Origin of the sequence: Rhizobium sp. YTUHZ045, from assembly GCF_051124255.1 — a bacterium.
GTDB lineage: Bacteria > Pseudomonadota > Alphaproteobacteria > Rhizobiales > Rhizobiaceae > Rhizobium.
Genome location: NZ_CP101432.1, coordinates 4,207,501 through 4,432,773, shown reverse-complemented (window position 1 = coordinate 4,432,773; position 225,273 = coordinate 4,207,501). Strand labels below are relative to the sequence as shown.

Annotated in this window: 212 protein-coding genes, 4 tRNA genes, 2 rRNA genes, 1 other RNA gene and 2 pseudogenes (1 of these 221 only partly in view); 114 read left to right on the top strand and 107 right to left on the bottom strand. The window is 61.4% G+C overall.

Features of this window, described 5'->3' with window-relative positions; genetic code table 11:
* Positions 1-680, top strand: partial view of an SDR family oxidoreductase gene (locus NMA58_RS21695; RefSeq protein WP_430958175.1) — the 3' portion only. The gene continues 55 nt to the left of window position 1, outside the view; only the last 680 of its 735 coding nucleotides appear in the window; its start codon lies beyond the left edge, outside the window; the stop codon is at positions 678-680.
* Positions 681-696: 16 nt separating this feature from the next.
* On the opposite strand, the gene NMA58_RS21690 is transcribed toward NMA58_RS21695, so the two are convergent.
* On the bottom strand, positions 697-1,260 hold the full coding sequence (locus tag NMA58_RS21690; RefSeq protein ID WP_430958174.1) for a methylated-DNA--[protein]-cysteine S-methyltransferase: 564 nt from the start codon (positions 1,258-1,260) through the stop codon (positions 697-699).
* 286 nt (positions 1,261-1,546) lie between these two features.
* Between NMA58_RS21690 and NMA58_RS21685 the strand changes: the two genes are divergently transcribed.
* From NMA58_RS21685 to ybaK, 3 genes are all read left to right on the top strand, one after another.
* Positions 1,547-2,608: a peptidase M14 gene (locus NMA58_RS21685; RefSeq protein WP_430958173.1), complete on the top strand. Its 1,062-nt coding sequence runs from the start codon at positions 1,547-1,549 to the stop codon at positions 2,606-2,608.
* A gap of 91 nt (positions 2,609-2,699) precedes the next feature.
* Positions 2,700-3,050 carry an ArsC family reductase gene (locus tag NMA58_RS21680; protein WP_430958172.1) on the top strand — a complete coding sequence of 117 codons (351 nt, stop codon included), beginning with the start codon at positions 2,700-2,702 and terminating at the stop codon, positions 3,048-3,050.
* Between the two features lie 3 nt (positions 3,051-3,053).
* Positions 3,054-3,527: a Cys-tRNA(Pro) deacylase gene (ybaK, locus tag NMA58_RS21675; RefSeq protein ID WP_434711879.1), complete on the top strand. Its 474-nt coding sequence runs from the start codon at positions 3,054-3,056 to the stop codon at positions 3,525-3,527.
* Here ybaK and NMA58_RS21670 read toward each other — a convergent pair whose 3' ends face one another.
* Positions 3,528-3,968 carry a MarR family winged helix-turn-helix transcriptional regulator gene (locus tag NMA58_RS21670; RefSeq protein WP_434711878.1) on the bottom strand — a complete coding sequence of 147 codons (441 nt, stop codon included), beginning with the start codon at positions 3,966-3,968 and terminating at the stop codon, positions 3,528-3,530.
* Between the two features lie 85 nt (positions 3,969-4,053).
* Here NMA58_RS21670 and NMA58_RS21665 point away from each other — a divergent pair, with 85 nt between their 5' ends.
* Both NMA58_RS21665 and NMA58_RS21660 read left to right on the top strand, forming a co-directional pair.
* Positions 4,054-4,737 (top strand): glutathione S-transferase family protein, encoded by a 684-nt coding sequence (locus NMA58_RS21665; RefSeq protein ID WP_434711877.1) that lies wholly within the window; start codon positions 4,054-4,056, stop codon positions 4,735-4,737.
* Between the two features lie 233 nt (positions 4,738-4,970).
* Positions 4,971-6,224: an aminopeptidase gene (locus NMA58_RS21660; RefSeq protein ID WP_097599521.1), complete on the top strand. Its 1,254-nt coding sequence runs from the start codon at positions 4,971-4,973 to the stop codon at positions 6,222-6,224.
* On the opposite strand, the gene NMA58_RS21655 is transcribed toward NMA58_RS21660, so the two are convergent.
* Entirely contained in the window at positions 6,172-7,083 is a 912-nt protein-coding gene (locus NMA58_RS21655; protein WP_434711876.1) for an EamA family transporter, read from the bottom strand. The genes NMA58_RS21660 and NMA58_RS21655 overlap by 53 nt on opposite strands.
* A gap of 81 nt (positions 7,084-7,164) precedes the next feature.
* Here NMA58_RS21655 and NMA58_RS21650 point away from each other — a divergent pair, with 81 nt between their 5' ends.
* Positions 7,165-7,662: a MarR family winged helix-turn-helix transcriptional regulator gene (locus NMA58_RS21650; RefSeq protein ID WP_434711875.1), complete on the top strand. Its 498-nt coding sequence runs from the start codon at positions 7,165-7,167 to the stop codon at positions 7,660-7,662.
* On the opposite strand, the gene NMA58_RS21645 is transcribed toward NMA58_RS21650, so the two are convergent.
* Together NMA58_RS21645 and xseA are read right to left on the bottom strand one after the other, a co-directional pair.
* A complete protein-coding gene (locus NMA58_RS21645; protein ID WP_434711874.1) occupies positions 7,663-8,253 on the bottom strand; it encodes an NAD(P)H-dependent oxidoreductase in 591 nt (196 codons plus the stop codon).
* A 2-nt stretch (positions 8,254-8,255) separates the two neighbouring features.
* On the bottom strand, positions 8,256-9,836 hold the full coding sequence (gene xseA / locus NMA58_RS21640; protein WP_434711873.1) for an exodeoxyribonuclease VII large subunit: 1,581 nt from the start codon (positions 9,834-9,836) through the stop codon (positions 8,256-8,258).
* Between the two features lie 339 nt (positions 9,837-10,175).
* On the opposite strand from xseA, the gene NMA58_RS21635 reads away from it, so the two are divergent.
* Complete coding sequence (locus NMA58_RS21635; RefSeq protein WP_434711872.1) at positions 10,176-10,418, top strand: hypothetical protein; 243 nt, start codon at positions 10,176-10,178, stop codon at positions 10,416-10,418.
* A 28-nt stretch (positions 10,419-10,446) separates the two neighbouring features.
* On the opposite strand, the gene NMA58_RS21630 is transcribed toward NMA58_RS21635, so the two are convergent.
* Complete coding sequence (locus tag NMA58_RS21630; RefSeq protein ID WP_434713463.1) at positions 10,447-12,294, bottom strand: hypothetical protein; 1,848 nt, start codon at positions 12,292-12,294, stop codon at positions 10,447-10,449.
* Between the two features lie 162 nt (positions 12,295-12,456).
* On the opposite strand from NMA58_RS21630, the gene NMA58_RS21625 reads away from it, so the two are divergent.
* On the top strand, positions 12,457-13,464 hold the full coding sequence (locus NMA58_RS21625; RefSeq protein ID WP_285191980.1) for a glycosyltransferase: 1,008 nt from the start codon (positions 12,457-12,459) through the stop codon (positions 13,462-13,464).
* The gene (locus NMA58_RS21620) at positions 13,461-13,838 is read left to right on the top strand and encodes a GtrA family protein (RefSeq protein WP_430958166.1); all 378 of its coding nucleotides are present in this window, start codon (positions 13,461-13,463) and stop codon (positions 13,836-13,838) included. The genes NMA58_RS21625 and NMA58_RS21620 overlap by 4 nt, the downstream gene beginning before the upstream one ends.
* Positions 13,839-13,847: 9 nt before the next feature.
* Here NMA58_RS21620 and NMA58_RS21615 read toward each other — a convergent pair whose 3' ends face one another.
* Complete coding sequence (locus tag NMA58_RS21615) at positions 13,848-14,834, bottom strand: Gfo/Idh/MocA family protein (protein ID WP_434711871.1); 987 nt, start codon at positions 14,832-14,834, stop codon at positions 13,848-13,850.
* A gap of 188 nt (positions 14,835-15,022) precedes the next feature.
* Here NMA58_RS21615 and NMA58_RS21610 point away from each other — a divergent pair, with 188 nt between their 5' ends.
* Both NMA58_RS21610 and NMA58_RS21605 read left to right on the top strand, forming a co-directional pair.
* Positions 15,023-15,985 carry an aldo/keto reductase gene (locus NMA58_RS21610; RefSeq protein WP_434711870.1) on the top strand — a complete coding sequence of 321 codons (963 nt, stop codon included), beginning with the start codon at positions 15,023-15,025 and terminating at the stop codon, positions 15,983-15,985.
* Complete coding sequence (locus tag NMA58_RS21605; protein WP_434711869.1) at positions 15,982-16,425, top strand: GNAT family N-acetyltransferase; 444 nt, start codon at positions 15,982-15,984, stop codon at positions 16,423-16,425. The genes NMA58_RS21610 and NMA58_RS21605 overlap by 4 nt, the downstream gene beginning before the upstream one ends.
* Here the strand turns inward: NMA58_RS21605 and NMA58_RS21600 are convergent.
* A complete protein-coding gene (locus tag NMA58_RS21600; protein ID WP_434711868.1) occupies positions 16,415-17,032 on the bottom strand; it encodes a hypothetical protein in 618 nt (205 codons plus the stop codon). The genes NMA58_RS21605 and NMA58_RS21600 overlap by 11 nt on opposite strands.
* A gap of 148 nt (positions 17,033-17,180) precedes the next feature.
* Here NMA58_RS21600 and NMA58_RS21595 point away from each other — a divergent pair, with 148 nt between their 5' ends.
* A complete protein-coding gene (locus NMA58_RS21595) occupies positions 17,181-17,678 on the top strand; it encodes a ferritin-like domain-containing protein (RefSeq protein WP_434711867.1) in 498 nt (165 codons plus the stop codon).
* Between the two features lie 27 nt (positions 17,679-17,705).
* On the opposite strand, the gene NMA58_RS21590 is transcribed toward NMA58_RS21595, so the two are convergent.
* Positions 17,706-18,614 carry a LysR family transcriptional regulator gene (locus tag NMA58_RS21590; RefSeq protein ID WP_434711866.1) on the bottom strand — a complete coding sequence of 303 codons (909 nt, stop codon included), beginning with the start codon at positions 18,612-18,614 and terminating at the stop codon, positions 17,706-17,708.
* 128 nt (positions 18,615-18,742) lie between these two features.
* Here NMA58_RS21590 and NMA58_RS21585 point away from each other — a divergent pair, with 128 nt between their 5' ends.
* A complete protein-coding gene (locus tag NMA58_RS21585) occupies positions 18,743-19,738 on the top strand; it encodes an aldo/keto reductase (protein ID WP_434711865.1) in 996 nt (331 codons plus the stop codon).
* 91 nt (positions 19,739-19,829) lie between these two features.
* A complete protein-coding gene (locus NMA58_RS21580) occupies positions 19,830-20,189 on the top strand; it encodes a nuclear transport factor 2 family protein (protein ID WP_011423650.1) in 360 nt (119 codons plus the stop codon).
* Between the two features lie 51 nt (positions 20,190-20,240).
* Here the strand turns inward: NMA58_RS21580 and pheT are convergent, their stop codons facing one another.
* The 5 genes from pheT to infC form a co-directional block, all read right to left on the bottom strand.
* Positions 20,241-22,664, bottom strand: coding sequence for a phenylalanine--tRNA ligase subunit beta (pheT, locus tag NMA58_RS21575; protein WP_434711864.1), 2,424 nt, complete (start codon positions 22,662-22,664; stop codon positions 20,241-20,243).
* 16 nt (positions 22,665-22,680) lie between these two features.
* A complete protein-coding gene (pheS, locus tag NMA58_RS21570) occupies positions 22,681-23,763 on the bottom strand; it encodes a phenylalanine--tRNA ligase subunit alpha (RefSeq protein WP_183700671.1) in 1,083 nt (360 codons plus the stop codon).
* Positions 23,764-23,911: 148 nt separating this feature from the next.
* Positions 23,912-24,316: a 50S ribosomal protein L20 gene (gene rplT, locus NMA58_RS21565; RefSeq protein ID WP_064693455.1), complete on the bottom strand. Its 405-nt coding sequence runs from the start codon at positions 24,314-24,316 to the stop codon at positions 23,912-23,914.
* Between the two features lie 39 nt (positions 24,317-24,355).
* The gene (rpmI, locus tag NMA58_RS21560; protein ID WP_011423646.1) at positions 24,356-24,559 is read right to left on the bottom strand and encodes a 50S ribosomal protein L35; all 204 of its coding nucleotides are present in this window, start codon (positions 24,557-24,559) and stop codon (positions 24,356-24,358) included.
* A gap of 368 nt (positions 24,560-24,927) precedes the next feature.
* Entirely contained in the window at positions 24,928-25,464 is a 537-nt protein-coding gene (gene infC / locus NMA58_RS21555; RefSeq protein WP_073990355.1) for a translation initiation factor IF-3, read from the bottom strand.
* A 179-nt stretch (positions 25,465-25,643) separates the two neighbouring features.
* On the opposite strand from infC, the gene NMA58_RS21550 reads away from it, so the two are divergent.
* Both NMA58_RS21550 and NMA58_RS21545 read left to right on the top strand, forming a co-directional pair.
* Entirely contained in the window at positions 25,644-26,468 is an 825-nt protein-coding gene (locus NMA58_RS21550) for an alpha/beta hydrolase (protein WP_434711863.1), read from the top strand.
* Between the two features lie 165 nt (positions 26,469-26,633).
* Positions 26,634-27,233, top strand: a complete 600-nt coding sequence (locus tag NMA58_RS21545) for a transglutaminase-like cysteine peptidase (RefSeq protein WP_097599539.1) — start codon at positions 26,634-26,636, stop codon at positions 27,231-27,233.
* A 264-nt stretch (positions 27,234-27,497) separates the two neighbouring features.
* Here NMA58_RS21545 and mbfA read toward each other — a convergent pair whose 3' ends face one another.
* Complete coding sequence (gene mbfA, locus NMA58_RS21540) at positions 27,498-28,481, bottom strand: iron exporter MbfA (RefSeq protein WP_097599540.1); 984 nt, start codon at positions 28,479-28,481, stop codon at positions 27,498-27,500.
* Positions 28,482-28,653: 172 nt separating this feature from the next.
* On the opposite strand from mbfA, the gene NMA58_RS21535 reads away from it, so the two are divergent.
* Positions 28,654-29,121, top strand: a complete 468-nt coding sequence (locus NMA58_RS21535) for a group III truncated hemoglobin (RefSeq protein ID WP_434711862.1) — start codon at positions 28,654-28,656, stop codon at positions 29,119-29,121.
* On the opposite strand, the gene NMA58_RS21530 is transcribed toward NMA58_RS21535, so the two are convergent.
* The 3 genes from NMA58_RS21530 to NMA58_RS21520 form a co-directional block, all read right to left on the bottom strand.
* Entirely contained in the window at positions 29,122-30,015 is an 894-nt protein-coding gene (locus NMA58_RS21530) for an EamA family transporter (protein WP_434711861.1), read from the bottom strand.
* Positions 30,016-30,113: 98 nt separating this feature from the next.
* Complete coding sequence (recX, locus tag NMA58_RS21525) at positions 30,114-30,665, bottom strand: recombination regulator RecX (protein ID WP_085779926.1); 552 nt, start codon at positions 30,663-30,665, stop codon at positions 30,114-30,116.
* Positions 30,666-30,674: 9 nt separating this feature from the next.
* A complete protein-coding gene (locus NMA58_RS21520; protein WP_434711860.1) occupies positions 30,675-31,700 on the bottom strand; it encodes a histone deacetylase family protein in 1,026 nt (341 codons plus the stop codon).
* Between the two features lie 134 nt (positions 31,701-31,834).
* Here NMA58_RS21520 and NMA58_RS21515 point away from each other — a divergent pair, with 134 nt between their 5' ends.
* Positions 31,835-32,440, top strand: coding sequence for an HAD-IA family hydrolase (locus NMA58_RS21515; protein WP_183700681.1), 606 nt, complete (start codon positions 31,835-31,837; stop codon positions 32,438-32,440).
* A 21-nt stretch (positions 32,441-32,461) separates the two neighbouring features.
* On the opposite strand, the gene NMA58_RS21510 is transcribed toward NMA58_RS21515, so the two are convergent.
* Positions 32,462-32,980, bottom strand: a complete 519-nt coding sequence (locus NMA58_RS21510; protein ID WP_434711859.1) for a GNAT family N-acetyltransferase — start codon at positions 32,978-32,980, stop codon at positions 32,462-32,464.
* A 24-nt stretch (positions 32,981-33,004) separates the two neighbouring features.
* Positions 33,005-33,574, bottom strand: a complete 570-nt coding sequence (locus NMA58_RS21505) for a helix-turn-helix domain-containing protein (RefSeq protein WP_085776616.1) — start codon at positions 33,572-33,574, stop codon at positions 33,005-33,007.
* A gap of 138 nt (positions 33,575-33,712) precedes the next feature.
* Between NMA58_RS21505 and tenA the strand changes: the two genes are divergently transcribed.
* The 3 genes from tenA (at position 33,713) to NMA58_RS21490 (ending at position 36,608) form a co-directional block, all read left to right on the top strand.
* Positions 33,713-34,411, top strand: coding sequence for a thiaminase II (tenA, locus tag NMA58_RS21500; protein WP_434711858.1), 699 nt, complete (start codon positions 33,713-33,715; stop codon positions 34,409-34,411).
* A gap of 77 nt (positions 34,412-34,488) precedes the next feature.
* Positions 34,489-36,321 carry a translation elongation factor 4 gene (lepA, locus tag NMA58_RS21495; protein ID WP_434711857.1) on the top strand — a complete coding sequence of 611 codons (1,833 nt, stop codon included), beginning with the start codon at positions 34,489-34,491 and terminating at the stop codon, positions 36,319-36,321.
* Between the two features lie 56 nt (positions 36,322-36,377).
* On the top strand, positions 36,378-36,608 hold the full coding sequence (locus NMA58_RS21490; RefSeq protein WP_434711856.1) for a type II toxin-antitoxin system CcdA family antitoxin: 231 nt from the start codon (positions 36,378-36,380) through the stop codon (positions 36,606-36,608).
* Between the two features lie 136 nt (positions 36,609-36,744).
* Here NMA58_RS21490 and NMA58_RS21485 read toward each other — a convergent pair whose 3' ends face one another.
* The 3 genes from NMA58_RS21485 to NMA58_RS21475 all read right to left on the bottom strand — a co-directional run bounded on the left by NMA58_RS21485 (position 36,745) and on the right by NMA58_RS21475 (position 38,577).
* Positions 36,745-37,197, bottom strand: coding sequence for a GFA family protein (locus NMA58_RS21485; protein ID WP_221113150.1), 453 nt, complete (start codon positions 37,195-37,197; stop codon positions 36,745-36,747).
* A 73-nt stretch (positions 37,198-37,270) separates the two neighbouring features.
* On the bottom strand, positions 37,271-37,828 hold the full coding sequence (locus NMA58_RS21480) for a sugar O-acetyltransferase (protein WP_434711855.1): 558 nt from the start codon (positions 37,826-37,828) through the stop codon (positions 37,271-37,273).
* Positions 37,829-37,839: 11 nt separating this feature from the next.
* The gene (locus tag NMA58_RS21475; RefSeq protein ID WP_434711854.1) at positions 37,840-38,577 is read right to left on the bottom strand and encodes a type 1 glutamine amidotransferase; all 738 of its coding nucleotides are present in this window, start codon (positions 38,575-38,577) and stop codon (positions 37,840-37,842) included.
* A gap of 125 nt (positions 38,578-38,702) precedes the next feature.
* Here NMA58_RS21475 and NMA58_RS21470 point away from each other — a divergent pair, with 125 nt between their 5' ends.
* Positions 38,703-38,996, top strand: a complete 294-nt coding sequence (locus NMA58_RS21470) for a SelT/SelW/SelH family protein (RefSeq protein ID WP_011423629.1) — start codon at positions 38,703-38,705, stop codon at positions 38,994-38,996.
* A gap of 10 nt (positions 38,997-39,006) precedes the next feature.
* On the opposite strand, the gene NMA58_RS21465 is transcribed toward NMA58_RS21470, so the two are convergent.
* The gene (locus tag NMA58_RS21465; protein WP_434711853.1) at positions 39,007-39,414 is read right to left on the bottom strand and encodes a BA14K family protein; all 408 of its coding nucleotides are present in this window, start codon (positions 39,412-39,414) and stop codon (positions 39,007-39,009) included.
* A 168-nt stretch (positions 39,415-39,582) separates the two neighbouring features.
* On the opposite strand from NMA58_RS21465, the gene NMA58_RS21460 reads away from it, so the two are divergent.
* Positions 39,583-39,667, top strand: a tRNA-Leu gene (locus tag NMA58_RS21460).
* A gap of 131 nt (positions 39,668-39,798) precedes the next feature.
* Here NMA58_RS21460 and NMA58_RS21455 read toward each other — a convergent pair.
* The 3 genes from NMA58_RS21455 to NMA58_RS21445 all read right to left on the bottom strand — a co-directional run bounded on the left by NMA58_RS21455 (position 39,799) and on the right by NMA58_RS21445 (position 42,389).
* On the bottom strand, positions 39,799-40,089 hold the full coding sequence (locus tag NMA58_RS21455) for a DUF982 domain-containing protein (RefSeq protein WP_434711852.1): 291 nt from the start codon (positions 40,087-40,089) through the stop codon (positions 39,799-39,801).
* Between the two features lie 259 nt (positions 40,090-40,348).
* A complete protein-coding gene (locus NMA58_RS21450) occupies positions 40,349-40,681 on the bottom strand; it encodes a hypothetical protein (RefSeq protein ID WP_221114642.1) in 333 nt (110 codons plus the stop codon).
* A gap of 61 nt (positions 40,682-40,742) precedes the next feature.
* Positions 40,743-42,389, bottom strand: coding sequence for a GumC family protein (locus NMA58_RS21445; protein WP_434711851.1), 1,647 nt, complete (start codon positions 42,387-42,389; stop codon positions 40,743-40,745).
* 135 nt (positions 42,390-42,524) lie between these two features.
* On the opposite strand from NMA58_RS21445, the gene NMA58_RS21440 reads away from it, so the two are divergent.
* From NMA58_RS21440 to NMA58_RS21390, 11 genes are all read left to right on the top strand, one after another.
* The gene (locus NMA58_RS21440) at positions 42,525-43,574 is read left to right on the top strand and encodes a glycoside hydrolase family 5 protein (protein ID WP_434711850.1); all 1,050 of its coding nucleotides are present in this window, start codon (positions 42,525-42,527) and stop codon (positions 43,572-43,574) included.
* Between the two features lie 2 nt (positions 43,575-43,576).
* On the top strand, positions 43,577-44,857 hold the full coding sequence (locus tag NMA58_RS21435; protein WP_434711849.1) for a hypothetical protein: 1,281 nt from the start codon (positions 43,577-43,579) through the stop codon (positions 44,855-44,857).
* 55 nt (positions 44,858-44,912) lie between these two features.
* Positions 44,913-45,929: an acyltransferase family protein gene (locus NMA58_RS21430; protein ID WP_434711848.1), complete on the top strand. Its 1,017-nt coding sequence runs from the start codon at positions 44,913-44,915 to the stop codon at positions 45,927-45,929.
* Positions 45,930-46,237: 308 nt separating this feature from the next.
* Positions 46,238-47,122: a formyltetrahydrofolate deformylase gene (gene purU, locus NMA58_RS21425; protein WP_434711847.1), complete on the top strand. Its 885-nt coding sequence runs from the start codon at positions 46,238-46,240 to the stop codon at positions 47,120-47,122.
* Between the two features lie 119 nt (positions 47,123-47,241).
* Positions 47,242-50,181, top strand: coding sequence for an aminotransferase (locus tag NMA58_RS21420; protein WP_434711846.1), 2,940 nt, complete (start codon positions 47,242-47,244; stop codon positions 50,179-50,181).
* A 522-nt stretch (positions 50,182-50,703) separates the two neighbouring features.
* Positions 50,704-50,898 (top strand): hypothetical protein, encoded by a 195-nt coding sequence (locus NMA58_RS21415; protein WP_003544544.1) that lies wholly within the window; start codon positions 50,704-50,706, stop codon positions 50,896-50,898.
* A 126-nt stretch (positions 50,899-51,024) separates the two neighbouring features.
* The gene (locus NMA58_RS21410; protein ID WP_434711845.1) at positions 51,025-52,020 is read left to right on the top strand and encodes a P1 family peptidase; all 996 of its coding nucleotides are present in this window, start codon (positions 51,025-51,027) and stop codon (positions 52,018-52,020) included.
* 110 nt (positions 52,021-52,130) lie between these two features.
* Positions 52,131-53,660: an ABC transporter substrate-binding protein gene (locus tag NMA58_RS21405; RefSeq protein ID WP_434711844.1), complete on the top strand. Its 1,530-nt coding sequence runs from the start codon at positions 52,131-52,133 to the stop codon at positions 53,658-53,660.
* A 390-nt stretch (positions 53,661-54,050) separates the two neighbouring features.
* Positions 54,051-54,998, top strand: coding sequence for an ABC transporter permease (locus NMA58_RS21400; RefSeq protein WP_434711843.1), 948 nt, complete (start codon positions 54,051-54,053; stop codon positions 54,996-54,998).
* Between the two features lie 3 nt (positions 54,999-55,001).
* The gene (locus NMA58_RS21395) at positions 55,002-55,865 is read left to right on the top strand and encodes an ABC transporter permease (protein WP_434711842.1); all 864 of its coding nucleotides are present in this window, start codon (positions 55,002-55,004) and stop codon (positions 55,863-55,865) included.
* Positions 55,865-57,256, top strand: coding sequence for an amidase (locus NMA58_RS21390; RefSeq protein ID WP_434711841.1), 1,392 nt, complete (start codon positions 55,865-55,867; stop codon positions 57,254-57,256). Before NMA58_RS21395 ends, NMA58_RS21390 begins: the two co-directional genes overlap by 1 nt.
* Here the strand turns inward: NMA58_RS21390 and NMA58_RS21385 are convergent.
* The 3 genes from NMA58_RS21385 to NMA58_RS21375 all read right to left on the bottom strand — a co-directional run bounded on the left by NMA58_RS21385 (position 57,253) and on the right by NMA58_RS21375 (position 60,049).
* On the bottom strand, positions 57,253-58,110 hold the full coding sequence (locus NMA58_RS21385) for an NlpC/P60 family protein (RefSeq protein WP_434711840.1): 858 nt from the start codon (positions 58,108-58,110) through the stop codon (positions 57,253-57,255). The two genes, NMA58_RS21390 and NMA58_RS21385, sit on opposite strands and share 4 nt — an antisense overlap.
* Before the next feature lie 24 nt (positions 58,111-58,134).
* Entirely contained in the window at positions 58,135-58,485 is a 351-nt protein-coding gene (locus NMA58_RS21380) for a MarR family transcriptional regulator (protein ID WP_011423607.1), read from the bottom strand.
* Positions 58,486-58,657: 172 nt separating this feature from the next.
* A complete protein-coding gene (locus tag NMA58_RS21375) occupies positions 58,658-60,049 on the bottom strand; it encodes a leucyl aminopeptidase family protein (protein WP_434711839.1) in 1,392 nt (463 codons plus the stop codon).
* 141 nt (positions 60,050-60,190) lie between these two features.
* Between NMA58_RS21375 and NMA58_RS21370 the strand changes: the two genes are divergently transcribed.
* Complete coding sequence (locus tag NMA58_RS21370) at positions 60,191-61,030, top strand: tetratricopeptide repeat protein (protein ID WP_434711838.1); 840 nt, start codon at positions 60,191-60,193, stop codon at positions 61,028-61,030.
* 41 nt (positions 61,031-61,071) lie between these two features.
* Here NMA58_RS21370 and NMA58_RS21365 read toward each other — a convergent pair whose 3' ends face one another.
* The 10 genes from NMA58_RS21365 to NMA58_RS21320 all read right to left on the bottom strand — a co-directional run bounded on the left by NMA58_RS21365 (position 61,072) and on the right by NMA58_RS21320 (position 70,650).
* Complete coding sequence (locus NMA58_RS21365) at positions 61,072-61,704, bottom strand: LysE family translocator (protein WP_434711837.1); 633 nt, start codon at positions 61,702-61,704, stop codon at positions 61,072-61,074.
* 117 nt (positions 61,705-61,821) lie between these two features.
* Positions 61,822-62,808: a type II secretion system F family protein gene (locus NMA58_RS21360; RefSeq protein WP_434711836.1), complete on the bottom strand. Its 987-nt coding sequence runs from the start codon at positions 62,806-62,808 to the stop codon at positions 61,822-61,824.
* 15 nt (positions 62,809-62,823) lie between these two features.
* The gene (locus NMA58_RS21355; RefSeq protein ID WP_430958135.1) at positions 62,824-63,831 is read right to left on the bottom strand and encodes a type II secretion system F family protein; all 1,008 of its coding nucleotides are present in this window, start codon (positions 63,829-63,831) and stop codon (positions 62,824-62,826) included.
* Between the two features lie 4 nt (positions 63,832-63,835).
* Positions 63,836-65,314: a CpaF family protein gene (locus NMA58_RS21350; RefSeq protein ID WP_430958134.1), complete on the bottom strand. Its 1,479-nt coding sequence runs from the start codon at positions 65,312-65,314 to the stop codon at positions 63,836-63,838.
* A 30-nt stretch (positions 65,315-65,344) separates the two neighbouring features.
* Positions 65,345-66,622, bottom strand: coding sequence for an AAA family ATPase (locus NMA58_RS21345; protein ID WP_434711835.1), 1,278 nt, complete (start codon positions 66,620-66,622; stop codon positions 65,345-65,347).
* Positions 66,623-66,636: 14 nt separating this feature from the next.
* A complete protein-coding gene (locus NMA58_RS21340; protein WP_430958132.1) occupies positions 66,637-67,395 on the bottom strand; it encodes a CpaD family pilus assembly protein in 759 nt (252 codons plus the stop codon).
* Entirely contained in the window at positions 67,392-68,888 is a 1,497-nt protein-coding gene (locus NMA58_RS21335; protein ID WP_430958131.1) for a type II and III secretion system protein family protein, read from the bottom strand. Before NMA58_RS21335 ends, NMA58_RS21340 begins: the two co-directional genes overlap by 4 nt.
* A gap of 12 nt (positions 68,889-68,900) precedes the next feature.
* The gene (gene cpaB / locus NMA58_RS21330) at positions 68,901-69,716 is read right to left on the bottom strand and encodes a Flp pilus assembly protein CpaB (RefSeq protein WP_434711834.1); all 816 of its coding nucleotides are present in this window, start codon (positions 69,714-69,716) and stop codon (positions 68,901-68,903) included.
* A gap of 110 nt (positions 69,717-69,826) precedes the next feature.
* Entirely contained in the window at positions 69,827-70,339 is a 513-nt protein-coding gene (locus tag NMA58_RS21325; protein ID WP_434711833.1) for an A24 family peptidase, read from the bottom strand.
* A 125-nt stretch (positions 70,340-70,464) separates the two neighbouring features.
* Complete coding sequence (locus tag NMA58_RS21320; protein WP_434711832.1) at positions 70,465-70,650, bottom strand: Flp family type IVb pilin; 186 nt, start codon at positions 70,648-70,650, stop codon at positions 70,465-70,467.
* A gap of 378 nt (positions 70,651-71,028) precedes the next feature.
* Here NMA58_RS21320 and NMA58_RS21315 point away from each other — a divergent pair, with 378 nt between their 5' ends.
* The 7 genes from NMA58_RS21315 (at position 71,029) to NMA58_RS21285 (ending at position 76,487) form a co-directional block, all read left to right on the top strand.
* Entirely contained in the window at positions 71,029-71,439 is a 411-nt protein-coding gene (locus NMA58_RS21315) for a pilus assembly protein N-terminal domain-containing protein (RefSeq protein WP_020920118.1), read from the top strand.
* Between the two features lie 113 nt (positions 71,440-71,552).
* On the top strand, positions 71,553-72,188 hold the full coding sequence (locus NMA58_RS21310) for a TadE/TadG family type IV pilus assembly protein (protein ID WP_434711831.1): 636 nt from the start codon (positions 71,553-71,555) through the stop codon (positions 72,186-72,188).
* On the top strand, positions 72,188-72,769 hold the full coding sequence (locus NMA58_RS21305; RefSeq protein WP_434711830.1) for a TadE/TadG family type IV pilus assembly protein: 582 nt from the start codon (positions 72,188-72,190) through the stop codon (positions 72,767-72,769). The genes NMA58_RS21310 and NMA58_RS21305 overlap by 1 nt, the downstream gene beginning before the upstream one ends.
* A gap of 103 nt (positions 72,770-72,872) precedes the next feature.
* Positions 72,873-74,093, top strand: a complete 1,221-nt coding sequence (locus tag NMA58_RS21300) for a phosphopentomutase (RefSeq protein WP_434711829.1) — start codon at positions 72,873-72,875, stop codon at positions 74,091-74,093.
* A complete protein-coding gene (locus NMA58_RS21295; protein ID WP_434711828.1) occupies positions 74,090-75,058 on the top strand; it encodes an adenosine deaminase in 969 nt (322 codons plus the stop codon). Before NMA58_RS21300 ends, NMA58_RS21295 begins: the two co-directional genes overlap by 4 nt.
* A gap of 102 nt (positions 75,059-75,160) precedes the next feature.
* Positions 75,161-75,790 carry a uracil phosphoribosyltransferase gene (gene upp / locus NMA58_RS21290; protein ID WP_020920114.1) on the top strand — a complete coding sequence of 210 codons (630 nt, stop codon included), beginning with the start codon at positions 75,161-75,163 and terminating at the stop codon, positions 75,788-75,790.
* A 127-nt stretch (positions 75,791-75,917) separates the two neighbouring features.
* Entirely contained in the window at positions 75,918-76,487 is a 570-nt protein-coding gene (locus NMA58_RS21285; protein ID WP_434711827.1) for a TIGR02281 family clan AA aspartic protease, read from the top strand.
* Positions 76,488-76,493: 6 nt separating this feature from the next.
* On the opposite strand, the gene deoA is transcribed toward NMA58_RS21285, so the two are convergent.
* The 9 genes from deoA to NMA58_RS21240 all read right to left on the bottom strand — a co-directional run bounded on the left by deoA (position 76,494) and on the right by NMA58_RS21240 (position 85,080).
* The gene (gene deoA / locus NMA58_RS21280) at positions 76,494-77,801 is read right to left on the bottom strand and encodes a thymidine phosphorylase (protein ID WP_434711826.1); all 1,308 of its coding nucleotides are present in this window, start codon (positions 77,799-77,801) and stop codon (positions 76,494-76,496) included.
* A gap of 1 nt (position 77,802) precedes the next feature.
* A complete protein-coding gene (deoC, locus tag NMA58_RS21275; protein ID WP_434711825.1) occupies positions 77,803-78,579 on the bottom strand; it encodes a deoxyribose-phosphate aldolase in 777 nt (258 codons plus the stop codon).
* Entirely contained in the window at positions 78,572-79,378 is an 807-nt protein-coding gene (locus NMA58_RS21270) for a purine-nucleoside phosphorylase (RefSeq protein WP_434711824.1), read from the bottom strand. The genes deoC and NMA58_RS21270 overlap by 8 nt, the downstream gene beginning before the upstream one ends.
* On the bottom strand, positions 79,375-79,764 hold the full coding sequence (locus NMA58_RS21265) for a cytidine deaminase (RefSeq protein ID WP_097600402.1): 390 nt from the start codon (positions 79,762-79,764) through the stop codon (positions 79,375-79,377). The genes NMA58_RS21270 and NMA58_RS21265 overlap by 4 nt, the downstream gene beginning before the upstream one ends.
* 2 nt (positions 79,765-79,766) lie before the next feature.
* Positions 79,767-80,738 (bottom strand): ABC transporter permease, encoded by a 972-nt coding sequence (locus tag NMA58_RS21260; protein WP_434711823.1) that lies wholly within the window; start codon positions 80,736-80,738, stop codon positions 79,767-79,769.
* A 10-nt stretch (positions 80,739-80,748) separates the two neighbouring features.
* On the bottom strand, positions 80,749-81,852 hold the full coding sequence (locus tag NMA58_RS21255; RefSeq protein WP_085776576.1) for an ABC transporter permease: 1,104 nt from the start codon (positions 81,850-81,852) through the stop codon (positions 80,749-80,751).
* A gap of 7 nt (positions 81,853-81,859) precedes the next feature.
* The gene (locus NMA58_RS21250) at positions 81,860-83,371 is read right to left on the bottom strand and encodes an ABC transporter ATP-binding protein (RefSeq protein ID WP_183700763.1); all 1,512 of its coding nucleotides are present in this window, start codon (positions 83,369-83,371) and stop codon (positions 81,860-81,862) included.
* An 83-nt stretch (positions 83,372-83,454) separates the two neighbouring features.
* Positions 83,455-84,447, bottom strand: a complete 993-nt coding sequence (locus NMA58_RS21245; protein WP_085776574.1) for a BMP family lipoprotein — start codon at positions 84,445-84,447, stop codon at positions 83,455-83,457.
* 315 nt (positions 84,448-84,762) lie between these two features.
* On the bottom strand, positions 84,763-85,080 hold the full coding sequence (locus NMA58_RS21240; protein ID WP_085776573.1) for a hypothetical protein: 318 nt from the start codon (positions 85,078-85,080) through the stop codon (positions 84,763-84,765).
* 227 nt (positions 85,081-85,307) lie between these two features.
* On the opposite strand from NMA58_RS21240, the gene NMA58_RS21235 reads away from it, so the two are divergent.
* Positions 85,308-85,397: transfer RNA gene (locus NMA58_RS21235), tRNA-Ser, on the top strand.
* A 43-nt stretch (positions 85,398-85,440) separates the two neighbouring features.
* Here the strand turns inward: NMA58_RS21235 and NMA58_RS21230 are convergent.
* Both NMA58_RS21230 and NMA58_RS21225 read right to left on the bottom strand, forming a co-directional pair.
* Positions 85,441-86,631 (bottom strand): IS481 family transposase, encoded by a 1,191-nt coding sequence (locus NMA58_RS21230; RefSeq protein ID WP_430961215.1) that lies wholly within the window; start codon positions 86,629-86,631, stop codon positions 85,441-85,443.
* A 345-nt stretch (positions 86,632-86,976) separates the two neighbouring features.
* Complete coding sequence (locus tag NMA58_RS21225) at positions 86,977-87,717, bottom strand: hypothetical protein (RefSeq protein WP_434711822.1); 741 nt, start codon at positions 87,715-87,717, stop codon at positions 86,977-86,979.
* Positions 87,718-87,938: 221 nt separating this feature from the next.
* Here NMA58_RS21225 and NMA58_RS21220 point away from each other — a divergent pair, with 221 nt between their 5' ends.
* On the top strand, positions 87,939-88,148 hold the full coding sequence (locus tag NMA58_RS21220; RefSeq protein ID WP_064681543.1) for a KTSC domain-containing protein: 210 nt from the start codon (positions 87,939-87,941) through the stop codon (positions 88,146-88,148).
* Positions 88,149-88,506: 358 nt separating this feature from the next.
* The gene (locus NMA58_RS21215) at positions 88,507-88,746 is read left to right on the top strand and encodes a CrpP-related protein (protein ID WP_434713461.1); all 240 of its coding nucleotides are present in this window, start codon (positions 88,507-88,509) and stop codon (positions 88,744-88,746) included.
* Here NMA58_RS21215 and pncB read toward each other — a convergent pair.
* The 7 genes from pncB to NMA58_RS21180 form a co-directional block, all read right to left on the bottom strand.
* Positions 88,728-90,032, bottom strand: a complete 1,305-nt coding sequence (gene pncB / locus NMA58_RS21210) for a nicotinate phosphoribosyltransferase (RefSeq protein ID WP_085776571.1) — start codon at positions 90,030-90,032, stop codon at positions 88,728-88,730. The two genes, NMA58_RS21215 and pncB, sit on opposite strands and share 19 nt — an antisense overlap.
* Before the next feature lie 168 nt (positions 90,033-90,200).
* Complete coding sequence (locus NMA58_RS21205) at positions 90,201-90,563, bottom strand: hypothetical protein (RefSeq protein ID WP_434711821.1); 363 nt, start codon at positions 90,561-90,563, stop codon at positions 90,201-90,203.
* 142 nt (positions 90,564-90,705) lie between these two features.
* Positions 90,706-91,665, bottom strand: a complete 960-nt coding sequence (locus NMA58_RS21200) for a 2-hydroxyacid dehydrogenase (protein WP_434711820.1) — start codon at positions 91,663-91,665, stop codon at positions 90,706-90,708.
* A gap of 8 nt (positions 91,666-91,673) precedes the next feature.
* Positions 91,674-93,311: an ABC transporter ATP-binding protein gene (locus NMA58_RS21195; RefSeq protein ID WP_434711819.1), complete on the bottom strand. Its 1,638-nt coding sequence runs from the start codon at positions 93,309-93,311 to the stop codon at positions 91,674-91,676.
* Positions 93,308-94,456 carry an ABC transporter permease gene (locus NMA58_RS21190; RefSeq protein ID WP_183705425.1) on the bottom strand — a complete coding sequence of 383 codons (1,149 nt, stop codon included), beginning with the start codon at positions 94,454-94,456 and terminating at the stop codon, positions 93,308-93,310. The genes NMA58_RS21195 and NMA58_RS21190 overlap by 4 nt, the downstream gene beginning before the upstream one ends.
* The gene (locus tag NMA58_RS21185; protein WP_097600409.1) at positions 94,456-95,544 is read right to left on the bottom strand and encodes a microcin C ABC transporter permease YejB; all 1,089 of its coding nucleotides are present in this window, start codon (positions 95,542-95,544) and stop codon (positions 94,456-94,458) included. The genes NMA58_RS21190 and NMA58_RS21185 overlap by 1 nt, the downstream gene beginning before the upstream one ends.
* Positions 95,545-95,695: 151 nt before the next feature.
* Positions 95,696-97,528 carry an extracellular solute-binding protein gene (locus NMA58_RS21180; protein ID WP_434711818.1) on the bottom strand — a complete coding sequence of 611 codons (1,833 nt, stop codon included), beginning with the start codon at positions 97,526-97,528 and terminating at the stop codon, positions 95,696-95,698.
* A 253-nt stretch (positions 97,529-97,781) separates the two neighbouring features.
* Between NMA58_RS21180 and mepA the strand changes: the two genes are divergently transcribed.
* From mepA to NMA58_RS21150, 6 genes are all read left to right on the top strand, one after another.
* A complete protein-coding gene (mepA, locus tag NMA58_RS21175; protein ID WP_434711817.1) occupies positions 97,782-98,855 on the top strand; it encodes a penicillin-insensitive murein endopeptidase in 1,074 nt (357 codons plus the stop codon).
* An 86-nt stretch (positions 98,856-98,941) separates the two neighbouring features.
* Positions 98,942-99,322: a methylglyoxal synthase gene (locus NMA58_RS21170; RefSeq protein WP_085776563.1), complete on the top strand. Its 381-nt coding sequence runs from the start codon at positions 98,942-98,944 to the stop codon at positions 99,320-99,322.
* A gap of 17 nt (positions 99,323-99,339) precedes the next feature.
* Complete coding sequence (locus tag NMA58_RS21165) at positions 99,340-100,365, top strand: glucokinase (RefSeq protein WP_434711816.1); 1,026 nt, start codon at positions 99,340-99,342, stop codon at positions 100,363-100,365.
* Positions 100,366-100,488: 123 nt separating this feature from the next.
* The gene (locus NMA58_RS21160) at positions 100,489-102,276 is read left to right on the top strand and encodes an ABC transporter ATP-binding protein (protein WP_183705435.1); all 1,788 of its coding nucleotides are present in this window, start codon (positions 100,489-100,491) and stop codon (positions 102,274-102,276) included.
* A 15-nt stretch (positions 102,277-102,291) separates the two neighbouring features.
* Complete coding sequence (gene dapB / locus NMA58_RS21155; RefSeq protein ID WP_430958115.1) at positions 102,292-103,116, top strand: 4-hydroxy-tetrahydrodipicolinate reductase; 825 nt, start codon at positions 102,292-102,294, stop codon at positions 103,114-103,116.
* A gap of 21 nt (positions 103,117-103,137) precedes the next feature.
* The gene (locus NMA58_RS21150; RefSeq protein ID WP_183705438.1) at positions 103,138-103,773 is read left to right on the top strand and encodes a 2,3-bisphosphoglycerate-dependent phosphoglycerate mutase; all 636 of its coding nucleotides are present in this window, start codon (positions 103,138-103,140) and stop codon (positions 103,771-103,773) included.
* Between the two features lie 55 nt (positions 103,774-103,828).
* On the opposite strand, the gene phnF is transcribed toward NMA58_RS21150, so the two are convergent.
* Positions 103,829-104,566 carry a phosphonate metabolism transcriptional regulator PhnF gene (gene phnF, locus NMA58_RS21145; RefSeq protein ID WP_434711815.1) on the bottom strand — a complete coding sequence of 246 codons (738 nt, stop codon included), beginning with the start codon at positions 104,564-104,566 and terminating at the stop codon, positions 103,829-103,831.
* A gap of 108 nt (positions 104,567-104,674) precedes the next feature.
* Between phnF and phnG the strand changes: the two genes are divergently transcribed.
* The 15 genes from phnG (at position 104,675) to NMA58_RS21070 (ending at position 117,303) form a co-directional block, all read left to right on the top strand.
* A complete protein-coding gene (phnG, locus tag NMA58_RS21140; RefSeq protein ID WP_434711814.1) occupies positions 104,675-105,151 on the top strand; it encodes a phosphonate C-P lyase system protein PhnG in 477 nt (158 codons plus the stop codon).
* Positions 105,151-105,759 carry a phosphonate C-P lyase system protein PhnH gene (gene phnH / locus NMA58_RS21135; protein WP_434711813.1) on the top strand — a complete coding sequence of 203 codons (609 nt, stop codon included), beginning with the start codon at positions 105,151-105,153 and terminating at the stop codon, positions 105,757-105,759. Before phnG ends, phnH begins: the two co-directional genes overlap by 1 nt.
* A 4-nt stretch (positions 105,760-105,763) precedes the next feature.
* Positions 105,764-106,870: a carbon-phosphorus lyase complex subunit PhnI gene (locus NMA58_RS21130; RefSeq protein ID WP_434711812.1), complete on the top strand. Its 1,107-nt coding sequence runs from the start codon at positions 105,764-105,766 to the stop codon at positions 106,868-106,870.
* Positions 106,867-107,742: an alpha-D-ribose 1-methylphosphonate 5-phosphate C-P-lyase PhnJ gene (locus tag NMA58_RS21125; RefSeq protein WP_434711811.1), complete on the top strand. Its 876-nt coding sequence runs from the start codon at positions 106,867-106,869 to the stop codon at positions 107,740-107,742. The genes NMA58_RS21130 and NMA58_RS21125 overlap by 4 nt, the downstream gene beginning before the upstream one ends.
* Entirely contained in the window at positions 107,739-108,515 is a 777-nt protein-coding gene (gene phnK, locus NMA58_RS21120) for a phosphonate C-P lyase system protein PhnK (protein WP_430958108.1), read from the top strand. Before NMA58_RS21125 ends, phnK begins: the two co-directional genes overlap by 4 nt.
* Before the next feature lie 24 nt (positions 108,516-108,539).
* On the top strand, positions 108,540-109,247 hold the full coding sequence (gene phnL / locus NMA58_RS21115) for a phosphonate C-P lyase system protein PhnL (protein ID WP_085776552.1): 708 nt from the start codon (positions 108,540-108,542) through the stop codon (positions 109,245-109,247).
* Positions 109,244-109,861 (top strand): DapH/DapD/GlmU-related protein, encoded by a 618-nt coding sequence (locus NMA58_RS21110; RefSeq protein ID WP_430958107.1) that lies wholly within the window; start codon positions 109,244-109,246, stop codon positions 109,859-109,861. Before phnL ends, NMA58_RS21110 begins: the two co-directional genes overlap by 4 nt.
* 118 nt (positions 109,862-109,979) lie before the next feature.
* Complete coding sequence (gene phnC, locus NMA58_RS21105; protein WP_434713460.1) at positions 109,980-110,825, top strand: phosphonate ABC transporter ATP-binding protein; 846 nt, start codon at positions 109,980-109,982, stop codon at positions 110,823-110,825.
* Between the two features lie 88 nt (positions 110,826-110,913).
* Complete coding sequence (gene phnD, locus NMA58_RS21100; protein WP_085776549.1) at positions 110,914-111,819, top strand: phosphonate ABC transporter substrate-binding protein; 906 nt, start codon at positions 110,914-110,916, stop codon at positions 111,817-111,819.
* 65 nt (positions 111,820-111,884) lie between these two features.
* Complete coding sequence (phnE, locus tag NMA58_RS21095; RefSeq protein ID WP_434711810.1) at positions 111,885-112,844, top strand: phosphonate ABC transporter, permease protein PhnE; 960 nt, start codon at positions 111,885-111,887, stop codon at positions 112,842-112,844.
* A gap of 7 nt (positions 112,845-112,851) precedes the next feature.
* Entirely contained in the window at positions 112,852-114,195 is a 1,344-nt protein-coding gene (gene phnE / locus NMA58_RS21090; RefSeq protein WP_434711809.1) for a phosphonate ABC transporter, permease protein PhnE, read from the top strand.
* 141 nt (positions 114,196-114,336) lie between these two features.
* Complete coding sequence (locus NMA58_RS21085; protein WP_434711808.1) at positions 114,337-115,032, top strand: DUF1045 domain-containing protein; 696 nt, start codon at positions 114,337-114,339, stop codon at positions 115,030-115,032.
* 13 nt (positions 115,033-115,045) lie between these two features.
* On the top strand, positions 115,046-116,185 hold the full coding sequence (locus NMA58_RS21080; RefSeq protein WP_434711807.1) for an alpha-D-ribose 1-methylphosphonate 5-triphosphate diphosphatase: 1,140 nt from the start codon (positions 115,046-115,048) through the stop codon (positions 116,183-116,185).
* Positions 116,182-116,787, top strand: coding sequence for a phosphonate metabolism protein/1,5-bisphosphokinase (PRPP-forming) PhnN (gene phnN / locus NMA58_RS21075; RefSeq protein ID WP_097600430.1), 606 nt, complete (start codon positions 116,182-116,184; stop codon positions 116,785-116,787). The genes NMA58_RS21080 and phnN overlap by 4 nt, the downstream gene beginning before the upstream one ends.
* 9 nt (positions 116,788-116,796) lie before the next feature.
* On the top strand, positions 116,797-117,303 hold the full coding sequence (locus NMA58_RS21070) for a GrpB family protein (protein ID WP_434711806.1): 507 nt from the start codon (positions 116,797-116,799) through the stop codon (positions 117,301-117,303).
* A 35-nt stretch (positions 117,304-117,338) separates the two neighbouring features.
* Here the strand turns inward: NMA58_RS21070 and NMA58_RS21065 are convergent, their stop codons facing one another.
* Both NMA58_RS21065 and polA read right to left on the bottom strand, forming a co-directional pair.
* Positions 117,339-119,669, bottom strand: a complete 2,331-nt coding sequence (locus NMA58_RS21065) for a DNA translocase FtsK (protein WP_434711805.1) — start codon at positions 119,667-119,669, stop codon at positions 117,339-117,341.
* A gap of 169 nt (positions 119,670-119,838) precedes the next feature.
* A complete protein-coding gene (gene polA, locus NMA58_RS21060) occupies positions 119,839-122,838 on the bottom strand; it encodes a DNA polymerase I (RefSeq protein WP_434711804.1) in 3,000 nt (999 codons plus the stop codon).
* A gap of 411 nt (positions 122,839-123,249) precedes the next feature.
* Between polA and NMA58_RS21055 the strand changes: the two genes are divergently transcribed.
* On the top strand, positions 123,250-123,666 hold the full coding sequence (locus NMA58_RS21055) for a MarR family winged helix-turn-helix transcriptional regulator (protein WP_434711803.1): 417 nt from the start codon (positions 123,250-123,252) through the stop codon (positions 123,664-123,666).
* Positions 123,667-123,672: 6 nt separating this feature from the next.
* Here the strand turns inward: NMA58_RS21055 and NMA58_RS21050 are convergent, their stop codons facing one another.
* Entirely contained in the window at positions 123,673-126,057 is a 2,385-nt protein-coding gene (locus NMA58_RS21050; RefSeq protein ID WP_434711802.1) for a bifunctional diguanylate cyclase/phosphodiesterase, read from the bottom strand.
* A gap of 210 nt (positions 126,058-126,267) precedes the next feature.
* Here NMA58_RS21050 and NMA58_RS21045 point away from each other — a divergent pair, with 210 nt between their 5' ends.
* The 6 genes from NMA58_RS21045 to NMA58_RS21020 all read left to right on the top strand — a co-directional run bounded on the left by NMA58_RS21045 (position 126,268) and on the right by NMA58_RS21020 (position 135,598).
* Positions 126,268-127,656 (top strand): dipeptidase, encoded by a 1,389-nt coding sequence (locus NMA58_RS21045; RefSeq protein WP_085776539.1) that lies wholly within the window; start codon positions 126,268-126,270, stop codon positions 127,654-127,656.
* Positions 127,657-128,098: 442 nt separating this feature from the next.
* Positions 128,099-128,791 carry an SH3 domain-containing protein gene (locus NMA58_RS21040; protein ID WP_434711801.1) on the top strand — a complete coding sequence of 231 codons (693 nt, stop codon included), beginning with the start codon at positions 128,099-128,101 and terminating at the stop codon, positions 128,789-128,791.
* A 527-nt stretch (positions 128,792-129,318) separates the two neighbouring features.
* Complete coding sequence (locus tag NMA58_RS21035) at positions 129,319-131,646, top strand: transglycosylase domain-containing protein (protein ID WP_434711800.1); 2,328 nt, start codon at positions 129,319-129,321, stop codon at positions 131,644-131,646.
* 282 nt (positions 131,647-131,928) lie between these two features.
* A complete protein-coding gene (gene dnaK / locus NMA58_RS21030; RefSeq protein WP_434711799.1) occupies positions 131,929-133,845 on the top strand; it encodes a molecular chaperone DnaK in 1,917 nt (638 codons plus the stop codon).
* A gap of 85 nt (positions 133,846-133,930) precedes the next feature.
* Complete coding sequence (gene dnaJ, locus NMA58_RS21025; RefSeq protein ID WP_085776535.1) at positions 133,931-135,058, top strand: molecular chaperone DnaJ; 1,128 nt, start codon at positions 133,931-133,933, stop codon at positions 135,056-135,058.
* A 339-nt stretch (positions 135,059-135,397) separates the two neighbouring features.
* Entirely contained in the window at positions 135,398-135,598 is a 201-nt protein-coding gene (locus NMA58_RS21020; protein WP_085776534.1) for a hypothetical protein, read from the top strand.
* A 108-nt stretch (positions 135,599-135,706) separates the two neighbouring features.
* On the opposite strand, the gene NMA58_RS21015 is transcribed toward NMA58_RS21020, so the two are convergent.
* Complete coding sequence (locus tag NMA58_RS21015) at positions 135,707-136,072, bottom strand: helix-turn-helix domain-containing protein (protein ID WP_085776533.1); 366 nt, start codon at positions 136,070-136,072, stop codon at positions 135,707-135,709.
* A gap of 382 nt (positions 136,073-136,454) precedes the next feature.
* Here NMA58_RS21015 and recF point away from each other — a divergent pair, with 382 nt between their 5' ends.
* From recF to NMA58_RS21000, 3 genes are read left to right on the top strand one after another with little or no spacing between them, the layout of a single operon-like run.
* Positions 136,455-137,579 carry a DNA replication/repair protein RecF gene (gene recF, locus NMA58_RS21010; RefSeq protein ID WP_434711798.1) on the top strand — a complete coding sequence of 375 codons (1,125 nt, stop codon included), beginning with the start codon at positions 136,455-136,457 and terminating at the stop codon, positions 137,577-137,579.
* Positions 137,576-138,409, top strand: coding sequence for a molybdopterin-synthase adenylyltransferase MoeB (locus NMA58_RS21005; protein ID WP_430958093.1), 834 nt, complete (start codon positions 137,576-137,578; stop codon positions 138,407-138,409). The genes recF and NMA58_RS21005 overlap by 4 nt, the downstream gene beginning before the upstream one ends.
* A complete protein-coding gene (locus NMA58_RS21000; RefSeq protein WP_434711797.1) occupies positions 138,406-138,879 on the top strand; it encodes a GNAT family N-acetyltransferase in 474 nt (157 codons plus the stop codon). Before NMA58_RS21005 ends, NMA58_RS21000 begins: the two co-directional genes overlap by 4 nt.
* A 6-nt stretch (positions 138,880-138,885) precedes the next feature.
* Here the strand turns inward: NMA58_RS21000 and NMA58_RS20995 are convergent, their stop codons facing one another.
* Positions 138,886-139,887: a 2-hydroxyacid dehydrogenase gene (locus NMA58_RS20995; RefSeq protein WP_097600442.1), complete on the bottom strand. Its 1,002-nt coding sequence runs from the start codon at positions 139,885-139,887 to the stop codon at positions 138,886-138,888.
* A gap of 184 nt (positions 139,888-140,071) precedes the next feature.
* Between NMA58_RS20995 and NMA58_RS20990 the strand changes: the two genes are divergently transcribed.
* A complete protein-coding gene (locus NMA58_RS20990; protein WP_011423530.1) occupies positions 140,072-140,611 on the top strand; it encodes an SH3 domain-containing protein in 540 nt (179 codons plus the stop codon).
* On the opposite strand, the gene NMA58_RS20985 is transcribed toward NMA58_RS20990, so the two are convergent.
* A complete protein-coding gene (locus NMA58_RS20985; protein WP_430958092.1) occupies positions 140,604-141,596 on the bottom strand; it encodes an adenosine kinase in 993 nt (330 codons plus the stop codon). The two genes, NMA58_RS20990 and NMA58_RS20985, sit on opposite strands and share 8 nt — an antisense overlap.
* A gap of 511 nt (positions 141,597-142,107) precedes the next feature.
* Between NMA58_RS20985 and NMA58_RS20980 the strand changes: the two genes are divergently transcribed.
* A complete protein-coding gene (locus NMA58_RS20980; protein ID WP_434711796.1) occupies positions 142,108-143,055 on the top strand; it encodes an AEC family transporter in 948 nt (315 codons plus the stop codon).
* Between the two features lie 72 nt (positions 143,056-143,127).
* Here the strand turns inward: NMA58_RS20980 and NMA58_RS20975 are convergent, their stop codons facing one another.
* Positions 143,128-143,691: a c-type cytochrome gene (locus tag NMA58_RS20975; protein WP_085776528.1), complete on the bottom strand. Its 564-nt coding sequence runs from the start codon at positions 143,689-143,691 to the stop codon at positions 143,128-143,130.
* Positions 143,692-143,844: 153 nt separating this feature from the next.
* Between NMA58_RS20975 and NMA58_RS20970 the strand changes: the two genes are divergently transcribed.
* Together NMA58_RS20970 and NMA58_RS20965 are read left to right on the top strand one after the other, a co-directional pair.
* Entirely contained in the window at positions 143,845-144,600 is a 756-nt protein-coding gene (locus tag NMA58_RS20970; RefSeq protein ID WP_434711795.1) for a 3-deoxy-manno-octulosonate cytidylyltransferase, read from the top strand.
* 10 nt (positions 144,601-144,610) lie between these two features.
* Positions 144,611-145,465, top strand: coding sequence for a prephenate dehydratase (locus NMA58_RS20965; protein WP_097600445.1), 855 nt, complete (start codon positions 144,611-144,613; stop codon positions 145,463-145,465).
* A gap of 19 nt (positions 145,466-145,484) precedes the next feature.
* Here the strand turns inward: NMA58_RS20965 and NMA58_RS20960 are convergent, their stop codons facing one another.
* The 5 genes from NMA58_RS20960 to NMA58_RS20940 all read right to left on the bottom strand — a co-directional run bounded on the left by NMA58_RS20960 (position 145,485) and on the right by NMA58_RS20940 (position 148,455).
* On the bottom strand, positions 145,485-145,853 hold the full coding sequence (locus NMA58_RS20960; protein WP_221113886.1) for a VOC family protein: 369 nt from the start codon (positions 145,851-145,853) through the stop codon (positions 145,485-145,487).
* 130 nt (positions 145,854-145,983) lie between these two features.
* Positions 145,984-146,244 (bottom strand): hypothetical protein, encoded by a 261-nt coding sequence (locus tag NMA58_RS20955; RefSeq protein ID WP_434711794.1) that lies wholly within the window; start codon positions 146,242-146,244, stop codon positions 145,984-145,986.
* Between the two features lie 144 nt (positions 146,245-146,388).
* The gene (locus tag NMA58_RS20950) at positions 146,389-147,084 is read right to left on the bottom strand and encodes a helix-turn-helix transcriptional regulator (protein WP_183705476.1); all 696 of its coding nucleotides are present in this window, start codon (positions 147,082-147,084) and stop codon (positions 146,389-146,391) included.
* 4 nt (positions 147,085-147,088) lie between these two features.
* Complete coding sequence (nudC, locus tag NMA58_RS20945) at positions 147,089-148,048, bottom strand: NAD(+) diphosphatase (protein WP_183705478.1); 960 nt, start codon at positions 148,046-148,048, stop codon at positions 147,089-147,091.
* The gene (locus NMA58_RS20940; protein WP_434711793.1) at positions 148,045-148,455 is read right to left on the bottom strand and encodes an HIT domain-containing protein; all 411 of its coding nucleotides are present in this window, start codon (positions 148,453-148,455) and stop codon (positions 148,045-148,047) included. Before NMA58_RS20940 ends, nudC begins: the two co-directional genes overlap by 4 nt.
* 89 nt (positions 148,456-148,544) lie before the next feature.
* Between NMA58_RS20940 and ffs the strand changes: the two genes are divergently transcribed.
* The 3 genes from ffs (at position 148,545) to NMA58_RS20925 (ending at position 150,898) form a co-directional block, all read left to right on the top strand.
* Positions 148,545-148,641: signal recognition particle sRNA small type (gene ffs, locus NMA58_RS20935), an RNA gene on the top strand.
* Between the two features lie 45 nt (positions 148,642-148,686).
* Entirely contained in the window at positions 148,687-150,552 is a 1,866-nt protein-coding gene (locus tag NMA58_RS20930) for a DNA polymerase III subunit gamma/tau (protein WP_434711792.1), read from the top strand.
* 22 nt (positions 150,553-150,574) lie between these two features.
* Entirely contained in the window at positions 150,575-150,898 is a 324-nt protein-coding gene (locus tag NMA58_RS20925; RefSeq protein WP_085776519.1) for a YbaB/EbfC family nucleoid-associated protein, read from the top strand.
* Positions 150,899-150,988: 90 nt separating this feature from the next.
* Here the strand turns inward: NMA58_RS20925 and NMA58_RS20920 are convergent, their stop codons facing one another.
* Positions 150,989-151,600 carry an MOSC domain-containing protein gene (locus tag NMA58_RS20920; protein ID WP_430960677.1) on the bottom strand — a complete coding sequence of 204 codons (612 nt, stop codon included), beginning with the start codon at positions 151,598-151,600 and terminating at the stop codon, positions 150,989-150,991.
* 57 nt (positions 151,601-151,657) lie between these two features.
* On the opposite strand from NMA58_RS20920, the gene recR reads away from it, so the two are divergent.
* A complete protein-coding gene (gene recR / locus NMA58_RS20915) occupies positions 151,658-152,263 on the top strand; it encodes a recombination mediator RecR (protein WP_430960676.1) in 606 nt (201 codons plus the stop codon).
* A 227-nt stretch (positions 152,264-152,490) separates the two neighbouring features.
* A complete protein-coding gene (locus tag NMA58_RS20910) occupies positions 152,491-153,720 on the top strand; it encodes a lytic murein transglycosylase (protein ID WP_434711791.1) in 1,230 nt (409 codons plus the stop codon).
* Positions 153,721-153,726: 6 nt separating this feature from the next.
* On the opposite strand, the pseudogene NMA58_RS20905 reads toward NMA58_RS20910, so the two are convergent.
* Positions 153,727-154,181: pseudogene (locus NMA58_RS20905) on the bottom strand (GNAT family N-acetyltransferase).
* Positions 154,182-154,189: 8 nt separating this feature from the next.
* Positions 154,190-155,869, bottom strand: coding sequence for an MFS transporter (locus NMA58_RS20900; protein WP_434711790.1), 1,680 nt, complete (start codon positions 155,867-155,869; stop codon positions 154,190-154,192).
* 196 nt (positions 155,870-156,065) lie between these two features.
* Between NMA58_RS20900 and rimP the strand changes: the two genes are divergently transcribed.
* The 11 genes and pseudogenes from rimP (at position 156,066) to NMA58_RS20845 (ending at position 168,758) form a co-directional block, all read left to right on the top strand.
* Complete coding sequence (gene rimP, locus NMA58_RS20895; protein ID WP_041678513.1) at positions 156,066-156,671, top strand: ribosome maturation factor RimP; 606 nt, start codon at positions 156,066-156,068, stop codon at positions 156,669-156,671.
* A gap of 60 nt (positions 156,672-156,731) precedes the next feature.
* On the top strand, positions 156,732-158,333 hold the full coding sequence (gene nusA / locus NMA58_RS20890) for a transcription termination factor NusA (protein WP_434711789.1): 1,602 nt from the start codon (positions 156,732-156,734) through the stop codon (positions 158,331-158,333).
* Positions 158,330-159,022, top strand: coding sequence for an RNA-binding protein (locus NMA58_RS20885; protein WP_176536342.1), 693 nt, complete (start codon positions 158,330-158,332; stop codon positions 159,020-159,022). The genes nusA and NMA58_RS20885 overlap by 4 nt, the downstream gene beginning before the upstream one ends.
* Before the next feature lie 102 nt (positions 159,023-159,124).
* Positions 159,125-161,828 (top strand): annotated as a pseudogene (gene infB, locus NMA58_RS20880) (translation initiation factor IF-2).
* A 150-nt stretch (positions 161,829-161,978) separates the two neighbouring features.
* A complete protein-coding gene (gene rbfA, locus NMA58_RS20875; protein ID WP_009993666.1) occupies positions 161,979-162,383 on the top strand; it encodes a 30S ribosome-binding factor RbfA in 405 nt (134 codons plus the stop codon).
* A 12-nt stretch (positions 162,384-162,395) separates the two neighbouring features.
* A complete protein-coding gene (gene truB, locus NMA58_RS20870) occupies positions 162,396-163,328 on the top strand; it encodes a tRNA pseudouridine(55) synthase TruB (RefSeq protein ID WP_097600456.1) in 933 nt (310 codons plus the stop codon).
* A gap of 98 nt (positions 163,329-163,426) precedes the next feature.
* Positions 163,427-164,278 carry an alpha/beta fold hydrolase gene (locus tag NMA58_RS20865; RefSeq protein WP_085779916.1) on the top strand — a complete coding sequence of 284 codons (852 nt, stop codon included), beginning with the start codon at positions 163,427-163,429 and terminating at the stop codon, positions 164,276-164,278.
* Between the two features lie 151 nt (positions 164,279-164,429).
* Positions 164,430-164,699: a 30S ribosomal protein S15 gene (rpsO, locus tag NMA58_RS20860; RefSeq protein ID WP_009997779.1), complete on the top strand. Its 270-nt coding sequence runs from the start codon at positions 164,430-164,432 to the stop codon at positions 164,697-164,699.
* Between the two features lie 350 nt (positions 164,700-165,049).
* Complete coding sequence (pnp, locus tag NMA58_RS20855) at positions 165,050-167,188, top strand: polyribonucleotide nucleotidyltransferase (RefSeq protein WP_011423507.1); 2,139 nt, start codon at positions 165,050-165,052, stop codon at positions 167,186-167,188.
* Positions 167,189-167,263: 75 nt separating this feature from the next.
* Complete coding sequence (locus NMA58_RS20850) at positions 167,264-168,280, top strand: class I SAM-dependent methyltransferase (protein WP_430960667.1); 1,017 nt, start codon at positions 167,264-167,266, stop codon at positions 168,278-168,280.
* A 70-nt stretch (positions 168,281-168,350) separates the two neighbouring features.
* The gene (locus NMA58_RS20845; RefSeq protein ID WP_434711788.1) at positions 168,351-168,758 is read left to right on the top strand and encodes an ester cyclase; all 408 of its coding nucleotides are present in this window, start codon (positions 168,351-168,353) and stop codon (positions 168,756-168,758) included.
* A gap of 109 nt (positions 168,759-168,867) precedes the next feature.
* On the opposite strand, the gene NMA58_RS20840 is transcribed toward NMA58_RS20845, so the two are convergent.
* From NMA58_RS20840 to fabA, 4 genes are all read right to left on the bottom strand, one after another.
* Positions 168,868-169,816 (bottom strand): IS630-like element ISRel6 family transposase gene (locus tag NMA58_RS20840; protein WP_434710177.1). Its coding sequence is split into 2 segments (ribosomal slippage): positions 168,868-169,479 and positions 169,481-169,816, totalling 948 coding nucleotides; the frame shifts between segments, so codons are not numbered across the junction.
* A gap of 147 nt (positions 169,817-169,963) precedes the next feature.
* Entirely contained in the window at positions 169,964-170,770 is an 807-nt protein-coding gene (gene fabI, locus NMA58_RS20835; protein WP_430960666.1) for an enoyl-ACP reductase FabI, read from the bottom strand.
* 4 nt (positions 170,771-170,774) lie between these two features.
* The gene (gene fabB, locus NMA58_RS20830) at positions 170,775-172,010 is read right to left on the bottom strand and encodes a beta-ketoacyl-ACP synthase I (protein WP_434711787.1); all 1,236 of its coding nucleotides are present in this window, start codon (positions 172,008-172,010) and stop codon (positions 170,775-170,777) included.
* 43 nt (positions 172,011-172,053) lie between these two features.
* Positions 172,054-172,569, bottom strand: a complete 516-nt coding sequence (gene fabA, locus NMA58_RS20825; protein ID WP_020920068.1) for a 3-hydroxyacyl-[acyl-carrier-protein] dehydratase FabA — start codon at positions 172,567-172,569, stop codon at positions 172,054-172,056.
* A 301-nt stretch (positions 172,570-172,870) separates the two neighbouring features.
* Between fabA and irrA the strand changes: the two genes are divergently transcribed.
* Positions 172,871-173,290 (top strand): iron response transcriptional regulator IrrA, encoded by a 420-nt coding sequence (gene irrA / locus NMA58_RS20820; protein WP_434711786.1) that lies wholly within the window; start codon positions 172,871-172,873, stop codon positions 173,288-173,290.
* A gap of 15 nt (positions 173,291-173,305) precedes the next feature.
* On the opposite strand, the gene NMA58_RS20815 is transcribed toward irrA, so the two are convergent.
* Positions 173,306-173,941 (bottom strand): trimeric intracellular cation channel family protein, encoded by a 636-nt coding sequence (locus tag NMA58_RS20815; protein ID WP_064805816.1) that lies wholly within the window; start codon positions 173,939-173,941, stop codon positions 173,306-173,308.
* Between the two features lie 178 nt (positions 173,942-174,119).
* On the opposite strand from NMA58_RS20815, the gene NMA58_RS20810 reads away from it, so the two are divergent.
* Positions 174,120-174,593, top strand: a complete 474-nt coding sequence (locus NMA58_RS20810; protein ID WP_434711785.1) for a hypothetical protein — start codon at positions 174,120-174,122, stop codon at positions 174,591-174,593.
* Between the two features lie 2 nt (positions 174,594-174,595).
* Here NMA58_RS20810 and NMA58_RS20805 read toward each other — a convergent pair whose 3' ends face one another.
* A complete protein-coding gene (locus NMA58_RS20805; protein ID WP_434711784.1) occupies positions 174,596-175,384 on the bottom strand; it encodes a YdcF family protein in 789 nt (262 codons plus the stop codon).
* Between the two features lie 74 nt (positions 175,385-175,458).
* Positions 175,459-176,175, bottom strand: coding sequence for a YoaK family protein (locus NMA58_RS20800; protein WP_434711783.1), 717 nt, complete (start codon positions 176,173-176,175; stop codon positions 175,459-175,461).
* Between the two features lie 232 nt (positions 176,176-176,407).
* On the opposite strand from NMA58_RS20800, the gene NMA58_RS20795 reads away from it, so the two are divergent.
* Positions 176,408-176,644, top strand: a complete 237-nt coding sequence (locus NMA58_RS20795) for a DUF2798 domain-containing protein (protein ID WP_434711781.1) — start codon at positions 176,408-176,410, stop codon at positions 176,642-176,644.
* A 157-nt stretch (positions 176,645-176,801) separates the two neighbouring features.
* On the opposite strand, the gene NMA58_RS20790 is transcribed toward NMA58_RS20795, so the two are convergent.
* The 3 genes from NMA58_RS20790 to NMA58_RS20780 form a co-directional block, all read right to left on the bottom strand.
* A complete protein-coding gene (locus NMA58_RS20790; protein WP_434711780.1) occupies positions 176,802-177,065 on the bottom strand; it encodes a GIY-YIG nuclease family protein in 264 nt (87 codons plus the stop codon).
* Positions 177,066-177,166: 101 nt separating this feature from the next.
* Positions 177,167-177,242: transfer RNA gene (locus tag NMA58_RS20785), tRNA-Ala, on the bottom strand.
* Positions 177,243-177,390: 148 nt separating this feature from the next.
* On the bottom strand, positions 177,391-177,774 hold the full coding sequence (locus tag NMA58_RS20780) for a TIGR02300 family protein (RefSeq protein WP_085776500.1): 384 nt from the start codon (positions 177,772-177,774) through the stop codon (positions 177,391-177,393).
* A 387-nt stretch (positions 177,775-178,161) separates the two neighbouring features.
* Between NMA58_RS20780 and cmk the strand changes: the two genes are divergently transcribed.
* Entirely contained in the window at positions 178,162-178,809 is a 648-nt protein-coding gene (gene cmk / locus NMA58_RS20775) for a (d)CMP kinase (RefSeq protein ID WP_430960660.1), read from the top strand.
* 175 nt (positions 178,810-178,984) lie between these two features.
* The gene (gene rpsA / locus NMA58_RS20770; protein ID WP_434711779.1) at positions 178,985-180,688 is read left to right on the top strand and encodes a 30S ribosomal protein S1; all 1,704 of its coding nucleotides are present in this window, start codon (positions 178,985-178,987) and stop codon (positions 180,686-180,688) included.
* 77 nt (positions 180,689-180,765) lie between these two features.
* Here rpsA and NMA58_RS20765 read toward each other — a convergent pair whose 3' ends face one another.
* From NMA58_RS20765 to NMA58_RS20755, 3 genes are all read right to left on the bottom strand, one after another.
* Complete coding sequence (locus NMA58_RS20765) at positions 180,766-182,286, bottom strand: hypothetical protein (RefSeq protein ID WP_434711778.1); 1,521 nt, start codon at positions 182,284-182,286, stop codon at positions 180,766-180,768.
* Positions 182,287-182,511: 225 nt separating this feature from the next.
* Complete coding sequence (locus tag NMA58_RS20760; RefSeq protein ID WP_434711777.1) at positions 182,512-183,138, bottom strand: ribonuclease D; 627 nt, start codon at positions 183,136-183,138, stop codon at positions 182,512-182,514.
* An 84-nt stretch (positions 183,139-183,222) separates the two neighbouring features.
* Positions 183,223-184,032, bottom strand: a complete 810-nt coding sequence (locus NMA58_RS20755) for a MerR family transcriptional regulator (RefSeq protein WP_434711776.1) — start codon at positions 184,030-184,032, stop codon at positions 183,223-183,225.
* A 163-nt stretch (positions 184,033-184,195) separates the two neighbouring features.
* Here NMA58_RS20755 and NMA58_RS20750 point away from each other — a divergent pair, with 163 nt between their 5' ends.
* Positions 184,196-185,476, top strand: coding sequence for a 4-aminobutyrate--2-oxoglutarate transaminase (locus NMA58_RS20750; protein ID WP_430960656.1), 1,281 nt, complete (start codon positions 184,196-184,198; stop codon positions 185,474-185,476).
* Positions 185,477-185,516: 40 nt separating this feature from the next.
* Positions 185,517-186,998: an NAD-dependent succinate-semialdehyde dehydrogenase gene (locus NMA58_RS20745; protein ID WP_434711775.1), complete on the top strand. Its 1,482-nt coding sequence runs from the start codon at positions 185,517-185,519 to the stop codon at positions 186,996-186,998.
* 53 nt (positions 186,999-187,051) lie between these two features.
* On the opposite strand, the gene NMA58_RS20740 is transcribed toward NMA58_RS20745, so the two are convergent.
* Entirely contained in the window at positions 187,052-187,261 is a 210-nt protein-coding gene (locus tag NMA58_RS20740) for a SlyX family protein (protein ID WP_434711774.1), read from the bottom strand.
* Positions 187,262-187,441: 180 nt separating this feature from the next.
* On the opposite strand from NMA58_RS20740, the gene uxaC reads away from it, so the two are divergent.
* Both uxaC and NMA58_RS20730 read left to right on the top strand, forming a co-directional pair.
* A complete protein-coding gene (uxaC, locus tag NMA58_RS20735) occupies positions 187,442-188,857 on the top strand; it encodes a glucuronate isomerase (protein ID WP_434711773.1) in 1,416 nt (471 codons plus the stop codon).
* Positions 188,854-190,311, top strand: a complete 1,458-nt coding sequence (locus NMA58_RS20730) for a mannitol dehydrogenase family protein (RefSeq protein WP_184459814.1) — start codon at positions 188,854-188,856, stop codon at positions 190,309-190,311. Before uxaC ends, NMA58_RS20730 begins: the two co-directional genes overlap by 4 nt.
* A gap of 249 nt (positions 190,312-190,560) precedes the next feature.
* Here the strand turns inward: NMA58_RS20730 and NMA58_RS20725 are convergent, their stop codons facing one another.
* From NMA58_RS20725 to NMA58_RS20695, 7 genes are all read right to left on the bottom strand, one after another.
* On the bottom strand, positions 190,561-193,011 hold the full coding sequence (locus tag NMA58_RS20725) for a GcvT family protein (protein WP_434711772.1): 2,451 nt from the start codon (positions 193,009-193,011) through the stop codon (positions 190,561-190,563).
* A complete protein-coding gene (locus NMA58_RS20720; protein ID WP_434711770.1) occupies positions 193,012-193,887 on the bottom strand; it encodes a phosphotransferase in 876 nt (291 codons plus the stop codon). It abuts the gene before it with no gap.
* Between the two features lie 113 nt (positions 193,888-194,000).
* Entirely contained in the window at positions 194,001-195,077 is a 1,077-nt protein-coding gene (locus NMA58_RS20715; protein WP_430960649.1) for an ABC transporter ATP-binding protein, read from the bottom strand.
* A gap of 27 nt (positions 195,078-195,104) precedes the next feature.
* A complete protein-coding gene (locus NMA58_RS20710) occupies positions 195,105-196,202 on the bottom strand; it encodes a Gfo/Idh/MocA family protein (RefSeq protein ID WP_434711768.1) in 1,098 nt (365 codons plus the stop codon).
* Positions 196,202-197,089: a carbohydrate ABC transporter permease gene (locus NMA58_RS20705; RefSeq protein WP_088396864.1), complete on the bottom strand. Its 888-nt coding sequence runs from the start codon at positions 197,087-197,089 to the stop codon at positions 196,202-196,204. Before NMA58_RS20705 ends, NMA58_RS20710 begins: the two co-directional genes overlap by 1 nt.
* Positions 197,082-198,041: a carbohydrate ABC transporter permease gene (locus tag NMA58_RS20700; RefSeq protein ID WP_085776486.1), complete on the bottom strand. Its 960-nt coding sequence runs from the start codon at positions 198,039-198,041 to the stop codon at positions 197,082-197,084. Before NMA58_RS20700 ends, NMA58_RS20705 begins: the two co-directional genes overlap by 8 nt.
* Before the next feature lie 6 nt (positions 198,042-198,047).
* Positions 198,048-199,334 carry an ABC transporter substrate-binding protein gene (locus tag NMA58_RS20695; protein WP_434711766.1) on the bottom strand — a complete coding sequence of 429 codons (1,287 nt, stop codon included), beginning with the start codon at positions 199,332-199,334 and terminating at the stop codon, positions 198,048-198,050.
* Between the two features lie 264 nt (positions 199,335-199,598).
* Between NMA58_RS20695 and NMA58_RS20690 the strand changes: the two genes are divergently transcribed.
* The 5 genes from NMA58_RS20690 (at position 199,599) to NMA58_RS20670 (ending at position 205,009) form a co-directional block, all read left to right on the top strand.
* Complete coding sequence (locus NMA58_RS20690) at positions 199,599-200,276, top strand: TetR/AcrR family transcriptional regulator (protein ID WP_434711765.1); 678 nt, start codon at positions 199,599-199,601, stop codon at positions 200,274-200,276.
* Positions 200,277-200,405: 129 nt separating this feature from the next.
* Positions 200,406-201,554 carry a Gfo/Idh/MocA family protein gene (locus NMA58_RS20685; protein WP_434711764.1) on the top strand — a complete coding sequence of 383 codons (1,149 nt, stop codon included), beginning with the start codon at positions 200,406-200,408 and terminating at the stop codon, positions 201,552-201,554.
* A gap of 3 nt (positions 201,555-201,557) precedes the next feature.
* Entirely contained in the window at positions 201,558-202,721 is a 1,164-nt protein-coding gene (locus NMA58_RS20680; RefSeq protein ID WP_434711763.1) for a dihydrodipicolinate synthase family protein, read from the top strand.
* A gap of 30 nt (positions 202,722-202,751) precedes the next feature.
* Positions 202,752-203,582: a sugar phosphate isomerase/epimerase family protein gene (locus tag NMA58_RS20675; RefSeq protein WP_434711762.1), complete on the top strand. Its 831-nt coding sequence runs from the start codon at positions 202,752-202,754 to the stop codon at positions 203,580-203,582.
* Between the two features lie 149 nt (positions 203,583-203,731).
* On the top strand, positions 203,732-205,009 hold the full coding sequence (locus NMA58_RS20670; protein ID WP_430960643.1) for a Gfo/Idh/MocA family protein: 1,278 nt from the start codon (positions 203,732-203,734) through the stop codon (positions 205,007-205,009).
* A 26-nt stretch (positions 205,010-205,035) separates the two neighbouring features.
* On the opposite strand, the gene NMA58_RS20665 is transcribed toward NMA58_RS20670, so the two are convergent.
* Genes NMA58_RS20665 through NMA58_RS20655 form a run of 3 tightly spaced genes read right to left on the bottom strand, consistent with a single transcriptional unit; the run spans position 205,036 to position 208,937 of the window.
* A complete protein-coding gene (locus tag NMA58_RS20665) occupies positions 205,036-206,046 on the bottom strand; it encodes a hydroxyacid dehydrogenase (protein ID WP_434711761.1) in 1,011 nt (336 codons plus the stop codon).
* Positions 206,043-207,899 (bottom strand): DUF2264 domain-containing protein, encoded by a 1,857-nt coding sequence (locus NMA58_RS20660; RefSeq protein WP_434711759.1) that lies wholly within the window; start codon positions 207,897-207,899, stop codon positions 206,043-206,045. The genes NMA58_RS20665 and NMA58_RS20660 overlap by 4 nt, the downstream gene beginning before the upstream one ends.
* A 9-nt stretch (positions 207,900-207,908) precedes the next feature.
* Positions 207,909-208,937 (bottom strand): LacI family DNA-binding transcriptional regulator, encoded by a 1,029-nt coding sequence (locus NMA58_RS20655; protein ID WP_434711757.1) that lies wholly within the window; start codon positions 208,935-208,937, stop codon positions 207,909-207,911.
* A 146-nt stretch (positions 208,938-209,083) separates the two neighbouring features.
* Here NMA58_RS20655 and NMA58_RS20650 point away from each other — a divergent pair, with 146 nt between their 5' ends.
* Positions 209,084-210,370 carry an ABC transporter substrate-binding protein gene (locus NMA58_RS20650; protein WP_434711755.1) on the top strand — a complete coding sequence of 429 codons (1,287 nt, stop codon included), beginning with the start codon at positions 209,084-209,086 and terminating at the stop codon, positions 210,368-210,370.
* A gap of 147 nt (positions 210,371-210,517) precedes the next feature.
* Here the strand turns inward: NMA58_RS20650 and NMA58_RS20645 are convergent, their stop codons facing one another.
* From NMA58_RS20645 to NMA58_RS20625, 5 genes are read right to left on the bottom strand one after another with little or no spacing between them, the layout of a single operon-like run.
* Entirely contained in the window at positions 210,518-211,489 is a 972-nt protein-coding gene (locus NMA58_RS20645; RefSeq protein ID WP_434711754.1) for a glycoside hydrolase family 26 protein, read from the bottom strand.
* Between the two features lie 3 nt (positions 211,490-211,492).
* Positions 211,493-212,014 carry a DUF995 domain-containing protein gene (locus NMA58_RS20640; protein WP_434711752.1) on the bottom strand — a complete coding sequence of 174 codons (522 nt, stop codon included), beginning with the start codon at positions 212,012-212,014 and terminating at the stop codon, positions 211,493-211,495.
* Positions 212,015-212,046: 32 nt separating this feature from the next.
* Positions 212,047-213,909 (bottom strand): glycosyltransferase family 2 protein, encoded by a 1,863-nt coding sequence (locus NMA58_RS20635; RefSeq protein ID WP_434711750.1) that lies wholly within the window; start codon positions 213,907-213,909, stop codon positions 212,047-212,049.
* Entirely contained in the window at positions 213,906-214,889 is a 984-nt protein-coding gene (gene galE / locus NMA58_RS20630) for a UDP-glucose 4-epimerase GalE (protein ID WP_430960636.1), read from the bottom strand. The genes NMA58_RS20635 and galE overlap by 4 nt, the downstream gene beginning before the upstream one ends.
* A gap of 1 nt (position 214,890) precedes the next feature.
* Positions 214,891-215,913: a UDP-glucuronic acid decarboxylase family protein gene (locus NMA58_RS20625; protein ID WP_434711749.1), complete on the bottom strand. Its 1,023-nt coding sequence runs from the start codon at positions 215,911-215,913 to the stop codon at positions 214,891-214,893.
* A gap of 382 nt (positions 215,914-216,295) precedes the next feature.
* Here NMA58_RS20625 and NMA58_RS20620 point away from each other — a divergent pair, with 382 nt between their 5' ends.
* The gene (locus NMA58_RS20620) at positions 216,296-216,619 is read left to right on the top strand and encodes a hypothetical protein (RefSeq protein WP_097600490.1); all 324 of its coding nucleotides are present in this window, start codon (positions 216,296-216,298) and stop codon (positions 216,617-216,619) included.
* A 75-nt stretch (positions 216,620-216,694) separates the two neighbouring features.
* Here the strand turns inward: NMA58_RS20620 and NMA58_RS20615 are convergent, their stop codons facing one another.
* A complete protein-coding gene (locus NMA58_RS20615; RefSeq protein WP_183706101.1) occupies positions 216,695-217,477 on the bottom strand; it encodes a helix-turn-helix transcriptional regulator in 783 nt (260 codons plus the stop codon).
* Between the two features lie 660 nt (positions 217,478-218,137).
* Here NMA58_RS20615 and NMA58_RS20610 point away from each other — a divergent pair.
* Positions 218,138-221,557, top strand: coding sequence for a DEAD/DEAH box helicase (locus NMA58_RS20610; RefSeq protein WP_434711747.1), 3,420 nt, complete (start codon positions 218,138-218,140; stop codon positions 221,555-221,557).
* 67 nt (positions 221,558-221,624) lie between these two features.
* On the opposite strand, the gene NMA58_RS20605 is transcribed toward NMA58_RS20610, so the two are convergent.
* From NMA58_RS20605 to NMA58_RS20595, 3 genes are all read right to left on the bottom strand, one after another.
* Positions 221,625-221,701 (bottom strand) — tRNA-Met (locus NMA58_RS20605).
* Between the two features lie 227 nt (positions 221,702-221,928).
* A 5S ribosomal RNA gene (rrf, locus tag NMA58_RS20600) occupies positions 221,929-222,043 on the bottom strand.
* A 185-nt stretch (positions 222,044-222,228) separates the two neighbouring features.
* Positions 222,229-225,028 (bottom strand): 23S ribosomal RNA (locus NMA58_RS20595).
* Positions 225,029-225,273 lie beyond the last annotated feature (245 nt).

Here is a 225,273-nt window from a genome sequence, read left to right as displayed (position 1 = left end):
GAGAGGCCACGGCAAAGGTGCTGGCCGCGGCGGGCGCCCGGATCGTGATCGGCGCGCGCCGCAGCGACCGACTGGAGGCGCTCGCCGGCGAAATCGAAGCCGGGGGCGGAACGGTGCGTCTGCGCAAGCTCGACGTCACCGACCGTGTCCAGGTGGAAGCCTTTGCCGGCTTCGCCAAGTCCGAATTCGGCCGCCTCGATGTCATCGTCAACAATGCCGGCGTCATGCCGCTCTCGCCGCTCGACGCACTCAAGGTCGACGAGTGGGACCGAATGGTCGACGTCAATATTAAGGGCGTTCTCTACGGCATAGCGGCCGCTCTTCCGATCATGAAGGCACAGGGCTCGGGGCAGATCATCAACCTGTCCTCGATCGGCGGCCACAGCGTCTCGCCGACTGCCGCCGTCTATTGCGCGACGAAATACGCGGTGCGGGCAATCTCGGATGGATTGCGTCAGGAGACAGATCGTATCCGCGTCACCGTCATTTCTCCCGGAACAACGACCTCGGAACTGGCCGAGACGATCACCGATCCCACTGCGCGGGATGCGATGAAGGCTTTCAGGGCGGTCACCATCAGCCCCGAAGCCGTCGGCAATGCGATCCTCTACGCCATCAGCCAGCCCGATGACGTCGATGTCAGCGAGATCGTCATCCGGCCGACGGCCAGCCCGCATTGAGCTGCCGGCATTTCGCCTAAAAACTCAGCGATTGCTGGGCGGGCGGCGGCGGGGCGAGGCTGATGCCTTCAAGCTCCAGCATGCGGGCCTTCGATGTTGAGCCGCCGGGCGCGGAGAAGCCGCCGATCTTGCCGCCGGCGGCGAGCACCCGATGGCAGGGAATGATCAGGGCGACTGGGTTTTTCGCCATCGCCTGACCAACATCGCGGGCCGCTTCCGGCCCGACGCCAAGCTCCTTCGCCAGCGCGCCATAGGTGGTCGTGCGGCCCCAGCCGACACGCCGTGCCGCCGCATAAATATCCCGAAAGAAGTCGTTCTGGCCGGCAAGATCGAGTTGGACGCCGGAGAAATCGGTTTCCTCCCCTTGGAAATAGCGTTTCACCGCTGCGACGGTCTCGAGCACCTGAGGCGTCGGCGCGCCGGGCGCACCATCGGGCAGTCGGCGCAGAAGCAGCCGCTCGGTAGCCTCCGCGGCTTTCGTCGGCAGCTGGAAACGGACGATGCCGGCATCGCTCCAGGCGATGCCGCAGAAGCCGCCCGCGGTTTCGAAGATGAGATAGTGGTGCCTTGCCTCAGCCATGACACAGCCTCCGCGTTTTCGATGTCCCAAAGGATCGTATGGAGCTGCCGCTGTTTCAACCCGTTTCTTGCCTAGATCGTTCTTTTTTTGTTCCTAGAGGCTTGGAAGCCGATTAAGCAGGCACTTTTGATGTTTCGTGCATCATCTCGACGGCGAGGCAAGATCAATCATAGCGGCAACTGCTTTTCTTCGGGCCTCGGTGAGGCAAGGGTGGCGGTGAGGCTTGCGCTCGCCGGTTTTCAGCGCTTAAAGCTGGTCGGGCTGGTGAATGCGGAGCAAGGACAGCATGGACGTTTCGGAGATCATCATCCCAGGCGATACGCCGGGAACGGCATGGCGGCTGCCGGTGCTGCGTTTTGCTGGCCGTGATCCGAAGGCGCCGAAGGCCTACATTCAGGCGGCGCTTCACGCCGGTGAGCTGCCGGGAACGGCGCTCCTGCATTTCCTCTCGGAGCGGCTGCGTCGGGCGGAAAGCGAAGGCGCGGTCGCAGGCGACATCACCATCGTACCGCAGGCCAACCCCATTGGCGCGGCGCAATCGCATTTCGGCGAATTGCAGGGTCGCTTCGATCTCGGTTCCCGCACCAATTTCAACCGGGATTTTCCGCTGATAAGCGTCACCGATCGGGCAATGCTGACGGAAGATTTCAATGATTATCCGGCTACCGACCAGCTGAAGCGGCGGCTTCTGCACATGGCGCTCGGGGCCGACCTCGTCCTCGATCTGCACTGCGACGACGAATCACTGCAATATGCCTATATCGATGAGGCCTTCTGGCCGGAGGCGGCCGACCTTGCCGCCGCGCTCGACATGGAGGCCGTGCTGCTTTCGGATGGCGAAAGCTCGGCCTTCGAGGAGGCCGTCGGTTTTGCATGGAAATATGCGGTTCCCGGCGAACGACAATCCCGGCTGCCGGGCAAGCTTTCGGTCACCGTCGAGCTGCGCGGCAAGCGCGACGTCGATCCGCTGCTGGCGAAGCGGGATGCGGACGGGCTCTGGCGTTTTCTCGCCGCACGGGGGATCGTGAGCGACGACAGAATGGCGCCGGCCATGTTTGTCGGTCCCGCCGTGCCGCTCGACAATGTGGAGATCATCCGCGCTCCCGAAGGCGGCGCCGTGCTCTTCCATCGCACGATCGGTGACAGGATTGCAGAGGGCGAACTTCTGGCGACGATCGTCACCCGGCCGGGTCAACCTGACGGCAGCATCGACCTGCATGCGCCGCAGGATGGGCTGGTCCTGACCCGAACCTCGGATCGGCTGGTGCGCCGGCGCGGCGACCTGATGAAGATCGTCTGCGCCAGGCCGAGCAAGGCCACACGCAAGGCCGGCACGCTGGAGAGTTGAGCAGGTGCTGCCCGGGACAAATGCCCGGGCGGCATTTGCGCCGGCTGTCGCGCATGCTATCCCGTTGCCATCACAGGGAGATCGATCGGGCATGGCCGTCACCATCTATGGCATCAAGAATTGCGACACGATGAAGAAAGCCCGTAGTTGGCTGGAAGAACACGGCGTCGATTATGAGTTTCACGATTACAAGGCACTCGGCATCGACCGCGCCCATCTCGAAGCCTGGATCGATGAAGCCGGCCTCGATACGGTGCTCAACCGCGCCGGCACCACCTTTCGAAAACTGCCCGATGCCGAGCGCGAGAACCTGAGCCGGGAGAAGGCGATCGCGCTGATGCTCGACCAGCCGTCGACGATCAAGCGGCCGGTGCTGGAGGCGGAAGGCAAGCTCTTGATCGGCTTCAGGCCGGAGAATTATTCGGATCTGTTCGGGCGCTGAGCAATGTCCAAGACCACGCGCGCGACACAGGTTCTCTCCCAGGCGGGTGTCACCTTTACCATCCACAGCTATGATTATGATCCGGGCGCGGAGCGTGTCGGGCTGCAGGCGGCGGAAGCCTTAGGCGAGGCGCCGCAACGCGTGCTGAAAACGCTGATGGCGGAGGTGGACGGCAAACCCGTCTGCGTTGTCGTGCCGTCGGATCGCGAAGTCAGCATGAAGAAACTCGCCAGCGCCTTTCGCGGCAAATCGGCCAATATGATGAAGCCTGCCGATGCCGAACGGCTGACGGGCTACCATGTCGGCGGCATCAGCCCCTTCGGCCAGAGGAAGACCGTGCCGATGGCAATCGAGGAGATCGCTCTCGCCGAGCCGCTCGTCTATATCAATGGCGGACAGCGCGGACTGCAGGTGCGGCTTGATCCGAAGGATGCACTGAAGGTGGTAAAAGCCGTCGGCGCGCCATTGGTCGCCTGATCAGAGGAAACGAGCGAGCAGACCGGAAATCGCCTTCGCCTCGTCTTCGGCAAGCTTGCTGCCGACATGGCTCTCGATCGCTGCGGCATAGACAGTCCACATCCGCGTGCGAAGCGTTCGGCCTGCGTCGGTGATCAGAACCCAGCGCCCGCGGCCATCCTCGGCGAAGACCTCACGCCGGACCAAGCCCTCTCTTTCCAGCCGGTCGATCAGCCGGGAAAGATTATACTGGGCCAGCAATGTCCGCTCCTCTATCTCGTAGGGCCGCAGCTTGCCGTCGTTCGCGCGCGCCAGTTCCCACAGCACGTCATACCAGGCAAGCGGCGGCATGCCGGCCGCTTTCAGATCGGCTTCGATCGCGGCGAGCAGCCGTTCGCGAGCGCGCATGATGCTGGTCCAGGCAGAGGTGGCGGTTTCGCTCGGCTTCAGCATCTTTTCCATGATAGATGCAGATACATTTATCTTGCGCAAAGCCGCAAGCACTACTATATGCAAATGCATCTATTAAAACTGCGAGGAGACGTTCATGAGCAGGCTTACCCTCATCAGCCACCATCTCTGCCCCTATGTGCAACGCGCCGCCATCGCGCTTCACGAAAAGGGTGTTCCCTTCGAGCGCGTCAACATCGACCTTGCCAACAAGCCGGACTGGTTCCTGCAGATCTCGCCGCTCGGAAAGGTGCCGCTGCTGAGGATCGAGGAAGAGGATGGCAGCGAGGCCGTCCTCTTCGAAAGCAGCGTCATCTGCGAATATCTGGAGGAGACGCAGGCGGGACCTGCCCTGCATCCTGCCGATCCGCTTGCCCGCGCCCGCCATCGCGGCTGGATGGAGTTCGGCTCGTCCGTGCTTTCCGATCTTTGGGGCTATGAAACGGCCACGGAGGTGGAACAGCTGGAGGCCAAGCGCAAGGCGCTGATCGCCAAGTTCACGACGCTCGAAGGAGCGCTCGCGGATGGACCTTATTTTTCCGGCAGCAGCTTCAGCCTCGTCGATGCCGTCTTCGCGCCGATCTTTCGGTATTTCGATGTTTTCGACAGGCTGGGGGATAGCGGCATCTTCGAGGGGCTCGAGCGGGTGACGCGCTGGCGGAGCGCGCTCGGCGAACGGCGGAGCGTGAAAGACGCCGTCGGCGAGGATTATCCCCAGCGGCTGTTGGAATTCCTGGAAAAGCACAAGTCGATCCTGCTCAGGCTGCCCGTCGCGGCCTGAGGCGTGATGCTGAAGCGGGTCGGGCATGGCGCCGGCCGGTTTCAAATCGGCGGCGGCGCGCTTCATTTTCGCCGCAAACGGGTCTAAGTCTTTCAGCCTCTTGGAGCGGTTCAGCTTTTCACGGAAGAGCAGAACCGCTCTAATCTCTTGAACTTACGCAATTCCAGACGGAAAACCGCTTCGCACTTTTCCTGGAATTGCTTTAGCGTCGATGACAGAAGGCAGGTTGCACCATGACTTTCATGCCCCAGAGCCAGAACACCGTTGATCCCGTCAAGCTGGAAAAACTCGCGGAAGTCGCGGTCAAGGTCGGGCTGCAGCTGCAGAAGGGCCAGGATCTGGTGATCACCGCGCCTGTTGTGGCGCTCCCGCTCGTTCGCCTCATCACCAAACACGCGTATCAGGCCGGCGCCGGTCTGGTGAGCGCCTTCTACTCCGACGAGGAAACGACGCTGGCGCGTTATCAGTACGGCAGCGACGAGAGCTTCGACCGCGCCTCCGACTGGCTCTACGAGGGCATGGCCAAGGCCTATGCCAACGGGGCGGCCCGTCTGGCGGTCGCCGGCGACAATCCAATGCTGCTTTCCGAGCAGGATGCCGGCAAGGTCGGCCGCGCCAATCGCGCCACATCAACCGCCTATAAGCCGGCCTTGGAAAAGATCTCGAATTTCGACATCAACTGGAACATCGTCTCCTATCCCAACCCCTCCTGGGCCAAGGTGGTCTTCCCCGACGACCCGGAACCGATCGCAATCGCCAAGCTCGCCAAGGCGATCTTTGCCGCCTCGCGCGTCGATGTCAGCGACCCCGTCGCCGCCTGGGCGGAGCACAATGCCAATCTCGCCAAGCGCTCAGCCTGGCTGAACGGCGAGCGTTTTGCCTCGCTGCATTTCAAGGGGCCGGGCACCGATCTGACGGTCGGTCTTGCCGACGGACATGAGTGGCATGGCGGCGCCTCCACCGCCAAGAACGGCATTACCTGCAATCCGAATATTCCGACTGAAGAGGTGTTCACGACGCCGCATGCTTTGCGGGTCGAAGGCCATGTCTCGAGCACCAAACCGCTGTCGCACCAGGGCACGCTGATCGACAATATCCAGGTGCGCTTCGAGGGTGGGCGGATCGTCGAAGCCAAGGCGTCACGCGGCGAAGAAGTGTTGAATAAGGTGCTTGATACCGACGAGGGCGCGCGCCGGCTCGGCGAAGTGGCGCTCGTGCCGCATTCCTCGCCGATCTCGGCGAGCGGCATTCTGTTCTACAACACGCTGTTCGACGAAAACGCCTCCTGCCACATCGCGCTTGGCCAGTGCTATTCCAAGTGCTTCCTCGATGGCGCTTCACTGAGCCAGGAGCAGATCAAGGCGCAGGGCGGCAATTCCAGCCTGATCCACATCGACTGGATGATCGGCTCCGACAAGGTCGATATCGACGGCATCACACCGGACGGTGGGCGGGTTCCGGTGATGCGGCAGGGCGAGTGGGCCTGAGCGGCATCACCGTGCGCTGGCTGAGCCAGACGCTGGCAAGGACCATGGCGAAGCCGGCAAGCTGCGCCGGCGTCAGGCTCTCGCCGAGCGCCAGCCAGCCGAGAAGAGTGGCAACGACGGGGCTCAGGAAGCCGAGCGACGCCGCAGCCGAGGGCTCGATGCGAGACAGACCGCGAAACCACAGCAGATAGGTAAAGGCCGCTCCGATCAGGCCAAGCCAGGCGATTCCGAGAATATTGGCGGCCGTCGGCACCGGTAGCGCCGGCTCAAGCAGCAAGGCGACGGGCACGAGCAGGATACCGCCCGCGGTCAATTGCCATGACGTAAAGGTAAGGCTGGAAACAGGCGGCTGCCAGTGACGGGTCAGCACGGTGCCGAAGGCCATGGAGACGGCGCCGGCGAGGCCAGCCGCAACGCCCAGAGGATCGAGCGCCGCATTCGGCGTCAGCACCAGCAGCGCGACGCCTGCCATACCGATCAGGCCGGCGACGAGGGCAAGGAAGCGGATCGGCTTGCCGAGGAAGAGGCGCGACAGGGCGATGACAATCAGCGGCTGAACGGCGCCGACCGTGGCCGCGACGCCGCCCGGCAGGCGATAGGCCGAAACAAAGAGCATTGCCCAGAAGAACGAGAAGTTCAGCGCGCCGAGAATGAAGGCGCGGGCCCACCAGACCCCCGTCGGCAGCCTCCGGACAATGAGCAGGAGAAGCAGGCCGGCCGGCAAAGCACGCAGCATGGCGACAGACAGGGGATACCCCTGCGGCAGGAAGCACGTCGTGACGAAATAGGTGCTGCCCCAGATGGCGGGGGCGATAGCGGTCGTCAACACGTCGGCGATATGGCGGGAATTTGTCTTCATATCAAGAATCTCTACATCAAGATAAATTCAGCATAGTCCACTTTATCTTGACGTCAAGATATCCACTGCTATCGATGTGACATGAGTGAAGAGAAGCAAGATCACGTCGACCGAATCCTGGCGCAATGGAGGCGCGAGCGGCCCGACCTCGACGTCGAACCGATGGGCATCCTCGGGCGCCTGAAGCGCCTCGGCACCCATCTCGGCCGCGAGGTCGAAGCCGTGCTCATGAAGCACGGGCTTTCAACGCCGGCCTTCGACGTCCTAGCCACACTTCGCCGTTCAGGCGCGCCGCACCGGCTTTCGCCGGGCGAGCTTCTGGAGATGACGATGGTGAGCTCCGGCACGATGACGAACCGGATTGACCAGTTGGAGAAAGCTGGATTCGTCGAGCGCATCGTCAATCCGCAGGACAGGCGCAGCGTGCTGATTGCGCTGACCGACAAGGGACTTGCGACCGTCGAAGAGGCGGTCGGCGCCCATGTCGCCAATCAGCAGCGGCTGACGCGCAATCTGACACCCGAGGAAAGGGCCACGTTCGACCGGCTGCTCAAGAAGTTCCTGTCGGACTTTGAATAGTCAGACTGCGGCGAGCAACTTACGGACGCGCTCCAAATGCGCCTTGCGCCTGGCATCAGTCGCACGCTCCATGTCGTGCAGGCTCAGCATGCGGAAGACGAGCTTCTTCGCGCAGAATGCGGCAATGCCGCGCTTCAGCAGGCGGCGGACGGGATCGCCCATATAAAGATGCACCAGCCACCAGGGCGATCCCGTCGTGGTCAGCGCATAGAGCAGCCGGATATTGGTAAGTTCGGGCACGATGCGCCCGCCGGCGGCATCGTGCGTGAAGGCCACGCCGGGCGCGAAGATGCGATCGAAGAACCCTTTCAGCACGGCTGGAAAATTGAACCACCATTGCGGAAAGACGAGGACGAGACCATCAGCCGCCTTCAGGCGGCCAACGATGCCGGCAACGGCCGAAGTGTCGTAGGGCATATCGAAGTAACCGCGGCGCTCGGCTTCGGAAAGGCGCGGATCAAAATCCTCAGCGTAGAGATCGATGAGATCGACAACATGCCCGGACGCTTGCAGTGCCTCGCGGGCCGTGCGCGCCACCGAGGCAGCGAAACTTTCCGGCAGCGGATGGGCAAGCACCAGCAGGATCCGCATCGTCAGAACAAGCTTCCCTGCTTCGGCGCATCCGCTGGTCTTGCACCCCGCTTCTTCGCCCCGGTGGGCGGTACGCCGCCTTCTGTGGTCATGGCGCCGACCCGGCCGTCGGCAAATTCGATGGCGATGCCCATACCGGCAGAAAGTGCCGCCGCCTGCGAGACCGGCCTGTTGTCCTCATCGCGAATGACGGCGTAGCCGCGCTTCAGCACATTCTTGTAGGAGAGCGACTGCAGCACGCGGTCCTGCGCGGAGAGTTCGGCGCGCGCGCGCGTCAGCTGATGGCGGATTGCCGTATCGGCATGGCGCGAAAGATTGCCGAGGCGTTCGCGCGCGCGGTCGGTTTGTGCTTTCAACCGTGCCGGCAGCGAAGCAAGGATCGCCTCCGCCCGCTCGACCCGCGACGTCGAGCGATCGAGCAGACGCTCGATTGTGCGCTCGGCCCGCGCCATGCGCTCACCCAGAAGCTGGCGTCGCTCGGCGATGCGATTGGAGAGCACATCGGGGCGCAGATGCGAGGCCATACGCTCGAAGCCGCGACGCTTGTTGATGGTGTTGAGTTCCAGCCCGCGACCAAGACCGACGGCCGCTTCATCGAAACGGCGGCGCGGTAAGGCGAGAAGCTGATCGAGCGAGGGCAATGCCCGCATCAGACTACGGACGGACTGGCGGCGCTGATCCATCTGCCGGTTCATGCAGCCCTGCAGCCGGGCGGCAAGCGCCGCAGCCTGCGCCTCGAGCTCCGCCTTGACGGGCACGGCCATTTCCGCCGCCCCGGTCGGCGTCGGAGCGCGAACATCGGCGGCATAGTCGATCAGCGTCCAGTCGGTCTCGTGGCCGACGGCCGAGATCAGCGGTATGCGGCTTTCGGCAGCGGCGCGCACGACGATCTCGTCGTTGAAACTCCAGAGATCTTCCAGGCTGCCGCCGCCGCGCGCGACGATCAGCACATCCGGGCGGGGGATGGCGCCCGCGGGCCCCAGCGCGTTGAAGCCGCGGATGGCGTTCGCCACCTCCTCGCCGGATCCCTCCCCCTGTACCTTCACCGGCCAGACGAGGACATGCACGGGAAACCGATCGGAGATGCGGTGAAGGATATCGCGGATGACGGCGCCGGTCGGCGAAGTGACGACGCCGATCACATGCGGCATGAAGGGAAGCCGCTTCTTGCGGGCCGCATCGAACAAGCCCTCGGCACCGAGCCTGCGCTTGCGCTCCTCGATCAGCGCCATCAGCGCGCCGGCGCCTGCCGGCTCCAGCGTCTCGATGACGATCTGATACTTCGAGGAGCCCGGAAAAGTGGTGACCTTGCCGGTGGCGATCACCTCCATGCCTTCCTCGGGGCGGAACTTCAGCCGCGAGAACGTGCCCTTCCAGATCACGGCGTCGATGCGGGCGCGATCATCCTTCAGTGCGAAATAAGCGTGGCCGGAGGAGTGCGGACCGCGATAACCGGATATTTCCCCGCGCACGCGAACCTGATCGAAGGCGGTTTCGACGGTGCGCTTGATCGAGCCGGAAAGCTCCGAAACCGAATATTCGGCAAGGTTGGTCGGCGAATCGCTGTCGAAGAGGTTGCTCATCCCTCCTTTCTATTTCCATTGGCGGGAAACAGGAAGGTCCGCGACCGCCGGAGAGACCCGTTTTCCTGACGGCTGAACGGTTAGCGTGGCAGAGTCGACGCCGTTCTATCAAGGCTCATACTATGGGCATTGCGTACATGCGGTCGTTGCAGGAGAAAAAATGACAAGAAAAACGGGAAAATCCGTTTCGCCGGGGAACGCATAGATAAAAAGCGCGTTTTACCCGAAAGGGATTGCTAACCACCGCAATACAAAGGATTTTCAGCCGAGAGAGCCGGTAAATCTTTGTTAGTTGGCGCTTCCTATTCTTCCCCTCGTTCTCTCTGGGAAGGTGCTGAAATGATTATTCTCACAGCAGCAGCATTGGGCATCAGCGCCGGGTTAATGCGCTCGGCCGCCGGGATCGCGTTGGTGGCCGCGCTGATCGGAATGAGCTTCACCCTGGCGACGATAACCTCGCCGGGGCCAGTGTCACTTCTGGCGCTTGTTTATGCCATTCTCGGCTATAATGGCGGTCTTATCCTCTTTGTGCTCGGGCTTTATGCCAGCGACCGTCTGCGGGCCGTCCGCACGTCTCACTGACGTCAGCGCAACATAAAGGCTGCCGGCGTCAATTCGCCGTCGGCCGGTAGCGGAAGAACTGGACGCCCGTATCCGGCACTTTTGCAAGTGGTTCCAGATAGGGCGGAATATTCCCCTTGCCGAGTTCGGCATAGAGCCCATCCGGCTTCAGTTTGGCAAGTTCGCGCGTCTGCAGGTCCTTCGGGCAGAAAGCAAGCGCCGTCACACCGGCTCCCTTCAAAAAGGCTTCCGCCTCCTGCGGCTTTGCCAGGCCGATATGCAATTGCGTCAGCATGCCGCCCTGATCTCGGTGATAGGGGGCGGCGAGAACCCGATTTTGCGTGAATCGGAGGATCGGCACACCCATTTCCGATGGCGCGGAGACCAGGCCGGGCGGTAGTTCGCCAAGCGGTGCCAGCGCCTCTTTCGATGTGCAGGAAAACGCTTTTGCCGGCTCCGCCGCCTTGTTCTGCGCATCGTTCTCCATCTGCATTGAAACAAGCCCGCCGCCGACGGCCCAGACCGCCGGAACGCTTGCGAGAACACTCGTCACATAGACAAGGGCGGCAGCAACATTTTCGCTGTCGCTGTTGGAGATGCGCCTGACATCGATAATCAGCAGGGTGAGCGGCAGGATCGAAAGCAGGTTCGAGAAGGAAGAGCCGCGCACCTGGACCAGCGCGATCGCCCAGCTCGTGGCAAGCAGGAAGAGCAGGATAAGGTGGATCTGCACGCGATCGCGCTGAATGAGGCGAAAGATGCAGACGGCAATGCCGAGCAGACCTGCCGCATAGAAGGCTCCGACCAAGGTGGGATCGGTGCGCGCCAGCGCCAGGAGCGACTGGGCTTCCGAAATATGGCGCAGCCAGAGTTCGACCAGCATCGGATCGAGACTGCCCAACGGATCGCTCAGGCATTGCGGTGCGATGACGATCGCCGCACCAAAAACGCCGGCGCCGACAAAGGCGAGCGCGATAAAGCGCAAGGGTCGACGCAAGCCGCTCGCAAAAATGGCCGAAAACAACAGGAGGCCGCTGCCGATCGCCGCCAGGCTGTAGTAGCCGAGCGAGAGATTGTCGCAGGTAACCATCGAATAGAGCCGGGGCGGAACCGTTGCGAAGAAAAGAATGTTGATCGCAATCGTCAGCGACAGCCCGAAGGCCCGGGCCGCAGCGCAAAAATTCTCGCCTTCCCATGCCCAGAGCAGCGCGACCGTGAGGCAGACGGCAGCGACGAAAGGAGTGGTCTCGGCGCCGATGGCGATGGCGACAGCCGCCGCAACGCCGGCGACCGCGTAGCTCCAACCGCGACGCGCGGGATCCATGAGCATCGCCACCATCGTCGCGACCAGCGCCAGCTGCGCATTGTGATGATCGATGGCGCCAGGGGCGAAGCGGTTTCCAATGTAGATCGCCGGAGCAGTGAGACCGAGGGCGATATGCATACCCGCAATGCCGCCGATCCGCCGGCCGGCAACGCCCATGGCGAGCATGGCAGGAAAGATGAGCGATACGGGCCAGACGGCCAGCGCCAGCGCCTCGGCGGTTTCACGCGGCGCAAACAGGTCGAAGAACCAGATCAGCGAAGCGATCGGCAGATCGATCAAACGCGACCAGTGCATCAACGTACCGCCGGCGAGTCCGAGACGATATTGCATCAGATCGAACCAGCCCTGACCGGCAAGAAAATCGCGAACCTCGACGAGACGCATGCCATCGTCATTGTCGGGACCGACATAATCCGTGGCGCCGGAGAGCTTGGTAACAAGGATGACGGCGGCGAGGATGACACTATAGGCGATGACGGCGGGCCAGAGACGCGTCAGCAGCGCCCCGAGTCGGCTCCTGCGGGCGGCGGTCACGGTCGACGCATTGGCAATCGGCTGCACGGCATTCATCGTGGTTAGCAACTCGTTTCCAGATCGCCGAACCTTAGCGGGCGCCGATCAAGAAAGTGTAAAGCCGTTTGCGCAGGCAGCCGATTTTGCCTCGGTCATAGGGTCTTATTAACGCTGCATGATTTAAGCTGTTGGCGGCTTTTCAGTGTAACGAGTAGAGTCATGGCCCGAACGCGTTCCCATCACCCGGACATTGCCGTCCTGCTTCCCTGCTATAATGAAGCTGCGACGATCGGCTCCGTGGTGCAGGGCTTCCGGGCGACGCTGCCGGATGCCGCAATCCACGTCTACGACAATAATTCCACCGACGGCACCGCGCTGCAGGCGATGCTGGCCGGAGCGCATGTCGTGCGCGAGCGGCGGCAAGGCAAGGGACATGTCGTGCGCCGCATGTTCGCCGACATCGAGGCCGACATCTACATCATCGCCGACGGCGACGGAACCTATGCACCCGGCGATGCCGAGGAGCTGGTGCGGACGCTTCTGACCGAACGCGCCGACATGGTTGTGGGAACCCGACGCGGCGTGCATGCCGATGCCGGCCGTCAGGGCCATGCGCTTGGCAACCGGCTTTTCAACTTGCTCTACCGGACGATCTTCGGCCCCGACTTCACCGATATTTTTTCGGGTTACCGCGCTTTCTCGCGCCGCTTCGTCAAGAGCTTCCCGGCAGTATCCGGCGGCTTCGAGATCGAAACCGAGATGTCGGTGCATGCCTCCCGGCTGAAACTTCCGGTGAGCGAGCTGGAGCTCGATTATGGCCGCCGCCCGGAAGGCTCGCACTCCAAGCTTTCGACGTTCCGCGACGGCGGAAAAATCCTCTGGATGTTCGCGATGCTGATGAAGGAAACGCGACCCTTCGCCTTCTTCAGCGCGATCAGCGCCGCCTTCATGCTGACGAGCCTCGGCTTCATGACGCCGGTGCTGGCGGAATATTTCGACACGGGCCTCGTCAGCCGCATGCCGACCTGGGTGCTATCAATGGCGCTGATGATGATCTCCTTCATGCTTTTTACCGCCGGCGTCATCCTGGATTCCGTGGCCCGGGCCCGGGCCGAGCAGCTTCGCATCCATTATATGAGCCTGGAGACCGCCAGCGCGGCCAAGGCGCCGCTCGCCGACGCAAAACCGGCATCGCGTGAACGTCCCGGAAAGGCGGATGCGGCATGAGAAAGCTCGTCCGCTTCGCGATCGGCGGCGGCATCGGCTTCCTTGTCGATGCCGGCATGCTGGCGGCGCTGCTCCATCTGACGCCGCTCGGCCCATTTCTGGCGCGGCTCGTCGCCATCGGGGTGGCAATGGCGACCACCTGGGCCTTCAATCGCAGCTTCACCTTCGATCGTTCCGGGCGGTCGCTTGCTGCCGAGGGTTTCCGCTACGGCTCAGTCGGCGTGACGGCGGCGCTTGTCAATTACGGGCTTTACTCTGCGCTGCTGCTTTCGCTGCCCACGCTCCAGCCGCTGGCGGCCATGGTGATCGCCAGCGTCGCCTCTATGGTCTTCAGCTTCTTCGGCTATTCGCGCTTCGTCTTCCGCGCGGAATGAGGGGAATGATCAGACTGGCTCCCAGCCGTCCTTCTCGCTGGCGCGGTAGATCGCATCGATCACCTTCTGGTTCAGCTTCGAGTTTTCGAGCGTGACGATCTCTTCCTTGCCGTTCTTTACCGCCCGAGCGAAGGCCTCGACCTCGCGCCTGTATTGGCGGCTGTCCTGATAGCGGAAGATGCGCGATTCATTGTGGCTGCGATCGGCCAGTTCGATCTCTTCCGGTCCCCAGCGATTGGCGTTGAAGGGCGACTTGACCTCGATGTAACCTTCGGTGCCATGGAAGACCATGACCTGGCGGTTGGCCATCTGCGTCGAGACGTAGAAGCTCAACTCGAAATCGCCGAAATCGGCCTTGACGCTCGAATAAATATCCGTGCCGAAATCCGGATCGCGCTCGGTAATCGCCTGGACTGAGAGCGGCTCCTTGCCGGTGGAAAAACGCGTGCTCATGACGGGATAGACGCCGATATCGGGAAGGCCGCCGCCGCCGAGTTCCGGAACGTTGCGCATATTGGCGGGGTCGCGGTTGAAATAGGTGAAAGCGCCCTGCACATGCCGGAGCGAACCGATCGCACCCTCGCCGATCAGTGAACGCACCTTATGCCAGACTGGGGAATAGGTGACCATGTAGGCTTCGGTGACCACCACGCGATTGCGGTCGCGGGCAGCAATCACGGCGTCGATATCATCGGCCTTCAGCGCCAAGGGCTTTTCGCAGAGCACATGCTTTCCGGCATCGGCTGATTTGATCGACCATTCGATATGCTGCGACGTCGGCAGCGGGATATAGACGGCGTCGATGACGTCGGAAGCCAGCATTTCCTCATAGGAGCCGAAGGCATGCGGCACGGAAAAGCGATCGGCCATTTCCCTTGCACGCGTCAGATCGCGGCTGGCGATCGCCGTAACGACGCAATTTTCAGCGTCCTGGATGGCGGGAACGACATTGTCGCGACCGATCTTCGCCGTTGAAATGATACCGAAACGCAGCATGTGCGAGCCTCCCAAAACCAATGCCGTCGAACCATATTCAGGCCTCGAGCGCGACGCAATGGTGCGATATGAAATTGCAGAAGTCGGGTTTGCCTAGTGCCGGGATCGCGCTAACTTGGCCAAACGGCGTTCTGCCGTATCCGCGATTCAATACAGCCTTTTATATTTCACCCATTTTGGAGAGCCTTATGGAACTGCGCCGGCTTGGGAAAACAGGTCTTTCGGTCGCACCGATCGTCATCGGCGGCAATGTCTTCGGCTGGACGGCCGACGAGAAAACATCCTTCGCCATTCTCGACGCATTTTTCGATGCCGGGCTCAACACGGTCGATACGGCGGACGTCTATTCCGCATGGGTTCCCGGCAGCAAGGGCGGCGATTCCGAGGAGATCATCGGACGCTGGCTGAAACAGGCCAAGGTTGGCCGCGACAAAGCCATCATAGTTACCAAGGTGGGCTCGGACATGGGCGAGGGAAAGACGCTCAAGGAGAGCTATATTCTGAAGGCGGTCGAGGCGTCGCTGCGCCGGCTGCAGACCGACTATATCGATCTCTATCTCGCGCATTGGCCGGATGCCGACACACCGCACGAGGAAACGCTCGGCGCCTTTGCAAAGCTGAAGCAGCAGGGCAAGATCCGCGCCATCGGCTGCTCGAACTATGACGCGGATCTGCTCCAGGCGTCCTTCGACGCGGCCGAGAGGGCAGGCCTGACCCGCTATGACGTGCTGCAGCCGGAATATAATCTTTACCAACGCGCCAGTTTCGAAGGGCCGCTTGCCGATCTCTGCGTTCGTCAGGATATCGGCGTCATCACCTATTTCGGCCTCGCCGCCGGCTTTCTCACCGGCAAATACCGCAGCAAGGCCGATACGCAGGGACGGGCCCGCGAAGGCCGCGTTTCGCAGTATTTCGATGAAAAGGGCCTGCGCATTCTCGCCGCGCTCGACAAGGTGGCTGCCGAGACCGGCGCCACGCCGGCGGAAATCTCGCTTGCCTGGCTGTTGCGCAAGAGGGGCGTGACGGCGCCGATCGCCAGCGCGACCAGCCTGTCACAGCTCGAAAGCCTGGTGACGTCGGCGACACTTTCCCTTTCCCACGACGCAATGGCGCTGCTCGACGAAGCCGGCGCTGAAAGAACACAGCCATGACCGCAACGATACGTGATGCCCGCCCCGAGGACGAAGCCCGCTGGCGCGAACTTTGGGCCGCCTATCTCGCCTTTTACGAGGTGACTGTCGATGCAGATATCACCGACCAGACATGGCGCCGCGTCTTCGATCCGGCCTCCGCGATCGCAATGCGCGTCGCCGAGGTCGACGGCAGGATTATGGGCTTTGCTCTTTTCCTGACGCATGAGGGCACCTGGATCCGCGGCAGGGACTGCTACCTCGAAGACCTCTTCGTCGATCCCGATGCGCGCGGCAAGGGCGTCGGCCGGTCGCTGATGGACGATCTCATCGCGCTCTGCAAGGCGAAGGGCTGGTCGCGGCTCTATTGGCATACGAGCGAGCAGAACAAGACGGCCCGCGCGCTCTATGACAGCTATGTCGAAAGCGACGGTCACATCCGCTACCGCATCAGTTTCTGAGTGAAGGGAATCCCTCATAGAAAGCGCCGTGATCACCCTCCCAGTTCGCCATGCCCGGCTTGGTCAGGATGCCGCGCGGCCTGACATAGCTCTGGATCACCCGCTTCGGCCGTTCATGCCATTGGATATTGAAGGCCCAAAGCTTTGGGAAGAAGCAGAGCGTGGCGTAGGGCAGATGGTCGTGGATCCACCAGGCGAGCCGCTGCCAGTCGCTTTCATCGCGATAGCGGTCGATCACCCACGGCACGGCAATGCAGACGGCGGCGCCAATGCAGCCGTCGAAATCCCTGAGATCCCAGATGTGATGCGCAGCGGTGGCGGCATTGGTGGAACAGTTCAGATTGTTCGCGTTGCCGAAGCGGTTGACCTCAGGCGAGCGGTAACCGGAGCGGATGTGCAGGCGCCCGAACGTCGCTTCGAGCGGCTCCAGCAGTTCCTGGCAAAGCTGCGTGCCGGCTTCGATCGCCAGATCGGGATCCTCGGGGATATTGGGGATTCGGTAGAAATCGGCGATTTCGGAATGGAGGAAATCGCGGAAGAAGAAGTTTTGCGACAGCCGTACGCGGCCGAGATCCTCCAGACCTTTCATCGAACCCGGCTTTCGCATGAGCTTTTCTTCCTCCACATCGGCGGCAGGATGATTGCCCGGCGCGGTTTTCCAGTCCACCCGAAATCGGTCGGGAACAAATTGCGCGATCTTTGCTTCTTAGTGTGTCGCCGCGTTCGCGGCCTTTCCCAAAACAAGGATCGAGAAAATGGCCAAGGAAAAGACGTTGGAAGATCTCTTCTACGACACGCTCAAGGACATCTATTTTGCCGAGCGGCAGATATTGCGCGCCCTGCCGAAGATGGCGCGCGCCGCCCAGTCCTCCGAACTGAAGGCCGGTTTCCAGAAGCATCTCGAGGAAACCGAAGCCCAGGTCGAGCGCCTGCAGCAGGTTTTTGAAAAGATCGGCAAGCGCGCCCAGGGCAAGACCTGCGAGGCAATCCAGGGCATTATCGCCGAGGGCGAAGAGATCATGGAAGAATTCAAGGGCACAGCGGCGCTGGATGCCGGGCTGATCTCCGCCGCCCAGGCGGTCGAGCACTATGAAATCGCCCGTTACGGCACGCTGAAGACCTGGGCCGCAACGATCGGCCTGAAGGATGTCGTCGCCCTGCTCGACCAGACGCTGCAGGAGGAAACGGCCACCGACAAGATCCTTACCAAGCTCGCCACGACGGCGGCAAACCAGAAGGCAAAAGCCGCCTGAGGAAACGAGGCAAACGAGCGGCGGCCCTCACCGGCCGCCCGCATCCCTCTCCACATACCTGAAGAAATCGATAAAGGCGCGCAGCGCCGGCCGCATCTGCCGCCGGCTCGGATAATAGACAAACGGCCCGGGATAGGGCGCACACCAATCCTCCAGCACCCGCACCAGCCTGCCGGCCGACAGTTCAGTATGCACGCGCATATCGAAGAGATAGGCAAGACCGGCGCCGTTCAGCGCCGCAAGAAGGGCCAGCCGGTCCTCGCTGACGACAAGCGGCCCGTCGACCGTGACGATCAGTTCCTGCCCGTCCTTTTCGAATTCCCAACGATAGATGGAGCCGTTGGTGAAGCGTCGCTTGATGCAGCGATGATGGACGAGATCGCGCGGGTGCTGCGGCTTCGGATGGCGTTCGAAATATTCGGGCGAGGCCGCAATCACTGTCGTCAAATTGGGCGAGATTCTGACGGCGATCATATCGGCCTCCAGGCTCTCCTCCAGCCGGATGCCCGCGTCGAAACCCTCCTTGACGATATCGGTGAAGCCGTCCTCATTGGCGATCTCCAGCGTGATATCGGGATAGAGATTGAGGAAATCGCCAAGGCGCGGGGCGAGCAGAATATCGGAGGCGAAGCGCGGCGCCGTGATGCGCAGGTTTCCGGCCGGTTTGCCGCGCGTATCGTTGACCGCCTCCAATGCGATACCGATTTCCTCGAGCGCCGGACGCAACCTTTCGAGAAGCAGCCGACCTTCCTCCGTTGGCGCGACACTGCGGGTCGTGCGCGCCAGGAGCCTGACGCCGAGACTTTCCTCCAGGCTAGATATGGCGTGGCTGACCGCCGACGGCGCGACGAGCAGTTCCTTGGCCGCGGCTCGGAAGCTGCGATGTTCCGAGACGGCGGCGAGAACGGCGAGTTGAGAGAGTTGCCTTCTGTTCATTGATCTAAATTATAGAACAGGTTGTTAGAAACTGCATGCATTTTTGATTGATACGGCGCCGATATAGTCTGGCTGTACCGCAATGATCTCCCAACCGGTTCGACGTCAGCTCAGAAAAGGAGCGCATCATGAAAACCAGAAAACTCGGAAACGATCTCACGGTCTCTGCCGTCGGCCTCGGCTGCATGGGCATGAGCTTTGCCTATGGCGCCAGCGACGAAGCGGAATCGGTCAAGACGCTGCACCGCGCCGTCGATCTCGGCGTCACCTTCTTCGACACGGCCGAAGTCTATGGTCCCTTCACCAACGAGGTTCTTCTCGGAAGAGCGCTGAAGCCCTTCCGCGACCGCGTGGTGATCGCCACCAAATTCGGCTTCAAGATCGATACCAGCCAGGCCGGCGCTGCCGCCATCGCCGGTGTTGACAGCCGTCCTGAGCATGTGCGTGCGGTTGCCGAAGCCTCACTGAAGCGTTTGGACATCGAGACCATCGATCTCTTCTACCAGCACCGGGTCGACCCCAACGTGCCGATCGAGGAGACGGTCGGCGCCATGGCCGAGCTTGTGAAGGAAGGGAAAGTCCGTGCCCTCGGCCTCTCGGAAGCCGGCAGCGCCACGATCCGCCGCGCTCATGCGGTCCATCCGATCGCAGCGCTTCAGAGCGAATATTCGCTGTGGACGCGCGATCCCGAAGAGGATGTGCTTGCCACCTGCCGCGAACTCGGCATCGGCTTCGTGCCCTACAGCCCCCTCGGGCGCGGTTTCCTGACAGGAGCGATCCGCAAGGCCGACGACCTTGCCCACGACGATTTCCGCCGGCAGGTACCGCGTTTCCAAGCGGAGAATTTCGACGCCAATGCCGCGCTTGTCGCAACGCTCGAAAAGCTTGCCGCCGCAAAAGGCGTGACCGCGGCGCAGCTGGCACTGGCCTGGGTGCTGAACCAGGGCGACGACATCGTGCCGATCCCCGGCGCGCGCAAGCTTCACCACCTCGAACAAAACGTCGCTGCTGCCGATATCACGCTCAGCGCGGTGGAGCTCGATCAACTCGGCGAGGCGATCCCAGCGGCACAGGTGGCGGGCAAGCGCTATTCGGATGCCTCGCTTGCCATGACGAATATTTGAGAACGGACAAGCCCGGCCGGTCGCACAGGTCGGGCTTGCCTTCGCGGCCGGCGAAACTATCTAACGCCATCTTGGAGAACGGGATGGAAACATGTCGGACAGACAGGCAGTCGAGCAGACGGTTCACCTCTATGTCGAAGGCATGGCCTTCGCCAATGCGGCAGCCTTGAAGAAGGCCTTTCACCCGAAAAGCTCGATCATCGGCTATTACCAGAATGCCGTCGAATGGCTGACGCGGGACGAATTCATCGCCGCAATTCTGGCCGAGGAGCCGGCCCCTCCCGGCACGCAGCCTTTCATGGACATCCAGAACGTCGATGTCGAGGGTGACGCGGCAAGCGTGAAGGTCACCGACGATTTCGCCGGAATGCGCTTCACCGACTATCTATCGCTGCTGAAGATCGAAGGCCGATGGGTGATCGTCAGCAAACTCTATCATTTGCACACATGAAAAGACCGGCCGCTCGCGCGACCGGTCCAATATATCTTCGGCAGATGAAGCTCAGCTTCTGAGGACGCCGCCGGTGAATTTCGTGACGCTCGCCACGATCTTCTGCGTCAGCGCCTCGAAATCCTCGTCCGTCAGCGTGCGCTCGACCGGCTGGATCTGAACCTCGATCGCTACCGACTTCTTGCCCTCGCCGACCGATGCGCCCTCGAAGATGTCGAAGACGGTGACGCCGGTGACGAGCTTACGGTCGGCGCCGGTCGCAGCCTTGACGATCGCGCCTGATTCCACCGTCTTGTCGACGACGAAGGCGAAGTCGCGCTTGACGGCCTGGAAAGGCGACAGATCGAGCGCCGGCTTGGTGCGGGTCGCCTTCTTTTTCGGCTCCGCCATGGCATCGAGATAGACTTCGAAGCCGCAGAGAGCACCGGAGACATCGAGGGCTTCCAGCGTCAGCGGATGGAATTCACCGAAATAGCCGAGCACGATCTTCGGCCCCATCTTGATCGTGCCGGAGCGGCCGGGATGGTACCATTCGGGGCCGCCCTGCTCGATCTGGATATTGCCCATCGGCAGGCCGCAGGCTTCGATGACGGCGAGCGCATCGGCCTTGGCGTCGAAGACGTCGACCGGCTTGCCACCGCCCTTGGCTGTATTGGACCACATGCGGCCGGCGCCGGCGAGCGATGCCGTGCCACGGCGGATGCCGCCGGCGACGCGGCGCTGGCCTTCCGGCCGGTCGTTTTCATAGGTGCCGGAGACTTCGAAGATCGCAACGTCGGCGTAACCCTTGTCGGCATTGCGCTGAGCCGCCGTCAGCAGGCCCGGCAGCAACGACGGGCGCATGTCCGACATTTCGGCGGCGATCGGATTGGCAAGCTTGAGCGCGGGCGAACCGCCGCCGAACAGCCTTGCCTGATCCTCTGGAATGAAGGACCAGGTCACGGCCTCCAGCATTCCGCGCGCGGCGAGCGCCCGCTTCGCCGTGCGGGTGCGGATCTGCAGCGTCGTCAGGATCCGGCCATTGACGGCGGCATGGCTTTCGAGCGGCGCCGGCTTGATATTGTCGACGCCGTGGATGCGCATGACCTCCTCGACGAGATCGGCCTTGCCGTCGACATCAGGACGCCAGGAGGGAACGGCGACGGAGACCCTCTCGCCGGAGCCTGAGACCGTGAAGCCGAGACGCGTCAGGATCGTGTTGCTTTCCTCATTGGAGACTTCGAGGCCAGTCAGGCGCTTGACCTCCGAATAGGGGAAATCGACAACCTTCGGTTCGCAGCCGCGATAGCCGGCAATCTCGGCCCTGGTAGCGGTGCCGCCGCAGAGTTCCAGCACCAGTTCGGTCGTGCGTTCGAGACCGGGAACCATATATTCCGGATCGACGCCGCGTTCGAAGCGGTAGCGGGCATCGGTGATGATGCCGAGGCTGCGGCCCGATTTGGCGATGTTCATCGGGTCCCACAGAGCTGATTCGATCAGCACGTCGACGGTGTTCTCGTCGCAGCCGGAATGTTCTCCGCCCATGATGCCGCCGATCGATTCGATGCCGTCTTCATCCGATATGACGACATTGTTCGGGCCGAGCTTGTATTCGCGCTGGTCGAGCGCCAGTACGGTCTCACCTTCCCTCGCGCGGCGGACAGTTAGATTGCCCTTGATCTTGGCGGCATCGAAGACATGGATCGGCCGGCCCTGATCGAAAGTCATGTAATTGGTGACGTCAACCAGCGCGTTGATCGGGCGCAGGCCGATGGCTGTGAGCCGTTGCTGCATCCAGCGCGGGCTCGGGCCGTTCTTGACGCCGCGCACGAGACGCAGCGCGAAGCCCGGGCAGAGCCTGGGATCATCGAGATCGAGGGTCAGCTTGACTGGCGTCTCGCCTTCGACGGCAAAAGACGGCGCGGGGCGCATCTTCAGCCTGCCGAGACCAGAGGCGGCAAGATCGCGGGCAATGCCGTGGATCGAGGTGCAATCCGGCCGGTTCGGCGTCAGGTTGATCTCGATGACCGGATCGTCGAGATTGATATAGGCGGCGTAACTCTGGCCGACCGGCGCATCCTCGGGCAGTTCGATGATGCCGTCATGACTGTCGGATATCTCAAGCTCCTTTTCGGAGCACATCATGCCGCGGCTTTCGACGCCGCGGATATTGCCGACGGCGAGCGTGACGTCAATGCCGGGAACATAGGTTCCAGGTGCGGCGAAGGCGCCGACGAGGCCCGCGCGCGCATTCGGGGCGCCGCAGACGACCTGTACCGGCGCGCCGGATCCGGTATCGACCATCAGCACCTTCAGGCGATCGGCCTGCGGATGTTTTTCCGCCGAGAGGACCTTGGCGATAACGAAGGGCTTGAACGCCGCCTTGTCGTCGACATCTTCAACTTCCAACCCGATCTCGGTGAGGCGGGCGCAGATTTCATCCAGCGTGGCATCCGTTTCGAGATGCTCTTTCAGCCAGGAGAGCGTGAATTTCATCGTCCCAAATCTCCGTTCAAGCGCTCAGACCGCCGAACAGCGTCGGCATGTCGAGCGGGCGGAAGCCGTAATGCGTCATCCAGCGGACGTCGGCATTGAAGAAGTCGCGCAGGTCGGGCATGCCGTATTTCAGCATGGCGATGCGATCGAGACCCATGCCCCAGGCAAAACCCTGGTATTCGTCCGGATCTAGCCCGCCATAGCGCAGCACGTTCGGGTGGACCATGCCGCAGCCGAGAATCTCCATCCAGTCGGTGCCTTCGCCGAACTTGACGATCGGGCCGGAGCGGTCGCACTGGATATCGACCTCGAAGGAGGGCTCGGTGAAGGGGAAGAAGGACGGGCGGAAACGCATCGTCACGCTTTCGACCTCGAAGAAGGCCTTGCAGAATTCTTCCAGCACCCAGCGGATGTTGGCGACATTGGCCTTCTTGTCGATGACGAGGCCTTCGACCTGATGGAACATCGGCGAATGGGTGGCGTCGCTATCCTGACGATATGTCTTGCCGGGAATGATGATGCGGATCGGCGGCTGCTGCGCTTCCATGGTGCGCACCTGCACCGGCGAGGTATGGGTGCGCAGCACCTTGCGCTCGCCGTTCTCATCCGGATTGAAGAAGAAGGTGTCGTGCATCTCGCGGGCCGGATGGCCTTCGGGAAAATTCAGCGCGGTGAAATTGTAGTAGTCGGTCTCGATATCGGGACCTTCGGCGATCGAGAAACCCATATCGGCGAAGATCGCGGTGATCTCGTCGACGATCTGGCTGATCGGATGGATGCGGCCGCGCTCGGCGGGCGAGGAGCGCACCGGAAGGCTGACATCGACCGTCTCGGCCTTAAGACGGGCATTGACCGCCGCCATTTTCAGCACCGATTTGCGCTCGGCAATGGCGTCCGTCACCTCGTTCTTCAAGGCGTTGATCGCCGCGCCGCGGGTCTGGCGTTCCTCCGGCGTCATGGTGCCGAGCGTCTTCAAGAGCTCGGAGACAGAGCCCTTTTTGCCGAGGGCGGACACGCGCACGGCCTCGAGCGCGGGCTCATCACCGGCGGCGGAAATTTCGGCAAGCAAGGTGGATTTAAGCTGGTCGATATCTGACATCGTCTTCTTTCCGTCCAGATCAGGCGGCGTTCGAGAGGCGGGCTGGAGAGGCCGGCGCAAGGAGTATAGAGAAAGAAAAACCCGCGCCAGCCCAAACCAGCGCGGGTTTCCCAAAATTCAAAAAAGCGTCAAGCTTGGGAAGCGCTGGTTACCGAACCGCGCCTTCAAACTCGTTCGCCGTGCCGGTTTCCTTGAGATACTCAAGAGCCTTCTTGGCGGCAGCAACCAGGGCGCCGAATGCTTCCGGCTCATGGATCGCCATGTCGGAGAGAACCTTGCGGTCGACTTCGATGCCTGCCTTGTTCAGGCCGTCGATGAAGCGGCCATAGGTCAGGCCAAATTCGCGGACGGCAGCGTTGATGCGCTGGATCCAGAGTGCGCGGAAATTGCGCTTGTTGACCTTGCGGTCGCGGTAGGCGTACTGCTTGGCGCGATCGACGGCGGCCTTGGCGGTACGGATGGTGTTCTTGCGGCGGCCGTAGAAGCCCTTCGCCTGCTTCAGAACCTTCTTATGCTTGGCGTGGGCTGCGACGCCTCTCTTTACACGTGCCATTTCATGATCTCCTTAATCTAACGCGTTACCGGAATAGTCTCAGAGACCGTTCGGCAGATAGTTCTTCACGACCTTGCGGCCATCGGGTTCTGCGAGAACCATCGTGCCGCGTGCATCGCGAATGAACTTGTTCGTGCGCTTGATCATGCCATGGCGCTTGCCAGCGGCAGCCGCCTTGACCTTGCCGGATGCGGTGATCTTGAACCGCTTCTTGGCAGCGGACTTCGTCTTCATCTTGGGCATTTTGCTACTCCTTCTGTCCTCCCTGCACGCTTCATCAAAAAGCCCTCCTCGCGAAGTCCGGTTCTCCGGCCGTCGCAACAAGGTGCGGGAGCGTTTGTTGTTGATCTGCGGCATCGGCGACGAACCGTTCCGCAAGCATTCGAAACTGCCACGGCATGCCCTGCCGGTCAGTTCGGACGCGCGCTTATAACCGCAGCGTCACGAAAGTGCAACGGGGCCGCGGAGGAATCTTCGGCTATGCATGTCGCGCGGAAGTGTGCGGCGGTTCCGGGATAACGACATGCATAAAACAAAGGGGCCGAAGATAGGGTGGCCGAACGCACAAAAGCCGCCCTTGCGGACGGCCTTGGGCAAAAAGTGACTGGCGCTTACTTCGGCGCCAGCACCATCATCATCTGGCGGCCTTCGAGCTTGGGCTCGGCTTCCACCTTGGCGATCTCGGTCGTATCCGCCTTGACCTGCTGCAAAAGCTTCATGCCGAGTTCCTGGTGAGCCATTTCGCGGCCGCGGAATTTCAGCGTCACCTTGACCTTGTCGCCCTCGTCGAAGAAGCGGCCCATCGCCTTCATCTTCACCTCATAATCATGGGTGTCGATGTTCGGGCGCATCTTGATTTCTTTGACTTCGACGATCTTCTGCTTCTTGCGCGCCTCGGCAGCCTTCTTCTGGTTGGCATATTTCAGCTTGCCCAGATCAAGGATCTTACACACCGGCGGTTCGGCATTTGGGGAAATTTCGACAAGATCGAGGCCGGCTTCTTCCGCCATTCTCAAGGCCTGGTCGGTGGGCACGACGCCCATATTCTGTCCGTCAGCCGCGATCAGCTGAACTTTGGGAATGCGGATTTCACGATTCGAGCGCGGTCCGTCCTTCACGGGCGCATCGGTCTTAAAAGGTCTGCGAATGGTCGTATTCTCCTCGCGTTGTTTCGGAACGTTGCAGCCGCGCGCTCCCGATCATCAGGGGCGCAAACCTATCTCGTTATCGCTGCAACGGAGTCAATATCACCCTATAGCGGAAAAATCACCCGCTGTCAGCCTGCCAAGAATCTGTTTTATAGGCCAAAACAACAGGAGTTTCGCCGATGTCCGATCCGATGGAGAATACCCAACCCCAGTTCATGACGGTCGGTGAAGGCGAGGCGGCGCGTGAAATCGCCATGCTCGTCCGCCCCGCCCAAGCCGGCAATACCGCCCCATCTCTCGTTTGGCTATCCGGCTACCGTTCGGACATGAGCGGCACCAAAGCCCTCGAGCTCGACGGGCTGGCGCGCGAACTCGGGGCCGCCTGCATCCGCTTCGACTATTCAGGCCACGGTCTTTCCGGCGGCAGCTTCCGCGACGGCACGATCTCGCGCTGGCTGGAGGAAGTGCTTGCCGTCATTCGTCATCTTGCGCCGGACAGGATCATTCTCGTCGGTTCCTCGATGGGAGCCTGGATCGCGCTCCGGCTGGCGCAGGAACTCGCCCGACAGGGTGGTCCGAAGCTCGCCGGTATGGTGCTGATCGCGCCGGCGCCCGATTTCACGTCGGAACTGATCGAGCCGAACCTTAAGGCCAAGGAGCGCAAGTCGCTGGCGGAGCGCGGCTATTTCGAAGAGCGCTCGCAATACAGCCCCGAACCGAACATCTATACGCAGGCACTGATCGAGGACGGGCGCAAGAACCGTGTGCTCGACGGCATGATCGAGACGGGCTGCCCGGTGCATATCCTTCAGGGCATGAAAGATCCCGACGTGCCGCATGCGCACGCAATGAAGCTTCTGGAGCACCTTCCCGCCGACGACGTGGTGCTGACCTTCATCCGCGATGGCGACCACCGCCTTTCCCGCCCGGGCGATATCGCCCTTCTGCTCAGCGCCGTCAAAGGCATCATTCGTTCATCAACAAATATGCAGATGCCCATTTGAACAGCACCGACCGCGAAATTCCCCTAACGCAAGCCGCCAACCCGTTGCATTTTAACCATGTTGGCGCGTCGCAACGCTCTCCCAAGAAGTAACGATTGACTCTTCTCGGCCCTCTCCATTAACAATTTGTTAATAATTTAAGGGGCGATCGAGGAAAGGGCGGGCGTGCGATTCAAGGGTATCTTTGTGGCCATGACGGCCGTGTTTGCGATGGCGACTGCCGCCATCCCAGCTCCAAGCAGAAATGCTTCCATGGTAACAGGCAACGCCACCTCTCAGCCGATCGGCCATTATGATTTCTGTCAGACCCACAGCAGTGAGTGCGGCGCGAACCGCAATGCGGGTCCGGTCGAGATGACGCCTGCGAAGTGGTCGCTCGTCCGCTCGGTCAACGCTACGGTCAACAGCACGATCAAACCGATGACCGACAAGGAAATCTACGGCAAGGACGAGGTCTGGGCCTATCCGACGACCGCTGGCGACTGCGAGGATTTCGCGCTCTTGAAGCGCCGCATGCTGATCCAGCGCGGCTTTTCGGCCGCCGACCTTCTGATGACCGTCGTGCGCAAGCCTGACGGTGAAGGCCATGCCGTCCTGACGCTGCGCGCAGCCGACGGCGACTTCGTGCTCGACAATCTCGCAGCCGACGTGAAGCCCTGGTTTGCGACGCCCTACACCTTCGTCAAGCGCCAGTCGAGCTACAATGCCGGCCGTTGGGTCACCATCGAGAACGGCCGCGACCTTCTGGTCGGCGCTCTTCGCTAAGAATTTTCAAGGGGATGCGGGGGAAAAGGCCGGCGAAAGCCGGCCTTTTGCTTTTTGGAGATTGGAGACGCGTCGTCGTTAGCTTTCGCAGTCCTCGTCCTTCGAGGTCCGTGCTGTGCACCTCATTGAGGGCTGATCGTCTGCGTGCCGCCGGAGATGAGGTGTTGATACGCCGCACCGTCTCCCGGCCCTTCGCTTTGGCTCAGGGCGTTCGTCGCTGCAATCGATTCACTGGATCGATTGCTCGGCTTCGCCGACCGCTCCTCACCCATTCCCAATCAAAATACCGGCGGCGAGTACCAGGCCGCCGCCGAGCACGACCTGGAAGGCGGCGCGCAGGAAGGGGGTTTCCATGTAGCGGTTCTGGATGAAGGCGATTGCCCAGAGCTCGAAGAAGACGATGATGGCGGCAGTGATCGTTGCCGTCCAGAAATGCGGGATCAGATAGGGCAGCGCATGGCCGAGGCCGCCGAGCGCCGTCATGATGCCGCAGGCAAGGCCACGTTTGACCGGCGAGCCCCGGCCGGAGATTTTTCCGTCGTCATGGGCGGCTTCGGTGAAGCCCATCGAGATGCCGGCGCCGACGGAGGCGGAAAGACCGACGAGGAAGGTCTGCCATGTATCCTGGGTAGCGAAGGCTGCGGCAAAGATCGGCGCCAGCGTCGAAACCGAGCCGTCCATCAAGCCGGCAAGGCCCGGCTGCACATAGGTCAGCACGAATTGCCGGTGCGCCGTCTCGTCCTCGTCGCGCCTGATATCCTCAGGCGTATGTTTGTCGCCAAGCATGCGGGCGATGTCTTCGTGCCCCTGTTCGGCGAGTGCGAGGTCGCCGAGCAGCTCACGCGTCGAGGCGTCGGTGGTGCGCTTTGCCGCCTCGACATAAAATCGATAGGCCTGCTCCTCCATCGCCTCGGTCTCCTGCCGCATCGCATCGAGCGACAGGTTGGCTCGCAGCCAGTCCGGCTTGCGTTCGTAAAAGCCCTGCACATGCTCGCGCCGAATCAGCGGGATGCGCTCGCCGAAACGTTGACGATGGATTTCGAACAGCGATTTGCGGTGCGTATCCTCGACCTCGGCCATATCTTCAAAGACCTTGGCCGAAGCCGGAAATTCAGGGCGCAGCTTGTCGGCATAGGCGAGATAGATGCGGGCGTCATCTTCCTCGGAGGCAATCGCAAGGGCGAGAATCTCCTGCTCGGAGAGCGAATCAAAGGATCGTTTCGGCGACCTGAAAAAACGCGCCAGCATAAACTTCTCCAAAAAATTTAGAATAATTCTAAACCTAGGCAAGGAAGCGATGGTGGTCAAGTGGCCGAGGCGGACCGGCTGACAGATTGCCGCAATCCGCACGAGCGGCTTTGGTTCGCTGAGGTAAAGACTTATATGAGAGACGCCGCATCATGCGGCGCCGGGGTTTATGATGAACAATGACATTCAGGGCCGCCCTGCCCATGTCGCGGCGATCCGCGAAAAGGCGGAGGCCGAGATGCGGACGATAGGGGTCGACGAGGCTTTTATCGGCAGGCTGGTCGAAACGTTTTACGCGCGCGTGCTGGAGCATCCCGATCTCGGTCCGGTATTCGATGCGCGGCTTTCCGGCCGCTGGCCAGAGCATATAGAGAAGATGAAGAGCTTCTGGTCGGCCGTTGCCTTCCGCAGCGGCGCCTATGGCGGCAAGCCGGTGCAGGCGCATACCGGCGTTCAGAACCTGACGCCCGATCTTTTTCCGAAGTGGCTGTCGCTGTTCGCCGCAACGCTTGACGAGATCGCCCCCTCGTCGGAAGCCAAGGTCTGGTTCATGGCGACCGCCGAGCGGATTGCCAAAAGCCTGACGCTGTCGCTGTTCTACAATCCCGCTCTCGACGATCCGGCGAAAAAGGCGGGCTGATCACTGCCGAGCGGAAAAGGTCGCGCCGGCACTTGCGGCGACCACCAAGGCAGTTCCGGCCATCTGCAGCAGCGTCATCGGCTGGGCCAGAATGACGAAACCGGCGAGTGCCGCGATGGCCGGCTCGAGGCTCATGAGAATGCCGAAAGATGCCGTCGGCATGCGCCGCAAGGCGATCAGCTCCAGCGTGTAGGGAAGCAGCGGCACGAGAACGGCAAGGCCGACCATTTCAACAAGGCCGTAAGCATCGAGCTTCGGGATGGCGCCGGCGATGCCGAAGGGTGTCGCGACAAGAGCGGCGGCCATCAGCGATATGGAAAGCCCCTCCAGCCCCTTGAAGCTCGCGCCGATCCTTTTTGTCAGGACGATATAGATCGCCCATCCGGTTCCGGCGCCGAGTGCAAAAAGAATGCCCTCGATATTGCCGACCCAGCCTTCACCGTCATGAGCAAGCGCCAGAACGCCAAATGCTGCAATGAGAGGCCAGAGGAGACGCCGGCTGAGGCCATAGCCGATGGTCGCAACGGAAAGCGGGCCGAGAAAATCGATCGCTACGGCAAGACCGAGGGGAATGCGCTCGATCGCCGCGAAGAAGCTCATGGTCATCAGCGCTGTCGCCGCGCCGAGGACCAGAGCGCTCGTCCATTGCGCCCTTGTGTAGCTGAGGACGCGCGGCCGCACGACAAGGGCGAGAATGATGGCCGCAAAAGCCAGGCGCAGCCAAGAGGCGCCGGCCGGCCCATAGGTTGAGATGGCTGAGGATGAGAGTGCGGCGCCGAACTGGATCGACGACATGGATAGGAGACACATTAGCCCGCCAGTCGCCACCCCGCCAAATGCTGTTGACGCCTCTGCGGTCAGCGTGCCCGCGCCGGCATTTGCTCTTTCTTCCATACCCGTCCCCTCGCCGATTGTGCGCTGTTCTTACGAAGACGGTCTGCGAGCGACAAATTCAAACTTCTGATCCGGCCAGCAAAAGGCCTTATGCAAGATTAGAGACGGCAGGCCAGGATGACCTCTTCGGCATCCTCCAAACTCATGTCGAACACCTTCCTGCCGATGTCGAAGCTGAAGCCGTTGCGGGCGAAGGCCGAAAGCTCTTTGGCCTTTCGCTTTTCGTCAAGCTCGACGCGGCGGAAGGGGCCGAAGGCGCGTTTGCGGGCAAATATCGCAGCAGCATAGAGATCGTCAGCCTCCTCAAGGGCGGCCTCTACCTTATCACCAGCGACGCCCTTGGCCGCAAGTTTCCGGGCGATGGCGCGCTTCGATTTGCCGCCGCGCAGCTGAGAACGCGTGCTGATCTCGGCATAGGCGCCATCATCGAGCGCCTTGTTGTCATAGGCGAACCTGACGGCGAAATCGGCAAGGGCCTTGAGTTGCGCCGCACCGATATCCTCGAACTTCTCTTTCGCCTTGCGGGTGATGGCGTCAAACAGCTGCTTTTCGGTCATCATCCGCCGCTCCAAGCGATAGATGGCGGAGTTGCGGGCCCAGCTCAGCATGCGAGGCGTCGGAATGTCGGATGGAACGATCTCGTCGGTCATATCAAGCAATCAGGCTTCCAGGCCCTTGAGGACATTGGCGACGTTGAGGCCAATTTCCGGCACGCCGTAACCGCCCTCCATGCAGGTGACGACGGGCAGGCCGGCGGCGGAGATCATCTCTCCCATGCGAATGAAGTCTTCCGACTTCAGCTGGAAAAAGGAGATCGGGTCGCGCTCGAAGGTATCGACGCCGAGCGCCACAACGATCGCCTCGGCGCCGAAAGCCTTGATGCGGGCGAGCGCATCGGCAAGGGCCGAAGACCAGACCTGCCAGGGCGTGTGCGGCGGCATCGGATAGTTGCGGTTGCTGCCCGTACCCTGCCCTTCTCCTTCCTCGTCGGCATGGCCGAGGAAATAGGGAAAGGCAAACATCGGATCGCCATGCAGCGAGGCCGTGAAGACATCGCCTCTGTGATAGAAGAGGTCCTGCGTGCCGTTGCCGTGATGGAAATCGACATCGAGCACGGCGATCTTCTTCGCGCCGTGATCGATGAGCCGCTGGGCCGCGACGCCCGCATTGTTGATGAAGCAATAGCCGCCGAAGAGATCGATGCCGGCATGGTGGCCGGGCGGACGGCAAAGCGCAAAGGCGAACCGGTTACCGGCATTCAGCCAATCCGCTCCGGTGATGGCGCAACGCATGGAGGCGATCGCCGCTTCATAAGAGCCCTTGGTGATGGAGGTGTCGGCGGCATTGGCATAATGGCCGATCGCGCCGACGATATTGTCGGGCACGCGATGGCTGGTGCGGCGGACCGGGAAGGAATTGGCGATCGCTTCGCCTTCGAAACCGGCCGCCACCCAGCGATCCCAGACGGTGGCGAGAAAATCGAGATAGGCGGGGTCATGCACCTTTCGGGCCGCTTCCAGCCCATGCGCGTCCGGCGCTGCGACATCGGCAAAACCCGCTTCCTTGACCGCCGCCAGGATCCACTCGGCCCGAAACGGCGCCTCGAAGGGCGTCACCAGCTGGCCGGCATAGAGCTCGGTCCTGGCGTCACGCAGCTTATGGTCTTCGGAATAGATGACGCGCATTTCGGATCCGTCCTTGATTGGAATTCGAGATTTACATGGGTCGGCCGCGACAAAAAAGCCGGCGCGGCGCCCTTGATCGCCAAAGTGAATGACTTCACCCTTCGCGATGTTTTGAGTCCGAAGGAAACTGCCGCATGAAAGTGCTGATGGTCGATGTCGACGGCGTGCTCATCCATGGCCGCCCGGCCGACGGGCTGCCCCACTTCACCTATCTCGAGCGCGATCTCGGCCTGCGACCCGATCTGCTGCAGCAGGAGTTTTTCCAGGTTCACTGGGGCGCCATCATCATCGGCCGCGAAGCACTGGAGCCAACGCTCGCCGGCGTGCTCGCAAAGATCGCGCCCCATCTCAGCGCCGCGGCGCTGATCGACTACTGGTTCGAAAACGATTCCCGGCTCGACCGCAATCTGCTGGCGGATCTCGCCGCTCTCAGGCGAAGCGGTATCACTCTCTTCCTGGCGACGAACCAGGAGCACAGGCGGGCGCATTATCTGATGGAACAGCTGGGCCTTTGCGCCCACTTCGACGACATCATCTATTCGGCAGCACTCGGACACAGCAAACCGTCGCCTGATTTCTTCCGGCTGGCGACCGAACGCGCGGGGGTCCTGCCTGAGGAGATCGCCTTTGTCGACGATATGGCGGCCAACATCGAAGCAGCGCGGCAGTTCGGCTGGAACGCGACGCATTGGACGGCGGGCGTGACGCTTACCGGCGCGTTTCCAATATTCGCAAGGTGAGCATGGGCCACGCGGGCGCAATCAGGCGAGCCGCTTGTAGAACAGCGTGGTGTCGCAGAAGCCGCCTTCCGGCCACAGCGCATAATCCGGGATGACGCCGACGCGCTGCCAGCCGAGGCGCGGGTAGATGGCTTCGGCATCGCTGCCGGTTGCCGTGTCGAGCACGAGCAGGGTTTTACCGCGGGCGGCCGCTTCGCGTTCGGCAGCTTCCATCAACAGGCGTGCGAGACCCTTGCCGCGAGCGGAGCGATGCACCAGGAGCTTTTTCAGGTCGCCGCGATGCGGCTGGTTCGGCATCTGCGCGGCACCCACCTGCACCGTGCCGACGATCCGGCCATCGAGTTTGGCGACCAGCAGTAGACTGCTGCCGGCGGCGACTGCATCTGCAACGTCCAGCCAATATGGCTCGGCATCTTCCGGTCCATAGGGCTGCATGAAGCCGACGGAAGCGCCGCCCGTGACGCAATCGGCCAGTACCTCCGAGAGGGCCGGAATTGCAGCGCGGGCCTCCTCGGCAGAAAGGATGCGAATGTCAGGCATGGTCTTCTCCTGAAATGAAGGTCGTCATCGGCCGCCGCGATCGAGCACGACGCAATAGCGCGCCGGGGCATTGCCGGGATTATGGAAGGAATGGCCCTCGCCGACGGGCATGAACAGGCAGTCGCCTGGACGCAGCCGGTAGACCGTCTCACCCGCAGTCATCTCCAGCTCGCCATCGAAGAGCCAGACATGCTGCGTCATGTCATGGGATGCCGCATGCGGTGGGAAGCTGACGCGGGCGCCGGGTGGAAATTCGACTTCGACGATATCGACGGCGGAGCCGGTGCCGGGCGCCGATACCGCGCGCCTGAGATAACCGGTTTCCGGATCGCGCCAGACCTGCTGTTCCTGCCGCCGCGCCAGCGGCGAGGCTTGCTGCCCCTCCTCTGCAAAGAAGGCTGAGAGCGACAGGCCGAGCGCGGCGCAGACCCTTGCCAGCAGCGAGGCGGTCGGGCTCGCCTCCGCCCGCTCTATGCGCGAAATCATCGCGCGGCTGACGCCAGACGCCTCGGAAAGCTCATCCAGCGTCAGGCCCTTTTCCAGCCGCAAGGTGCGAATGCGGCTGCCGATCGCCTGTTCGAGTTCCTGTTCCATCGCCGATCCTAGATTCTACTATAAGAGAAATACCTTATCTCATCATGGAATCAAGCGTCTTTTTGATGCGTCGTCGCGCTTGCCTTCACCGCCGTGCCGCCGATATATGGCAGCGGCGCTTGGAGAGGGGAGGACATCATGGACGGCAGCTTGCAGAACATCGAAATCACAGGAAACTTCACGGCCGCCGCCTGGGACCGGATCAAGCCTCTCATGGCCGAGATCGAGCGATTGCCGCTCCTGGAACGGCTTTCGGACGGCACGCTGCCGCCGGAGGTTTTCCGTCACTACATCCTGCAGGACGCAATCTATCTGAAGCATTATGCCCGGTGCCTCGCCATCGTCGCGGCAAAGGCGCCCGACAATGCGCAGGTGCTGCGCTTCCTCGGTTCGGCGCAGAAGGCGATCACCGTCGAGCAGGGCCTGCATGCAGGCTTCCTCTCTCAATTCGGCATTTCGAGCGCAGATGTGACGGCCGCAGAGCCCTCGCCTTCCTGCTTCGCCTATACGAATTTCCTTCTGGCGACCGCCTATCATAGGTCCTATGCTGTTGCGCTTTCGGCCATCCTGCCCTGCTTCTGGATCTACATGCATGTCGGCGAAGGCATCAAAGGCAGACCCGCGATCGAAGGCAATGTTTATCAGGCCTGGATCAACACCTATGGCGATCCGCAATTCGCCGCTGGCGCCCGCGAAGTGATCGCACTGACCGATATCGCCGCCCGCGCCGCATCGGAGACGGAGCGCGCCGAAATGATGGACGTTTTCGTGCGCGCCTCCCAATATGAATGGATGTTCTGGGATTCGGCCTGGCGGCTGGAGAGCTGGCCGGTCTGACGCAGGCCGGGCAGACCCGCAAAATAGCGTAAACTCCCGATTAATTACCGCTTTGCGGCAGGGGGCGGCGCTGCTATATGGCGCGCATGAACACCAATTCGACCACTCCGCTGTCCCATATCCGCAACTTCTCGATCGTGGCCCATATCGACCACGGCAAATCGACGCTGGCCGACCGCCTGATCCAGACGACGGGCGGACTTGCCGAGCGCGAAATGTCCGAGCAGGTGCTCGACAATATGGAGATCGAGCGCGAACGCGGCATCACCATCAAGGCCCAGACCGTGCGCCTGCACTATCAGGCAAACAATGGCGAGAAATACATTCTCAACCTGATCGACACGCCCGGCCACGTCGATTTCGCCTATGAAGTCTCGCGGTCGCTGTCGGCCTGTGAGGGCTCGCTGCTGGTCGTCGACGCCAGCCAGGGCGTGGAAGCGCAGACGCTCGCCAATGTCTACCAGGCGATCGACAACAACCACGAGCTCGTCACCGTGCTCAACAAGATCGACCTGCCGGCCGCAGAGCCCGACCGCATCAAGGAACAGATCGAGGAAGTGATCGGCATCGACGCTTCCGAGGCCGTGTTGATTTCGGCCAAGACCGGCCTCGGCATTCCCGACGTGCTGGAAGCGATCGTCCACAAGCTGCCGGCGCCGAAGAGCCCGGGCGGCGAGAAGGCGCCGCTGAAGGCGCTGCTGGTCGACAGCTGGTACGACACCTACCTCGGCGTCATGGTTCTCGTGCGCGTCATCGACGGCGTGCTGACCAAGGGCCAGACGATCCGCATGATGGGCACCGACGCGAAATACCAGGTTGAACGGGTCGGCGTGCTGACGCCGAAGATGGTCAATGTCGACAGCCTCGGCCCCGGCGAAATCGGCTTCATCACCGCCTCGATCAAGGAAGTGGCCGATACACGCGTCGGCGATACGATCACCGAAGACAAGCGCCCGACCGCCGAAGCCCTGCCGGGCTTCAAGCCGGCGCAGCCGGTCGTCTTCTGCGGCCTCTTCCCTGTCGATGCCGCCGATTTCGAAGACTTGCGCGCCGCCATGGGCAAGCTTCGCCTCAACGACGCGTCCTTCTCCTTCGAAATGGAATCGTCGGCAGCCCTCGGCTTCGGCTTCCGCTGCGGCTTCCTCGGCCTGCTGCATCTCGAAATCATCCAGGAGCGCCTGGAGCGCGAGTTCGACCTCGATCTCATCGCAACAGCGCCTTCCGTCGTCTATCAGCTGACGATGACCGACGGCAGCGAGCGCGAACTGCACAATCCGGCCGACATGCCCGATGTCGTCAAGATTGCCGAAATCCGCGAGCCGTGGATCAAGGCGACAATCATGACGCCGGACGATTATCTCGGCGGCATCCTGAAACTCTGCCAGGACCGTCGCGGCATCCAGACCGAGCTGACCTATGTCGGCACCCGGGCGATGGTGACCTATGAACTGCCGCTGAACGAAGTCGTCTTCGACTTCTACGACCGGCTGAAATCGATCTCCAAGGGCTATGCATCCTTCGATTATCACCTCGAAGGCTACCGTGCAGGCAACCTCGTGAAGATGTCGATCCTCGTCAATGGCGAGCCGGTCGATGCACTCTCGATGCTTGTGCATCGCATGGCAGCTGAAAAGCGCGGCCGCGACATGTGCGAGCGGCTGAAGGAGCTTATTCCGAAGCACATGTTCAAGATCCCGATCCAGGCGGCGATCGGCGGCAACGTGATTGCCCGCGAAACCATCTCGGCGCTGCGCAAGGACGTGACCGCCAAGTGCTATGGCGGCGACGCCACTCGCAAGCGCAAACTGCTCGACAAGCAGAAGGAAGGCAAGAAGCGCATGCGCCAGTTCGGCAAGGTGGAGATTCCGCAGGAAGCCTTCATCGCCGCGCTCAAGATGGGCGACGAATAACGCTTCTCAATGACGCTTATGCGCATATGATTTGCGCATAAGACGAGGAGATCGTTATGGGTCATCGGGCGAGAACAGCAGCGAATCTTTCACTTGATGAAAGCCTCGTTTCCCAGGCCCGCGAGCTCAAGATCAACATATCGCGGGCGGCGGAAGAAGGTATTGCGAAAGCGATAAAGGCGGAACGCGAGCGGCTGTGGCGGATCGAGAACGCCGAGGCGATCCGGCTCGAAAACGAATATGTCGAAAAACACGGCCTGCCGCTCGCCGAGTACCGTCAGTTTTAGAGCGGTTCAGTTTTTGATTGAAGCGCAGAACCGCTCTGTCCCGACCTCGGAAATTGGAGAAGCCGTCACAGATCTATCGGGCAAAAGCGATGTCATCATCGGCGCCATGGACTTTCTCTTCCAAGGCTTCTGAGCCTTATCCCCTGCTCATATACTCCTTCACCAACCCCTCATAGGCGTCCATCTCGGGTAGCGCTTCGTAACTATACACCGCGCCGGTCTCGGCAAACGACAGCTTCTCGCTCGTCCATGTCTCGATGAATGGCGTGAACCAGCTCGGGTCGTCGAGCATGGTGACGCGCAGATTGACGAACCAGTCCATGCCTTCCGGCCGGGTGAACATCCAGCTCATGCAGTGCGGGCAGAAATAATGCCTGGTGGCGCCGTGCAGGCCGCCGATAACAGGCTCGCCCTTGGTAACCTCGAAACCTTCGCTGGGGATGGCGGCACTCAGCGAATAGGCGCTCGCCGTCATCTTCTGGCAGCCTGTGCAATGGCAGGCCATGGCCAGCAGCGGCGGAGCGCTGATCTTCAAGCGCACCCGGCCGCAGCGGCAGCCGCCTTGCATGGGCAAATTCGGTGATGTCATGATCTTTCTCCCCTTCCGTCCTCTGATCTAGAGGATGCGGCGTCATTGTCGAGGGAGCGCACCGGTGCAAATCTCAAAAGCGGTTTATCGGACGCGCCGGATTGCCGACCACCGTTGCGCCCGCCTGCACATCCTTGGTGACGACGGCGCCCGCACCCACGATCGCGCCATCGCCGATCGTCACGCCGCCGAGGATGATGGCGCAGCCGCCGATCCAGACTTCGCTGCCGATTGCGACCGGCCGGGCGATCTCGATTCCCCTACTGCGAAGCGCCGAATCCTTGTGATGCTCGGCGCAATAAATCTGCACGCCCGGTCCGAACATGGTGCGATCGCCGATCGTCACGCTGCCGGAATCGAGGATGGCGCAGCCGGAGTTGATATAGACGCGCTCGCCGAGGGTGATGTTGATGCCGTAGGAACAATGAAACGGCGCTTCGATAAAGATATCGGGGGCGGCTCGTGCAAAAAGCGCCCTGAGGGCGGGGGCTGCGGCGCCGCGCTCGTCCGGCGGCAGCGTATTGTGGGCGTGGACGGCGAGCCGCGCCTGCCGGCGAAGGTGATCGAGTTCGTCATCCAGGCAGCAATACCACTCACCCGCCGCCATCTTCTCGCGTTCGCTTGCCGTCATCGCATCGCTCTTCAAGCCGGGACCTGCGACCGCATCTCGACCTCTTGCCGTTCGATCTGCCCGACCCAGGCGCGGGCGATGGCAAGGCCGGCGGCATCGGCGCCACCAGCATGCCGCGCAGCCAGTTCGGCATAGCTTTGCAGCCAACCAGGCGCGATGCGTTCTATCGTGTCAGGGAATTCCGCCTTCCACTGCTCGACCACCCTTCTGTCGGCCTCGAAATGAAACTGCGTGCCGTAGACGGCGCGGCCGATACGGAAGGCCTGGTTCTCGGCGACAAGGCTGGTCGCGAGACGAACGGCGCCTTTCGGCAGGGAAAAGGTATCGGCATGCCACTCGAAGATGGTGAATTCGCCGCCAAGCGCCGAGAGCAGCGGATCGGAGCGGCCTTCATCAGTGACGCCGATGCTGTGCCAGCCGAATTCGCGGGCGGCTCCGAGATGGTTGTCGGCGCCATAGGCGCGGGCAAGAATCTGGCTGCCGAGGCAGATGCCGAGCACGGCCTTGCCGGCATCGCCGAAGCGGCGCGCGAGCCGGGCGAGCTCCGGCAGATAAGGATGCGTCTCGTCATCCAGCGCACTCTGCTCGCCGCCGAGAACGACCAGCGCGTCATGACCGGATATGTCCGGCGGCAGGATGCCATCCCGCCAGACCCGGAACCACTCGATCTCAGCACCCGCCTCGTTTAGCGCCGTGGCAAGCGCGCCGAGGCCGGTGTTGCGCATATTTTCGACGACTGCGACTCGCATAGGTTCTCCCCGGTGGTCGGCAGTTAGAAACCATGCCGAAGAACGGCGCGCAAGATGCTTGCCCGTGCGCGATTGCGTCTGCACGCCGCAAGCGCTTAAATCATGCCAAACGAAAGGAAAACGCCATGACCGAAAAAGCCCGCGTCTCGATCCTCTACTGCACCCAGTGCAACTGGCTGCTGCGCGCCGCCTGGATGGCGCAGGAGCTGCTGAGCACCTTTTCCGACAGTCTCGGCGAGGTGGCGCTGATCCCGGGCACCGGCGGCAATTTCGAAATCCGCGTCAATGGGGATCTCATCTGGGAGCGTAAGCGCGACGGCGGCTTTCCCGGGCCGAAAGAGCTGAAGCAACGCGTCCGCGACATCATCGAGCCCGGCCGCGATCTCGGCCATGTCGACCGCGTCTCGCACGAAAGCTGACCAAGCACGCTCAGCGATAGGGCGAGCGGCAGACCCTGTAGACGCCTTCATAGGTGAGGAAGTGATCCGTCCTCGGATTGTAGGAACGGTATTCATTGGTGCACCAGGCGATGTGCTTGTTCAGATCACGTGGCGGCTGCACCTGGCGTACCGGCGGCGGGTCATAGGTCAGCTGCGGCCGTCCCGCCGCGCCCGGCAGGTAATAGGTCGGCCCCGCGCCGCGCGGACGGTAATTCGGCTGGACATAAGCCGGGCGATGCCATTGCTGCGGCCCAAAACCGAAGCAGCCGCGAAAATCGCAGAGCGTCGATCCCGTGTTGACCGGCCCGAGACCCGGCTTCGGCGAATCAGCGCCGGCCATGAGAGGCGCGAAAACGGCAAAAAGGCCGGCGAGCAGAAGCGTGCGAGCAGCAGGCATGAGGCATTCCTTTCGAGACTCCCTCTATATAGGTCGCCCGGACCGAAGCGCTATGGCTCCCCTCCGGCCGCTCCCTCGCATGTGATCGGTTGTTTTTTGCAGACTGTCAGGAAAACTTCAAAAACCCAGTTGACAGTCACGAGCCACCCCCTTACATCGCTCTCCGTCGCCCAGATGGCGGAATTGGTAGACGCGCAGGTTTCAGGTACCTGTGCCGCGAGGCGTGGAGGTTCGAGTCCTCTTCTGGGCACCATTTCCTTTTGATCGCTGCCAAGATCAAACATTCAGATCTTTCCAAAATTGCGCACTTGGCCCTGTTGACAGAGGCCATCGACCTGCTTGTCTGGATACCGGTTCCAAGAATCGGCGCAGGTTGAAGGCCTGTCACGCCGCCATGTGGGATGTCGTCTTGCCGCTACCCGATACGACTGACAAAGCGGTAATGCCGGCTTCCCTGGCGGCGCGAAGAAGCAATTCCCTCAATTCCTCCATCCCGGCCTCTCCCGCGAGGGCATCATCGCAAGCCTTCACGGCCGCGACATATTCCTCTCCATCGTCGAATGGCCAATCGATTATCAGCACTTCGGCCGCGTCTCGGAGCGTCTTGACGACCCTACGCTGACCGCCAAGAAAGAGGACAAGAGGTGCAAAATTCGGTGATGCGTTCCATTGCATGACACTTTCTCCCCAAAGGTTAGAATATTAGTAATGAAGCAAGAAGCATGCCGGGGAGCGGAAGGCGCGTTCGTTGCCCGATAGAGCAGCGCTCATGAATGATTTGGGCAAAAGATGAATGAGCGGTGCGGACGCGGTTCCATCGTTCAGCGCATGGCCTGCGGAAAACTCCGCCGCGTCTTGCAACATCCCGCAAGCCTCCGGCGGCCAACTCTCAGCCTGCAACTGACCATCATCGCACCGCCGCTTGGTACGATTCTCACCGCACCGGCTGGTAATGGCCGCGGAGCGGAACCTTTTCGCCCATGGTGACGAAGCCGTCGCGGTCGCAGACATACATCAGCGTCGGCATGCCGCCGGAGCGGAAGATTTCGTCATAGCGGCGGCGGATCTGGACGGTCTCGGTGCGGCAATTATAGGATTCCTCTTCCTTCTTGTCCGGCTGCGCCTTGACGCCGGGAAGGCCCTTGTAGGGATAGAGGGGTTGAACAGTAGAATCCACGGATTTCGTCCAGTCGACAGCGAAGGCTGACGCCGGGGCGAGGCCGGACAGGACGCCGAGTGATATCAGAAGCATCATCAACAGCCGCATGGGAATTCTCCTGCCGGCGACAAACCGCTTCTTCCGCATGTAGGAAAATCGACGGCCCGCATCAAGCCGCTGCGGCGGGCGATTTCCTGAAATAGCCTCTGATGATGGGGTGACCGAAGAGACCGGCGAGGATGGCAAAGGCAGCGCCCAGGAAGAACCCGGCGAGGAAGCCGCCGATGATGCCGGCGACCATCAGGATCTTCTTTCCCGGGCCATCGGCCTTGACCGGTGGGTCGGCCGGAGAAATGACGCGGATGTTGCTCTGGCTGAGGTTCTGCTCCTCGCTCGTCTGGCTCGAGCGCTTGAGCACCGTTTCGTAGATATCGCGCGCGGCCGTTGCCTTGCGCTGCAATTCGTTCAGCTCCACCTGCTTGTCCGAGGTCGTCGCCTGCAGCGCCTTCTGAACGGCGAGCTCCTTGGCGACGCTGTCCTCGGCGGCCTTGGCCTGCTCGTATTCGCCCTTTGCCGAGGTGGCGAGGCGCTGCAATTCGCCCCTGATTTCGCCTGCTATGCTCTGCAGCGAGGAGCGCGCCGCCTGCAGGCGCGGATGACGCGTGCCCATCTGGCTTTCAAGGCTGCCGACGGCGGCGGCCTGGGCGGCATATTGCTGACGCAAGCTGACGAGCGGCGAGGTGACGCCGCCTTCCGCCTGGTTTCCGGCAACAATGTCTTCGACGCGCAGATGGGCGACGGCATCGGCGCGGGCCTTCGCCTGGATGGTCTTTTCCTGCGCCGTTACCAAGAGCGTGTTCAGCGAGACGAGGCGCTGGTCGGAGATCAGGTTGCCTTCGGTCGCGGCCATGTCGTTGTCGGCCCGGAAAGTTTCGACCGCCTGCTCGGCCTCCAGCACCTTCTGGCGCAGATCGGCAAGGCGTCCGTCCAGCGTCGAGGAGGTGTTTTCGTAGAGGCCGTTCGAGGCGCTGTTTTCCTCCTCGGTAAAGGAGGTGACCACCTGGTTGGCAAGCTTCGCGGATTTCTCGGGGTCGTTCGTCGTCGCGGCGAGCGAAACGACATAGGTGCCGGTCTGGCGGGTGATGACAAGCGCCTTCTGCAGGGCGCCGATCACGGCCGCGCCATCCGTCCTGCCGCCGTTGAATTCCGGATCCTGGTCGAGCTTCATCGCCTCGACGACGCGGCGCAGCACATTGCCCGAGGTCAGGATCTGCACCTGGCTGTCGATCAGCGCCGAGATCATCTCCGGCGACGGGCCCGAAGATTGCGCGCCAGCCTCGGCCAGCCCGATCTGACGCGGATCGAAATAAAGGCTGCTGACGGCAGTGAATTTCTGGCCGATCAGCGGCGCCACCACGCCGCCCCCGACGGCTCCAAAAAGGGCCAGCACAAACACCACCAGCCGGCGGCTCCAGATCGCCGCGATGCTGGAGCGGAGGTCGAGAAGCGCGGCGGCGGGCGCGGATGTGTTCTGCAGCGGCACATTGGCCACAGCCGGTTCTGGGGCCGCAGGCGGTTCTAGGGCCGCAGGCCGTACGGCGGCAGCGGCGGACGGCGGCTCGGATCGACGGATGTCTGCAACCCGTGCCGACGGTGGCACGAAAGGCGGTGGGGCTGGCTTGGGCTCGGGACGGGCGAAATCATCCGGACGAATAACCGGACTGCGCGGGCGCACGCCTTCCGACGCAGTCGGAGACGGCTCGTAACTGCGCCAGCCGGGCAGCCGGCTTACCCTGTTCCTGTCATAGTGACTCATACGCGCACTCGTGTCCCGCCCAGCGTGAAAGACTGAAGCCGAGGTGCTGCGACTTTAGAAATTCTTAGCTAACGGACCGTTAAGATAGGCGCAGCGACGTCGATGTTGCGATTTGCCGTGATTGCGAGGATAGCTATGAGGACGACACGACATCTGGCGGCGCTGCTGCTTGCGGCCGCCCTTATGCCGTCGCCGGCCTTTGCGGCCGGCGCGCCGTGTTATCGCGGCGTCAATCTTTCCGGCGGCGAATATGGCGAGCGCGGCGCCATCTACGGTACGAACTACATCTATCCGAGCGAGCAGACGATCCGCTATTTCGCCGAAAAGGGCATGACGATCATTCGGCTGCCCTTCCGCTGGGAGCGGCTGCAGCCGGCGCTCGGCGGGCGGCTGGACGAGGACGAACTCAAGCGGATCAAGGATACGGTCGGCCTGATCCGAAAGCGGGCCATGGCCGTTCTGCTCGACCCACATAATTTCGGCTATTACGATAAGGCGCAGATCGGCACCGCGCCGGCGACGGACGCTGCTTTCGCCGACTTCTGGGCAAGGCTCGCGGTCGAATTCGCCAATCAGGACGGCATTCTCTTCGGCCTGATGAACGAGCCGCACGACATCAAGGCCACCGACTGGCTCGATGCCGCCAACGCGGCGATCCGCGCCATCCGCGCCGTCGGCGCTCGCAACCTTATCCTGGTGCCGGGCACCGCCTGGAGCGGCGCTCACAGCTGGGAAGAGGATGTGATCGGCGGTGCCAACGGTACTGTCATGCTCGGCGTGCGCGACCCGCTCGATTTCTACGCTTATGAGGTCCATCAATATCTCGACGTCGATTCGTCGGGAACCCATGCCACCTGCGAAGGCGCCGCCACCGCGGTCGAGGCCATCACCGGGGTCACCGCCTGGCTGAAGCGGAACCATAAACGCGGTTTTCTTGGCGAATTCGGCGGTTCCGCCGACAAGGACTGCATGAGCGGCCTGACCAAGATCTACGCGACCATGTCCGGCAATAGCGATGTCTGGCTCGGCTGGTCCTATTGGGCGGCGGGCGAATGGTGGCCGGCGGACGAACCTTTCAACGTTCAGCCGGGCAAGGGCCCTGAGCGACCGCAGATGCGGCTTCTCGCCGCGTCGGCGAAAGCGGACGCCGGCGCCTGCACCGCCGTCAAGCCTGCGGGGAATTGAACGTGGCGACAGTCGATCAGAAGGCAGCGACTTTCACGGTGTCGGGCAACCGCCTCGACGCGGCCGGGGGGGCGTCTCGCGTCGATCATGCGGTGCTCTGGCTTGGCCTGCTTTCGATGCTCTATAACGGCATTCTTGCCTTCATCAACCACAACATCATGCCGCTTTCGATGACGCATGTCGCCGCCAGCGAAGGCCTGATTCTGGCAAGCGCGATCATCTACATCCTTCATAAGGGGATCTACGAGACGGATCTGCCGGGCTTCCTGTTCCTGCTGTTCACGCTTGTCGTGACCATCTATGTCAGCGTGCTCAACCGCATGCCGTTCGTCGATCATTTCCGCAACGTGCTGATCATCTTCTGCTTTACCGGCCTCGGCGGCTGGAGCAACGAGAGAACGATGAAGCTGGCCTTCCGCTGGGCAAGCCTTGCGGTGCTGATCTTCCTGATCTTCGAGATCATCAGCGTGCCCTTCTATGTCAGCATCGTGCATCCGTCCGATTATTTCGCCAATACGCGCGGGCTGCTGCCGCTGAGCTACAACACGACAGGCCTGTTCCAGAACGCTCTCGGCTTTCCCGAGCGCTTTTCCTTCGGCATTATCGACCATCGCTCGTCGTCGATTTTTCTCGAACAAGTGTCGCTTGCCAATTTTTGCGGCGTGATCGCGATCTACCTGATTTCCATGTGGGAAAGACTGGGGCGCTGGGACCGGCTGCTCTTCATCAGCACGGCGGTGCTGATCCTGGTGACGAACGATACGCGCACAATGCTGATCTTCTGTTTTGCCTGTATCGTCGGCTATTTCGTCTTTCCGAAGATCCCGAGGAATTTCAATCTGGCGCTAATGCCGCTGATCGTCGCCGCGGGGTTCGTCGTCTATACCCTCAAACCCAATGCGACGGGCGACAATTTCACCGGCCGCATCAACCTGACGATGAAGAAGATCATGGAGCTCGATCCTCTCGCCGTACTCGGGCTTTCGGTCGACAGGGTCGCCGAGTTCGCCGACAGCGGCTACGTGTACCTGATCTACGCGGCGACGATCTTCGGCGTCATCGCGCTCTGGCTGTTCGTCTGCCTCTTCCCCGCCGGCCGTACGGCGGCGCAGCGGCGATGCGCCCATTCACTTTCTCTTTTCATTTTTCTGAATATGATGATCGGGGGGACCGCCGTTTTCTCGATGAAGATTGCCGGCCTCTTGTGGTTCGTCGTCGGGTATATGCGCTTCCACGACAGCCCGCGCATCCGGCAGGGTCGTGCGGCAGATGTACTGAGTTGACCGTAGCGGCACGGTGGAAACCGGCGTCCGCGAGCCCGAGGAGCAAGACGCTTCGATGCTTGTCCAGCTTCAATATCTGCGCGCTGTTGCGGCGCTGATGGTCGTTTATTTCCATGCGATATTGCAGCTTGCCAAGGTCAATCCCGCCGTCGACGCCACGGCTTTTCTTTATGGCGAAACGGGCGTCGACATCTTTTTCGTGCTGAGCGGTTTCGTCATGTGGCTGACGACGAGCGGGCGCGCGATCAGCCCCAGCGATTTCGCCCGCCGCCGCATCAGGAGGATCGTCCCGCTCTATTGGCTGGCAACCTTGTTTTCGGCGGCCGTGGCGCTGGTGGCGCCTTCACTGCTGAAATCCACGGTGTTCGGCCTTCCGCATCTCATCGCCTCGCTGATGTTCCTGCCATGGGCCAATGCCGCCGATCCAAGCACGATCAGCCCTGTCGTCGTGCCGGGCTGGACGCTGAATTACGAAATGTTCTTCTATTTTGTGTTTGCCTTGCTGCTGCCGCTGTCGGAAGCCCGCCGGATTCCAGCGATGTTCGCCGTCTTTGCCGTGATCCTGATTGCCTGCCGGCTGCTGCCGGAAACGACGGCCACCCGGTTCTACGGTCAGCCCATCATGCTGGAGTTCCTCGCCGGCGTCGTGCTCGGCTGGCTTTACGGGCAGAAGGTCCTTCTGCCGAACCGCTGGGCATGGGCGGCACTGGCCACGGGTTTTGTGTTCCTCTTCGTCAACGAAGCGCTGATGCCGCCGGAGAGCCGGTTCTACGCCTGGGGAATCCCGGCGATCTTCATCATCTACGGGGCAGTTTCCATCGACTTTTCCCGGTTGCCGGTTCTGGCATGGCTGAACTATCTCGGCGACTGCTCCTACAGCATCTACATCACCCACGCCTTCACACTCGCTTTCCTGAGGGTGGCTTCGGACCGCCTGCCGATCGGCATCCTGCAGCAGCCGCTGCTCTTCGTGGTCCTGGCGCTGGTGCTTTCGTCGATCGGCGGAGCAATCGTCCACGAAATCACCACGCCGCGCCGGAAAGTGGCGGCCGTGAGCCGTCCGCCGGCCTAACCCATCGGATTCACTTCCTGTCCTTCACATCCTTGGTTTCCCGCCTCTCGATGTCGCAAATTGCTCATCAGCTTTCAGCGACATGCTTTAGTTTCATTCACTGAAGGCGAGAATACACATCCGCGCGGCGCTGGCGGCACAGCGTTTTGAGCAACTTCTCCTAAGCTGATGTCGCGATGAGAGAACTTGCAGGAACGTGATGGTTTATCTTGCAATTTGTCGCATAAATGAAAGTGCGCCGGCCTATTCGCGGCACGGGCTTTGATCTATGCACGGGCTGCGGCCTCCAAGAGGGAAGAGGGAGAGACATGAAAAGCTATGTATTGACGGTATCCTGCAAGTCGACTCGCGGCATCGTTGCGGCGATTTCGAGCTATCTGGCCGACAAGGGCTGCAACATCATCGACAGCTCGCAGTTTGACGATCTCGATACCGGCAGGTTCTTCATGCGCGTCAGCTTCATTTCCGAGGAAGGACTTTCCGGTTCCGCAATCAGCGCCGATTTTGCCGCCGTCGCCGCGCCCTTCGCCATGGAATACGACTTCCACGACAGCGAGAGCCGCATGAAGGTGCTGTTGATGGTGTCGCGCTTCGGCCATTGCCTCAACGACCTGCTCTACCGCTGGAAGATCGGCGCCCTGCCGATCGACATTGTCGGCGTCGTCTCCAACCATTTCGACTACCAGAAGGTTGTGGTCAATCACGACATCCCCTTCCACCACATCAAGGTGACCAAGGAGAACAAGCCGCAGGCCGAAGCCCAGCTCGTCGACCTCGTCGAGCAGACCGGCACCGAGCTGATCGTGCTTGCCCGCTACATGCAGGTTCTCTCCGACCAGCTCTGTAAGCAGATGTCGGGCAAGATCATCAACATCCACCACTCCTTCCTGCCGAGCTTCAAGGGCGCCAACCCCTACAAGCAGGCCTACAGCCGCGGCGTCAAGCTGATCGGCGCAACCGCCCATTACGTCACTGCCGACCTCGACGAAGGCCCGATCATCGAGCAGGACACCGCCCGCATCACCCATGCGCAGTCGCCCGACGACTATGTCTCGATCGGCCGCGACGTCGAAAGCCAGGTGCTGGCGCGCGCCATTCACGCCCATATCCATCACCGCACCTTCATCAACGGCAACCGCACCGTCGTCTTCCCGGCCAGCCCCGGAAGCTACGCCTCCGAACGCATGGGGTGAGTCGGCCGAGGCCGCGCATCCCTTTTGCTGGCGGACAACAATCTCCCGTTGCCTGCCAGCTGCAAGTATTTGATTATCGCGCTTAAGGGGTAATCGAATCATACTGCGGGAGGGGTGTCATGACCGACGAGGCGCTTGTTGATCGCATGACGCTGCCGCGTCCCGACGTTACCGTTGCCGACGCGGAAGAAATCCTTCTTGCCCATTATAGCCTATCCGGCATTCTCTCCGAACTCGGCAGCCAGCAGGATCGGAACTACCGCCTCGACAGTGATCGCGGTCGATACGTCCTGAAGATCTGCCACGCCGCCTACGAGGCCCGCGAGCTCGAGGCGCAGAATGCCGCGCTCCATCATCTCAAGAGCCGGCAGGACGCGCCACGTGTTCCGAAGGTGATCGCCACGAATGACGGGCGGGAAATTGTCGTCCTTACGGTGCGCGGGCGGGACTATCAGGTCCGGCTGCTGGAATATCTGGAAGGCCAGGGACTGACGGAGATGAGATATGTGGCGCCGGCGTCCGTCGCGGCGCTTGGCGCGCTCTGCGCGAGACTGGCGCAGGCGCTTGCCGATTTCGACCATCCCGGCCTCGACCGTAGCCTGCAGTGGGATTTGCGACGCGCCGGCCCTGTCGCCGTACAGCTGCTATCCGCGATCACCGACAGCGCTGCCCGCGACCGGATCGCGAAAACCATGGTGATGGCCGTTCGCCGCATCCAGCCCTTGGCGCCGTCGCTTCGGCTTCAGGCCGTCCATCACGACGTCACCGGCGACAATGTCGTCGGCCATCGCGACGCCCGTGGCCACACGATCCCTGATGGCGTGATCGATTTCGGCGACATCATCCGCGGCTGGCTGGTCGGCGATCTTGCCGTCACCTGCGCTTCGCTGCTGCATCAGGCGAATGGCGATCCCTTTCATATCCTGCCCGCCGTCACCGCCTATCAGGCGATCTATCCGCTGACCGACGAAGAACTGAAAGCACTGTGGCCGTTGATCGTCGCACGCGCGGTCATCCTCGTCGCCAGCAGCGAACAGCAGATGTCGATCGATCCCGATAACGATTATGTCCGCAGCAATCTCGACCGCGAGCGGGCGATCTTCGATACGGCAATGTCGGTTCCTTTCGAACTCATGGAAGCTGCGATCCTCAAGGCCGCTGGCGCTGATGTCGCCGCCCCGTCGGCATCAGAATGGCTGCCCTTGCTGCCCGATATCGACCCCACCACGATCGCCTATGTCGACCTTGGCGTAGGAAGTGCGCATTTTTCCGCAGGCAACTGGCTGGACGCCGACATGGACTGGCGGCTGCTTGCCCGGGCTGCAACCGAAAACGGCACGGCGGCGACGCGCTATGGTGAATATCGGCTTTCCCGCGCTGCCCTCGGAAACACGAGGGCACAGGCGACCTTCGCCCTGCATGTCGACATCTGCCTTGCTGCAGGAAGCGCGGTCGCGGCGCCCTTTGCCGGCCGCATCGGCTGGAAGGACCAGCATCTGACACTGACGGACGACAGCATGACCTTGCACCTCGATGGGCTCGACCCTTTGATCGAGGGTGGGGTCGAGGATGGCGCCGTGCTTGCCGCCGGCGATCCGCTCGGTTCAGTTTTCGGAGAGACTTCGTCGCTCGGTGGCCTGCGCCTCCAGCTCTGCAGAGTCGTGGGCCTCGAGCCGCCGCTCTTTGCCACGCCGCGCGAGGCAGCCGCCTGGTCGGTGCTGTGCCCTTCGCCTTCATCCCTTCTCAGCCCGGGAGCGGATGCGCCGCAACCGGAGACCGCCGAACTGCTCGTCAGGCGGCAGGCTCATCTCGCCGGCGCCCAGAAGAACTATTATGCCGCGCCGCCGCAGATCGAGCGCGGCTGGAGGGAACATCTGTTCGATGTCGAGGGCCGCGCCTATCTCGACATGGTCAACAATGTCACGATTGTCGGCCACGGCCATCCCAGACTGGCGGCGGCAATCAACGCCCAATGGCTGCGGCTCAATACGAATTCACGCTTCCACTATGCGGCGATTGCGGAGTTTTCCGAGCGTCTCGCGGCGCTCGCGCCTGATGGCCTCGACGCGGTCTTCCTCGTCAACAGCGGCTCCGAGGCGAACGATCTGGCGATTCAACTGGCACAGGCCCATAGCGGCGCCCGCAACATGCTCTGCCTGCTCGAAGCCTATCATGGCTGGTCGGCGGCGAGCGACGCCGTCTCCACTTCAATCGCCGACAATCCGCTGGCGCTGACCACCCGACCGGATTGGGTGCATGCGGCCGTTTCGCCGAATACCTATCGCGGCGCGTTTCGCGGACCCGACACGGCGGCGAGCTACCTGGCCGCCGTCAAGCCGATACTCGAGACGATCGACGCCGGCGGCGAAGGCCTTGCGGGCTTCATCTGCGAATCGGTCTACGGCAATGCGGGCGGCATTCCGTTGCCGGAAGGATACCTGAAGGAGATCTACGCCGAGGTGCGCGCCCGCGGCGGGCTCTGCATCGCCGACGAGGTGCAGGTCGGTTACGGCAGGCTCGGCCATTATTGCTGGGGCTTCGAACAGCAAGGGGTCGTGCCCGATATCATCACTATCGCCAAGGGCATGGGCAATGGCCATCCGCTCGGCGCCGTCATCACCAGACGGGAGATTGCGCAGTCGCTGGAGAAGCAAGGGCCTTTCTTCTCCTCCACCGGCGGCAGCCCGGTCAGCTGCGTCGCCGGCATGACGGTGCTCGATATCATTGCTGAGGAGAAGCTGCAGGAAAATGTCCGCACGGTCGGCGATCATCTGAAAGCGCGGCTTGCCGCGCTGATCGATCGGCACGCGATCGCCGGCGCCGTCCACGGCATGGGTCTCTATCTCGGCCTGGAATTCGTCCGCGACAGAACGACGCTTGAGCCGGCGACGGAAGAGACGGCGGCGATCTGCGACCGGCTTCTCGAGCTCGGTGTCGTCATGCAGCCAACCGGCGATCACCAAAATGTGCTGAAGATCAAGCCCCCGCTCTGCCTCAGTATCCAAAGCGCGGATTTCTTCGCAGACATGCTGGAAAAGGTGCTCCAGGAAGGCTGGTGATCCATGCTTTCGGACGTTAACCAAATCGGTCATTTCGAGGCATCTCGATTTTTAACGATGAGGCCCATTGCCGGAATCAGACAGACTTCCTATTTCTGCTGCGGCGATCGAAAGAGTTTCGATTCTGTCATGCGAATTTTACGAAGAGCTGATATGTTTCCTTCTGTAAGTTCGGGCCAGAATGGAATGAATTTTTTCGGATCGTCGATATTTTGACACGTTTCGGAATATGTTTCCGACAGGCTGTCGAGTAATCTCTACTAAGTTAGTAGATATTGAAGACAGCAATCACCGGCCCCGGGACTCTTCCGGGACCATCGAGCGCAACGCCAACGAAAGGAACGAGACATGATAGACATCGAAATTCTCGCCACTCTCCTTGGGCGATCTGTGCTTGGCAATGACCGTCCGGGCGCCCTCTCCCGCCCGAACTGTCGAATGTGACGTTCGTCCTCCTTTCAACGGTACCAGACAAGTCAATTCGCCATGGCTGCGCATGCCCGCGCGGCAGGAGTTCTATCTATGAAGAAGCAAGTTATCGAATATGCAGGCGTTCCCGTCGGCATCGTTATCCCCGACGAAGATCGGCTGAAGTTCATCGCCGTGAAATTCCATGTCCACGACCTCGATGAGCAGCGGTTCGGTTCGCCCGACGAGGTGCGGCTGGCCATCCACGACCTGATGACCCGCCGTCATCCGAAGCCGCTTCATGCCTGACGGCATGCGGCCGCTACCGACTTTCGCGGCTTTTCCGATGTGACCGGTCCTGCCAGAAGGGCCGGTCTTGTTTTTTGAGGGCAATTGCAGTCCTATCGGCCGGATCAGCGCCACCAGGATCAGCCCTTGCCCGATCTTCTCAATCTGCTCACCGACATCGAAGGCGTTTCCGTCGGCCATGCGACCGACCTCGTGCTGGGATCCGGAGTCACGGTCATTGTCTTCGACGAGCCGGCGGTTGCCTCCGGCGCGGTGCTCGGCGGCGCGCCGGGCGGACGTGACACCGGCCTGCTCGACCCGTCGATGACCGTCAGTGCCGTCGATGCCTTCGTGCTCTCGGGCGGCTCGGCCTTCGGGCTCGACGCGGCCGGCGGCGTGCAGGCCGGCTTGCGCGAAGCCGGCCGCGGCTTTGCAGTCGGGCCAGTGAGGATTCCGATCGTACCGCAAGCGATCCTGATGGACCTGCTGAACGGGGGCGACAAGGATTGGGGCCTTCACTCTCCCTATCGTGAGATGGGTTATGCGGCATTGAAGGCCGCGACCAAGGGTGAATTTGCGCTCGGCACCGCCGGCGCCGGCACAGGGGCGACGACGGCCACTTTCAAGGGCGGGCTCGGCTCGGCCAGTGCCGTCAGCAGCGCCGGTCACCGCATCGGTGCGATCGTCGCCGTCAATGCGCTCGGTTCGGCAACGATCGCCGACGGGCCGCATTTCTGGGCGGCACCCTTCGAGAAAGACGGCGAGTTCGGCGGGCTCGGCATGCCTGCGACGACCGATCACCGGATGCGGCTCAAGGGAATGAGCACGCCGGCAACGACGATCGGCGCTGTCGTTACCGACGCGCAGCTGACGAAGGCGGAAGCGCATCGGCTTTCACTTGCCGGTCATGACGGCCTTGCCCGGGCGCTGCTGCCGGCACATCTGCCGCTCGACGGCGATACCGTCTTTGCCGCTTCGACCGCCAGACATTCCAGAAACGACATGGCAAGCCTGGTGGAACTTTGCCACCTCGCCACGATCGTGATGGCGCGGGCAATCGCGCGCGGCGTCTATATGGCAAGCGCCCTTCCGGCCGAAGGCGGACAAATAGCATGGCGAGACCGCTATGCTGAACGCCATTGATTGAATAGGGTCGCAACCTGATAGAATGGCGGAGACACGTGAATGCAGATCCTGGCGCTGATGTATTTTCGACGAGCTGGTGAGAACCGAATCATGTGCCGGGGGATATGATGAACAAGGTTTCGTTTGCGTCTTCGGGGCGCTTCATCAAGCGGCTTTCCCTCGGTGCTGCGTTGTCGGCCGGTCTCGTAGTGACGGCAATGACACCGGCTGAAGCGGCCAAGACCGCCCTCAATCTCGGCATGAGCGTCGAACCAACCGGCCTCGACCCGACGATCGCCGCACCGGTCGCGATCGGCCAGGTCACCTGGCAGAATGTGTTCGAGGGGCTGGTGACGATTGATCAGACCGGCAAGGTCCAGCCGCAGCTGGCGAAAAGCTGGGAAATCTCGGCCGATGGCCTGATCTATACCTTCAAGCTGCGGACCGGCGTCAAATTTCATGACGGCGAAGCATTCGATGCCGCTGCCGCCAAGTTTTCGCTGGACCGCGCCCGCGGGGCGGATTCGGTAAACCCGCAGAAGCGCTTCTTCGCCTCGATCGCCTCGATAGAGACGCCAGACGCCGAAACGCTGGTGCTGCATCTCTCGGCGCCGACCGGCAGCCTGATCTATTGGCTCGGCTGGCCGGCATCCGTCATGGTCGCCCCGAAGACGGCCGACAACGACAAAGTGACGCCGATCGGCACCGGTCCCTTCAAATTCGCCAGCTGGACGAAGGGCGACAGGGTCGAACTCGTCAGGAATGGCGACTACTGGAACGAGGATGCGTTTGCCAAGCTCGAGAAGGTGACCTTCCGCTTCATCGCCGATCCGCAGGCGCAGGCGGCCGCGCTGAAATCCGGCGATCTCGACGCCTTTCCGGAATTTGCCGCGCCCGAGCTGATGAGTTCCTTCGAAGGCGACACCAGACTCATCACCAAGGTCGGCAATACCGAACTCAAGGTCGTCGCCGGCATGAACAATGCGAAGAAGCCCTTCGACGACAAGCGCGTCCGCCAGGCGCTGATGATGGCGATCGACCGCCAGACGGTGATCGACGGGGCGTGGTCCGGCCTCGGCACGCCGATCGGCAGCCACTACACGCCGAACGATCCGGGCTACAAGGACATGACCGGCGTGCTGCCCTATGATGTCGAAAAAGCAAAGGCGCTGCTTACTGAAGCCGGCTACCCCAATGGCTTCACCTTCACGATCAAATCGCCGCAGATGGCCTATGCGCCGCGCAGCGCCCAGGTAATGCAGGCGATGTTTGCCGAGATCGGCGTGACAATGAACATCGAGCCGACGGAATTCCCGGCAAAATGGGTTCAGGACGTGATGAAGGATCGCAATTTCGACATGACGATCGTCGCCCATGCCGAACCGCTCGACATCGACATCTATGCGCGCGATCCCTATTATTTCAATTATAAGAACCCGGCCTTCGACGCGCTGATGAAGAAGGTCCAGGAGACGGCCGATCCTGCGGCGCAGAATGCGATCTATGGGGAGGCGCAGAAGATTCTCGCCGAAGACGTGCCGGCGCTCTACCTTTTCGTCATGCCGAAACTCGGTGTCTGGGACAGGAAGTTGAAGGGGCTATGGGAGAACGAGCCGATTCCCTCCAATGTGCTTTCCGGTGTTTCCTGGGACGAGTGAGCGGTAAGCTCGGTAGGGGTGCGATGAGGTGATGGCCTTGGGGAGATCCGATATACATTTGGCCGATATGGCACGCAGCCCTCTCCCTCCCTCACCAGGCCAGTTCAGTCCGGGCCGGCATTGTTTGGTTTTGTTGACGTATGGTATTCCTGGCATGGGCATCTGCGCGCTGATTGCCTCCTCCCGCCAGCCTCACGCTCCGTCATGCTCGGGCTTGACCCGAGCATCCACACCACATCCATCAACAGCAGTGGCATGGATCCCAGGCTCAAGGTCTGGGACGGAAAGTGAGGTTGGCGTTCTCGCCAAACTTGCCGCCGGCGCGTCGGGTGCTCCGCGTGAGGGCAAAAGGGGCGTGCCGCGTCCCACCGCAGTCGTTCTCGACCCCATATGATCACCCTCCTCGCCCGCCGCTTCACCGGCCTCATCCTCACACTTCTCATCGTCTCGCTGCTGATCTTCGCCCTCATGGATCTTCTGCCCGGCGACCCCGCCTCGATCATGCTCGGCACCTCGGCAAGCCCGGAGACGCTGGCGGCGTTGCGCCACGAGCTCGGCCTCGACCAGCCGCTCATCCTGCGTTACGGCCAATGGCTCGCCGGCGTGCTATCGGGCAATCTCGGCCAATCCTACACCTATGGCGTCCCGGTCGCCGGATTGATCGTCGAGCGGCTGGCGGTGACGCTGCCGCTGGCGCTGATGGCAATCGTGCTGTCGGTGGCGATTGCCCTGCCGCTCGGCGCACTGGCCGCTTCGCGCCGCGGCGGCGTCTTCGCCATCATCGCAACGCTCTTTTCGCAGGTCAGCATCGCCGTGCCCGCCTTCTGGGTGGCGCTGCTCATGATCATCCTGTTCTCGACGCTGCTCGGACTGATGCCGGCGGGCGGCTTTCCTGGCTGGCACGAGGGGTTTCTGCCGGCATTGCAGGCGCTCGTCATGCCGACCGTCGCGCTGGCGATGCCGCAGGCGGGGGTGTTGACGCGCGTCGCACGTTCGGCGGTGATCGAGGCGATGCATGAGGATTTTGCCCGCACCGCGGTGGCCAAGGGGCTGTCGAGCAGTGCGGTGCTGTGGCGGCATATCGTGCCGAATGCGCTGATCCCGATTCTGACGATGATCGGGTTGCAATTCACCTTTCTGGTCGCCGGCGCGGTGCTGGTGGAAAACGTCTTCAACCTGCCGGGGCTCGGGCGGCTTGCGCTTCAGGCACTCTCCCAGCGCGACGTCATCGTCATGCAGGATGTCGTGCTGTTCTTCGCAGGCTTGGTCATCGTGGTGAACTTCGTCGTCGATCTCTCCTATCTGGCGATCGACCCCAGGATGAGAAAGGCGGCCTGAAACATGGCCCAGATCGTATCCCCCGCCATTGCGTGCCGCCGAAGAACTGCCAGCCTTAGCCGGCGAATGAACCTCATCGCGGGCACTGTCATCATTGGCTTGCTGGTCGCCGTTGCGCTGCTGTCGCTCGTCTGGACGCCGCTGCCGCCGGCGAAGATGCAGATCATCCATAAACTGCAGCCGCCGCTTGCCTTCGGCTTGCTCGGCACGGATCAGTTCGGCCGCGACGTGGCATCGATGCTGATGGCCGGATGCTGGAACTCCCTGTCGATCGCCATCACTGCGGTTGCGATCGGCGGGACGCTCGGCTCGATATCAGGCATTTCCGCAGCGGCGATCCGCGGTCCAGCCGAAGCGCTGCTGATGCGCATCTGCGACGTCATCTTCGCCTTGCCGCCGATCCTGTCGGCCATGGTGCTCGGCGCTTTTCTCGGCCCGGGGCGGTTCACCGCAATCACCGCGATCGCCGTCTTCATGATTCCGGTCTTTGCACGGGTGACGCTGGCAACCTCGCTGCAGGCCTGGAGCCGCGATTATGTGACGGCGGCACGCGCGATCGGCAATACGCGCCTGACCATTTCGCTGCGCCATGTGCTGCCGAACATCATCAGCCAGATCATCGTGCATGGGACAATCCAACTCGGGCTGGCGATCCTGACCGAGGCCGGCCTCAGCTTTCTCGGGCTCGGCATGGCGCCGCCGGCGCCGACATGGGGCCGAATGCTTGCGGATGCGCAAACCTATCTGGCATTGGCCCCCTGGCTGGCAGTCCTGCCCGGCCTTGCCATCGCGCTCACCGTGCTCGGCTTCAACATGCTCGGCGACGGCTTGCGCGATCTTCTCGATCCACGCGAGGCGAGCCGCTGATGGCCGAAACCGACCTTACCATCCGTGAACTCAGGCGACGCTTCGCCGATAAGAGCCTCTCGCCGCTCGAATACTGGCTCTCCCTCGAAGACCATATCGCCGCCTGGGAGCCGTCGATCTCAGCACTCTACCTCTACGACCCGGAGGCGGCGCGCGTGCAGGCGAAAGCTTCGACGGAGCGCTGGGCGAAGGGACGAACGCTCGGCACGCTCGACGGCATCCCGGCAACGCTGAAGGAACTGATCGCGACGGAGGGGCAGCCGGTGCCGCTCGGCACCAGGGCGGTGGAACTGAAGCCGGCGGAGGCTGACGCGCCGGCTGCCGCGCGGCTGCGCGAGGACGGCGCGGTGATTTTTGCCAAGACCACCTGCCCGGATTACGGCATGCTTTCCTCCGGCCTGTCGAGCTTTCATCCCCTCAGCCGCAATCCCTGGAACATTGCGCAGAATCCCGGCGGATCGAGCGCCGGCGCCGCGGCCGCGGCCGCGGCCGGTTACGGGCCGCTGCACATCGGCACGGATATCGGCGGTTCGGTGCGGCTTCCTGCCGGCTGGACCGGCATCTTCGGCTTCAAGCCGAGCCACGGGCGCATTCCGGCCGATCCCTATTATGTCGGGCGCTGTCTCGGCCCGATGACGCGCACTGTCGAGGACGCCGCTTTTTCCATGGCGACATTGTCACGGCCCGACTGGCGCGACGGGACCAGCCTGCCGCCCAACGATTTCGACTGGATGGATTTCGTTGTCGACATGTCAGGCATGAAAATCGGCCTGATGCTCGATGCCGGCTGCGGGTTTGCTGTCGATGATGAGATCAGGGTCGCGGTCGAATCGGCAGCGAAACGTTTCGAGAAAGCCGGCGCGACCATCGTCTCCGTTCAACCGGTGCTAACGCGCGCGATGCTTGACGGGCTCGACACGTTCTGGCGCGCTCGCCTGTGGAGCGATATCGCAGGGCTCAACGAAGAGCGGCGCGATAGCATCCTACCCTATATCAGAGATTGGGCGAAGGCCGGCGCCGGTATTAGCGGCGTCGATGCAGTCAGAGGCTTCAATCAGACGATCGAAATGCGCAGGAGTTGCGGGCGGCTGTTCACCACGGTCGACGCCCTGCTTTCGCCGACCAACCCCATCATCTCCTATCCGGCCGAGTGGGCATCGCCGACCAATGATCCGACGAGACCGTTCGAACATATCGCCTTCACCGTACCGTGGAACATGTCGGAGCAGCCGGCCGCGTCGATCAATTGCGGCTTCTCCCGGTCGGGCATGCCGATCGGGCTGCAGATCGTCGGACCGCGTTTCGACGACATGCGGGTGCTGAGACTGTCGAAAGCTTTCGAGGATTGGACCGGCGGCTTGAGCATCTGGCCGCAGCGGCCGATCACTTAGCCAAACGGGCGGCGATAGCCCGTCGGCCGTTGGTACAGCGAGCCGATGCGCTCGACGGCCGCCTCGAAATTCTCACGCGCCACCGTCATGCTATGGCCGTTGGCGTGGAGAATGGTTTGGGGATCTTCGAATATCGCGACATGGCCTTTCCAGAACACCAGGTCGCCGCGGCGGATTTCGGAGCGGTCGATCGGTTCGCCGAGTCCGGCCGCCTGCATGTCGGTGTCACGCGGCGCCAGTCTGCCCACCATCAGCATCGCCAGCTGGATGAGGCCGGAGCAATCGATGCCAAGGCCGGATCGGCCGCCCCAGAGATAGGGCGTCTCGAGGAAACGGGCGGCGATCGCGACATAATCGGCACCGTCGAGAGCGCCGATCGGCTGCACGTGCCTGGCGAAGATTGCCGTGCCGTCCGGCAGCACGACGTAGCGGTTGCCGCGCACTTCTGCCTCGCCGGTGATGTGAACGCGGCTTCCCATTGACAGAATGGCGTGGTGCGGCTTGCGCAGTTCCGGCTCCGGATAGAGGAAGGTGCGCTGGACGGTGACGATGTGGGTCGGCGCCGGCCCGGTTTGCGAGAGCGCCTCTGCCTTGAGATAACCGACATAGCCGTCGGAGGCAGCTTTTACCCAGCACCAGCCGTCGGCACGATCGAAAACGGTCACCTCCTCGCCGAGGAGCAGTTCCGTATCGATGCCGCGGGCAAGTTCCGGCTCTGGGCGCAGGGCAACGACGGGAACGGCAACACGCGCTGCGGCGCCTTCCACGAAGCGCGATGCCTCCACCTTGCCCTTGAGCCCCGCTTCCGCGAGATCCGGCCGATAGGCATGCAGGCGGCGGTCGAGCATCATCATTTATGTCCCTTTCAGATCGCCCTTTTAGATCGGTAGGCGCCGGCCCTGATCCCGGACGAGATCGCCGAGCTTTTCCAGGTAAAGCGCACCGCCGACGGTACGTTTGATGATCACATTACGACGGTCGGCATCGTCGCGCACGCGATCAACCAGGCCCATCTCACCCATCGTATCCAAGGCGCGAGTAATGACCGGCTTGGTGACGTTGAGCGTGGCGGCAAGCCCGCGCACCGTGTGGGGCGGCGGCACCAGGTAAATATGCAGGAGGATCGCCATCTGGCGCAATGTCAAATCGCGGTCGTCATGACGAACCTGGTCGAGCGCCACGCCATGCCAGAGCCCCAGCGCCTGCGAGGCGGTCAGTTCGATCGGCACGGCCCCTCCGGAAATCGTTACGCTAGCGTTTCATTTTCCGGCAGTTGCCGTGGACATGCAAGTGGTGGCGGGAACTGCCGTCCGGCAGGGTGAATAAAATTTTAACGATCGGCCGCCAGGCGCAGTGCGCAACAGAGTCGTGCAAATGCGCCTTAGCATTATCCAGGAGGCGTCAGCGCAGGCTGGTGCGAATATGGTGAAAGAGCGCGCGGATCGCCTGTGCCTCGCCGCCGCCTGGCGAATGTGGCCGTTCGGACGGAGCCCAACCGTAAATATCGAAATGCGCCCAGCTCTTGGTCTTGCTGACGAAGCGCTTGAGGAAAAGCGCGGCGGTGATCGACCCCGCCATGCCGCCGGCCGGGGCATTCGTCAGGTCGGCGAATTTGGCGCGGACATCTTTTTCGTAGCCAGCATAGAGCGGCAGGCGCCAGATCGGATCATCCGTCTCCAGGCTTGCTTCGGTCAGGTCATGGGCCAGATTGGCATCATCGGTGAAGAAGGGCGGAAGATCCGGACCGAGGGCAACGCGGGCAGCCCCCGTCAGCGTCGCCATGTCGATCAAAAGTTCGGGCTCTTCCTCGTCGGCATAGGCAAGCGCATCGGCCAGGATCAAACGGCCTTCGGCGTCAGTATTGTCGATCTGGACGGTCAGGCCCTTTCGGCTGCAGTAAATGTCACCGGGGCGGAAGGCATTGGAGGAGATGGCGTTTTCGACGACCGGTACGATGACGCGCAGATCGACCTTCAGCTTGGCGTCCATGATCATCAGGGCCAGTCCCATGACATTCGCCGCGCCGCCCATATCCTTCTTCATCAGCAGCATCGAGGCGGCAGGCTTGATGTCGAGACCGCCGGTATCGAAGCACACGCCCTTGCCGACGAGCGTCACCTTGCGATGACCCTTCTTGCCCCAGCGCAGCTCAAGCAGACGCGGCGCGTCAGCGCTGGCGCGGCCGACAGTGTGAACCAGCGGGAAATTTTGGGTGAGCAGTTCATCGCCGGTGATGACCGATAGTTCCGCCTTGTAATGTCCTGCCAGGGCGCGGAAAGCGGCCTCGAGCTGCTCCGGTCCCATGTCGTTCGTCGGTGTATTGATGAGGTCGCGGGCAAGAAAGACGCCGGCGAGCTGGCGCTTGATATCGGCGCCGTCGGCATCGCGGGGGATCATCAAGGTCGCTGCCGACGACTTTTCCGATTTGTAGCGATCGAAACGGTAGCTGCCGAGCCCGAAGCCGAGGGCAAGGCGATTTGCCGTCAGCGGCGCGGTCTCAATGTGCCAGTCGCCGGCGGGCAGCGCACGGGCCAGCCTGCCGGTGATGTAGGGCTGTTCGGACGGGTTGGTCCCCAGGCCGAAAAGCGCACCGCCGAGCTGGCCGTCGGAAGTCGGGATCAGCAAGAGCGAGCCGCTTTCGGCCTTGTAGCCTGCCTTACGCGCCCAATCGAGCGCAATCGGATCGATCGTGCCGGTTTCGATATGGGCAGGGGTGACGGCAAAGATCGGCAGCGTCGAGCCGCCCTTCGTGTTGAAGGGAGTCGGTCTTTCGATGAACTGATAGGGGGCCATGATTGTCCTTCGGCGGTCGTCAGGAATCGTTCCTTAACGGTCTGTTAGGGTTAACAGACTATTGCTGGAGCGAAGATTGCGTCAAACCTTTCCCTGTTCCGCTTCGAGGTCAGGCGCCGATTTCGGAATCAGGAACGCAACATGCCTGCCTCGCGCATCACCATATCCACCAACCGTATCCTGCAGGGCGCAGCAGCTTCGCTGATCATCCTCACTCTTGCCGGCTGCTCGACGACGGCCAAGGACCGGATGACGACAGGCTCGGTGCCGAAGCTTACCAAGCCGGTCGAAGAGATGGATGCGACCGAGCTGCGCTCGGCGACGGACCGGATCGGCCAGGCCTATGAAAAAAACCCGCGCGATCCCGTCAACGGCGTCAACTACGCCAACCTGCTGCGCATGAGCGGCCGCGACGCGCAGGCGCTCGCCGTCATGCAGCAGGTGGCGATCGCCAATCCGGGCGACCGCAATGTGCTGGCCGCCTATGGCAAGGCGCAGGCGGCGGCCGGGCAGTTGCAGCAGGCGCTCGACACGATCGGCCGCGCCCAGACACCCGATCGTCCCGACTGGAGGCTGATCTCGGCCGAAGGCGCAATCCTCGACCAGATGGGCCGGGCAAGCGAGGCCCGGCAGCGCTACCGTGACGCGCTCGACATTCAGCCGAATGAACCTTCCATCCTTTCCAACCTCGGCATGTCCTATGTGCTGACGGGCGATCTGCGCACGGCCGAAACCTATCTGCGCTCCGCCGCCGGCCAGCCGACCGCCGACAGCCGCGTCCGGCAGAATCTTGCCCTCGTCGTCGGCCTTCAAGGGCGTTTTGCAGAAGCCGAACAGATCGCGCGGCGGGAGCTTTCGCCGCAGCAGGCCGATGCCAACGTGGCCTATCTCAAGGGTATGCTCTCGCAGCAGAATTCCTGGCAGAAGCTCGCTGCCAAGGACAAGGCGCCGAGCGCAGCCGGTGACAGCAACACCAACTGACCTCGTCATTTTGCCGGATGACCAGGCCTTCTCCGCCTGATCTACCTGACGCTGAGGCCCGAAAGAATGAGCCGCAGACCAAGACCGCCCATCACCGCACTGGCGGCCCGGTCGATCCAGCCCTTGGCATGGAGATAGAGCCGCCGCGGGTGGCGGGCCGAAAAGGCGAGAGCCACGACCGAATACCACCCCGCCTCCACCGCGAAAACGCCGACCGGCAACGCGACGAGAAGATCGAGCGGCACCGTCCGCGGCAGAAGCGCCGCAAAAAGGCTGGCGTAGACGATGATGGTCTTCGGGTTGCTGAGCTGCGTCAGCAATGCGGTCATGAAGCTGCGAACGGGCGCGCGATGGCCATTGGCGGCATCGGAGAGCTCGATCGGCTTTGCGGCGCCTCGCCAGATAGTGACGGCGATGTAGAGGAGATAAGCACCGCCCGCCACCTTGAGCATCACATAGAGCCATTCGAATTGCGACAGCAATGCAGTCAGACCGGCGAGCGCCAGACCGGCGAAAACGACGCCGCCGGCGCCCATGCCGAATGCGGCCGCAAGTCCATCCAGCCGCGAACGCGAGATGGCGATCCTGGAGACGACGACGAAACTCGGGCCGGGGCTCATCGCGCCGACGACCAAGGCTGCCATGATGCTGATGAAAATGCCTGCGGAAGACATCGGAACCTCTCTTTCGGAATCGGATAGCGCTGGGGCGGTCACTTCCGTGCTTCCGACCCCATCCCGTTTACCAGCTATGCCAGCGCCGGTCACGCGGGTCGAAGTGGCCCCTGCGGTTCAGAACCTATCCGCCACCTGAATGCCGGCCGGGCCGAGAATGACCGCGATCAGCACCGGCAGGAAGAACAGGATCATCGGCACCGTCAGTTTCGGCGGCAGAGCGGCCGCCTTCTTTTCCGCCTCGTTCATCCGCTCGTCGCGTCCTTCCTGGGCGAGAACGCGCAGCGCCTGCGCAACCGGCGTGCCGTAGCGGTCCGCCTGGATCAGCGCCTGGGTCACCGAGCGCACCAGCTCGAGCTGCGTGCGCGCGGCGAGATTATCGAGCGCCACACGGCGATCCGGCAGGAAGGAGAGTTCGGCGGTGGTCAACACCATCTCCTCGGCAAGCGGCGGCGACTGCTCGCCGAGCTCCTCCGACACGCGACGCATCGCCGCCTCCATCGAGATGCCGGATTCGACGCAGATCAGCATCAGGTCCAGCGCATCGGGCCAGGCGCGCTTGATCGAGTACTGTCGCTTGCTCATGCGGTTGGAGATATAGATATTCGGCGCATAAAAGCCGAGATAGGCGATGCCGATGACGGCGAGCATACGCATGGGCATGCCGCGATCAGCAAGGCCGCCGAGACCGAAGACCCAGAAGGCGGCGAGCGCTAGGAAGAGAAAGGGCAGCAGGAAGCGAGCGACGAGAAAGGTATTCAGCGCATTTTCCGAGCGAAAACCGGCGGCGCGCAGCTTGTTGACCGTGTTTTCGTCGACGAGCGCCTTACGCAGATTGAAGCGTTCGACAATCTGGCGGACGGAGCGGTTGTTCTGGTTCCTGAGCGAAGTCTTGCCGGCTCCAGGTTCCGTGTTCATACGGGCGCGTTCGCGGGCGCGGATCTGCTCGCGCTCGGTCGAGACCGCTTTCATGCGCTTGTTGAGATCTCCACGCTCGAAGAAGGGGACGGCGATCGTGTAAAAAGTCGCAAAGACGGCGATCGCGACGAAAACAGCGATCAGCATGCTCGGATTGGTCAGCGTTGCGGCAAGATCCTGCGACATGGTGCTTCTCTCCCGCTAGATGTCGAAATTGACCATGTTGCGCATGACGAGGATGCCGATAGACATCCAGACCGCCGAGGCGCCCATGATGAAATGGCCGCGCGGATCGGTGAAAAGAACGATCATGTAGTTCGGCGAGGTGAGGTAAACGAGGGTCGCGACGATAAAGGGCAGAGCACCGATGATGACGGCCGACGCCTTGGCTTCCATCGACAGTGCCGAGACCTTGGCCTTCATCTTCCTGCGCTCGCGCAGCACCTTTGACAGGTTGCCGATCGCTTCGGAGAGATTGCCGCCGGCCTGAGACTGGATGGCGATGACGATCGCGAAGAAGTTGACTTCCTGGAGCGGCATGTGAAGCGTCATGCGGGCGCAGGCGTCGGGAATGCTGAGGCCAACCTGCTGGGCCTCGATCACCCGGCGAAATTCGCTCTTGACCGGCTCAGTGCCTTCGGTCGCGATAAGGCGGATCGCATCGTTGAGCGGCAATCCCGATTTGATCGAACGGGTGATGACATCGAGCGCATTGGGCAACTCGTTGAGGAACTTGTTCTGGCGGCGCTTGATCAGGAAACCGATGACCCAGCGCGGCAGACCGAGTCCGGCCACGAAAGCGATGCCGATCATGACCATCCACGACGCGCCGATGATGTAAGCCATGAACAGCAGCACCGAAGCGAAAATGGCGCTGAAGAGATAGAACTGCGTCAGCGTGATCGTCAGGCCGGCCTGCACCAGCCGCGATTTCATCGACAGCGTCTTCTTGGTCTTTTCGTTCTGGCGCTTTTCTAGATCCTTCAGGTTGTCCTGCACCGATTTGCGCCGCTTCGACATCTCCTGCACGCGGTCGCGGGCAGCCTTGACCTTGGCGCGGTCGACCTCAGCCGATTTGACACGGTTGATGCGGCTTGCCGATTTCTTGTCGGCCTCGATCCGGGAAAACAACAGGGCATAGGCGACCGCCGCGGCGGATACAGCGGCTAGGACGACGATTGCCAGGACTAGCGGATCGAATCCGAACATCACCCTATTCCTTCGATTTCGCTTCCATCGCGTCGAGGGCAGCGGCCAGGCGCTTTTCCTCGTTGAAGTAACGAGCCCGATCCCAGAAATGCGGTTTGCCGACGCCGGTCGACATGTGCCGGCCGATCAGTCGGCCGCCCGCATCCTCGCCCTCGATCTCGTAGCGCATCAGATCCTGGGTGATGATGACGTCGCCTTCCATGCCGATCACCTCGGTAATCTGGGTGATGCGGCGCGAACCGTCACGCAGGCGTGCCGCCTGGATGATAACGTCGACGGAGGTTGAGATGATCTCGCGGACCGTCTTTGCCGGCAGCGAGAAGCCGCCCATGGCGATCATCGATTCGATACGGCTCAGGCATTCGCGCGGCGTGTTGGCGTGGATCGTGCCCATCGAGCCGTCGTGACCGGTGTTCATCGCCTGCAAGAGGTCGAAGACTTCAGGTCCGCGCACTTCGCCGACGATGATGCGTTCGGGACGCATGCGCAGGCAGTTCTTGACGAGATCGCGCATGGTGATCTCGCCCTCGCCTTCGATATTCGGCGGACGCGTTTCCAAACGCACGACATGCGGCTGCTGCAGCTGCAGTTCCGCCGTGTCCTCGCAGGTGATGACGCGCTCATCCCGGTCGATATAGTTGGTAAGGCAGTTCAGGAGGGTCGTTTTACCGGAGCCCGTGCCGCCTGAGATGATGACGTTGCAGCGCACGCGCCCGATGATCTGCAGCACGGTCGCGCCTTCCGGCGTGATCGCGCCGAAACGGACGAGCTGATCGAGCGTCAGCTTGTCCTTCTTGAACTTGCGGATGGTGAGCGCCGGCCCGTCGATCGACAGCGGCGGCGCGATGACGTTGACGCGCGAGCCATCGGGCAGGCGCGCGTCGCAGATCGGGCTCGATTCATCGACGCGACGGCCGACTTGGCTGACAATGCGCTGGCAGATGGACAGAAGCTGCGCATTGTCGCGGAAGCGGATTTCCGATTCGATCGTCTTGCCGCCGACTTCGATGAAGGTCTGGCCGGCGCCGTTGACCATGATGTCGGCGATGTCGTCGCGCGCCAGCAAGGGCTCCAGCGGACCGTAGCCCAGAACGTCATTGCAGATATCCTCGAGCAGTTCTTCCTGCTCGGAGATCGACATCGCAAAATTCTTGATGGTGATGATGTCGTTGACGATGTCGCGGATTTCCTCGCGCGCGCTCTCGCCATCGAGCTTGGAAAGCTGCGAGAGATCGATCGTGTCGATCAGCGCGGAAAATACCTGCTGTTTGGTATCATAATATTCGTCGGTGCGAACCGGCCGCTTGCGCTGCGGCGCCTGCATCGGCGGCGGCGTCACCTGCTGGCGCAAGGGTTCGCGCTGGGGTTCGACGAGGACGGCAGGAGAAGAAGCCACGGCGGCGGCGGCCGGGGCCGGCGGAGGAGGAGGAGCTATTGCGCCTCCGGCCTTTCCGAAACCTTCGTTTCCGCGTTTTCCAAACATGCCGCTTAATCCGATCTCTTCATTCTACATCTACTTCCGCTTCAGGAGGCCGAGCAGGCCGCCCTTCTTCGCCTTCTTGATGGCGACCCGGCCGGTGACGATGTGCGATATCTGCGAAAAGGTTTCGGCCGTCGGCGACTTCGGATCGACTTCCGAGATCATCCGGCCGCTGTTGGCGGCGTTGCCGAAGAGGTTGATGTCAAAGGGAATGATCGCGATCGGATCGATCTCCAGCGGCTCACAGAAATCCGACGGCGATATCTCCGGACGTTTCGGCATGCCGACCTGATTGAGGATCAGATGCGGCGGCTTGTCATTCGGCCGCATCTTGCGCAGCGCGTCCAGCATGTTTTTGGTGTTGCGCAGGTTGGCAAGGTCGGGAACCGCGGTGATGACCACCTCGTCGACACTCGCCAAAACCGTGCGCGTCCACTCCGACCACGCGTGCGGGACGTCGAGCACGGTGACGGGCGCGCTGCGCTGCAGGACATCGAGCACCGGCTGGAAAGCCTGGCCATCGAAATCATAAGCGCGGTCGAGCAGCGAGGGTGCGGCAAGCAGGGAAAGGTGCTCGGAGCATTTCGTCAGCAGGCGGTCGAGGAAGACCTCGTCGAGCCGATCGGGCGCAAAGACCGCTTCGGCGATGCCCTGTGCCGGATCCTGATCGAAGTCGATATTGGCCGTGCCATAGGGCAGGTCGAGATCGGCGAGGATCGTCTCGGTGGAGAAAAGATTGGAAATACCAAAGGCGCAATTATGCGCTATGGTCGAGGCGCCGGTGCCGCCTTTCGAGCCGATGAAGGCGATGCTGCGGCCGAGCGGCTCGGCTTCCGGATCGACGAAGATCGAGGCCATTGCCGCCAGAATGTCGGGCATGGCGACCGGCTGAACCATATATTCGGAAATGCCGTTGCGGATGAGTTCGCGATAGAGTCCAATATCATTGTAGTAGCCGACGATCACGACCTTGGTGCTGGGGTCGCAGACGGCGGCGAGCGGCGCAAGTTCGCCCAGCAGACTTCCGGAATTGGCTTTGGTCTCGAGGATGATCAGGTTCGGCGTCGGAATGCCGGCAAACATATTGGCGGCAGCGGCTATGCCGCCGCTGGTGATGCGCATGCTCACCTTCGCCATGCGCCGATCATTGGCGCAGCGTTCCATAACATGCTGCAGGGGCTCGCTCTCGCAAAAAGCGTGAACGGAGATGCGCGGCAGCGGCCGCATAGTTTCCAGATCCGCCATGCGCACCGCCTCCTCGGCATGGCGAAGCTCGCTGGGGTTCCTGATTTCGTATTCGATCGTGCTCATCGTCCCGTTCCGCCTCAGAAGCTGCTGTCGCTGCCGGCGACATCCTCGATCGTCGATGTCGTCGTCCGGTATTCCTGGATGGCGTTGTTGCGTCGCTGCGCATCGATCGGGGTCATGCCGCGAGGCGCCACCAGGTCCTCGGGATTGGCGATCTGGGCGGCGAGGTTGTTTTGCGATGCACAGCCGAAATTATAATAATTCTGGTTGGCGAGATCGTTCGAGATATCCTTCGGCCACTGGCCGCATTGCGTGGTGACCGCGGTCGTGCCGGTAAAGCTCAGCCGGATCGGCGCGGCATCGCCGGCACCGGCAGCGGCATAGGAGGTATTGATGATCTTCGAGCTTGCGATCCCTCTCGCCGCCAGTTCGGCACGCACCTGGTTGCGCAGCTGATAGGCGGCCGCGGAATTGGGCGAACCTTCCGGCGACAGGACGTAAACCGGGCCCGAGGCGCGTGATATGTAGTTTGCAGCAAAGCCGCGGATGAGGTCGCGCTGGGCGATGGTCAGGCGGCGGTCGGTCGAGGCGACGGGTATATCCACCGTCTGCTCGGCCTCCGTGACGATGATCGGATGGCGGGCGCGGTAGTCGTCAGGAATCCCGCCTGTCGTCAGCTGGTCATGCGGACCGGCGCATCCGGACAGGATCGCCACCGACATGATCACCGTGGTGAAAAGCGCCCTGGAGTAACCGAGGCGGTGTGTCGTCGCATTGATATGGGCCATCGCCTGATCTCTGTTCTGTGCCATTGCTGCCGACCGTGCCCCGCTCATTTGTAGATGAACCCGATCGAGCCGTGGAACTGCGCGTCGGCGACGGGCGCCTCGCGGCGGCCATAGACCTTGTTCACACGGTTGAGGAAGAAGGTTGCGCCGTCATTCTCAGGGCTGAAATTGTCATCCGGCCGGTTGAGCTGATTGCGCGCCACCGGACGCACCAGGTAGGGGGTCGCGATGATGACGAGCTCGGTTTCCTGGCGCTCGAAGCCCTTCTGGCGGAACAGCGTGCCGAGAAGCGGGATCTTCGAGACGCCGGGCGTGCCGCCCATCGTCTGGGAAACATTGTCGCGGATAAGGCCGGCCAGCGCGATCGAGCCGCCCGAGGGGAGTTCCACCGAGGTCTCCGCCGAACGGCGCTGATAGGTGGCGTTGCCGCTGCCGGCCACCGGCTCGGAGACGTTGGTCTTGATCTCCAGGCTGATGCGCCCGGACGACAGCACGACCGGTTTGAAAGCAAGATTGATGCCGTAGTTGAAGGGAACGACAGTAACGTTGCCGTCGTTGTCGGTCGTCGAATACAGCTGCTGGCCGCCCGAATTGAAGGTCGCCGCCTGGCCGGATATCGCCGTCAACGTCGGCTCTGCAAGCGTCCTGACGACCTTGGCCTGCTCCAGGGCGTTAAGATAAGTCGAAATGTCGTATTTGCCGATCGAGCTCTTGAAGAGCGCCGCCAGGCCGCCGCCGACGGTGGCTGTGGCGCTGTCGGCGCTCGGAGCGCCAAGCTGAGCGACCGTCATGCCGGAGGAATTGGAGACGAGGTTGTCGAAGCCGAGCTGCTTCAGCACCTCGCGGCGAACCTCAGCAATCGTCACCTTGAGGGTGACCTGGTCCTCACCCTGGATCTGCAGCAGGTTGACGACCTGCGACGTCTGGCGGCCTTCGGCGAAGAGCGCCACCGAGCTGTCACCGCCGGTGCCGGATGCCGTCTCGGTTCTCGTCGTCGCTTCGCCGCCCTTCAGGAAGACCTGCGCCAGATCGGCCGCCTGCGTCGCGTCCTGCGGCGTGCGAACGGTGCCGGTCAGCACGATGTTGTCGGAGACGATTTCGACTTTGATGTTGGAGTCGGGAATGAAACGGCGGAGATTGGTTTCGAGGCCGGAAACATCGCGCTCGATCTCGATGTCGAGATTGACGACCTCCTGCCCGCCGGCGCCGAAGACAAAGATATTCGTCTGGCCGACCTTCTTGCCGAACAGGTAGATGCGCCGCGAAGTGCGGGTCACGGCATCAGCCATGGTCGGATCGGAGACCAGGATATCGTGGGCATCCTCCGGCAGATCGACGACGACTGCCTTGTTCAGTCCGAGCTTCAGCCGGCGATGGGCGTCGGGGCCGGTCTGCGAGATGCGGACAAGGCTTTCCGCTGCACGCGCCTCACTGACAGCGAGAAGCGGTCCGAAAGAGGCCGGCGCCATGCCGATCGCGCCGACTGCCAGCGAAAGGCAGCCCGTCAGGAGAAGCTTGGCGCGCCGCGTTGAATTACCCATTTGCACGTCCCTTTACTCCGCCTTCGGCGCTGCGCCGGCATTCGTCACGATAGAGCCCGACTTGATGACCTGAATGATCGCGCTGCCATTGTCGCCACTCAGCAGATAGTCCGCCGCACTGGTGTCCTGCTCCTGCGCATCGGCGACGGAGCGCAGAGCGAGCGAAAGCCGGTCAGCCATCTGCTGGGCAACGGCGAGAACTTTCGTCTGGTCCGGGGTCAGCTCGAGCGTTGCGGTCGTGCCGACCACCGTCTTCGAGCCATCGTCCTTTTCCTGGATCTGCTGGTCGATGGCGAGAACGCGCACATTGCTCAGCACGGTCTCGGTGATGAGCTTGTTGGCCTCGGTACCCTTGCGGACCATGATGACATCGACGCGATCGTTCGGCAGGATGAAACCGCCGGCACCTGTTGCCACGGATATCTCGGTTGCGACGGCGCGTTTGCCGGCCGGCAGCAGCGAGGACAGAATGCGGCTGCTGGAATCGGCGACCTTTTCAGGCCGGATCGGCTCACCTTCGAAGATCGGCAGACGCACGACGGCGCCCTGCAGGTCCTTGATCGCATTCGGCTTGTCGGCTTCGGTGATGAAGCCTTGAACGACGCCGTCCTTCGGCCAGGCCATCCAATGCACCGTGTCATCGCCGAGTCTCGCTCCGACCGGCAAATTTTTGTTCGAGACGAGGATGTTGACGGTGGGTTCTTTCTCGATGACCGACTGCACCCGCGTGACGACGCCACCGCTGCCGGCCATGCGCATTGCCAGGAGCCCGGCTAGGCCGGCTGCCACCACGGCGACAGCGAGAATTATAAGGCGGGCCGGTTTCATCGATCATTCCTCAGGGCACGATATGTTCGCCCTGCAGAATGCTCAGGAATTGGTATAATTATAGTTAATGGAATGCTTACATTTTAAGTTAACGGGCATTTAAAATACGGTTATTTAAAGCTTTCCAGCGCAGCGATGAAGAGCGGCGAGGACGGGAAGGCCATGTAGCCGCCGATCGCGATGGCAATGCCGTAGGGGATCTTCTTGGCGAGCAGCAAAGAGTTCGGCACCGGCAGTCCGATCGCAAGGATGGTATTCGACTGTCCCCTCACCAGCAGAATGAGCAGAGTGATGAGGCCGCCGATAATGCCAACATCGGTCATCAGGAAAAGCAGGGATTCGTTCAGGCCGAACCAGAGCGCGGTGGCAGTCAACAGTTTTGCGTCTCCGCCGCCCATCACGTTGAAGGCAAAGAGAACGAAGCATGCGGTAAAGACGATCGCGCCGGCTGCAAGATGCATGCCGATTGCCTGCAGGCCGAGACCAAAAAACGGCGCCAGTACCAGGAAAGAGACAACTAGGATCAGAGAAATACGGTTCGGAATCGTCATGGTGAACAGATCCGAGAAGGCCGCCATGGCGAGGCAGAGTGGCAGTATTACAAAGACTGCAGCTGCGATCATGCGTAATACCCGATCATAGCAAGATGCGAAAAGGCTCACGGCCGTTCAGCGCGTGAGCCCGCTCGATAGACCAGCCAGATCAGATCCGACCAGAATCAGGAAAGTGCCGCCTCGCGGCACCTGGATTAGTTCGCCTTCGAAGTGGCGTCGTCCATTTTGTTGCTCAAACCTTCGAACGTGTTGCCGATCTTCTCGCCGAGGGTCGTCGCGCCGGTGATGAGTGCTACGGAAATGAGGGCTGCGATCAGGCCGTATTCGATTGCGGTCGCGCCGGATTCGTCCTTCAGAAAACGGCTAAAAAGCTTGGTCATGGGTACTCCTAACTCCAGTTGATGTTCAGCACGTCCGCCAACTGTTGCCGTTGATCGGATGACAGCAATCTAATGAATGGGCGTTTCTATCGGCTTAAGAAAAAGAGTTAACAGCATGTGAAAGCCGCCGGAGGCTCTTGTATGGTAAGCTTTACGCTATTCATTTCGCTCAACATTTAATGATTTTCAGAGGTTAACGAGGGGATTCATCCAGCAATAGCACAGGCGCCGTATCGAGCCGCAATGACGCCGACCGGATCTCGTGCCAAATCAGATCATCCCGTCTCACCGCGAAACAGCGTGGTGGGTTTAAAGCTTCATTCACCATTTTTTCCCATTCTATGCGCCTGTTGCGCTGTGATCGTGAAAGAGGACCAAATGTCATCGAGCGGCAAAACCATTTTCTTTGCCGGCATGATCGCCGTTTCCGGTATTTCGGGAGTTTCCTCGGCCGCAGACGATGACATGCTGCGCGTCTATATGGATCACGCGCGCGTCTTGAAGCTCGACCGCCCCGTCAGCAAGGTCATCGTCGGTAATGCCCAGGTCGCCGACGCGACCGTCGCCGATGCCAAGACCATCGTGCTGACAGGACGCAGCTTCGGCACCACCAATCTGGTCCTTCTGGACGCCGACGGCAATGCAATCCTGGACGAGCGCATCCTTGTATCGATAGACGAGGGCAACACGGTGCGCGTCTACCGGCAGACCGAGCGCTCCGTGCTGTCCTGCACACCCAATTGCGAGCAGCATGCGCAGCAAGCGGCCGCCGGCGCCACATCACCCTGACCGGCCCGGCTCGGATCTTCTGCCATTCGTTAAAATCGTCGTATCGGGCTGAAACGGAAAATCAACGAACGGACCCTAGTGTGGCAGGCAGAGATGTCGCTCGGGTCCAGGCAATGACGGTAGTTGATCAGAAGACGGATGGGGAGCGCGCCTTCGCGCCGGACCGTTTCTCCAAGTTTCGCGCTGTCGCCCGCTCGCGCGACGGCGCAGCGGCGATCGAATTTGCCTTGCTTGCCATCCCCTATTTCCTCGTGATCTTCGCGATCCTCGAAACCTTCATCGCCTTCGCCGCCGAGGAACTCGTCTCCAACGCCGTCGATACGATGAGCCGGCGGATGCGAACCGGGCAGATCACCTACAATCTCGGCCGTACGACTGATATGAGCCGGACGCAATTCCGCCAGGCGTTCTGCAACGAGATCTCGATCCTGATCAGTTGCTCGACAAGCGAAGCCGCAACGCCGAGCAAGCTTTACGTAGATGTGCAGACGTTCGCCACCTTCTCGGCCATTCCGACGACGATCCCCAAAGTTTCCAGTGATCGATATGCCGACATCAACACCGCCGCCTTCAAATATGCGCCTGGCGGCGCCGGCACGATCAACATGCTGCGCGCCTACTATCGATGGGAAATCATCACGGATCTGGTCCGGCCCTATATCACGACCGTCCGTCCGTCCGACGGTTCGATGCCGACGCAATATCTGATTATCGCCACCTCCGCCTTCCAGAACGAGCAGTATCCATAATGGCGATGCGCAACCCGTTCTCCAGACTGGTACAGCAGGCGCGTCGGCTGGCGCGAGAGCGCAAGGGCGCCGGAGCGATCGAATTCGCAATCCTCTTTCCCGTGCTCATCATGCTCTACATCGGCGCTTTCGAGATCACGATCGGCCTCAGCGTCAGCAAGCGCGCTACACGGGCCGCTGGTTCGATTGCCGACCTCGTCACCCAGCAGCAATCCGTCACGAAGAACGCGCTCGCGCAGATGCCGTCGGTCGCAACGGCGATGTTCGTGCCCTACAATTCAACATCGCTGACGCTGAAAATCACCGGAATTTCAATCGACGCCGGCGCCAATGCGAAAGTGCTCTGGTCCTGGGCGCAGGACGGAACGGCGCCTTACGCCAAGAATGGGACGGTGAGCGACGTGCCGGCCGATATGAAGACGGCAAACAGCTTCCTCGTCCGGACCGAGCTCAGCATCCCCTATACGATGTTCCTGTTCGCGCCGAACTTCATGCCGGATGGGATGCGCACGATTACCATCAGCCGCAGTTACTTCTACCGTCAGCGGCAAGGCGACTCGATCCCCTGCGGCGACTGCTGACCGCTTCCCCATCTCGAATTTGCCAAGCCAGGCGCGGCGCTATATGCGTGGGCTTCAGCCTCCGACGGTCCGGAGGCCGGCGATCGGTCCTTTCGGGGGTAAAATGGCGCGCGCCTTTCTTTTCGTTCTCGATTCCTTCGGCGTCGGTGGGGCGCCTGATGCGGCAGCCTATGGCGACGAGGGCGCCGACACACTCGGCCATATTGCCGAATTCTGCGCGGCCGGTGCCGGAGACCGCGCCGGGCTGCGCAGCGGGCCGCTTTCCCTGCCGAACATGTCGGAACTTGGGCTTCTGCACATCGCCCGGGCGGCCTCCGGCCAATTTCCGGCCGGCATGCCCCTGCCGGAAAAGGTCTACGGCATTTATGGCGCGGCCAGCGAAATCTCCCGCGGCAAGGACACGCCATCGGGCCATTGGGAGATCGCGGGGACGCCTGTCAATTTCGATTGGGGATATTTTCCGACGGAAGGCGATGCCTTTCCCCCGGAACTGATCGAGGCATTATGCCGGGAGGGCGACATTCCCGGCATTCTCGGCAATTGCCACGCCTCGGGAACCGAAATCATCGCCAGGCTCGGCGAAGAACATATCCGCACCGGCAAGCCGATCTGCTATACGTCCTCGGATTCGGTCTTTCAGGTAGCGGCGCACGAAGCGCATTTCGGCCTGGACCGGCTGCTTGCCTTCTGCCACACGGCTCGCGCCCTTCTCGATTCCTACAATATCGGCCGCGTCATCGCCCGGCCCTTCATCGGCCAATCCGCCTCCACCTTCCAGCGCACCGGAAACCGGCGTGATTTTTCCGTTCTGCCGCCGGAGCCGACGCTGCTCGACCGGCTGGTCGAGCACAACAGGCACGTGCATGCCGTGGGAAAGATCGGCGACATCTTCGCCCATCAAGGCATTTCCAGAGTCATCAAGGCCACCGGCAACGAGGCGCTGATGGATGCGTCGCTCTCGACAATCGACGCGGCCGAGGACGGCGATCTCGTCTTCACCAATTTTGTCGATTTCGACATGATCTACGGCCATCGTCGCGACGTGCCCGGTTATGCGGCAGCGCTCGAAGCCTTCGATGCCCGTCTGCCTGAGGTCCACAAAAAGCTGAAACCCGGCGACCTCGTCGTGCTGACCGCCGACCATGGCTGCGACCCCACGTGGCGCGGCACGGATCACACGCGCGAGCGCGTGCCGATCATTGCCTACGGCCCCGGCATCCGGTCGCGTTCCATCGGCGTTCGCCGCACCTATGCCGATATCGGCGAAAGCATTGCGCGCCACCTCGGCATCCCCGGCGGAGCGCATGGAAGGAGTTTCCTGTGACATCGCATTTGAAGAAGGTCGAGCTGCACTGCCATCTGGAAGGTGCGGCACCGCCTGTGTTGACAGAGGCGCAGGCGCGGAAATACGGCGTCGACATCAGCGGCGAGCTTCGTGACGGCGCCTATGTCTGGCACGATTTCGCAAGTTTTCTCGAGTGTTACGACAAGGTTTCCGAGGTCTACAGGACGGAGGAGGATTATGCGCTTCTGACCGAAACCTATCTCGATGAACTTGCCGGCATCAACACGATCTACAGCGAACTTATCGTGTCGCCGGACCACGGCAAGCGCATCGGGCTCGGCGCAGATGCCTATATATCGGGCGTCTGTGAAGGCATCCGGCGGGCCAAGGCCAAAAGCGGCATCGAGGCGCGGCTGATCGTCACCGGGGAACGGCATTTCGGTCCTGAAAGCGTGATCGGCGCGGCCGAATATGCGGCAAAGGCCGGCAACCCTTTGATAACAGGCTTCAATCTCGCCGGCGAGGAGCGCATGGGCCGTGTGGCCGATTATATCAGAGCTTTCGACATCGCCCGCGATGCCGGCCTGGGATTGACCATCCATGCCGGCGAGGTCTGCGGCGCCTTCAGCGTTGCCGACGCGCTCGATGCCGTGCGGCCCGCGCGCATCGGCCATGGCGTGCGCGCCATAGAGGATACCGATTTGGTGAAGCGGCTTGCCGATCTCGGCACGGTGCTCGAAGTCTGCCCGGGCTCCAATATCGCACTCAGGGTCTTTCCCGACTTCACCTCGCATCCGCTGCGGCGACTGAAGGAAGCGGGTGTACGGGTGACGATCAGCTCCGACGATCCGCCGTTTTTCCATACATCGCTGAAGCGGGAATACGAGCTTGCCGCCGATGTTTTCGGATTCGCCGATGCAGAAATCAACGCCATGACGCGCACTGCAATCGAGGCTGCCTTCGTCGACGATGAGACGCGTAAGGCGCTGCTTGCCCGCCTTTAAGGCGAGAGGCTGGGGAAGACCGACGCAAATTCGGCTCCACTCTTGCGGTCGAGCCGATTTCCGTGAAAGAAACATTCGATAGAAAGAATGAAAGGCTTCCCCATGGACGGCGTCACGGTCATCGATCACCCGCTTGTGCAGCACAAGCTCACCATCATGCGGCGCAAGGAGACATCGACGGGAAGTTTCCGGCGCCTGCTGCGCGAAATCTCCACGCTGCTCTGTTACGAGGTCACCCGCGATCTCGAATTGACGATGGCGACGATCGAGACGCCGCTGCAAACGATGGACTCGCCGATCCTCGAGGGCAAGAAGCTGGTCTTCGCCTCGATCCTGCGCGCCGGCAACGGGCTGCTCGAAGGCATGCTCGATCTCGTGCCATCCGCCCGCGTCTCGCATATCGGCGTCTATCGCGATCACGAGACGCTGCAGCCGGTCGAATATTACTTCAAGGCGCCAGAGGACGTGGCCGAGCGCCTGATCATCGTCGTCGATCCTATGCTGGCGACCGGCAATTCCTCGATTGCGGCGATCGACAAGCTCAAGGAACGCGGCGCCCACAATATCCGCTTCCTCTGCCTTCTCGCCGCCCCGGAAGGCATCCGCAACTTCCGCGCTGCGCATCCGGATGTTCCGGTCTTCACCGCGGCGATCGACAGCCATCTCAACGAGAAGGGTTACATCATGCCGGGCCTTGGCGATGCCGGCGACCGCATGTACGGCACCAAATAATTTCAGCCTTCCTTTACCAAATCGAAAGGCTTTATGGCCCGGACGGTTCGCTCCGGGCCTTTTTGTTATCGATATTAGCAACTTATCAGGATTTGAGGCTTAGCAAGCTGGAAGCATGAGGCCCTGCATGAAGCGGGGTTTATACAGGAAGGATTTCTGTTTCATGCTCGTGCGTACCGTCATATTCGCCAGCATCGCCGCGGTGCTGGCCACACAGGTACCTTCTCTCGTTGGAAGCGTCAGCCAGCAACCTGCCGACGTTCTCTCCGCCAATTACGTATCTGCCGACGCCCGCCAGTCCGCGGCACCGGCGCCCGCTTCCGGCAATAGTACGATCCGCCTGCAGGCGGATGCGCAGGGCCACTATACCGGCAGCTTCAAGATCAACGGCAAGCCTGTGTTAGGGCTGATCGATACCGGCGCGACCTACGTCGCCCTCAACGAGTCACTCGCCCGCCGGCTCGGCTATGCCGCAAACCAGCTCGACTTCCGCTATGGTGTCAACACGGCAAACGGCCAGACGAAGGCCGCGCATTTGACCCTCGATCGGGTCGAAATCGGCGGCATCCGCGTCCGGAATGTCGAGGCCTTCGTGCTCAGGGACGACGCGCTCACGACCACCCTGGTCGGCATGAGCTTTCTGCAGAAACTCGCCTCCTATTCCGTCGCCGACGGCTCGCTCAGCCTCAAACAGTAAACCGCATCAGACCCGGCCTGCAATGACGCGGGCCAATTCCGGCCTGTCGTCGGCAATGCGATAATGCACGGCAAGGGCCGCAGCAGCTTTTTCCGCCGCGGCTTCGTCGGCAGCGTGAACGACAGCGATCGGATCGCCCGCATTAACTTGGGTGCCAAGCGGCAAGAGGCCGGAGAAGCCGACACGGTGATCGATCCGATCTGCCGGATGCCGGCGGCCGCCGCCGAGATCGATGACGCTGATGCCGATACCGCGCGCGTCGCAGGCGGCAAGCCAGCCGGATCGGGCGGCCGGGACTTCTTTTTCGACCGGCGCCCTGGCCAGGTATCTATCCGAATTCTCGACGAGATCGGCCGGTCCGCCGAGCATGGATACCATACGCCCGAAGCTTTCGGCCGCCTCGCCCGATGACAGCGCGCGGCGCGCCATGCCATTGGCTTCTTCAGAGGAGGCGGCAATGCCCGATTTCACCAGCATCTCGGCGGCGAAGGCAAAAACCACGGTCTCGAGCCGCGTGCCGCTCTTCCTGCCCGCCAGGAACTCCAAACAGTTGCGCATCTCGACCGCATTGCCGGCGCAATCGGCGAGCGGCTCATTCATGTCGGTGATCAGAGCGGAGGTCTTCACGCCGGCTCCGTTGGCCACCTCGACCAAGGAACGCGCCAGCATCTCCGCCTGACGGCGGTCAGCCATGAAGGCGCCGTTGCCGAGCTTGACATCGAGCACCAGCGTCTCAAGCCCGGCCGCGAGCTTCTTCGACAGGATGGAGGCAGTGATGAGCGGAATGGAATCGACGGTGGCGGTGACGTCGCGCACGGCATAAAGCCTGCCGTCGGCAGGCGCCAAGGTTCCGGTCTGGCCTATGATGGCGCATCCCGCCTCCTTCACCACCTTGCCGAAGAGCTCCGCATCAGGGGTGATCGCATAGCCGGGAATGGATTCGAGCTTATCCAGCGTGCCGCCGGTATGGCCGAGGCCGCGCCCTGAAATCATCGGGACGGCGAGGCCGCAGGCAGCGGCGATCGGCGCCAGCATCAGCGAGACGTTATCGCCGACGCCACCGGTCGAATGTTTGTCGGCGATCGGACGGTCGATGCCCGCCCATTGCAGCCTGTCGCCGGAATTGGCCATCGCCAGCGTCAAGGCTACGATTTCCTCGCGTGACATGCCTTTGAACCAGACGGCCATGGCGAAGGCGCCGATCTGGCCTTCGGACAGCTGCCCGGCGGCAAGTGCCGCGATGAAGGCGCTGATATCGGCGGCGTCGAGTTCCTCGCCATCGCGTTTGCGCCGGATGATTTCCTGCGGAATCATCTCAATAGCTCGACGCCGCAGCCGGTGCCGGCTGCGCTCCGCTCAGAACGGCCAGTATGTCGTCGAGCAGGCCGGAAGCGCCGAAGCGGAAGGTCGAGGGCATGGCCCAGTCCGGCGCCATGATGGTTTCGGCAAGGCTGAGATAGAGCGCCGCATCCGCCACCGAGCCGATGCCGCCAGCCGGCTTGAAGCCGACCTTGCGTCCGCTCTCACGAATGGCCCGGATCATGATGTCGGCGGCTTCGAGCGTCGCGTTGACGGCGACCTTGCCGGTCGAGGTCTTGATGAAATCAGCGCCGGCTTCAATAGCGAGTTCGGAGGCACGGCGGATCAAAGCCGCATCCTTCAACTCGCCGGTCTCGATGATCACCTTCAGCAGGACGGGGCCGGCGCATTCGGCGCGCACCGCCTTGACCATGTCTGTCACCGCCTTCTCATCGCCTGATATGAGCTTGCGGTAGGGGATGACCAAATCGATCTCATCGGCGCCATCGGCAATCGCCTCACGGGTTTCGGCGGCAACATCGGCCACTTCCATATCGCCTGCTGGGAAATTGACGACCGTTGCGATCCGCACGGCATGGCCGGCGCCGAGGATGTTGCGGGCATGGGCGACGAAACGCGGCCAGATGCAGATCGCGGCGCTGTTACCGTAGGGCGTCTGCGCGCGGGCGCAGAGCGTATCGATCTGTGCCTCGGTGCAATCGTCCTTCAGATTGGTGAGGTCGAGAAGGGAAAGGGCGACCGCCGCCGTTTCCCGGATTGAATGGCTATTCATTTTCGCTTTCTCCCGCAATCATCTCTTTCAATATGGCGGCGAGACGGGTGCCGCCGACGGGCGCCATGTCCTTGGTTTCTTCATGGCTGAGCTCATTGCCGGTCATGCCCGCTCCATAGTTGGTGATAACGGAAGCGGCCGCAACCCTCAGACCCAGCATTCTTGCGATGATCACCTCCGGCACCGTCGACATGCCGACGGCATCGGCGCCGAGGATGCGCGCCATGCGGACTTCGGCCGGCGTTTCGAAGCTCGGACCGGAAAACCACATATAGACGCCCTGCCCCAGCTCGATCTTGAGTTTTGCCGCCGCCTTCCGCATCGCCGCGGCGAGGCCGGCGTCATAGGCATTGGTCATGCCGACGAAGCGATGGTCGCTTTCCTCGCCGATCAGCGGGTTCATGCCGGAATAGTTGATGTGATCGGTAATCTGCATCACCGAACCGGGCGGCATATCGTCGCGCAGCGATCCGGCCGAATTGGTCAGGATCAGCGCCTCGACGCCGAGCGCCTTCAAGACCTCGATCGGCAGGCGCATGGCGCTGGCATCGCCCTTCTCATAATAATGCACGCGGCCGGAAAGCATGATGACCGGCTTTCCACCGAGGCGGCCGGCGACGACTTCGCCGGCGTGGCCGGAGACGGCGCTGACGGGAAAGCCCGGCAGATCGCGATAGGGAATACGGACGGCGCCTTCCAACTGGCCAACGAGGGAGCCGAGACCAGAGCCGAGCACGATGCCATGGCGCGGCTTGATCGCGCCGAGCAATGCGGCGAGCAGGTCGACCGTCGCCCTCATCCGAGCTCCGTCTCGAAGCTGAAGGGAAGAAGCTCTTCCATTGTCATGGTCTTCTTCACGCCCGCCTCATCGCAGAGATAGATCTTCGTGTCCTTGGCGGCGAATTCGGAGATCTTCTGGCGGCAGCCGCCGCAGGGCGGGCAGAGTGGCAGCTTCTGGGCGATCACGGCCATTTCGACGATCTTCCTGGCGCCACCCATGATCATGGCGCTGATCGCGGTCGGCTCGGCGCACCATCCTTGCGGGAAGGAGAGGTTTTCGATGTTGGCGCCGGTATAGACCTTGCCGTCCTCGGCGCGGATCGCCGCACCGACCGGGAATTTCGAATAGGGCGCATGAGCAAAGGCCATGGCGCCGCGAGCGGCCTCGAACAGGTCGTGGGACATGATCAACGCTCCTTCGTATAGGGCACGCCGCCGGCCTTCGGCGGGATTGCGACGCCGATAAAGCCGGCAAGCAGGATACAGGTCAGGATATAGGGCAGCGCCTGGAAAACCTGGACCGGCACTTCACCGACAAATGGTACCTGCTTGCCCTGCATGAAGTTCGCCAGAGCATCGAGGAAGCCGAAGAGCAGGCAGGCGAACATCACCGGCACCGGCTTCCACTTGGCGAAGACCAGCGCCGCCAGCGCGATATAACCCTTGCCGGCCGACATGTCCTTGATGAAGGCGGCGGACTGGGCGATCGCAAGATAGGTGCCGGAAAAGCCGCAGAGGATGCCGGCGCACATGACGGCGCGGTAGCGCAGCCAGGCAACCGAAATGCCTGCCGTATCGACTGCGCCCGGATTTTCGCCGACGGCACGCAGCCTGAGTCCGAAACGCGTGCGGTAAAGGACCCACCAGGAGAAAGGCACGGCGAGGAAGGCAAGATAGGTGAGGATATTGTTGCCCGATATCACGCTTGCATAGAGCGGACCGATGATCGGTATGTCGTGGACGGCATTGGCGCCCGGCAGGATGATCGGCGCGAAGCGGGCCTCAGGCGCCAGCTGCGGCGTGCGGCCGCCCTGGCCGAACCAGGCTTGGCCGAGCACGATGGTAATGCCGGCGATGAAGAAGTTGATCGCCACGCCCGAGACGATCTGGTTGCCGCGATTGGTGATCGAGGCAAAGCCATGCACCAGGCTGAGTGCCACCGAGCAGATGACGCCGGCGCCGAGGCCCGCCCAGGCCGAACCGGTAAGGTAGGCCACACAGGCGGCGGCGAAGGCCGAGCCCAGCATCTTGCCTTCCAGGCCGATATCGAAGATGCCGGCGCGCTCCGAAAACAGTCCTGCGAGCGCGGTAAAGATCAGCGGAATAGACAGCCTGACCGTCGAGCTCAGGACGTTGATGAAGATGTCGTAGTAATCCATCGTCCGCTCCTCAGGCTCGTTTGAATTGCTGGTAAATGTGCACCATTGCTGGCCGGAACATGTATTCCAGCGCGCCGGCAAAGAGGATCACCAGTCCCTGAATGACCAGGATCATTTCGCGGGTGATATTCGGCATCTCGAAAGAGATCCAGTCGCCGCCCTGGTAAAGGGTGCCGAAAAGGATTGCGGAAAAGATGATGCCGAGCGGATGGTTGCGGCCCATCAGCGACACTGCAATACCGACGAAGCCGGCGCCACCGACGAATTCAACCTGCAGACGGGCGGAAGAGCCCATGACGGGATTGAGCGCCATCATGCCGGCGAGCGCGCCTGAAATCAGCATGGCGATGATGACTATGCGTGCATAGGGTATGCCGGCATAGGCAGCGGCCGTCGAGCTCACGCCGAGTGTACGCATCTCAAAGCCGAGCTTAGTGCGCCAGATGAGGATCCAGACAAACCAGGCGGCAAGGAGGGCGATGATGAAGGAGACGTTGAAGGGCGCTGCGCCCAATTTGGCTCCGAAGATGCTCATGATCCAGCCAAGCTTCGGAAGCTGCCCACCCTCGAGGAAGGTACGGGTTTCCGGCGCCATCTTGCCCGGCACGATCAGCACGTGCACCAGCAGATAGACCATGAGAGCGGCTGCGATGTAATTGAACATGATCGTCGTGATAACGATATGGCTGCCGCGTTTGGCCTGCAGGAAAGCGGGAATGAAGGCCCAGGCCGCACCGAATATCCCGGCGCCGACAATGGCGATCGGCATCGTCACATACCAGGGCACGTAATTGTCGAGCGCAAGCGCCACCAGCGCACAGCCGAGACCGCCAATATAGGCCTGACCTTCAGAGCCGATGTTAAAGAGACCGGCGTGGATGGCAACTGCTACGGAAAGGCCAGTGAAGATGAAACTCGTTGCATAGTAGAGTGTGAAGCCTATGCCTTCGCCGCTGCCGAAGGCACCCTCGATCAGCAGCGAAAGAGCGGCAAGCGGGCTTTCGCCGATCAGCCAGACGACGAAACCCGAGATCAGGAAGGCAACGACGAGGTTTAAAAGCGGGATCAGACCGTAATTGATCCATCTCGGAAGCGGAACGGAAGCAGTGCTCATAAAGGCCTCACGCGGCAATGCCGGCCATCATCAGGCCGAGGGTCTGTTCACCGGCATCGGGCGTCTTCTCACCGACGACATGGCCGGCGAACATGACAAGGATACGGTCGGAAAGGGCGCGGATCTCATCGAGCTCGACGGAGACGAGCAGGATCGCCTTGCCCGCGTCGCGCATCTCGATGATCCGGCGGTGAATGAATTCGATGGCGCCGATATCGACGCCGCGCGTCGGCTGGCCGATGATCAGCATCTTCGGATCGCGTTCGATTTCGCGGGCGACGACGATCTTCTGCTGGTTGCCGCCGGAGAAATTGGCCGTCTTCAGCCGCGGATTCGGCGGGCGGATGTCGTATTTTTCGATCTTCTCCATCGCGTCCTGGCGGATCGCGTCGAGATCGAGCAGCGGCCCTTTGCTGTAGCCCGGACGGCGGTGATAGCCGAGGACGGAGTTTTCATATTCCTCGAATTTCAGCACCAGTCCCATATGGTGCCGGTCCTCGGGAATATGGGCAAGCCCGAGGTCGCGCAGGCGGGCGGGATCGGCCTTGTCGATCGTCTGGCCGTCGAGAAGGATTTCGCCCGAGACGGGCTTCCGGATACCGGCGATCGCCTCCAGCAATTCGGACTGGCCGTTGCCGGCGACACCGGCGATGCCGACTATCTCGCCGGCACGCACCTCGAAGGAGACATTATCGACCATGGTGACGCCGCGATTGTCCTTGACCGTAAGGTTGCGGACAGAGAGCACGGCGGCGCCTGGATTGGCTTCGCCCTTCTGCACGCGCAGCAGCACGCGACGGCCGACCATCAACTCGGCAAGCTCCTCCACCGTCGTTTCCGCCGTCTTGCGGGTGGCGACCATCTCGCCGCGGCGCATGACGGAGACCGTATCGGTGATCGCCATGATCTCGCGCAGCTTATGGGTGATGAGGATGATCGTCTTGCCCTGGTCGCGCAGCACCTTGAGGATGCGGAAGAGGTGGTCGGCTTCAGCCGGCGTCAGCACCCCTGTAGGTTCGTCGAGGATCAGGATCTCGGCGCCGCGATACATGGCTTTCAGGATTTCGACGCGCTGCTGCAGGCCGACCGGGAGCTCTTCGATCAGTGCGTCCGGATCGACCTCGAGGCCGTATTCGGTTTCCAGTCGCTTGAGCTCGGCGCGGGCCGATGCGACGCCTCTCGCCAGCAGCGATCCGCCTTCGGCGCCGAGCATGACGTTCTCGAGCACCGTGAAATTATCGACCAGCATGAAATGCTGGTGCACCATGCCGATGCCGGCGGCGATCGCCGCCTGGCTGTCACGGATGGTGACCGGATTGCCGTTGACGCGGATCTCGCCGCTGTCGGCGTGGTAGAAACCATAGATGATCGACATCAACGTCGATTTGCCGGCGCCGTTTTCACCGATGATGCCGTGGATCGTTCCCTTGGCAACGGTGAGATTGATGTCCTTGTTGGCATGGACGGCACCGAATTTCTTATCGATGCCGACAAGCTCGATAGCGGGCTTATCTGTCACTGCAGGCTCCAAATAAGAAAAGGGCGTATGGCGAAAATCCCCTCCGCCATACGCCCGATCTCGATATTACATCAGGGCGCTGATCACTTCGGGCAAGCGTTGTCCGATGTGTAATCGTGAACCTTGACGGTTCCGGCGATGATATCGGCCTTGGCCTTGTCGACGGCGGCCTGCATTTCCGGCGTGATCAGCGACTTGTTGTTGTCGTCGATCGCGGCGCCAACACCATCTTCCTTGACGCCGAGGGCCTGAACGCCAGCGGTGAACTTGTCGTTCTTGGTGTCGGTGTAGGCGTTGTAGACGGCGAGGTCGACGCGCTTGACCATCGAGGTCAGGACCGAGCCCGGATGCAGATGGTTCTGGTTGGAATCGACGCCGATCGACAGCTTCTTGTTGTCGGCGGCGGTCTGCAGAACACCAAGGCCGGTGGCGCCGGCAGCCGCGTAAATGACATCGGCGCCCTGATCGATCTGGTTCTTGGTGAGCTCGCCGCCACGAACCGGATCGTTCCAGGCAGCGCCTGTGGTGCCGGTCATGTTCTGGAACACCTCGATATCGGCCTTGGCGGCGCGCGCGCCTTGCTCATAGCCGCATTCGAATTTGCGGATCAGCGGAATGTCCATGCCGCCGACGAAGCCGACCTTGCCGGTTTTGGAGGCCATGCCGGCGAGAATGCCGACGAGGTAGGAGCCTTCTTCTTCCTTGTAGACGACCGAGCGGACGTTCGGCTTGTCAACGACGGAGTCGACGATGATGAATTTGGTATCCGGGAATTCGGCTGCGACCTTCTCGATGGCCGAAGTCCAGGCGAAGGAAACGGCAACCACCGGATTGAAACCCCGGCTTGCGAAGTTGCGGATGGCCTGTTCGCCCTGGGTGTCGCCGGTCGGCTCGAAATCGCGATAGGCGATGCCGGTCTCGGCCTTGAACTTCTCGGCGCCGTTATAGGCCGCTTCGTTGAAAGACTTATCGAACTTCCCGCCGGTGCCGTAAACCAGCGCCGGCTTGACATCGGCGGCAAGCGCCGTCGTCGACATGGCAGCCACGGCAAGGAGAGTGAGAAGGGATTTTTTCATTGTGCAGCCCTGTTGTTGCTATTCATTAGGGGTCCTCCCGCAAGCCCTTTTGGGCATGTCTGCGGAACCACCGACCTCCCCCCGGAGGCCTGGCTGCGCGCATCCTTGCATGGCTCACAGAAAAATTCACCAGAAATTTTTCAGGCGGTAAAGATTTGCAGCGATTGCTGAAAATCAGTTCTGTCAGGCTGATTTTTGGACATTTCCGCTGCCGGGATGCAAAATTTCCCGGCAAGCCGACAGCCATGTCGGGATCACCGAAAGACCGGCGGCGACCGAATCTTCGGCCGAGCCGCAGCGGCAAGACCAGCTTGCCTATGCCGTAAAACGGCCGGCCACCGGCGGCTTCTTGTAGCCGACCATCCAAAGAAGCAGCGCGATCACCAGAAAAACCGCAAAGGCCGGCTGGAGCATCAGCCACTGAAAGATGAAGGCATAGAAGCGCGGGTGGATATAGTAGGAAAGCGCGGATTGCAGCGACGTCAGTGTGTCCGGGCTCACATCCTGCCAGGCATCCGACATCGGCGTCATGATCACGGCGGAGGCGGCAACCGATTGGATCGAATCGATGGTCCCGGCAATAACGGCTGCCGCAAGTGCGACAAGACTCGCCAGACGCAACAGGAAACGCATCAATCCCTCCGACGCTTCGATATGCCGGACAATTCCGGCGAGCCCGCGCCATTCTCCACCTTTAGAATTACATAGTCATCGCTGAGGTGAAGCACAATGGGATGGGCCGAGCGGAGTTTTATCAGAAGAAGTCAAAAAACTGTTAGATTTGGGTTGATCGGCAAAAATTCATCGGTATATATCGCGCCGTTCCGACGATTTGCTCCTATCCGGGCGCGAACGCCAAAGGACAGGTGGCCGAGTGGTTTAAGGCGCACGCCTGGAACGCGTGTGTACGTGAAAGCGTACCGAGGGTTCGAATCCCTCTCTGTCCGCCATTTTTCGTTTGTCCGACCCGGAGACATAGGTAACAGATTGTCCCTAAGACATGGGTGACAACCTCGTGCCGAACGGGTTGTCGATGGTTTGTAAAGTCCTCTGCTCCAGATCGATATATCCGAGATCATAGTGCATGAAGCTGACGAGCCAAATGCCGTCGTCGACCTCCTTGAGGCCGAGCCTCTGACCGGCCATGACGGTTGAGATGTTGATCTTCTTGCGATGGATGCACAGACGGCCGCAGTTGGTGACGATGGCATCGCGGTCATGGAAGGGATAGCTGATCTCGGGCAGCCCCTCATAGGGTCGCGGCGAAGCCTTGTAGACATCGGCTGGGACCTTCATCGACAGGGCCTCATGCGGTCTTTCGGTGTTGAACTCGCTGACGAATGCGTCGAAGCGCATTTGCTGCTGGAGAATATTGCGTCCCGGCGGACGGGTGGCTTCCTTCTTCAGCGTCAGATGCATGCGTTCATGGCGGCCATTCTCCTGCGGGTGGCCGGGGCGAATGCGTTCGAAGGCGACGCCGAGTCTGAGCCACCAGACCGACAGTTTCGAGAGATTGTAGAGCCCGTTCGGGCTGGCAAACGGCAGGCCGTTGTCGGAACGAATGGCAAGCGGAAGCCCACGCTCGGCAAAGACTCGCCGGAACGCACCGAAGACGCCGCGTTCGCGGGTCGTCTCGAAGGCCTCGCAGCACAGGAGATAGCGCGAAGCCTGGTCGGTGATCGTCAGGGGGTAACAATATCTGCCGTCGCCCAGCTTGAACTCGCCCTTGAAGTCGGCGCACCAAAGATCGTTGGGTCCGATGGCTGTCGAGAGCGTCGTGCCCACGGCCTTGTTCGCCCGGTTCCTCTTGCGGGCCTGGCTCACAAGGCCGTACCGGTCGAGCACCGCGTGCACCGTGCTTCTGGCTGGGATGCGCACGTCGCCGGCCAGACGGCGGACCAGGAGCTCGCGGATCTTGCGCGCGCCCCAGTGCGGCTTGTCCTTCTTGCATCGCACGATCATCGCCTCGACCGGCTCGGGCAACTGGTTGGCATAGCGCACCGGTCGCCGAGACCGGTCCGTCAGGGCCTCCAGCCCGTCCTCCTTGTAGCGATTGAAGATCTTGTAGCCGGTCTTGCGCGAGATCCCGAACTCCCGGCAAACCTCGCTCATCCCTTCGCCCTCCAGCAACCGGGCGACAAATCGAAGACGCTCATCCATGACCGAAGTCTCTCTCCACGGCATCAACACCTCCCGCAAAAAAGCGAAAAGTGTTACCCATGTCTCCGGTACAAAACGTCACCTATCTCTCAGGCCGGGCAGTTAATAACCGTTGCTGCTTTCTCTTTAGCAGGCCGTCAAGTCTCGCGAGAATCCAATTGCATGCGGTAGCAGCCGAAACTGCGTGCCCGCCGACATCCACCGCGATGAACGACCCGTAGCTGGGCGTCGGAAGAGACCCATTCCCTCCCAACCACGGTCTGATCGACACCAGACCGGAAGTTGGCAGGCACTTGAGTAGCCGAACCTATTTAGCTGTACGGTCGCCGATGCTGCCGACGAAGGGATCAGCGTGACGATAGCCAGACTCTATTCGAATATCTCCGAGACATTTGTCGCTGAGACTGTCCCCCCTTGAGGTCCTCCTTCGGACATCTGAAATTTGTGAGCCAGAACCGTGGAGGCATAGCAGATTCCAAATGTCTGCATGCTTTGCGAAACAATAAGGAGCGCCAATGTAATGAGGCTTATTTTACCACCCTGAAAGACAGCATCCGCTTCGTATGACATCGACGCCGCTATGGCTATCAATAGAAACGAAACAACGGGAGGAAGAATCATCCCCGCAAACAGGCGCAAAAAGGTTGGAAGGAAATTACGCCGCCCCCCGGCAAAGGCCTCTGCAAGCCCGCTAGTTGAGCCCGCTATTCCAGCAGTCGGCCAAGTTCCGACAAGAGCGAGGAGCAACGGATAGAAAATTGCGAACAGCCCGCCGCATAGCAGTACCAATGCACCCCTCGAGAAAGAAACAGCGCCGAACGCAAGAGGAACGCCGATTCCGATACCTATTACGACAAGCAGGATAAGAATATTTTTAAAGATGTAGCTGCCAAACCCGGCCATGCCCCGGTTGAGTTGCACTCGCCCGGTTCCGCTCAATATCGCATTTTGGACACAAAATCCTGTATATAACGCAATAAAGAACTGAGTAGAACCAACACCACTACTTTCGTTGTACTCTGAAAATAATATTATTGCGCAGCTCATTGTGACAAATAAACAAACGAGGAATAAATTATATCTTATGAAGGAAATCGTTTCACGTAGCATTATCACCCCTGCCATCCGCCGTCGTTGCTGAGTCGAAGATATCGTCATCAAAATATACGGCTGTCAAATGCGGGACGGTCATCAACGTGCTGGGGAACCCGGAATATGTCGGAGGTTGACAGCACACCGCAAAGATTCCTGAATTTTTACCACGCTGCTTCACCGCGTCTTTGCACGTTTGGGTTTAGGCTTCTGGCAAACCCAAAACAGAGGTAAAACAGGTGGAAGAACTTTCGGTGAAGTCGAAGATCATCAAATCCGTCTATTTCAGCCAGGAAGACGGGCGACTCAGGATCTGTTTCAAGAATGGCGAGGAGCGTCTGTTCGAGGGCGTGCCCTCTTCGGAAGCCCATGCGATGACGGCGGCGCCGTCTCCCGGACATTATTACCTCGACCGGATCAGGACGCGGTTTCGCAGACTGGCTGCCTGAGACCGTCGGCCCGGCCGGGATTGCGTCGGATCGAGACAGTGCCGGTGGATATTAATCCCCGGTTAACTCTCGCCTTCATCACAGTTGGATCAGCCCGAGCAGAAAGCGGCACTCTATCAGTGCTGCCGCTTTCAGAGATTCGGTCAGCCGGGAGGCTTGGTGGCGGACCCCAGCCAGGAAGCCGAGCCTCCCCGTCACTCCATCCGTTTCGCCGGATCGATCCGAGGTCGGGCTGTAATCGCCCTGAAATAGCGAATTGGGGCTAATCCTGTGAAAAACCGGAATGCTCACATCCGGACTCGACAATGCTTCATTAGCATGATTGCATAAACCCATGGAACGGGAGGCCGGGGTCATGATGTTCGAGAATCTGCTTGAGATGCAGGAGCGCGGCGTGCGCGACCGTGCTCGTGGCCGCAGCCTGGCCGACAATCCGATGTCGAAGCCGGATGTGCTGCCGATCACCGATTTTCAGGAATGGTATTCGATGTTCGACGCTTGGCGCTTCGGCTGGTCCATCGAGGATGCGATGGCGGGGCATATCGATCTACCCCGGGATGCCCGTGCCTCACCTCGTGCCTATACCAGGACGGTCTGATCGACCCTATCCTCGGCGCCGAAGAATTTCAGGTAGCGTTCGACCTCCGCCGGTTCGCCCGTCGCCTTCTGCGGATTGTCGGAGAGTTTCACCGCCGGGCGGCCGTTGGCGTCGCTGACCTTGCAGACGATCGAGATCGGATTGAGGCCTGAGATTTCCGTCGGCGCACAGCCGGCAAAATCATTCGTCAGGTTGGTGCCCCAGCCGAAGCTCATGCGCACGCGACCTTCGAAATGGCGGTAAGTGTCGATGATGGCGTCGACATCGAGGCCGTCGGAAAAGATCAACAGCTTCTGGCGCGGATCGCGGCCCATCTTCTTCCACCAGTCGATGATCTTTTCACCGCCTTCGATCGGCGGCGCGCTGTCCGGGCGGAAGCCGGTCCAGTCGGCGACCCATTCGGGGGCGTCGCGCAGGAAGGCCGCGGTACCGAAGGCGTCCGGCAGGACGATCAGCAGGTTGCCGCCATAGAGCTTGTTCCAGTCGCGCAGGATCTTGTAAGGGGCGTTGCGCAGCTGCTCATCGGTTTGCGCCAGGGCGGCTGCCACCATCGGCAGCTCGTGGGCATTGGTGCCGACCGCCTCGAGATCGGAATCCATCGCCAGCAAGACATTGCTGGTGCCGGTGAAGGCCGGACCGATACCTTCCTTCAGCGCCTCGACGCACCAGCGCTGCCAGAGAAAACTGTGACGGCGGCGAGTGCCGAAATCGGAGATGCGCAGGCCCGGCAATTCCTTCAGCCGTTCTACCTTCGACCACATCTTTGCCTTGGCACGCGCATAGAGCACATCGAGGGTAAAGGGACCGAGCGCCCTCATCGCCGAGCGCGAACGCAGCTCGTTGACGATGGCAAGCGCCGGGATCTCCCACATGGTGGTTTCCTTCCAGGACCCATGGAAGTCCAGCACATATTGCCCCTCCTTCTTCGACAGCTCGTATTCGGGAAGTTGGAAGTTGGACAGCCACGCAAGGAATTCCGGCTCGAAGATCTGCGCGCGGCCGTAGAAACTATTACCCGCCAGCCATATCATCTCCTTCTTGGAGAGCCGCAGCGTGCGGGCGTGGTCGAGCTGTTCGCGCAGTTCGCCTTCATCGATCTCTTCGGCGAGATGCACGCGCTTGGTGCGGTTGATGAGGGTGAAGGAGGCGTTCACATCAGGATAGAGCTTCCAGATCATCTGGAGCATCAGCAGCTTATAGAAGTCGGTATCGATCAGGCTGCGGATGATCGGGTCGAGTTTCCAGGCGTGATTGTAGACGCGTCTCGCGATATCGGTCTTGGCCATGAGATTCCTGCCCTGTCCACTCCGGTCAGGTGCTGCCAAGTTCCGGGCCGGCGCACGAAACCGGCTCGTGCGCCTTCTTATCGAAAAATCGGCGGAGAAAGTCCAGACAAAACATAAACATCCCGCCGCAGCGTGGCGGCGGGATGCGGGAGATCGTCTGCCAAAGGCCTATTGGGCCGGTGCCGCAGGCTGGGTCGGTGCCGCAGGCGCGCTATTAGGGGCAGGCGCCGTTGCCGGCGTCTCGGTTGGACCCGCATTGCCATTCTGCATGGTCGGCGCGCGTGCTGCGTCCGACTGCTGCTGCTGGAGCTGTTGGCCGGGCTGCTGCGGCGCCACCTCGTTCGCCTCGCGGCGGCCCCAGATCTCGACTGGAATCCAGACCACGAAAGCAAGGATCAGCGCCACGAGCAGCACGGTCAGGATACGATAACCCATACGCCCCTGCTTTGCCTTGATCGGCGGGATTTGCTGTTCCTTGTGAAGCTTTCCGTCGGATTTTTCCCAGCGTGTTTCGGTCTGATGCGCCATCATCGTCTCCTTCCGCTGCGTTGGCGGCCGATCTGGCCGCAAAGAACTTCGCAAGGAAAACGGGTGGCCGTCTGGAAGGTTCCGGGCTCAAACGTGCCGCGATCTTGGAACAGCCAAACCGCCGCAGCTTTGGCGCGAGATGCCGCTAATAACCGGCGGCGCGATCGATCACGAACTGCAGCGGCTCGCCGCGCTCAAAACGGGCGATCTGCATCTCGACATGGCGGAACAGCGCGTTCTCTTCGGAGACCGCCGCGTCATGCGGGGTGATGAACACATTCTCCAATTCCCACAACGGGCTGTCGGCGGCGAGCGGCTCCACTTCGAAAACGTCGAGAGAAGCGCCGCCGAGGGTCCCTTCCCTGATGGCCGAGACGATGTCGGTCTCGATCTGGCTCTTGCCGCGGCCGGCATTGATGAAGACCGGCTGTCCGAGCGCACCGTCGCGGTGGAGCTTCTTAAATAGCCCGCTATTATAGAAGCCGGTCGTCTCAGGCGTCAGCGGCAGCAGGCCGACCAGAATGTCGGTTTTGGCAAGAAACCGGTCCAGTTCGCCCGCGTCGAAGGTCTCGACGCCCTCGATTGTTTTGCGGGTGCGCGACCAGCCGATGACGCTGAAACCCATCACTTTCAGCTTGGCGACCGCATCCAGGCCCAGAATGCCGAGCCCCATGACGCCGATGGTCACCTCCGCCGCTTCCGGCGCAATCAATTTGGCCCATTCGCGCCGCCGCTGCTTGACGTCATGGGCATATTGGCCGCGCAGATGCATCAGGCACTGCATGACGACCCATTCGCTCATGCGGGTGGTCAGGCTGCGGTCGACGAAACGGACAATCGGAACGTCAGGCAAGCCGGCCATACCGATGATGTGATCGACGCCGGCACCACCCGAGAAGATCACCTTGAGGTTCGGCGCGCGTCGAAAGAGATCGGCATCCGGCTTCCAGAGAAGCGCGTATTCCGTTTCGCTGAAATCACGCTCGCGATTGGCGGGATCGGCCAGATTGATGCTGCCGCGGTCGGCAAAGGCCGTCTTCAGGACGCGGGCGACACCTTCGGGGTTGAACTTGATATCGACGAGGACGGGAGGACGAACTGACATGATCTTCTTTACTGCTGCACGGCGGGCGTCGGCACCGCCTCAATGTTGAAGGCGGCCGCCATGAGTGCCTTGGTGTAATCGTCCTTCGGCGCGCGGAAGATTTCCGCGGACGGTCCCTGCTCCACCACCTTGCCGAAACGCATGACGATGACGTCGTTGGCGAGCGCCTTCACCACCTTCAGGTCGTGGCTGATGAAGAGATAGGCGAGGTCGTGCTTCTTCTGCAGATCGCGCAGCAGGTCGACCACCTGCGCCTGCACGCTCATGTCGAGCGCGGATGTCGGCTCGTCGAGCATGACGAAACGGGGTTTCAGCACCATGGCGCGAGCTATGGCGATTCGCTGGCGCTGGCCGCCTGAAAATTCATGCGGATAGCGCCAGCGGGTCAGCGGATCGAGGCCTACCTCCTCCAGCGCCCAGCAGACACGCTGGTCGCGCTCCTCGGCGCTCAAGGCGCGCTCATGCACCTTCAGCCCTTCGGCAATGATATCGCCGACCGACATGCGCGGGCTGAGCGACCCGTAGGGGTCCTGGAAGACGATCTGCAGCTGGTTGCGTAATGGCCGCATTTCGCTGAAAGAATAACCGGCTATATCTTTGCCGACAAAGGCAATCCGTCCCTGCGACGAGATCAGACGGGTGAGGGCAAGCCCGAGCGTGGTCTTGCCCGAACCGGATTCGCCGACGACGCCGAGCGTCTGGCCGGCGCGCAGCGAAAGATCGATGCCGTCGACCGCCTTCACATGATCGACGACGCGGCGCATCAGCCCCGCCTTGATCGGGAACCAGACGCGGATATCCGAGCCTTCCATTACCACCGGCTTCGACGGATCGGCAAGCGGCGGCTCGCCGCGCGGCTCCGAGGCGAGAAGATGGCGGGTATAGTCATGCTTCGGATTGGCGAAGACCTCTTCGACGGTTCCGGTCTCGACGATCCTGCCCTTGGTCATCACGCAGACGCGATCGGCGAATTTGCGGACGATGCCGAGATCATGGGTGATGAACAGCAGCGACATGCCGTGTGCCGCCTTCAATTGCCGGAGAAGCTCGAGGATCTGCGCCTGCACCGTGACGTCGAGCGCTGTTGTCGGTTCGTCGGCGATCAGCAGTTCCGGCCGGTTGGCGAGCGCCATGGCGATCATGACGCGCTGGCGCTGACCGCCGGAGAGTTCGTGCGGATAGGCCTTTAGCCGCTTCTCAGGCTCGCGAATGCCGACCTGGTTCAACAGTTCCAGCACGCGCATCCGCGCCGCCTGGCCGGTGAGCCCCTGGTGCAGGGCGAGGATCTCGGCAATCTGCTTCTCGATCGTATGAAGCGGATTGAGCGAGGTCATCGGCTCCTGGAAGATCATGGTGATGTCGTTGCCGCGCACCTCCCGCAACGCCCGCTCGGATGCCTTCAACAGGTCCTGGCCCTTGAACAGGATTTCGCCGGAGGGATGACTTGCAGAGGGATAGGGCAAAAGCCGCAGGATCGAATTGGCCGAGACCGACTTGCCGGAGCCGGATTCACCGACGAGCGCCACGACCTCGCCCTTGGCAATATCGAAGGAGATGCGATCGACGGCAAGCGAGGCTTCGCCGCCCTGGTGGAAGGCAACCGAGAGATCGCGGACGGAGAGGAGCGGTTCTGTCATGTCACTCATTGAAACGTCTTCCTCGGATCGAAGGCGTCGCGCACGGCTTCGCCGATGAAGATCAAAAGAGAAAGCATGATCGACATGGTGAAGAAGGCCGTCAGCCCGAGCCAAGGCGCCTGCAGGTTGGTCTTGCCCTGGGCTATCATCTCGCCGAGCGAAGGGGAGCCGGGCGGCATGCCGAAGCCGAGGAAATCGAGCGAGGTCAGCGTCGTGATCGAGCCTGAGAGAATGAAGGGCAGAAAGGTGAGCGTCGCCACCATGGCGTTCGGCAGCAGGTGGCGCCACATGATGGTGCGGTTGTTGACGCCGAGCGCACGGGCGGCGCGGACATATTCGAAATTGCGGGCGCGCAGGAACTCTGCGCGCACGACGCCGACAAAGCTGACCCAGGAGAAGAGCAGCATGATTCCGAGCAGCACGAAGAAGCCGGGCGGCAGGATCGCGGCGATAATGAGCAGGATATAAAGCACAGGCATCGACGACCATATTTCGATGAAGCGCTGCAGCAAGAGATCGGTCAGGCCGCCGAAATAGCCCTGCACCGCCCCTGCCGTGACGCCGATGATCGCCGAGCAGATGGTCAACGCCAGGCCGAACAGCACCGATATGCGGAAGCCGTAGATGACGCGCGCCAGCACGTCACGCGCTTGGTCATCGGTGCCGAGCCAGTTGAGATTGCCGAGCGTGCAGCCGGGATCGTTCACCCCTTGCGGATAACCGGAGCAACGCTCCTCCTTGGTCATCAGCCAGAAGGGGGGCGTCGGCGCCGAATGCGGAATGTTCGAGTTGACCGAGCGATAGGAATAATGGATCGGCGGCCAGATCATCCAGCCATTGGCATTGATCTCATCTGCTATCACCGAGGAGCGGTAGTCGGTTTCGGCGAGGAAGCCGCCGAATTTCTCCTCGGGATAGTCGATCAACACCGGAAACAGGATCTCGCCCTTATAGGAGGCGATGATCGGCCGGTCGTTGGCGAGGAATTCAGCAAAGAGGCTCAGCACGAACAGCAGCAGGAAAAGCCACAACGACCAATAGCCGCGGCCGTTCGCCCGGAAATTCTTCCACCGACGGATATTGGTCGGCGACAGCAGCCCCTTGCGCGGCGGTTTGACCGGGGTTGCGGTGGCAGGATTTGCGGCGGCGTCCATCAGACATCCCTCCGCTCGAAATCGATGCGCGGATCGATCCAGGTATAGATCAGGTCTGAGATCAGGCTGACGAAAAGACCGAGCAGCGAGAAGATGTAGAGTGTCGCGAAGACGATCGGATAATCGCGGTTGACCACCGAGAGATAGCCGAGGCGGCCGAGGCCATCGAGCGAAAAGATGTTCTCGATCAGCAGCGAGCCGGTGAAGAAGGCGGAGATGAAGGCGCCGGGAAAACCGGCGATGATGATCAGCATGGCATTGCGGAAAACATGGCCGTAAAGCACCTGCCGCTCGTTCAGGCCCTTGGCGCGGGCTGTGACGACATATTGCTTCTTGATCTCCTCGATGAAGGAATTCTTGGTCAGAAGCGTCGTGGTGGCGAAGGCGGCGAGCGAAAGCGAGATCAGCGGCAGGGTGAGGTGCCAGAAATAGTCGAGCGGTTTCTGCCACCAGGCGAGCTCACCGAAATTGTCGGAAACGAGGCCGCGCAGCGGGAACCAGTCGTAAAAGGAGCCGCCGGCGAAAAGCACGATGAGCAGAATGCCGAAGAGGAAGCTCGGAACGGCATAACCGACGACGATGACGCCCGAGGTCCAGACGTCGAAGGTCGACCCGTCCCTGACTGCTTTGCGAATGCCGAGCGGGATGGAAATCGCATAAGAGAAGATCAGGATCCAGATGCCGAGCGAGATCGACACCGGCAGTTTCTCCTTGATGAGGTCGAGCACGGAGGTATTGCGGAAGAAGCTCTCGCCGAAATCGAAGCGGATGTAATTCCACATCATCTCGCCAAATCGCGTCAACGGCGGCTTGTCGAAGCCGAACTGTTTTTCGAGCTTGGCGATCAGCTCCGGATCGAGCCCCTGGGCGCCGCGATATTTCGAGCCTTCGTCGCTGCCGCCGCCACCGAGCAGATCGCCGCCGCCGGACAGGCGCTGATCGGCGCTGTCGGCCTGGCCGGTCAGCTGGGCAATCACCTGCTCGACCGGGCCGCCGGGGGCAAATTGAACGACAATGAAGGAAATTGCCATGATGCCGACGATCGTCGGTATCATCAAAAGCAGGCGGCGAATGACATAGGCGCCCATCAGCCTTCAGCCTCCGGAAATCTTCTTATTGTCTGCCTGCCGTCCAGTCTAATGCCGCTCAATCCGCCAGCCTTCCCTTGCCGGCCCTGCCGGCTTCTCCGTGATTCGCTCGTGCCATTTGGAGCCCAGAGCCCCAGCATTGCAAGCCCGCTCATTTTGCCGAGGTCGACCACCAGGCATCGGGGAAGCCGAGACCGTAAGCCGGAAATTCGGCCGGCCGCGTGATCGTGTTCCAATAGGCGATTCGGGAAGTCCTGGAGTAAAACAGCGGCACGACATAATGATTGGCGAGCAAGACGCGGTCCATGGCCTTGATGGCCGCCACCTGCTCGGTGCGGTTCGGCGCGAAAATCACCATGCGGATCAGGGCATCGACGGCCGGATCCGCAATGCCGGCATAGTTGCGAGAGCCCGGCTGTTTCGCAGCCTCGGAACCCCAGTAGTCAGCCTGTTCATTGCCGGGATTCATCGTCTCGCCCCAAATCCCCCAGATCATGTCGTAATCGAAGCTCCTGACGCGGTTGGTATATTGCGAGGCATCCACCGTGCGCAGACGGGCATCGACGCCAATCTTTTTCAGGTTGTTCGCATAGGGAAGAACCGACCGCTCGAAAGAAGGGTTGGACAGGAGGATTTCAAAACTCATTGGCTGGCCGGTCTTCACGTTGACCATGCGATTGCCCTTGAGCTCCCAGCCGGCTTCCTTGAAAAGAGCGACGGCCTTGCGCAGATTGTCGCGAAGCTTCTGCGGATCGCCTGCAACAGGATTGGTGTAGGGCGTCGTGAATACCTCCGGAGGAACCTTGTCCTTCAAGCCTTGCAATATTTCCAGCTCACGTCCCTGCGGCAGGCCCGAGGAGGCAAGCTCGGTGTTCCAGAAATAGCTGTCGATACGCTCAAAGGCATTGTAGGCAAGGTTGCGGTTGAGATCCTCAAAGTCGAAGGCGTAGTTCAATGCCTCCCGCACCTTGATGTCCTTGAAGAGGTCGCGCCGCATATTGGGTACAAAAGCCTGCATGATGCCCGTTGCGCGCAAAGCGTTCGTCGGCTCCTCGCGCTTCACACGGCCATCCCTGACGGCCGGAAAGTCATAGGCCGTCGCCCACCGGCTTGCCTGATTGTCCTGGCGATAATCCACATTGCCCGCACGGAAGGCTTCAAACTCAACATCCCGATCGCCGAAATAAGTATAGATGATGTTGCGGAAATTATTCTGACCGACGTTGACGTTGAGGTCCTTGCCCCAGTAGTCGTCGCGAAGCTCGAAGTGTGTGCTGGCACCTGGCGAGAAATCGGCAATTTTGTAGGGACCCGAACCCATGACCGGTTCCAAGGTCGTTTTGGAAATGTCGCGCGGCTTACCATCCGGTCCCGGCGCTTCCCACCAGTGTTTCGGCACGACCACCAACTGGCCGAGGATATTCGGAAGCTCGCGGTTGTTCTTCTCGTCGAAGGTGAAGGTGACATCACGATCGCCGGTCTTTTCCGCTTTCACTACATGGCGGTAATAATTGAAGTTGAGCGGATTGAGCTCCTTCGATTTGTCGAAGCTGAAGACAACGTCTTCCGGCGTTACCGGCTGCCCGTCCGCCCATTTCGCCTCTTTGCGCAACCGGAAGGTCGCACTCGAAACGTCGGCGGGAAAGGACAGCCCTTCGGCGAGCAGCCCGTAAGACACGAGCAGTTCGTCTTCGGCAGGTTTCATCAGCGTGTCGTAGACCAGAGCAATGCCGGTTGCGATTTCGCCCTTTTCCAATAGCGGATTGAAGGTGTCGAACGTCCCTGTCGTAGAGAGACGAAGGTCGCCGCCCTTCGGGGCGTTCGGATTGATATAGTCGAAATGCGCAAAGCCCGGCTTGTACTTCATCTCACTGATGACCGAGCTTCCGATCTGAAACGGCTGATCCTCAGCCATAGCCGAGATCGGGACGAGAGCACCCGCAAGCGATAGAAACAGACCGATTTTCGACCACAAAGCCGCCATTCACGCATTCCCCTGAATATTGATGGATTCGACAATACGAGAAATAGGGGCGAAAAACAGGAGAGAGTTTGGTTTTTGACCAGCTCGCGAAATTTTGAGCCGCCAGTTCCCGTCAGGAACGCAGTGCTTGGGCGCCGCGGCGATCCGTCACCGGCTCGTGCTGCGTTCGTCCGCCAAATCATCGATTCACCAAAATCGCTTTTCACGATAGATTCGAACGCAAATCACTTCAGCAGCGGCTCAAGGGAACAGCATGGCATTCGGCTTCGCTCAAGCTTTCAGGACATTCGGCAAACTGGCAATTGCCGGCGCGATCGGTGCCGGCCTTGCGGCCGGCGACGTCGGCGCCGAGCAGAAGACGCCAAGCCCAGGCAGCGCCAAGGCGCTGTTCGCAGGCGTCAGCCTGCCGACGCAGGGGCCGGCGCAGCCGATCGGCTTTTATGCAAAGGGCTGCATGACCGGCGCGGTGGCGCTGCCGACCGACGGGCCGACCTGGCAGGCGATGCGGCTTTCGCGCAATCGCCGCTGGGGCAACCCGGCGATGATTGCGCTCCTGGAACGGTTCTCGCAGGATGCGGTCAAATATGCCGGCTGGCCGGGCATCCTTGTCGGCGATGTCGCCCAGCCGCGCGGCGGGCCGATGCTCAACGGCCATTCCTCGCACCAGGTCGGCCTCGATGCCGATATCTGGTTCACCCCGATGCCGGCGCGCCGCATGACGGCTGAGGAGCGCGAGGACCTGCCCTTCACAAGCATGCTGCAGAAGGACAAGTTCCTCACCGTCAACCCGAAGGTATGGACGGAATCGCGGGCGCGGCTCCTGATGCTGGCGGCGAGCTATCCCGAAGTGGAGCGCATCTTCGTCAATCCGGCGATCAAGAAGAAGATGTGCGACACCTGGACCGGCGACCGTACCAACCTTGGTAAGCTCCGGCCGATATACGGCCATGACTCGCATTTCCACATCCGCATCAAATGCCCGCTCGGTGCTGCCGGATGTACGCCGCAAGCCCCGGTGCCCGCCGGAGACGGCTGCGACAAGTCGCTCGCCTATTGGTTCACACCGGCGCCTTGGGCGCCACCGAAACCGCCCAAGCCCGGCGCCAAGCCGCCGAAGCCGCCGCGTGAGATGATGGTGTCCGACCTGCCGAAGGCCTGCGCCGCTGTGCTCGATGCCGCTTCCGTCGCTTCGATGCAAGCCGCCACTTATGGTGGGCCTTCCGCTGCAAGCGCGCTCGCCGCCGTTCCGGCAGCCGCGCCGGCTGATGACGACGAGGGGTTGCCGGATGTCGGCCCGTTACCGAACGACAAGCCGGCGGTCCAATGAAGGGGCAGAGGCGCTGTCTTTTAAATCGCAAACACTTGGTATAAAGCGATCAAATCGATTGAATTGTTGGGGCGGAGATTCACTTCATGGCCGGCAGCAAATGCCTTGCGCTGATCGCGCATGACCAGAAGAAGGACGACATGGCGGCTTTCGCCCGCGCCAATCAGGACCTTCTTTCACACTGGAAGATCGTCGCGACGGGTACCACCGGCGGTCGGGTGCTCGATGCTGCTCCCGATCTCGACGTCATTAGGCTGAAAAGCGGGCCGCTCGGCGGCGACCAGCAGATCGGCGCGCTGATCTCGACCGGCGAAGTCGACGCGCTGATTTTCTTCGTCGACCCGCTGACGCCGATGCCGCATGATGTCGACGTGAAGGCGCTGATGCGGCTCGCCATCGTCTACGACATTCCGATGGCGCTCAACCTCGCGACCGCTATAAAGCTCCTACCCACCCTCGAAGCCTGATCAGCACGGAACCGGCCATGCCCAAACCCAACCACAGCACTGCTCCGCTTCCCTTCCCGATCCTGATCGGCGATATCGGCGGCACCAATGCCCGCTTCTCCATCCTCAGCGATGCCTATGCCGAGCCGAAACAGTTTCCGAACGTGCGCACGGCGGATTTCGCCACGATCGACGAAGCGATCCAGAAGGGCGTGCTCGACAAGACGGCGGTGCAGCCGCGCTCGGCGATCCTCGCTGTCGCCGGCCCGATCAACGACGATGAGATCCCCCTGACCAATTGCGACTGGGTGGTGCGGCCGAAGACGATGATCGAGGGCCTCGGCATCGAGGATGTGCTCGTCGTCAACGATTTCGAGGCGCAGGCGCTGGCGATTGCCGCCCTATCGGATGAAAACCGCGAACGCATCGGCAGCGCCACCGGCGACATGGTCGCCTCGCGCGTTGTGCTCGGTCCCGGTACCGGCCTCGGCGTCGGCGGGCTTGTGCATGCCCAGCATACTTGGATCCCGGTTCCCGGCGAAGGCGGCCATATCGATCTCGGGCCGCGCAGCAAGCGCGATTATGAGATCTTTCCGCATGTCGAGACGATCGAAGGCCGTGTGTCGGCCGAACAGATCCTCTGCGGACGCGGCCTCGTCAATCTTTACAACGCCATCTGCATGGCCGACGGCATCCAGCCGACGATGAAGGATCCGGCCGAGATCACCTCGCACGCGCTGGCGGTTAGCGACAAGGCGGCCGTCGAGACCGTTTCGCTGTTTGCCACCTATCTCGGCCGCGTGGCGGGCGACATGGCGATGGTGTTCATGGCGCGCGGCGGCGTCTACCTCTCCGGCGGCATCTCGCAAAAGATCCTCCCGGCGCTGAAGAAACCGGAATTCCGCCAGGCTTTCGAGGACAAGGCGCCGCATAGCGCGCTGCTTCGCACCATCCCGACTTATGTGGTGACGCATCCGCTGGCGGCGCTCGCAGGGCTTTCCTCCTATGCGCGCATGCCGGGCAATTTCGGCGTATCGACCGAAGGCCGCCGGTGGCGGCGCTGAGCCAGCGCACGTCCCTCCGGGCCGCGCCGCGGTCTAGCCAAACCAGTCCCAACTCTTTATAGAGCCGGCCAAAGTGCGCGCCACGTTCAGGACGCGCTCCGTCTCGGACAGGAAGCTTGATATTTGGAAGCCGTGGAAAGCAGAAAGCAGAGCGTCAGCAGCGATACCGTAACCGGCATCCTGAAGCGCATCATCGCTGAAAACGGCCGCGACCATCTCTGGGGTTATGTCTTCGCGATCGCCTGCCTCGTGGTCGTGGCGCTTTCGACGGCATTCACCGCCTGGATCATGCGGGCGATCATCGACGAAGCCTTCGCCAACCGCCGCGCCGATGTCGTCTGGATCATCTGTCTTTCGATCTTCGTCGCCTTCGTGCTGCGCGGCTTTGCCAGCTATGGCCAGGCCGTGGCGCTTTCCAAGGTCGGCAACAATATCGTCGCCCGCTATCAGCGCCGCCTCTATGCGCATCTGATGACGCTTTCCGTGGGCTTTTTCAGCGAGGCACGCTCGGCTCACATCGCAGCGCAGGTGAGCCAGAACGTCAGCGGCATCCGTGACGTGCTCAACCTGACGATCACCTCGACGGTGCGCGACCTCCTGACTTTCGTTTCGTTGATCGGCGTGATGGTCCTGCAGGACCCGCTGCTCAGCCTCGCCGTGTTCGTCATGGCGCCGCCGCTGCTCTATGCACTGCGTTATGTTTCCAAACGTCTTCGCTCGGCGACCCGTGAGGCCGTGCATCTGAACAGCCACGTGCTGGGGGCCATGCAGGAGACGATCCAAGGTATTGCCATCGTCAAAGCCTTTACGATGGAAGAGGAACTGGAGAACAAGGTCAACAAGCTCATCACGGCCGCCGAAAACCGGGCGAACCGGATTGCCCGGCTTTCCGAGCGAACCTCGCCGCTGACGGAGAGCTTCGCAGGCTTTGCCGTCGCCAGCGTGCTCGCCTATGCCGCCTATCGCTCGATCTATTACAATGTGGCCCCGGGCGCCTTCTTCTCCTTCGTGACGGCGCTGCTGCTTGCCTATGATCCCGCCCGCCGCCTTGCCCGCCTGCAGGTGCAGATGGAACGCGCCGTCGTCAATGCGCGGATGATCTACGAATTGCTCGACATGGAGCCGCGCCAGCGCGACTTGCCGGATGCCCGGCCGTTGACGGTGACGCAGGCGAGAATCGAATTCCGCAATGTGTCCTTCGCCTACGGCAATGAAAGCGTGCTGAACAGCGTCAGCTTCGTCGCCGAGGGTGGGGCGACCACGGCGCTCGTCGGCCCGTCGGGAGCTGGTAAATCCACCGTCATCAGCCTCATTCCGCGTTTCTACGATCCGCGCGAAGGCGAAATCCTGATCGACGGGCAGGATATTGCCCATGTCACCAAGAAGTCGCTGCGCCACCAGCTCGCCTATGTCTCACAGCAGCCCTACCTGTTCGAGGGCACGATCCGCGACAATATCCGCTACGGCCGGCCGGAAGCGACCGATGCCGAGGTGGAAGGGGCGGCCCGGCTGGCCTATGCGCATGACTTCATCTCAGCGCAGCCACAGGGCTACGATACCCCTGTCGGCGAAAACGGCGTGACGCTTTCGGGCGGCCAACGCCAGCGGCTTTCGATCGCCCGCGCTTTGGTGCGCAACGCGCCGATCCTGCTGCTCGACGAAGCGACCTCCGCCCTCGACACCGAATCCGAGGCCGCCGTGCAGAAGGCGCTCGACGAGGCGATGACCGGACGCACCGTCGTTGTCATTGCCCATCGACTTTCGACCGTGGTGCGCGCCGACAAGATCGTCGTCATGCAGCAGGGCCGGGTCGTCGAGGAGGGCAATCATGAGACGCTTGCGAAGGTCAGCGACGGTCTTTACGCTCGCCTCAACAACCTGCAGAGGCCCTCGGCCTCGGATTCATACTAACATGGCGAGACTGACATGAGCGATGCTGCGATGAAACTGGTGGTGGTCGGCGCAGCTGGACGCATGGGGCAGACGCTGATCCGGCTCATTCATTCGATCGAAGGCGTGACGCTGCATGCCGCGATCGAGCGCGCCGGCTCCCCATTCGTCGGCAAGGATGCCGGTGAGATTGCCGGACTCGGGCCGACCGGCGTCATCATCGGCGACGACCCGCTCCAGGCCTTCCTGCATGCCGAAGGCGTAGTCGACTTCACCGCGCCTGCCGCCACGGTGGAGTTTTCCGGTCTCGCCGCTCAGGCCCGCATCGTTCATGTTGTCGGTACAACGGGCTGCTCGAGCGAGGACAACGCGAAGATCGCCGCCGCGGCCCGCCATGCCCGCATCGTCAAGTCGGGCAATATGAGCCTCGGGGTCAATCTGCTCAGCGTGCTGGCAGAGCAGGCCGCGCGGGCGCTCGATCCCGCAGATTGGGACATCGAAATCCTGGAAATGCACCACAAGCACAAGGTGGACGCGCCATCCGGCACCGCCCTTCTCTTCGGTGAAGCCGCGGCCAAGGGCCGCAATATCGATCTTGCGTCGAAATCGGTCAGGGTTCGCGACGGCCATACCGGCGCCCGCGAGGCGGGCACGATCGGTTTTGCGACGCTGCGGGGCGGCTCGGTCATAGGCGAGCATTCCGTGCTTTTCGCCGGAGAAGGCGAAATCGTCACCCTGTCGCACAGCGCGGCCGACCGTTCTATCTTCGCGCGCGGCGCCATCAAAGCCGCGCTCTGGGCGCGCGACAAGAAGCCGGGTCTCTATTCCATGCTCGACGTGCTCGGGCTTTCTTCCCAATAAGGATACTACGGAGGCATATTCATGAGCGGTACCCTCGTCCTCGTTCGCCACGGCCAGAGCGACTGGAACCTGAAGAATCTCTTCACCGGCTGGAAGGACCCGGATCTGACGGAACTCGGCATTCAGGAAGCCAAAGCCGGCGGCGCTGCGCTTGCCGAATACGGGATCAAATTCGACGTCGCCTATACCTCGGCGCTGGTGCGCGCGCAGCACACGCTGAAGCTCATCCTCGACAAGGTCGGCCAGCCTGATCTCGAGACCATCCGCGACCAGGCGCTGAACGAGCGCGACTACGGCGATCTCTCCGGTCTCAACAAGGATGACGCGCGCGCCAAATGGGGCGAGGAACAGGTGCATATCTGGCGCCGCTCCTACGACGTGCCGCCGCCCGGCGGTGAAAGCCTGCGCGATACCGGCGCCCGCGTCTGGCCCTACTACCTCACCGAGATCCTGCCGCGCGTGCTCCGCGGCGAAAAGGTGCTGGTCGCTGCCCACGGCAATTCGCTGCGTTCGCTGGTCATGGTGCTCGACAAGCTGACCAAAGAAGGCGTGCTCGCCCTCAACCTCGCGACCGGCGTTCCCATGGTCTACAAGCTGAACGCGGATTCCACCGTCGCCTCCAAGGAAGTGCTGGGCGATATGTCCGGCGCACACTGAATTCTGTGAGGCGTGCCACCGAACGGGTCGGCGCACCTTGTCTCAATTCCTGGCCTCAGTTCTCGATCGTGAACTGTACCCGGTCGGCGGCGAAACGGCTTATCGAATATTGCACCGGTACGCCGTCGAGATCGGTGTTCATTGCCTTGGCAATCAGCAGGATCGCGCCGGGAGTGAGTTCCAGATCTGCAAGGTCGGCTGTCGCAGCATGGGCGGCTGTTATCTCGGTCGTCGCCCGGACGTAGTCCCCGAGGCCGAGCTCGGCGAAAGCCTTGGTGATCGATTCGTGCTTGCGGTAGGCCTCACCGATCCCGGCGAAACGTTCGGCGGGAAACCAGCTCGTCGCCTTTGAAACCGGCCGCCTGTCGGCATGGCGCAATGTTTCCAGCCGGATTACTTGCTCACCCTGTTTCAGGCCCAGCCAACGGGCAACGTCGGCGCTCGCCTCCTCCCGCGTCTCATCGAGCAGAAGGCCGCGCATCTCGCGCGCCTGATCGCCGATGCCGGCGGTGAAACGCGTGCGCCGGGTGATCGGGAAATTCAGCCGCTCCTTGCGCTCGATCAGCGTGCCGCGGCCTTGCACAGCACGCACGATTCCCTCCTGCGCCAGCGCAGCCAGCGCACTGCGAACCGTATGGCGGTTGACGCCGAATTGCAGCGCCAGCACCGTTTCCGGCGGCACCATTCCGGTTTCGTCATAGGCGCCGTTGCCGATCGCCTCGCGAATCCGATCGGCGATCTGACGCCACAGCGCCACACCCGTCTGCCTCTGCACCTGCTTCAGTCCTGCCATTCCGCCTCTGCTTTGCCTCACGATGTCACACGCTTGTCACGACACCGATTTAAGGCTAGGTATAGCTTGTATGGTTGTCTATATCAATAGACATTTGAGGAAGCAGCGATGATATCAGCGGACAAGACAAACGCCGCGTCACAGACGGTCTTGGAGCGCAAACGCGCCGCCGATCTGCTGGCGCATGCGGGACGGAGCGAACTCCAGGCGGCCTGGGACGCGTTGCCGCAAAAGCCCGTGGCTTATCCGGTGCGCGGACCGGAGACGGGACTGGTGATGGTGCGCGGCCGCATCGGCGGCGGCGGAGCTCCCTTTAATCTCGGCGAGGTGACGATGACACGCTCAACGGTGCGGCTCGAGTCCGGCTCCATCGGTCATGCGCAGGCGCTCGGCACCGACCGGGAGAAGGCCCGTCTTGCGGCGATCTTCGACGCGCTCTGGCAGGAGGAGGCGACCAGGGATTTCGTCGAACAGGCGCTGCTTTTGCCGATCGCGGAAAGGATCGCCACCACCGAACGTCGCAAGGCGGATGAGACGGCGGCAACCCGCGTCGACTTCTTCACCATGGTGCGGGGGGACAACTGATGGGTCTGACGACAGAAGTCTTTACCGGTGGCTTTACCGATCCGGTTTTCCATGCGCAGAGCGTCTTCAAGATGCTGATGGACGGCATGGCCCGCCCCGGCACCATCCAGACCGTTGAGCCCGAGATCGACCCGCCGGCGCCGCTCGGTATTGCCGCCGGCACGATCGCGCTCACTCTTTGCGACCATGACACATCAGTCTGGCTTACCTCGGGACTAGCGAAATCCGCTGTGCCGGACTGGCTCGGCTTCCACACCGGCGCCCCGCTGACCGCCGAAAAGGCGGATGCGCGCTTTGCCTTCATCGAGGCGGGCACTGCGCTTTGCTCCTTCGGCCTGTTTGCGTCAGGCACGCAGGAATATCCCGACCGCTCGACGACTGTTGTCATCGAACTTCCCGAACTCGACGGCGGACGCAGGCTGGTGCTGATGGGTCCGGGGATCCAGAGCGTCGTGGAGATCGCGCCTGTCGGCCTACCGGAGACCTTCCTCAGGCTCTGGGCCGAGAACCGCGCGCTTTTTCCGCGCGGCATCGACATCGTGCTGACATCGGGCAAGCGCTTCGTCTGCCTGCCGCGCACCACCAAGATCACAGCAACGGAGATCTGAGCTCATGTATGTTGCCGTCAAGGGTGGCGAGGCCGCCATTGCCAATGCCCACCGTCTGCTCGCCGACCGTCGCCGCGGTGACCGGTCGCTGCCAGCGATCGGCATCGACCAGATCGTCGAACAACTCGCCCTCGCCGTCGACCGCGTCATGGCCGAGGCCTCGCTTTTCGACCGGACTCTCGCAGCGCTGGCCGTCCGTCAATCGCGCGGCGACATGATCGAGGCGATCTTCCTGCTGCGCGCTTACCGCACGACGCTGCCGCGCTTCGGTTATTCCAGACCGCTCGACACGGCTGGCATGGCGATCGAACGCCGTATCTCGGCGACCTACAAGGATCTGCCGGGCGGCCAGCTGCTCGGCCCCACCTTCGACTATACCCACCGGCTGCTCGATCCCTCCCTGCTTGAGGACGAAGCGGTCGAGGCGCCGGCCCAGCGTCCGGCCGAGACCGGCCGCGTCATGCGCGTCTCCGAAATCCTCGGCGAGGAAGGCTTGATCGAGGCGGACGGCGACATGCCCGAGGATCACGAGATCGGCGACCTGACCCGCGAGCCGATGGAATTCCCGATGACCCGGGACCTGCGCCTGCAGGCGCTTGCCCGCGGCGACGAGGGCTTCCTGCTGGCGCTCGGTTATTCAACCCAGCGCGGCTACGGCCGCAACCATCCTTTCACCGGGGAGATCCGCATCGGCGAAGTCGAGGTGGAATTCGACGTGCCTGAGCTCGGTTTCGCGGTCTCGCTCGGCACGATCCTGATCACCGAGTGCCAGATGGTCAACCAGTTTAAGGGCTCGGCGAAGGCACCCCCGCAATTCACCCGCGGCTACGGCCTGGTCTTCGGCCAGAGCGAACGCAAGGCGATGGCAATGTCGCTGGTCGATCGGGCGCTGCGGGCAGAAGAGCTCGGCGAGGATATCACCGCGCCGGCACAGGACGAGGAATTCGTCATTTCCCACTCCGACAACGTTCAGGCAACGGGTTTCGTCGAGCACCTGAAGCTGCCGCATTATGTGGATTTCCAGGCCGAACTCGATCTCGTCCGCCGCATGCGTCACGAATTCGAAGCCGCCCGCAACAGCGGCGAAGAGATGAAGGAAGCCGCCGAATGAGCGATCTCGCCAGCTACAACTTCGCCTATCTCGATGAACAGACCAAGCGGATGATCCGCCGCGCCATCCTGAAGGCAATCGCCATTCCCGGCTACCAGGTGCCGTTTGCCAGTAGAGAAATGCCGATGCCCTATGGCTGGGGCACCGGCGGCGTGCAGGTAACGGCCTCGATCATCGGCCCTGATGACGTGCTGAAGGTCATAGACCAGGGCGCCGACGACACGACCAACGCTGTCTCCATCCGCGCCTTCTTCCAAAAGGTCGCAAATGTCGCGGTGACGACGCACACCAGCGAGGCGACGATCATCCAGACACGCCACCGCATCCCGGAGGAAAAACTCGGGCCCGGCCAGGTGCTCGTCTATCAGGTGCCGATCCCCGAACCGCTGCGCTTCCTTGAGCCGCGCGAGACCGAGACGCGCAAGATGCATGCGCTCGAGGAATACGGACTCATGCATGTGAAGCTCTATGAGGATATTGCCCGCAACGGCCGCATCGCCACGACCTATGCCTATCCGGTCAAGGTGCATGGCCGCTACGTGATGGATCCCTCGCCGACGCCGAAATTCGATAATCCGAAGATGCACAGGTCGGAAGCGCTGCAGCTTTTCGGCGCCGGCCGCGAGAAACGCATCTATGCCGTGCCGCCCTATACCGATGTCGTCAGTCTGGATTTCGAAGACCATCCCTTCGAGATCCAGCGCTTCGACAGGCCCTGCGCGCTCTGCGGCGCAGAGGACGTCTACCTCGACGAGGTCATTCTCGACGACAAGGGCGGGCGCATGTTCGTCTGCTCCGATACCGACCATTGCGAAGACCGCCGCGCCCAGGGGCATGCCGGCGAAATGCTGGCCCGGGAGGCTGCCGAATGACCGATATACCGCTTCTCAAGGTCAACGACCTCTCGAAGTTCTACGGCAAACGCATCGGCTGCCGGAACGTCTCCTTCGAGCTCTGGCCCGGCGAAGTGCTGGCCATCGTCGGCGAATCCGGCTCCGGCAAGACGACGCTGCTCAACTGCATCTCCACCCGGTTGATGCCGACGACCGGCAGCGTCGAATACCACATGCGCGATGGCAACTACCGCGACCTCTACCGCATGAACGAGGCGGAGCGCCGATTCCTGATGCGCACGGACTGGGGTTTCGTGCACCAGAACCCGGCCGATGGATTGCGCATGACCGTATCGGCGGGTGCCAATGTCGGTGAACGGCTGATGGCGATCGGCGACCGGCACTACGGCAAGATCCGCTCTACCGCCATCGACTGGCTCGAACGCGTCGAGATCGACGCTGACCGCATCGACGACCAGCCGCGCGCCTTTTCCGGCGGCATGCGCCAGCGGCTGCAGATCGCCCGCAATCTCGTCACCGGTCCGCGCCTGGTCTTCATGGATGAACCCACAGGCGGCCTCGACGTATCGGTGCAGGCGCGCCTGCTCGATCTCGTGCGCGGCCTCGTCAACGATCTCGGCCTCTCGGCCATCGTCGTCACCCACGATCTCGCCGTCGCTCGCCTGCTCTCGCACCGCATGATGGTGATGAAGGACGGCTACGTCATCGAACAGGGTCTTACCGACCGCGTGCTCGACGATCCCAGAGAGCCTTACACGCAGTTGCTCGTCTCCTCGATCCTGCAGGTCTGAGTTAGAAACCAGGAAACCCAAATCATGCCAACGCCCCTCGTCGTCTCCGAAGTCTCGAAGAGCTTCACCATGCACCTGCGCGACGGCATCAGGCTGCCTGTCGTCTCGGATGTCGCCTTCTCGGTATCTGCGGGTGAATGCGTCGTGCTCGGCGGCCCCTCGGGCATCGGCAAGAGCTCGCTGCTCAAGATGATCTACGGCAATTATGCCGTCGACACCGGTCAGATACTCATTCGCCACCACGGGCGGATCGTCGATCTCGCCTCCGCCGATCCACGCACCGTGCTCACCGTTCGCCGCAATACGCTCGGCTATGTCAGCCAATTCCTGCGCACTGTGCCGCGCGTGGCGACAATCGACGTGGTGGCCGAGCCGCTCGTGGCGCGCGGCGAAGATGTCGTCGTTGCACGGGAAAAGGCAGGCGCCCTGCTCGCCAGGCTCAACTTGCCGGAAGCGCTGTGGCAGCTGCCGCCCGCCACCTTCTCCGGTGGCGAGCAGCAGCGCGTCAACATCGCCCGAGGCTTCATCACCGAGCATACGATCCTGCTCCTCGATGAACCCACAGCCTCGCTCGATGCGAAAAACCGCGCCGTTGTCGTCGGCATGATCGCGGAGAAGAAGAAGGCGGGCGTCGCCCTTCTCGGCATCTTCCACGACGAGGAAGTGCGCGAGGCCGTCGCCGACCGCATCCTCGACGTCCAGCAGTTCTCTCCTCGGAAGATCGCCGCATGAGCCGCCAGTTGGGTACCGAGCCCTATATCCACGAAACGGCTGATGTCAGCGACTCTATCTTCGGGCGCTACACCGAGGTCTCAGAACGCTGCCGCATTAGCGAAGCCACCTTCGGCGACTATTCCTACATCATGCAGGACGGGGCCGTCTGGTGCGCGACGATCGGCAAGTTCGTCAATATCGCCGCCGCCGTGCGCATCAACGCCACCAACCATCCGACCTGGCGCGCGACCCTGCATCATTTCACCTATCGCGCCGCCGACTACTGGCCCGACGCCGACATGGAGACGGACTTCTTCGCCTGGCGGCGCGCAAACCGGGTGACGATCGGCCACGACGTTTGGATCGGCCATGGTGCGACCATCTTGCCCGGCGTCAAAGTCGGCAACGGCGCCGTCATCGGTGCCGGCGCCGTCGTATCGAAGGACGTTGCGCCATACACGATCGTCGGCGGTGTGCCGGCCAAGCTCATCCGCGAACGTTTCCCGAAAGAGATCGGCGAACGCATGGACAGACTTTCCTGGTGGGATTGGCAACACGACCGGTTGCGCCTGGCTTTGCAAGATTTCCGCAACTTAAGCGCGGAAGATTTTCTGGTCCGCCACGAGGGCTAGACACCGCCTCCGCAGCGCGGAGATTTGTGACACTTCTTACACAAATCTGACATTTGAGGTTCATCAAGCGGGACTAATGCGGTGCTGACCAAGGCCTGAAGTGCAAGGGACCAGCATGATGTTCGAGCTGAAGGATGTCACCCGTCGTTTCGGAAAAAAGCTCGCCGTCGATGCCGTGACCCTCACCATTCCCCAGGGTCAGATGGTCGGCATCATCGGCCGCTCCGGCGCCGGCAAGTCGACGCTGCTGCGCATGATCAACCGCCTGCAGGAGCCGAGCTCCGGCTCCATTCATTTCGCCGGCGTCGAGGTCTCCGGGCTTCGCGGCCAGGCATTGCGCAACTGGCAGCGCGACTGTGCGATGATCTTCCAGCAGTTCAACCTGGTGCCGCGCCTCGATGTCCTGACCAATGTCATGCTCGGCCGCCTCAATCACCGTCCGACGCTTCTGAGCCTCCTCAACATCTTCACCCGCGAGGAGCGCGTGCATGCGATCGCGGCACTCGAACGCCTCGGCATCGAGCAGACGGCGCTGCAGCCGGCCGGTACGCTTTCCGGCGGCCAGCAGCAGCGCGTGGCGATCGCCCGCGCGCTGATGCAGAACCCGAAGATGGTGCTCGCCGACGAACCGATCGCCTCGCTCGATCCGCTGAACGCCAAGATCGTCATGGATGCGTTGCGCGACATCAACGAGCGTGAGGGCATCACCGTCATCACCAATCTGCATACGCTCGACACCGCCCGCAACTATTGTGAGCGCATCGTCGGCATGGCCAGCGGCCGCGTCGTCTTCGACGGCAAGCCCTCGGAGCTGACGGCCGAAGCAGTGAAGGAAATCTACGGCACGGACAAGGACGGCGCCGGCATCGACGAAACGATGACCTCGACCTCCATCAATATCGCTCCCGAGGGCGCCAACAATCAATCCGCCGGCGTCCAGCCGCTGGCGTTGGCTGGTCTCTGACAGAGGCGGCCGCGATCGAACGCCCGCGTTAAGGGCACACTTCTTCGTAACGGGAAGGCCGGAGACACCGGTCGATAGGAGAGAACGCATGTTGAAGAAAGCACTCTTTGCGGCAACGGCGCTGTTTGCGCTCGCCGGCGCCGCCAATGCCGCAGACCTCAAGGAATTCCGCATCGGCATCCTTGGCGGCGAAAATGAAACTGACCGCCTGCGCAACTATGCCTGCCTCGCCGACCACCTGAAGCAGGAATTCGGCTTCGAGAAGGTCTCGCTCTTCCCGGCCGCCGACTATGACGGCGTTATCCAGGGCCTGCTCGGCGGCACGCTCGACTTCGCCGAACTCGGCGCTTCCGGTTACGCCTCCGTCTACCTGAAGGATCCGAAGGCTGTTACGCCGATCCTGACGACGCAGCAGAAAGACGGTTCAACGGGTTATTACTCGATCGGCCTCGCACTGAAGTCCTCCGGCATCAAGACCATCAAGGACGCCAAGGGCAAGAAGCTCGGCTACGCCGATCCGGACTCCACCTCCGGTTACCTCGTGCCGCTGACGCAGATCCCGAAGGACACCGGCATGCCGAACGACAAGTTCTTTGCCTCGACCCAGTTCAACGGCGGTCATGAAAACAACCTGCTTGCCGCCTATGACGGCAAGGTCGATGTCGCCGTCGACGACTCGTCGGGCATCGGCGACTTCAAGGATGGCTACACTTCCGGCACGTTCCGCAAGGAAGTCGACAAGGGCGCCGTCGATCCGAACAAGCTCGTTGAAGTCTGGCGTTCGCCGCTGATCCCGAACGGCCCGCTGGTCGTGCGCAACGCTCTCGGCCAGGAGTGGCAGACGAAGCTCGCAGCCTTCTTCACGGCCCTGCCGGAAAAGGATCACAAGTGTTTCTCGGCTGTCGAAGGCGGCGACTACAAGGGCTACGCTCCCGTCAAGCACGACTTCTACAAGGCCGTCGTCGAAGTTCGCAAGGCGGCCATCGGCGGCTGATCGCCTTTTGAATACGGGGGCGGCTGACAACGGCCGCCCTTTGTTTGTTATCGCGCGGAGCGTCCATGACCATTGCCGACACACAGCCGCACATGCAGAGCACGCAGGAGATCGGCACCGCCTGGGACCGGATGGTCGCCAAGCGCCGCTTCTACACCGTGCTCGGCCTGGTTATCCTTATCGCGGCTTTCGTGAGCTCCGTCCGCTTTGCCGATGAGAGCAATGCCGGCCATTTCTTCGAACGCCTGCCGCACCTATTCGACTTCCTGAGCTGGCTCATCCCCAAGGATTGGAACGACGTCTGGCGCGCGATCTTCGACATAGCGAGCGTCAACGACAAGGGCGGCGAGGAATTCAACTTCATCAAAGGCCGCGTCTATATCTCGGGAGACTTCTACATCCCGGAATATTTCGAGCTGATGATCATCACGATCAACGTGGCGCTGATCTCGACTATCATCGCCTTCGTCTTTGCCGTGCCCTTGAGCTTCTTTGCGGCGCGCAACCTGACGAGTTCGTGGCCGCTGCGCGTCTTCACCAAGCGGCTGATGGAATTCCTGCGCGCCTTCCCGGAAATCGTCATCGCCGGCCTATTTTCGGCGATCCTGTCGATCGGGCCGGTCGCCGCCATCATCGCCATCACCCTGCACACGATCGGCGCGCTCGGCAAACTCTTCTACGAGGTTGCCGAAAACATCGACATGAAGCCGCATGAGGGGATGAAGGCCGTTGGCGCCAACTGGTGGGAGCGGGTGCGCTTCGCCGTCCTGCCGCAAGTGCTGCCGAATTTCACCTCCTATGCGCTGCTGCGCCTGGAGATCAACGTGCGCGCCTCGACCATCATCGGCGCCGTCGGCGGCGGCGGCATCGGCGAAGAGCTAAAGCTTTCGATCTCGCGCGGCTTCGGCGCAAAGACCGTTGCCCTCGTACTCCTGTTGTTCGTGACGATCATCGCCGTCGACCAGTTCTCCGCCTGGCTGCGCCGCCGTCTCGTCGGCGAACACGCCTTCCTTCTGCAACATTGAGGCCGCCATGACGGTGATCGACGCAAACCGCATGCAAGAGATTGAAGCGCGCTATCCGGAATATTTCCACCGGTCGTTCCGCCAGCGTTTCGGCGGGCTGATGATCCTCATTGCGACCCTCCTCTACGGCCTCTACGCCGTCTGGTTCTTTGACCTGCCCAAGCTTCTTGCCGAAGCTCACTGGGAGCGCGTCGGCATCTATCTCAGCCAATGGGTGAGTTATGATGTGCAGCCGGACTTCCGCATCCAGGACGACGGCTCGATCGAGGTGCGTTATCCCCGCTTCTCGCCGCTCGGCGACAATCCGCATCCGGACTGGGTGGTCAACAATCCCGATGGCAGCATCACCGTTTCCGTCAGCGGCACCAGCCGCAGCATCACCGTTTCGAAGAGCGAAACGATCGTGACCGCGCACGGCGTCAGCGTCCCGGTCAACGTTTCGAGCGGCGCGCCCCAGGTGGTCGGCCCGGTGCCGAGCTGGATGACGGTCTATGACGACAACGTGCTCGCTGATCTCGGCTTTGCCGGCGACGTCAGCATTTCCGTTGATCGCGTGAAAGTTCGCAAGCGTTTCCTCGGCTGGGCGAATTTCCTCTTCGACACGCAATCGTCATTCTTCGACAAGCCGGTCGGCGACGTCCTTGGCCTCATTGTCTCCGGCCCGCGCATCAAGCCCGACCAGTCCAACCTGTCGCTCGCTTTCGATGACATCTGGAACAACAGCGAATGGCAGCACGGCGACGTCTGGACCAAGCTTTTCCAGACGATCGTCATGGCCTTTCTCGGAACGCTGCTCGGCGCGCTTGCCGCCTTCCCGCTCGCCTTCCTGGCGGCACGCAACATCACTCCGAACCGCCTCTTGAACCAGATTCTCAAGCGCTTCTTCGATTTCCTGCGCTCTGTCGACATGCTGATCTGGGCGCTTTTCCTGACACGCGCCTTCGGCCCAGGGCCGCTTGCCGGCAGCGGCGCGATCTTCCTCACCGAGACCGGCACGCTCGGCAAGCTTTATTCCGAGGGGCTCGAGAACATCGACAACAAGCCGCGGGAAGGCATCAAATCGACTGGCGCCCAGACCGTGCTCGTCCATCGTTACGGCATCATGCCGCAGATCGTCCCCGTCATCGTCAGCCAGACGCTCTACCAGTGGGAATCGAACGTGCGCGGCGCCACGATCATCGGCGCTGTCGGCGCAGGCGGCATCGGCCTCAAACTCTGGGAGGCAATGCGCACCAACGCCAACTGGGAAAACGTCGCCTATATGGTCATTCTGATCCTGATCGTCGTCTTCCTGTTCGACGCGGCTTCGAACGCGCTGCGCCATCGGCTGATGGGCACGAATTCGCACTGAGCACTCGATGAAGGCCGGTGGCGGCCCGGCCGTCATCATCATTCTGTCACGGAAATCTTTTAGCCGGGAGCCTGCTTGCGGTTCGCCGCCAAATCACTGCACATTGCGCTCCCCGTTTCGACGATCCCCAGGACAAAATCCTTGCGCTACGCTCTCTATTTTTCGCCGCCAAAGGATGACCCTCTGACCGGCGCGGCTTCGCTCTGGCTCGGCCGCGATGCGTTCAGCGGCAAAACCTATCCTGCACCCGCACATGAGACGCTGAGTGCGGCAGAGCAGTTCGAGCTGACTGCCGACCCGCGACGCTACGGCTTTCATGCGACGATCAAGGCGCCGTTTTCGCTTGCCGCTTCTGTCACCGAAAAGGATCTCATGGCCTTTGCCGAGGAGTTTGCCGCGCGCACGCCGGCTTTCGAGATTCCCGAACTGGTGCTTGGCCAGCTCGGCCGCTTCTTCGCCCTTGTTCCCGGCTCTCTTCATCAACCTCTTCAGGATTTCGCCGCGAAGGTGGTAAAGTCATTCGAGCCGTTTCGCGCGGCGCTCTCCGAAGCCGATATCATCAGGCGTAACCCGGAGAAGCTCAGCGAAAGCCAACGCGCCAATCTGCAGCGCTGGGGTTATCCTTACGTCATGGAGGATTTCGGCTTTCACATGACGCTAAGCGGCCAGGTCCCGGAGACACGCGCCGAGGTGATGAAAGCGATTCTGACCGAGCGCTTTGCCGGTTTCACCGGCCGGCCGCTTTCGATCTCCGGTCTAGCCGTCTTCATCGAGGAGACGCGCGGCGCCCCGTTCGAAGTTCGTTCCTGGCTGCCCCTTGCCGGCGCCAAAAACTGAAAGACCTGACAATATGAGCAAAGAAACCGTCTTTTCCAACGCCCGCATCGTTCTCGAGGACGACATTCTTTCAGGATCGATCCTCATCCGCGACGGCAAGATCGCCGATATCTCTGAAGGCAATTCGGTAGCCGGCGAAGATTTCGAGGGGGATTACGTCATTCCCGGACTTGTCGAACTGCATACCGACCATCTCGAAGGCCATTATCAGCCGCGTCCGGGCATTCGCTGGCACAAGACGGCTGCCGTCCAGGCTCATGACGCCCAGATCGTCACATCGGGCATCACGACGGTCTTCGACTGCCTGCGCATGGGCGCGGACGAGGACGGCGGGTTCGAACATGGCGAGATGCGCGAAATGGCCGACGCCATCCAATCGGCGGAGAAGGAAGGCAGGCTGCGCGCCGAACACCTCATCCACCTGCGCTGCGAGGTATCGGCCGACAATGTGCTTGAACATTTCGCCGATTTCGAAAATGATCCGCATGTGCGGCTCGTCTCGCTGATGGATCACGCGCCCGGCCAGCGGCAGTTCCAGACGATGGATCAATATATCTTCTACTACCAAAAGAAGCGTGGTCTGAGCGATGAGGCCTTTGCCCGTTTCGTCGCCAAGCGCCAGGCGGAATCGGCGCGCAATTCGACGCCACATCGAAACGCCATCGCCAAGGTCTGCGCCGAGCGCGGCATCACGGTCGCAAGCCATGACGACGCCACACTCTCCCATGTCGACGAGGCGATCGACAATGGCGTGCGCCTTGCCGAGTTTCCGACCAGCTTCGATGCCGCCCGGGCATCGCACGAGCACGGCATGAGCGTGCTGATGGGGGCGCCGAACATCGTGCGCGGCAAATCCCATTCCGGCAACATCGCCGCCCGCGATCTCGCCGAAATGGGCGTGCTCGACGTTCTGTCCTCCGATTACGTACCGCTCAGCCTGCTGCATGCACCCTTCATCCTTGCCGACGAGGTGGAAAGCATCACCCTTCCGAAAGCGATCGCGATGGTGACGTCGACGCCTGCCCGCACCGTCAGCCTCAATGATCGAGGCCGGATCGCGCCCGGGCTGCGCGCCGATCTCGTCCGTGTCCACCGCTCGCACGGCGTGCCGGTGACACGCTCCGTCTGGCGCCAGGGACGCCGTGTCGCATGACGCCGCACGAACCCCATGCGGCTGCTGGAGCCGAACGCGGCATCATGGTCGTCGTCGTCGGGCCGAGCGGCGCCGGCAAGGACACGCTGATGAACCTCGCTGCGCGGCGTTTTTCCGGCCGCGACAACGTCCATTTCGCCCGCCGCGTCATCACCCGCCACCGCGATGCCGGCGGCGAGGATCATCTTTCCGTCTCCCTTCAAGGCTTTGCCGCCATGGAGCAGTCAGGCTCCTTCGCCGTGTGGTGGGAGGCGCATGGCCTGAAATACGGCATTCCGGCCGAAGTCTCGGTGGCGCTGTCGAGAGGCCATATCGTCGTGGCCAACGGCTCGCGCTCGGCGCTTCACCGCTTCCAGGCCGCTTTCCCGCGGCTGAAGGTCATCAATGTCACGGCCCGTCCCGAAGTGCTCGCCAGCCGGCTGGAAGCGCGCGGCCGCGAGACACATGAGGACATCATGGCCAGGCTTGCCCGCGGCCCGCTGACCGTGCGCGGCGACTATGACGTGACGGAACTCGACAATAGCGGTTCGCTGGAAGAGGCCGAACAGAAGATGATCGCGATTCTGGACGAATTGCTGGCCGAAGTGCAGCGACCACAGTAGGGAGGCAGGATGCGCGCCATCAAAGTCGTCGATTACGACACTTCCTGGCCACTGCTCTTTGCCGCAATCAGCGCCGAGGTCTCCGTCCTGCTCGGTGATCTCGTGCAGTCCATCGACCACATCGGCAGCACATCTGTGCCTGGACTTGCAGCCAAGCCGAAAATCGACCTCGATGTCGTCGTGGTATCTGACGACGCCTTACCGGCAGCGATAGAATTGGTACGCGCTGCCGACTTCACCTTTCACGGTGACCCTCACGGAGACGGCCGCTGGGTCTTTACCCGTAACCGCGAGGCTTGCGGGTACAGGCTCTATGTTTGCCCGCCCGATAATCCCGTGCATCGGCAGCGCATCCTGTTTCGCAACTATCTCCGAGACCATCCCGCAAAGGCCAAGGCCTATGCCGACCTCAAACGCCGCCTGGCCGCGGAGGCGGACGGCGATTGGGATTTCTATACCGGCGGCAAGACCGAGTTCGTCGAGGAAACGATGAGATTGGCTACGTCGAAAACATGAAACCGGAATGCGCCGCGCACTCCGGCCATCGTCGATCAATCGCCCTCGCCGCGTCCGGATACGATCTCGCGCTTGCCGACATGGTTTGCCGGGCCGACGAGACCTTCCTTTTCCATCCGCTCCACCAGGGAGGCGGCTCTGTTGTAGCCGATGCCGAGGCGGCGCTGGATGTAGGAGGTTGAGCACTTCTTGTCCCGCATGACGACCTTGACGGCCTGCTGGTAGAGCTCGTCACCGTCTTCGGCGCCCATAGCACTCTTGTCGAAGACGGCGCCGTCTTCTTCATTCTCGACGTCTTCCTCTTCGTCGGCCGTGACCGTATCCAGATATTCAGGACGGCCCTGCGTCTTCAGATGCGCGACGACTTTTTCGACCTCGGCATCGGAGACGAAGGGGCCATGGACACGGGCGATGCGGCCGCCACCCTGCATATGCAGCATGTCACCCTGTCCGAGCAGTTGCTCTGCGCCCTGCTCGCCGAGGATGGTGCGGCTGTCGATCTTCGAGGTGACCTGGAAGGAAATGCGGGTCGGGAAATTCGCCTTGATCGTGCCGGTGATGACATCGACCGACGGACGCTGGGTCGCCATGATCAGGTGAATACCGGCGGCACGCGCCATCTGCGCCAGACGCTGGATCGCACCTTCAATCTCTTTGCCGGCGACCATCATCAGATCGGCCATCTCGTCGACGATGACGACGATGTAAGGCATCGGCGCAAGATCCAGCTCCTGGCTTTCTTCGATCGGCGCACCGGTTCCCCTGTCGAAGCCGGTCTGAACCATGATGTGGATGGTCTCGCCCTTTTCGCGTGCCTGGGAGACGCGGCCGTTATAGCCGTCGATGTTGCGCACGCCGAGGCGCGACATCTTGCGATAACGCTCCTCCATCTCGCGCACCGCCCATTTCAGCGCCATGACAGCCTTTTTCGGATCGGTGACGACGGGCGTCAGCAGATGCGGAATACCGTCATAGACGGAGAGTTCGAGCATCTTCGGGTCGACCATGATCAGCCGGCATTGCTCCGGCGTCATGCGGTAGAGCAGCGACAGGATCATCGTATTGATGGCGACCGATTTGCCCGAACCGGTGGTGCCGGCGACGAGCAGATGCGGCATCTTTGCGAGCTCGGCGATCACAGGCTCACCGCCGATGGTCTTGCCGAGGCCGAGCGCCAGCTTATAGCCGCTCTTGTCGAAATCCTGGCTCTCGATCATCTCCCGGAAATAGACGGTTTCACGGGTGACATTCGGCAGCTCGATGCCGATGACGTTGCGGCCCGGGACCACGGCGACGCGGGCCGAAAGCGCCGACATCGAGCGGGCGATATCATCGGCCAGGCCGATGACGCGCGACGACTTCACGCCCGGCGCCGGCTCGAATTCATAGAGGGTGACGACGGGGCCGGGGCGGACATGAATGATCTCGCCCTTGATGCCGAAATCCTCAAGCACGCTTTCCAGAAGACCGGCATTCTGCTCCAGCGTCTCCTGCGACATGATCTCGCCGAGGCGTTCAGGCGGCTCCTGCAAAAGGGCGCGCGGCGGGAATTCATAACCTGATGCATCGATCTTTTCAGGCCTTGCCGCAAGGCGCGGCGACGGCAGGACTGCGGCGACCGGGGGCGTAGGCCGAGGCATAGAGGCGGCCTGAGGGACCGCCGTGACCTGAGGCATCGGCGCAGTCTGGGGTGCGACCTGAGGCGCAGGTGCAATCGCCGCCTCGCGGGTACGCACGGGCCTTTCCAGGGAAATCGCAGCCGGCGGGCGCAGAGCCGCCGGCGCGGGCGCTGCAGCCGGCGGCTGGACCGGTCGGGATGCCGCCTGAGCGGGCTTCAGCGCGCCCGGACGCCATTCCATGACGCGAAACAGCGAGGTGATCGATTCGGGCGCGGTCTCGATCTTCGGAAGAATGATCGAGGGCGCGCGCACCGGTTCGCCCTCCTCGAACGCCATGACTTCCCAGAAGGCAAAATCGGAAATCGAAGACAGTTCGGAAGCGACGCGCAGGGTAGGAGCCTCCACCGCGGCGGCCGGCGGCTGCAGCGTCTCGATCTCAGCCTGCGCTACGGCAGGTTCAGCGGGCTCCGGCAGGTAGATATCGAAGGGCACGTCGACCGCGACCGGTTCTATCCGTATCGCCTGCTGTTCCGCTTCCGGTTCACTGCGAACGGGCTCGTTCGACGGGCGGCGGCGGCTGATCAGCGTTTCGGGCGTGCGGGTGAAGCGAACATTCGGCGCGAGCGAGAAGTTGCTCTGCCAGATCGGTGCCGGCGGCCTCTCGCCTGGATTTTCCTCCGGAAGCTCCGTTTCAATGCCGCTGGAAAAATCTGCGGCATCCGTCAAATTGGTTCTGGGAAAACGCATGCGTCCGCTACTCACTCATGCCTAACAAATTACGACCCTACCGGGATAGAAAAGGAAGGTTAATAAGTTCCTTCCAGCCGTATCGTTCCGATACGGCCGAGGGAGGTACATGGCCGTGATTTCAATGAGTTAGGAGAAGCGGAAAAATCTTTTTCGCTGGGGGAGGCGGTTAATGCGCCTCGTCCCAATTGGTGGCGGCGCGGGCATCGACCTTGAGCGGCACGCGCATTTCGAGCGCTGGCATCGTGGCGTTTTCCATGACCGAGACGATGACCGGCATTGCCTTTTCGACGTCCTCATCCTCGACCTCGAAAATCAACTCGTCATGCACCTGCAGCAACATGCGCACACGCTCGGCAAGACCGGCTTCGGCGAGCGCCGGCTCCATCTTGATCATCGCCCGGCGAATGACGTCGGCCGCAGAGCCCTGGATCGGCGCGTTGATTGCCGCCCTTTCGTTGAAGGCGCGCACCGAAGGGTTGGAAGAGCGGATTTCGGGATAGTTGATGCGGCGGCCGAAGATCGTTTCGACATAACCCTTGTCGCGGGCCATTGCCTTGCGGCTTTCCATATAGTCGCGGATGCCGGGGAAGCGCTCGAAATATTTTTTGATGTAGTCGCCGGCCTCCGAGCGTTCGATCGAAAGCTGGTTGGCGAGGCCGAAGGCGGAGATGCCGTAGATGATGCCGAAATTGATCGCCTTGGCACGGCGGCGCACTTCACCCGGCATGCCTTCGACCGGCACGCCGAACATTTCCGAAGCGGTCATGGCGTGAATGTCGACGCCGTCCTCGAAGGCCTTGGTCAGCTGCGGGATCTCGGCCACATGGGCAAGTACGCGCAGTTCGATCTGACTGTAATCGGCGGAAATCAGCTTGTGACCCGGCGTCGAGATAAAGGCGGTGCGGATTTTGCGGCCTTCTGCGGTGCGCACGGGAATGTTCTGCAGATTCGGCTCGGACGAGGAGAGGCGCCCCGTGGTCGTCGAAGCCAGCGAATAGGAGGTGTGGACTCGCCTGGTCTCCGGATGGACATAGCCCGGAAGCGCGTCGGTATAGGTGGATTTCAGCTTGGTGAGCTGGCGCCAATCGACGATCTTGCGCGGCAGCTCGAAACCGGCGGCGGCGAGATCCTCGAGCACCGAAGCGGAGGTCGACCATTGTCCGGTCTTCGTCTTGCTGCCGCCGGCAAGGCCCATCTTGCCGAACAGGATGTCGCCCAGCTGCTTCGGCGAACCGATATTGAACCGCTCGCCGGCGAGCTGGTAGATCTCGTCTTCCAGGCGCGCCGCACCCTGAGCCAGTTCGCCGGACAGCCGCGACAGGATCTGCCGATCGACCGTAATGCCACGCGCTTCCATGCGCGCCAGCACCGGCAGCAGCGGCCGCTCCAGCCGCTCGTAAACACTGGTCAGCCCCGCCGCCGCCAGCCGCGGCTTCAGCACCAGCCAGAGGCGCAGCGTCACGTCGGCGTCCTCGGCGGCATAATGGGTGGCGCGGTCGATATCGACCAGGTCGAAGGTGACGTTCGCCTTGCCGCTGCCCGCCACATCCTTGTAGGGGATCGGCGTATGGCCGAGGAATTTTTCCGAGAGCGGATCCATGCCGTGAGCGCCGGTGCCGGCGTCGAGCACATAGGAGATCAGCATCGTGTCGTCGAAACTCTTCGTCTCGATGCCATAGCGCTTCATCAAGAGGTAGTCGTATTTCAGGTTCTGGGCGACCTTGAGGACCGATTCGTCCTCCAGCAATGCCTTCAGCCGCGGCAAGGCGTCACCCATGGAAATCTGGTTTTCGGCCAGGCCGCCGCCGAGCAGATCGCCGACGCCATTCTTGTGGGCGAGCGGCACATAGGCGGCGCGAATCTTCGTGCCGGTGGGATCGCTGACATTGTCGGCGATCGCCATCGCAAAGCCGACAAGCTCGGCCTGCATCGCATCCAGCGACGTGGTCTCCGTATCGAAAGCCATGAGGCCGGTGTCGCGCGCATCGGCGATCCATCGGTCGAGCGTCGCGAGATCGCGGATCGTCGCATAGTTTGAATGATCGAAGGGCAGCGCCGCAAAAGCCTCGGCCCGCGCCTTGGCGAGATCGGCCGGCGAAAAAGCGCCTTCGATACCGGCCTTTGCCTTCGCGCGAGGCGGCACGGGCACCGATTCGCCCGAAACGTCCGGTATGCCGCCGGCAACAGGCTCCGGCTCGGCCGCATCGAGATCAGGACCATGGGCCGCCTTGCCCCACTCGATCGGGACCACCGCCGGTTCGATGGTGCTCGCATCGCAATCGCAGACTTCGGCGACGCGTCGTGTCAGCGACGTGAATTCCATCGTCTTCAGGAAGCCGATCAGCTTCGGGCCGTTTTGCGGTTCCAGTACCAGCGCGTCGAGATCGAGATCGAGCGGCACATCGGTGCGCAGGCGGACGAGTTCGCGCGAAAGCCTCGCCATCTCGATATTGGCAAGGATCATCTCACGCCGCTTGACCTGCTTGATCTCGGTGGCGCGCTCGAGCAGCGTGTCGAGATCGCCATATTCCTCGAGGAGCTGGGCGGCGGTTTTCGGGCCGATTCCCGGAATGCCGGGAACATTGTCCACGGAATCGCCGGTCATCGCCTGCAGGTCGATCATCTTTTCCGGCGGCACGCCCCATTTCTCGATGACGTCGGGAATGCCGATCTGCTTGTCCTTCATGCTGTCATACATGTGGACGTTGGGGGTGACGAGCTGCATCAGATCCTTGTCGGAGGAAACGATGGTGACGTCGGCGCCTGATGCTTCGGCCTGGCGGGCGTAGGTGGCGATGATGTCGTCGGCCTCGAAGCCTTCGGTCTCGATGCAGGGCAGATTGAAGGCGCGAGTCGCCTCTCTTATGAGGCCGAATTGCGGGATGAGCTCTTCCGGTGGGGCCGAACGGTTTGCCTTGTAGGCGTCGTAGAGATCCTTGCGGAATGTCTTAGCGGAATAGTCGAAAATGACGGCAAGATGGGTCGGCGTTACCCCTACATCGGTGTTGCGCGCATCCCTCAAGAGCTTCCACAGCATGTTGCAGAAACCGGAGACGGCGCCGACCGGAAGACCGTCGGTCTTGCGCGTCAGCGGCGGTAGTGCGTGAAAGGCCCGAAAGATGAAGCCGGAACCATCGACTAGGAAGAGGTGATCGCCTTTTTTCATGCGTGCATGGATAGCGCGGGCAGGAAACGAGGTCCATATAAAGTTCGGTGCGCCAAGAGCGGAAAGAATTTCCGCTCACCAAACTGTTACCGATTTGTAACGTACCGTTACCCTTGAAAAACCACATTCGTAGCTACAAATGCATGTCACCGGCGCTTGATCGCGTCGCGGGTCTGATTACCGGCTTGTCCCCCGCCGCATCAGGCTTGGACAAAGGCCTTATCCCCCTCTCCGGGCCTTTGTCCCCATTTTAAAGTCGCCATGGCCAACCTCCAGGTCATGGCGACTTTTGTTTTTCAGGTTCGCGCAGTTCTGATCGCAGCTTGCATTTTTTTGCAGCATCCTCTGCGATTTGCTGCATTGTCTCCGGCACGGTTTTGAGCCTAACTTGCGATCATGGGATTTAACCGCATGGATTCGGGAGCTTACCTTGCCAGCCAGCTGGCGAAGGGTTTTGCCCGCTCGCTGCACCAGCGCGCGATAGGGCTTGGTTTCTCTCCCGGCCAGTTTCCCATCCTGCTGGAACTCTGGGCCGAGGACGGGCTGACCCAGAAACAGCTTCTCGACCGAGTCGCTATCGAGCAGGCGACCATGGCCAATACGCTTTCGCGCATGGTCCGCGACGGGCTGATCGAGCGCCGGCCGCATCCCTCCGACAAGCGGGCGCAGCTGATTTTCCTGACGCCGAAGGCGCGTGCAATGGAAGCTGAGGCGATCGAGACCGCGCGTCAGGCGGACCTCGCGCTGTTCAAAGGCTTTCGCGGATTCGAACGCGAGCTGACGCTCGAATATATCCGCCGGCTGCTGGAAAACGCCAAGACGCTCTGATCGAGATTATTCACCGGCAAGACGCGTAGATCGCCGCCACGGAGGCGGCGACGCGTCAGCGTCGGCCGTCGAGGACAGAAGGCTTTTGGCGGCGAGCTTGATGCTCGGCTCGATATCCGGCTTGCCGAGCAAAAAGCCCTGCACCTGCGAGCAGCCTTCTTCGAGGACGATCTGGCGCTGCGTCTCGGTTTCGACGCCCTCCGTCACGACAGGCATGCCGAGGCTGTGGCCGAGACCGATGATTGCGCGCACGATCGAACGTGACGCCGCGTCATGTTCCAGCATGCCGGTGAAGCTGCGGTCGACCTTGATCTTGTCGAACGGGAAGGTTCGCAGGTTGGAAAGCGAGGAAAAACCGGTGCCGAAGTCGTCCATGACGATGTGAACACCAAGACTGCGCAGGCGCAGCAGCGTGGCCATCACCCGATCGCGGTCACGGATGAGAGCGGCCTCGGTGATTTCGATTTCCAACCGGTCGGGCGCGAGCCCCGTTTCCTCGAGGATTGCCTCGATCCGCTCGCAAAGGTTCGGCAGCATGAACTGCACCGGCGAGACATTGACGGCGATCGTCAGCGGATGCGGCCAGCGCGCAGCTTCTGCGCAGGCCTCGCGCAGCACCCATTCGCCGAGCTGGACAATCGATCCGCTTTCCTCGGCGATCGGAATAAAGACATCCGGCTCGCTGATGCCGTGCCCCGGCCGGTTCCAGCGCATCAGGGCCTCATAACCGCTGACCTCGCCGCTCAGTGCGCCGTAAATCGGCTGATAGCTGACATGGATCTGATTGCGGGTGATGGCGTGGCGCAGTTCGCTTTCGATCTGGCGGCGGGCGCGCGTGGCTTCGTCCATTTCCGCGTCGAAGAAACAGGCCTTGCCGCGACCGCCGTGCTTGACCCGATAGAGTGCGATATCGGCATTGTTGCAGATCTCGTCCACATCACGTCCGTCGGCCGGATAAAGGGCGATGCCGAGGCTGACGCCGACGGCTGTTGGGTCGCGTGCCGTATCCATCTCGGCGGCGAATTCGTCGAGGATCGCCGCTGCGAGCTTCTGCGCGGCCGCCGGTTGCTGTCCGGCGGGCTGGATGATGGCAAATTCATCGCCACCGAGACGGGCGATCGTATCGCTTTCATCGGCGACGCGCCGGAGGATCGAGGCAACCTTGCGGAGAATTCGGTCGCCCTCGGCATGGCCGAAAATATCATTGACGCTCTTGAACCGATCGAGATCGATATAGAAGAGGGCCACCTTGCTGCTCTTTCGTTCGGCCATCTGCAGCGCCTGACGGATGCGCGTATCGAACAACGACCGGTTCGGAAGATCGGTGAGAACATCGTGGTGGGCGAGATGTTCGATCATCTCCTCGGCCTGTCTGCGCTCCGTCAGATCGCGCACCGCCAGCACGTCACAATTGTGCCCGCGATAGACGATCCTGCTCGTATTGACTTCGACGGCGATCTCCTTGCCGCTGCTGGTGCTGAGCAAGGTCTCGCCGGGCCTGTTCTGCCCCTGTATGGCGGTCAAAGCAGCGGACGGCGCCTTGCCGACAAGATCGGCAAGCTTCCAGCCGGAAAGAGCCTGGAAGCGTTCATTGGCGTCGATGACCCTGCCTTCGCGCAGGATCAGCAGCCCTTCCTGCGAGGCATTGGCGAGCCCTCTCAGATCCGTCAGATGGCTGTCGATAAAGACCACCGCGATAGCGGTCAAAATGAGAGCCGTCGCCGCTGCCACCACGATCGCTGCCAGCAGGCTGGTATCGAGCACCATCGCCGGGACCTCTTTGCCGGGATCCGGCACAAGCGTGATGCTTGCCATCGAAATGAAGTGGAGAGCGCAGATTGCAAGGACAAAGATGACGGACGAGGTGAGGAGCCGCCTCAAGCCGCTCCACTGAAAGAAGGCGTAGAATGCAGCGCTCGACAGCAGCGCCCCCGCGAGAACCGCACTCAGCGTCATGTAGGGATCGTAGACGATCACCGCCTGTGTCTCAATCGCCTGCATACCGGTCAGGTGCATCGAGGCGATGCCGAGCGCCATCAGGACGCCGCCGCGGATGCGCGAAAACCTGCCGCGGCTCTCCGAAGCGACGACGATCGCCGCCCACGAACCGGCAACCGACAGGAGAAAGGAAAGCGCCGTCAGCCCCAGTTGGTAGCTGATCGGCATGCCGCCGTCATAGGCCAGCATCGCGATGAAGTGCGTTGCCCATACGCCGGTGCCGAAGGCGAAAGCCGAGGCGCCTATCCAGAGCTTGCGGCGCCCGGCATCGCATCCTTGAGCGCGTGAAAGCGGCAGCATCGCTGCCATCGCGCCGATCAGACAAACCGCCGCGGCCGCGAGCACCAGCCGCCAATCATGATCGTCGCGAATACATGTAATGACCGAAAACATCCGCTCCCCCGAACAGCTGAATACGGCCAAGTTATTTGGGTTCTACTAAATAACTGTAAATTGAATTAGAAGGTTCTTCTATATCGCCTCAGTAATCTTCTTGCACCCGATCCGGACGCCGCCGCTTTCGCGCCGCCCATTTGCTTTTCCGCCTCGCCTGCTTTCCTCGTTTGGTCTATCGTCCGGCCAAATTTCAAAAAGGAGTCGAAAATGACGGATCTACAACAAGTGCTTGCGCGCGCGGATCAGAACCTTTCCTCAAGCCTCGAAAAGCTGTTCGAGCTTCTGCGCATTCAGTCGATTTCCACCGATCCCGTCTACAAGGCCGAATGCCGGAAGGCAGCCGAATGGCTGGTCGCCTATCTCGAAGGCCTCGGCTTTACCGCCTCGGTGCGTGACACACCCGGCCATCCGATGGTCGTCGCCCACCATGGCGGCGCTTCCGCCGACGCGCCGCATGTGCTTTTCTACGGCCATTACGACGTGCAGCCGGTCGACCCGATCGAGCTCTGGGAAAACGATCCCTTCGAGCCCTCGATCAAGGATGTCGGCGATGGCCGCAAGATCCTGACCGGGCGCGGCACCTCCGACGACAAGGGCCAACTGATGACCTTCGTCGAAGCCTGCCGCGCCTACAAAGAGATCAACGGCGCACTTCCCTGCCGCATCACCATTCTGTTCGAGGGCGAGGAGGAATCGGGCTCACCGTCCCTGAAACCCTTCCTCGAAGCCAACGCCGCCGAACTCAAGGCCGATTATGCGCTTGTCTGCGATACCGGCATGTGGGACCGCGATACGCCGGCAATCGCCGCGGCACTGCGCGGCCTCGTCGGCGAAGAAGTGGTCGTGACGGCCGCCGACCGCGACCTGCATTCCGGCCTCTTCGGCGGCGCTGCGGCCAATCCGATCCATATTCTCGTCGAGGCGCTTGCCGGCCTGCATGACGAGACCGGCCGCATCACGCTTGATGGCTTTTACGACGGCGTCGAGGAAACGCCCGACAACATCAAGGCGTCATGGGAGACGCTCGGCAAGACGGCCGAGAGTTTTCTCGGTGAAGTCGGCCTTTCCATTCCCTCCGGCGAAAAGGGCCGGTCGGTGCTGGAACTCACCTGGGCCCGGCCGACAGCCGAAATCAACGGCATTTGGGGCGGATATACCGGCGAAGGCTTCAAGACGGTCATCGCCGCCAAGGCCTCGGCCAAGGTTTCGTTTCGGCTCGTCGGCACGCAGGATCCGGCTGCTATCCGCGAGGCTTTCCGCAGCTATGTCAGGTCGAAAATTCCGGCCGACTGCTCGGTCGAATTCCATCCGCATGGCGGCTCGCCGGCGATTCATCTCTCCTATGATTCGCCTGTTCTGACCAAGGCGAAGACGGCGCTTTCCGACGAGTGGCCGAAACCTGCCATCGTCATCGGCATGGGCGGCTCGATCCCGATCGTCGGAGATTTCCAGAAGATGCTCGGCATGGAATCGCTGCTCGTCGGCTTCGGCCTCGCCGATGACCGTATCCATTCGCCGAACGAGAAATACGAGCTTGTCTCCTACCACAAGGGCATCCGCTCCTGGGTGCGGATCCTTCAGGCGCTCGCCGGCTGAAGGGCAATTGCGCGCAGTGTCGGCGCGCCAAAATCAAAAATACAAAAAGGCCGGTCGCCCGGCCTTTCGTCATCCGCTCGGCTCAGTGCCAGTTCATCCGTGGTCAAGGAGCAAGCGGGTATTGATGTCAGACTGCCGCCGAAAGGTTAACAAAAGGTTAACCTTTCGGTCGGGACCAGACCTCAATTGCCGAACAGCCTGACGTGCCGGAGACGCTCCGCGCTTCTGTCAGTTCACGTGCCCTGTAGCAGCGCATGAGAGCACAAATCTCCCCCCGTTCAAGCTACGTTCATCGCGCTCGGCCTATAAAGTATTGAAAGAAAAGCGAATGGTGACGCCCTAACAAATGCCGGCGATCGCTCTATCTTTTGTTCCAAATGGCATATGCCAAGGAAAGGCAGTCGAGCGCTGCCAGAAAACACGCCAACGAGGAGTGAGAAGCGTGAAAAAACTCATCGTCAAAATAGCCGCGGCCACACTGCTTGTGCTGGCTCCGGCAATAGCGCAGGCCGCCGAGGGTTACTCGACGGCAAACGTCAACATGCGCGCAGGGCCAAGCACCCGGTATCCCGCCGTCGCCGTCATACCCGCCGGTTCGTCCGTCGAAATCCGTGGATGCCTTTCCAACGTCAACTGGTGTGACGTCGAATTCTACGGCGGCCGCGGCTGGGTTTCGGGCCAGTACGTGCAGGCAGTCTACGAGCAACGCCGCGTCTATGTTGGCCCGGAATATTACCGTCCGCTGGGCATTCCGCTGGTCACCTTCAGCGTCGGCAATTATTGGGACCGTTACTACCGCCATCGCGATTTTTATCGCGAGCGTGACCGCTGGAGCCGCGGCCCGGACTATTATTACCGTGACCGCGACTATCGGGATCGGGATTACCTGGATCGGGACTACAGGGTCCGCGAGTATCGTCGGGATCGCGACCGGGACCGGGACTGGCGCGACGAGGATCGACGGGACGACCGCAGAGATGAAGCTCGCAGGCGGGAGCGTCGGGACAGGGATACCAGGAGTTCGGATTTCCGTGACCTGCCGCAGTTCAGAGGCGGCAAAGCCGACACCTACAATCATCCGGACCCCAGGGCCTCGCCCTTCGTCTGCCGTCCGGGCGATCCCAAGTGCGACTGAAAGAGCAGGGCGGCAGCGATGCCGCCCTTTTCTCAACAGCACTCATCGTGAACGGAGTCGAGAAAAAGCCCGGCGCTCCTTGGGGGGATGCACCGGGCCTGATGTCGATCGGCGCGCGTTGAGGGGAGACGGCCGATCATTCGCGGGACGTGAGGGGCTGTCCCGCTTCTCCATAAACAGCCGTCGAGCCTATTGGTTCCAGTCGGTGCATAATTCTTAAATCAGCAATTCCATTTTATTGTTACACCGCCTCCCCGGTGGTCATGACCCGCGCGCCTCGACAGCGCGACCACTCACTCTTTGTCCTTTAACACCCCGTTAAATCGCCGCAATTACAGTTCACTCGGATGATCGCGTCGCCCGCTGTATGGTTCCTTAAATCGAAATCAGTTTAAGGACAAAATTATGCAGCACTTCAAAGTGCTACAGCGTCCTTCTCGCGTCTAATAGAGACGCCTGACGCTGTAACTGGGCGCCGTTATGCGAAGTGGGCTTCGCGATCGAACAGGGGATGCGACCGGTCCGCGATGGCAGGCAGAGGCAAATCAGGCGACAGAATCGAACCGTCCTTCAGCGGCCGCCCGGCCCGCGAAGATGATGAATTTTCGCTCGACGCCGATGACCGCGTCATCGGAAGCAGATCCGCGCGTCGCGGCGGCTCCAAGCCCCCGCCGCAGCGTGCCGCCCGCCAGCGGCGGCGCGAGCCGCGGGAGCGTGAAGGCGGCGGCCTTTTCGGTTTCCTGCGCGGCGTGGTCTACTGGTGCGTCGTGCTTTTCATCTGGGCCGGCATCGGCGTTGCCGGGCTCGTTCTCTATTACGGCTCGCGCATGCCGAGCGCCAGCACATGGGCGATCCCCGAGCGTCCGCCGAACGTCAAGATCACCGCCGTCGACGGCAGCGTCATTGCCAATCGCGGCGCCACCGGCGGCGAGGCGCTGTCGCTCGAAAACATGTCGCCCTATATTCCCGAAGCCGTCATCGCCATCGAAGATCGGCGTTTTTATTCGCATTTTGGCGTCGATCCGCTCGGCCTTGGGCGGGCGATCGTCACCAATTTCACGGCCGGCCACATGGTGCAGGGCGGTTCGACCCTGACGCAACAGCTTGCCAAGAATCTCTTCCTCTCTCCCGAGAGAACGCTGGAACGCAAAGTGCAGGAGGTGCTGCTCGCGCTCTGGCTGGAGCAGAAATACACCAAGGACCAGATCCTTGCGATGTATCTCAACCGGGTGTTCTTCGGATCGAACGCCTATGGCGTCGAGGCGGCCTCTCGCCGCTACTTCAACAAATCGGCGCGTGATGTGAACCTCGGCGAGGCAGCGGTGCTGGCGGGCCTGCTCAAGGCGCCGTCGCGGCTTTCGCCGGCCCGCGACGCGGAAGCGGCGAATGCGCGCGCCCAACTCGTGCTGGCGGCGATGCGCGAGCAGGGGTTCATCACCGATTCCGAGGTCAAGACAGCGATGTCGCAGACCCCGGCTTCGGCCAAGAGCTACTGGTCGGGCGCCGGGCATTATGTCGCCGATATGGTCATGGACGAATTGCCGGCACTGATCGGCGACGTCAAGGAAGACATCATCGTCGATACGACGATCGACAAATCGCTGGAGAAGAAGGCTGAGCAGTCGCTGGTCGACGTGCTCGACAAGGAGGGCGGCAAGCTCGATGCCTCGCAGGCGGCCCTGGTCTCGATCGACGGCACCGGGGCGATCCGGGCACTCGTCGGCGGCAGAGACTATGCGACGAGCCAGTTCAACCGCGCCGTCAAGGCCAAGCGCCAGCCGGGATCTTCGTTCAAGCCCTTCGTCTATACGGCGGCGCTGGAAAAAGGGCTCACACCTTTTTCGGTGTTCAACGACGCGCCGATTCGCATCGGCGACTGGACGCCGGAGAATTACGAGAAGAAATACAATGGCGAAGTGACGCTGGCGACCGCACTCGCCAAGTCGCTGAACACGGTGGCCGCGCAGCTGGTCATGTATGACGGGCCGGATCAGGTGATCAAGCTCGCCCACCGGCTCGGGATCGAAAGCGAGCTGCAGCCGAACGCCTCGATTGCACTCGGGACGTCCGAAGTGTCGCTGATGGAACTGACCGCCTCCTATGCCGCCTTCATGAACGGCGGCTACAAGGCGACGCCGCACGTCATCCGCCGAGTGACGACCGCCGAGGGCAAGGTTCTCTACGAAAATACCTATGACAATCCGCCGCGCGTGCTTTCCGAACAGATTGCCGCGCAGATGGATGCGATGATGATGGGCGTCATCGAAAACGGCACCGGCAAGAGTGCCAAGATTCCCGGCTGGCAGGCGGCGGGCAAGACCGGCACGACGCAGAATTCGCGCGACGCGCTGTTCGTCGGCTTTACCAGCAACCTCACGACAGGCGTCTGGTTCGGCAATGACGACGGCAAGCCGATGAAGAAGGTGACCGGCGGCGGTCTTCCAGCCAAAGCCTGGAAGGAATTCATGGTCGCCGCCCACAAGGGTCTTTCGCCGGCGCCGCTCTTCGGCAACGGCCAGCTGATCGACGATCCGAACAGCGGCCAGCCGATGGCGCAGGCAGCGCCTGACGGCGGGCAGCCGGTAACGGCCGAAGTGCCGCCACAGACGACGATCGGCGGCATCATTTCCGGCGTCTTCGGCGGCGGCGAGAATGCAGAACGGTATCCACAGGCGCCTGTCCGGCAACAGCGGGCAAGCCCCGGCAACGGCCCTGTTCCTCCTGCAGACGTAGCCGACGGCGGCAGTTCAGGCTACGACGGCATCGTGCCGCCCGGCGATGTCGGTGGGTCTCAGACGACCTCCTCGGTGCAGCCTCGGCGCACGACCCTGCTCGACCTGATCATGGGTCAATGAGATTCCGTGCTGCATGCCCGGCGCAAGCCATACATCCTAGAAATCGTACGCTTTCCGCGGATCGGGCGGCCTCTTTCCCGGCTGCTGCGAAAATTGAAGGCAACACATTCGTTTTGCCGGATTCCGGGCCATTTCCCGCCTTGCAGTCGAGAAAACCGCTCCTTATATACGCCGCATCACCGCAATCACGATTGCGTAATCGCAAGTAGACCCATCCCGTAAGGGGCTGTCAGGGAAATGCCTTCTGGGGGTTCCGACAGCTTGCTTCAAGGAGAGAATGACATGGCAAAAGTAATTGGTATCGACCTTGGAACGACGAATTCCTGCGTCGCAGTCATGGACGGCAAGGACGCAAAGGTCATCGAGAACGCGGAAGGTGCGCGCACGACCCCTTCCATGGTGGCCTTTTCCGATGATGGCGAGCGCCTCGTCGGCCAGCCGGCCAAGCGCCAGGCGGTCACCAACCCGACGAACACCCTCTTTGCAGTGAAGCGCCTGATCGGCCGCCGCTACGAAGATCCGACCGTCGAGAAGGACAAGCATCTCGTTCCCTTCAGCATCGTCAAGGGCGACAATGGCGACGCCTGGGTCGAAGCCAATGGCAAGGGCTACTCGCCCGCACAGATTTCCGCGATGATCCTTCAGAAGATGAAGGAAACCGCCGAATCCTATCTCGGCGAAAAGGTCGAGAAAGCCGTCATTACCGTTCCGGCGTACTTCAACGACGCGCAGCGCCAGGCAACCAAGGATGCCGGCAAGATCGCCGGTCTTGAAGTGCTGCGCATCATCAACGAGCCGACCGCTGCCGCTCTCGCCTACGGCCTCGACAAGAAGGACGGCAAGACGATCGCCGTCTACGACCTTGGCGGCGGCACCTTCGATATTTCGATCCTCGAGATCGGTGACGGCGTCTTCGAGGTGAAGTCCACCAACGGCGACACCTTCCTCGGCGGTGAAGACTTCGACATGCGCCTCGTCGAATATCTCGTTGCCGAATTCAAGAAGGACAACGGCATCGATCTGAAGAACGACAAGCTTGCCCTGCAGCGCCTCAAGGAAGCCGCGGAAAAGGCCAAGATCGAACTGTCGTCGTCGCAGCAGACCGAAATCAACCTGCCGTTCATCACGGCTGACGCCTCCGGCCCGAAGCACCTGACGCTGAAGCTGACCCGCGCCAAGCTCGAGAGCCTGGTTGACGATCTGGTCCAGCGTACGATCGCGCCCTGCAAGGCAGCCCTCAAGGACGCCGGCGTCACCGCTGCCGAAATCGACGAAGTGGTTCTCGTCGGCGGCATGAGCCGCATGCCGAAGGTGCAGGAAGTCGTCAAGCAGCTGTTCGGCAAGGAGCCGCACAAGGGCGTCAACCCGGATGAAGTGGTTGCGCTCGGCGCCGCCATCCAGGCCGGCGTTCTGCAGGGCGACGTCAAGGACGTTCTGCTGCTCGACGTCACCCCGTTGTCGCTAGGCATCGAAACGCTCGGCGGCGTCTTCACCCGTCTGATCGAACGGAACACGACGATCCCGACCAAGAAGAGCCAGACCTTCTCGACCGCCGAAGACAACCAGCAGGCCGTCACCATCCGCGTTTCGCAGGGCGAGCGCGAAATGGCTGCCGACAACAAGCTGCTCGGCCAGTTCGACCTCGTCGGCCTGCCGCCGTCACCGCGCGGCGTGCCGCAGATCGAAGTCACCTTCGACATCGACGCCAACGGCATCGTGCAAGTTTCGGCCAAGGACAAGGGCACCGGCAAGGAACAGCAGATCCGCATCCAGGCTTCCGGCGGCCTCTCCGACGCCGACATCGAAAAGATGGTCAAGGATGCCGAGTCGCATGCTGCCGAAGACAAGAAGCGTCGCGAGACCGTCGAAGCCAAGAACCAGGCCGAAAGCCTGATCCACTCCACGGAAAAGTCGCTGAAGGATTACGGCGACAAGGTCTCCGAAGCCGACCGCACCGCGATCTCGGATGCAATCGCCGCGCTGAAGTCCTCGACCGAGGCAACCGAAGCCGACGCCGAAGACATCAAGGCCAAGACCCAGACGCTCATGGAAGTTTCCATGAAGCTCGGCCAGGCGATCTATGAAGCACAGCAGGCCGAAGGCGGCGCTACGGCCGATACCTCCGCGGAAGGCGGCGACAATGTCGTCGACGCCGACTACGAGGAAATCAAGGACGACGACCGCAAGAAGTCCGCGTAATCCGCGGCGGCGTGATAGTGCTTCAACACCTGATCCGGCTGCTCACCATGGCAGCCGGAAATCCATTTCCGGGGTTTAATCCTTAATGGCAAAAGCGGACTTTTACGAAACTCTGGGTGTAGCCAAATCGGCGGACGAGAAAGAGCTGAAGAGCGCCTTCCGAAAGCTGGCAATGAAATATCATCCGGACAAGAACCCGGATGACAAGGAAGCTGAACGGAAGTTCAAGGAAATCAACGAAGCCTACGAGATGCTCAAGGACCCGCAAAAGCGGGCAGCCTATGATCGTTATGGCCATGCGGCCTTCGAACATGGCGGCATGGGCGGCGGTGGCGGCGGCTTTGCCGGTGGCGGCTTCTCCGACATCTTCGAGGATATTTTCGGCGAGATGATGGGCGGCGGCCGGGCGCGCCAGCGCTCTGCCGGAGGCCGCGAGCGCGGCGCCGATCTTCGCTACAATATGGAAATAACGCTGGAAGAGGCTTTCTCTGGCAAGACGGCGCAGATCCGCGTTCCCACTTCCATCACCTGCGACGTCTGTTCGGGTTCGGGCGCCAAGCCAGGCACCCAGCCGAAGAACTGCGGCACCTGCCAGGGCTCGGGCCGCGTGCGCGCGGCCCAAGGCTTCTTCTCGATCGAGCGGACCTGCCCGACCTGCCACGGCCGCGGCCAGATCATTCCCGATCCGTGCCCGAAGTGCCACGGCCAGGGCCGGGTGACGGAAGAACGGTCGCTCTCGGTCAATATTCCCGCCGGCATCGAGGACGGTACGCGCATCCGCCTGCAGGGCGAGGGCGAAGCCGGGGCTCGCGGCGGACCGGCCGGCGATCTTTATATCTTCCTGTCGGTGAAGCCGCATGAATTCTACCAGCGCGACGGAGCTGACCTCTATTGCGCCGTGCCGATCTCGATGACGACGGCTGCTCTTGGCGGAACCTTCGATGTCGCGACGCTCGACGGCACCAAATCGCGGGTGAGCGTGCCTGAGGGCACGCAGGCGGGCAAACAGTTCCGTCTCAAGGGCAAGGGCATGCCGGTGCTGCGTTCGGCGCAGACGGGCGACCTTTATATCCAGATCCAGATCGAGACACCGCAAAAGCTCACCAAACGTCAGCGCGAACTGCTGCAGGAATTCGAGCAGATTTCCTCCAAGGAGAACAATCCCGAGTCGACCGGCTTCTTTGCCCGGATGAAGGAATTCTTCGAAGGCTGAGCGGTCGATCGATACGCAATCGCGAGAGCCGGGGATGGAAACGTCTGCGGCTTTTTTTTGCTCGCGCAAATCCTAATTTGAGACATGGGAGTTCATGCCGGGCGATCTGTTCCAGATCGACACGGCGCCCGATCGGAACCGGAACTTGCGTTAACGCAGCCCGATGATGCCGCTTGCAAGTTTTTAAAATGACTCCAATCTCTGCCGTCAGCGCATGACCCAGGATCTCGGCATCGAAGTCAGGAGGGTGATGCGCAGTTTCAGAGCGACAGAGCGTTTCCGGCGCGTCCCATTGGATGCAGACGCTCTAACGGGGACCACGAAGCAAGAGTATCCATCATGGCGCCAGCCTTTTCCTCTCAGTCCGAAGATGTCGACGTTCTCGCCGGCGCAATCTACACATGGTGTGCCGAGCGCAATATCAAGCTTCGCAGCCAGCAGGGCCTTTCCATCGCCAGTATCGCGATCGACCTATACCACGCCGGCCACCAGACGCAGGACGACCTGCTGACGGCGTTGCATGGGTGCGAGATTCACTAATTCACCAGCGCGTCGCGAAATGCGTCTACCGCTGGGGACAGGCAGCCCCGACATGGTTCGGAGGTCGTCCCTGTTGCTTTTCCGAGCTCAGATGACCGCTTGGCTGAGTCAGGCGGCGCTCTCGACCACGTCGCCGCTCATGAGTGTAAGGATGGTCTTGACAGCTTCCTTGCCCGCAGCCGAGTTCAGCTTGTCGTAGCTCAGCGCAAGGGCATAGGCATCAGGGCTGAGTTCGATACGGCCGCCGAATTCCGATATATCCGTCCCCTCGAAGAGGGCGGAGATCTCGACGCCGAGAAAAACCGCGATCTGATGCAGCTTACTGGCTGAAACGCGGTTCGTTCCCTTTTCATATTTCTGGATCTGCTGGAAAGTCAGCCCGAGCGCTTCACCAAGCTCGAGCTGGGAAACACGACGAATGGCGCGAAGCTGTCTGATGTTGCGACCAACAATGATATCGACCGGATCTGGCACTTCACCACTCTCTTATACATGAACCTTTTGTTCACCATATCGTTTTCCCGGGATAACGCAACCCGGCAGTTGCAAAATTCAACCGACTTTTTCTGGGCATTACGTTACGTCAGCAGCCATCGAGGAAAGTCGCAGAAGCCCTGCTATACAGGCTATCCGAGAACCCCGACGGTGACCGTCGTCGGTGAGGACTCCCAATGTCGGAGGCCTCTGATGCGGTTGTATTTTTCCAGGATTTGGGAAAACGGTACCGAAAAGTTCCGGAATCGATCGTGTTTGCGATGCTTCTGGTAAAGTGCGCGCGATCCGCGGCGCAAGGCGGCGCGCTTGCCAACCGCGCCGCTTCGGCTTAGCTGTCACGCTTCACGAACCCGGATACGCAATGCCGCATAAGGTTTCTCTTTCCCGTCTGAAGCTGACAGACTTCCGCAATTATGCCGCCGCGAGCCTTAGTCTCGATGGTCGGCATGTCGTGCTGACCGGAGACAATGGCGCCGGCAAGACCAATCTCATGGAGGCGGTCTCGCTGCTTTCGCCCGGCCGCGGTCTGCGCCGAGCCGCCTATGGCGACATTACCCGCGTCGGCGCGGCCGGCGGCTTTTCGATCTTCGCGGCGCTTGACGGCATGGAGGGCGAAGTCGAGATCGGAACCGGCATAGAAACGGGCGAGGACACCACAGCTCGCCGGCTTCGGATCAACGGCACCCCGGCTAAAACCGCCGACGAGCTGACCGATCATCTGCGTCTTCTCTGGCTGACACCGGCGATGGACGGGCTCTTCACCGGCGCCTCCGCCGACCGCCGACGCTTTCTCGACCGCCTGGTGCTGTCGCTCGATCCCGCCCACGGCCGCCGCGCGAGCGATTTCGAGCGCGCCATGCGCAGCCGCAACAAGCTGCTGGACGAAGGTCGCTTCGACCCTTCCTGGCTTGCCGGTATCGAAGAACAGATGGCAAGCCTCGGCATCGCCATGGCGCTCGCCCGCCAGGAGATGCTCGGCCTCTTGACCCGGCTGACCGAGGAAACACTGGAGAGTTCTCCTTTCCCGTCAGCCTCGCTGCAGCTCTCCGGCTTCATGGACGGCCAGTTCTCGCGGCCATCGGTCGACCTCGAGGACGACTACGCGGCGATGCTCGCCGAGAGCCGATACCGCGATGCCGGCGCAGGGCGCACGCTGGAGGGGCCGCACCGGACCGACCTCATCGTACACCACCGCGAAAAGGCGATGGAGGCGGAGCGGTGTTCCACCGGCGAGCAGAAAGCGCTGCTTGTCGGCTTGGTGCTTGCCCATGCGCGGCTCGTCGGCAATCTCACCGGTCATGCGCCGATCCTGCTGCTCGACGAGATCGCTGCGCATCTCGACGAGAACAGGCGCGCCGCGCTGTTCGACCTTATCGACGGACTGGGAGGTCAGGCCTTCATGACCGGAACGGATCGGGGAATGTTCTCGGCCCTCGGCGACAGGGCGCAGTTCTTTACGGTTGCGGACGGAAGGGTGTTCGGATGAGGGAGACAGCTTTTCCCGATGTCGCTTTTGCCGATGTCGGCGGCCATGCTACGATCGCCGCCATGGAACCTCTCAGCCCCGATGAAATCGCCCGGTATCAACGCCATATCCTGCTCCCCGAAATCGGCGGCGCAGGCCAGCAGAAACTCAAAGCCGCCCGTGTGCTGGTGATCGGCGCCGGGGGGCTCGGTGCGCCGATCCTGCAATATCTCGCCGCCGCCGGTATCGGCACGCTCGGCATCGTCGACGACGACCGGGTGTCGCTGTCCAATCTGCAGCGCCAAGTGATCCATGATTCCGGCACGATCGGCGAGCTGAAAACCGAAAGCGCCGCCTTGGCAATTGCCAGGCTCAACCCGCATGTCCGGCTCGTCCGCTTCGAGGAACGCTTTTCTCGCGAGACTGCCCGGCGTCAATTATCCGGCTTCGATTTCCTGATCGACGGCTCCGACAATTTCGATACGCGTTATGCCGCGGCCGATGCGGCGGAGGAAGCACGTATCCCGCTCGTCACCGGCGCCGTCGGTCGTTTCGACGGTTCACTGACCGTGCTAAAACCTTATGAGACGGCCGAGGACGGAGCGCCCAACCCAGGCTATCGCGACCTGTTTCCCGAGGCGCCTCCGGCGGGTCTGATTCCCAGCTGCGCTGAAGCCGGCATTATCGGCGCGCTCACCGGCGTCATCGGCACGATGATGGCGATGGAGGCGATCAAGCTCATCACCGGCGCCGGCGAACCGCTGATCGGGCGGCTGCTGCTTTACGACGCACTCTCGGCCCGGTTCGAAACCGTACGCTATAGGCGCCGCCGCGCCAGGCAGGCCGGATGAGGATTATCCGCCTCGACCAGAACTTCACGCGCTGGGACGAACTGCTCGCCCTCATCCTCACGGCCTTCGCTTCGATGAATGGCAGGATCGATCCGCCATCCTCGGCGCTCGGTCTCACGGCGGAAACGCTGGCAGCAAAGGCTGAGGCCGAGATCGGCCATGTCGTCATCGACGATGGCAAACTGACCGGCTGCCTGTTTCTGCGGCCGGAGGCCGGTTGTCTCTATGTCGGCAAGCTCGCCGTTTTGCCGGCAGTGCAGGGCAAGGGCCTCGGCAGGCGTTTGCTGGCAGTTGCCGAGGAGACGGCTGCAGAATTCGGCCTTGCCGCCCTGCGGCTGGAGACACGCATCGAGCTTACCGACAATCACGCCGTCTTTGCCGCATGGGGATTTTCCAGAACCGCCGAGAAGGCGCATCCCGGTTTCACCAGGACGACCTTCGTCGAGATGCGGAAGAGCCTTATACGCTGACGCGCATCAGCGGCCAGGCAGCACCCGATTCGGCGGTCTGTGGCCGTCGATGAAGGTGCGAATATTGATGATGACCTTGTCGCCCATGTCGATCCGGCCTTCGATCGTCGCCGAGCTCATATGCGGCAGCAGCACGACCTTGCCCTCATTGGCGAGCTTGACGAGCTTCGGATTGACGGCAGGCTCGTTCTCGAAGACGTCGAGGCCGGCGCCGGCGATCTTGCCCTCCCTCAGGCATTTGATCAGCTGGGTTTCATCGACGACGTCGCCGCGCGCCGTATTGACGAGATAGGCAGTCGGCTGCAGCAGCGCCAGGCGGCGCGCCGAAATCAGGTGAAAGGTCGCCGGTGTCGAGGGGCAGTTGATCGAGACGATGTCGACGCGGGCCAGCATCTGGTCAAGACTTTCCCAATAGGTTGCCTCCAACTCGTCCTCGACGGCCGGATTGACGCGCTTGCGGTTGTGGTAGTGAATCGAAAGACCAAAAGACTTGGCGCGGCGGGCCACCGCCGTGCCTATTCGCCCCATGCCGACGATGCCGATCCGCTTGCCGTGAATGCGCCGGCCGAGCATCCAGGTGGGAGACCAGCCGGCCCACTCGCCCGGCTTGTCGGTCAGGACCCGCGCCCCTTCGCCGAGCCGCCTCGGAACCGCGAGAATCAGTGCCATCGTCATATCGGCAGTGTCCTCGGTCAGGACGTTCGGCGTGTTGGTGACGGTGATGCCCTTGCGCGCCGCCGCCTCGACGTCGATGTGGTCGGTGCCGTTGGAGAAGCTGGCAATCAGCTTCATCTGCGGTCCCGCCTCATCGATCAGCGCCGCATCGATGCGATCGGTGACGGTCGGCACCAGCACGTCGGCGGTCCGGACAGCGGCGACAAGTTCGGGAATGGAGCGCGGCGTGTCATCGATGTTCAGCTCGGCATCGAAGAGCTCCCGCATTCGGGTTTCGACGGCATCCGGCAGCTTGCGGGTGATGTAGACCTTCGGTTTTTTCTTCGCTGTCATGGCTGCCTGCGGTGCCTTGTTCAGAGGTCTTTAACCAAGAGGGGTGATAATTTTCCCGTTCCGGGCAATTTCTACCAGACCCGCACGCGAAGACAAACAAAACTCGTGGTGCAGCCGTGGAATGTAAAAGCCCGGACCGCGCGCAGGCCGTGCCTGGCGCGAATTCGAGCAAACGGAAGCCTCCATGCGCAGCAAAGTCCTGAAGTCCTGCCTCGCCCTTGCGATCGCTCTGGCCGCATCCATGGGAACCTTAGAATTTGCTCATGCGCAGGCGGCCAAGGGGCCGAGCGGCCTGCCATTGCCGCGCTTCGTCACATTGAAATCGAAGCGCGTCAACCTGCGCATCGGCCCGGGAACGGACTTCGCCGTATCGTGGATGTATCTGAAATCCGGCCTTCCGGTGGAGATCATCCAGGAATACGACAATTGGCGCCGCATCCGCGATGCCGATGGTACTGAAGGCTGGGTCAACCAGTCGCTGCTATCGGGCCAGCGCGCAGCGATCGCCGCGCCCTGGATGAAGACGAAGGGCAAGGGCGTCTATGTCAATCTGCGCCGTGAGGCGCAGCCCTCCGCCTCGATCGTCGCCAAGCTGGAACCCGGCGTGATGCTGACGATCGGCGAATGCAACGGCGATTGGTGCCACGCAGAAACCGACGGCGCCGCGGGCTGGGTGGCGCAGTCGGAAATCTGGGGCGCCTATCCCGGCGAAGCCTTCAAATAAGCCCCGCCTGTTTGGCGGCCTCGGAAAGCGAGGTCATCGGGCGCGGGCCGATCTGCTGGATGACAATGCCGGCAGCCAGGCAGCCGAGCTTGCCGCAATCCTCGAGGGACCGTCCCTGCGTGTAGCCATAGAGGAAGCCGGAGGCAAACAGGTCGCCGGCACCCGTCGTATCCACAACGTCCCGGATCCTGATCGCATCGACGTAATAACGCTCCCGGCCCTTCAGGATGACGGCGCCGTTCTCGCTCATCGTCACGGCGGCGATCTTGCAGTCCGCGGCGATCCTGTTCAGCGCCTCTTCGAAATCGTCGGTCTCGTAAAGCGACAGCGCCTCCTGGCGATTGGCAAAGACGATATCGACCTTGCCGGAGCGCATCAGATCGAGGAACTCGCCGCGGTACCGATCGACGCAGAAACTGTCGGACAGCGTCATCGACATTTCCCGGCCGTTTTCATGGGCGATGCGGGCGCAGTCGAGAATCGCCTCCTTGGCGCGCGGCGGATCCCACAGATAACCTTCGAAATAGGTGACCTTGGCATCGGCAACGACATCGGCCTCGACATCCTCAGGACCGAGTTCGACGCAGGCGCCGAGATAGGTATTCATCGAACGCTCGCCATCCTCGGTGACGAAGATCATCGAACGCGCGGTCGGCGGGAAGGTGCCCTTCGGCTTCGTCTGGTAGTGAACGCCCTGGGCGCGGATGTCGTGGGTGAAGATGTCCCCGAGCTGATCTGCAGCGACATTGCCGAAATAAGCCGCCCTGCCGCCGAGGTTGGCAACGCCCGCCGCCGTGTTGCCGGCGCTGCCGCCGGAGGCTTCGAGAGCCGGCCCCATGCGTGAATACAAGAGTTCGGCGCGTTCGGCGTCGATGAGGTTCATCGCCGCCTTCGTGATCTGGTTGTCAATGAGGAACTGATCGTTGCAACGGGCGATGATATCCACGATTGCGTTGCCGACCGTCAGAACATCGAATCTTGTCATAAAATGGGGGGTCCCGGATTTGTGATAGCCGGGGTTCGGTCTTAGCGAAATTTCCGCGGTTTGGAAGGACAAATGGTGAATGGCGCATCTATTTCTTCGCAAAAGTGCCGCTCATTCGTCACGCCCCTGTCATCTTCGAAATCTAGAAATACTCGCAGGAACACCGGCATGAGCAGCTTTCAGTTGCAGCCAGGCACCCGAGGGATGACCCCTTCGATCTTACCGGCGCGATGCTGACCACGGATGAACTGGCAGCTTCGCGATTCGGGCATCCGGGAAGGCCGGATGCGGAAAAGCGGGCTGTGCCCGCTTTTTTTGCTTTGCGGAGAGTTCCGCAGCCGGAGCGGGCGGCGCTTGCCTTGCTGCTCGAGCGCCGTGCGTCCGTTCGGGCGCGCAAAGGACGCTCTCACTCTTTAGATCTACGCATCGGACTTACCGAAAATCGATTCCGATTTTCGCGCCGATGCTGTAGAGGTCGGATACTCCCCTTCCCCGCAGAGCATCCCGCCTCATGTCAGCCATCATTCTCGACGTCCTTCCTATCTTCATCCTGATCCTCATCGGCTGGGTGATCGTTCGCAGCGGTCTGATGGCATCGAATGTCGGCGACGCGCTCAGCGAATTCGTCTTCAAGATCGCCGTGCCGCTTCTGCTCTTCCGCACCATCGCCGAAGCGGATTTCCACGGCGCCTCCCCTTTCCGGCTCTGGATCGTCTATTTCTCCGGCGTCGCCATCACCTGGAAGGCCGGGCATATCGCCGCCACACGGCTTTTCGGCCGCGACGAACGGATCGGCGTACTTGCCGGGGTGTCCTCAGCCTTCGCCAACAACGTCTTCATCGGGCTGCCGCTCGTTCAGCGGACCATCGGCGACGAAGGGCTCGTGGCGTTGTCGATCCTGCTTGCCGTGCATCTGCCTGTCATGATGGTCGCCGGCACAGTGCTGATGGAGCACGCGGAGCGCAAGATCGCCGGCAAAAGCGACCGCAGCATGGTGTTCGTGCTTCGCCAGATCGCCATCAATCTCATACGCAATCCGTTGGTGATCGGGCTTGCGGCCGGCATGGCCATGCACCTTTCCGGCCTTACCATGACAGCGACGCTGGCGACGGTCGTCAATCAGATCGCCGGCATTGCCGGTCCGGCGGCGCTGATCTCGCTCGGCATGGCGCTGGAGAGATACGGCGTCTCCGGCAATTTCGGCATTGCCAGCGTCACCTCGAGCTTAAAGCTGCTGCTGCTGCCCGGTTGCGTCTGGGCGGCGAGCCATCTCCTCGGCCTCAACCCTGAATGGACGGCAGCAATCGTGCTGACCTCGTCGGTGCCGACAGGCGTCAACGCCTGGCTGATCGCCAACCGGTTCGGCGTCGGTCACAGCCTCGCCGCCTCGACGATCACGGTGACCACCGCGCTCGGCGCTATCACCGTCTCGCTCTGGGCCTATTTCCTCGGCGCCTGAGCGGGTCTCGGCATAATAAGAAAAGCCCGGCTTGCGAGCCGGGCTTTTCCATGAATGCGACCATCGTGCCGTTCACTGCGTGGCCGTCTTCGGATCCGGAAGCGGCACCGGCGAATCAGCGAGCGTGTGCAGGTAGAGGATGACGTTGGCGCGATCCTGATCCTTCGCCAGACCGGCGAAGCCCATCGCGGTGCCTGGAACGTCCTTCTTCGGCGCCAGCAGGAACTTGTTGAGGTTCTCGAAAGTCCACTTCTCGCTGCCGCCCTTGGAGAAATCCTTCATCGCAGCGGAATAGGCAAAGCCCTCATGCGAGGCGATCGGGCGATCTACGACACCAAAGAGGTTCGGACCGACCTTGTTCGGTCCGCCTTTGGTGCCGTCATGACAGGCCTGACACTTCTTGAAGATCGCTTCACCGGCCTTGGCATCTGCAGAAGCGAGCAACTGGGCGATCGGAACGGCAGCGGCCGGCGCAGCTTCGCCGCCGGCGGCAGGCGCCTCTTCGGCAACGATCGCGAAACCTTCCTTCTCCGGCGCTTCGGAATGGAAGATCCCCTCGGACGCGATGGAGACCGACATCAGAACGAAAATCGTTCCGAGCAGTGCCCCCACGGCCGTATTGACGTATGAATTCATCTGCAATGCTCCCCTTGCAGCCGGCAGACCAGAACCGGACCATCTTGAAATCGCGCGGAACCTATGTCTTTTGACTGTTCGTTGCAACTGTCTAAATGGTCTTATGCGTGAGACTTTTTGACACTTTTCAGCCCGGAATAGAAGGCCCGTACCATGCGTGATTCAAATTTCGACGACGTGCTCGTATTGATCCCGGCACGGATGGCCTCCACCCGGCTTCCGGGCAAGCCACTCGCGGATATTTGCGGACTGCCGATGATCGTGCAGGTGGCCATGCGCGCAAAAGAAGCCGAAATCGGCCGCGTCGTCGTCGCCGTCGACGATCCGCAAGTGTTCGATACCGTGGCCGCCGCCGGTTTCGAAGTCGTCATGACCAGCAAGGATCATCAATCCGGCTCGGACCGCATCTTCGAGGCGTTGAAGAAGGTTGATCCGGACGGCAGGGCGAAGTTCATCGTCAACGTCCAGGGCGACCTGCCGACGATCGAGCCGGAAACGGTGCGGGCGGCCTTGCGCCCCCTCGAGAACGAAGCGGTCGATATCGGCACGCTCACCATCGAAATCGACAACGAGGAGGACAAGATTGCGCCGCACATCGTCAAGGTCATTGGCTCGCCGATTTCTGACACCCGCCTGCGCGGCCTCTACTTCACGCGCGCAACGGCGCCCTACGGCAAGGGGCCGCTGTACCATCATATCGGCCTCTATACCTATCGGCGCGCAGCGCTCGAACGGTTCGTGTCGCTCGGCCCGTCGACGCTTGAAAAGCGCGAATCGCTGGAGCAGTTGCGTGCACTGGAGGCCGGCATGCGCATAGATGCCGAGATCGTTGACACGGTCCCGCTCGGTGTCGATACTCCGGCCGACCTCGAAAAAGCGCGACGCATCCTCTCTGCACGGCAGAACTGACGGGACTATCATGAACATCAAGACCAACAGGATCGCCTTCCAGGGCGAATTCGGCGCCAATTCCGACATGGCCTGCCGCGACATGTTTCCGACAATGGAGCCGCTGCCCTGCCAGACTTTCGAGGATGCCTTCACGGCGGTCGACAATGGCGACGCCGATATCGCAATGATCCCGATCGAGAATACCATTGCCGGACGCGTCGCCGACATCCATCATCTGCTGCCGGAATCGCGGCTGCATATCATCGGCGAATATTTCATGCCGATCCGCTTTCAGCTGATGGTTCTGCCCGGGGTCACCAAGGATGAGATCCGCACCGTCCACAGCCATATCCACGCCCTCGGACAGTGCCGCAAGATTGTGCGCGCTCACGGCTGGAAGCCTGTCATCGCCGGCGATACGGCCGGGGCGGCAAAACTCGTGAAGGAAACCGGCGATCGCTCGATGGCGGCGCTTGCTCCGCGCCTTGCCGCTGATCTCTACGGGCTGGAGATCGTCGCCGAGAATGTCGAGGATACGGAAAACAACGTCACCCGTTTCGTGATCCTGTCGCGCGATGAGGAATGGGCGCAACGCACTTCGGCTGAGGAAAAGGTCGTCACCACCTTCGTCTTCAACGTTCGCAACATTCCGGCTGCGCTCTACAAGGCGCTCGGCGGGTTTGCGACGAACAACATCAACATGACGAAGCTCGAAAGCTATCAGCTCGGCGGAAAATTCGTGGCGACGCAATTCTACGCCGATATCGAGGGCCATCCGAACGATCCGAACGTTCGCCGAGCATTGGAGGAGCTGCGTTTCTTCTCCGAAAAGGTGCGCATCCTCGGGGTTTACAAGGGGCATGTGATGCGAGGCCTGCTTTAACAGGCCTCGCGCTCTCTCATTATTTATCCGGCTCGCATACGCGGAGCCGATGCCCGTCCGGGTCGAGCACGACGAAGGTCGGGCCGAAATCGAGTTCAGTCAGTTCCTGGGCAATCGGCAGGCCACGCTGACGCCAGTCATCATATTGCCTGGCGACGGCATTTTCTCCCGCCAGCATGAAGGCCACTTCGCCTCGATTGCCGATGGCCGAGGGCTGCGGCTCGACCTTGCTGCGCCGCCAGAGACCAAGGGTGAAGCCGCCATCGAGCGGGAAGGCGATGAAATTCGGCGCTTCGACGGCCGGCTCGCGGTTCAGGAGGTTCCGATAGAAGCTCGCGCTCTCTGCCGGATCCTTGACATAGAGAATTATCAGATTGGGGCTGGTCATTTCGGTTCTCCCGTTGCAGTAAGTTGGGTCGGCGTGATCTCCTGCTGCCAATTTATGGCAGCAGGAAACAAAAGGCGCTGCGAAGGCAACGCCCGTTCTCGGCGAGTGGATGAGTTGGACAATCAGATATTTAGAGCGGGAACCGGTCCTGGAGGCGCGGGTTGCGCCCATCCATGAAACCGAGGTCGCGCTTGCGGGAATCCGGTATGGCTTCGATATCGAGTTTCGAGCGGTTGCCCTCGGAGATCCGAAAAAAGCTGATAGCCAGGCGCAGTAGGCCGGAGCCTGCCGACTGCCGGACGTCGGCAAAGGTTTCGGCCGAAATGATATCGGCAAAGCTGTCGGAGGCGAAGCGATCACCGGCCTGTTGAATGACTGGAGGCGTTACCATGATCAGTACTCCTTCCCAAGCGCATCGGCACGATGCGCTAAAACCTGGATGTCACAGCGTCCTTGCGCGTCCGAAGACGCGCGGCGCTGTAGTGAAGTGAGACTGATAATAACTCTCCCTGCTGACAGTTTATGGCAGCAGCGTTCAGGTCTCCAGCGGCACGTCCTGCGTCTCGCGCCACTCCTTTAGGAGCGCTGTGCGGCGACGGGGATAACGCATCTCATGGACCGCCATATCAATGATGCGATCGGTGCGGAAATGGCGGAAATCCTGGCGCAGTTCGCACCAGGCCATGATGATGCGCACATGCTCGAAATAGCCGAGCGCGAAGGGCCAGACACGGCGACGGGAGATACGGCCCTGCTCGTCGCCGTAATGCAGTTCAAGCACGCGCTCCAGACGGATCGCCTTGCGGATAGCCGAAACATCGGCCCTGTCCTCATCCTGGCGCTTGCGGCCGACGAAGAGTGTCGCCGAATCGACCATGTCACGCATGTCGGCCGGCAGCACGGCGACGATCTTCGCCAGCGCATCGGCGCCGGCGCCGGCAAGGCGCGGCTCGGCCGCGCGGGCCACCCAGCGCGAACCGAGCACCAAGGCTTCCAGCTCTTCTTCGGAAAACATCATCGGCGGCAGCATGAAGCCGGGCTTCAGCACATAACCGATGCCCGCTTCGCCTTCGATCATCGCGCCCTGGGCCTGCAGGCTGGCAATATCGCGATAGAGCGTGCGAAGGCTGACGCCGGTTTCCTGGGCAAGAACAATTCCGGTCACCGGCCGCCGATAACGCCGAAGCGTCTGCAGCAGCGTCAGCAGCCGTTCCGAGCGGGCGACCGGCATGGTGTTACCGCTTCCACTCCGCCCAGTCGCGCATCAGGCGGTGGGCGATCGCCCCTTTCGGCGGAGAGGCTTTGCCCGTCGCACTCGGGCGTTCCAGCATCTCAATTGTTTCCTCGCGGGTGAACCAGCGGCAATCCTCGAGTTCGGTCTCGTCGCGCGTAATTTCGGTCGATTTGGCCTCAGCGTAACAGCCGATCATCAGCGAATGCGGCATCGGCCAGGGCTGCGAGGCATGATAGCGGATGCGGCCGGTGCGGATGCCCGATTCCTCCAGCGTTTCGCGGCGCACGGCATTCTCGATGGTCTCGCCGGGTTCAACGAAGCCCGCAAGACAGGAATACATTCCGGGCGCAAAATGCGGGCTGCGGCCAAGCAGGCAGAGGCCGCGCTGCTCATCGATCGTCAGCATGATGACCACGGGGTCGGTTCGGGGGAAGATCATGTGTTCGCAGGCGGTGCAGACGCGCTTGTAGCCGCCGATATGGATTTCCATCGCCGCGCCGCAGCGGCCGCAGAAGCGGTTGTCGCCATTCCAGCGGATGAGGCTTGCGGCCTGAGCGAATTCGCCGAGCAAGACTTCGTCGATCAGCATCTCGCGAAACAGCGTGCGGCCGTCGGCCGGCTTGTATTGGCTGGCAAGGTCCTCGACGTCGATGCCGACGGGAACGGCAAGGCGCGGCTCGCCTGATTTGCGGTAGCCGAGCAGCACCGTCTCGTCCCAATCCGGCTGTAATTCCTGCAATTCGTAACGGGCAAACAGCGGATCGAGCACCTGGCCGTCATGTTTCAGCACCAGCTTGTCCCGGGCGAAGGCAAAGATATGGGTGCCGTCCTTGGCCAGCGCCCTTTCGACGGAATGTTCGTCGCGGTGTTCGGAATCGCGATTGAGGTCGTTGGCGGCAAAGGCAGTGAGATTGCTGGGTTCCGGATGGGGCACATCCGAATCGAAAAGCGAATGGTTCATGATGAAAGGGCTTCCCGCAGCTTTGCTGTGAATTCGTCTCTCCTTGCGTCCTCGTAAGGCTCAGCGCGCCCGAAACCCCAAACGGGACCCGGCCAGTTGGCGTCGCCTTCGAAGCGGGCAATGACATGAACATGAAGCTGGCGGACGATATTGCCAAGAGCCCCGATATTGATTTTTGTCGCGCCGGTGATGTCTTTCAAGGCCTTGGCGACAAGCTCCGTCTCGAAGGCGAGCAGCACCTGATCGAGCGGCGTCAACTCGAAGATTTCGGTAATTCCAGCCCGGCGCGGGACCAGAATGAGCCACGGCCAGCGGGCATCCTTGGATAATCTGAGATCACAGAGCCCGGTGACCATGACGCTGACGCTGTCGTTTTCCAGCCGGGGGTCGAGCACAAAACCGTCCAAGGGACATTCCTCCTGTCTTTTCCTAGGACTAGCAGTTTTTTTGGATGTTGGCTTGCTTTTGATGACGATATTGCCGATATGTGCATCCGGGAGGTTGGTGGTGGACGAGCCACTCGCCAACCGGGTCAGGTCCGGAAGGAAGCAGCCCTAACGAGCCCGGCACGGGTCATCGTGCCAGCCTCCCACCTTCTCTCCACGAAATGCTCGACAATTCGGGCGACAAGCAGGGCGATGAGCGATACCGAGCGACAATCAAAAGATGCCGCCTCGACGGGCACCGGATACCGGGTGCTGGCTCGCAAATACCGCCCCAAGGATTTCACGGACCTGATGGTCGGCCAGGAGCCGATGGTCCGCACGCTCACCAACGCCTTCGAGACCGGCCGCATTGCCCAGGCCTATATGCTGACCGGCGTGCGCGGCGTCGGCAAGACGACGACGGCGCGCATCCTGGCGCGCGCGCTGAATTACAAGACGGCAGAAATCGACAAGCCGACGATCGACCTGCGCGTGCCCGGCGAACATTGCCAGGCGATCATGGAAGGCCGGCATGTCGACGTCATCGAAATGGATGCCGCCTCGCATACCGGCATCGACGATATAAGAGAGATCATAGAGCAGGTGCGATACCGGCCGGTTTCGGCGCGCTACAAGGTCTATATCATCGACGAAGTGCACATGCTGTCGACCCAGGCCTTCAACGGTCTGTTGAAGACGCTCGAAGAGCCGCCGGAGCATGTGAAGTTCATCTTCGCCACCACCGAAATCCGCAAGGTGCCGATCACCGTGCTGTCGCGCTGCCAGCGCTTCGACCTGCGTCGTATCAGCGCGTCGGATCTCGTCGGGCTGTTCACGACAATAGCGGCCAAGGAGGGCATCGAGGCGGAAGGCGACGCGCTGGCGATGATCGCGCGGGCTGCCGAAGGTTCTGCCCGCGATGGCCTGTCGCTGCTCGACCAGGCGATCGCCCACGGCGCGGGCGCCGTGCAGGCGGAAGCCGTGCGCGGCATGCTCGGCCTTGCCGACCGCGCCCGGATCGTCGATCTCTTTCAGCATATCGTCAAAGGCGATGTGGCCGGTGCACTCGGCGAGTTCCAGAGCCAGTATGAGGCCGGCGCCAATCCGGTGGTCGTGCTCACCGATCTGGCCGATTTCACCCATTTGGTAACGCGGCTGAAATATGTGCCGGATGCGGCAAACGACCCTTCTCTGAGCGAGATCGAGCGCACCAAGGCGGCAGAATTCGCTGGGGGTGTCGCGGTGACGACGCTGTCGCGCATCTGGCAGATGCTGCTGAAGGGCATTCCCGAAACGGAAGGCTCGTCGCGCACGGCGGGCGCCGCCGAGATGGTGCTGATCCGGCTCGCGCATGCGGCGCATCTGCCGGCGCCCGAGGATGCGGCGCGGCGGCTTGCGGAGTTTTCCGGCGACAACGCCGGCCAGCGCCCCTCCTCACCCTCCGGCAGTGGCGGCGGCAACGGGACGCGGGTTCCCTATCAGAGCAGCGTTGCCGCGCGCGCGCCTGAGCCGACACCACGGCCGCAGCCCTCGGGGCCGACCGCGATGCTGCGCGCCGTGCCCAATCCGGAGCCGCAGAATATCGGCCGCACCGAGGCCAAGGCCGCAGAGGCTCCGAAGCCGCTGGTGCGTGTCAATTCCATCGGCGATATCGTCGACCTTGCGACCGAGAAGCGCGACGTCAAGCTGAAGGCACTGGTGCGCAACTTCGTGCGGCCAGTGCGTCTTGAGCCCGGCCGGCTTGATGTGAACCTCACCGAAGGCGCGCCGAATACGCTGCTCAATGAGCTCGCCGTCAAGCTCAAGGAATGGACTGGAATCCACTGGATCGTCAGCACCAGCCGCGAGGAAGGCGCGCCGACGATGGTGGAGGCGGAAGCCAGGGCGCAGGAACAGCGCGTCAGCGATGCGCGTCAGGATCCCGATGTCGCGGCGATCCTGGCGCATTTCCCCGGCGCCAAGATCATCGACGTGCGCGTGCGGGCGCCTGAACCGGAGGAGGAAGGCGAGTTGAAGCCGCCGGCTGCCGCCGAATCCGAGGAAGGCGACATCCTGCCCGGCGACGACATAGAATTTTGACGTTTCAACAAGGAGCGAGACGATGCGCGACATCATGGGCATGATGGGCAAAGTCAAGGAAATGCAGGCCAAGATGGAGCAGATGCAGGCGGAGATCGCCGAGCTGACGGCCGAAGGCAAGGCGGGCGGCGGACTCGTCACCGTCGTCATTTCAGGCAAGGGCGAACTGAAAAGCCTGAAGATCGACCCCTCGCTGTTCAAGGAAGACGACGTCGAGATCCTCGAGGACCTGATCGTTGCCGCTCACAAGGACGCCAAGGACAAGGCCGAGTCGCTCGCCGCCGAAAAGACCAAGGCGCTCACGGCCGGCCTGCCGATCCCGCCCGGCTTCAAGCTGCCGTTTTGATAGCAGGCAATTGGTCTTCCTTTTGACTGCAGTTCCGATAGCCGATGCTGCTATCGGGCCGACGATCCCCACAGAACGCCGTTCTTAACGCTACGCTTCTAGCGTCGCCCGTAGCTTATAGTGAATGGGAGCAGCGAGATATCGCGACCGGTCCGCCTCCGAAAGCCGTTGGCCGAATGTTTTCATAAGCTCCGGCATCGTCACCCTCTCTCCGGAAAAGGGATGATACTCGACCGTCACTCCGGCCTCGACCACGCCGCCTCTGACGACGCGGCAGTAAATGCCGGGGCGGGCGGCCACCGTATAGCGCTTGACGAATTTCGGATCGGCCATCCTGGCCGCAAAGGTGGCGCAGGGAATGCGGCAGGCGGTGGCCTCAAGAATAAGATCGCCTGCTATGAAGCGGTCGCCGACGGCGACGTCGCGGTTGTCGAGGCCTGAGATTACCATGTTTTCGCCAAAGGTGCCGGGTTCATGCGGCCGGCCAAGCTCCCTGCTCCACCAGTCGAGCGTCAGCGATCCCTCGACATAAACCGCCTGATCGACACCGCCATGATGCTTGCGGTTGCAGATGGCATCGCCGACCAGCCCTTCGGCATCGATCATCACGGCGCCGTTGACGGCATGTTTGAAAATACCGGTCTTGTAGCTCTTGCCGGCCAGCTTTTCCGCATTGCCGATGCACAGCGCCAGGATTTTCATGGGACGGCCGATCCTTCCGCGATTCCGTTTTCGTTGCATATCAGTTAAGAACGGCGCATGGCAAAACGAGTCACCGGCCCCGAAATCGAAAAACTCATCCAGCTTCTGGCGAAGGTGCCGGGCCTCGGGCCGCGCTCGGCGCGCCGGGCAGCACTGCATCTGATCAAGAAGAAGGACCAGTTGCTCGGGCCACTGTCGAACGCGATGGGCGAAGCCTATGACAAGGTGAAGATCTGCTCGCGCTGCGGCAATGTCGATACAACAGACCCTTGCACCGTCTGCACCGATACGCAGCGCGATCAATCCGTCATCATCGTCGTCGAGGACGTTTCGGACCTCTGGGCGCTGGAGCGGGCCGGCGCGATCAACGCCGCCTATCACGTGCTTGGCGGCACGCTGTCGCCGCTCGACGGGATCGGGCCCGACGATCTCAATATCCGCGGACTGATCGACCGGATCGGCGAAGGCGGCATCCGCGAGCTGATCATCGCGGTCAATGCGACCGTCGAGGGGCAGACGACGGCGCATTACATTACCGACCAGTTGCAGGGGCTCGACGTGAAGATTACGCGATTGGCGCATGGCGTGCCTGTGGGCGGCGAGCTCGACTATCTCGATGAGGGCACGCTCGCGGCCGCGCTGCGGGCACGGACGGTGATATGAGGGGTTTATATATGCCGCACCATACCCCCCTCTGCCCTGCCGGGCATCTCCCCCACAAGGGGGGAGATCGGCAAGAGGCGCAGGCCTCCCGAAATCTCGGTCATGTGCCCAGCGGCTTCGGCCATTTGTGGCCGTCGATTAGGGCGAGAAGACGCTCCTATCCGATCTCCCCCCCTGTGGGGGAGATGTCCGGCAGGACAGAGGGGGGTGTTCTACGACGGCTGCGGATGTTCGCATTCACGATAATGACGACCCTCCTCCCCCTCACCTCCCACGCAGCCCCTTCCAAAGCCGATGTCGAGGCACAATTCCAAAAATGGGTGCAGAGCGACCTCTGGCCCGAGGCGAAGGCGGGCGGTGTTTCCGAGAAGACCTTCAGGGCCGCCTTCTCGGGCATCTCGCTGAACTGGAACCTGCCGGATCTCGCCCCGCCCGGTTTCCCGCCGCCGAAGGAGCAGAAGCAGACGCAGGCGGAATTTTCCTCGCCCGGTCCCTATTTCAACGAAGACCGGCTGAAGAAGCTCGCAGCGACAGGGCGCGGCTTTGCGGCGCAGTATGGCTCGACGCTGAAACGGATCGAAAAGACTTATGGCGTGCCGGGCTCGATCGTGCTTGCCATCTGGGGCCGCGAGACCGGCTTCGGGGCAGCGAAGATCCCGGAATCGGCAATCGAAGTGCTGGCGACCAAGGCCTTCATGTCGACGCGCAAGGAGATGTTCCGGACCGAACTGGTGGCGGCGCTGCATATTCTCGACGGCGGCGACGTCGCGCCTTCCGATTTCAAAGGGTCTTGGGCCGGCGCACTGGGGCAGCCGCAATTCATGCCGACGAGTTATCTGAAATATGCCGTGGATTTCGATGGCGACGGCCATCGCAACATCTGGACCTCGGTGCCGGATACGCTCGCCTCGATCGCCAACTATCTGGTCAAGAAGGGCTGGCAGCGCGATCGGGACTGGGGTTTCGAGGTGTCGATACCCGAAGCGGTCTCCTGCGCGCAGGAGGGGCCTGATCTGGCAAAACCGCTTTCGCACTGGGCCTCGCTCGGCATCGAGCGCATCTCCGGCAAGGCCTTTCCCTCAGGTGAGATGAAGGCGCAAGGGATGATGCTGGTGCCGGCCGGCCGCGACGGCCCGGAATTCATTGTCACGCAGAATTTCTATATCATCAAGGAGTATAACAACTCCGACCTCTACGCGCTTTATATCGGCAATCTCGCCGACCGGATCGCCTCGAACGGCGGCGCCTTCGAGGGCCAATGGGGCGATGTCGGCAAGATGCTGCGTTCGGATGTGGCCGCCATGCAGAAGGCGCTGGAGCGGCAGGGTTATGACGTCGGCGGCACCGACGGACTGCCGGGCTACAAGACGCGGCGCTCGATCGGCCAGTGGCAGGCAAAGAACGGCATGAAACCGACATGCTTTCCCGAAGCCGGCATGAAGGGCAAGCTGAAGTAGCCGGATTCACAGGTTGCGTTTCAGCCCTTCATGGCTGACGACGAAACCGAGCTTCTCGTAGAAGCGGATGGACTCTTTCCGTGTCTTGTCCGATGTCAGCTGCACGAGGCCGCAGCCGCGCTCGACGCATTGGGCGACCGCCCATTCGATGAATTGCGCGCCGAGCCCCGCTCCGCGACACTCTCTTGCGATACGCACGCTTTCGATCTGCCCGCGCCACATACCGGTTCGGGAGAGCCGGGAAGAAGGCTCAGCTGCAGGCAGCCGACGACCTGGTCGGAGGCGTCGGTCGCCACGGCCAGCAACTGGTTGGCGTCCGCCTCGATCGCCGCGAAGGCCGAGAGATAACGCGCATCGACCGGATCGGAGACGATTTCCCTGGCGGCGCCGAGATCGTCATCGGCGAGAAGCCGGACGATAGTGGCGAGATCGGATAGGCGGGCGAGCCTGAAACTGTACATGGCTGCTCTCAATGATGCAGATCGATCGGCGCCTTGTGGAAGACATCATCGCCTGGCGGGATGGCCTGGCGCTCGATCATGCGGTGGACATGGGGCGGGCCTTCGCCGCGATGAAGCGCGCGCAGCCGGTCGATGTTTTCGGCATCGGCTTGGGTGCGCCGCTGGTTGTGTCTGATGTACTCGACCCAGGTCGGCGTATGGTAGCTTTCCGTCCAGAGGCCAGGATTTTCGAGATCGCGCATCAGCGCCCAATGCCGGGCGCCGTCGCGGATGCGGATGCGTCGGCGCTCGCCCATCAGCGCCATGAATTCCGCCAGATCGTCGTCGGCGATCTCGTAATCGACCTGAATGACGATCGGGCCGCTGCGCGGGGTGATGTCGAGGCCTAAGGCCGGCGCGGTGAAGCGGTTCAGCGGATCGAGATTGAGCGAGGCGAAGGCCGGCATCGAAAACCGCAGCCCGATCGCAATGCCGAGCAGCAGGACGACCGACGCCATCAGCAGCGCATCGGCGACGCCATAGCGGTCCGCCGCGACACCCCAGAGCCAACTGCCGCCGGCAATGCCGCCGAAGGTGACGGTCTGATAGAGCGACAGCGCGCGCCCGACCACCCAGCGCGGCGTCGACAGTTGGACGATGGTGTTGAAGAGCGAAAGTGCGGAGACCCAACAGGCGCCCGAAATGAGCAGCCCGGCTGATGTGAGGACGGCGCTCGGGCTGATGGCGGCGATGACGGCGCTCAATGCAAAGCCGGCAAAGGCGAGGCGGATGATCGTCTCGCTGGACAGCGCCTGGCGAATTCTTGCACTCAGCACCGCACCGCCGATCGCGCCGATACCGAAGGCGCCGAGCATGAAGCCATAGGTCAGCGGACCGCCGGCAACGAGATCGAGCGCGACGACTGGCAGCAGCGCCAGGATGGAGCTGGCGCCGACACCGAATATAAGGCCCCTGACCAGAACCTTTTCGAGATTGGGCGACATCGAGACGTAGCGCAAGCCGGCAAAGATCGCGCTGCCGAGCGCCTCACGCGGCAGAGTCGAGACCGGTGTGCTCGGCCGCCAGCGCAGCAAAGCGTAGATCAATGGGAGGTAACTCAGGGTGTTGACCGCGAACGCAGCAGCAGCACCCGCCGCCGCCACGATGGCGCCGCCGATCGCCGGGCCGACGCTGCGGGTGATATTAAAGCCCATGCTGTTCAGCGTGACGGCGCCCGGCAGATCGGCGCGCGGCACCATGTCGCCGACCGAGGCCTGCCAGGAGGGATTGTTGAGCGCCGTGCCGCAGCCAATCAGGAAGGTGAAGAAGAGCAGCAGCCAGGGCGTTATCCAGCCGAGAAGGGCTGATGCGGTCAGCAGCGCCGACACCACGAGCATCATGCACTGCGCCGTCAGCATGACCCGGCGTCGGTCGTAATTATCGGCGAGCGCGCCCGATACCAGGGAAAACAGCATGATCGGCAGCGCCGTCGAGGTCTGAACCAACGCGACCATATCCTCCGAAGCGGTGATGGTCGTCATCATCCAGGCAGCACCCACCGCCTGGATCAGGCCGCCGAAATTCGAGGAAAGGCTGGCAAACCAGATGGCCCGATAGGTATCGTGCCGCAAGGGCGCCAATGTCGCTGAGGTGTAGGCCACGATTTCTCCCGCTTTTGTTTTTGAGACCCACCGGCAATATATGCGCAAGACCTTCGCTGGCCATAGGCTCGTTCGCCTTGCCGGAAGCGATTTGGCGGAATAGGTCGCAGACCTTGCAATTTCGGAAAAACCCGACTATATGGCTCTCAAATTCTTGATCGCTTGATGAAGAGTGGGCCGCAAGGACCCGCTCTTTTTTATTAGCTCGATCGCCCGAACAGCTTGAAATTGCGAGGAGCGCCGCTTGTCGGACATGACAAACGCAGACAACGAACTTGAGCCGCGGCTGATTACCGAAACCGGGCTCGACCAGCGTCTTGCCGATATCATCGAACCCGTTCTCGTCGGCATGGGTTTCCGGCTCATCCGCGTGCGCATGCTGAACCAGAACGGCGCGACGATGCAGGTGATGGCCGAGCGCAATGACGGCACGATGACAGTTCAGGACTGCGAAGAAGTCTCGATGGCGATTTCTCCCGTCCTCGATGTGGAAGATCCGATCGATAAAGAGTATCATCTTGAGGTGTCTTCGCCCGGCATCGACCGTCCGATGGTGCGGAAATCCGATTTCGTCCGCTGGCAAGGCCACCTTGTAAAGTGCGAAACGTCGATCATGATCGGCAACCGCAAACGCTTCCGCGGCAAGATCGTCGAAGCAGACGCCGATGGATTCACGCTCGAGCGTGACCAGGTCGCCTACGGGGAAGAGCAGAAGGTCATCATTCCCTTCACGGCGCTTAGCGATGCGAAGCTCATTCTGACCGACGATCTGATCCGCGATGCGTTGCGCGCCGACAAGCTGGCGAAAGCGCAGGCCGCCAACCAGAACGAAGCAGACGACCAGGAATAACCGATCAACAGACCGCTCCCAGGGACGGGAATCCTGGAGTAAAGACGGAGAAACAAGACAATGGCAGTCAGTGCGAACCGGCTCGAACTTCTGCAGATCGCAGATGCAGTGGCGCGCGAAAAAGTCATCGACCGGGAGATCGTGCTTGCCGCAATGGCCGATGCCATCCAGAAGGCGGCGCGCTCCCGTTACGGCACCGAATCCAACATCCGGGCCGACATCAATCCGAAGACCGGTGAAATCCGTCTGCAGCGCCTGCTCGAAGTGGTCGACAAGGCCGAGGATTATTCGACGCAGATCCCGCTGGAGCTTGCCCGCGACCGCAATCCGGACGCAGCCCTCGGCGATTTCATCGCCGATCCGCTGCCGCCGATGGATTTCGGCCGCATCGCAGCACAATCCGCCAAGCAGGTGATCGTGCAGAAGGTGCGTGAAGCCGAGCGCGACCGCCAGTTCGACGAATTCAAGGATCGCGTCGGCGAAATCGTCAACGGCACCGTCAAGCGCGTCGAATACGGCAACGTCATCGTCGATCTCGGCCGTGGTGAAGGCATCATCCGCCGCGACGAAATGATCCCGCGCGAGAACGTGCGCTATGGCGATCGCGTGCGTGCATACGTATATGATGTACGTCGGGAGCAGCGTGGTCCGCAGATTTTCCTGTCGCGCACGCATCCGCAGTTCATGGTGAAGCTCTTCACCATGGAAGTGCCTGAGATCTACGACGGCATCATCCAGGTGAAGTCGGTCGCCCGTGATCCGGGCTCGCGCGCCAAGATCGCGGTGATTTCGAACGACAGTTCGATCGATCCGGTTGGCGCCTGCGTCGGTATGCGCGGCTCGCGCGTCCAGGCCGTCGTCGGCGAACTCCAGGGTGAGAAAATCGACATCATCCCCTGGAGCCAGGACCCGGCGACCTTCGTGGTCAACGCCCTGCAGCCGGCGGAAGTGGCCAAGGTCGTTCTCGACGAGGACGCCGAGCGCATCGAAGTCGTCGTTCCCGACGAGCAGCTGTCGCTTGCGATCGGCCGCCGCGGCCAGAACGTCCGCCTTGCTTCGCAGCTGACCGGCTGGGATATCGACATCATGACGGAGGCCGAGGAATCGGAACGCCGTCAGAGGGAATTCAACGAGCGCACCAACCTGTTCATGGATTCGCTCGACGTTGACGAAATGGTCGGCCAGGTTCTGGCGTCCGAAGGCTTCGCCGCCGTCGAAGAACTGGCCTATGTCGATCTCGACGAGATTTCCTCGATCGACGGTTTCGACGAAGAGACCGCGCAGGAAATCCAGCAGCGCGCCCGCGAATTCCTCGAGCGTCTCGAAGCCGAGATGGACGAGAAGCGCAAGGCGCTCGGCGTTGAGGACGAGCTGCGCCAGATCGACGGCATGACCGCCCAGATGATGGTGGCGCTCGGCGAGGACGGCATCAAGACGATCGAGGATTTCGCCGGTTGTGCGGCCGATGATCTCGTCGGCTGGAGCGAACGCAAGAACGGCGAAACGAAGAAGTTCGAAGGCCTGTTCTCGAAGTTCGACGTCTCGCGTGTCGAGGCCGAGCAAATGATCGTCCAGGCCCGCCTCGCGGCTGGCTGGATCACCGAAGAGGACCTGGCGAAGGGGACCGAAGAAGAGGTCACCGAAGCCGAACAGGAAGCATGATGACCGCGCATGAGCCGAACGTTCTTCCCGAGGACGACGATCTTGCAGGGTATGACGTGAACGGACGCATGTGCATCGTGACGCGCGAAAGCGGATCGCCGGAAGAGCTGATCCGCTTCGTCGCGGCTCCCGACGGAACCGTCGTCGCCGACCTGAAGCGCGAGCTTCCGGGACGCGGCTGCTGGGTGAAGGCCGACCGGTCGCTGGTCGACAGGGCGGTGGCGAAAAAGCTGTTCGCCCGGGCGCTCAAAGCGGAAGTGAAAGCGGCGGACGATCTCGGCGCAAGCGTCGACCGGCTGCTGGCAGCGCAATTGATGCAGATGATGAACATGGCGCGCAAAGCCGGCCAGTTCGTCAGCGGCGCCTCGAAAGTGGATGCCGCGGTCAGAAGTGGAGCAGCCCTTGCGGTGTTCCACGCAACTGACGCAGCGGATGATGGAGTGCGAAAAATCGACCAGGCCCGCAAGGCCTGGCACCTCGGAATGGAGACCGAGGAGGAGATACCTTCCTACCGTTTCTTCTCGGAGAGCGAAATGGAAGGCCTGATGGGCCAGAATGCTTTTATCCATGCCGCAGTGCTTGCAGGGCAGGCGGGTGAGGGTGTAGTGAAGCGCGCAAAGATGCTCGAACAGTACCGTATTGGCGGTCAGTCCCGGGCAGCGGGCGGCGCTGGCCGGCAAAAACAATGAGGCGGTCACCGGCATCGGCCGGTTTCATTCTCATTGATCGACAGTATTTGAACGACAGGGTCTGATCTAGTCATCGCTCCCTGTCCGAAGGAACGGGAACGAATGACCGATAGTAACGACGACAAGACACTCAGCGTAACGGGCAAGAAGACGCTCACCCTGAAACCATCGGGGATGAGCCAGGGTACCGTTCGCCAGGATATGGGTCGGGGTCGCACCAAGGCGGTCGTGGTCGAGACCCGCAAGCGGCGCCCGATGCGCCCGGAAGACGAAAAGCCGATCACGCCTGCGGCCCCCGCAGCCCCGGTTCGCGCAGCCGAACCGGCGCCGGCACCTGCTCAGGCGCGTCCGCAGCAGTCGACGCCGGCACCCCGGATTCATCAGCCCGGTGGCGGCCAAGCCAACCAGCGTCCGCAGCAGTCCTATCAGCAGCCGCGTCCGAACGATCGCCCGCGCCCTGTCGTGCTGAACCATCTGTCGCCTGAGGAAATGGATGCGCGCCGCCGTGCGCTCGCCGAATCCCAGGCGCGTGACGCCCAGGATGCGATCCGCCGCGCCGAAGAAGAAAAACGCCGCGCCGCCGAAGAGGCTGTCCGCAAGGCGCGAGGGAGGAGCAGCGCCGCGTGCGGAAGAAGCTGCGCTCGGCCGAAGCGCCGCGCTCCGACTGCGCCGCAGCACGCCGTTGTGCGCCGCCTGGCGTGCCGAGCGCGTTCAGCGGCGCCGCGGCGTCTCGTCGCGCCGCCGGCGCTGTGGCAGCCCGCGTGGCCGCCCGCACCTGCGCGTGCGCCGCACGCGGTCGGCGCCCTGACGCGCGATGCTAGCGCCGCGATGGGCGCGCGCGCGCTCGTGCCGTCGTGTCGTCGTCCGGCCCGCAAAGCCGTTGACGAACGCGCCCCAAGCGGAGGAGGACGCGCGCCGCGGCAAGCTGACGATCACCACTGCCGATGTGGACGGCGAGGACGCCGGCCGCAGCCGTTCGCTTTCGGCGATGCGCCGCCGGCAGGAGAAGTTCCGCCGCAGCCAGATGCAGGAGACTCGCGAGAAGATTTCCCGCGAAGTCGTCCTGCCTGAGACCATCACCATTCAGGAACTGTCGCAGCGCATGTCCGAACGCGCCGTCGACGTCATCAAGTACCTGATGAAAGAAGGCCAGATGATGAAGCCGGGCGACGTCATCGACGCCGACCTTGCCGAACTCATCGCCGGCGAATTCGGCCATACCGTCAAGCGTGTCTCTGAATCCGACGTCGAACTCGGCATCTTTGACATCGCCGACGTTGAAGGCGACCGCGTTTCGCGTCCGCCCGTCGTCACCATCATGGGCCACGTCGACCACGGCAAGACCTCGCTGCTCGACGCCATCCGCCATGCCAACGTGGTTGCCGGCGAAGCCGGCGGCATCACGCAGCATATCGGCGCCTATCAGGTGGAGCAGAACGGCCAGAAGATCACCTTCATCGACACCCCCGGCCACGCCGCCTTCACGGCGATGCGTGCCCGCGGCGCGCAGGCGACCGACATCGCGATCCTCGTCGTGGCAGCTGACGACAGCGTCATGCCGCAGACGATCGAATCGATCAATCACGCCAAGGCAGCCGGTGTTCCGATCATCGTGGCGATCAACAAGATCGACAAGCACGAAGCCGATCCGCAGAAGGTGCGCAACCAGCTTCTGCAGCACGAAGTCTTCGTGGAATCGATGGGCGGCGAAACACTTGACGTCGAAGTGTCGGCCAAAACAGGCAAGAACCTCGACAAGCTGCTCGAGGCCGTTCTGCTGCAGGCGGAAATCCTTGACCTCAAGGCCAATCCGAACCGCACCGCGGAAGGCACCGTCATCGAAGCCCAGCTCGACCGCGGCCGCGGCTCGGTTGCCACGGTTCTCGTTCAGAACGGTACGCTGAAGCCGGGCCAGATCATCGTCGCAGGCGACGTCTGGGGCCGTGTGCGCGCGCTCGTCAACGACAAGGGCGAGCATATGAAGGAAGCGCCGCCGGCGATGCCCGTCGAAGTGCTTGGCCTTTCCGGCACGCCGCAGGCGGGTGACAAGTTCGCCGTGGTCGAGAGCGAAAGCCGCGCCCGCGAAATCTCGGAATATCGCCAGCGTCTTGCCCGCGACAAGGCGGCCGCCCGCCAGTCGGGACAGCGCGGTTCGCTGGAACAGATGATGACGCAGATGCAGAGCACCGGCATCAAGGAGTTCCCGCTCGTCATCAAGGGCGACGTGCAGGGTTCGATCGAAGCGATTGCCGGCGCGCTGGAAAAGCTCGGAACCGACGAGGTCCGTGCCCGCATCGTCCATTCGGGCGCAGGCGGCATCACGGAGTCGGATATTTCGCTCGCCGAAGCCTCGAACGCGGCCATCATCGGCTTCAACGTTCGCGCCAATGCGCAGGCGCGCCAGTTCGCCGAACGCCAGGGCATCGAGATCCGCTACTACAACATCATCTACGACCTCGTGGATGACGTGAAGGCAGCGATGTCGGGCCTGCTGTCGCCGGAGCGGCGCGAGACCTTCATCGGCAATGCCGAGATCCTGGAGGTGTTCAACATCACCAAGGTCGGCAAAGTCGCAGGCTGCCGTGTCGTCGAAGGCAAGGTCGAGCGCGGGGCGGGCGTCCGCCTTATCCGCAACGACGTCGTCGTTCACGAAGGCAAGCTCAAGACCCTCAAGCGCTTCAAGGACGAAGTCTCCGAAGTGCCGATGGGCCAGGAGTGCGGCATGGCCTTCGAAAACTACGAAGACATGCGCGTCGGCGACGTCATCGAGTGCTTCCGCGTCGAACATATCACGCGCACGCTCTAATCCTCTGCGTTCCAGCAGCTTGACAAAAGCCATCCGCTCTCCGGCGGGTGGCTTTTCTACCTGCCGGCTTGACCTTTTCAGCCAAAAGAGTCATGGACGCTCTCCTTTGACGGGTTCGATTCCCAGCCGCATCGGCAAACAGAGATAACAATGACCAGACCAACATCCTCCGCGCCTTCGCAGCGCATGCTGCGCGTTGGCGAACAGGTCCGCGCCGCGATCACCCAGGTGCTGCAGCGCGGCGAAGTGCGTGACGACATCATCGAGGCGACCGTGATTTCGATCTCCGAAGTGCGCATGTCGCCGGATCTCAAGATCGCCACGGCTTATGTGACGCCGCTCGGCGTTTCCGACCACAGCATCGTCATCGAGGCGTTGAACCGCCATGCGAAGTTCATCCGCGGCCGGCTCGGGCCGCAGCTTCGGCAGATGAAATACATGCCGGAGGTGCGCTTCCGCGACGACACCAGCTTCGACAATTACAAGAAGATCGACGAGCTCTTGCGTTCGCCCGAGGTGAGCCGCGACCTCGACGGCGATAACGACGAACAATAATAGAAGAGACTGATGTCCAAACCACGCAAACCCAAGGGCCGGCCGATTTCCGGCTGGCTGATTCTCGACAAGCCGGTGGATTTCGGCTCGACGGAAGCCGTTTCCAAGATCAAGTGGCTCTACAAGGCGCAGAAGGCCGGCCATGCCGGCACGCTTGATCCGCTCGCCTCCGGCATGCTGCCGATCGCGCTCGGCGACGCGACCAAGACGGTTCCCTATGTAATGGACGGCCGCAAGATCTATGAATTCACGGTGAGCTGGGGAGAGGAGCGCGCGACCGACGACCTCGAAGGCGAGGTCACGCAGACATCCGACAAGCGTCCGACCGAACAGCAGATCCGCGACATCCTGCCAAAATATATCGGCACGATCAGCCAGGTCCCGCCGCAGTTTTCCGCCATCAAGATAGCGGGTGAACGCGCATACGACCTGGCGCGCGAAGGGGAAGCCGTCGAGATCCCCTCGCGCGAGGTGGAAATCTTCCGGCTGACCCTGCTTGCCTGCCCGGACGCCAATACCGCGCATTTCGAAGTGGAATGCGGCAAGGGCACCTATGTCAGGGCGCTCGCCCGCGATTTCGGCCGCGAGCTCGGCTGCTACGGCCATATATCAGGGCTGCGGCGCACCTTTGTCGCGCCCTTTTCGGAAGACGCCATGGTGCCGCTCGCAAACCTGGTGGCACTCGAAGCGATCGAGGATATGGACGAGCGGCTTGCCGCCCTCGACGCGCTGCTGATCGACACCTGCGAAGCATTGTCGGCCCTGCCCCATCTCGTCATCAACGACGACCAGGCGCACCGGCTGAAGATGGGCAATCCGATCCTGGTGCGCGGTCGCGATGCACCGATTACCGAGAGCGAAGCCTATGCGACGGCACGCGGCAGGCTGATCGCGATCGGCGAAATCGGCCAGGGCGAGTTTCGACCGAAGCGAGTTTTCGCCTGAGTCGGCACCACTGACGATTGTCAGGCGGTAGCGATGCGATATCTTCCTTTCGGGCCATAGCGCCCGAGGGGCCATGGTGGCCCGACAAGGGGATGAAAATGCGCGCAACCGCTATCGGAGTACTGACGTTCTTTTCGATGTTCCTGACCATCGCCGGCGCTCAATCCGCCGAGCGCTGGGCCGAGCTGCCGGCCTTTCCTTCGATGCCCGCGGCGACGACGAGCGGCGTGGCCGATGTGAACGACATCAAGATGTATTATGCCGAATATGGTGAAGGCGAGCCGATCCTCTTCATCCATGGCGGCCTTGGAAATGCCGACGTCTGGGGTCACCAGATCGCCGATTTCGCCAGGGATCACCTGGTCATCGTCGCCGACAGCCGCGGCCATGGCCGCTCGACGCGCAGCCAGCAGCCTTTCGGCTACGATCTGATGACATCGGATTACGTGGCCCTTCTCGACCATCTGAAGATCGGCAAGGTGACGCTGGTGGGATGGTCGGACGGCGGCATCATCGGCATCGACATGGCAATGAAACATCCGGAAAAGCTGACCCGCGTCATTGCCCAGGCGGCAAACGTCACGACCGACGGCGTCAAGGCCGACGTCATGGAAAACCAGACCTTCAAAGCCTACATCGATGTCGCCGGCGATCAGTACCGAAAGCTTTCGCCGACGCCGGACGAGTACGATGCCTTCGTCACGCAGATCTCCCACATGTGGGAGACCCAGCCGGCATGGACGGCCGCCGATCTTGGAAAGATCACGGTTCCCGTCACGCTCGCGATCGGCGATCACGATGAAGCCGTCAAGCTCGATCATACGGAATTGATGGCCAAGGAGATTCCCGGCGCCAAGCTCGTGATCCTGAAGGATGCCAGCCATTTCGCCATGCTGCAGGATCCCGAAGGTTATGATGCGATGATCCGGGACGCCATGGCGGGCCGTTGAAAGCGGCTGCGGGAGTCCCCTCTTTCCATCGCTGCAGATTTGGTTTATAGGCAGCGCCAGCGTCAGGTTCGCCTGCTCGCATTCACGGCCAAAGCTGGACGGCATCCCGGCTTGTGGCGACTTCTTCTCCTCTCATAGAAAGGAACGTCCGATGTCGATCACTGCTGAGCGCAAGGCTGCGCTGATCAAGGAATATGCAACCGCCGAAGGCGATACCGGTTCTCCGGAAGTCCAGGTTGCGATCCTGACCGAACGCATCAACAACCTGACCGAACATTTCAAGGACCACAAGAAGGATAACCATTCCCGCCGTGGCCTGCTGACGATGGTTTCGAGCCGCCGCTCGCTTCTTGATTATCTCAAGAAGAAGGATGAAGGCCGCTATTCCAAGCTGATCAACAGCCTGGGTATCCGCCGCTAAAATTGTCCGGCGGACGCTTTTAAGCGTCCGCCGGATCTGTTTCGGGACGACGTCCCCGATGAAATGTTCCGCCCGCGCCCTATCTCATGCGGTGGAACGACCGGCAGGCCCGGATGGGCCGGTTCTGCCAAACCAACCGTTGACCTGTCATGGGGCAGGATTGCCGGATGCTTTCGGCCAAAGCTCTCCAAGGCTTTGGCCTAAGTTTCTCAGGAACTCTCAAGTTCGGGAAACTGCCGATGAAAAGCCTCCCGTTGTCTTGCCCGTGATACGTCACATTGATTGCGGTCGACTGTGCGCTGCGCCCTGATATCGGCGATGGCGCGTGCTCCCGCATTGAAGGACAAGATATGTTTGATACACACACAGTGGAAATCGAGTGGGCCGGCCGCCCGCTGAAGCTCGAAACCGGCAAGATCGCCCGTCAGGCGGACGGTGCGGTTCTCGCCACTTACGGCGAGACCGTCGTTCTCGCCACCGTCGTCTCGGCCAAGGCGCCGAAGCCCGGCCAGGACTTCTTTCCGCTGACCGTCAACTACCAGGAAAAGACCTACGCGGCCGGCAAGATTCCCGGCGGCTATTTCAAGCGCGAAGGACGTCCGAGCGAAAACGAAACGCTCGTTTCCCGCCTGATCGACCGCCCGATCCGCCCGCTCTTCCCGGAAGGCTACAAGAACGACACGCAGGTCGTCGTCACCGTCGTCCAACACGACCTCGAGAACAATCCCGACATCTTGTCCATGATCGCCTCTTCGGCGGCGCTGACGCTTTCCGGCGTTCCTTTCATGGGCCCGGTCGGCGGCGCGCGCGTCGGCTACATCAATGGCGAATATGTTCTCAACCCGCATCTCGACGAGATGGATGAGTCGAGCCTCGACCTGGTCGTCGCCGGCACCTACGACGCCGTGCTGATGGTCGAGTCCGAAGCCAAGGAACTGCCCGAAGACGTCATGCTCGGCGCCGTCATGTTCGGCCACAAGGGCTTCCAGCCGGTTCTCGACGCGATCATCAAACTCGCCGAAGTCGCCGCCAAGGAGCCGCGCGACTTCCAGCCGGAAGACTATTCCGAGCTCGAAGGCGAGATGCTGAAGCATTTCGAGGCAGAACTCCGCGAAGCTTACAAGATCACCCAGAAGGCCGATCGCTACGCCGCCGTCGACGCCGTCAAGGCAAAGGTCAAGGCGCATTTCCTCCCCGAGGAAGGCGAAGCCAAGTATACGGCCGAGGAAGTCGGCGCGATCTTCAAGCACCTGCAGGCCAAGATCGTCCGCTGGAACATCCTGGACACCAAGAGCCGCATCGACGGCCGCGATCTTGAAACCGTTCGTCCGATCGTTTCGGAAGTCGGCCTTCTGCCGCGCACGCACGGTTCGGCGCTCTTCACGCGCGGCGAAACGCAGGCGATCGTGGTTGCCACGCTCGGCACCGGCGAAGACGAGCAGTATGTCGACAGCCTGACCGGCATGTACAAGGAGCGCTTCCTGCTCCATTACAACTTCCCCCCCTTCTCGGTTGGTGAGACCGGGCGCATGGGCTCCCCAGGTCGCCGCGAGATCGGCCACGGCAAGCTCGCATGGCGTGCGATCCGTCCGATGCTGCCGTCGGCTGAGCAGTTCCCCTACACGCTGCGCGTCGTTTCCGAGATCACCGAATCCAACGGCTCGTCGTCGATGGCAACCGTCTGCGGCACGTCGCTGGCGCTGATGGATGCAGGCGTCCCGCTCGCCAAGCCGGTTGCCGGTATCGCCATGGGCCTGATCCTCGAGGGCGATCGCTTTGCCGTCCTCTCCGACATTCTCGGTGATGAAGACCACCTCGGCGACATGGACTTCAAGGTTGCCGGCACGGCCGATGGCATCACTTCGCTGCAGATGGACATCAAGATCGCCGGCATCACCGAAGAGATCATGAAGGTCGCTCTCGGCCAGGCCAAGGGCGGTCGCGCCCATATCCTCGGCGAAATGGCCAAGGCCATCACCGAAAGCCGCGGCCAGCTTGGCGAATTCGCTCCGCGCATCGAAGTCATGAACATCCCGGTCGACAAGATCCGCGAAGTCATCGGCTCTGGCGGCAAGGTCATCCGCGAAATCGTCGAAAAGACCGGCGCGAAGATCAACATCGAGGACGATGGCACCGTCAAGATCGCCTCCTCTTCCGGCAAGGAGATCGAAGCGGCCCGCAAGTGGATCCACTCGATCGTCGCCGAGCCTGAAATCGGCCAGATCTACGAAGGCACTGTCGTCAAGACCGCCGACTTCGGCGCCTTCGTCAACTTCTTCGGCGCCCGCGACGGCCTCGTCCATATCTCGCAGCTCGCTTCCGAGCGCGTCGCCAAGACAACTGATGTCGTCAAGGAAGGCGACAAGGTCTGGGTCAAGCTGCTCGGCTTCGACGAACGCGGCAAGGTTCGCCTGTCGATGAAGGTCGTCGACCAGGCCACCGGCCAGGAGATTCCGAACGAGAAGAAGAAGGAAGAAGCGGCCGAATAAGCCGCCTCTGCCAGCTTTAATTCCGGGCGCGGGAATCTTCCGCGCCCTTTTTCTATTCTAAATGAGACGATATCCATGAGCCGCGAAACGCTGAAGACTCTTTTCCACCCCTTTGCCAGCGGCACAATCAAGGCGCCCGGCGAAGGCGAGCGTGTGCTCTTCCTCGGCGCCGAGGCTGGCTTTGCGCTGCCGGAAGGTTTTGCCGCCGCGCTCAGCGCCGTCCAGGGCTTCCGGCCGCTCTACCGCCAGCTGCTGGCGCAGCGGATCGAAGCCACGCCTGAGATCGACGGTGAGGACTATGACGCAGCACTCGTGCTCTGCACCAAGCACAAGGGCGAGAACGAGGCCAATCTCGCCGCCGCGATCACCCGCACGCGGGCCGGCGGCCTGATCGTCGTTGCCGGCGCCAAGGAAGACGGCATCCAGCCGCTGCGCAAGCGCATGGAAGGATTCGGCCTCGCCATCGACCATATGCCGAAATATCACGGCGTGGCCTTCTGGTTCGGCCGGCCGGCAGAAACCGGCGAAATCGTCTCCAAGCTGGCGAAGGCGCCGGTGCGCGTCGACGATCGCTTCCATGCGGCTGCCGGCATGTTCTCGCACGACCGGATCGATGCCGGCTCGGAACTGCTCGCCTCGCGCCTGCCGCAGGATTTTGCCGGCGACGTCGCGGATTTCGGCGCGGGGTGGGGCTATCTCTCCGTCGAGATGGCGCAAAGATCGCCTGGAATTGCCCGCCTTGACCTCTACGAGGCCAACCACGCCGCTTTGGAGGCCGCCAAAGACAATCTGGCGGAGAACTGCCCAAACGCGCCTGTGCGCTTCTTCTGGCACGATCTGGCGAGCGAGCCGGTCAAGGACAAATACGACCTCGTCATCATGAACCCGCCCTTCCATGAGGGCCACGCCGCCGAGCCTTCGCTCGGCCAGGCGATGATCAAGGCCGCAGCATCCGCCCTTCGCGGTAACGGCCGGCTGATGCTCGTCGCCAATCGCGGCCTGCCTTACGAGCCGGTTCTGGCGGCCAATTTCAAGGAAAGCGGCGAAACCTGCCGCAATGCGCGCTTCAAGGTGCTGTGGGCGAAGAAGTAAGCTGTCCGCATTGGCAGCCTCGAGTGATCTGCTAGACTTGCTGCAGATGGAGAAATCACAGGGGAGAGGGATGGAGACTGAAGCCAACAAGGCGCTCGTCATGGCGTATGTCGAGGCATTCAACCGCTTCGACATGGTCGCACTGCGCGAACTGTTTGCCGCCAATGCGCGGATTTACGGTGTTCTGGGGTATGGTGGTCTGGACGACGTCGAACCCATCTGGCGCGAGCTTCACGAGGGCATGAATATAAACCTCGAGATCCTCGATATCGCCGCGGAGGGAACGAATGTCGTGGTCCGCTACCGGGAAACCGGGCGCTACTCCGGTTTCTTTCGCGGTCTCGTGGGGCATGACCCGACCGGCAAAAGCTACGAAGTCACAGCAATGGAATGGTTCGTTGTCGAAAACGGAAAGATTGCGACCCGCTGGGGCGCCAGGGATTCGGCGGCTATCTTGCGGCAGGTCATTCATCCCTAGAGCAATTCCAGCAAAAGTGTGTAACGGGTTTTGCGTTCGGAACTGCGTGAAAACAAAGAGATAGAGCATTTCCGTGATTCGAAGAAAAACGGAGGTGCTCTAGAGCCTTTCATGTTTTGACGGAAGCATAGCCCGCATTTGAGAAGTAGTTGGCGCATTCCTCTGGCTTGATGGTGTCGGCGAGTAAGCCCAGATGGCGCCAGGTTTCCTCGATGGTTCGCTTTTGGGCTTGGCGCATCCAGTGCTTGATCTTGGCGAAGGCTTGTTCGATCGGATTAAGGTCGGGGGAATATTTTGGCAGGAACCAGAGCCTGGCGCCGACGGCCCTGATGGCGTCGCGGATGGCTTTGGCTTTGTGAGAGCCGAGATTATCGAGGATGACGATGTCGCCAGGTTTGAGGGTCGGGATCAACTGCTGGCGGACATAGGCGTGAAAGCATTCGCCATTGATGGGACCGTCAAAGACGCAGGGCGCAGTGAGCTTGTCGCAGCGTAGGGCGCCGAGGAAGGTCAGGGTGCGCCAGCGGCCATGCGGGGCAAAGCCGCGCAATCTTTTGCCCCTCGGCCCCCACCCGCGTAACGGCGCCATGTTGGTGCGGATCCAGGTCTCGTCGATAAAGACGAGCCGCTTCGGATCGAAGCGGTCTTGCCAGGCTTTCCAGCGGGCTCTGCGCCGGGCAATGTCGGCGCGGCCCTGCTCAAGGGCGAACAGCGTTTTTTTTAAAGCTCAAGCCCTCGCGGCGCATGAACTGCCAGATGGCATTGTGGGAGACGCTCACGCCACGGGCGGCCAACTCATCCTTCAGCCGATGTAGCGTCAGATGCGATGTCTGCTCGATCTGCTCGACGATGAAGGCGCGGTGCGGCTCCAGCACACGTCGGCGATGGCCGCCCATCTTGCCCGGTGACACACTGCCGGTGGCCCGATAACGCTGTGACCACTTCACCACGGATGAGACAGCTATGTCGAACCGCTCCGCCACCACCCGGCAGCTCTGACCGTCCACAACCGCTGCAACGACTCGCTCGCGAAGATCATTCGAATAGGGTCGCGTCATGGATGCTGGCCTCCATTCCAGCATCCATCATGAATCACAAATCTGCTGATTTGGGAATCCAGAACCGATTCCGATAAGCAATGATCCGCTCTAGAGGATGAGTCTTGAAGAAAAGCCGGGCTCGCCTTCAAGCCCGGCTTTCTGTCTTTATTCCACGTCTGCCCTGCGCAGCGCTTCGAGCGTCGGCATGGAGGTGATGTTGAAGCCGGCATCGACGAAATGGATCTCGCCGGTGACCCCGGCGGAGAGGTCGGAGAGCAGGTAAAGCGCCGAACTGCCGACCTGATCGATGGTCACAGTCTTGCGCAGCGGCGCGTTCCGCTGGTTCCAGGAGAGGATCGCGCGTGCGTCCGAAATGCCGGCGCCGGCAAGCGTGCGGATCGGGCCGGCGGAAATTGCGTTGACGCGGATGCCGCGCGGGCCGTAGTCGGCAGCGAGATAACGCACCGAAGCCTCGAGCGCCGCCTTGGCGACGCCCATGACATTGTAATTCGGAATGACGCGCGTCGAGCCGTTATAGGTCAGAGTCAGCATCGCGCCACTGCCTTCCATCAGCGGGGCACAGCGCTTGGCGATCTCGGTGAAGGAGAAGCAGGAGATGACCATGGTGCGGCTGAAATTCTCCCGCGTCGTATCAGCGTAGAGGCCCTTCAGCTCGTTCTTGTCGGAGAAACCGATGGCATGGACGATAAAATCGAGCTTGCCCCAGCGCTCGCCGAGTGCGTCTACCACGGCATCGACGGACGCAATATCCTCGACGTCGCAAGGCAGCACGAAATCCGAGCCGACTTCGGCGGCCAGCGGCCTGACGCGCTTGCCGAGCGCATCGCCCTGATAGGTGAAGGCGAGGTCTGCACCCTGTGCGGCGAGCGCTTTTGAAATCCCCCAGGCAATCGAATGGTTGTTTGCGACGCCCATGATGAGGCCGCGCTTACCCTGCATGATTCCAGTCATGTTGTTATCCGTTGTAGCGCTGGAAGACGAGCGTGGCGTTCGTCCCGCCGAAGCCGAAGGAATTGGAGAGAGCGATATCGAGCTTCGCATCGTCGATACGCTTGCGCACGATCGGCACGCCTTCGAATTCGGGATCGAGCTCGGTGATATGGGCGCTTTCGCCGATGAAGCCTTGCTGCATCATCAGCAGGGAATAGATCGATTCCTGCACGCCGGCCGCACCCAGCGAATGGCCGGTCAGCGATTTGGTCGACTGGATATGCGGGATCGTGGCGCCGCCGAATACCTCGCGGATGGCGCCGATTTCCTTGCTGTCGCCGACCGGAGTCGAGGTGCCGTGAGTGTTGATATAGTCAACATCGCCTTTGACGGTGGAAAGCGCCTGGCGCATGCAGCGGATAGCGCCCTCGCCGGAAGGCGCGACCATGTCGTAACCATCGGAGGTCGCGCCGTAGCCGACGATTTCAGCGTAGATTTTGGCGCCGCGGGCCTTGGCGCGCTCCAGCTCCTCCAGCACCAGCACGCCGGCGCCGCCGGCGATGACGAAACCGTCGCGGTTGACGTCATAGGCGCGCGAGGCGGTGTCGGGCGTATCGTTATATTTGGAGGACATGGCGCCCATGGCATCGAAGAGATTGGACATCGTCCAGTCGAGATCTTCGTGGCCGCCGGCAAACATCACGTCCTGCTTGCCCCACTGAATCATTTCGGCGGCGTTGCCGATGCAATGGGCGGAGGTCGAGCAGGCCGACGAGATCGAATAATTGACGCCGTGGATCTTGAACCAGGTGGCAAGTGTGGCCGAAGCGGTGGAGGACATCGCCTTCGGCACGGCGAAGGGACCAATGCGCTTCGGGCTGTTGTTCTTGGTGGTGATCTCGGCCGCCTCGATCAGCGTACGGGTGGACGGTCCGCCGGATCCCATGATGATGCCGGTGCGCTCGTTCTGGGCATAGTCCTTCTCTTCCAGGCCGGAATCGGCGATCGCCTGCTTCATGGCGACATGGTTCCAGGCGCCGCCCTGCGACAGGAAGCGCATGGCGCGGCGATCGACCAGTTCGGCAAGTTCCGCCGGGCCGAGCTTCGGGCTGCCCCAGACTTGGCACTTGAAGCCGTGTTCGGCGAAATCGTTGGAAAAGGAAATGCCCGACTTTGCCTGGCGCAAGGATTCGGTGACTTCGGCCGCATCGCTTCCGATCGAGGAAACGATACCCAGACCCGTGACAACTACCCGTCTCATCTGATCAAACCTTTGTTGTTTTCGTCAGCCGCTCGAAATGCCGTCAGGCGGTCTTGTCTTTCGATAGACCGACGCGAAGGTCGGACGCCTGGTATATGGTCTCGCCGTCCGCCTTCAGCCAGCCGTCGGCCGTGCCGAGCACGAGGCGACCGCGCATGACGCGCTTGAAGTCGATGCCGTATTCGATCAGCTTGGTATGCGGCCGGACCATGCCCTTGAATTTCACTTCGCCGGTTGAAAGCGCCATGCCGCGACCTTCCTCGCCGAGCCAGCCCAGAAAGAAACCGGTCAGCTGCCACATGCCGTCGAGGCCGAGGCAGCCCGGCATAATCGGATTGCCTTCGAAATGGCAGGGAAAATACCAGTCGTCGGGGCGTACGTCGTATTCGGCCCTGAGATAACCCTTGTCGAAGGCGCCGCCCGTTTCGGAGATGTCCGTGATGCGGTGAACCATCAGCATGGGCGGCAGCGGCAGCTGCGCATTACCGGGTCCGAACAGCTCGCCATGGGCGCAAGCGATGAGTTCTTCATACGAGAAGCTGGACTGTCTGGTGGTCATAAAATTTCTTTTTCCCCCCGCGTGAAGCCGATGGATGTGAACGTGTAGTCCAAGTTCTTCAGAAAATGAAGCACAAGCAAGGCAGCTTCATTCATCGGTTTGGACCAGGCTTACGCCATTATTTGGTGGTCGCATACAGGAAGGCCAGAGCTGCGACCAGACCTATTTGCATCAAAAGCCCGTTTTTGCCGCGTTTATCAGGCTCCTGTCCCCACTGAACTATTGAAAGGCTCCGATGCAAAAGTTATACCGCTTGAAGAAACATGATTGCTTTATGCAGGAATAATCGGAGTTCGTGTTGATGACGGGTACACTCCCGATCGCAATAGAGGTAAGGCTGCGCGGCGCGGGCCTGCGCCCTACACGCCAGCGCATCGCGCTCGGCGACCTCCTGTTTGCCAAGGGCGACCGGCATTTGACCGTCGAGGAACTGCATGAGGAGGCGGTTGCCGCCGGCGTGCCGGTTTCGCTGGCGACCGTCTACAATACGCTGCACCAGTTCACCGAAGCCGGTCTCATCCGCGTTCTCGCTGTCGAGAGCGCCAAGACCTATTTCGACACCAATGTTTCCGACCACCATCATTTCTTCATCGAAGGCCATAATGAGGTGCTCGACATTCCCGTCAGCAACCTGACGATCGGCAATCTGCCGGAGCCGCCCGAAGGCATGGAGATCGCTCATGTCGACGTGGTGATCCGCCTGCGGGCCAAGCAAGGCTGACGGCACCTAAAAGATTCACATCACATCGTCTGGATGCCGGCCGGGCTTATGTTTGTAGATCGGGAAGGTCCAACCGAACCAAAGAGCGCCGCCGCGAACAGCAAAGGCCGCCACGACACCGCAGCCCGAGGCCAGATAGAGCGGCATCCCCAGCGCGTTGGCGAGCGTAAACACGCCGGCGCCGATCAGCGCCGCCGTCACATAGATTTCCGGCCGCAACAGCACCGAAGGCTCGTTTGCCATCAGATCGCGCAGGATGCCGCCGAAGGTTGCCGTCAATGTACCGGTGACGATCGCGATGGTCGGCGAGCCGGTGGCGGCAAGTCCCTTGGCGGCGCCGAGCACGCAATAGGCGGCAAGGCCGATCGCATCTAGCCAGATCAACAGGCGATAGCGCGATTCCAGCAGGTGAGCTGTGAAAAAGACGATGACGCCCATGATGCAGCAGACGAGGATATAGGCGGGGTTCAGCACCCAGAAGACCGGCACGCGGCCGAGCACGATGTCGCGCACCGTGCCACCGCCGGTCCCCGTCACCATGGCGAAAAACAGAAAGCCGATCAGATCGAGCTGCTTGCGCGAGGCGGCGAGCGCGCCTGTCGCGGCAAACAGCGCAATGCCGGCATAATCGAGATAGACGAGCAAGGACATGCGGACCCCGGAGCCGGCGAACAGTTTCCGGAAAGAACCATGGCGGCAAGGGCGGCGCAAGGCGGCGCGGCGATAAAGCATCGGTCTTTATTCGATGCATGTCACTATCCAGAAACCGCTGCACAGTTTTGGGCGGCATGCATGGACTACGGAGCCTTTGTCCAAAAGAGGAAAGCCTGTGAAAACGCTGGTGCTCGCCGTTCTCAACATCGTCCTGCTGCTTGCCGTGCCGGTTGCCGCGCTTGCCCAGCAATCGCTGATCTCCGATCCCGAGATCTACGAGAAGAAGCATTTCCAGGAACAGTGCAAGGCGGCCGAATTCGCGGACGGCTTCATCACCCGGCAGGACATCAACAATGACGGGCTGATCGACGCCGTGGTCAATGAAGGCCAGCTGACCTGCGACGGGCAGAAGGGGCCGCAATGCAACGACGACGGCTGCACCTATAACTTCTATCTGCAGGTCGCAGAAGGCGGTTATTTCATGATCGCGACGGCGCAGATCTTCGGCTATGACTTCGTCCAACGCTTCGGCAACATGGTGCTGGCGATGAAGATGCATCCGCGTTTCTGCGACCGCACCGAAGGCGACCCCTGCATCGTGACCGCGCGTGTGCGCGGCACGAAATTCGTCACCATCTCGAAGAAATAAGCTTAGCGCGGATAAAGCTCCGACGTCCGGCCGGCGAGATAGTAGCCGACTAGGCCGTACCATTCGCGGATCGCCGTTGCCATATTCTGGGCATTGAGGTTCGGCTGGGTGAAATCCAGGCCCGGTCTCACCCGCCCGTCGGTCCGATAGTCGGTCGGCCAGGGCACGATGTCGATGCCGAGCTTACGAAAGATGCCGACGGAACGCGGCATATGGAAGCCCGAGGTGATCAGCAGGCAATTGGAAAGCCCCTGGCTCGCCAGGAATTCCTTGGTATTGACGGCATTTTCGAAGGTTGTGCGCGATTGCCGCTCCTCGATCAGACGATCCCTCGCGATGCCGAAGAGCGGGAAGAAGCGCTCGGATGCCGCCGCATCGCCTTCGTAAATGCCTGAGAGTGAGCCGTCGCCGCCCGAGATCAGAATCCGCGACTGCGGAAATTTCTGCGCGAGCCGCAGGGCTTCGACGAAGCGGTCGGCGGCAGGGTTGAATTCAATGCCGTGACGCGCCGTATTCACCTCGTTTTCGAAGGCACCGCCGAGCACGATCATGCATTCGAGGCTATCGGGATCTGCGGCGGGTTTGGCGAAGCGCTGCTCCAGACCCTGCATCAGAAGGTTGCCGGCCGTGGTGTAGAGCGTGACGAAGAGGATGAGGGCTGAAGCCATCGCGCCGAGAATGCTTAAGCTGCGCCAGCGCAGGAGGCCGGCGGCAAAGGCGAAGAAGACGAGAAGGAATGCCAGCGACAGCGGCTGGGCAAAAATCCAGACGAGCTTCGAAATGACGAACAAGACCTACTCCTTAAGGACGAGCGGCATCCTTCCTATCCGATTCGACGGTAACAGGAATGCGACGGGTCCTATCTCTAGCGCAGGGCGCCCGTGCGGTGCGGCGCGAGCTTCTGGTTGAAGCGCCGCTGAAGCGGCCGGGGAATGAACATGGCGACAAGCGCCAGCGCCATGGCAAAGATGGAGACCAGCCACAAGGCATGGGCGCCGCTCAGCCGCGTCAGGACCGCACCGGCGATCGCGCCGAGCATCATGCCGCCCCAGGGTACGAGCTGGATGGTCCATTCGATACGGCGATCGCCGATGATCCAGCGGCCGATGCCGCGGCCGAAACGCGACAGCGCGCCTGTCACATAAGTCAGGCCGATCGGCAGACCTTCGATATGTTCGACGGCGGCGTTCACCATGCCCATGGATAAAACGATCATGTAGAACCGCGCGAGCATCAGGCCCTCAGCCGTCGTCATCGAAGCAAGCGCCAGAAGGGCGCCGACGCAGCCGAGCACGACGAAGATGCGCCGCTCGGAGACATGGGCGATGACGATGCCGGCCGCATTGCCGAGCACGAAAACGAGAATGGCGGAGATCAGCACCGCCGCATGATAAAGATTGCCCTGGCTGAGGGCGAGTGCGGCCCGGGTCGTATTCCCCGTCATGAAGGAGACGAAATCGCCGGTCAGCAGCAGCCCGGTCGCATCGGTCATGCCGGCCAGAAACGAAATTGAACCAACGAGGGCGAGCCCGGTCAGGGTTCGTCGTGTACGAATGATACGGCGGCGTCTTGCTCTGGTCATTGGTCGAAGGGTCCTGAAGCCGAATCACTGAGATTCTTGCATGAAGGATAAGTCCTCTTCTTGAGGAATTGGCAAAGGATTGGCCGAGACGGACGCTTGCACGGCCGCATTTTTTCGGCGATAAAACGGCGTCGCTTCAGACCGAAGCTCCGTAAGCGTTTACGTCAATCAACGCGCAACCCGCCGGTCGGCGCTGCGCGATTGTCCGATCGGCATCTTACGGAGATTAAAAATGCCCAAAGGCAAACTCCCCAAGCGTTACAACTCGGTCGTCATGCCGCTCATCCTCTCGCTGCTGATGACATCCGTCGTCTCGGCGATCAGCATCGTCAGAGCACAAGGCCTCACCACGGCTACCCTTAGCATGTGGCCCTCCGCCTGGGCTCTCTCCTGGGCAATCGCCTTTCCCGTGCTGCTCCTGGTGCTGCCGGTGGTGAAGCGGTTGACGGCAGCGATCGTGGAGATGTGAGGCGGAAGGCTCCGGCGGGCTGTGGGAGCGGCCTGCCGGAGTTGGCGGGCTGGGTTAAAGTCTTTTCTTTGCGAATGCGCCACGCATATCGCGTGGCCGGGCTTTCGGTTTTCCCACGCGCCGGCGCATATTGGGAGTCAATCTTCCGGTTGGCGAATCAGTTTGAATTCACGTTCGGCTGGACTAATCTCTTGCCGGCAAAAGCCCTGCCGGAATGCGATTTCAAGTATTTTTCGAATTCAAGAGCTTTGTGCTTGTCAGGAAAGGCGCAATACCAGAGCAACTTCCATGGTGCGAACTTCGCGGTATGGGCGGATTTGCCAGAATTATGAGCCAAAAGGCGCTGCTTCAGATCTGTGGTACACCCGGTGTATTCCTGATCGGGAAAATCGGCGCTTCGGGGAATATAGACATACCACATCAGCGTTTCAGCCCGTCGTCGCCCTTCGGGCTATGCCCGGCACTGCTTCGGCCTAACGGTTCCTCGCGGCTGCGCCACGCGAAGCCCGTAAGGGCGAAGCGTGGTGGAGCTAAGCGGGATCGAACCGCTGACCTCTTGCATGCCATGCAAGCGCTCTCCCAGCTGAGCTATAGCCCCATCAAGGCAGTCCGGCGTGGCCGGTCCTGGGATGCTCCGGAGGGCGTTTCCTCTGGAGTGGCGGCTTCTTACTTGCGGTTTTCGCAGATAGCAAGCCTAAAAAAACCGACCCGGAAATTTTTTGTCATCCGGGCCGGCATTTGTCTGATCAGACTTCGTCTTCGTCGCCGGTCACGCCGATGATGTCGCTCATGTCGTCGTCATCGTCGTCTTCGTCAGGCGTGAGGAAGGTGTCGTCATCGTCGTCGCCTTCGATTTCGACATCGTCATCGCCGATATCAGGGATGTCGTCGCCGCCGGCGGCGTCATCGGCATCCTCGAGCGAAACCAGTTCGACTTCGGTGTTTTCGGTATCGACTTCCGCGACCTCGTCTTCTTCGGCAACATCAGCGATCGCCGAGGTTTCCTCGAAGAAGGACAGGGGATAGGACTTGCCGGTATAAGGGGAAACGATCGGATCCCGGTTCAGATCATAAAACTTCTTGCCGGTTTCCGGATCGGTGCGCTTGGTTCCAAGTTCCGCTTTCGCCACTATAAGCCTCGTGAGAATGGCCGAATCCGCGATTCGGCAAAATGCCGTGCAAGCCGGCGTTCCATCGGAATTTATAAGCCGGTCCCCTTAATCGCTGTGGCTTCCCATGTCAAAGCCAAACTTTATCATCTCCGTGCGGCCGTTTTCGCCGGCTGGCGGATGACCGCTGACGGCGTTTGTGGTAACGAGGCGCGGCGGTAGAAGAAGCGGACGAAGGCAGCAGCCGGCCAGGCCGACGCTTCGGAAGAAATGCGCTGCAGTTACAGAGGATTACGCGATGCATGGCTCTGCGCCGCAGCCCGCCGCCAGCTTCCAGCTGTTCCAGCCGCATCCGCGCAGGATGACCCCTTCGGCGCCTCGCGGCGCATCATTGCAGGATTGATCCCCATGGCTACAAAGAGTTTCACCATCGCCATCGACGGTCCGGCGGCGGCCGGCAAGGGGACGCTTTCGCGTCTTATCGCTGAGCGATACGGCTTTCACCATCTCGACACGGGCCTGACCTACCGCGCGACCGCCAAGGCGCTGCTCGATGCCGGCCTGCCGCTCGACGACGAGGCGGTGGCGGAAAAGATCGCGCGGGAGGTTGAACTTGCCGGGCTGGATCGCGATATACTTTCCCGACACGAGATCGGCGAAGCCGCCTCGAAAATCGCCGTCATGCCGGCGGTGCGCCGGGCCCTGGTCGAGGCGCAGCGTCGGTTTGCGGCAAAGACGCCGGGCACGGTGCTCGACGGACGCGATATCGGCACGGTCGTATGTCCGGATGCGCCGGTCAAGCTCTATGTGACGGCGTCGCCGGAGGTACGCGCCAGACGGCGTTACGATGAGATCCTCGGCAAGGGGGCGACGGCGGATTTTGATGCGATTTTCGAGGACGTCAAGCGGCGCGACGAACGCGACATGGGACGGGCCGACAGCCCTTTGAAACCAGCCGATGATGCGCACTTGCTTGATACGTCGGAAATGAGTATAGAGGCCGCGTTTCAAGCCGCTCAATCGATCATCGATGCGGTCTTGAGCCGAAATGCCTAAATTCAAGCGATTTTGCATGCTCAGACGCATGGATCGCTTTAATGCAGCCTGAAATTCCGTCCAAGCGCCGGATTGCCTTCGTGAAAGAGGGCGGACTGGGTTCAGGCCCATTCAACTCGAACCAACCGGCGCATACGTGGGCCTTGAAGCTATCGAAGGCCACGCAGGAGATTTTATGTCACTAGCAACTCCCTCTCGCGAGGATTTCGCGGCCCTTCTCGAAGAGTCCTTTGCCAAGAACGATCTGGCTGAAGGCTATGTCACCAAGGGTATCGTCACGGGCATCGAAAAGGATGTCGCCGTTGTCGACGTCGGCCTCAAGGTCGAAGGCCGCATCGCGCTCAAGGAATTCGGCGCACGCGCCAAGGACGGTTCGCTGAAGGTCGGCGACGAAGTCGAAGTCTATGTCGAGCGCATCGAAAACGCGCTTGGTGAAGCCGTTCTGTCGCGCGAGAAGGCTCGCCGCGAAGAAAGCTGGATCAAGCTCGAAGCCAAGTTCGAAGCCGGCGAGCGCGTCGAAGGCGTGATCTTCAACCAGGTCAAGGGCGGCTTCACCGTCGACCTCGACGGCGCGATCGCCTTCCTGCCGCGTTCGCAGGTCGACATCCGCCCGATCCGCGACGTCACGCCGCTGATGCACAACCCGCAGCCCTTCGAAATCCTCAAGATGGACAAGCGCCGCGGCAACATCGTGGTTTCGCGCCGTACGGTTCTGGAAGAGTCCCGTGCCGAGCAGCGTTCTGAAATCGTTCAGAACCTCGAAGAAGGCCAGGTTGTTGACGGCGTCGTCAAGAACATCACCGATTACGGTGCGTTCGTCGACCTCGGCGGCATCGACGGCCTGCTGCACGTCACCGACATGGCATGGCGCCGTGTGAACCATCCGTCGGAAATCCTGAACATCGGCCAGCAGGTCAAGGTTCAGATCATCCGTATCAACCAGGAAACCCACCGCATCTCGCTCGGCATGAAGCAGCTCGAGAGCGATCCGTGGGATGGCATCCAGGCGAAGTATCCGGAAGGCAAGAAGATTTCCGGTACCGTCACGAACATTACCGATTACGGTGCGTTCGTCGAGCTGGAGCCGGGCATCGAAGGCCTGATCCACATCTCGGAAATGTCCTGGACCAAGAAGAACGTTCACCCCGGCAAGATCCTGTCCACGAGCCAGGAAGTCGAAGTCGTCGTTCTCGAAGTCGATCCGTCCAAGCGCCGTATTTCGCTCGGCCTCAAGCAGACGCTGGAAAACCCGTGGGCAGCATTCGCCCGCAGCCATCCGGCCGGCACTGAAGTCGAAGGCGAAGTCAAGAACAAGACCGAATTCGGCCTGTTCATCGGCCTGGACGGCGATGTCGACGGCATGGTGCACCTCTCCGACCTCGACTGGAATCGTCCGGGCGAGCAGGTCATCGAGGAGTACAACAAGGGTGACGTCGTCAAGGCTGTCGTTCTCGACGTCGATGTCGAGAAGGAACGCATCTCGCTCGGCATCAAGCAGCTCGGCAAGGACTCGGTTGGTGAAGCAGCCGCTTCGGGCGACCTGCGCAAGAACGCAGTTGTTTCCTGCGAAGTCATCGCCATCAACGACGGCGGCATCGAAGTGAAGCTCGTCAATCACGAGGATATCACTTCCTTCATCCGTCGCGCCGATCTCGCCCGCGACCGCGACGAGCAGCGCCCTGAGCGCTTCTCGGTCGGCCAGATCGTCGACGCCCGCGTCACCAACTTCTCCAAGAAGGACCGCAAGATCATGCTGTCCATCAAGGCTCTGGAGATTGCGGAAGAGAAGGAAGCCGTCGCTCAGTTCGGTTCGTCCGACTCGGGCGCTTCGCTCGGCGACATCCTGGGCGCAGCCCTGAAGAACCGCAGCGGCGAATAAGCCTCGCAGTCACGTCTGAAATATGGAACCCGCCGGAGCGATCCGGCGGGTTTTTTATTTTCAACTAATGAAAACCGCTATTCCCAGCCGACCATGCGCTGATAGAGCGCGTAGACCGGATCGGCTGCCGTGTCGGGCCGATACGCCGACGGCTCGGTGTCGATCATCCTTGGCGTCCTGCGCTCTGGTGCCGCTTCCGCCCCGTCAGCATCGGGCTCGGCATCCTCACCGCCGGATTTCGCCTGCTGCTCGTCCTGCGGCGCACCGTCCTGGTGATGGTGATGTTGGTGACTCGTTTCACCGGCCTTTTCGTTCGACGGCGTATCCTTGGCGAACTGATAGGGCAGCTGGGCATAGGCAAAGCCCTCCGGCACCCTGGCCGCGAGCGGCACATAAGAGGCCTCGGCCATCTCGGGAAGCGGCATCGGTTGCGGCTGTGCGGCGATTTCTTTCGACTGTCGGGCGGCGGCAGCCGTGGCTCCGGTTTCCATCTGCGACGGGTGGAGCGCTGCGGACCGTCGAGCGTCGGCGGCGGCCAGATCTGCCGGCTGTCTCGTCAAGGTCTCCTTCGCTTCGCTAATGACGGCTTCGTCGAGAATGACATCGATCTCCACCGCCGCCTCGACAGCACCATCCTCCATCACGTTTTCCGAGTCCTGCTCGCGGATGATGGTGACGATCATCTCGGAGACCTCTTCGGTCATCGAGGCGACGATTCCCGTCCAGTTCCGGGGAATGACAGGATCGGCTTTTTCCGACGTTGCGCGAGGCTGAATGACCGGCAGTTCCGTCACCTCGGCCGTGTCGTCACCTGGCTCCGCCGGTGCCGGGCGCCGAGCTTCGACCTTCGGGGCAACCTCTGCTTTTGTCGCCGAAGCGGAGCGAATCCGGTTTTCAGACTGCGAAATTTCAGGATCAGCGGCTTCCACGGTTGCGGCGGTCACCGCTTCCTCGGTTGCCGCAAGCAGGGCGGTCTCGAACAATTTGCCGGCTGGTTCGGTTCGCTTTTCCGCCGGCTGGCGCATCGTGGCGGGCAGGCTGTCTTCATGCAGCTGGATCTCGGGCCGGGCTTCGGCACGCATCGGAGACGCGTCGTTCTGGCCATAGGAGCGGACAACGGCACGGGCGGCAAGATCGCGATCCTTGTAACGCACCATTTCCAGATAGGCGATGATACGCGCCGCCTCAGGCCCCGCCGGGTTCTTCAGGGCTTCGGCGATCATCCGGAGCGGCAGGTTGTGACCTTGCTCATTCAGCTGGCGTTCGACCTCATCGATTCTGGCGGCCGGCAGCCGCTGAATGGCGTCGGCAAGCCGAGAGGCGAAGGCCAGATTGGTCTCGTCTTCACGGCGATCGTGGGAAATGGAACGGCCGGCCGCATCGATGACATCGAAAAGGGCTTCGACCATGCGCTCGCGCGCCGCAAGGAGCAGGATATTGAGCTTGCCGGCAATGGCGGAATTCAGGTCGGCGGCTTCGACCGCGTTGACGGGCGCGGGGGCAATCACCGAACGGTCAAGACCGCCAGCAACGATCGCCGCAGTCTGGCCCTGAGATGAAAAGCTTGCATTGGACGCTGCACGAACGGGGGTCAACATGGCATGCCCTTTCGTAAAGTGACGATGAAAGCAGGCTCTATGAAAGGACCGCGCTCATCCGGTCCCTTGCATCCCGAGCAGATCCTCCTGTCCGCATGACGCAAGCGGCGCCATCGAATGCCTAAAAATTAAATCGGATATTAAGAAACAGAGATTAACCAATCGCTAACGCCCGCGGATCAGTTCATCCGCGGCTGCAGACAGTGGAGACTGACGGCAATTCGCTTAGCTGTGAGCGAAGATATCGGCCTCTTCCCAGCCGAGAAGGTCGAGCTTGGCGCGGGTCGGCAGGAATGCGAAGCAGGCCGTAGCGTGGTCGAAGCGGCCGTCGCGGATCAGGCGGGCCGTCAGCTTGTCGCGAAGCGCGTGCAGATAAAGCACGTCGGATGCGGCATATTCGAGCTGGGCCGGCGACAGTGTCTCGGCCGCCCAATCGGAAGATTGCTGCGCCTTGGAGACGTCGACATCGAGCATCTCCTTGAGATTGTCCTTGAGGCCGTGGCGATCGGTGTAGGTGCGGCAGAGGCGCGAGGCGATCTTGGTGCAGAACACCGGGTTCGTCGTGACGCCGAAAGTATGGAAGAGCACGGCGATATCGAAGCGGCCGTAATGAAAGATCTTCTGGTGCGTGGGATCTTCGAGCAGAGCGACGAGATTGGGGGCCTCTGTCTGGCCGGCGGCAATGCGGATGACGTCGGCGGTGCCGTCGCCCGGAGAAAGCTGGACGACGCAGAGACGATCCCGCCGCGGCACTAGGCCCAGCGTCTCGGTATCGATCGCGATCGCGCCGGTATAGCGGGCCGCATCGGTCGCGGAAATATCGCCTTCGTGATAACGGATGGTGGCGGCCATGAGACTGTCTTTCGTTCGGATATTCTCCACTCGCGCTATAGCGCAAAGGCACACATTGCGAAACTGCTTCCTGCTGCGGCTGGTTCAGAATGTCGGCGGCGTGTTGATCCAGAGGAGCACGGTTTCGCCATCGTGGCGGTTGCGCCAGGAATGGTAGCGGCGGCTTTCGAAATACATTGAATCGCCCGGGCCGAGATCGAAGAACTGGTCGCTGTCGAGCACCAGTTCCAGCCGGCCGGACAGGACATGCATGAATTCCTCGCCTTCGTGGCGATAGGCGCCCTCGCTGGCGGCGCCGGGCGCCAGCACGAAACGGTGGCAATCCATCATCCTTCGGCCTTCGGCAAGCAGCTGCACCGTGACTCCGGGGGTCGTTTCCGGCCAGGTGCGCCACTCGCCGGCGCGTATCACTGCCGGCACCTCCTCGCTTTCCGCGCCGGAGAGGCGGGAGACGGTGGTGGCGTAATATTCGGCGAGGTCGTGCAGCGTCTTGAATCCGACGCCTTGCGAGGTGCGTTCCAGCGTCGAGAGCGTCGAAGCGGTGATGCCGATATCACCGGCGACCTGATCAAGCGTTTTGCCCGCGGCGTGGCGGAGGCTCCGCAATTTACGGCCGAGGCCGGAATCTTGGCCGGGTTCGGCACCGTCGGCGGAAGGTTCCTCGCTCTCCAGCGCCTCGCGAATGGCCGCGGGATTGAGACCGCGCTCGGCCCGATACCAGGAGATGCGCTTCAGTCGCGCCACGTCGTCGGCGCTATATTGGCGATGGCCGGTTTCGGAGCGGCCGGGAACGACCAGACCCTGGCTTTCCCAGAGGCGCAACGTCGAGGCGGAGACGCCCGCCAGCCGCGCGGCCTCCGCCACCTTGTAGCGCACAGGCCCGTTGTCACTCATCAGCCAATACCCCGATTCTCGTTGCGCGAGCATTCATCAAATTGCGTGATGTTTGAAGCAAAAAATGCCGCTTGTTTTCTTGCAGAAAAAATGTAGGAATTTCCAGAGTATCTTACAGAACTTATGTAAGATAAATCCAAAAACTTCAAACGGGAGCAGATCGATGACCGCGACACACCTTACCGACCGGAAGAATGCCGCGATTTCGCGCGGTGTCGGCATGACCACCCAGATCTATGCGGACCGCGCAGAGAATGCCGAAATCTGGGACAAGGAGGGCCGCCGCTATATCGATTTCGCCGCCGGCATCGCCGTGCTCAACACCGGTCACCGCCATCCCAGGGTTATCGCAGCGGTCAAGGAGCAACTCGACCACTTTACCCACACCTGCCATCAGGTCGTGCCCTACGAGAACTACGTCAGCCTTGCCGAACGGTTGAACGCGCTGTTGCCCGGCAATTTCCAGAAGAAGACGATCTTCGTCACCACTGGCGCCGAGGCGGTCGAGAATGCCGTCAAGATTGCACGCGCGGCAACCGGCCGCTCGGCCGTCATCGCCTTCAGCGGCGGTTTCCATGGCCGCACCTTCATGGGCATGGCGCTGACCGGCAAGGTCGTGCCCTACAAGGTCGGCTTCGGCGCGATGCCCGGCGACGTGTTCCATGTTCCTTTCCCGGTAGAACTTCACGGCGTCTCCGTCGACCAATCGCTCGCAGCGCTGAAGAAACTCTTCGCCGCCGATGTCGATCCGCAGCGCGTCGCCGCCATTATCCTCGAGCCGGTGCAGGGCGAAGGCGGCTTCTATCCGGCGCCCGTGGCCTTCATGAAAGCACTGCGCGAACTCTGCGACCAGCACGGCATCCTCTTGATCGCTGACGAGGTGCAGACCGGTTTTGCCCGCACCGGCAGAATGTTCGCGATGGATCATCATGAGGTGGCCGCCGACCTGACGACGATGGCGAAAAGCCTTGCCGGCGGCTTCCCGCTTGCTGCCGTCACCGGCCGCGCCGAAGTCATGGACGCGCCGGGACCGGGCGGGCTCGGCGGCACATACGGCGGCAACCCGCTCGGCATCGCAGCTGCCCATGCCGTCCTCGACGTCATCGCGGACGAAGACCTCTGCAGTCGCGCCAACCAGCTCGGCGGACGGCTGAAGCAGCGGCTTGAATCCTTGCGCGAGAAGGTGCCGGAGATTGCCGATATTCGCGGACCCGGCTTCATGAACGCCGTCGAATTCAATGACCGGACGACGGGATTGCCGAGTGCTGACTTCGCCAACAAGGTGCGGCTGACAGCGCTCGACAAGGGGCTGATCCTGCTCACCTGCGGCGTCCATGGCAACGTCATCCGCTTCCTCGCGCCGATCACCATTCAGGACGAGGTCTTTGGCGAGGCGCTCGACATTCTCGAGACGTCAATGCTGGAAGCAAGCACGGGCAAGTGACCGCATCGGAACCGCATTCAATTCCCAATGAGGATATGACATGGCTTTCACCACCGCACTGACAAAGCACGTTCCTTTCTCTTCTCCCTTGCTTCGCGACGCCGGCTACATCAACGGCGTCTGGACATCAGGCAATGCTGCTGGAACTTTCGACGTGCTCAACCCGGCAACCGGCGAGCTGCTCGCCTCCCTGCCCGATATGGGCGCAGCCGAAACGCGAACGGCGATCGATGCGGCCTATGCCGCCCAGCCGGCCTGGGCTGCCCGCCCGGCCAAGGAGCGCAGCGTCATCCTGCGCAAATGGTTCGACCTGATCGTCGCCAATGCCGACGAACTCGCGGCGATCCTGACGGCCGAAATGGGCAAGCCCTTCCCGGAAGCACGCGGCGAGATCCTTTATGCCGCCGCCTATATCGAATGGTATGCGGAAGAGGCCAAGCGCATTTACGGGGAGACGATCCCGGCGCCTTCCAACGATAAACGCATGATCGTCATCAAGCAGCCGGTCGGCGTCGTTGGCACGATCACGCCGTGGAATTTCCCGGCGGCGATGATTGCCCGCAAGATCGCGCCGGCGCTTGCCGTCGGCTGCACTGTCGTGTCGAAGCCGGCCGAGCAGACGCCGCTGACGGCGATTGCCCTTGCCGTGCTCGCCGAACAGGCCGGCATTCCCGCCGGCGTCTTCAATCTCATTGTCGGGCTCGATGGCCCGGCGATCGGCCGCGAGCTCTGCGGCAATGAAAAAGTGCGCAAGATCAGCTTCACCGGCTCGACCGAGGTCGGCCGTATCCTGATGCGGCAATGCGCCGACCAGATCAAGAAGGTGAGCCTGGAGCTCGGCGGCAATGCGCCGTTCATTGTCTTTGATGATGCTGATCTCGACGCCGCAGTGGAGGGCGCGATCGCCTCCAAATATCGCAATGCAGGGCAGACCTGCGTTTGCGCCAACCGCCTCTATATCCAATCAAACGTCTATGACGCCTTTGCCGCCAAGCTCGCCGCCAAAGTCGCCGCAATGTCGGTTGGCGACGGGTTCAAGCCGGGTGTCGAGATCGGGCCGCTGATCGACGAGCAGGGGCTCGCCAAGGTGGAGGACCATGTCGGCGACGCGCTTGCTAAGGGCGCCAATGTTCTGACCGGCGGCAAGCGCCTCGACGGCACCGGCACCTTCTTTGCGCCGACAGTGCTGACCGGCGTGACCCGCGGTATGACGGTGGCGCGCGAGGAAACCTTCGGGCCGGTAGCGCCGCTCTTCCGCTTCGAGACGGCCGAGGACGTCATTGCTCAGGCCAACGACACGGAATTCGGCCTGGCCGCCTATTTCTATGCCGGCGACCTCAAGAAGGTCTGGCGGGTGGCGGAAGCGCTGGAATATGGCATGATCGGCATCAATACCGGCCTGATGTCGTCAGAGACGGCGCCCTTCGGCGGCATCAAACAATCGGGCCTTGGCCGCGAGGGCTCGCGCCACGGCGCCGACGACTATCTGGAGATGAAATATCTCTGCATCGGCGGGGTCTGACCTGCTGCATTGATCCGAGAAGCACTGGCAGGCGGCGCAATGCCGCCATGCCTTCAATAGTGCGGCGGCCGGGTGATCGAGGGTGCTTCCAGCGTCTGCTCCTCGAGCGACAGAAAGCGTTCTGTCAGCCGGTCGAGCTTGGTGCGCATCTGCTCCACGATTTTCCATTGTTCGGCGAGTTGATCGGAAAGCTCCTCGATCGTCTTTGCCTGATAGGCCAGCATTTCCTCCAGCCGGGTGATGCGGTTGGTCTCGTCGGACATCGATCCTCCTTTGCCGACACCGGCAGAATAGATGAGTTTTCCAAAGCGGAAATAGGCCGCCACGTCAATGTTTTCGACCGCCGGCGCGGCCATGCGCAAAACTGAACCGTTTGGTTACCAAAAGACCTTGCCGTGCCTGATGTTGTGGGGTAGTGCCCTATCCATCAGGGAGGAATACTGATGGACGCAGGCAACGGCTTTCTTCATCCGGACCGGCTCTTTCCGGCCGACCCGGCGACACGGACCATCGCGCGGGACCTCTACGAGACAGTGCGCAATCTTCCGATCGTCAGCCCGCACGGGCACACCGAGCCATCCTGGTTCGCCGACGACAAGCCCTTCGAAGATGCGGCCTCGCTGCTGGTCATTCCCGATCATTATCTCTTCCGCATGCTGCACAGCGTCGGCGTCGCCCTGGACCAACTCGGCGTTCCCAGGCTCGACGGCAAGCCAGTGGCCGAGGGCCGTGCCATCTGGCGGACCTTTGCCAAACATTACCATCTCTTCCGCGGAACGCCCTCGAGCCTCTGGGTGGACCACGCGATGTCAGTCGTGCTCGGCTGCACCGAGCCGCTGACGGCTGATAATGCCGACGCGCTCTACGATCACATCAATGCCCAGCTCGCCCGTCCCGAATTCCGCCCGCGGGCGCTGCATCAGCGATTCGGCATCGAAACGATCGCGACGACGGAAGGCGCGCTCGACCCGCTTGTCCATCACCAGAAAATGGCGGCGGAGGGCTGGATCGGCAAGGTCCGGACCACTTACCGGCCGGACAGCGTCACCGATCCCGATGCCGTCGGCTTCCGCGACAATCTCGTCAAATTCGGAGAGATCACCGGCGCCGATGTCACGCGCTGGGACGGCCTGATCGAGGCGCATCGGCGTCGGCGCGCCTATTTCCGCCAGTTCGGCGCAACGGCGACCGATCACGGCGTGCCCACGGCTTTCACCGCCGATCTGCCGCTTGCCGAAAAGCAGGCGCTGCTCGACAAGGCGTTAAAGGGCCCGCTTTCGGCTGTTGACGCCGAGCTCTTTCGCGGCCAGATGATGACCGAAATGGCCGGTCTTTCGGCCGAGGACGGCATGGTAATGCAGATCCATGCGGGCTCGAGACGCAATACCGACAGCGGGCTCTTTGCCACCCGCGGCCCCAATATGGGCGCCGATATCCCTACACGCACAGACTGGGTCGGCGGCCTCAATGCGCTGCTTTCCAAATATGGCCATGCGCCGGGCCTGCGCATCTTGCTGTTCACGCTCGACGAGACGACCTATGCGCGGGAGCTGGCGCCGATGGCGGGCCATTGGCCCTGCCTGATGGTGGGCCCGCCCTGGTGGTTCCATGACAGCCCGCTCGGGATTCGCCGCTATCTCGACCAGGTGGTCGAGACTGCCGGTTTCGCCAATATGGCTGGTTTCAACGACGACACGCGCGCGCTGCTGTCGATCCCGGCCCGCCATGACGTCTGGCGGCGCGAAGTCTGCCGCTTCCTCGCTGGGCTCGCCGCCGAGCACCGGATTTCCAGGAAGGAAGCCGAGATTGTCGCGCGCGAACTCTCCTATGACAATGCAAAGAAGGCCTATAAGCTGTGAGCGATAGACTGCAGAACGTGACCGGCCTTGCGCCGACGGCGAAGCTTCCCGCCTATGACAGGAATGCGCTGAAGGCCGGCATCCTGCATCTCGGCCCGGGCGCCTTCTTCCGCGCCCATTTCGCACCCTTCACGGATGCTGCGCTTGCGGCCGCAGGCGGCGACTGGGGCATCGAGGTGGCGAGCCTGCGCACGCCCGACGTCGCGGATAATCTCTCCGCCCAGAACGGCCTCTATACGATGCTGATCCGCGACACGTCAGGCACCACGGCCGAAGTGATCGGCTCGATCCTGAAGGCGCATGTTGCGCCGCGCGATCCGGCCGGACTGCTGGCACGGCTCGAGGATCCCGCCATCCGCATCGTCAGCATGACGGTCACGGAAAAAGCCTATGGCTTCGATCCCGCAACCGGCGGCCTCGACCTCAAACATCCCGACATCGTCGCCGACCTCGCCAACCGGCATGCGCCGCGCGGCGTCATCGGTTATCTCGTCGAAGGCCTCGCACGCCGCCGGCAGAAGGGTGTAGCGCCCTTCACGCCGCTCAGCTGCGACAACCTGCCGAGCAATGGAGCGGTGCTGAGGCGACTCGTGCTGGAATTCACCTCACGCATCGATCCCGACCTGCATCGCTGGATCGAAGCGAATGTCCCCTTCCCTTCGACGATGGTCGACCGCATCACGCCAGCAAGCACCGAAGCGACGTATGCCGATGCCGAACGCCTGACGGGCCGCACCGATATGGCGGCGATCGAGACCGAGCCCTTTACGCAATGGGTCATCGAAGACCATTTCGCTAATGGTCGGCCGGCCTGGGAAAAGGTGCGCGGCGCGCTGATGGTCGAGGAAGTTTCGGCCTACGAAAAAATGAAGCTTAGGATGCTGAACGGCGCGCATTCGTTGCTTGCCTATCTCGGCTATATCGGCGGCTATGAATTCATTCGCGACGTGATGGATGATGCGGGCCTCGCCGCCCTTGCCTACCGCCACATGCACGCGGCCGCGAGAACGCTCGACGCCGTGCCGGGCATCAATCTCGACGATTACGCCAAGGAATTGATAGCACGCTTTGCAAACAAGGCGATCGCGCATCGCACCTACCAGATCGCCATGGACGGCACGCAAAAACTGCCGCAGCGCCTGCTGGAGCCGGCTTGCGAGGCGCTAGCCCATGGCGACAGGGCGGAGACCTATGCGATCGCCGTCGCGGCATGGATGCGTTATGCGATGGGCGAGCGCGGCAATGGCGAACGCTATGAGCTGCGCGATCCCCGCGCTCAGGAAATCGCCGCGCTGATTGCCGATGTCCCCCGCACCGGTCCGGCGATTTCGGCGGCGCTCTTCACCCTGCCCGGCCTCTTCCCGTCGGCTTTGACAAGATTCCGGGCCTGGACGCAGGATGTTTCGGACAAGCTCGAGATCTTGATCCAGGACGACCGGCTGCCGCTGTTTTGAGAGCTTGAAGGCTTTCAGCAAAGGGCTTGCCGTTTGGCACCCCCCTCTGCCCTGCCGGGCATCTCCCCCACAGGTGGGGAGATCGGCTGGGCCCAGCGGTTTCGCCAAACAACACCGCTTGGCAGTCCGTGAATTGCTGGAAAGGGACCGAGCGGTCGCCTCTTGCCGATCTCCACCCTTGTGGGGGAGATGCCCGGCAGGGCAGAGGGGGGTGTCCCACGGCACGCCGTCTCTTCGCGTCACTTCATGTCAGCCCTTCACGCGCGCCATCTCCGGATCATAGAGCGGCGCCAGCGACACCTTGCAGGGAATGCGTTCCCTTGCGACGTCGAGCTCATAGACGCCGGAGAGGACGAAATCCTCGGTCACCCCCTCGGGATTGCGGACGTAGCCGTAGCCGATCGCCTTCCCAAGCGTATAACCGAAGCCGCCGCTCGAGAGCCAGCCGACACGCTTGCCGTCGCGATAGATGGTTTCGCGGCCGAGCAGCACTGTATTGGGATCGTCGGGAACGAAGCAGCCAAGGCGCTTTTTCACGCCGTCCTTCAGCTGCCGCTCGATCGCCCCGCGGCCGCGGAAGGGGATGTTCTTGCGGATCTTCACCGCCCAGCCGAGGCCGGCTTCGACAGGCGTGTGATCGGGGCCGATATCGGATCCCCAGGCGCGATACCCCTTTTCCAGACGGCAGCTCTCGATGGCGCGATAGCCGGCATTGACAAGGCCGAATTCGCCGCCTGATGCCATCAGCACGTCATAGACTGTGGTGGCAAATTCGACTGGGACATGCAGCTCGTAGCCGAGTTCGCCGACATAGGTAATGCGCAGCGCGCGCACCGGGCAGCCCGATATGCCGATGGTCCTGACCTGGCCGAAGGGGAAGGCCGCATTGGAGACATCGGCGCCGGTCACGTTTTCGAGCACCGCTCGCGCATTCGGCCCCATCAGCGACAGAACGGAATAAGCTGACGTGACGTCGACAAGTTCGGCATGCATCTCGTCCGGAATATTGCGTGCGATCCAATCGAAGTCGTGGGTGGCAAAACCCGTGCCGGTGACGATGTAATATTCGTTCTCGGCGATACGGGCGACGGTCAGATCGCATTCGATGCCACCCCTGTCGTTCAGCATCTGGGTGTAGACGAGCGATCCCACAGGCTTTGCGACATCGTTGGAAGCGATCCAGGAGAGTGCTGCCTCGGCATCCCTGCCCTTCAGCACGAATTTGGCAAAGGAGGTCTGGTCGAAGATGACCGCCGCTTCGCGCACCGCCTTATGCTCGCGGCCGACGGCCTCGAACCAGTTCTGACGGCCATAGCTGTACATATCCCGTGGCTCTTCATTGGCGAAGAGATCGGCAAACCAGTTCGGCCGCTCCCAGCCGAGCTTCTCGCCGAAACAGGCGCCCTGTGCCTTCAGCCGGTCATAGAGCGGCGATTTGCGGCAGGGGCGGCCGCTCGAATGCTCCTCGAACGGCCAGGCCATGGTGTAGTGTTTGCCATAGGCTTCGAGCGTGCGGGTGCGCACCCAGTCGGTATCGAAATGCGGGCGTCCAAAACGGCGAATGTCGACCGGCCAGAGATCATAGGGCGGCTCTCCCTTCGTCACCCATTCGGCAAGCGCCATGCCGGCGCCGCCGGCAGACGCGATGCCGAAGGCGTTGAAGCCGGCGCCGACGAAGAAATTCTTCAGCTCCGGCGCCTCGCCCAGAATGAAATTGCCATCCGGCGTGAAGCTTTCCGGGCCGTTCAAGAGCTGCTTGACGCCGACTTTCTCCAGCGCCGGAACACGGCCGAGCGCCTGCTCCATGATCTGCTCGAAATGCTCAAAATTGCTGTCCAGCAGCGTGTAGTGGAAACCCTCGGGGATCCCATCTTTCGCCCAGCCAATCGGATTCGGCTCATAGCCGCCCATGACGATGCCGCCAACCTCCTCCTTGTAATAGGTGAGCCGATCGGGATCACGCAGCGTCGGCAGGTTAGAAGGCACACCGAAGGATTCGGTGATGATATATTGGTGCTCGACGGAGACCAGCGGCACGTTGACGCCGAAGCGGGCGGCGAAGGCGCGCGTCCATTGGCCGGCACAGACGACGACCCGCTCGCATTCGATGCGCCCCTCAGCGGTGATGACGGCACGGACCTTTCCCTTGTCGATGTCGAGATCGAGAACCTCGGTATCCTCGAAAAGCGAGACGCCCGATATACGGGCGCCTTTCGCCAACGCCTGGGTGATGTCGGAGGGGTTGGCCTGACCGTCGGTTGGAAGAAAGGCGGCGCCGACGAGATCGTCAATCGTCATCAGCGGCCAGAGATCGAAGGCTTCCTGCGGCGTCAGCAACTGCATGTCCAGGCCGAAGGATTGAGCCGTGGTCGCCTGGCGCTTTACTTCCGTCCAGCGTTCCTCATTGCAGGCAAGGCGCAGACCGCCATTCATCTTCCAGCCGGTGCCGAGGCCGGTTTCCGCCTCCAGCCGCTTGTAGAGATCGACGGAGTAACCGAGCAACTGGGTGATGTTGGCGCTCGTGCGCAGCTGGCCGACGAGGCCGGCGGCGTGGAACGTGGTGCCGGAGGTGAGCTTCTTGCGTTCGAGCAGGACGGTATCGGTCCAGCCGAGCTTGCCGAGATGATAAGCTGTCGAGCAGCCGATGATGCCGCCGCCGATGACCACGGCCTTTGCCGTCTTCGGTAACTGTCTCGTCATTTATTGGTCCCGTTCAAAGGCTTGGTAGGCGCGCTCGAAACGCGCGAGATTCTCGGCCGTGTAGGTGGCATAGTCGAAATCGATGGTGGAATGGATTTCCGAAATCATGCTCCAGAGCGTCTCGCGCAGGAGCGAGGCGCATTTCATCGCGGCGTATCGTCTGATCAGCTCATCGGCTGGCGGCCGGTCGAAATAGATTTCCAGCATCAGCCGCTCGGCCGATTCCGGCAGTTCGTTGTTGGAGGCCAATCCACCAAGATCGAAAAGCGGCGTGTTGAAGCCGGCATAGTCCCAGTCGATCAGCCAAAGCCGCTTGCCGTCATCGAGAAAATTGGCTGCCAGCAGATCATTGTGGCCGAAGGCGATATCGAAAGGTCCTGCCGCTTCTTCCAGTGTCTCGGCCTTGGTGAGGAGTGTCGCAAGCAAGGGAAGGTAGGCGCTGCCTGCCGCTTTCAGGTTGGCGGCATAATCGCGAATGACGTGGAAGACCCAGAAGATCATCGCCGGGCCGCGGAAATGCCGGGCGATATCATGGTGACAGGCACGCACCAGCGGGACCACGCGGGCAAGCATGCCAGGCGCCCTGATATCCTCCGGCAAAAGCGCCCTCGCCTCGATATATTCGAGCACCAGCACGCCAGGCGAATAGTGAATGACGGCAGGCGACAGGCCGGCGGCATGTGCGGCGTGGCTGGCGGCAAGCTCGTTCAGGCGGCTGATGTGATGGATCGGAATGTCGGTGCCCAATCTCACCACGCAACGCGCGACGGCATCGCTGACCAGATAGTTCCTGTTGGTGATGCCGCCTGCTATCGGCGATATTTCGATCGAGCCCTGCCAGATGCCAAGCGCATGAATCCTATCCTCAGGCGTCATGCTCACCCCTCCTTGCGGACCCTTCCGAAATGATGGGACAGAGCAGGATCGGCTGTCAAGCAGCGGCGGCAGCGCCACGCATCCTTCCGGACTCGCGGGAGCGCTCCCGAGAGTCAGATCGTTTTACCGGCGGCGTCGAATACGTGGCAGCGGGCGGGATCGAAGAAGGTCTTCACATTGGCGCCCCGCTCGACCTTCTGCTGGCCGTCAAGGGCGATCGTCAAGAGCTGCCCATCCGGCGTCGTAGTGTAAAGCATGGTGGCGCCGCCAAGATTTTCGACGAGATCGACATTGACGGTCGAGAGCGTGATGGCGCCCTCTGTAAGCGAAAGATGTTCGGGACGAATGCCGAAGGTGACCTCCTGACCGGCCTCGCCTTTCAGCCGGCGCGGCAGGCGGACGGAGTTGCCGCAGACGTGAATGCTGGTTTCGGCCTCGCCGACCTTTTCGATGCGGGCCTTGAGGAAATTCATCTTCGGGCTGCCGATGAATCCTGCGACGAAACGGTTCGCCGGGTTGTTGTAGAGATCGAGAGGCGCGCCGACCTGCTCGATGCGGCCTGAATTCAACACGACGATCTTGTCTGCCATCGTCATGGCCTCGACCTGATCATGCGTGACGTAGATCATCGTGTTGCCGAGCTGCCGATGCAGGCGGGAGATCTCGACACGCATCTGCACGCGCAGTTCGGCATCAAGGTTGGACAGCGGTTCGTCGAACAGGAAGATGCGTGGTTCCCGCACGATGGCGCGGCCGATCGCCACGCGCTGGCGCTGGCCGCCGGAGAGCGCTTTCGGCTTCCGCTCAAGGAGCTTCTCGATCTGCAGGATCTCGGCGGCGCGCTTTACTTTCGGCTGGATCTCGGCCTTCTTGTACCCCGCCGTCTCCAGACCGAAGGCGAGGTTCTTGTAAACCGACATATGCGGATAGAGGGCGTAGGACTGGAAGACCATGGCGATGCCGCGCTTGGCGGGCGCCACCTCGTTCATGCGTTCGCTGTCGAGCAGCAGCGCGCCGCCCGAGATCTCCTCGAGGCCGGCGATCATCCGCAGAAGGGTGGATTTGCCGCAGCCCGAGGGGCCGACGAAAACGACGAATTCGCCGGGATCGATCGTCAGGTCGATGCCATGGATCACATCCATTGCGCCGTAGCGCTTCTCGACCTTCTGAAGAACGACACTGGTTGCCATCTTCTCAAAACCCCTCTCTTTTACAGGTTACTTCGTTCTTGCGCGCCAATCGGCGTATTTCGGACTGTCGGGACCGACCGGCAGCGGCACTTCGGCGCCGCTGTCGGAAGACTGGTAGATGGCGGTGACGAGTTCGAGCGCACGGCGCGCATCCTTCGTAGTCACCGGCAGGGGTCCAGTGCCGCTGAGGAAGGCGTGGAACTGACCCATCTGGGTGGTGAAGCGCGGCGCAACGGGCTGCCAGTCGCCGACCACGCGATCGATCTTTTCCTGAACGTCGTCACTGGCGGCGATGATCTTCCAGGGATCCTTGCCCGGCGTATAGGGTTCGTGCGTGCTTTCGAAGGTGACATTTTCGAAATGCAGTCTCAGCCGGCTGATCTGTTCCTGCGAGCCGAGCGTGCAGGACAGCGAGACGAAGGCGCCGTTTTCCATCAGCAGGCTGGCGGAGGCACAATCCTCGACCTCGATATCATTGACGCGGGTGGCGACGCGGCCGAAGACCCTTGCCGCTGGACCCATCAGATGCATCAGCATGTCGTGCAGGTGCAGGGCATGGGTGACGAGCACGCCGCCGAGTTCGGTCGCCCATTTGCCGCGCCAGGGCACGGCGTAATATTCGGGCTTGCGCAGCCAGAAGGTTTCCACGGAAGCCGTATAGGGCTTGCCGGCAATGCCGGCATCGATGATCCGTTTGGCTTTCTGGATGCCGTCGCCGTAGCGGTACTGGAAGATCGGCATCAGCACGCCTTTGGCAGTCTTTTCCGCTTCCATGATCGTATCGACGCCGGCGAGCGAGCCCGTCAGCGGCTTTTCGCAGACGACATGCTTGCCGGCACCGAGAGCGGCGACGACCTGCTCCAGATGAATGCCGGGAGGGGTGCAGATATCGATGATGTCGATCGTTTCGTCGGCCAGCAGCGTCTCGAAAGAGGTGGTGCGGCGTTCGATGCCGAACTCGTCGCCGACGGCGGCCATGCGTTCTTCGTTCAGATCGCAGATCGCCGCCACCTTGAACTTATCGGAATGCGGCAGATAGCCTTCGACGATATGCGAACGGCCAATGCCGCAGCCGACGATCGCGACGGTCTTGATGCTCATGTCACTCTTTTCCATTGCCGCCATCAGCGTTTCATGCCGGTCGTGGCGATGCCTTCGATCAGCAGGCGCTGGAAGAACAGGAAGAAGAAGAACACCGGCACCAGCGTCAGGGTCGACATGGCGAAGAGACCACCCCAATCCGAAGCGCTGGTGGAATCCACGAAGGTGCGCAGACCGAGCTGGATCGTGTAGGTGTTCATGTCGTTCAGATAGATCAGAGGTCCGAAGAAATCGTCCCAGGTCCAGATGAAGGAGAAGATGGCGGCCGTTGCCAGCACCGGCAGCGACAGCGGCAGCATGATCTTCCAATAGATCCGCCAGGCGCTGCAGCCGTCCATCATCGCTGCCTCGTCGAGTTCGCGCGGGATGCCGCGGAAGAACTGCACCATCAGGAAGATGAAGAAGGCGTCACTTGCCAGAAACTTCGGCACGACGAGCGGCAGGATGGTGTTGACCCAGCCAAGGTTGAGGAACAGCACATATTGCGGAATCAGCGTCACGTGATAGGGGATCATCAGCGTGCCGAGCATGATCGCGAACCAGAAGTTCCGGCCGGCAAAACGTAATCTGGCAAAGGCGAAGGCCGTCAGCGAGCAGGCGATGACATTGCCTGTCACGACCAGCAGCGAGATGACGAGCGAATTCCAGAAGAATCGTCCGAAGCTGACGTCGAGGCCGACCCACCCGCGCGCATAAGACGAAAAATCGATCGACGACGGAATGAGCGAAGTCGACGAGAAGATCTCGGTTTCCGGCCTGACCGAAGCCGAAACCATCCACAGCAACGGATAGACCATGAGCAGCGAAGCGGCGATCAGCAGGGCGTGGACAATGAGCGACCCGGGCAGGCTGCGTTTGGTGATATCGGATGGCGGCCTGGCCGCAGTCACGGAAGCGGTCATCTCAGTCATCGTAGTGCACCCAATAACGCGAGCTCAGGAAGGAGAAGGCGGTGAAGATCGCGATGATAACCACCAGGATCCAGGCAAGGGCCGAGGCATAGCCCATGCGGAAATTGCCGAAGGCCTCCTGATAGAGGTAGAGCGTGTAGAACAGTGTCGAGTTGATCGGGCCGCCGGTGCCGCCCGATATGATGAAGGCGGGCGTGAAGGCCTTGAAGGCTTCGATCGTCTGCACGACAGCGTTGAAGAAGATCACCGGCGTCAGAAGCGGCAGAGTGATCTTGTAGAACTGCCGGAATTTCGAGGCGCCGTCGAGGCTGGCCGCCTCATACATGTCTTGCGGGATCTGGCGCAGGCCGGCGAGAAAGATGATCATCGGCGAACCGAACTGCCAGACGGACAGCGCGACCAGCGTATAGATCGAATAGTTCGGATGCGAGATCCAGCTCGGCCCTTCGATGCCAATCTGGGCGAGGGCGGCGTTGACGAGGCCGTCGCTGGCGAAAAGCTGGCGCCAGAGCACGGCGATCGCGACGCTGCCGCCGAGCAGCGACGGCAGATAGAAGATGGCACGGTAGATAGGCAGACCGCGCAGGCCGCGGTTCAGCGCCATGGCGACCAGCAAGGCAAAGGTGAGCTTGAACGGCACCGAAAAGACGACATAGGTCAGGGTGACGTGCATGGCGGCCGAGAATTTCGGATCCGCCGTGGCGATGCGCACGTAATTCGCCATTCCTACCCACCGCGGCGACTGCAGCATGTCGAAGTCGGTGAAGGAGAGGTAGAGCGAAATCAGGGCCGGCCCGAGCGTCAGCCCGAAAAAGCCGATGAGCCACGGAAGGAGGAAGAGATAGCCGGGAGCATTGGCATTCCAAAGACGCCTGAAGCGTCCTTCGGCCACGGCCCCCTGATATCTTTCCACTGTTATGGCCCCTGCGGGCGTGCGCATCGCATTGCTCATACGGGATCAGCCTCGTGCGAGAATTCGCGTGATTTCGTCCACAAGCTGCTTGCCGCCATCGGAGGGAGACAGCTGACCGAAGGCGACCTGTTCAGCGATGTTGCGGAGAATGAGGGTGCCTTCGCCTGCACCGGTCGGCGGAGGGGGCGGCAGCGGGCCAGCGAGATCGCCGAGGCCGGCGACATAGTCAAGCGGAACCTTTCCGGTTTCGTCCAGCTTGGTCGCTACGACATCTCGCATTGCCTTTGATTCAGGAATGCCACGCTCCACGTCGAGGATCACCGCGGCTTCCGGATTTTTGACGAAGAAGTTGACGTAATCAACTGCCTGATCCATCACCTTCGACTGCGCTGAGACTGAGAAGAACATCGAAGGCTTGCGGTAGTGGCCGCCCTTCGACTCCGGAGTAATGCGCATGTAATTGGTCAGAGCCAGCTTGTCCTTGACCATGGCCTGATAGCCGACGAATTGGTTGCTATGCGCATAATCGCAGGCAGCCTTACCAAGCGTAAGCGGGCTGGTATCAATCGTGTCTTTGTACAGAGCCTGAATATCAGGTGTGACGCAAGCTCCGGCTTCGCGGAACTTCGCCCACATATCGAACCATTCGGTAGCTTCTTCAGGACCGAAAGCGATCTTTGAGTCGGCCGTGTATAGCGCCTTGCCCCGTTGGCGGAGGTAATTTTCAAGAGCAGGCTCGACACCGCTGCCGTCGGCAAAGCCGAAGTAACCCTTGCGCTTACCGGCCTTGGTCATCTCAGCGCCAATCTTGCCGAATTCTTCCCACGTCGTCTTCTGCGTCGGCATATCAATACCCGCCTCCTTGAAGGCTGCGGCATTCAGCACTGTTGCGGCCGAGTTGGCACCGAGACTGACGCCATAGAGATGGCCATCGACCTTGCCACCTTCGATCTGCGCCTGGTCGAAATCCTCCAACTGCAGCTTCGACGGCATGTAGGATTCCAGAGGGGCAAGGGCGCCTCGCCGGGCATATTCGACGATATAGCGATAGTCCATCTGTATGATGTCCGGCGCGTTACGACCGGCGACCTGGGTTGCAAGCCGCGGCCAGTAATCGGCCCAGCCGAGAAACTCGCCGGTGATGGCGGTACCGGCATTCTTCGCCTTGTAAAGTTCCGAGACCTTATTGGTGCGGTCGGCGCGCGGCTGCGAGCCCCACCATAGGAGACGCAGGCGCGTTTCCTGTGCCAAGGCGCTGGTTCCGAGCGCCGAAAGCGACAGAAGCGCCGCACTTCCTGCAACGAAATTACGTCTGCTAACACGTAGAGTCATTTTTTTCCTCCTCCAAAGGGAAGCGCCTCCACACGCTTCCAATTTAGTTTTGCTTGCGCAAATAACTAATTGGTTACAAGCTACGAGCAAAGCGGCAAGCCTGTCAAGCGGTGTCGGTCAGAGCATGATGCCGAAAGCGCTGGAGGTTCACGGCGACATCATGCTTTCAGCATTCCGCTCCAGTGAGCCGCCCTTCCAAATTCGGTTTTTACAATTTCGCACCGAAGGCTTATGAGCGCAACACGTGAAGACAGGGGTGGAGCGATGAACGACAGCGGGGAAAACAGGGACAAGAAACAGACGCGGCGACCGTCCACGGAGCGGACGGCGCAGCGCGATCCGGAGCGGACACGCGCCGCGATCCTTGAAGCGGCAACTCGGGAATTTGCCGAAAACGGCATGGGCGGAGCCCGTGTCGACGCCATCGCCGAACGCGCCGGCACCAACAAACGCATGCTCTACCATTATTTCGGCGACAAGGAGCAGCTCTACCTCAAGGTGCTCGAAGAGGCCTATGTCGGAATCCGCACGGCAGAACGCGCGCTGCATATCGGCGACCGCAGCCCGGAGGAAGGCATCGGCGAACTCGCGCTCTTCACCTGGCGCTATTTCCTCCAGCACCCGGAATTCCTGAGCCTGCTCGGCACCGAAAACCTGCACCGCGCCCGGTGGCTGCGCCAATCCGTCCGGCTCAAGGAGCTGCATTCGCATCTGATCGGCGAGCTTTCCCAAGTGCTCGAGCAGGGAAAGAAACAAGGCGTCTTCATCGAGACCGCCGATCCCCTGCACGTCTATCTGACGATTGCCTCGCTCGGTTATTTCTACCTTTCCAACCAGTACACGCTTTCGACGATCTTCGGCCGCGACCTGATTGAGCCGGCCAATCTCAGTGCCTGGGAGAGGCATATCGTCCACGTCACGCTCGCCTCGATCCGGCGCTGATACCGAAAGCAGGATTTGACTATTGACAGGCTCGCCGCTCTTCTGCCATCAAGTAACCGTTTAGTTACCGGCTTGGGAGGGCCGGGCCAGGACGCCCGCTCCCACCGCAAAGATTGCAGGGAGGAAAACATGGCACGCTTGGGGATCATCTTGCACGGCGTCACCGGCCGCATGGGTTACAACCAGCACTTGGTGCGCTCTATCTTGGCCTTCCGCGACCAGGGCGGCATCACGCTGAAATCGGGCGAGAAACTCGAGATCGACCCGATCATCGTCGGCCGCAACGGCGCCAAGATGGAAGAGCTGGCGAAGAAGCACAACATCAAACGCTGGTCGACCGATCTCGATTCTGCGCTCGCCAATCCCGACGACACGATCTTCTTCGATGCCGGCACGACGCTGATGCGCGCCGAGCTTTTGTCCAAAGCGCTCGACGCCGGCAAGCACGTCTATTGCGAAAAACCGATTTCCGACGATCTGCAGGTGGCGATCGATCTCGCCCGCAAGGCACGGCGCTCCGGCCTCAAGCACGGCGTCGTGCAGGACAAGCTGTTCCTGCCCGGCCTGCGCAAGCTGGCGCTGCTGAGGGATTCCAGCTTTTTCGGCAAGATCCTCTCGGTGCGCGGCGAATTCGGCTACTGGGTTTTCGAGGGCGATTGGGGCGTACCCGCCCAGCGCCCCTCCTGGAACTACCGCAAGGGCGACGGCGGCGGCATCATCCTCGATATGCTGTGCCACTGGCGCTACGTGCTCGACAACCTGTTCGGCGAAGTAAAGGCTGTCTCCTGCCTCGGCGCCACCCATATTCCCCGGCGCATCGACGAGCAGGGCAGGCCTTATGATTGCGACACGGACGATGCGGCCTATGCGACTTTCGAACTCGAAGGCGGCGCGATCGCGCAGATCAACTCTTCCTGGGCGGTGCGCGTGCGCCGCGACGATCTCGTCACCTTCCAGGTCGACGGCACGCATGGTTCGGCCGTCGCCGGCCTGACGAAATGCTGGAGCCAACATCGCGTCAACACGCCGAAGCCGGTGTGGAACCCCGATCAGCCGCAGACAATCGACTTCTACAAGACCTGGGACGAGGTTCCCGATACGCAGGCCTTCGACAACGGCTTCAAGGCGCAGTGGGAAATGTTCATCCGCCATGTCGTCGAAGATGCGCCGTGGCCCTATGGGCTGGAAGCCGGCGCCAAGGGCGTGCAGCTTGCCGAACTCGGCCTGAAATCCTGGGCCGAGCGCCGCTGGCTCGACGTTCCCGCGCTGGAGTTTTGAGCCGTGACGACGATCAATCTCCCCCTCGACGGCAAGATCGTTCCCTATACGCTGACCGGCACACCGATCGAGCTGAAGAGACGCGACGCCAAGAGCTTCCCGCGCATCGCCTTTGCCGCCGCTCACGTGGTCGCCGATCCGCTCGCCGACAACGATCCCTGGCTGACGCCGGCGATCGACTGGGAGCGGACGCTGGCCTTCCGCCACCGGCTCTGGGATCTCGGCCTCGGCGTTGCCGAAGCGATGGATACGGCGCAGCGCGGCATGGGCCTCGGCTGGCCGGAGGCGCGCGACCTCATCCGCCGGGCACTTGCCGAAGCGGCCGGCCGTAAGGACGCATTGATCGCCTGCGGCGCCGGCACCGATCATCTGTCGCCTGGTCCCGACGTGACCATCGACACGATCATCAAGGCCTATGAAGAGCAGATCGAAGCGGTGGAGGCGGCCGGCGGCCGCATCATTCTGATGGCGAGCCGGGCGCTTGCCGTCGCCGCGAAGGGACCCGACGATTATATCAGGGTCTATGACCGCATCCTTCGCCAGGTAAAAGAACCCGTCATCATCCATTGGCTGGGAGAAATGTTCGACCCGGCGCTCGAGGGATACTGGGGCAACGGCGACCACCTGAAGGCAATGGAAACGTGTCTGCAGGTGATCGAAGCCAATGCCGCCAAGGTCGACGGCATCAAGATCTCGCTCCTTTCCAAGGAGAAGGAAGTGACCATGCGCCGGCAATTGCCGAAAGCGGTGCGCATGTATACCGGCGACGACTTCAACTATGCCGAACTGATCGCCGGCGACGAAGCGGGCCATTCGGACGCGCTGCTCGGCATCTTCGACGCTATCGCGCCGGCGGCGTCCGCCGCGCTCGACGCGCTTGGCCGCAAGAGCAACCACGAGTTCTTCGATCTGCTGGAGCCGACCGTGCCGCTATCGCGCCACATCTTCAAGGCGCCGACCCGCTTCTACAAGACCGGTGTCGTCTTCCTCGCCTATCTCAACGGGTTGCAGGATCATTTCACGATGGTTGGCGGCCAGCAGAGCACGCGTTCGCTGACGCATTTGGCTGAACTTTTCCGCCTGGCCGACAAGGCCCGCGTTCTTGCCGATCCGGAACTCGCGACTGATCGCATGAAACAGGTGCTTGCCGTCCACGGTGTTCAGTGAGTGCCGGTGCGGCTATGGGAGAGAAATGATATGCAGGTCGAAGGACTTTCGATCAATCTGGCGACGATCCGCGAGCAATGCGGCTTTGCCGAAGCCGTCGATATCTGCCTGAAGCACGGCATCACATCGATCGCACCCTGGCGCGACCAGGTCGCCAAGGCGGGTCTCGACGAAGCAGTGCGGATCGTCAAGTCGAACGGCATCAAACTGACCGGCCTTTGCCGCGGCGGCTTCTTTCCGGCGGCAACCGAGGCCGACTGGCAGAAGAACCTCGATGACAACAGACAGGCCATCGACGAGGCGGCGGCCTTTTCCGCCGATTGCCTCGTGCTCGTCGTCGGCGGCCTGCCGGGTGCTTCGAAAGATATCGTCACGGCTCGTCAAATGGTATTCGACGGCATTGCCGCCGTGCTGCCGCATGCGCAGGCTGCCGGCGTGAAACTTGCGATCGAGCCGCTGCACCCGATGTATGCCGCCGACCGGGCCTGCGTGAACACGCTCGGCCAGGCGCTCGACATGTGCGAGCCGCTCGGCGAGGATGTCGGCGTTGCGATCGACGTCTACCATGTCTGGTGGGATCCCGATCTTGCCAACCAGATTGCCCGCGCCGGACGCATGAAACGCATCTTCGCCCATCACATCTGCGACTGGTTGGCGCCGACGAAGGACATGCTGCTCGACCGCGGCATGATGGGCGATGGCGTCATCGACCTGAAGGGCATAAGACGGATGATCGAGGCTGCCGGTTTCTTCGGCGCGCAGGAAGTGGAGATCTTTTCGGCCGAAAACTGGTGGAAGCGTCCGGCCGACGAGGTGATCGCCACCTGCGTCGAGCGCTTCCGGAGCTGCTGCCAGATCTGATTCTTGAGCATTTCCGTTTTTCTTCGAAACACGAAAATGCTCTGTCTCTTTGTTTTTACGCAATTCCGGACGCAAAAACCGCTGCACACTTTTGCTGGAATTGCTCTGAAATCCAATTGTTTCATCACGTATGAAAGAGGAGTCATTCGATGGAGAAACGCCGTTTTGCCCTGATCGGCACCGGTAACCGCGGCACCACCATGTGGGGCAAGGACCTGCTTGCCGGCTGGCGGGAGCATGTCGACCTCACAGCCATCGTCGAAAAGAACGCGCTTCGCGGCGAGCGCGCCCGCAACATGATCGGCAGCAATGCGCCGCTCTATGACAACATCGATTCCATGCTTGCCGAGCAGAGGCCGGATCTCGCCATCGTCTGCACGCCCGACCATACGCATGACGATATCATCGTGCGGGCGCTGGAATCCGGCATCGACGTCATCACCGAGAAGCCGATGACCACCTCGATCGAGAAAATTCGCCGGATTCTCGACGCCGAGAAGCGCACCGGCCGGCGGGTCGACGTCTCCTTCAACTATCGCTATGCGCCGACGGCCGCAAAGATCAAGGAACTGCTGAATGCCGGCGAGATCGGCCGGGTAACCTCGGTCGACTTCCACTGGTATCTCAACACCAAGCACGGCGCCGATTATTTCCGCCGCTGGCATGCCTATACGGAAAATTCCGGCAGCCTGTTCGTCCACAAGGCCACTCATCATTTCGATCTGCTGAACTGGTATCTCGACAGCGATCCCGAGTCCGTCACCTCCTTCGCCGACCTGCAGAATTATGGCCGCAAGGGCCCGTTTCGCGGCCCTCGCTGCAAGCTCTGTCCGCATGCGCAGGAATGCGACTACTATCTCGATATCGAAAAGGATCCGTTCCTCGACCAGCTCTATGAGGATCCTTCGAAGATCGACGGCTATTTCCGGGACGGCTGCGTCTTCCGCGAGGACATCGACATCCCCGACACGATGGTCGTGTCCATCCGCTACCGCAACAACGTCCATGTCTCCTATTCGCTGAATACCTTCCAGCCGATCGAGGGCCATCACCTGGCCTTCAACGGTACCAAGGGACGCATCGAGCTTCGCCAGTACGAGGCCCAGCCATGGGAAGAGCCGAAGCAGGATACAATCCTGCTCATCCGCAATTTCCCGAACGGCAGGCAAGCGGTGGAGCGCATCGTCGTGCCGCATTTCACAGGCGGCCATTACGGCGGCGACGACCGGATGCGCAACATGATCTTCAAGCCTGATATGGAAGATCGGCTCGGCCAGCGCGCCGGCACACGGGCGGGCGCCATGTCCGTGCTCTGCGGCATTGCGGCGCTGACGAGCTCGCGCACCGGCAAGGTGGTCGATATCGCCGAACTGATGCCCGAGCTTGCCAATGACGGTTCGCCAAATTCGTTGAGAACACCACGCTGACCGCATGGCCAGCGCGATGGCGCGCGTCAGGCGATGTTTTCGAGATCTTGCCGGCGGATCTGGTAGAGCAACGGCCGGCCGGTCACAAAACGCTCGACCTCATCCGCCGCCATCACGCCGAGACGCGCCCGTTCCAGGCCAATGGCGCCGGCAATATGCGGTGTCAGGAAAACATTCGGCAGATCGTAGAAGATCGAACCTGCCTCCGGAATTTCCGGATCGGTGACGTCGATGACCGCATCGATGCGGCCGGTCTTCAGCTCCGACAGCAACGCGGCCTCATCGATGAGAATGCCGCGCGCGGTGTTGATGAGCGTTGCCCCATCCTTCATCAGCGACAGTCTTCGCGCATCGATCATATGCCGCGTCGACGGCAGTGATGGCGCGTGCAGGGAAACGATATCCGCGCGCCGCATCAACTCCTCGAGATCGACCTTTTCCGCTCCCAGTCCGGCTGCTTCGGTCGCTCCGAGCATTGGATCGAACAGCAGCACCCTGTAGTCGAAGGGTTTCAGGAGTTCGATCACCCGCCTGCCGATGCGCGAGGCGCCGACGATCCCGAGGGTGCGGCCATAGTTGCCGATCGCTTCGCGCTGCATCGGATAGGTCCGATCGCGATTGCGGTCGGCGACGTAAAGATCGTGGAAGCGGAAGGCGCGTTTGCCGGCAAAGAGGATCGCGGCGAGCGTGAATTCGGCAACGGGAACCGCATTGGCCTCGGCCGCGTGGCTCACCGCTATACCGGCTTCGAAGATGGCATCGTCGATGATGCCCTTCACCGTGCCCGCCGCATGGACGACGAGACGAAGCCGCGGCGCAGCGGCGAGAATTTCAGAGCCGATATAGGGCGCTCCCCAGCCGGTGATCAGGATCTCCGCTTCTGGAAGCAGGCGTCTTGCCCGCGCGTCGTCCAGCCGCTGCAGCGGCTCGGGATCGAGCAGACGGCCGATCGTATCGAGCCGGCGCAGGATCTCGTCGGGCAGGACATGTTCCGTGCGCGACGGTTCCTTGGCAAGGACGATGGCCGGGCGGCTCATGGCATCTGACCCGGCGCTTCGATGGCGCTGACGGTTACGCCCTTTTCCCGCACCAGCGCCTCCAGCGCCGTAATATCAGGCGCTTTCGGCGGCCGCGCCCAGTCGGACGAAACGGCGGCGGGATTGCCGAGCGCCAGCACCGCCGTCACCAGGATGGTCTCACCTGCCGGGATCTGACCGCGCAGTTGCGGCACGATGGTCTTGGCAACGATTACATTGGTATTGGGCTGGGCCTTCTGCGCGAGTCCGGCGCGTTTGATCGACGATCCCAAGTCGAGAATGCCGGTGAAATCGGCTTCGCCGATCGCATAGGCAGCGCCATCCGAAGCCGACAGCGTGTCCAGCTCGAAATCCCGGCGGGCGATGGCGAAGCCGCCTTCGGCGACCCTCAGCGGCCGGGCCGCCCTGATCCGGTGGAGGCGGATATGCCAGGGGGCCGCGGGCGCGAGCCAGCTCTCGACGCTGACATCGGGGAAAGGTGACCATTTCGCATAAAGCACGTCGCCCGCGAGTTTTGCCTGTTCATTCGTCTCTCGCACGCGGTAGTGCAGGCCGTCTTCGCTGAAAGCCAGCATCGAATCGAAGGCGGCGAGGGCAAAGCCGCGCTCATCGGATTCGACGCTGAAGCCATAGCGGGTGGAATAGGCGAATTTGGCGTATTTTTCCGTGCCGAAACGCATCTGCAAGTTTTCCTGGCCGGAAGACAATGCGACGACATCGCTGCCCGCCCGCATGATCACCATGCCGGGATGGCGCTGGGGAACGACTGCCGACGTCTGCTGCGGCGGCTTTTCTTCAGCGGTCCAGAACGGGTGGTCCTCCGAGATCGCAAGCGGCAGAAAAGCCTTCAAGGCCCAATAGGGCGAGCCGGCGGAATTATAGCTCTCCGACATCAAGAGGTTTGGATAGCCGAAACCGATCGACAGCACGCCGTCGCGGTCGGCAATCGGCTTGTCCCTCCACCAGCGCAGATGCTGCAGGCAGAGATGCTTGACCTCACCCCAGGGCAAAGCCTCGACATCGGCAAAGGCGAGCGCTGACCAGAAGCCGGCGCAGGCAAAACGATAAGTCAGGCTGCGGCCGAACGGAATCGTCGCCCCGTCGGCGGCAAACCAGTGGCGGAAATCCCGGGCGAAAAGGACGGCGCGCTCGCGGTAGCGCTTGGCGTAATCGTCATCGACGAGCTTCGAATAGATCAGGCCATAAAAATGCATGGCGAAGGGGATGTAATGGTCGATGCGGCGCACGTTGCCGTCGCGATACCAGCCGTCGCCGATATAGAAGCCTTCGAGTTCCTGCAGATATTGCCGCGTCAGGCTGCGGTCGAATTCGGCGCCGAGACGATCGAGGGCGATATCGACGAAGATGCGGAAAAATTTCCAGTTATTGTCGGCATAGTCGAACTGCCTGGCATGTTTGAGATAGGCGACGACATTGCTGCGGGCGCGCGCATCGAGCGGCTCCCAGATCTCTTCCGGCACCAGCGCCAGGGCAAAGCCGAGCGCAGCAAGCTCGACCATCCGCTGATCCCGGCCATTGACTGTTCCCCAATATTCGGGATGGGCAGGGTCGGTGCCGTTTGCGATACCTTCGGCAAAACGCTGCCAATGGGCGAAGTCGCCGCCGCCGGCGCCAAAAGGCGCCAAGCCCCAGAGTGGCCGGGCAAAGCCCTCGAGATCGGCGGCTGCCCGGTCGAAATGGGCGGCGGCGCCACTGAGCCTGACGCGGGCATTGCCCTTGGAAAAACAGGAAAGCAGCGGATCGAAGAGAGCAAGCAGCGCGTGGCTCATATCGGCGCGGGTTTCAAGCGGATTGCCGGCAAGCGGATTGGCGCTGGCGGGATCGTAAGTCATCGACACCTCTTACTGGTTCTCGGCATTGGCAACGGTCCCCCCCGGAACGGGAACAACCGCCTGGCAGATCTGGCGCGCAGCCGCTGTCCTGTTGCGGAACCGGGACAGCATCAGGGATACGGCTTCCCGCCCGAGAGCGGCACGATCGACGCGCATGGTGGAAAGCCGCGGATTGGTCATCAATGCACAGGGCAGATCATCAAAGCCGATAATCGCGAAATCCTCCGGGACCCGTAGACCGGCCTCGGTGACGGCCTCCAAAACGCCGACGGCAATGAAATCATTCATGCAGAAAGCCGCGGTGAAGCCGGCATTCTCGGCAAGGACTGCCGCGGTGCGTTCGTGGGCCTCGCGGCTGGCGCTGCCCTGAAGCGCCAGCGAAACGAATCGTCCCTCGGCGTCGGGGACGGCGGCGATCGCCGTCTCGAAGCCGCGAATGCGCTCCCGAATTGTATGGCGGTGAGAGCCACTCAGATGCAGGATACGGCGATGGCCGGCCCTCGTCAGCCGGCTGGCCGCCTCGTAGGCTCCGAAGAAATTAGCCGGAGAAACACCGTCGAACTGCATCCTGGGATCAGTGCCATTGACAAGCACGGTCGGTGTTGCGCTGGCCTGCAGCCAGTCGCGCAAGGCTTCGTTGGGATCGATGCCGACGAGAAAGAGGCCCTCGGCCTCCGCAGCCCGCATATAATCACGCACGGCATCCGGCGTGATACGATCCTCGCGGGCTAGGCGAATTTCAAATGCCATTCCCGCCTCGGCGGCTCCAGTGCGCAAGCCGTCGACGATCGCTTCGTAGAAGACGCTGAGCCCGCCCGTGATGCCGTCGCTGGCGATGAGCGCCAGCCCCCCGGCAACGGCCTCGGCGGCAGGCCTGACGGGATAACCGTGGTCGGCCGCAACCTTCAAGATATGACGGCGGACGCTTTCGCTGATGCCCGGCTCATTGGCAAGCACGCGCGACACCGTGGAGACGGAGACGCCGGCCAGAGTGGCTATGTCGGCCTGGCGCGGCCGCTTGGTTTTCTGCTCGTTCATAAAGCAAACATTATGCAAATAATGCAAATTTGCAAGATATTGATTAATTCTTGCATTAGAAATATTTTTGCGTACTCTACCCGGCGAGTGTCCCGGCACGCCGTTGGAGGAGGGCAGAGGACATATTGGGAACAAGGAGGAATATGATGCATCTCAATCGCCGTTCATTCCTAGTGAGTTCAGCCGGCGCCGCCGCCGGCCTTGCCTTTGGCGCGGGAAGCGCTATCCCGGCCTTTGCCGAGGAGGCGCAGTTGCGCGCCATGTGGTGGGGATCCAACGACCGTGCCAAACGCACGCTCGATGTAGCCAAGCTTTATCAGTCGAGGACACCCGGCGTCACGATCGTCGGTGAATCGCTTTCGGGCGACGGCTACTGGACGAAGCTCGCCACGCAGATGGCCGGCCGCTCGATCGCTGACGTCTTTCAGCTCGAGCCGGGAACAATCTCCGATTATTCCAAGCGCGGCGCCTGCCTACCGCTCGACGAATTCGTCCCCTCGACGTTGAAGGTTCAGTCCTTCGGCGCCGACGTGCTGAAACTGACCACCATCGACGGGAAACTCTATGGTGTCGGTCTCGGCCTCAACTCTTTCTCAATGTTCTTCGACACGGTGGAATTCGAAAAGGCAGGCATTCCGATGCCGACGCCCGACCTGACATGGGATGAGTATGCCAAGCTGGCGGTGGAACTCACCAAGTCCTCGGGCAAGGCAGGCGGCCCTTATGCGGCCCGTTACGCCTATGTCTTCGATGCCTGGCTGCGTCAGCGGGGTAAAAGCCTCTTTGCGAAGGAAACGGTCGGGCTCGGTTTCACGGCCGACGATGCCACGGAGTGGTTCGACTATTGGGAGAAGCTGCGCAAGGCGGGAGGCACGGTTGCTGCCGACGTCCAGACGCTCGATCAGAACACCATTGACACCAACGCCCTCGGTCTCGGCAAATCGGTGATCGGCATGGCCTATTCCAACCAAATGATCGGTTATCAGTTGATCATCAAGAACAAGATCGGCATCACCATGCTGCCACGGGAAAAGAAGGGGGGGCCGTCGGGCCACTACTACCGTCCTGCGCTGATCTGGAGTATCGGCGCGACCACCAAGCATGGCGAAGCGGCCGCGAAATTTATCGACTTCTTCGTCAACGACATCGAAGCCGGCAAGATTCTCGGCGTCGAGCGCGGCGTGCCGATGTCGCCGGCCGTGCGTGAAGCCATTCTGCCGCAGCTGAACCCGACAGAGCAGGAAACGGTCAAATACGTCAACATGCTCAAGGATCAGGTCGGTGAATATCCGCCGCCGGTGCCGATGGGTGCGACCCAATTCGACCAACGCGTGCTGCGCCCGATCTGCGACGAACTCGCCTTCGAGCGGACTTCGCCCGCCGACGCAGCGACCCGGCTCGTCGAAGAGGGTAAGGCAACGCTTAAGGGATGATCGCTTGCGCGATATGAAAGGAGAGGCCCGCAGACGCCCGCGGGCTTCTCTGACGCCCGGCTGAAGCGCGTGTGGAATTTGATTGCGTGCTTCAGCTTGCTTCGTCCAACCTCGCCCTCGCAAACCGCGGCATGCGCGACATGGCGCTTAGTTGGCGGCCGGGCCTTCAACCACGCGCCAGTCAGGCCGGCCGAGATTGAACGGCCAAGCATGCACCTCCTGATCATTGAAATAGACCACTTCCTGAAGCTTCGGGAAGGCGCTCTGTTTCAACGTCGCGGTTTCGATCCACGGCCTCATATAGGCGTCGCCGCCTTCGTAGCCGAGCTCTGCGACCCAGATGGGCTTTCCATAGGCGGCGACGAGATCATAGCCCTGCTTCAGCGCTTCTGAGAAGGTCCGGTGCTTGTTGTAGGCAAGCTCGTCGTAGCGCTCCAGCCCGAAAACCGAGAGTCCGATGAGGTCGACATAATCGTCGCCGGGATAATAGTCCTGTAGGCCGGGCACACCCTTCGGCGACCACATTGTCTCGGTGCCGGGCGCCTCGTCGCGAACGATGTCCATCATGCGTCTGTAGGCGGCGATGAAGTCCTGCGGGTTCCAGCCGGCCCACGAAAACCGCCCGGATTTGTCTTCCATTTCCTGTCCCCAGCGGATGATCACGGGGCTTTTCAGCTGGGATATCATCTGCGCGATCGCCCGCATGTTGACATCGTAGTCGCCGCGCAGAACCTTTGCGCGAAGCTCGCCAGAAGTCAGCCGCCGTTCAACGTCCCAGGACCAAGGCTCCACCGTTATCAGCAGGTTGCGGCCCCTGGCCAACGCATAGGCATCTGCAACGCGCAGCGTCTCCAGGTCAACGTCTTCCCACGGCAGGAACAGGGCTTCAGTCGAGACATTGGCTTGGGCGCCGAAATCCCCATGTGGGTCGTAGGCACCGAACTTGATGCCGTCGGCGTGAACGACCGGGCGTTTGTCGATGATCGTCCGCGCGCTCGTCGCCGGGTTCGGCGCAATGCCCGCATATTGCACCTCGCTTCGGCCCGGCAACTCCGCGACGCACAACAGCAGCAGCGCGATCGCGGCGGTCGAGAGGTGATTTTTCGTCAGCTTCTTCATGGCTCACCCTCCTTTTCGGGCTATTTCCTGATTCAGCAGGAACTGCTTCAGTTCATACGCCTTGGCGCTGACGGTATCTGTGGAGACGAGCTTGCGGAATTCGTCATCCTGGCGCGCCGAAGAATGGCGGAAGATGTACCAATTGCCGTCCGGCTGACGGCGCTGGTAGATCGCGTTGCCGACCTTGCGATGACCGAAACAGGTGCTGGCACGCGCTGCTCCCTCGGCGTTCGTCCAGGTCGCGCGCATGCAGAGCTGACCGAGATCGTCGACCACCCATCTGCCTTCGGCGAAGGACTGCTTGCCCTTGTCGTTGGTCCAGGCCACGAACCGCCGACCTTCATCGAAGAAACGACCGCCGCCGGTATCCCAGGTCCAGGTCTTGTCACCGTAGATCCGGTAAAGCTCATAGGCGCTGAGCGGCGTCGGCGCCTCGGTCTTGGCGGCCTCGGCACCCTGCGCTGCCAACGGCAAACACAGGCTGAGAGCAACGACTACTCCATACAGTCTCGACCCGATACGCATTGCATCTCCTCTCATCGGCCGGTGCCGCCGGCTCACACACCTTGTTCGTTCCGTCCCGTGCTTCCGAATCCGTGCCATCTGATGCGGAACTTCACGATCCGGGTTTTGCCGCCGAGGCCAGCACCGGCCACGGCGAATTGCGATTGGCTGAAACTGATAAGTGTCTGGCCGTGGGAAAGGGCTTCGAGGCCGCGCAGGCCGTGGGTGCCCGCCTGCATGCCGCCGGTGACACAGATCGCCAAACCCGTAGCCGTCGCAAGCCAGAGGCCGCGCGATTGCGGCAGCAGCGGCAGGCCGTTCTCGATCGCATGGCGAACGACGATTAGCACGGTTAGCGACAGATAGATCGCGAGGTTCATCGCAGCGAAAAGATAAAAGCCCTGGGCGGCAGCGGCCTCGCCGGCGAACACCATGGCCGCGGCGCAAAGCCCCGCGAGAGCAAGATAGGGCGCAACGACGCGCAGCGGCAAAGATTGCTGCTGCTGCCTTCCTTTCGGGGTAATGCGAAAGTCGACGAAAGAACCGGAGAAATGGTCGCGAATGGCCGCCAGGCTGCCGGCCAGCGACCATGGCCAGCGCAGAAAGATGAAGGCGAGCCCTTCCCATCCAAACAGTTTCGCATCGTGCGGCCGGAAGGTTCCCGTGGCCCGCCAGAAGAAGGCAAAGAGCGTCAGCACGATCGACAGCGGCGCGAAATGCAGCAGAAAATCCGGATAGGTCACGTTGACGAAGACCTGGCCCGTCAGCAAGGCGGCAACCGGCAGCAGGAACATCACTGCCATGACGGTGGAAAAGAGCGGATACCACAGCTGCGAAAAGACGAACTGGAATTTCAGCCGCCAGGGCAGATGGACGACGTAGCGGCGGGAATATTGCAGCAGGATGGTGACGAGGCTGCGCGACCACTGGAATTCCTGCACGGCGAGATCGACGAAATTCGCCGGGCCGTCGCCATGAGCGATCGCATCGACCGCGTGGACACCGCGCCAGCCGCCGGCGTTCATCATCAGCGTCGTCGAATGATCTTCGGCAAGCTCGGGGCCAAGGCCACCGATCTGGCGAAGGGCTGATGTGCGGACCGCATAGTGGGAGCCGATGCAAAGGGGCGCCCAGCCATTGTTGTAACCGGTCTGCAGCGAGCCGTGCAGACTTGCCTCCGCATAGAGCCTGCCGCGCGCGACCCAACTCGCCGCGGCATTCGCATCACAGATGCTGGGTGCGGAAACATAGCCGACGGCAGGATCGGCGAAAGGGCGCAGGACTTCACGGAGATAGGTCGGTGTCGGCACATGATCGGCATCGAACTGGGCGACGAAATCGTAACGCGCATAGCCGAAATGGTCGTAGAAATAGGCAAGATTGCCTTCCTTGCACCGCGTCCGGCGCGGCCAGGTCGTACGGTGATACTCCGCCACGCCCTTCCGCGTCGAGATCAGCACGCCGTGCTCGGCGCACCAGCGTCCGGTTTCCGCGGACGGATCCTCGTCGGCTAGCCAGACATCGAACTCGACACCAGTCTGATCGAGCATCGCCTGAAGCGTGGCGCGGACGACGGCAAAAGGTTCGGACGGCGCCTTGGTAACGACCATCGCCACGCGTCCTTCCGGCAGCCGGGCGCGCGAACCGATCGTTCTCGCATCGAGGAAGATCAGGATGAAATAGGCGGGGACAAGCGTTATCCAGGCAAGCACGGCGGTGACGAGCACGAAGGTTGGCCAGGAAATGATATGGGCGGACTGACACCACCAGCTCCAGAAATAGCCGAGCGCCGCCAGCCAGCAGAGGATGCCGAAACCATAGGCGACACGATTCCACCCTGTGAACACGGGGTTGAATGGGTCCGCAGCAGCTTTCGCCGTCCTGACCCGGTGATCGATCTCCGAAACCAGGCTCATGCCGTCACCTCCAGCCCGAAGGTCGGGCCGGCCGTGCGGATGATCGTGTCGAGATCGGAAAGAGCCGGCACGAAGCCGAGCTCCGCCTTCGCCCTTGCCGTATTGGCAAAGAGGATCGGCGGGTCGCCGGGGCGGCGGGCGCGATAACGGACGGGGACTTCGCGGCCGCTGGCGCGATAGACCGCGTCGATGATCTCGCGCACTGACGTGCCACGGCCGGAACCAAGATTGACGCTGAGCGAGGCGCCGTCTGCGATCAGGTGGTTGACGGCGGCCAAATGTGCCTGTGCGAGATCGCTGACATGGATATAGTCGCGAACGCAGGTTCCGTCCTCGGTCGCATAATCGGTTCCGAAGACATCGAGCCGGTCCAGTCTGCCGGCGGCAGCAAGAAGGGCGCGGGGGATAAGATGTGTCTCGGGCTCGTGACGCTCGGCAAGCTCACCCTCCGGATCGGCGCCGGCCGCGTTGAAATAACGCAAGGCAGCGAAGCGGATGCCATAGGCAGCGGCAAAATCCTCGAGCGCCATCTCGAAGATCAGCTTGGTGCGGCCATAAGGATTGACCGGCTGCTGCAGACTTTCCTCCCGTATCGGCAACGAGGCGGGAACGCCATAGGTGGCGCAACTGCTGGAAAAAACGATCTTGTCGATTTCCTGGTCGAGGCAGGCCTCGAGCAGCGTGAGACTGCCGACGACATTGTTGCGGTAATATTTCCTCGGCATGTCGACGGATTCGCCGACATAGGCATTGGCGCTGCAATGGATGACGCAATCGGGCGAAAATTCGGCCATCGTCCGGCGCAGCGCGATCGTGTCGCCGAGCTCGCCGCGAACGAGCGGTCCCCAGCGGACGCTGTCGGCATGTCCGGTCGAGAGATTGTCGTAGGTAACCGGGATCATCCCGGCGCGCGACAGCGTTTTGCAGATATGACTGCCTATGAAACCGGCGCCGCCGGTGACGAGTATGTAGCGGGGCATCTCATACAGCCTCCGCCTGCTCCGTCCCGGCAAGCAGGCCGTCGAAATATTCGACGGTGCGCGCCAGGCCGGCTTCGAGCTCGATATGAGGCTGCCATGCCAGTTCCTTCATCGCCCGTGAGATATCCGGCCGCCGCTGGCGGGGATCGTCGACGACAGCCGGAAGGTGAACGATTCGGGAACGCGAATTTGTGAGGTCCCGGACGATTTCCGCCAGGCGTCGAACGGTGAACTCGCTCGGGTTGCCGAGATTGATCGGACCGTGGCATGCGCTGCCGGCTGCCGAGAAGCGCAGAAAACCTTCGATGAGATCATCGACATAGCAGAAAGAGCGAGTCTGCTGACCGTCGCCGTAGATGGTCAGGTCGGCGTTGCGCAGGGCCTGCACGATGAAGTTGGAGACCACCCGCCCGTCATCGGCGCGCATGCGGGGCCCGTAGGTGTTGAAGATGCGGCCGACCTTTATGTCGACGCCGTAGGTCCTGTGGTAGTCGAAAAACAGGGTTTCGGCACTGCGTTTTCCCTCATCGTAGCAGGCTCGCGGCCCGATGGAGTTGACATTGCCGCAATAGGATTCGCGTTGCGGGCTCAGGGTCGGGTCGCCATAGACTTCCGACGTCGACGACTGAACGACGATCGCGCCGGTCTTGCGCGCACAATCCAAGGTGTTGACGGCGCCGAGTACGCTGGTAAGCAAGGTGCCCACCGGATCCCGTTGATAGTCGGGCGGAGAGGCAGGAGAGGCGAAGTTGAAGATCAGCGACGCTTCGATATCGAAGGGCTGACGCACATCGTGCTCGATGATGCGAAAGCGGGGGTTCGATGCGAGATGCTCGACATTTGCACGGCGGCCGGTGGAAAAGTTGTCGAGGCATATGACGCTGTGGCCGCTTAGCAGAAGCCTTTCGCAGAGATGCGAGCCAAGAAAGCCGGCTCCGCCATTTACAAGAGCGGTGCCCAGATTCTTGAGCACCGCTATGTTCTTTACTTCCGAATAGCCTTCGCCGGGAACGAAACTACGCATTACAAACTCCTCCCCACGCTTTAGTCTTTTGTATTATTTACGCGGCTTACATCTTACCATACTCGGATGTATATTCATGCAATTGCGTACCAATACATGAATAAGTTCGAGGTTATTCTTCAGTAACTCATTTACTATTGAAATGATAAGGCGATTGTTATCAAGGTCAACTTCAAAAACATAAAATATCCCAAATAATTACGCATTTGTTCTTCAGAGTAACAAATGATTAATCATTTTACTTATTTTTTCACGTGAAACGGGAAACACGCCGTTGCTCAAACTTTGCTCAATAAAGATGGGATAGAAGAAGGAGAGGTCGGCTTCGCAGGGCTGCGCCACCGGTCTTGCATCCGGAAGCGTCCTATGAGAGGGATTTGGCATGTTCAAAAATCGCGCCACAGCCCAGCCGAAAGGCTGGCGTCCATTTCATTTTGCGATGCTTGCGGGGGGAGTGACGCTTCTTGCGATCGGAGCGACGGCTTGTGCGGTCGTTGACGACGACATGGCCGCTATCGCGAAAAAGAATGTTGTCGTCGTCGAGACGCGACCCGTTTCGAAGGCTTACACCTACCCGGAAAATCGAACCGCTCGGCCTGTTGCGGCACGAGCTCGCATCGTCGCCTATCACGGGTCCGCGCCCTATATCTGCTCTCCAAGCGGCTTCGGACAGAAGTCGCGCTGCTTTGCCCGTCGCTCGACCTAAGCAAAAGCGCAACCCAAGCGCAACTCAAAGTGTGACAGCATTCTTTGCGCGCCTGAAAAAGCGCGGCGCTATCGATCAGTTGCGCCACCGGCTGGACATGTCGTCATCGCCGACCGGATGGTCGTTGAAGAAGCGAGACGCTGCTTCCGTACGGTTTCGCACGTTCATCTTCTTATAGATGTTGCGGACGTGAACCTTCACTGTGTTTTCGGAAAGATGCAGTTTGTCGGCAATAATCTTGTTCTGCGTCCCCTTGCAGATGAGATCCAGGATCTGAACCTCCCGGGTCGTCAAGGCGGAGATGCTGTCGCGTCTCAGCTTGAGCGCATTGTTGCGGGCGGCATCAACCGACTTGGTCTGATAAAGTGAGGGCTCCAGTTGGGTCCCCTTATTGGTGAGGCGGTTGAGAAGCGCCGAGGGAAAATGCTCCCCGCCCTTCATCAGCAGATCCACCGCGGCCATGAAGACATCAAGCCGAAGATTAAGCGGCAGGACGCCGTCGATGATCCGTGCCTCGACCAAACGGCTGACATAGGGCTCCATCATGTCGATGGCTTCGACGACAAGTCCGATCGAGGTTTCCGGATGATTTTCCCTGACCGCCTGCAGCGCTTCTTGCAACTCCGGCGTAGGTATATGGTAAAATAAAACCAGCTTTATATCGCTGCTATCCTTTGCCAGCATCGGAGTTGCGTTCGTTATGCTTGGAACATCGCAATTTGGAAATTTCTTTGCCAGCGCCTCCACCATGCATTCTGAAAACAGATCAGCCTTGGCTACTACAAGGATAGTATCTCCGGACGGGCTAGACTTTCTCGCCTGGTCCGCATTCTCCATTCCTGAACCTGTCATGAACATATACGCCTCCCCTAGCGGTACACTTTACTCAAACATGCAGCGATGGCAGGTATAAGATAGTATGAAATGCCGGTCCTATTGTGTCATCGCCTTTTTCTTTAGACATTTCTTAATTATGTTAATACGGATTGAGAAGGAAGGAAATGGCCCAAAGTGATTAGTTTTGGGGAGCGAGAAACAATAAGATACTACGTAGCGGTTGTATTTTTGCTCACCCTTATACTCGGAGGTTATATTTGCCCCTACTATAGATAATTCAGTGAATGTAATATTTCAGTACAAATTGTAATATTTTTTCGCCCGCCCCTGATGATTACGAGACTCGCAAGTTGTCGCTCAACCCCGTCACTCCTGGCAAAAGCCTGGCATTCCCGGCTGCTTATGCCGGGCCGTGACCTCTGCAAGGCCAGCGCTGCGCTCGAACGTGTCCGGTCGGTCGCCGAGGCAGCGCATCGCAGAGGCTGATATCGTCCAGAGACCCTCCGTGCGCTGGAACAGCGGGCACCAGCAAGATGAAGAAGGCGCGGCGCCTGCACTGGCGCACCTGCGCGGCTGTTGAAATGCACTCGACCGGGCGCATCATCACCATGCTCTTTGATTTTGAGCTGCAATCGCTGCTAAAAAGGCGTGAGCCTATTTTGCACTCCTCAGTGAGACGTCATGCAGATCGATGCGGACAGGGCAGAACGGGAACGGCTTCTGGCCATTCTCGATTTCTGGCATAAGATCGAGTTTTTCATACCTTATGATCTCTCCACTCGCCTCGTCTCGGGCGAAGGACGGACCGTTTTCTGGCTGCATGCAGAGACGCTCTTGCAGGACAGCGCTGCACTCAGCCGTCCTGTCATACCCGAGGAGAAGCAGATCACCGGCTTTACCTTGTTCCTCGGCGTTTTCAGCAAATCCGAGATCTCCGACATCCGCAGGCACTTCGACAGCGCTGCGGTCGACATTGCCGAGTATGAGGATGCCGAACGCAGCGATCTCGATGGCGATACCTGCTTTGCCAGCCTGCAGCTTACTCCGCTCGGACAGCCGATGTTCGAAACATTTTCCGTCTCGACGCTTCCGTGGGCCCTCGGACGGGTACGGAAAACCGGTCTCTCCTCGCTCAGCCATGAGGCATTTGCCAACGGCAAGCGGCAGCTGTTGGAATTGCTTCAAAACTTTCAGGCGCAGCGACAGCTGGGGTCTTCATCCTTCGAGGCTGCCACCGATCAGCCGATCGATGCCGGCGAAATCGTGGCGCTGCATGAATTGCTCTGCGATTGGGCAGGTTTTGCCTCACGCCAGGAAAAGCCCATCGCCGCCGTTGAAATACGCTACCGCGACAGGTCGGAAAGACCCGAGCTCATCTCGTTGCCGCCTCAACAGGAGGATCATGCACCCAACGCCGATGAGGAAGACGAAAGTGCCAGCCTTGATGAAGACATTGGCATTCTGAACAGCTTCTTTATCGAGGATATCGAAGGGGCGATGATCTGCGTCAAGCAGGGCAATGTCCCGGAGCCGCTCCGGCGGTACCTCAACCCGCCGGCAGATGAAAATCGGGTCGACCTTTATTCGGAAGAAGGACGCCGGGCGATCATTCGGGCGCTGCATCCCGGCAATCTCAACCGTGGACGCTGGCTGAGCGAGCCTCATCTCGCAATGAGCCTCATGCAACAGTTCGCGATCAATGCGGCGATCGCCGGCCTGTCGGAAACGGGATTATTCTCGGTCAACGGCCCGCCGGGCACCGGAAAGACCACGCTGCTGCGTGACATGTTCGCGGACAACATCGTTCGGCGCGCCCGGGTGCTCTCCTCCCTGACGACGGCGCGCGACGCCCTTGACGGCTCGCCACGCCGTGTCGGTTTTACGGATAGGAGCACCGCCTCCATATCGGCGCTGATCCCAGCCCTTGCCGGGTTCGAAATGGTCGTCGCCTCCTCTAACAATGCCGCCGTGGAGAATATTTCGCGCGACCTTCCCAAGCGGAGCTCGATCGCGAGCACGTCTTCCTTTCAATATTTGCAGACGGTTGCACACAAGATCGCCTGCCAGAAAGACAACGGAGCGGTCGTCAAGCTCCCTGACGGCGACCGCCCATGGGGGTTGATCGCCTGCGCGCTCGGCAATTCCAGGAACCGCCGGGCCTTCAAAGAACGTTTCGCCTTCATGGAGATCGCCGAAAGACCGAAGCCCGGCTGGTCGGGCGCCGCAAAGCCGCAGACCATCTGGGAATGGTTGAAGAGCTATGAGGGGCCAAGCTTCGCCGAAGCGGCATCGGCTTTTCATGCCGCCGACGAGATGGTTCGCGAAAAGATCAGCCAATATGCGCGCTATGCCGATCTGCGTGATGAGATAGCGCCCGTTTCGCAGGATGCATTCTGCCGCGAAGCGCTCGAGAGGGTGGCTGTCGCCGCGGACGAAGTTTTGCATGCGCAGAATCGATGCGACATGCTGGCGACCGAAATGCGCCGCATCGCCGACGGTTTGTCTTATCTGAAGGAGGAGGAACAGCTGCTCGACCGCAGCGCCCCTGCGCGATGGAGGAGAGTGCTCTCGACCAACCCGGCCCGGCAGCATCGCCAGGATGTCATCACCAATGCGCGGAAGCAGCTGGAACTGCGCAAGGCGCTGGCCGAATGCGAAGATCAGCTTGCGAAAACCGATAAACCCACATTGGAACGGGCTTTGCGAGAGCATGACCGGGCCGAACGGGCACTGCGGTCACGACGGAAAATCTGGTCTGCGAAAAGAGAGGAACTCGAGCGGCTGGGGGAAATTCTCGATCATCCCGCCGCATCGGAGCGTCTCACCGATCTCGATGAGGATCAGGTGCAGATCGACGGTCTCTGGCATCAGGACGAACTGGCGGCTCTGCGTTCGGCATTGCTGGAAGCAGCGTTGACGCTGCATGAAGCTTGGTTGGCCGATGTCGGCAGGAAGGGCGGAGGTTTTGGCGGAAATATCGTTGCCGTCACCAAAGTGCTTTCCAACAACAATCCCGTCGATGACAAGCACATTGCATCGATCTGGCAGAGCCTTTTCATGATCGTTCCGATCGTCTCCACGACATTCGCGTCTTTTGCCAAGCAGTTCCGCGGGCTTGGGCCCGGCTCGATCGGCTGGGTCTTCATCGATGAAGCCGGCCAGGCGGTACCGCAGGCGGCGGTCGGGGCGTTGATGCGGGCACGCCGCGTCATGGTGATCGGCGATCCCTTGCAGATCGAACCGGTTTTCACGCTCCCCAGCGCGCTGATTTCAGGCGCTTCGGCTCTTTCACCCCACACGGCGGCAGGCCAATATTCGCCGAACAGGGCGTCTGTGCAGATGCTGGCCGATGCCGCCAATCGCTACGGAACGACGCTTCAGGGCGAGGAGGCAGATGGGCTCTGGATCGGCAGCCCGCTCAGAGTGCATCGACGCTGCATCGACCCGATGTTTAGCCTTGCTAATCAGATCGCCTATCGGAACAAGATGATCTTCGGGCTGGAAGAGCGCCGGCCGGCCGGCGACGCATCGCCCTTTTATGGCGACAGCGCCTGGATCGACGTAAAGGGCAAGGTCTCGGGCAAACAGGTCGTTGCCGAGCAGATAGACTTCATCGTCGACCTCCTCGCCGCGACTTATCACCGGGACGGTGCATTGCCGGACATCTACATCATCTCGCCGTTCAAGGAGATCAAGACCGGTTTGAGACAGGCTCTTTCTCATGCGGTCTGGATCGACCAAGACGGATATGCGCGCGGATCTCCAGCGAAACTACAGAAATGGCTTCAGGAACGGGTAGGCACGGTTCACACCTTCCAGGGCAAGGAAGAAGATATCGTTTTCATGGTCCTCGGCGCCGATGCCGAACATCGCGGAGCGGCCGGCTGGGCCGCATCCAAGCCAAACCTGTTGAACGTGGCGCTGACGCGCGCCAAGCGCCGTTTCTACATCGTCGGCGACCGCACGCTCTGGCAAACGCTTCCCTATTTCAGAGAGGCGGCAAATGCGTTGCAGACGATCCGGCCCGCGGAATTCCTGACCCGAAACGAGCTGAACATGAGGGATCGGACTCCGGCGCGGTTCGCTGAACGCATGTTGTGACGTTCCCCCAGAAACGCAAAACCCGCCATGAGGCGGGCTTTTTGCATGTTTGTGTTTATGGAAGGTTTGGTTGCGGGGGCAGGATTTGAACCTGCGGCCTTCAGGTTATGAGCCTGACGAGCTACCGGGCTGCTCCACCCCGCGTTATTTTATTCCGGACTGTCTGAGCCCGGGAGCGATGACAGGCGTAGCCTGACGAGGTGAGGCCGTTAAGAGATCGATCCGGTGGATCGATCTTAGGCCGAACGGGCTGCTCCACCCCGCGGACTGATTATAACACGAAAGGCCGCTTTGTGGGCGGCCTTTTGTTTCGGCTTTGGGCCGTTGGCTTGTGATTGAGAAGATATTATCAACTGAGTTGCGATTTGCAGACCTGGCAGCGACCTACTCTCCCGCGTCTTAAGACGAAGTACCATGGGCGCAGGGGCGTTTCACGGCCGTGTTCGGAAAGGGAACGGGTGCAGCCACCCCGCCATAACCACCAGGTCGGCAAAGCGCAACTTGTTGTTTGAGAAGCTGGTGCAGGCCGAAGGCCTGGTTGTTTAAACACGTCAAAGGCTCAAACCGGACAAACACTTGCGTGTTTGCCGGGCCCGTCGCAAAGGCTGACGCCTTCGCTCTGTCGGGACGACCGCTTAGCGGTCGCCCTGAGATGAGCATGAACAATGAGAACGATCAAGCCGATCGAGCTATTAGTACCGGTAAGCTTCATGCGTTGCCGCACTTCCACACCCGGCCTATCAACGTGGTCGTCTTCCACGGCTCTGATAGGGAACACTCGTTTTCAGGTGGGTTTCCCGCTTAGATGCCTTCAGCGGTTATCCCGTCCATATATAGCTACCCTGCTATGCCCTTGGCAGGACAACAGGTCCACCAGAGATATGTCCATCCCGGTCCTCTCGTACTAGGGACAGATCCTGTCAATATTCCTACACCCACGGCAGATAGGGACCGAACTGTCTCACGACGTTCTGAACCCAGCTCACGTACCGCTTTAATTGGCGAACAGCCAAACCCTTGGGACCTGCTCCAGCCCCAGGATGCGATGAGCCGACATCGAGGTGCCAAACAACCCCGTCGATATGGACTCTTGGGGGTCATCAGCCTGTTATCCCCGGCGTACCTTTTATCCGTTGAGCGATGGCCCTTCCACGCGGGACCACCGGATCACTATGACCGACTTTCGTCTCTGCTCGACTTGTCAGTCTCGCAGTCAGGCGGGCTTATGCCATTGCACTCGACGACCGATTTCCGACCGGTCTGAGCCCACCATCGCGCGCCTCCGTTACTCTTTCGGAGGCGACCGCCCCAGTCAAACTACCCACCATACACTGTCCCGGACCCGGATGACGGGCCGCGGTTAGACATCCATGACGATAAGGGTGGTATTTCAAGGATGGCTCCACGGAAACTGGCGTCCCCGCTTCAAAGCCTACCACCTATCCTACACATGCCGACACGAATGCCAGTGTAAAGCTATAGTAAAGGTGCACGGGGTCTTTCCGTCTGACCGCAGGAACCCCGCATCTTCACGGGGAATTCAATTTCACTGAGTCTATGTTGGAGACAGCGGGGAAGTCGTTACGCCATTCGTGCAGGTCGGAACTTACCCGACAAGGAATTTCGCTACCTTAGGACCGTTATAGTTACGGCCGCCGTTTACTGGGGCTTCGATTCAAAGCTTGCACCTCTCCTCTTAACCTTCCAGCACCGGGCAGGCGTCAGACCCTATACGTCGTCTTGCGACTTCGCAGAGCCCTGTGTTTTTGATAAACAGTCGCTACCCCCTGGTCTGTGCCACCCCATCATAGTTGCCTAAAATGGGGTCACGCTTCTTCCGAAGTTACGCGTGCAATTTGCCGAGTTCCTTCAACATAGTTCTCTCAAGCGCCTTGGTATACTCTACCTGACCACCTGTGTCGGTTTCGGGTACGGTCTATACGGTGGAGCTATTTCCTGGAACCGCTCCGCTGCCCTGATAATCCAATAAACCAGAACAACTTGTGCAATCCGTCACTACCACCAGGCCCACGAATATTAACGTGGTTCCCATCGACTACGCGTGTCCGCCTCGTCTTAGGGGCCGGCTAACCCTGCTCAGATTAACTTTAAGCAGGAACCCTTGGTCTTTCGGCGAGAGGGTCTCTCACCCTCTTTATCGTTACTCATGTCAACATTCGCACTTCCGATACCTCCAGGAGCCCTCACGGGTCTCCCTTCATCAGCTTACGGAACGCTCCGCTACCACTTGCATTGCTGCAAATCCTCAGCTTCGGTGCATGGCTTCAGCCCCGTTACATTTTCGGCGCAAAGACCCTTATTTAGACCAGTGAGCTGTTACGCTTTCTTTAAATGATGGCTGCTTCTAAGCCAACATCCTGGTTGTTTTGGGATCCTCACATCCTTTCCCACTTAGCCATGACTTGGGGACCTTAGCTGGAGGTTAGGGTTGTTGCCCTTTTCACGACGGACGTTAGCACCCGCCGTGTGTCTGCCGAGTAGTACTCCCCGGTATTCGGAGTTTGGTTAGGATCAGTAAGACGGTGAGTCCCCATAGCCCATCCAGTGCTCTACCCCCGGGGGTATTCGCTCGACGCTCTACCTAAATAGATTTCGCGGAGAACCAGCTATTTCCGAGTTTGATTGGCCTTTCACCCCTAGCCACAAGTCATCCCAATCTATTGCAACAGATGCGGGTTCGGTCCTCCAGTTGGTGTTACCCAACCTTCAACCTGCTCATGGCTAGATCACTCGGTTTCGGGTCTAATGCAACAAACTATATCGCCCTGTTCAGACTCGCTTTCGCTGCGCCTACACCTACCGGCTTAAGCTTGCTTGTTACACTAAGTCGTTGACCCATTATACAAAAGGTACGCCGTCACCCTTGCGGGCTCCGACTGTTTGTAGGCATCCGGTTTCAGGTTCTATTTCACTCCCCTTGTCGGGGTGCTTTTCACCTTTCCCTCACGGTACTTGTTCGCTATCGGTCATGCACGAGTACTTAGGCTTGGAGAGTGGTCTCCCCATGTTCAGACAGGATTTCTCGTGTCCCGCCCTACTCTAGGACAATCGTGATATCTACGCGTACGGGGCTGTCACCCACTACGGCCGCACTTTCCAGAGCGTTCCACTTTAATCACAATTGCCACTGGCCTGGTCCGCGTTCGCTCGCCACTACTTGCGGAGTCTCGGTTGATGTCCTTTCCTGCAGGTACTTAGATGTTTCAGTTCCCTGCGTTCGCTTCTTACACCCTATGTATTCAGGTGCAGATACCTTATCACAATGCTTGGAAAGATAAGACGATCAGCAGATCGTCTTAAATTTTCCAAGCATTTAAGGTGGGTTGCCCCATTCGGAGATCCATGGATCAAAGCTCATTCGCAGCTCCCCACGGCTTTTCGCAGCGTATCACGTCCTTCATCGCCTGTGCATGCCAAGGCATCCACCAAATGCCCTTACGACACTTAATCGTTCTCATTGCCAATGCTCATCACTTAGCCGTCATCCCGAAGGGATGCGGCGGCCAGAGTTACCTTTTACAACCCAGGCCATCTTTGATGCCATCGACGTGTTCGACCTGATCACTTTATTGGAGCTACGCCGAGCAGCTCGCTTGTGTCAGGTCTTAAGACCAGCTTCTCGAGATTTGATCCGATACCGCGCGGTCAGGCAACGGTAATCCGATCGTCCGTCAGACAGCACAACAAGGCGCTGA

What these genes read in the sequence shown, in the direction of transcription:
- NMA58_RS21690 (WP_430958174.1), bottom strand. Translation starts at nt 1,260, where the DNA reads ATGGCTGAGGCAAGGCACCACTATCTCATCTTCGAAACCGCGGGCGGC.
- NMA58_RS21685 (WP_430958173.1), top strand. Translation starts at nt 1,547, where the DNA reads ATGGACGTTTCGGAGATCATCATCCCAGGCGATACGCCGGGAACGGCA.
- NMA58_RS21680 (WP_430958172.1), top strand. Translation starts at nt 2,700, where the DNA reads ATGGCCGTCACCATCTATGGCATCAAGAATTGCGACACGATGAAGAAA.
- ybaK (WP_434711879.1), top strand. Translation starts at nt 3,054, where the DNA reads ATGTCCAAGACCACGCGCGCGACACAGGTTCTCTCCCAGGCGGGTGTC.
- NMA58_RS21670 (WP_434711878.1), bottom strand. Translation starts at nt 3,968, where the DNA reads ATGGAAAAGATGCTGAAGCCGAGCGAAACCGCCACCTCTGCCTGGACC.
- NMA58_RS21665 (WP_434711877.1), top strand. Translation starts at nt 4,054, where the DNA reads ATGAGCAGGCTTACCCTCATCAGCCACCATCTCTGCCCCTATGTGCAA.
- NMA58_RS21660 (WP_097599521.1), top strand. Translation starts at nt 4,971, where the DNA reads ATGACTTTCATGCCCCAGAGCCAGAACACCGTTGATCCCGTCAAGCTG.
- NMA58_RS21655 (WP_434711876.1), bottom strand. Translation starts at nt 7,083, where the DNA reads ATGAAGACAAATTCCCGCCATATCGCCGACGTGTTGACGACCGCTATC.
- NMA58_RS21650 (WP_434711875.1), top strand. Translation starts at nt 7,165, where the DNA reads ATGAGTGAAGAGAAGCAAGATCACGTCGACCGAATCCTGGCGCAATGG.
- NMA58_RS21645 (WP_434711874.1), bottom strand. Translation starts at nt 8,253, where the DNA reads ATGCGGATCCTGCTGGTGCTTGCCCATCCGCTGCCGGAAAGTTTCGCT.
- xseA (WP_434711873.1), bottom strand. Translation starts at nt 9,836, where the DNA reads ATGAGCAACCTCTTCGACAGCGATTCGCCGACCAACCTTGCCGAATAT.
- NMA58_RS21635 (WP_434711872.1), top strand. Translation starts at nt 10,176, where the DNA reads ATGATTATTCTCACAGCAGCAGCATTGGGCATCAGCGCCGGGTTAATG.
- NMA58_RS21630 (WP_434713463.1), bottom strand. Translation starts at nt 12,294, where the DNA reads ATGAATGCCGTGCAGCCGATTGCCAATGCGTCGACCGTGACCGCCGCC.
- NMA58_RS21625 (WP_285191980.1), top strand. Translation starts at nt 12,457, where the DNA reads ATGGCCCGAACGCGTTCCCATCACCCGGACATTGCCGTCCTGCTTCCC.
- NMA58_RS21620 (WP_430958166.1), top strand. Translation starts at nt 13,461, where the DNA reads ATGAGAAAGCTCGTCCGCTTCGCGATCGGCGGCGGCATCGGCTTCCTT.
- NMA58_RS21615 (WP_434711871.1), bottom strand. Translation starts at nt 14,834, where the DNA reads ATGCTGCGTTTCGGTATCATTTCAACGGCGAAGATCGGTCGCGACAAT.
- NMA58_RS21610 (WP_434711870.1), top strand. Translation starts at nt 15,023, where the DNA reads ATGGAACTGCGCCGGCTTGGGAAAACAGGTCTTTCGGTCGCACCGATC.
- NMA58_RS21605 (WP_434711869.1), top strand. Translation starts at nt 15,982, where the DNA reads ATGACCGCAACGATACGTGATGCCCGCCCCGAGGACGAAGCCCGCTGG.
- NMA58_RS21600 (WP_434711868.1), bottom strand. Translation starts at nt 17,032, where the DNA reads ATGCGAAAGCCGGGTTCGATGAAAGGTCTGGAGGATCTCGGCCGCGTA.
- NMA58_RS21595 (WP_434711867.1), top strand. Translation starts at nt 17,181, where the DNA reads ATGGCCAAGGAAAAGACGTTGGAAGATCTCTTCTACGACACGCTCAAG.
- NMA58_RS21590 (WP_434711866.1), bottom strand. Translation starts at nt 18,614, where the DNA reads ATGAACAGAAGGCAACTCTCTCAACTCGCCGTTCTCGCCGCCGTCTCG.
- NMA58_RS21585 (WP_434711865.1), top strand. Translation starts at nt 18,743, where the DNA reads ATGAAAACCAGAAAACTCGGAAACGATCTCACGGTCTCTGCCGTCGGC.
- NMA58_RS21580 (WP_011423650.1), top strand. Translation starts at nt 19,830, where the DNA reads ATGTCGGACAGACAGGCAGTCGAGCAGACGGTTCACCTCTATGTCGAA.
- pheT (WP_434711864.1), bottom strand. Translation starts at nt 22,664, where the DNA reads ATGAAATTCACGCTCTCCTGGCTGAAAGAGCATCTCGAAACGGATGCC.
- pheS (WP_183700671.1), bottom strand. Translation starts at nt 23,763, where the DNA reads ATGTCAGATATCGACCAGCTTAAATCCACCTTGCTTGCCGAAATTTCC.
- rplT (WP_064693455.1), bottom strand. Translation starts at nt 24,316, where the DNA reads ATGGCACGTGTAAAGAGAGGCGTCGCAGCCCACGCCAAGCATAAGAAG.
- rpmI (WP_011423646.1), bottom strand. Translation starts at nt 24,559, where the DNA reads ATGCCCAAGATGAAGACGAAGTCCGCTGCCAAGAAGCGGTTCAAGATC.
- NMA58_RS21550 (WP_434711863.1), top strand. Translation starts at nt 25,644, where the DNA reads ATGTCCGATCCGATGGAGAATACCCAACCCCAGTTCATGACGGTCGGT.
- mbfA (WP_097599540.1), bottom strand. Translation starts at nt 28,481, where the DNA reads ATGCTGGCGCGTTTTTTCAGGTCGCCGAAACGATCCTTTGATTCGCTC.
- NMA58_RS21535 (WP_434711862.1), top strand. Translation starts at nt 28,654, where the DNA reads ATGAACAATGACATTCAGGGCCGCCCTGCCCATGTCGCGGCGATCCGC.
- NMA58_RS21530 (WP_434711861.1), bottom strand. Translation starts at nt 30,015, where the DNA reads ATGGAAGAAAGAGCAAATGCCGGCGCGGGCACGCTGACCGCAGAGGCG.
- recX (WP_085779926.1), bottom strand. Translation starts at nt 30,665, where the DNA reads ATGACCGACGAGATCGTTCCATCCGACATTCCGACGCCTCGCATGCTG.
- NMA58_RS21520 (WP_434711860.1), bottom strand. Translation starts at nt 31,700, where the DNA reads ATGCGCGTCATCTATTCCGAAGACCATAAGCTGCGTGACGCCAGGACC.
- NMA58_RS21515 (WP_183700681.1), top strand. Translation starts at nt 31,835, where the DNA reads ATGAAAGTGCTGATGGTCGATGTCGACGGCGTGCTCATCCATGGCCGC.
- NMA58_RS21510 (WP_434711859.1), bottom strand. Translation starts at nt 32,980, where the DNA reads ATGCCTGACATTCGCATCCTTTCTGCCGAGGAGGCCCGCGCTGCAATT.
- NMA58_RS21505 (WP_085776616.1), bottom strand. Translation starts at nt 33,574, where the DNA reads ATGGAACAGGAACTCGAACAGGCGATCGGCAGCCGCATTCGCACCTTG.
- tenA (WP_434711858.1), top strand. Translation starts at nt 33,713, where the DNA reads ATGGACGGCAGCTTGCAGAACATCGAAATCACAGGAAACTTCACGGCC.
- lepA (WP_434711857.1), top strand. Translation starts at nt 34,489, where the DNA reads ATGGCGCGCATGAACACCAATTCGACCACTCCGCTGTCCCATATCCGC.
- NMA58_RS21490 (WP_434711856.1), top strand. Translation starts at nt 36,378, where the DNA reads ATGGGTCATCGGGCGAGAACAGCAGCGAATCTTTCACTTGATGAAAGC.
- NMA58_RS21485 (WP_221113150.1), bottom strand. Translation starts at nt 37,197, where the DNA reads ATGACATCACCGAATTTGCCCATGCAAGGCGGCTGCCGCTGCGGCCGG.
- NMA58_RS21480 (WP_434711855.1), bottom strand. Translation starts at nt 37,828, where the DNA reads ATGACGGCAAGCGAACGCGAGAAGATGGCGGCGGGTGAGTGGTATTGC.
- NMA58_RS21475 (WP_434711854.1), bottom strand. Translation starts at nt 38,577, where the DNA reads ATGCGAGTCGCAGTCGTCGAAAATATGCGCAACACCGGCCTCGGCGCG.
- NMA58_RS21470 (WP_011423629.1), top strand. Translation starts at nt 38,703, where the DNA reads ATGACCGAAAAAGCCCGCGTCTCGATCCTCTACTGCACCCAGTGCAAC.
- NMA58_RS21465 (WP_434711853.1), bottom strand. Translation starts at nt 39,414, where the DNA reads ATGCCTGCTGCTCGCACGCTTCTGCTCGCCGGCCTTTTTGCCGTTTTC.
- NMA58_RS21455 (WP_434711852.1), bottom strand. Translation starts at nt 40,089, where the DNA reads ATGCAATGGAACGCATCACCGAATTTTGCACCTCTTGTCCTCTTTCTT.
- NMA58_RS21450 (WP_221114642.1), bottom strand. Translation starts at nt 40,681, where the DNA reads ATGCGGCTGTTGATGATGCTTCTGATATCACTCGGCGTCCTGTCCGGC.
- NMA58_RS21445 (WP_434711851.1), bottom strand. Translation starts at nt 42,389, where the DNA reads ATGAGTCACTATGACAGGAACAGGGTAAGCCGGCTGCCCGGCTGGCGC.
- NMA58_RS21440 (WP_434711850.1), top strand. Translation starts at nt 42,525, where the DNA reads ATGAGGACGACACGACATCTGGCGGCGCTGCTGCTTGCGGCCGCCCTT.
- NMA58_RS21430 (WP_434711848.1), top strand. Translation starts at nt 44,913, where the DNA reads ATGCTTGTCCAGCTTCAATATCTGCGCGCTGTTGCGGCGCTGATGGTC.
- purU (WP_434711847.1), top strand. Translation starts at nt 46,238, where the DNA reads ATGAAAAGCTATGTATTGACGGTATCCTGCAAGTCGACTCGCGGCATC.
- NMA58_RS21420 (WP_434711846.1), top strand. Translation starts at nt 47,242, where the DNA reads ATGACCGACGAGGCGCTTGTTGATCGCATGACGCTGCCGCGTCCCGAC.
- NMA58_RS21415 (WP_003544544.1), top strand. Translation starts at nt 50,704, where the DNA reads ATGAAGAAGCAAGTTATCGAATATGCAGGCGTTCCCGTCGGCATCGTT.
- NMA58_RS21405 (WP_434711844.1), top strand. Translation starts at nt 52,131, where the DNA reads ATGAACAAGGTTTCGTTTGCGTCTTCGGGGCGCTTCATCAAGCGGCTT.
- NMA58_RS21400 (WP_434711843.1), top strand. Translation starts at nt 54,051, where the DNA reads ATGATCACCCTCCTCGCCCGCCGCTTCACCGGCCTCATCCTCACACTT.
- NMA58_RS21395 (WP_434711842.1), top strand. Translation starts at nt 55,002, where the DNA reads ATGGCCCAGATCGTATCCCCCGCCATTGCGTGCCGCCGAAGAACTGCC.
- NMA58_RS21390 (WP_434711841.1), top strand. Translation starts at nt 55,865, where the DNA reads ATGGCCGAAACCGACCTTACCATCCGTGAACTCAGGCGACGCTTCGCC.
- NMA58_RS21385 (WP_434711840.1), bottom strand. Translation starts at nt 58,110, where the DNA reads ATGATGATGCTCGACCGCCGCCTGCATGCCTATCGGCCGGATCTCGCG.
- NMA58_RS21375 (WP_434711839.1), bottom strand. Translation starts at nt 60,049, where the DNA reads ATGGCCCCCTATCAGTTCATCGAAAGACCGACTCCCTTCAACACGAAG.
- NMA58_RS21370 (WP_434711838.1), top strand. Translation starts at nt 60,191, where the DNA reads ATGCCTGCCTCGCGCATCACCATATCCACCAACCGTATCCTGCAGGGC.
- NMA58_RS21365 (WP_434711837.1), bottom strand. Translation starts at nt 61,704, where the DNA reads ATGTCTTCCGCAGGCATTTTCATCAGCATCATGGCAGCCTTGGTCGTC.
- NMA58_RS21360 (WP_434711836.1), bottom strand. Translation starts at nt 62,808, where the DNA reads ATGTCGCAGGATCTTGCCGCAACGCTGACCAATCCGAGCATGCTGATC.
- NMA58_RS21355 (WP_430958135.1), bottom strand. Translation starts at nt 63,831, where the DNA reads ATGTTCGGATTCGATCCGCTAGTCCTGGCAATCGTCGTCCTAGCCGCT.
- NMA58_RS21350 (WP_430958134.1), bottom strand. Translation starts at nt 65,314, where the DNA reads ATGTTTGGAAAACGCGGAAACGAAGGTTTCGGAAAGGCCGGAGGCGCA.
- NMA58_RS21345 (WP_434711835.1), bottom strand. Translation starts at nt 66,622, where the DNA reads ATGAGCACGATCGAATACGAAATCAGGAACCCCAGCGAGCTTCGCCAT.
- NMA58_RS21340 (WP_430958132.1), bottom strand. Translation starts at nt 67,395, where the DNA reads ATGAGCGGGGCACGGTCGGCAGCAATGGCACAGAACAGAGATCAGGCG.
- NMA58_RS21335 (WP_430958131.1), bottom strand. Translation starts at nt 68,888, where the DNA reads ATGGGTAATTCAACGCGGCGCGCCAAGCTTCTCCTGACGGGCTGCCTT.
- cpaB (WP_434711834.1), bottom strand. Translation starts at nt 69,716, where the DNA reads ATGAAACCGGCCCGCCTTATAATTCTCGCTGTCGCCGTGGTGGCAGCC.
- NMA58_RS21325 (WP_434711833.1), bottom strand. Translation starts at nt 70,339, where the DNA reads ATGATCGCAGCTGCAGTCTTTGTAATACTGCCACTCTGCCTCGCCATG.
- NMA58_RS21320 (WP_434711832.1), bottom strand. Translation starts at nt 70,650, where the DNA reads ATGACCAAGCTTTTTAGCCGTTTTCTGAAGGACGAATCCGGCGCGACC.
- NMA58_RS21315 (WP_020920118.1), top strand. Translation starts at nt 71,029, where the DNA reads ATGTCATCGAGCGGCAAAACCATTTTCTTTGCCGGCATGATCGCCGTT.
- NMA58_RS21310 (WP_434711831.1), top strand. Translation starts at nt 71,553, where the DNA reads ATGACGGTAGTTGATCAGAAGACGGATGGGGAGCGCGCCTTCGCGCCG.
- NMA58_RS21305 (WP_434711830.1), top strand. Translation starts at nt 72,188, where the DNA reads ATGGCGATGCGCAACCCGTTCTCCAGACTGGTACAGCAGGCGCGTCGG.
- NMA58_RS21300 (WP_434711829.1), top strand. Translation starts at nt 72,873, where the DNA reads ATGGCGCGCGCCTTTCTTTTCGTTCTCGATTCCTTCGGCGTCGGTGGG.
- upp (WP_020920114.1), top strand. Translation starts at nt 75,161, where the DNA reads ATGGACGGCGTCACGGTCATCGATCACCCGCTTGTGCAGCACAAGCTC.
- NMA58_RS21285 (WP_434711827.1), top strand. Translation starts at nt 75,918, where the DNA reads ATGAAGCGGGGTTTATACAGGAAGGATTTCTGTTTCATGCTCGTGCGT.
- deoA (WP_434711826.1), bottom strand. Translation starts at nt 77,801, where the DNA reads ATGATTCCGCAGGAAATCATCCGGCGCAAACGCGATGGCGAGGAACTC.
- deoC (WP_434711825.1), bottom strand. Translation starts at nt 78,579, where the DNA reads ATGAATAGCCATTCAATCCGGGAAACGGCGGCGGTCGCCCTTTCCCTT.
- NMA58_RS21270 (WP_434711824.1), bottom strand. Translation starts at nt 79,378, where the DNA reads ATGAGGGCGACGGTCGACCTGCTCGCCGCATTGCTCGGCGCGATCAAG.
- NMA58_RS21265 (WP_097600402.1), bottom strand. Translation starts at nt 79,764, where the DNA reads ATGTCCCACGACCTGTTCGAGGCCGCTCGCGGCGCCATGGCCTTTGCT.
- NMA58_RS21260 (WP_434711823.1), bottom strand. Translation starts at nt 80,738, where the DNA reads ATGGATTACTACGACATCTTCATCAACGTCCTGAGCTCGACGGTCAGG.
- NMA58_RS21255 (WP_085776576.1), bottom strand. Translation starts at nt 81,852, where the DNA reads ATGAGCACTGCTTCCGTTCCGCTTCCGAGATGGATCAATTACGGTCTG.
- NMA58_RS21245 (WP_085776574.1), bottom strand. Translation starts at nt 84,447, where the DNA reads ATGAAAAAATCCCTTCTCACTCTCCTTGCCGTGGCTGCCATGTCGACG.
- NMA58_RS21240 (WP_085776573.1), bottom strand. Translation starts at nt 85,080, where the DNA reads ATGCGTTTCCTGTTGCGTCTGGCGAGTCTTGTCGCACTTGCGGCAGCC.
- NMA58_RS21230 (WP_430961215.1), bottom strand. Translation starts at nt 86,631, where the DNA reads ATGCCGTGGAGAGAGACTTCGGTCATGGATGAGCGTCTTCGATTTGTC.
- NMA58_RS21225 (WP_434711822.1), bottom strand. Translation starts at nt 87,717, where the DNA reads ATGCTACGTGAAACGATTTCCTTCATAAGATATAATTTATTCCTCGTT.
- NMA58_RS21215 (WP_434713461.1), top strand. Translation starts at nt 88,507, where the DNA reads ATGTTCGAGAATCTGCTTGAGATGCAGGAGCGCGGCGTGCGCGACCGT.
- pncB (WP_085776571.1), bottom strand. Translation starts at nt 90,032, where the DNA reads ATGGCCAAGACCGATATCGCGAGACGCGTCTACAATCACGCCTGGAAA.
- NMA58_RS21205 (WP_434711821.1), bottom strand. Translation starts at nt 90,563, where the DNA reads ATGATGGCGCATCAGACCGAAACACGCTGGGAAAAATCCGACGGAAAG.
- NMA58_RS21200 (WP_434711820.1), bottom strand. Translation starts at nt 91,665, where the DNA reads ATGTCAGTTCGTCCTCCCGTCCTCGTCGATATCAAGTTCAACCCCGAA.
- NMA58_RS21195 (WP_434711819.1), bottom strand. Translation starts at nt 93,311, where the DNA reads ATGAGTGACATGACAGAACCGCTCCTCTCCGTCCGCGATCTCTCGGTT.
- NMA58_RS21190 (WP_183705425.1), bottom strand. Translation starts at nt 94,456, where the DNA reads ATGGACGCCGCCGCAAATCCTGCCACCGCAACCCCGGTCAAACCGCCG.
- NMA58_RS21185 (WP_097600409.1), bottom strand. Translation starts at nt 95,544, where the DNA reads ATGGGCGCCTATGTCATTCGCCGCCTGCTTTTGATGATACCGACGATC.
- NMA58_RS21180 (WP_434711818.1), bottom strand. Translation starts at nt 97,528, where the DNA reads ATGGCGGCTTTGTGGTCGAAAATCGGTCTGTTTCTATCGCTTGCGGGT.
- mepA (WP_434711817.1), top strand. Translation starts at nt 97,782, where the DNA reads ATGGCATTCGGCTTCGCTCAAGCTTTCAGGACATTCGGCAAACTGGCA.
- NMA58_RS21170 (WP_085776563.1), top strand. Translation starts at nt 98,942, where the DNA reads ATGGCCGGCAGCAAATGCCTTGCGCTGATCGCGCATGACCAGAAGAAG.
- NMA58_RS21165 (WP_434711816.1), top strand. Translation starts at nt 99,340, where the DNA reads ATGCCCAAACCCAACCACAGCACTGCTCCGCTTCCCTTCCCGATCCTG.
- dapB (WP_430958115.1), top strand. Translation starts at nt 102,292, where the DNA reads ATGAGCGATGCTGCGATGAAACTGGTGGTGGTCGGCGCAGCTGGACGC.
- NMA58_RS21150 (WP_183705438.1), top strand. Translation starts at nt 103,138, where the DNA reads ATGAGCGGTACCCTCGTCCTCGTTCGCCACGGCCAGAGCGACTGGAAC.
- phnF (WP_434711815.1), bottom strand. Translation starts at nt 104,566, where the DNA reads ATGGCAGGACTGAAGCAGGTGCAGAGGCAGACGGGTGTGGCGCTGTGG.
- phnG (WP_434711814.1), top strand. Translation starts at nt 104,675, where the DNA reads ATGATATCAGCGGACAAGACAAACGCCGCGTCACAGACGGTCTTGGAG.
- phnH (WP_434711813.1), top strand. Translation starts at nt 105,151, where the DNA reads ATGGGTCTGACGACAGAAGTCTTTACCGGTGGCTTTACCGATCCGGTT.
- NMA58_RS21130 (WP_434711812.1), top strand. Translation starts at nt 105,764, where the DNA reads ATGTATGTTGCCGTCAAGGGTGGCGAGGCCGCCATTGCCAATGCCCAC.
- NMA58_RS21125 (WP_434711811.1), top strand. Translation starts at nt 106,867, where the DNA reads ATGAGCGATCTCGCCAGCTACAACTTCGCCTATCTCGATGAACAGACC.
- phnK (WP_430958108.1), top strand. Translation starts at nt 107,739, where the DNA reads ATGACCGATATACCGCTTCTCAAGGTCAACGACCTCTCGAAGTTCTAC.
- phnL (WP_085776552.1), top strand. Translation starts at nt 108,540, where the DNA reads ATGCCAACGCCCCTCGTCGTCTCCGAAGTCTCGAAGAGCTTCACCATG.
- NMA58_RS21110 (WP_430958107.1), top strand. Translation starts at nt 109,244, where the DNA reads ATGAGCCGCCAGTTGGGTACCGAGCCCTATATCCACGAAACGGCTGAT.
- phnC (WP_434713460.1), top strand. Translation starts at nt 109,980, where the DNA reads ATGTTCGAGCTGAAGGATGTCACCCGTCGTTTCGGAAAAAAGCTCGCC.
- phnD (WP_085776549.1), top strand. Translation starts at nt 110,914, where the DNA reads ATGTTGAAGAAAGCACTCTTTGCGGCAACGGCGCTGTTTGCGCTCGCC.
- phnE (WP_434711810.1), top strand. Translation starts at nt 111,885, where the DNA reads ATGACCATTGCCGACACACAGCCGCACATGCAGAGCACGCAGGAGATC.
- phnE (WP_434711809.1), top strand. Translation starts at nt 112,852, where the DNA reads ATGACGGTGATCGACGCAAACCGCATGCAAGAGATTGAAGCGCGCTAT.
- NMA58_RS21080 (WP_434711807.1), top strand. Translation starts at nt 115,046, where the DNA reads ATGAGCAAAGAAACCGTCTTTTCCAACGCCCGCATCGTTCTCGAGGAC.
- phnN (WP_097600430.1), top strand. Translation starts at nt 116,182, where the DNA reads ATGACGCCGCACGAACCCCATGCGGCTGCTGGAGCCGAACGCGGCATC.
- NMA58_RS21070 (WP_434711806.1), top strand. Translation starts at nt 116,797, where the DNA reads ATGCGCGCCATCAAAGTCGTCGATTACGACACTTCCTGGCCACTGCTC.
- NMA58_RS21065 (WP_434711805.1), bottom strand. Translation starts at nt 119,669, where the DNA reads ATGCGTTTTCCCAGAACCAATTTGACGGATGCCGCAGATTTTTCCAGC.
- polA (WP_434711804.1), bottom strand. Translation starts at nt 122,838, where the DNA reads ATGAAAAAAGGCGATCACCTCTTCCTAGTCGATGGTTCCGGCTTCATC.
- NMA58_RS21055 (WP_434711803.1), top strand. Translation starts at nt 123,250, where the DNA reads ATGGATTCGGGAGCTTACCTTGCCAGCCAGCTGGCGAAGGGTTTTGCC.
- NMA58_RS21050 (WP_434711802.1), bottom strand. Translation starts at nt 126,057, where the DNA reads ATGTTTTCGGTCATTACATGTATTCGCGACGATCATGATTGGCGGCTG.
- NMA58_RS21045 (WP_085776539.1), top strand. Translation starts at nt 126,268, where the DNA reads ATGACGGATCTACAACAAGTGCTTGCGCGCGCGGATCAGAACCTTTCC.
- NMA58_RS21035 (WP_434711800.1), top strand. Translation starts at nt 129,319, where the DNA reads ATGGCAGGCAGAGGCAAATCAGGCGACAGAATCGAACCGTCCTTCAGC.
- dnaK (WP_434711799.1), top strand. Translation starts at nt 131,929, where the DNA reads ATGGCAAAAGTAATTGGTATCGACCTTGGAACGACGAATTCCTGCGTC.
- dnaJ (WP_085776535.1), top strand. Translation starts at nt 133,931, where the DNA reads ATGGCAAAAGCGGACTTTTACGAAACTCTGGGTGTAGCCAAATCGGCG.
- NMA58_RS21020 (WP_085776534.1), top strand. Translation starts at nt 135,398, where the DNA reads ATGGCGCCAGCCTTTTCCTCTCAGTCCGAAGATGTCGACGTTCTCGCC.
- recF (WP_434711798.1), top strand. Translation starts at nt 136,455, where the DNA reads ATGCCGCATAAGGTTTCTCTTTCCCGTCTGAAGCTGACAGACTTCCGC.
- NMA58_RS21005 (WP_430958093.1), top strand. Translation starts at nt 137,576, where the DNA reads ATGAGGGAGACAGCTTTTCCCGATGTCGCTTTTGCCGATGTCGGCGGC.
- NMA58_RS21000 (WP_434711797.1), top strand. Translation starts at nt 138,406, where the DNA reads ATGAGGATTATCCGCCTCGACCAGAACTTCACGCGCTGGGACGAACTG.
- NMA58_RS20995 (WP_097600442.1), bottom strand. Translation starts at nt 139,887, where the DNA reads ATGACAGCGAAGAAAAAACCGAAGGTCTACATCACCCGCAAGCTGCCG.
- NMA58_RS20990 (WP_011423530.1), top strand. Translation starts at nt 140,072, where the DNA reads ATGCGCAGCAAAGTCCTGAAGTCCTGCCTCGCCCTTGCGATCGCTCTG.
- NMA58_RS20985 (WP_430958092.1), bottom strand. Translation starts at nt 141,596, where the DNA reads ATGACAAGATTCGATGTTCTGACGGTCGGCAACGCAATCGTGGATATC.
- NMA58_RS20980 (WP_434711796.1), top strand. Translation starts at nt 142,108, where the DNA reads ATGTCAGCCATCATTCTCGACGTCCTTCCTATCTTCATCCTGATCCTC.
- NMA58_RS20975 (WP_085776528.1), bottom strand. Translation starts at nt 143,691, where the DNA reads ATGAATTCATACGTCAATACGGCCGTGGGGGCACTGCTCGGAACGATT.
- NMA58_RS20970 (WP_434711795.1), top strand. Translation starts at nt 143,845, where the DNA reads ATGCGTGATTCAAATTTCGACGACGTGCTCGTATTGATCCCGGCACGG.
- NMA58_RS20965 (WP_097600445.1), top strand. Translation starts at nt 144,611, where the DNA reads ATGAACATCAAGACCAACAGGATCGCCTTCCAGGGCGAATTCGGCGCC.
- NMA58_RS20960 (WP_221113886.1), bottom strand. Translation starts at nt 145,853, where the DNA reads ATGACCAGCCCCAATCTGATAATTCTCTATGTCAAGGATCCGGCAGAG.
- NMA58_RS20955 (WP_434711794.1), bottom strand. Translation starts at nt 146,244, where the DNA reads ATGGTAACGCCTCCAGTCATTCAACAGGCCGGTGATCGCTTCGCCTCC.
- NMA58_RS20950 (WP_183705476.1), bottom strand. Translation starts at nt 147,084, where the DNA reads ATGCCGGTCGCCCGCTCGGAACGGCTGCTGACGCTGCTGCAGACGCTT.
- nudC (WP_183705478.1), bottom strand. Translation starts at nt 148,048, where the DNA reads ATGAACCATTCGCTTTTCGATTCGGATGTGCCCCATCCGGAACCCAGC.
- NMA58_RS20930 (WP_434711792.1), top strand. Translation starts at nt 148,687, where the DNA reads ATGAGCGATACCGAGCGACAATCAAAAGATGCCGCCTCGACGGGCACC.
- NMA58_RS20925 (WP_085776519.1), top strand. Translation starts at nt 150,575, where the DNA reads ATGCGCGACATCATGGGCATGATGGGCAAAGTCAAGGAAATGCAGGCC.
- NMA58_RS20920 (WP_430960677.1), bottom strand. Translation starts at nt 151,600, where the DNA reads ATGAAAATCCTGGCGCTGTGCATCGGCAATGCGGAAAAGCTGGCCGGC.
- recR (WP_430960676.1), top strand. Translation starts at nt 151,658, where the DNA reads ATGGCAAAACGAGTCACCGGCCCCGAAATCGAAAAACTCATCCAGCTT.
- NMA58_RS20910 (WP_434711791.1), top strand. Translation starts at nt 152,491, where the DNA reads ATGTTCGCATTCACGATAATGACGACCCTCCTCCCCCTCACCTCCCAC.
- nusA (WP_434711789.1), top strand. Translation starts at nt 156,732, where the DNA reads ATGGCAGTCAGTGCGAACCGGCTCGAACTTCTGCAGATCGCAGATGCA.
- NMA58_RS20885 (WP_176536342.1), top strand. Translation starts at nt 158,330, where the DNA reads ATGATGACCGCGCATGAGCCGAACGTTCTTCCCGAGGACGACGATCTT.
- rbfA (WP_009993666.1), top strand. Translation starts at nt 161,979, where the DNA reads ATGACCAGACCAACATCCTCCGCGCCTTCGCAGCGCATGCTGCGCGTT.
- truB (WP_097600456.1), top strand. Translation starts at nt 162,396, where the DNA reads ATGTCCAAACCACGCAAACCCAAGGGCCGGCCGATTTCCGGCTGGCTG.
- NMA58_RS20865 (WP_085779916.1), top strand. Translation starts at nt 163,427, where the DNA reads ATGCGCGCAACCGCTATCGGAGTACTGACGTTCTTTTCGATGTTCCTG.
- rpsO (WP_009997779.1), top strand. Translation starts at nt 164,430, where the DNA reads ATGTCGATCACTGCTGAGCGCAAGGCTGCGCTGATCAAGGAATATGCA.
- pnp (WP_011423507.1), top strand. Translation starts at nt 165,050, where the DNA reads ATGTTTGATACACACACAGTGGAAATCGAGTGGGCCGGCCGCCCGCTG.
- NMA58_RS20850 (WP_430960667.1), top strand. Translation starts at nt 167,264, where the DNA reads ATGAGCCGCGAAACGCTGAAGACTCTTTTCCACCCCTTTGCCAGCGGC.
- NMA58_RS20845 (WP_434711788.1), top strand. Translation starts at nt 168,351, where the DNA reads ATGGAGACTGAAGCCAACAAGGCGCTCGTCATGGCGTATGTCGAGGCA.
- fabI (WP_430960666.1), bottom strand. Translation starts at nt 170,770, where the DNA reads ATGACTGGAATCATGCAGGGTAAGCGCGGCCTCATCATGGGCGTCGCA.
- fabB (WP_434711787.1), bottom strand. Translation starts at nt 172,010, where the DNA reads ATGAGACGGGTAGTTGTCACGGGTCTGGGTATCGTTTCCTCGATCGGA.
- fabA (WP_020920068.1), bottom strand. Translation starts at nt 172,569, where the DNA reads ATGACCACCAGACAGTCCAGCTTCTCGTATGAAGAACTCATCGCTTGC.
- irrA (WP_434711786.1), top strand. Translation starts at nt 172,871, where the DNA reads ATGACGGGTACACTCCCGATCGCAATAGAGGTAAGGCTGCGCGGCGCG.
- NMA58_RS20815 (WP_064805816.1), bottom strand. Translation starts at nt 173,941, where the DNA reads ATGTCCTTGCTCGTCTATCTCGATTATGCCGGCATTGCGCTGTTTGCC.
- NMA58_RS20800 (WP_434711783.1), bottom strand. Translation starts at nt 176,175, where the DNA reads ATGACCAGAGCAAGACGCCGCCGTATCATTCGTACACGACGAACCCTG.
- NMA58_RS20795 (WP_434711781.1), top strand. Translation starts at nt 176,408, where the DNA reads ATGCCCAAAGGCAAACTCCCCAAGCGTTACAACTCGGTCGTCATGCCG.
- NMA58_RS20790 (WP_434711780.1), bottom strand. Translation starts at nt 177,065, where the DNA reads ATGTGGTATGTCTATATTCCCCGAAGCGCCGATTTTCCCGATCAGGAA.
- cmk (WP_430960660.1), top strand. Translation starts at nt 178,162, where the DNA reads ATGGCTACAAAGAGTTTCACCATCGCCATCGACGGTCCGGCGGCGGCC.
- rpsA (WP_434711779.1), top strand. Translation starts at nt 178,985, where the DNA reads ATGTCACTAGCAACTCCCTCTCGCGAGGATTTCGCGGCCCTTCTCGAA.
- NMA58_RS20765 (WP_434711778.1), bottom strand. Translation starts at nt 182,286, where the DNA reads ATGTTGACCCCCGTTCGTGCAGCGTCCAATGCAAGCTTTTCATCTCAG.
- NMA58_RS20760 (WP_434711777.1), bottom strand. Translation starts at nt 183,138, where the DNA reads ATGGCCGCCACCATCCGTTATCACGAAGGCGATATTTCCGCGACCGAT.
- NMA58_RS20755 (WP_434711776.1), bottom strand. Translation starts at nt 184,032, where the DNA reads ATGAGTGACAACGGGCCTGTGCGCTACAAGGTGGCGGAGGCCGCGCGG.
- NMA58_RS20750 (WP_430960656.1), top strand. Translation starts at nt 184,196, where the DNA reads ATGACCGCGACACACCTTACCGACCGGAAGAATGCCGCGATTTCGCGC.
- NMA58_RS20745 (WP_434711775.1), top strand. Translation starts at nt 185,517, where the DNA reads ATGGCTTTCACCACCGCACTGACAAAGCACGTTCCTTTCTCTTCTCCC.
- NMA58_RS20740 (WP_434711774.1), bottom strand. Translation starts at nt 187,261, where the DNA reads ATGTCCGACGAGACCAACCGCATCACCCGGCTGGAGGAAATGCTGGCC.
- uxaC (WP_434711773.1), top strand. Translation starts at nt 187,442, where the DNA reads ATGGACGCAGGCAACGGCTTTCTTCATCCGGACCGGCTCTTTCCGGCC.
- NMA58_RS20725 (WP_434711772.1), bottom strand. Translation starts at nt 193,011, where the DNA reads ATGACGAGACAGTTACCGAAGACGGCAAAGGCCGTGGTCATCGGCGGC.
- NMA58_RS20720 (WP_434711770.1), bottom strand. Translation starts at nt 193,887, where the DNA reads ATGACGCCTGAGGATAGGATTCATGCGCTTGGCATCTGGCAGGGCTCG.
- NMA58_RS20715 (WP_430960649.1), bottom strand. Translation starts at nt 195,077, where the DNA reads ATGGCAACCAGTGTCGTTCTTCAGAAGGTCGAGAAGCGCTACGGCGCA.
- NMA58_RS20710 (WP_434711768.1), bottom strand. Translation starts at nt 196,202, where the DNA reads ATGGCGGCAATGGAAAAGAGTGACATGAGCATCAAGACCGTCGCGATC.
- NMA58_RS20705 (WP_088396864.1), bottom strand. Translation starts at nt 197,089, where the DNA reads ATGACTGAGATGACCGCTTCCGTGACTGCGGCCAGGCCGCCATCCGAT.
- NMA58_RS20700 (WP_085776486.1), bottom strand. Translation starts at nt 198,041, where the DNA reads ATGAGCAATGCGATGCGCACGCCCGCAGGGGCCATAACAGTGGAAAGA.
- NMA58_RS20695 (WP_434711766.1), bottom strand. Translation starts at nt 199,334, where the DNA reads ATGACTCTACGTGTTAGCAGACGTAATTTCGTTGCAGGAAGTGCGGCG.
- NMA58_RS20690 (WP_434711765.1), top strand. Translation starts at nt 199,599, where the DNA reads ATGAACGACAGCGGGGAAAACAGGGACAAGAAACAGACGCGGCGACCG.
- NMA58_RS20685 (WP_434711764.1), top strand. Translation starts at nt 200,406, where the DNA reads ATGGCACGCTTGGGGATCATCTTGCACGGCGTCACCGGCCGCATGGGT.
- NMA58_RS20675 (WP_434711762.1), top strand. Translation starts at nt 202,752, where the DNA reads ATGCAGGTCGAAGGACTTTCGATCAATCTGGCGACGATCCGCGAGCAA.
- NMA58_RS20670 (WP_430960643.1), top strand. Translation starts at nt 203,732, where the DNA reads ATGGAGAAACGCCGTTTTGCCCTGATCGGCACCGGTAACCGCGGCACC.
- NMA58_RS20665 (WP_434711761.1), bottom strand. Translation starts at nt 206,046, where the DNA reads ATGAGCCGCCCGGCCATCGTCCTTGCCAAGGAACCGTCGCGCACGGAA.
- NMA58_RS20660 (WP_434711759.1), bottom strand. Translation starts at nt 207,899, where the DNA reads ATGACTTACGATCCCGCCAGCGCCAATCCGCTTGCCGGCAATCCGCTT.
- NMA58_RS20655 (WP_434711757.1), bottom strand. Translation starts at nt 208,937, where the DNA reads ATGAACGAGCAGAAAACCAAGCGGCCGCGCCAGGCCGACATAGCCACT.
- NMA58_RS20650 (WP_434711755.1), top strand. Translation starts at nt 209,084, where the DNA reads ATGCATCTCAATCGCCGTTCATTCCTAGTGAGTTCAGCCGGCGCCGCC.
- NMA58_RS20645 (WP_434711754.1), bottom strand. Translation starts at nt 211,489, where the DNA reads ATGAAGAAGCTGACGAAAAATCACCTCTCGACCGCCGCGATCGCGCTG.
- NMA58_RS20640 (WP_434711752.1), bottom strand. Translation starts at nt 212,014, where the DNA reads ATGCGTATCGGGTCGAGACTGTATGGAGTAGTCGTTGCTCTCAGCCTG.
- NMA58_RS20635 (WP_434711750.1), bottom strand. Translation starts at nt 213,909, where the DNA reads ATGAGCCTGGTTTCGGAGATCGATCACCGGGTCAGGACGGCGAAAGCT.
- galE (WP_430960636.1), bottom strand. Translation starts at nt 214,889, where the DNA reads ATGCCCCGCTACATACTCGTCACCGGCGGCGCCGGTTTCATAGGCAGT.
- NMA58_RS20625 (WP_434711749.1), bottom strand. Translation starts at nt 215,913, where the DNA reads ATGCGTAGTTTCGTTCCCGGCGAAGGCTATTCGGAAGTAAAGAACATA.
- NMA58_RS20620 (WP_097600490.1), top strand. Translation starts at nt 216,296, where the DNA reads ATGTTCAAAAATCGCGCCACAGCCCAGCCGAAAGGCTGGCGTCCATTT.
- NMA58_RS20615 (WP_183706101.1), bottom strand. Translation starts at nt 217,477, where the DNA reads ATGTTCATGACAGGTTCAGGAATGGAGAATGCGGACCAGGCGAGAAAG.
- NMA58_RS20610 (WP_434711747.1), top strand. Translation starts at nt 218,138, where the DNA reads ATGCAGATCGATGCGGACAGGGCAGAACGGGAACGGCTTCTGGCCATT.